A 230,686-nucleotide genomic window follows, 5' to 3' on the forward strand; every position below is an offset into this window, starting at 1 on the left:
TCAGGGAGGAGCTCTCGGAGGCCACGGAGGCCGCTGCGGCAACGGTTGAGTTCTTCAACAGTGCGATGAAGGTGTTGCCCAGGGGCGCCACCGAACCGCGGAAGGCCTGGGGCAGAATGATCTGTGAGGCCGACTGGAAGAAGCTCAGCCCCAGGGCACGGGCCGCCTCGGCCTGGCCCAGAGGCACCGTGTTGATGCCCGAGCGCAGGGACTCGCAGACGAAGGCCGCCGTATACAGGGACAGGCCCGTCACCGCCAGCCAGAAGAAGTTGACGGAGAATTCCGGCGAGAAGCTGATCTTGAGCTGGGCGAAGGCACCCAGGACCATGAAGACCATGATGATGGTCAAAGGCATGTTCTGGAAGAACTCCACGTACCCTCGACCGACGGCCCGCAGGGAGGAGATGGGCGAGATGCGCATGATGACCAGGATGATTCCCAGGATCAGCGAGAAGAGGGCCGACCAGAGGGTCAGCTGGATGTTGACCCAGAAGGCCGCCGGGATGTCGTAGTCGGAAAACAGTTCGATGATGGTTGACATCTCACTCCCCTTCCACGGGCTTGGGCGGGTTGTAGCGCGGGTCGGGTTTGTAGTGGGTGCCCCGGGTGTTGTTCTCCAGTGCCCGCTGCCAGGAGCCGTTGGCCTCCATGTCGGCCAGGGCCGCGTTGATCTTGTGGGCCAGCTCGGTATTGCCCTTCTTGATGCCCACGCCGTAATACTCCTGGGTGAAGGGCTTGCCCACCAGCCGCAACCTTCCACGGGAGGCGGAGGCCAGACCTGCCAGGATGATGTCGTCAGTGGTGACCGCATCGACGATGCCGGAGAAAAGGGCGGTGGCGCATTCGGCGTAGCCCGGCTGCTCCATCAGCTGGACCTCCTTGGCGAACCGTTTCTTGACGGTGACGGCCGAGGTTGATCCGGTCACCGAGCACAGCCGCTTGCCGTTGAGGTCCTCGGGGCCTCGGATATGATGGTCCTCCTTGCGCACCAGCAGGTCCTGGCCGGCCACGATGTAGGGTCCGGCGAAGGAGACTGCCCGCTTGCGCTCGTCAGTTATTGAGTATGAGGCCAGGATCATGTCCACGTCGCCGTTCTGGAGCATGGCCTCACGCTGTTTGGAGGGAGCCTCCTTCCAGACGATGTCGTCGGCGCTGTAGCCCAGCTTGCCGGCGATGTATGTGGCCACGTCCACGTCGAAGCCCACATAGGTCCCGGCCTTCTTGAAGCCCAGGCCGGGCTGGTCGAACTTGATGCCCACCCGGATCTTGCCTGCCTCCTTGTCGGAGCCGCAGGCCGCCAGGGAGACCAGGCAACCCAGAGCGCACAGGATTGCGGTCAGATTCCTGACCAGCCGTTTCAGCGGCCGGCCCATGCCATGCATGCTTGCATTCATGCGGATATGCTTCCCTCCTGCTTCAGTGTGTCAGAATCTTGGACAGGAAGTCGGCGGCCCGCTGGGTCTGGGGGTGGTCGAAGAAGTCGTCGGGGTTGTCCTTCTCCAGGATGCGCCCATCGGCCATGAAGACGATATGATCGGCGGCCTGACGGGCAAAGCCCATCTCGTGTGTCACGCAGATCATGGTCATGCCCTCCTGGGCCAGCTCGATCATGACATCCAGCACCTCGTTGACCATCTCCGGATCCAACGCCGAGGTGGGCTCATCGAAGAGCATGACCTTGGGCTGCATGGCCAGGGCGCGGGCTATGGCCACACGCTGCTGCTGGCCGCCTGAGAGCTGGGAGGGCATCTTGGAGGCCTGGGATTCCACGCCCACCCGGGCCAGGAGGTCCATGGCCAGGTCCTCGGCATCCTTCTTGGGCATGTGGCGCACCTTGATGGGCGCCAGGGTCATGTTCTCCAGGATGGTCTTGTTGGCGAACAGGTTGAAGGACTGGAAGACCATGCCCACCTCGGCCCTGAGCCGAGCCAGGTCGCGTCCCTCCTGGGGCAGGGGCTCCCCCTCGATCCTAATGACACCCGAGTCGATGGACTCCAAACGATTGATGGTCCGGCACATGGTGGACTTGCCCGAGCCGGAGGGTCCGACCACCACCAGCACCTCACCGGTGTCGACCTGCAGGTTGATGTCCTTGAGGACATGCAGGCTGCCAAAATGCTTCTCGACGTGGGCCAGTTCGACCAGCGGCCCGGACTTGTCCTTGACGGGGCGATCCGAGGCCGGTTTCTCCGGCAGAATCCGCTCCGACGGATGTTTGGTTGTTTCGCTCATATTGGGCAGTTTACTCATCCTTTGTTGCGGAACGGCCATAGAAACGGTTCTCCTGGAAAGCAGATGCAAGGGCCAACCCTCCGGCCGGCCGGTCCGCAGCACATTAGAGGTCATAAACAATAAAGGCCGGAACCCCGCAGGATTCCAGCCCTTGTAGTCTCGTCTATCCGTGACGGAATGCGCTCAGTCGGCAACCTCCTGATCCGGCTCCCAATCCACACCGGTCTCGGCGCGTTGCTGGTCGGAGATGGGAGCCGGAGCTCCGGTCATGGGATCCTGGCCGCCGCCGGACTTGGGGAAGGCGATGACATCTCGGATGGAGTCCGCCCCCGTCAGAATCTGTGCGGTCCTGTCCCAGCCGAAGGCGATGCCCGCGTGGGGCGGAGCGCCGTACTTGAAGGCATCCAGCAGGAAGCCGAACTTCTCCTGTGCCTCCTCGGGGCCGATGCCCAGCACCTTGAAGATCCTGTCCTGGATGTCGTCACGGTGGATACGCACCGAGCCGCCGCCCATCTCCTCGCCGTTGCAGACGATGTCGTAGGAGTCGCTCATGGCGTGCTCGGGATCCTTGTCGAAGCGGTCGATCCAGTCGGCCGAGGGCATGGTGAAGGGGTGGTGCATGGAGGTCCACTTGGAATGGCCCACGGCCACATCGTCGTCATCCGGGTCGTCGGTGGGCTTGAAGAGGGGGAAGTCCACCACCCAGGTCAGGGCGAATTCGTCGGGTTTGAGCAGCCCCTGGCGGCGGGCTATCTCCACACGGGCCGCACCCAGCAGGGTCTGCGAGGCCTCGCGGGGTCCGGCTGCGAAGAAGACGGCATCCCCGTCCGAGGCACCCACGGCCTCCTTGAGGCCCTGGCGCTCGGCATCGGACAGGTTCTTGGCCACGGGTCCCTTGAGGGTGCCGTCGCCGGTGAACTGGACGTATGCCAGACCCTTGGCACCCCGCTGGCGGGCCCACTCCTGCCAGGCATCGAACTGCCGGCGGGGCAGGTTGGCCGCGCCCTGGTAGACCACGGCACCCACGTAGGGGGCCTGGAAGACCCGGAAGGGGGTGTCCTTGAAGTACTCGGTCAGCTCGACGATTGGGTTGCCGAAGCGCAGGTCGGGCTTGTCGGAGCCGTACTTGTCCATGGCCTCCTGCCAGCTGATCCTGGGGATGGGCAGGCTGACCTCGAATCCCGCAGCCTTCCAGACCTCGGCGATGACCTGCTCGGCCATGGCCATGACATCCTCCTGGGAGGCGAAGCTCATCTCGATGTCCAGCTGGGTGAACTCGGGCTGCCTGTCGGCACGGAAGTCCTCGTCGCGGTAGCAGCGGGCGATCTGGTAGTAACGCTCGAAGCCGCCCACCATCAGCAGCTGCTTGAGCAGCTGGGGGGACTGAGGCAGGGCGTACCAGGACCCGGGCACCAGGCGGGCCGGCACCAGGAAGTCGCGGGCACCCTCGGGGGTGGACTTGATCAGCGTCGGTGTCTCGATCTCGCAGAAGTCCATCTTGTCCAGGGCGGCACGGGCGGCCCGATTCATGGCGGCCCTCAGACGAATGTTGTGCTGCATGGAGGGGCGGCGCAGGTCCAGATAACGGTAGCGCAGCCGCACATCCTCACCGGGCAGCTTGTTCTCGGCTTCGTTCTCCAGGGCAGTGGACACCTGGAAGGGCAGGGCTGCCGACTTGGCCAGCACTTCAATCTTGTCGGCCACGATCTCGATGTGCCCGGTGGACAGATGCTCGTTGTCATTGCCCTCGGGACGTTCGCGAACCTTGCCGGTGACCTGGATCACGTACTCGCTGCGCAGGGGGCGGGCCTCTTCCTCGTCGTAGATGACAATCTGCACCAGGCCGGAGCGGTCACGCAGATCGATGAAGGCCACGCCTCCGTGATCACGGCGCCGATCCACCCATCCGGCCACGGTCACCTGGCGACCGACCATATCCTGCGTGACATCCGTGGCGTAGCTCGTTCTATAAGCCGACTGGCCCATGCTTTCCTGTACCTCCATAATGCTCGGCCTGCCCCTGCGTCAGGCCTGGTATTCCACACTCTGCCGGGCATACAGGCTATCCGGCGTCCACGACACCAGGTCAGCCGGAACCTGTTCGCCGGTAATGATGTTCTTGACCTGGTCGCCCTCCTGCTGGCCCTCCTTGACCGGGAACCAGACATAGGGGATGCCCAGGTGGTCGGCATAGCGGATCTGCTTGCCGATCTTGGCTGCGGTGGGAGCCACATCGGCAGCGATCCCCCTGGCTCTCAGGTCCTGGGCGATGTGGTTGCTGGCGGTGCGATCCTCCTCGTCCCAGACAGCAACCATGACCGCAGCCGGGGAGACACGGGAGGCCTGGACCCCCTGGGCCAGCAGGTAGGAGAGCAGCCGTGAAAGCCCGATGGACAGCCCCACACCCGGGTAGGTGCGGTTGCCCTGGCTGGCCAGGTTGTCGTAACGACCGCCGGAGCAGATGGAACCCAGGGACTGCGCCCCCTCCAGGAAGGTCTCGTAGACCGAGCCGGTGTAGTAGTCCAGACCACGGGCGATCTTCAGATCGGCGATGACCGAGCCCGGCCGGATGCGGGCTGCCTCGTCGATGATCATAGCCAGCGTCTCCAGCCCCTCAATGGCCAGAGAATAAGAAGGAGACTGCTTGTCGATGCCGACCTTGTCTACCAGGGCATCGAACCGCCGGCGCAGCTGCTTGCCATCGTCGGCGGTCAGCTCGGCCAGATCCAGGCAGGCCCTGGCCTGGTCCTGGTTGGCGCCGCACTCACTGACCAGCAGGTTGGCCACCTCGTCAGGGCCGATCTTGTCAAGCTTGTCGATCTCGCGCAGGACGCCTTCGATGTCCTCCAGGCCCAGACCCCGGTAAAATCCCTCGGAGAGCTTGCGGTTGTTGGCGTGCACGGTGGGCTTGGGCAGGCCGAAGGCCCGCAGCTCCTCCAGGGCGCTCAGCATGACCAGGGGCACCTCGACCTCGTAGTGGTCGGGCAGCTCCCCGTTGCCGATCACATCAATATCGGCCTGGACGAACTCCCTGAACCGTCCCTCCTGGGGGCGCTCCCCTCGCCAGACTTTCTGAATCTGCCAGCGCTTGAAGGGGAAGGTCAAGTCGTTGCTGTGCTCCACCACATAGCGGCTCAGCGGCACGGTCAGATCAAAATGCAGGCCCAGCCTGCGCTCCACCGGTACATCCTTCTCCTGACCCAGGTCCTGCAGTCGGGAGAGCAGGTAGATCTCCTTGCTGGTCTCCCCCTTCTTGAGCAGGCTGGAGCCCTCTTCCACGGCCCTTGTCTCAATGCCGATGTAGCCATTCAATTCAAAGACCTTGCGAAGCGTGTCGATGATGCGCTGCTCCACCACTCTTTGTGAAGGAAGCCATTCAGGGAAACCGGATAGAGATGTGCCTTTTGCCATAAGAACCTATACTATAGGAGGTCAAGGAAAATGGTATTGCCATATTTTGCGATCTCTCCAACACACAAGCCTAAGGAGCTGGCCATGGCCGACAACACCGCCATCACACCCGAGAACACCTCGACACCGCAGGAGGAGCACACCGCGGACGCGGAGGGCCAGGTCGCCGCTGCGACGGCGCCCGAAGCCGGACGGACCGCTTCTGCTGAGGATGCGGCGACCCAGAACGCACCGGTACCGGCTGAGCCAAAGCCTGCAACTGCCGAAGCGCCTGCTGCACCCAAGCCCAAGGCGGTTCCCTCCCCTGCTGCTCTGGCCCACAAGGCCCCACACGTCAAGGCTGCTCCAGCCGCCCCCACTTACAGCCAGGAGGAGATCGACAAGGCTGAATCCTTCGGCCGGGTGGACGAGCAGGGCAACGTCTTCGTCCGCGAGGGCGACCAGGAGCGCCAGGTGGGTCAGTTCCCCAACGCCGATGCCAAGGAGGCCCTGAACCTCTACGCCCGCCGATACCTGGACCTCAAGGAGAAGCTCAACCTCTTCGCATCCCGGCTGCGCAGCCCCAAGATCAAGGCCCACGAAATCGACGAGTCCATAGCCTCGCTCAAGGATGAGACCAGCCAGCCCGAGGCCGTCGGCGACTTGGGCGCCCTGCGCACGCAGCTGGACCAGCTGGCCGAACAGGGCCAGGCCCGTAAGGCCGAGCTGGCGCAGGCCCGCAAGGACGCCATGGCCAAGGCCATCAAGGAGCGGACCGCTATCGTGGAGAAGGCCGAGGGACTGGCCGCCTCCCTGGGCGACTCCACCAACTGGCGTTCCACAGCGGACAAGTTCGGTTCACTTTTCGAGCAGTGGCAGCACCACCAGCGCACCACCATCCGCATCGACAAGGCCGACGCGGACGCGCTCTGGAAGCGCTTCTCCTCCGCCCGCACCACCTTCAACCAGGCCCGCCGCAAGTGGGCCCAGCAGCGTGACGCCCAGCGGTCCGAGACCAAGCGGATCAAGGAGGAGATCATCGCTGAGGCCGACCAGATCAAGGACTCCACCGACTGGGGACCCACCTCCCGCCAGTTCAACGAGCTCATGGACCGTTGGAAGCAGGCCGGACGGGCGGGCCGTCAGGATGACGATGCCCTCTGGGCCCGGTTCCGTCAGGCCGCGGATGTCTTCTTCAACGCCCGTCAGGCCGACCGTGACAAGACCTCGGTCAACGAGCGCGAGAACCTGACCAAGAAGGAGGCCCTGGTGGCCAAGGCCGAGGCCCTGCTACCCGTCAAGGACACCAAGGCAGCCAAGCAGGCCCGGCAGGAACTGGCCAGGATCCAGGAGGAATGGGACGCCATCGGCTTCGTCCCCCGTGACGACGTGCGCCGGATCGAGGGCAGGATGGATGCCGTCGACCGGCAGATCAAGGCCGTGGAGGATGCGGCTTGGAACCAGTCCGACCCAGAGGCCGATGCCCGAGTCTCCAGCTTCGAGCAGCAGCTGGCCGCCCAGCTTGAGGACCTGGATCGTCGTATCGCCGCCGAACCGGATCCGGCCAAGAAGCAGGAACTGGAGGCCGAGAAGGCCACCAAGGAGCAGTGGATGAACGCCGTGCGCTGACCGCAGCCGTTTACGCTAGGACCCCCGGCCTGGTCATTGACCACCGGGGGTCCTTCTGTAACCTCCGTTGATAACCATCTTTGAGACTTTGGCCAGACAAATTTCCGAGGTATGAAGGATGCTCTCGCAAGAGTGTAGAGGAAAGCAGGACATAGCTGTGGTTGGCTGCAGGGGAAAGGTCAGATGGCCCGCATATGGGGGCTGGCCGAACCCTTGGCTCCGGTCAGCCGGTAGGCATCGAAGACCCCGTCAATCTTCCTGACAGCCGACAGGAGGGTGTTCAGATGCTGGGGGTCGCCCATCTCAAAGACGAACTGGCTGACCGCCACCCGGTCCCGGCCTGTGGACTGGCTGCCCGACAGGATATTGACGCCATGGTCGGACAGCACCTGGGTGATGTCCGAGAGCAGATGGGGCCGGTCCAGGGCCTCCACCTGAATCTGGACCATGAAGGTGCCCTGCTTGCCCGTCCAGGAGACCTCGATGATCCGTTCGGGCTGCTTCTTGCGCAGGTCCAAGAGGTTCTGGCAGTCGGACCGGTGGACCGAGACACCCTGATTGCGTGTGATGAATCCGGTGATGGGGTCTCCCGGCACTGGGGTGCAGCAGCGTGCCAGCTTGACCCAGACATCGTCCACACCCTTGACCGAGATCCCCTGGGAGGTCTCCGGCCGGCTGGACTTGGCGACCCGTTGCAGGGGAATGGCCTCCTGCTCCACCTCGTCCTCAAGGGCTGACCGGCCTGCGTCATGGACCAGCCGGGAGATCACGTTCTGGGTGGAGACCTGTCCGTCGCCGATGGCGGCGTAGACGGCATTCTCATTGGGATAGTTGAGCTCGTCGGCGGCCCCCACCATGGCTTCGGGAGTCAGCAGGGTGGCCACGGGCAGGTTCCGCTTGCGCATGGCGCGGATCAGCTCGTCCTTGCCCTCCTCGATGGTCTCCGAACGGCGCTCCTTGCTGAACCACTGACGGATCTTGCTGCGGGCGCGGGGGCTCTTTGCGAAGCTGAGCCAGTCGCGCGAGGGCCCATCGGTGTCCGACTTGCTGGTCAGAATCTCAACCGTGTCCCCGTTGCGCAGCTTGGTATCCAGGGGGACCAGACGGCCGTTGACACGCGCACCCATGGTTCTGTGGCCGACCTCGGTGTGGACGGCATAGGCGAAGTCCACCGGCGTGGAATCGGCGGGCAGGGAGATGATCTTGCCCTTGGGCGTGAACACGTAGACCTCGGCCGAGCCCAGATCGTCCTTCAAGGAGCCCAGGAATTCATTGGAGTCCGGGGTCTCGCTGGTCCAGTCGGCCAGCTGCTGGATCCAGGTCAGGTTGTCCTCCTGGCTCAGCTCCCCCTCCTGGCGCTCACGCTTGACATCGGACTTGTCAGGCTGGGAGAGCTCGCGGCCGGCGGAACCATTCTCCTTGTACTTCCAGTGGGCGGCGATGCCGAACTCGGCGCGACGGTGCATCTGCCAGGTGCGGATCTGAATCTCGACCGGCTTGCCGCCCGGACCCACCACCGTGGTGTGCAGGGACTGGTAGCGGTTGGTCTTGGGCATGGCTATGTAGTCCTTGAACCGCCCCGGCACCGGGCTCCAGCGGGCATGGACGGCGCCCAGGGCCGCATAGCAGTCGCGGATGGTGTCCACGATGATGCGCACGCCGACCAGGTCGTAGATGTTGGCGAAATCGTGCCCGCGCACAATCATCTTCTGGTAGATGCTGAAGTAGTCCTTGGGCCGACCCGTCACCTGGGCCTTGATGCCCTGGGCGTCCAGATCCTCGTGAATCTCGTCCAGGATCTGCTTCAGGTAGACCTCGCGCTGGCCGGCCCTGCGGGAGACCAGGACCACGATCTCGTTGTAGATCTTGGGATAGAGGGTCTTGAAGCTGAGCTCCTCCAGCTCGGTCTTGATGGCGTTCATACCCAGCCGGTTGGCAAGGGGCGCATAGACATCCAGGGTCTCGCGGGCCTTGCGCTGGGCCGATGAAGCCTTGACGTAGCGCCAGGTGCGTGCGTTGTGGACCCGGTCGGCCAGCTTGACCACCAGAACGCGCACATCCCGGCTCATGGCCACGATCATCTTGCGGATGGTCTCGGCCTGGGCCGAATCGCCGTAGTCCATCTTCGATATTTTGGTGACCCCGTCCACCAGACCGGCCACCGTGTCGCCGAACTCGTCCCTGCACTGCTCCAGGGTGTAGTCGGTGTCCTCCACGGTGTCGTGCAACAGACCGGCCGAAACCACTGTGGGCCCCATGCCCAGGTCTGCCAGAATCTGGGCCACAGCCAGTGGGTGGATGATGTAGGGCTCGCCGGACTTGCGCCTCTGGTCGGCATGCTGAACCACGGCCCGGTCATAGGCGCGCTGAAGCATGGACAGATCTTCATCGGGATGATGAGCGGAGCAAATCTCCCAGATGGGCATCAGGGGGTTGAGCGGGTCGTCGCTGACCTCGCAGCCCAAGGCTCTGGAGGACAGGCCGGAAGGGGCCTGATCGCCGACATCATTGCTACAGACGCTGCCCTCCTGAGTGACCATTCAAGCCTCCAATGTCCTGATATAATGCACCAATCCTACACTTGCGCCTGGCCCATTCAGGCCGCCCGTGTCCGAAGGGTGCCTCAGCGGCCGGTCGAGCCGAATCCGCCATCCGAACGCACCGAGCCGGGCAGGCGTTCGGCGGGCACGAAACGGGCCTGCACGTAGCGCTGGATGACCAGCTGGGCGATGCGCTCCCCAGGCTCGAAGTGGACCGACTCATGCGGATCCAGGTTGATCAGCGGCACCTTGATTTCGCCCCGGTAGCCGGCATCGATGGTCCCGGGCGCGTTGAGCACGGTCACCCCCATTTTGACCGCCAGCCCAGAGCGTGGATGAACCAGGCCGACGTAGCCGTTGGGCAGGGCCAGTGCCACTCCCGTGGGCACCAAGGCCCGCTGGAAGGGGGCCAGATCCACAGCCACACTGGCTCGCAGATCGGCCCCCGCATCGCCGGGCATGGCGTATTCCGGCACCTCGGCCCCATCCAGGGACTGGAACAGGACCTCGACCGTTTCAGGCTCGTTGTAGGACTCGTCATAGGCCATCAGGCGGCGCACTCCTTGCAGACGGGCTTGCCGTCGGGGGTGGTGTAGGCCAGCTGGCTCCGGTGCTTGACCAGGAAGCAGTTGGAGCAGATGAATTCATCGCCCTGCATGGGGATGACGGTCACCGAAGAGTCCTCATTGCTCAGGTCGGCGCCAGGCAGCTCGTAGTCCTCGGCGATGGCGTTCTCGTCGTCGTCAAGGTCAGCCCCGGCATCCTGGCCGTTTTTGCCAAGCTCCTGCAGGGATTCCTCGTCTTCGTCCTTGTCGCGCGGGGTATCGTAATCCTGTGCCATCGTGTACCCTTTCCTTGTTCGACCAGCCACCTCGTATGCCGGTCATTTCACACGATATGTACTGCGCATAGGATACACGATTTCAAAAGCACGTAAAATACCAACCGTAGGGCACAATGGAAATACCTAAGGCCGTGTAAAGGAACCGTAAGAGGATAGGGGCGTGCATGTCTGAGAATGGGACCAGGGTGGCCAGCTTTGACCATGTCGACGACAGGGGCGATCTGGTCTTCGTCTGTGACCACCGGCACTTCGCCGTAAGGGTCGACGATGCGCTTGATCGCGCCATTCTTGAGGCCAAGCAGGTCAAGGAGGAAGAGGACGTGGACCCCCAGACCGGCAAGTCCAAGCCACTGCCTGTCTCAGCCATTCAGGCTGCTGTGCGCGCAGGCGCCCGCCCAGAGCAGGTGGCTCAGCAATACGCTGTCAACGAAGCGCTGGTACGGCGTTTCGCGGCCCCGGTGGAGACCGAAAAGAAGTACGCCATCGAGCAGTTCCTGACCATGCCGGCCCCCAAGGGATCGGGCGGGCGAAACTACCAGGAACTGATCGGCAAGGTGCTGGCCCGTGCCGGGGTCAGCCTGTCACAGGTTTCCTGGCAGGCCACCAGACGAGGGTACGAACCCTGGAACATCAACGGCGTGTTTACGCTGGACAAGCGGATCTTCAACGCCCGCTGGGCCTGGAACATGCATGACAACACCGTGACCTGCATGAACGGGGCGGCCAGGATGCTGCTGGACGATTCCGAAGACGACCATGGCCAGGGGCGTCCCGGCTGGGACCAGGGTCCCGCCGAAGAGATCGACGACCAGACCGACAGGCGACCTCCAAACCAGGAGGATGCCCTTGCCCGAATCGAGGAAGAGGACCGTAGCTCGGACGACCAGGAGGACGGCGAGCGCCAAGCGGCACTCACAGCCTGGCTCTATGGCAAGCCCAAGGAAGGCCAGGAGCGGACAGCCGAGCGAAAGCCCAGCCACCCCAGTGCGGAACTGACCGAGGACCCCGACACGGCCGAGCATCCTCCCATCCGAGACAATGAATCCACCATGGTCCTGCCCATACAGAACCATGGGCAGAGCCAGGAGCCGGAACAAGGCGATGATGCCGGTCAGGATGAGCAGGAGGACGAGACCAGGGAGGGCCGCCGCGGCAAGCGGGCCAAAAAGCACTCCGGGCGGTCGGCCGTACCCAGCTGGGACGAGATCCTCTTCGGCAAGTAGTCAGAGGCAAGTAGTCAGACCAGATCGATCAGACAGGGGATCTGCGTCTCCAGACGGGTCCATGAGCCATGCACACCAGGTAGTCTGGTCGCGGCATCAGTCTGATCTGCAGAATTCACCAGGGTGACCCGGTCGCCGGCCAGAACCAGAAGGTCGCCGATCATGGGTCGAACCCGGGTGTCCACAGGGCCGAAGATGCCCCCTTGGATGGCCTGATCCCGGGTCAGCACCCAGGCCCGCTCCCCCAGACGCTGGTGCCAGCGTGCAGCCACCACCTGGGGATCCGCCCCCTGGTCCAGATAGAGCATGACCGCCCTGGGCTCACCGCCCACCAGTCGCACATCCCGGTTCAGCTCCGGGTCCTGGGCGATGTCGATGCGCTGGTCCGGATCAGCCTCGACCATGCCGTGATCGGCCACGATCACCGTCAGCGTCCCGGCGGGCAGGCGGCGATGAAGCTCGGCCAGCTGTGCATCGGTCGCTTCGAGGACGGCCACCCACTCCTCGCCCTCCCAACCGCTGTGGTGGCCCACCTTGTCCACATCGCGGATATAGAGGTAGGTCAGCCCCGGCTTGCGGGCAGCCTCGCAGGCGGCCAGGAGACGCTGACGGGAGTGGTTGTGGGCCAGGTACTCCCCGCCGCGCAGAGCCGCGCGGGTCAGGGCGGAGTTACGAAAACGCGGCATACCCGACGAGGTCACCCGGACACCCTGCGCCTGGAGGGTCTCGAAGACCGTGGGGCGGCGCTGCAGACGCTCGGGATCCTGAGCCCCCCTGAACTGGATCATCTGGCCCAGCTGGCCGGTGTCCGGATTCAGCTGGGTGTAGCCGGTCATGCCGGTCAGTCCAGGGCTGGTTCCGGTGCCGAAGACCCCCATGGCCGCCACGGTCGTCGAGGGCAGGCTGGTGTAGAGGGGACGCTGGTTGATGGGTTCGGACAGCAGCGAGCGCAGGTAGGGAACATGGCCCTGGCGGCTGACCAGGTTCCAGAATCCCAGGCCGTCCACCAGGACGACAACCACCGACTGGGCTTCCGGCAGTCCCAGGGCCTCCTGGAGGGTCTTGGCAGACGGATGGACGTCAGTGGACACGGGCATTCCCAGACAGGCGCTCAGGGCGGGCAGGACGGCGGACAGATGCCTGGCCCCGCCGACTTGCCTGTCCCCCGCCCGGTCCCCGTATCGGATAGGCGGACTTGGCTGCAGCAGTTCCTTCATGTCAGGTGTATCCAGACCCATGCCTTCCATTCAAGCACGGTCAGACCCCAGGCCGACACTGCATCCCTGCTGTGAATGCTTTGGCGGACCGTCCGGTTATCATAAGGCGGAACGTGAAGGAGCAGGAGCTGGAGCATGGCAACTCATCGCAGGAGCAAGGCGGCGGGGTACGACCCCAGGCAGGTCAAGGAACACATCGTCGAAACCCCTCTGAACGAGGAGATGAGCAAGTCCTTCCTGGAATACGCCTACTCGGTCATCTACGCCAGGGCCCTGCCCGACGCCCGTGACGGACTCAAGCCGGTCCAGCGGCGGATCATCTACCAGATGGGTCAGATGAACCTCAACCCCGACCGCCCCTACATGAAGTCCGCCAGGGCCGTGGGCGAGGTCATGGGCAAGCTGCACCCCCATGGCGACTCATCCATCTACGAGGCCATGGTCCGCCTGGCCCAGCCCTTCGCCATGCGCCTGCCCCTGGTCGACGGCCACGGCAACTTCGGATCCCTGGACGACGGACCGGCGGCCTCCCGCTACACCGAGGCCAGGCTGGCCCCGGCGGCTCTGGGCATGAACGCCGACATCGACCAGGACACGGTGGACTTCTCCCCCAACTACGACAACAAGCTCAAGGAACCCCAGGTCCTGCCCTCGGCCATCCCCAACCTGCTGGTCAACGGGGCCTCGGGCATCGCCGTGGGCATGGCCACCAACATGATCACCCACAACCTGGGCGAGGTGGTGGCCGCCGCCAAGTATCTGATGGCCCACCCGGACGCAAGCCTGGACGAGCTCATGCGCTACGTACCCGGTCCGGATCTGCCCGGCGGCGGAATCATCGTGGGACGGGACGGCATCCGCAAGGCCTACGAGCACGGCCGGGGTGCCTTCGTGACCAGGTCCGTCACCCACCTGGAGAACGTGACCGCCCGCAAGAAGGCCATCGTGGTCACCGAACTGCCCTTCATGGTGGGCCCAGAGCGGGTTCTGGAACGCATCTCGGATGGGGTGCGCAACCACAAGCTGGAGGGCATCTCCAGCGCCATCGACCTGACCGATCGGCACAACGGGACCCGCCTGGTCATCGAGATCAAGACGGGATTCGACCCGGGCAAGGTCCTGGGCAAGCTCTACAAGTACACGCCCCTGGAGGACTCCTTCACCATCAACAACGTGGCCCTGGTCCATGGACGGCCCAGAACCATGGGGCTCAAGGAGCTGTTGGAGGTCTGGGTGGAGCACCGGCGCACGGTCATCCATCGGCGCAGCGAGTTCCGCCGCAAAAAGGCCCTGGAGCGCCTGCACCTGGTCGAGGGGCTCCTGCTGGCCCTGGTCGACATCGACGAGGTCATCCAGGTCATCCGCAGCTCGGACGATGCGGATGCGGCCAAGACCAGGCTGATGGCGGTCTTCGACCTGGATCAGATCCAGGCCCAGTACATTCTTGACCTGCGGCTGCGGCGGCTGACCAAGATGAGCCGGATCGAGCTGGAGGGCGAGCGCGACGACCTGAACAAGCAGCTGGAGGAACTGGAGCGGATTCTGGGCTCCTCGTCCGAGCTGGACCGGGTGGTCATCCAGGAGATGGATCAGGCGGTGGCCCAGTGGGGCACGCCCAGGCGCACGGTCATCCTGGACCAGGAGCCCTCCGGTGACCTGGCCCCCGTGCAGTCGGCGGTCGGCGATAAGCAGACCACTCAGCAAACCTCAGGCAAAGTGGGTGCTGGCTCCCAGGCTGCGCTGCTGGCCGGCGGAGGAAGCGGCAGCGGTGGCGACGGCGGCGACCTGCACATGGAGGACAAGCCCTGCACGGTCATGATGAGTGCCACCGGCCTGCTGGCACGCAGCACCCCGGGCGCCCTGGATGCCTGGCGGTCCCGCCCGCGCAACCAGGACCGGGGGCGCGACGACCAGATCATCGCCATATTCGCCACCACCACCCTGGCCACCTATGGCCTGGTCACCACGGCTGGACGGCTGATCACCGCACCTGTGGCCGACCTGCCGCTGATCCCGGCCACCGCCAACCCCAACCTGAGCGGGGGCATCGTGGCTGACGAGCTCCTTGGCGGAACCGCCAGCACCGAACCCCAGGCCGACGAGCACGCCGTCACCGTCATCGACATGGCCGACTCCCGACCTCTGGCCCTGGGCACACGCCTGGGCACGGTCAAGCGCTGGAACCGCGAGTCGCCGACCACCATGGACTCCTGGTCGGTCATCGACCTGAAGGATGACGACCAGGTGGTCTTCGCAGCCCCCTGCCAGGACGGGGACCGCATGGTGCTCATCTCCTCGGATTCCAGCCTATTGACCTTCACAGGGGACAAGGTCCGACCCCAGGGCCGCAATGCCGCCGGCATGGCGGGCATCCGTCTGGCCCAGGGCTGCCAGGTCGCCACCTTCGCGGTCGTGCCAGCCGGGGAGATCGGTTGGACCTACCAGGAGACCGGCGAGGATGGCATGAGCACCCAGGCCGGGGCCGTGGTCCTGACCGTGGCCGGCGACTCCGAGGCCCTGCCCGGCACCGAGAACGGCTCGGCCAAGCTGACCCCGCTGGAGATGTATCCGGTCAAGGGCCGCGGAACAGGCGGCGTGCGCTCCCAGCGCTTCCTGAAGGGACAGGACACCCTGCTGCTGGCCCGGGTGGGCGCCTGGCCCCTGCACGCCAGCACCGCTGCCGGTTCCCCGGTCGAACTGCCCGATGTGGACATGCGTCGGGATGCCTCCGGCCAGGAGCTGGCAGCGCCCATCGCCTTCGTGGCCTGAGGGCGCTCAGCAAAGACTCAGTAGAGGGCCATGCCGCCCGGTCCGGCCGTGAATCCGGCGGCGGCCAGGGCCATGCCCACCGGTTCGCGCATGGTCAGGGGCCGGCCATTGGCATCACTGAAGAGGATGCGCCCCTGCCCGCCCCGCCTCAGCCATGAGGCCAGCTGGGCGAAGGCGGCCTCCAGCAATCCCCGCTCGGGCTCACCGAAGACCAGCAGATGATGACCCTTGGGCGCCGCATAGACCAGGGCGCGGCCTCGATTCTGCACCAGGAGGTTCCCCATCCGCCGAATGGGACGACCGCCGGCATCCCCTGATGTGGTCGGCCAGGCAAGGGCCGTGCCATAGAGGTTGGCGGGATCGGTCACATCCATGACCACGGGTTCGGGCGGCCGCTGCTTCGATCCGCCTTCACCATCATCATTGCGCTCACCTTCTTGGAAGTCCCTGAGCTGGTCGATCACCTCCCGGGGGGCGAACTGGGCGCCGCCGAAACCGTCCACGATGACCCCACGCGTCAGCTGGCCGGCCTCCTCCATGCGTCTGCAGACCTGATAGAGGGCCGAGAATCCACCAGGGAGTGACCGCACTTCGGGCAGGACCGGGGCCAGGAGCCCATAACGGTCCAGGATGGCCCGCCCCTGGTGGACCAGGCGGACGGTCCGCTGCCGGTCATCGTCCTGGCTGCTTCTGGGCTTGTCGCTTGAATCGGCCATGCCAATCCCCGCTGCTCTGCGCTCATCCGCAACCAGGGTCCAGAATCCCTCCGTCGCCGCTGACAGCGCTGATGAGCCGGCCGTCCGTGTCAAGGCCGCGCGACCCAAGGGCCTGCCGCGTCCACGCAGACCATGGGGCAAACGGCGCGTCCTACCCGAGGTCTGTGAGCCTGATCCTCGGACCAGGCGCCGAACCGGAGCCAGGGAGGCGTTGGTGACCAGTCCACGCCTGACCAGGCCCCAGAGCGACCGGGCCATGGCCTCCTGGTCGGGGGCCTCAGAAACAGGGGGCTCAAGGTCATCCCCACTCCGACCGGCACAGGCGCGCAGAAGCCGATCGAAGCGGTAGGCTCCCCCATCGGCCAAAACATCCAGCAGGGCCTCTTCCCTATCGCCCGGGTTGTCCAGGTTGCCCGACTTGCCGATCTCATCCGTGGCCGACGGGGAATCGGCGGACCGTGTTGGAAGCTCCTCATCCAAATCCTCTGCCAGATAAAAAGTCATGGCGCCCAGCGGGCCCTCCCCCTGGTCGGACCCCACCCAGACCACCTGACCCGAGGCCAGCAGATCGTCCATCAATGCCGGACCGTAATCACGCACCCTGGCCGGGAAGATAGCCGACTCCCAGAGTTCGGGCGGCAGAGCCAGCCCTTCCAGCTGCGCAACGACCTCCAGCAGTCCCTCGGTGCCCATCAAAGGCTCCTGGCCCAGGGGTGCCAGACCCTGCCGGTGAAGAAGAAAGTCACCGTAGACATGACCGGGGACCGGCCTGGCGGCCTTACTGGCCTTGGCCAGGGACCGCGAGCGCAGCCGACGGAAGACCTCAGGATCCAGCCATCCTCGGCGGGGTTCGCCTCCCTCCCATCCGGGCTCGCCATAGGCTCTCAGGTCGGGACGGGGGAAGACCCCGGTCATGAGCAGCTCGCGTGCGACCAAGGAACGCAGCTTATCCTCCAAGAGAGCACTGCCCAGGCCCAGGTGACCGGCCAGGTCCTCGGTGGTGAACGGCCCATGGACTGCGGCGTATTGCCTGACCAGCTGGTCGAAGGCCTCGCTGTCCGATTCCGATTGCTTTGTCGGCCGGGAGGATGGATGGTTGATGCCTGGGCCCAGGACCGCCGTCAACCTTCCTACCTGACCGGCCCATACCCAGCAGTCGCGGGTGCCCAGTCTGACCTGGACCACCCTGGACTGGTCCTGCAGCTGCTTGAGCATGGCCTGAACCTGTGCCTCCGTCACCGGCTGGTCCTCCTGACCGCGCATGCGCCGACGAATCCCGGCCGGATCCATGGGGCCCAGGGTCCGCAAGAGGTCGGCCAGCCCTTCGGCACCCCTGGCCCGGGTCTTGGGCGAAAGCCGCTGCAGGTCAGCAGTCACCTGATCGACGGTCTCCTGGTCCAGGAGGTCAGCCATGTCCACCTGCCCGACCATCTGCTCCAGCAGGTCGGAATCGATGGCCAGCATGGCAGCGTCGCGCTCGGCCTTGGGCATGTCGTACTGGTACATGAAGGTCCCCAGGTAGCCGAAGAGCATCCCTGAGGCCATGGGCGAGGGAGTCTTGGTGGAGGCCGGGACCAGACGGACGCTCCCCTGCTCCAGGTCGGCCATGAGCTCGCACAGGGCAGGCATGTCGTAGACGTCCTGCAGGCACTCACGCATGGTCTCCAGAACCAGGGGGAAGTCATTCTCCTTCAGGGCCGCGTCCAGCAGACGGGAGGCCCGCAGACGCTGCTGCCAAAGTGGAACCCTGCGGCCCGGCTCCATCCTGGGCATATAGAGCGAGCGGGCTGCGCACTGGCGGAAGCGGGCCTGGAAGAGCGCAGAGCCAACCAGATGCCGTCGGACCTCGCGCTCCACCTGATCGGGGGTGAATCCGAATATTCGCTGATCATCCAGGAAGGTGTCGGTGCCCGGGATCTGCACGACGATGCCATCCTCCCCCGCCCAGACGGAACCGTCATAGCCGCGCTCGCGGGAGAGCCGGGCGGCGATGGCCAGGGCCCAGGGCTCGTTGACCCTGCGGCCGTATGGCGAATGGAGGATCAGCCTCAGGTCGCCCTCCTCGTTGGGACAACGCTCGACCACCAGGTGTCGATCGTCGGGCACCCGGCCGGTGGAGGCCTGCTGCTCGGCCAGAAAGGCGGCCAGATTGTTGATGGCAGGACGGTCCAGGCCGTCCTCCAACAGACGAGAACAGACGGATTGAGTGAAGCCCGGCCGACCGGAGGCAGTCTGGACCGCCGGTATCAGGCCCTGCGACAACTCCCTGGCAAGCCTGCCCAGACGACGGCCGAAGGCGGGGTCACGACCGGTGCCCTCCCCGTGCCAGAAGGGCAGTCTGGCTGAGCGTCCCGGAGCGGGCACCACCACCACACGGTCGCGGGTGATCTGCTGGATCCTCCAGGAGGTGGTGCCCAGGGTGATCACATCCCCCTTGCGGGACTCGTAGACCATCTCCTCGTCCAGCTCTCCTACTCGACGGGGTTTGCCGCCGGCGGCCTCTGAAGGCATGACCACACTGTAGGAGCCACGGTCGGGAATGGTGCCTCCTGAGGTAACCGCAAGTCGCTGCGCGCCGGGGCGGGCCGTCAGCGTGCCTGTCTGTTGGTCCCAGACCAGGATGGGGCGGAAGGCGGTGAAGTCCTGCGAGGTGTAGGCGCCGCTGAGCATGCCCAGCACCGCCCGGTAGACCTGCTGGTCCAGGTGGGCGAAGGGCGCGGCCCGTCTGACCGTGGCCAGCCAATCCTGCTCCTTGAGCGGTCCCATGGCGGCCGCGGCCACCGTCTGCTGGGCCAGAACATCCAAAGGACTGCTGGGCATGATGGTGGGTTCGATATCACCTTGGACCATACTTTCCATGCTGGCTGTACACTCCAGGATCTGCTCGCGGGTCAGGGGGAAAAGCCTGGCTTGCGACACCCGTCCCACCTGGTGGTCGGCTCGTCCCACCCTCTGCAGCCCCGAGGCGGTCGACAGCGGGGCATTGACCTGGATGACCAGATCGACCGAGCCCATATCGATGCCCAGTTCCAGGCTGGAGGTGGCCACCACGCACTGCAGCCTGCCGGCCTTGAGGTCGTCCTCCACCTGGCGTCGGCGCTCCTTGGACACCGAACCATGGTGGGCCATGGCAATGGGTTGGTCGACACTAAGGCCGGAAGTTCTCTCGGAGGTGGACCCGGTGGCCGAATCGTAGTGAGCGGGCTCCCTGGCCTGCGCAACCCTGCCCGTGGGCTGGTCTGTTTCAGGATGTGACCCTGGCTGGTCCCCACTGTTGCCTCGGCTACGGTGGTTGGACGCTTGCAGATCGGACTGGTGCAGGTCGTTCAACCGGGCGGTTAGACGCTCGGCAAGACCTCGTGAGTTGACGAAGACCAGGGTGGTTTGGTGGGACAGGACCTGGTCCAGAATGGCCCGCTCGACGGCTGGCCAGATAGATCCGCTTCTTTGGTCGCCCCCCTGACCCTCTTCGCCGGATTCGCCGGGTGGCGCTGTCAGATCGCCCATGTCCTCCAGGGGCTCGATCAGCCGTAAGTCCATGGCTGTGGCCGACTTGGGCTGGATCAGGCTGACCGGACGGCTGCCACCCAGGAAACGTGCCACCTGTTCGGGCGGCCGGACCGTAGCCGACAGGCCGATCCGCTGCACGGGCCCTCCGACCAGGTCGTCCAGCCGCTCCAGGCTCAGGGCCAGATGGGCACCGCGCTTGTTGCCCGCCAGAACGTGGATTTCGTCCACAATAACGGTCTGCACATTCTTCAACGTGCTGGCTGCCTTGGAGGTCAGCATCAGATAGAGGGATTCAGGGGTGGTGACCAGAATATCCGGGGGATGGGCGGTCAGGGCCCTGCGGCCGCGGGCGTCGGTGTCCCCGGTGCGGATGCCCGTCCGGACCTTGGGCGCTTTGTGTCCCTGCTGTCCGAATCGCTCGGCTATGCCGTCCAGCGGAGCCTGCAGGTTGCGGGCCACATCCGTCCCCAGGGCCTTCATGGGCGAAATGTAAAGCACGGCGACCCCAGGCTTCCGGGAGCGCCGAGGCATGGTCATGAGCTCGTCGATGGCCCAAAGAAAGGCGGCCAGGGTCTTGCCCGACCCGGTGGGCGAAATGATCAGCGCATCGCCGCCTGAGCGGATGGCCGGCCAGGCCTGCATCTGGGTCGGCGTGGGCCCGTCGGGAAAGGCCTGGCGGAACCAGCCGGCCGTCTGCGGGGAGAAATTACCCAGGGGATCGCCCATATGCGCCATACTCCTCTCCCCCATTTTGGGCCTTGCTGAAGGTCGATCAGGTGTCGATCTTGCTCCGGTCGAAGTCATCGGCATTGTCCACGATGAACTGCTTGCGGGGCGGCACGTCGTCGCCCATGAGCAGGGGGAAGATGCCGGCCGCCTGAGCGGCATCCTCCATGCGGATGCGGCGCAGCATGCGGGTCCGGGGATCCATGGTGGTGTCGGCCAGCTGGTCGGCATCCATCTCGCCCAGACCCTTGTAGCGCTGCACATCGGGATTGTAGTCGATGTGCTTGGCCTGCAGGTCGGCCAGCTTGCCCTCCAGCTCATCGTCCGAATAGGTGTAGATGAACTTCCCCTTGTTCTTGCCTGCCAGGGCGATTCGATGCAGGGGCGGCACGGCTGCGTAGACCCGTCCGTTCTCGATCAGGGGGCGCATGTAACGGTAGAAGAGGGTCAGCAGCAGGATGCGGATGTGGGCGCCGTCAACATCGGCGTCTGTCATCATGATGACCTTGTTGTAGCGGGCCTGGTCGATGTCGAAGCTGGCTCCCGAGCCGGCGCCGACCACCTGGATGATGGAGGCGCACTCCTTGTTGGTCAGCATCTGGGACAGGGAGGCCTTCTGCACGTTGAGTATCTTGCCGCGGATGGGCAGCAGGGCCTGGAACATGGAGTTTCGGGCTGCCTTGGCCGTGCCCAGGGCGGAGTCGCCCTCGACGATGAACAGTTCGGCGATGTCGTCATTGCCGGGCATGGAGTCCGAGAGCTTGGAGGGCATGGAGGCCGATTCCAGGGCGTTCTTGCGCCTGGTGACCTCCTTGGTCTTGCGTGCCTGGACGCGGGCGTGCATCTCGCCCACGATCTTCTCCAGCACCTGGCTGGACTGCTCCTTGAAGCCGCGCTTGGAGCCGCTGATCATCTGGCCGAACTGGTCGTCGGTCATCCGGGTGACGATGGGTTTGACCTGGGCCGTACCCAGCACGTCCTTGGTCTGACCCTGGAACTGCGGCTCGGCGATGCGCACGGTGACCACAGCCACCAGACCGGCCAGGACGTCGTCACGTTCCACCTTGTTGTGGGAGTCCTTGAGGTTGACCTTGAGGCGGCGGGCGTTGGCCTCCACGGCCTTGCGCACCTGACGGGTCATGGCGTTCATGAACCCGTCCACGTGCATGCCTCCGCCGGGCGTCTCCACCACATTGACGAAGCTGCGGACGACCGAATCGTAGTCATTGACCCAGCGCAGGGCTATATCTACCCCGCAGACACGTTCCACCTGCTCGGCGTGCAGTTCGCCGTCCGAGCCCACCCGCTGGGTCTCCTCCTGATAGGTGTCCTGACCGCTGATCCGCCAGATGTCGCTGACCGGCTCGCCCTTGGACAGGAAGTCCACGAAGTCCGTCACTCCGCCGGTGTGCAGGAACTCCTCCACACGCTGATGACCGGACTCGTCCTCCGGCTGCAGCATGGCCCGGTCGGCCCGCTCTGTGGCCGAAAGCTCGGCATCATCCACCTGCGCGTCCCCGGCACGTTCGCCTTCGGCACCTTCTTCTGAAGAGTCGCCGCTGTCAGACGGTTCACGAAGGTTCCCCTGAGTCTCCTGAACGTCCTGATCGTCCGGTTCCGCGCCAGGCCCGCCGTCGACCTCCAGGCGCAGGTCCTGATCGGCGCTTCCTGTGGCGGGGATGCGATCGTCGATCACGGTGATCTTGAGACCGGGCACAAGAAAGCTGGTCTGGCGCACCCGATCGATCAGCTGGTCGTAGCTGAACCGGGCCGTTGTGTTGAAGATTTCCGGGTCGGCCCAGTAGCGCACCCTGGTACCGGTCCGGGACTTGGGCACCCTGCCCACCACCTCCAGGGGCGTAGGCCGGTTCTTCCTGGTGCGTTTGAAGGGCGAGTCAGGCGAGGGATGCTCCGGATCTGGGTCCTGGTAGGTGCCGGGATGGCCCTGGTGGAAGCGCATCCGGTGGGTCTTGCCGTCCCTGTCAACCTCCACCTCCAGCCGGGAGCTCAGGGCGTTGACCACCGAAGAGCCCACGCCGTGCAGGCCGCCAACAGCCGTGTATGAAGAGTTGCCGAACTTGGCGCCTGCGTGGAGCTTGGTCAGGACCACCTCCACGCCGGTCAGCCCGGTTCGAGGCTCAATATCGACGGGGATGCCCCGGCCGTTGTCGTCCACCTCGATGGAGCCGTCCTTGTGCAGGATGACCTTGATGTGGTCGCACTGGCCGGCCAGGGCCTCGTCCACGGCGTTGTCGATGATCTCCCAAAGGCAGTGCATGAGCCCCTGGCTGTCCGTGGTCCCGATGTACATGCCTGGACGCTTGCGCACTGCGTCCAGGCCATCCAGGACCGTCAGACTGCCGGCACCATAGGACTTTCCCTTTTCAGGCTTTTTCGCCACCATTTACCTCGCCGTTCACCTCTAGGCGCCCAGGGGACACGGGTCCTCGCATGGGCGGTCGCTTACGCACCGATGACCATTTCTAGCAAGGAGGCCTCGACAGCATCCGGACCTCCCCGCCGGGCGCAGAGGTCACTGATCCAGGAAGTCACGCAGGGTCTGCGAGCGCGAAGGATGCCGCAGCTTGGACATGGTCTTGGACTCAATCTGGCGGATGCGCTCACGGGTGACCCCGTATACGCGGCCGATGTCGTCCAGGGTCTTGGGCTGCCCATCCTCCAGGCCGTAACGCATCTTGATGACGCCGGCCTCGCGGGGACTCAGGGTCTCAAGCACCTGCTGGAACTGCTCCTGCAGCAGGGAGAAGGCCACGGCATCCGAGGGGGCGATGGCGTCGGTGTCCTCGATCAGATCGCCGAACTCCGAGTCGCCGTCCTCGCCCAGAGGGGTGTGCAGGGAGATGGGCTCGCGCCCGTACTTCTGGACCTCCTGGACCTTCTCGACGGGCATATCCAACTCCCGGGCCAGCTCGTCGGGGGTTGGCTCGCGGCCAAGATCCTGCAGCATCTGACGCTGGACGCGGGAGAGCTTGTTGATGACCTCGACCATGTGGACAGGCACACGGATGGTGCGGGCCTGGTCGGCCATGGCGCGGGTGATGGCCTGACGGATCCACCAGGTGGCGTAGGTGGAGAACTTGTAGCCCTTGGTGTAGTCGAACTTCTCCACCGCGCGGATCAGACCCAGGTTGCCTTCCTGGATCAGATCCAGGAAGAGCATGCCCCTGCCGGTGTAGCGCTTGGCCAGGGAGACCACCAGTCGCAGGTTGGCCTCCAGCAGGTGGTCCTTGGCCTTCTTCCCGTCGTTGGCGGCCCACTTGAGCTCGCGGCGGCGCTTGAAGTCCATGCCTTCGCCCTCGGTGTCCAGCAGATGCTGGGCATAGAGGCCGGCCTCGATACGCTCGGAAAGGTCCACCTCCTGCTCGGCGTTCAGCAGGCTGACGCGTCCGATCTGCTTGAGGTAGTCCTTGACGGGATCGGCAGTGGCACCGGCGGTGACCACACGACGCTTGGGGTTACCAGAAGGGGTGACATTCTCATCGTCATCGGAATCGTCGACGACGAAGGCGCCCTTGACCTTGGCGGCGAGGGCATGGGCGGCCTTGCGGTCCTCTTCGGCCTCATCCTCGACCTGAGAGGCCTCGTCCTCCTCCTGATCGTCCTCATCGGGCTCGTCCTCCAGCTGATCCTCGCTCTTGTCCAGCTGGTCGTCGTCCTCCTGGTCCTCGAGCAGGTCCTCGTCGGGCTCCTGATCCTCCTGCTGCAGGATGGGCTCCTCTTCGACCTTCTTCGTGGTGTTGGAGGCCGGGCGGCGGTTCGTCTTGGCCGTCGAAGTGCTGGCAGTGGCGGTCTTGCGGGACGAGGTCTTGCGGGACGCCTTGCTGCTGCTGGTCTTGGACCTGGTGGCGGTCTTGGTCTTGCCGGCGGTTGAACTGGTCCGGCCCTTTCCGGTATCCACTGCGGCTGTCTTGGCTGACTTGGTGTCCTTCGTGGCCAAATTCTCCTCCTGGATCATCCCACCCGCCGACACTGCTTTTGAGGCGCAGGTATGGCAAGGTCAAATCTTAGACTCACTAAGTGAACCACCCCAGGGGGACGATTATTCCCGATTCAGCCCGATTGCCTCCAAGCCGGGTCGATGCCGCGACCGATCAGTGCCAGGACAATGGCGGCCAGGCTGCAGGAACGGTCGTCGTCCAAGGCTTCCTCGGCAAGCCCGGATGCCCGGGATCCCCCGCTCCACCAATCGACGTAGGCAGCAACCGCCAGAGGCTGGGAGCGGAACCCCGGCGGAACCTTGTCCGCTATGGCTTCAAGCATGGCCAGCCCAGCCCGACAACGGGGTTCGTCCGGCCGTGTAGCAGGATCCTTGAAGACCGCATCCAGAATGCTGCAGAGCGCCGTCACGTTGGATGCATCGTTGGGACGCACACACAGGTCCAGCAGCCGGTCAGCGTCCAGACCAGGCTCAGGCGCCAGGATGGACAGGATAAGCCCATCGCGTATGGCCAGGGTCTCCTTGATGGCCACAGCCAGACGGTCAGCCGAATCGGAGTCCAAGGGCGGGTGCCGCCCTCTCAAGCCGGCAGTCCAGTCTGTCAAGGGTTGCCGGAGCCAGCGCCTGTCAGCATCTTCAACACCCCATCGTCGTCGGCCCTCTCGATAGTTCCCCACTAGTTTTGTCATGCCGTCTTCGTGCGCATCGTTCATGCCGTCATCGCCTCCCATCCGCTCCCGGTCTGTGGTCCGGGGAGCCTTGGCTCCATCCTGAACCAGTTGGAACCGTTAGGAGGGCCGCAGCCGATCATGTGGTCAAGTGGGGTCATCCATCCACCATGGTCCTTGCAGCCATGGGCCTTGCAGCCTGCCTGCTGGGCAGATATGCGGATAGGCTCTAAGGCATGAAGAGCGTGACTGCAGCACGGGTCGAACAGCGCATGGAGGAACTGCTCCAGAGCCATTGCGACCACCTGACTGCTCCAGAGCCCGGACCGGACCATCACCTGGACCAGGACCCCTCCCGGGAGGCCCTGCAGGAGGTCATCCTCCAGGCAATCGAGGCTGGCCGAGGAGGCAAACGGCTGCGTGCCCTGCTGCTCTGCGATGTCTGGCGGGCTCTGGAGTCCGAGCCGAATCCGGACCGTGAACAGGCGGTAGTGGACCTTGCCTGTGCCTTGGAGGTCTACCAGACCAGTGCCCTGGTCCATGACGACATCATCGACGGTTCCCCACGCCGTCGGGGCCGCCCCGCCGCCCATCTGGCCCTGAGCCGGTCAGTTGCTGGAAATGATCTGGGCAACCAAGCCTGCGCAAGACCCGATGCCCGTGGGACAGGCCTGGGCATCCTCCTTGGCGACCTGTTGGCATCGCTGAGCACGGATATGGCCCTCCAGGCGGCTGGCCACCTGCCTCAGGGACCGGCCATCGGCAGAGTCTTTCAAGCCATGCAGACGGCAGTGGTCACCGGCCAGGTCCTGGACATGGGCATGGAAGAGGCCCGCTTGGACGATCCGGAACGTCTGCGCAGCCAGGCCCTGCACACCATGGCTTGGAAGACCGCCTCCTACACCACCTTGGCCCCGCTGGCTCTGGGGCTGTTGGCGGCCGGGGCAAACCTTGAAGAGCGCAAAGAGTCAGTGCGCGCCCTGGGTCTGGACCTGGGACTGGCCTTCCAGCTGGCGGACGATCTGCTGGATGTTACAGGCGACGACCGCCACACCGGCAAACCCGTTGGCGGCGATATACGCGAGGGCAAGCGAACCGTCCTCCTGGCCGACACCCTGGCCATGGCCGATCCCGATCAGGCCAAGGAGGTCCGCCGGCTCTACGATTCCCCGACCCAACGCCGCAAGAATGCCCATGTGAATAGGGTCCGTAACCTGATGCGCTCCTGCGGGGCCGTGGAGGCCAGCCAACGACGTATGGCCGACCTGTCCTCCCGAGCCCAGGCCCGAGCCCAGGCCCTGGCCGATGATTTGCAGCTGTCGACAGAGGGCCGAGCCATCTTCCTCAAGGCCTGCCGACGCTTCCTCCCGCTTGCCACCACCGCCGGGTATCATAAACGTGTATCTTCCATTGATGCCGAGGCCGGTCAGGCCTCCGAGGTGCAGAGGGCCGGACAAGACGAGCATGAGTGAAGCGGACGAGAGGACCAGCGACCGGATCATTGACGGGCGCTACCGCATTCTGCGCGAGATTGCGCAAGGTGGCATGGCCACGGTCTACGAGGCCCTGGATCTGCGGCTGTCCAGGCATGTGGCGGTCAAGATCATGCACACCATGCTGGCCCAGGGGCCGCACAGGGTCCAGTTCGAGGAGCGCTTCCGCCGGGAGGCCAGGTCAGCCGCCGCCATCGCCAACCCCCACATCGTCCAGGTCTACGACACCGGCGTCGATCAGGGGCTGGACTACCTGGTCATGGAGTATGTCCACGGCATCAGCCTGCGGCGGGACATGGCCCGGCAGGGCGTCTATCCCCTGAAGGAGACCCTGCGCATTATAGGCGAAATACTGGACGGCCTGGCCTCCGCCCACCGAGCCGGCGTCATCCACCGCGACATCAAGCCGGAAAACATCCTCATCAACGACCGCGGCCACGTGGAGATCACCGACTTCGGCCTGGCCCGCGCCGCCGCCCAGGCCACCCTGTCCTCCACGGGCATGCTCATGGGCACGGCCGCCTACCTGGCCCCCGAAACCATCGAGAACAATGAGGCCTCCCCCCAGAGCGACCTCTATGCCGTGGGCATCATCGCCTACGAGATGCTGACCGGCACGGTCCCCTTCGCCAGCGACAACCCGGTGACCATCGTCTTCAAACACGTCCACGAGGACGTCCCCTCCCTGGCCAGCGTCTGCCCGGGAATCGACCCATCCGTGGCCGCACTGGTCTCCGGGTTGACCGACCGCTCCCCCGAAAACCGCCCGGACGACGCAGGCAAGGCCCTGGAAGGCCTGAGGAAAGTGGTCAGGGGACTGGACCGGCAGGCCATGGACTACGTGCTGCCTGCGACAGGCACAGCGGACGCAGCAGCCGCAGCCAGCGGACAGCCCGGGTCCGCCAACCCTGAGATGCCCGAACCGCCAAGGCAGGCAGCCACGGCACCCAGCGACGATGCCGAAGACGCAGCCACACAGACCATCGCTGCAGCACCCGAACCGGAGGATTCGGACACGGTCCTGAATGTGCCCGCCCCGCCCGAAACCGATGCGGACGCAGCGACCAGGCGCTATCGGCTCAACGACGTGGACACCCCCTCACGGGCAGAAACCACAACCGTCCTGCAGCCTCAGGACCCGACAGCATCCCCCGCCGATACAGACCTCGTTCCGGCTTCCGCCCAGACCATGCAGCAAGGTGCCGAAACAGCCAAACCCAAGCACCGGCATCGGGGCCTGATCATCGCGCTGGTGGTTCTGCTTGTGCTGGCCCTGGCCGGAGGCGGCGGTGGCGCCTGGTGGTACTACCTGGGTCCGGGCAGCTATGTCGCCCTGCCCAAGCCGGATGACATCTCCTGCCCAGAGAATCAGGAGTGCAGGGTCATCGGCGCCGACTACACCACGTACGCCAGCACGCTCAAGGTCGCAGGCATCGATGTCCACACCGACTACGACTTCAGCGACCAGGTACCCAAGGGGGCCATCATGGCCGCGGATCCCGACACCGTCGGAGCCCATATCAGCAAGCGGGGCGGCAGCCTCAGCCTGACGGTCTCCAAGGGGATTCGCCAAGCCACAGTGCCCAAGGACATCCTCATGCCGGACACCTCCAACGGCAAGGACCCCCTGCAAGCCCTGAAGGCGGCCGGATTCGACAGAGTCGACCATGACTCCTCCAAGGACCAGTACTCCATGGATATTCCCGAGGGAGCGGCGATTTCGGTAGAACCGGCCCCAGGAACCAGGACCCGGCATGATACCAAGGTCAGCCTGGTCCTTTCCAAGGGGCGGATGCCGGTGGCCATGCCCGACATCATCGGCAAGGCCAGGGACGAGGCCAAGGCGGCCCTGGAGGCGCTCCGGCTCAAGGTCAATTACAGCGAGGACTGGTCGGACACGGTGCCCCGCAACCAGGTGATTTCCGCCTCCCACCAGGCCCAGGAGCAGCTGCACTGGGGCGATGCGGTCAACGTGGTCATCTCCAAGGGGCCGCAATTCATCAGCATGCCCGACGTGAAGGGCAAGAGCCAGGACGAGGCCACCCAGATCCTGCAGGGATACGGACTCAAGGTCAACATCTCCGCGCCGCTGGGCAACCTGACCCACACGGTGCGAATCCAGGACCCCAACCCCGGTACCCAGGTCAAGGTGGTCAATGATGACGGTTCACTGGCCGTCGTGACCCTGACTGTGGTCTGAAGTCGTCAGCTCGGTTCTTCCTTGCTCTCATGAGCCTTGATGACCTGGGCGTACACGTCCACGTAGCGCTGCCCGCTCATCTCCTGGATCTCCTGCATGATCCTGTCGGTCAGGTTGCGGATCTCCTCATGGGTGAGGCTGTTGACCGGCACGCAGGGCACGGTGATGGGCTTGCCGAAGATGACCTTGGTCCTGCCCTTATGCGGAAGCACATGCCCGGGCTCCTGAAGCTGCCGGGTGCCGATGATGGCGGTGGGCACCACTGTCGTTCCGGTCTCGAAGGCCAGCCGCGCCGCCCCGGTGTGCCCCCGGTAGAGCCTGCCGTCAGGGCTGCGCGTGCCCTCCGGATGGATGCCGAAGATGTGCCCGTGCTCAAGGATGGAGCGCGCCGTTTCCATGGCTCCCAGCGACTTGGAGCCGCCCGACCTGTCCACGGGGAAGACTCCGACCGAGCTGAACCACCACTTCTTGAACTTGCCCTTTATCCCCTTGCCGTTGAAGTACTCGGCCTTGCCCATGAAGTGGATCATCCTGGGGCAGGTGATGGGCAGGAGGGCGTCGTCGATGACGGCCAGATGGTTGGAGGCGATGATGGCAGCCCCCTGCTTGGGAATGTTCCCCGTGCCTTCAACGGTCGGTTTGAACCAGGTACGCGCCAACGGACCGAGCAGTTTGACGAAGAACCAGTACAGCACAGAGACTCCTTGGTAGCGAATGCGTGCGGCCGAGGTTACGATGGTTCTATGACCGAGCACAAGCATAACGACGCCGGGAATCAGTATAACAGCGAGGCGGGAACCGGGCCCTCACAGGGGGACGAGGAGTGGGCGGACTTCCTGAATTCGCACGCTGACGAGCTGGGTTCCCTGGAATCGTCCAGGACGGCCAAGGAATTCGAAAAGAAGGTTCGAAAGTCCGAGAAGAAGGCGGCGCTGAGGGCCGAGGACTTGAAGCGGGACTCCTTCGTCGGCGGCTCCGGGCCGCGCGATTTCCAAGGCAGCAGCTGGCTGGACACCGACGAGGTCATGGACCAGTCGTCGAACTTTGTGCCGCCCAACCCCGATCTGAGCGACCTGGGCGGAAGGCATGCGGCCTTCATGATCATGACGGTGCTGGGCCTGATCTGCTTCTTCCTGACCATATTGATCCCCCGCTGGTCCGGCTTGACCGGCCTGCTGGCGGGACTGCTCCTGCTGATAGGCATCGCAGGACTGATCATCGACCGGAAGAACTTCCGCGACGATTCAAGCGGGCTCTTCGATGACGACGAACGGCACTACCGGCGATAATGCCGAGTGCCGCCATATCCAGGCCGCCAATACGTTCGGACCCCACTGGCAGGAACATCAGCCAGCGGGGTCCGAACAGGTTTGGCAGCCGCGAACCTAGACCAGGACAGGACGGCGTGTCCGTTCCTCTTGCCGGCAGCGGGACTGCGCTTCCTGGGCTCCGTGGATCCAGGCTGCCAGCAGGTCGGCCGCCCTCCCCTGGTCCACAACCTGGGTAGCCAGTTGGTAGGCCTGGGCAAACCGCACGCTCAGGTCGGCCTCGGGACCGGCATCGATCTGTGTGCCGTCGGCCACGATGGCCGAGGCCGCATTGAGCAGGGCCGTGGAACGCGAAGGAACCGACTTGCCGGCCAGGAAGTCCCTGACGACGCTGGCGTTGAAGGCGGGATCGCCACCGCGTAGGTCTTCCGGATTGACCGGGTCGAGACCCAGTTCGCGAGTCGGGTCGAAGGTTCGCTCCTCCACCTTGCCCTGGTGGATCTCCCAGATGGAGACCGGGCCGGTCGGGGCCATCTCGTCAAGGCCTTCGACCGAGGTGTAGACCATGCCCTCCTGACCGCGAGAGGCATAGACCTGGGCCATCATGGGGCTCAGTTGGCGCTGGGCGCATCCGATGGCCACATATCGCGGGTTGACCGGGTTGGTCAGGGGTCCCAGCAGGTTGAAGACGGTCGGAATACCCAGCGACGAGCGGACAGGCCCTGCAAACCGCATGGCGGGGTGGAAGGTCTTGGCGAAGACGAAGGTGATGCCGTAGCGATCCGCCATGGCAGCCACCTCCTTGGGCGGCAGATCCAGGGGAAGACCCAGCTGTTCCAGACAGTCGGCAGTGCCGCTCTTGCTGGATGCGGCCCGGTTGCCGTGCTTGACAATCCTGACCCCCGCAGCCGCAGCCACGATGGCACCCATCGTAGACAGGTTGACCGTCGCTGCCCCATCGCCGCCGGTGCCGACGATGTCGGTCACGTCGCCGCTGACCTTCAGCGGCACCGCATGGCCCACCATGGCCTTGGCAGCCCCCTCGACCTCCGGGCTGGTCAGTCCCAGGGCGGACTGCATGGACAGGGCGGCTCCCACCTGGACAGGGTCGGCATGCCCGTCCATCAAATCGTTCATGCACCACTCGGCCTCATCCGCGCTCAGGTGTCGACCGGACACCAAGGAGTTCAGGACGGATTTCCAGCTAAGTGGCCGCATGATGACTCTTTTCCTTTGAAGAAGCGGGGCTGGATGCCCCGCTGTTTGCTCTAGGTTTACTGCCCTGCCCCTCCCCTGCACAAGGCAATCCCATATTCTGGTCACTTTGCTACCAATATATGAAAGTAGGCAATCCAATATATGGAAACGGCCACCGCCCTGGTGAGCGATGGCCGTCAGTCAGATCGGCAACCCTAAATGTATCGGCAACCTTATCTGCAGAAGCCTCTAGTGATTATGCGAACCTGTCATTTCTTCTCGTTCTGGCCGTGGCACATCTTGTACTTGCGTCCGGAACCACAGGGGCAGGGGGCGTTGCGCGGCGTGCCCGGGAAGGTGCGGCCATCAGACCAAGGCGAGTGATCCTCTACGGCCTTGGGCCTCTTGTTGGCAGGGACCTTGCCCTCGGCATGGCTGATAGGGGCAGGCCCGACCGGGGCCGGAGCACCCTCGTCAGCGGCATCCTCAGAGGCATCCTCCTCTGAATCCTCCTGGATGCTGCCAGCCGGAGCACCCTCGTCATGTTCCTCGGCAGTCTCGTCGATGTCGGTGGTCTCGTCCTCGGCATCAGGCTCTTCAGGCGCCTGGTAGTTGACCGGCTCGGACTGGCTCTCCTCGTTCTCCTTGCGCTCCTCGCGGGCCCTCCGCTCGTTCTCCTGGCTGGCCGCGATCTGCTTGAGGTCCACGTTGAAGAGCAGCTGCACGGTCTGCTCCTTGATGGCGTCGATCATGGAGTTGTACATCTGGTAGCCCTCGCGCTGGTACTCGACCAGGGGGTCACGCTGACCCATGCCGCGCAGGCCGATGCCGTCCTTCAGGTAGTCCATCTCGTAGAGGTGCTCACGCCACTTGCTGTCCAGGACGGAGAGGACCACCTGGCGCTCCAGCTGCCTGGAGCCCTTCTCGCCCAGCTCGTCCTCACGCTGCTGGTAGATGGAATCGGCATCCTCCACCAACTTGTCCGCCAGAGCCTTGACGGCCTTGTCACCCTTCAGACCCTCCAGGGAGTCCATGGTCTCATCCTGGTCAAGACTGACCGGGTAGACGGAGGCCAGCGCCTTCCAAAGCCCGTCGGCATCCCAGTCCTCGGGCTTGTCCGAGCCCTTCTGTGCACCCCGGATGTATGAGGTGATGGTCTCGCTGATGAAGCGGAGGATGTCCTTGTGGATGTCCTCGCCCTTGAGCACCGCCTGACGCTCACCGTAGATGACCTGACGCTGCTTGTTCATCACGTCGTCGTACTTCAACACGTTCTTGCGAATCTCATAGTTGCGGGATTCGACGGACTTCTGTGCGTTGCGCACGCCCTTGGTGACGGTCTTGGACTCGATGGGCTCCCCCTCCGGCATGCTCTTGGAGGACATCATCCGAGCCACCAGCTGAGAATTGAACAGACGCATCAGGTCGTCCTCCAGGCTCAGGTAGAACCTGGACTCGCCGGGATCGCCCTGACGGCCTGAACGGCCGCGCAACTGGTTGTCGATACGGCGGGATTCGTGCCGCTCGGTGCCCAGTACGTACAGGCCTCCCAGCTTGACGACCTCCTCGTGCTCGTCCTTGACCTGCTCCTTGACGGAGTCCAGCATCTTTGGCCAGCGCTTCTCATACTCCTCAGGAGTGTCGTCGGAGGAGTAACCCTGCTCCTTGAGCTTCTGATCGGCGAGGAACTCCACATTCCCGCCCAGCATGATGTCGGTGCCACGCCCGGCCATGTTGGTGGCCACGGTCACGGCCCCCTTGCGCCCTGCCACGGCCACGACCGCAGCCTCACGCGCATGCTGCTTGGCGTTGAGGACCTGGTGGTCGATGCCGGCCACGTCCAGCAGGGAGGAGACCACCTCGGAGGACTCCACCGAGGCGGTGCCCAGCAGGATGGGCTGGCCCTTGGCATGCCGCTTGGCCACATCGCGGACGATGGCAGTCAGCTTCTCCTTCTTGGTGCGGTAGATCAGATCCGGCTGATCCTTGCGGATCATGGGCTTGTTGGTGGGAATGGGCAGCACGCCCAGCTTGTAGGTGTTCATGAACTCGGCGGCCTCGGTCTCGGCCGTTCCGGTCATGCCCGCCAGCTTGTCATACATGCGGAAGTAATTCTGCAGGGTGATGGTGGCGAAGGTCTGGTTCTCGGCCTTGATCTCCACACCCTCCTTGGCCTCGATGGCCTGGTGGAGGCCCTCGTTGTAGCGGCGACCCTTGAGCAGACGACCGGTATGCTCGTCCACAATCAGGACCTCGCCGTTCTGGACCACGTAGTCGCGGTCGCGCAGGAAGAGCTCCTTGGCCTTGATGGCGTTGTTCAGGTATCCAATAAGGGCGGTGTTAGCGGGCTCGTAGAGGTTGTCGATGCCCAGGTAATCCTCCACCTTGGTGATGCCGGGATCCAGGATGCCGACGACCTTCTTCTTCTCGTCGACCTCGTAGTCCTCATCCCTGGTGAGCCTGGGGACCAGCTTGGCGAACTGCCTGTACCATCGGGTCACGTCGCCCTCAGCGGGTCCGGAGATGATCAGAGGAGTTCGTGCCTCGTCGATCAGGATGGAGTCCACCTCGTCCACGATGGCGAAGTGGTGGCCACGCTGGACCAGCTCGTCCTTGTCCCAGGCCATGTTGTCGCGCAGGTAGTCGAAGCCGAATTCGTTGTTGGTGCCGTAGGTGATGTCCGCCTGGTACTGCTTGCGGCGCTCGGCAGGACGCTGGTCGGTGATGATGCAGCCCACGCTCATGCCCAGGAAGCGGAAGATGCGTCCCATGAGCTCGCTCTGGTAGGAGGCCAGGTAGTCGTTGACCGTGACCACATGCACGCCCTTGCCCTCCAGGGCATTCAGATAGCTGGGCAGGGTGGCCACCAGGGTCTTGCCCTCGCCGGTCTTCATCTCGGCGATGTTGCCCCAGTGCAGGGCCGCGCCGCCCATCAGCTGGACGTCAAAGTGCCGCTGGCCCAGGGTGCGCTTGGAAACCTCGCGAACCGTGGCAAAGGCCTCTGGCATCAGGGAATCGAGAGATTCGCCGTTCTCAAGTCGCTGCTTGAACTTAGGCGTCTGACCCTTGAGTTCCTCGTCGCTCATGGCCGAGATCTGATCCTCGAAGGCGTTGGTCGCCTTGGCCACCCCCTGAAGCTTGCGAATCTGACGACCCTCGCCCATACGGAGGACCTTGTCCAAGACTACTACCACGTTGCGCTCCCTACCGTTCTTTTATGGCCCTAGCACGCCCTCAGCTGACGTAGGCCCAGACCTTGATTATCTTACGCGAATGCACCGATTTTCTCGAAACCGATGGTTCCGCAGACCCGACTGCGGCCTTGGCAGCCGGACCGGGCATTGAAGAGGGCAATCCTCCGGAGGCCAGGCCAACCTGCCGCCGGGGAATCGCCCCGCAGTTCAATATCCGTTTTACTGTTACTTCTTCTGGCCCACATGCTCAGGCGTATCGATCTCGAAGACGCCGTAGCTCCAACCGTGCCGACGGTAGACCACCGACGGCCGCTGGGTCTCCTTGTTGACGAAGAGGAAGAAGTCGTGGCCGATCAGCTCCATCTCGTAGAGGGCCTCGTCGATGCTCATGGGCTCTGCGATGTGCAGCTTGCGGCGGATGACGATGGGGGTGTCTCCCACCTGCACTTCGACCGACTGACCCGGTGCCAGGTCCGAAGCCACGGCGCTCTGGGCGCTGTTGTCCGGGTTGGACTCCTGGCCCTGATCGCCCTCATCGCCTGCCTGCTCATCCACGAGCAAATCGGCGGGCAGGGGCGGATGCTCCAGTCCACGGCGGTGGTCCTTGCGGCGGTCGCGGACCCGGCGCAGACGCTGGGTCAACTTGTCCAAGGCCATATCCAGTGCACTGAACTCGTCGGCGCTGGAAGCCTCGGCGCGGATTACGGTTTTGCCGGCCTGGACCGTGAGCTCCACCCTCTTGGCGCTGTCAGCCTGGCGGGGATTGCCTTCATGTGTCAGAACGACCTGGATGCGCTGGGCATCGGGGGCGATGGCCGTCACCCTGTTCATCTTGCTGTCCACAACATCGCGGAACCGCTGCTTGATTTGGGTATGTCGACCGGTAATGACGATCTCCATGGGAATCTCCTTGCACTCGTGAGCGGATGAACCGCTTGTGCGATGGCGGACTTGGTCACCATCGACTGTGCTTCCGATTGTATCCGAAGAGCAGGGCTGACTCACTGATTGAGCTTGAGGCCAGAGCGGGTTCCTATCCGCTGGTCAGGTCGTTCAGTTCCGCTATGCTGTATCCCCGAGACCTCTCGGATGGCCGCGGCCCCTCCTCCTGGGAAGGGCTGAGGAACTTCCGGGCTCCACAGAGCACGATGGCGGATAACGTCCGCCCAGGGCGACCTGAGAGATAGCGCAACAGAGAACAGACCGCTCGCCTGGTAAAGGCGGGCAAGGGTGAAACGGCGGTGTAAGAGACCACCGGGTCGACGGTAACGCCGACCGCATGGCAAGCCTCATCGGGAGCAAGGCCAAGCAGAAGGCATTCAGGGGCTGCTCGTCCCGCCTTCGGGTAGGCCGCTAGAGCCTGGCGGCAACGTCAGGTCGAGATGGATGGCCATCCGTCGTCCGGATTTTCATCCGGTCGATGACAGAACCCGGGGTATATGAGAGGTCTCATTTTCTTCCCCTTTATCACGTGGTTCCTTGACAGCGATCGGCTCAATCGAGAGGGTCGTCAGAGACGAAAAGGTCTGCTGCCACCTGGTTGAGGAGGCCGGGAGAGTGGCCCTTGCGGGATCCAGCACTCCAGAATCGCCGTTTGCGCACCTTGATATCCAGTCCGGCTGTCTTGCGGGCCACCTTGCGACCGAGCTCGTAGGCGGAGTCTACGAAGAGTCCCTCACGAGAGGCTTGGGCCACCACCTGTGCAGCCAGTCCCGGATCCAGTCCCTTACGGGTCATCTCCGAGAGCACGCCGCGCTCCCCCATGGTGCGATGCAGGCAGGAACGCAGCAGATCCTGGGCATAGGCCTGGTCATCTACCAGGCCCAGCTTGGTCAACCGATCGATCACCTGATCGACCACGTTCGTGTCAAACCCCTTGTCGACCAGACGACGGGCCAGGGCTCCGCTGGAACGGGCCGATGCATCCAGCAGGGTCAGGGCAGACTCCCGGCAAGCATCCGCATCATCCGCATCCGCTCGAGGGGCTGCAGGCGCGGAACCTCCGCCAAAGCCGCCAGCACGTGGACGACGGCCACGGCGGCGGGTCCTTCTGTCGGAACCCCGGGCAGAACGGCGACCATGGGAATGGCAACCTGCCAAGGAATCCTCACCCATATCAGCATTGGCATGACTGTCAATATCTTCCAGACTGCCTCCGAACCTAGCGCCATGTCCCAGACCCAGGGCAGCGGCCTGCACCGGGCGGCTGTCTTCCTTGTAGCTGCCATCCTTCTGGATAGCAGCTGGGCGAACATCCGTAGTGGGCCGAGAGGTTAAGGTATGCGGAGAGCCTGAGGCAGACCGCGAATCAGTAGCGGAATCAAAAGCCGTTCCAATACTCACTGACCCTCTCGAGTCGGCTGGAGCAGACGCACCCGCAGGTTCTGCTTGGAACCGGTCCGGCCGAGAATCCACCGACTCTGCGCTGGAGTCGGCAGGATCCTCGGTCTGCGCCAGTCGGACCGGATTTTCCTTGAGGAAGTCCTCGGCCGAGATCATCGGGTCATGCAGCCTGGGCAGTGGGCACAGTGCTGTTGACGTCGACAGAAGCCGATTCGTCTTCCTTGCTGTCTTGGCCAGCATCAGCCTGATCGGCCTTGCCGTCCTCGGAGGGAGCAGGAATAAGGCCGAAGGCAACCTTGACCTTATCTTCAATCTCCTTGGTCAAGCCGGGGTTGTCCTTGAGGAACTGACGGACGTTCTCCCTGCCCTGACCCAGCTGATCGCCCTCGTAGGTGAACCAGGAGCCCGACTTCTTGACAATGTTGGTCTGCAGGGCCATGTCCAGAACCGAACCCTCCTTGGAGATGCCCTCCCCGTAGAGGATGTCGAATTCGGCCACCTTGAAGGGCGGGGCCATCTTGTTCTTGACCACCTTGACCTTGGTGCGGTTGCCCACCGCCTCGTCGCCGTTCTTCAGGGTCTGGATACGGCGGATGTCCAAGCGGACCGAAGCGTAGAATTTCAGGGCCTTGCCGCCGGTGGTGGTCTCCGGGCTGCCGAAGAAGACGCCGATCTTCTCCCTGAGCTGGTTGATGAAGATGGCCGTGGTGTTGGCCTGGGACAGGGCACCGGTCATCTTGCGCAGGGCCTGGCTCATCAGACGGGCCTGCAGACCCACGTGGCTGTCGCCCATGTCACCCTCGATCTCGGCCTTGGGCACCAGGGCGGCCACCGAGTCGATGACGATGACATCCAGGGCGCCCGACCTGATCAGCATATCGGCGATCTCCAGCGCCTGCTCGCCGTTATCCGGCTGGGAGACGATCAGGGAGTCCGTGTCCACGCCCAGTTTCTTGGCGTACTCGGGATCCAGAGCGTGCTCAGCATCGATGAAGGCAGCCACTCCACCACCGGCCTGTGCATTGGCCACCGCATGCAGGGCCAGGGTGGTCTTGCCCGAGGATTCGGGACCGTAGATCTCGACGATGCGGCCGCGGGGCAGTCCGCCGATGCCCAGGGCCATGTCCAAGGCCAGGGACCCGGTGGGAATGACCTCCACGTCCTGGGCGGGCTTGTCGCCCAGACGCATGGCCGAACCCTTGCCAAAGCTCTTCTCCACCTGCGCGAGGGCCGTGTTCAAGGCTGCCTGGCGACGGGGATCAATCCCGCCCTCCTCTTCCTTCTTCGCCTTGCCACTGTTGCTCTGACGTGCCATATGGCTCTCCTTCTTCGTAACCGACCTCACGATGACGACATCCTGATTGACGACCTCACGATTGACAGCCTATCCGCCGTCGGAACCCGTCTGCGGTCCCGGCGCCCGATGTGGTCGAACGTGCCGATGGTCACCGGACCATGGGTATCAGTATACCCGACTATGCGAACAAATGTTCGAAAATCACCTGGAATGGGCAATAAATTCGCGGAGGATAAAACCCGCCGATCAGGCTGCCGGCAGGGGCGGCGCATTGTGGTCCTTCCCCCAGCGCCGGGAGTCGGGAATCTCCATCTGATCGCAGAGCACATTCCAGACCACGCGCGGCTCCACACCCGCATCCAGGGCCTCTATTACGGTCATGGCATCCAGGGCGGTCAGCCTCTGGTCACGGGCCAGACTGCGTCCGTAGACCCGGCCGAAGACCTCCTCCAGCAGCTGCCAGAATTCCCGTTCACGCACCCGACATCACCTTTCGTCCAAGACCCACCCTGTCACACCCCTTCTACGGTAGCAACCGACAGTCAGCAGAAGAGGGCGCCTGGTTCCTCAGAACCGGACGCCCTCAAGAACGGTCCGCCGATTCAACCGGCGGAACCTGACATGCTTACTCCTGAGTGGACTCCAGGTAGTCCGCCACCATCCGCAGGGTCTGCGGCACACCCAGGCCCAGCGCGTCGGCGATGGAGCTCAGCAGTTCGGAGCTGGCCTCCTTCTGGCCGCGTTCCACCTCGGACAGGTAGCCCAGGGACACACCGGCCTTCTCGCTGACCTCACGCAGGGTCTTGTGATCGTTGGTCCTCAGCTCGCGCAGCACGTGGCCCAGGGCCTCGCGCAGGGAGACGGTATGGGTGACGGCCCGGCCGTCGTTGTTGGAGGCTGCCCGCTGACGGCTGGCTTCCATGCCGTCCTCCTCCATCCACATCTTGTTCAGGTTGGCCTGGCGCTCCTCCTTGGCCTTCTTGGCGGCCTTGGCACGAATCACCTGCTGCTGGGCGAAGACGACGGCACGACGCTGGGCGGGAGTCAGATCACGAACCCGCGCGTTGCGCTCCACTCCGGGTGCGGCCGGCTTGACATCATAGGTATCGTTGGTTCGAGTCATCACGGTCTCGGTGCTGGCCATAGCAGCCCCTTTCGCCATTATCGTGTTCAACTTCTTACACAGTGACCAACAGACAGGCCGCTGGATTATTCCAGGGGAGGAACCCGAAAGGCCTGCTTTGTGACCAAGGTCACGTATGCGCAAGGCCGACAGCGGTTAGTAGAAGCGACTCACCGCATCAGGCCGTCAGCCGAGCGAGTGCAGGGCCCGATCCAGCTGGTCCAGAATCCGCATGACCGTACCCCGGCGCACCTGTTCGCGATCGCCGTCGAGATGCAGCTCATAGGCATAGGTGCGGTAGGCATGGGACTGAAGGCCGGTCTCTATACGTCGACCCAGCACACGAACAGGCAGGGCCAGACCGATATAGACCAATCCGGCAGGATCGTCCCCGTCAGGGCCCGGACCAGCCACGCCCGTCGTGGCCATGCCGATGACCGTGTCCTCGTGCCCCGGCCTGGTGTAGAGCCTGGCCGTGCCCTCCGCCATCTCCTGGGCGACCCTTGGATGGACCGCGCCCTGGGTGGCCAGCAGATCCTGGTCCACTTTGAGGATGGCGGCCTTGGCAGCGATGTCGTAGGTGACGGCCGACCCAAGGAAAACGTCTGAGGCCCCGGGGATCCTGACGAAGGCATCGGCCAGCAGTCCCCCGGTCAGCGATTCGGCGGCGGCCAGGAACAGGCCCGAATCACGGCAGGTGTCGATGATCCGTCCAGCCAGGTCGTCGCAACGGCCCTGCACGCTCTTGCCGATCATCGCCGCATCCCCATCACGTATTCCGCTCCCGAGTAGAGGCAGAGGGCCAGGGCCACCAGGATGACCACGCGGGTGGCCACCAGGTACCAGGGCCAGACCGTCGACAGAGGCACCATGAGCATGCCCAGGCCGATGCACTCAAACAAGGTCTTGTACTTGCCAGCCTGGGAGGCGGCGATGACCCGGCCCTGCTTGTTGATGACCAGGACCCGCAGCAGGGTGATGCCCAGTTCCCTCACCAGGAAGAGCACGGTGACCCACCACCAGAGCTCGCCGAAGACGGAGGCCACAATCAGCGCCGAGCAGATCAGCAGCTTGTCGGCGATGGGGTCCATGAGCTTGCCCAGCTCGGTCACCTGGTTGTACCGGCGGGCCAGCCACCCGTCCAGCTTATCGGTCGAGGCGGCGAGGACGAAGAGCACGGCGGCGGTCCAACGCATGCCAGGCCTGCGTTCGCCCCAGGGACCAGCCATCAGATCCAGGGCGATGAAGACCAGGACCAGGAGGATACGGGTGTAGGTGACCAGGTTTGGGGGTGAATTCCATCCTTCGAGAAGTCTGCGCCTCTCACGACCGGTCTCTGACTCGGCATGCTCCTGCATTGCCACTCCTTATACGCGATACTCGTGCGCTCGGGCCGTCCAACAAGAGATGCCGGGCGGCAGTTTCATCATAACGGTAGACCAGGCCCAGCTTTTTGGGCCGATGTTCAGCCCTGCGCTTGCTCATCCGGGGCGGGATCCATGGAGGTGGCGTCGCCTCGGATGAAGGCCAGGGCCTGCTGCAGCTGCGGCGGCTGGATGAGCACCTCGCGGGCCTTGGAACCCTCCGACGGCCCCACAATTCCCCTCGACTCCAGCAGGTCCATCAGCCTCCCTGCCCTGGCGAAGCCCACACGCAGCTTGCGCTGGAGCATGGAGGTGGATCCGAACTGGGTGGTCACCACCAGCTCGGCCGCCTGGAGCAGCTCGTCCATGTCGTCGCCGATCTCCTCCTGGATCTCGTTCTTGTGGTCGGCCTTGTCGGCCATCTGCTCGATGTCCTCACGGTAGTGGGGCTTGCGTTGGGTGCGCACATAATCCACCGCCTTGCGGATCTCGGACTCGGAGACCCAGGCGCCCTGGACGCGGGTGGGTTTGGCCTGGCCCATGGGCAGGAAGAGGGCGTCGCCCTGGCCGATCAGGGTCTCGGCGCCGGTGGCATCCAGAATGACCCGGGAATCCGTTGAGGACGATGTGGCGAATGCCAGCCTGGAGGGGATGTTGGCCTTGATCAGGCCGGTGACCACATCCACCGAGGGCCGCTGGGTGGCCAGGACCAGGTGGACGCCGGCGGCACGCGCCAGCTGGGTGATTCGCTGAATGGAGCTCTCCACGTCGTTCTTGGCCACCATCATCAGATCGGCCATCTCGTCGACCACAACGACCAAGTAGGGATAAGGGGCCACCTTGCGGTTGGAGCCGGCGGGGGCGTGGACCTTGCCCTCGCGCACGGCCTTGTTGAAGTCCTTGATGTGCCGGAATCCGAAGAACTGCAGGTCGTCGTAGCGGGAGTCCATCTCCTTGACCACCCATTCCAGGGCCTGGGCGGCCTTCTTGGGTTCGGTGATGATGGGCGTGAGCAGGTGGGGAATGCCGGCATAGGCGCTCAGCTCCACGCGCTTGGGGTCCACCATGATCAGACGGACCTGTTCCGGCGTGGCCCGCATGATCAGCGAAACCAGCATGGAGTTGATGAAGCTGGACTTGCCCGAACCTGTGGCGCCGGCCACCAGCAGGTGGGGCATCTTGGTCAGGTCGGCGGTCACATAGTGGCCTTCCACGTCCTTGCCCACGGCGGTCATCATGGGGTTGTCGTCCTGCTGGGCCTTGTCGGAGCGCAGCACGTCGCCCAGGTGGACGATCTCGCGGTCCACGTTGGGAATCTCGATGCCGATGGCCGACTTGCCGGGAATGGGCGACAGGATGCGCACGTCCGAGCTGGCCACCGCGTAGGCGATGTTGCGCTGAAGGTTGGTGACCTTCTCCACCTTGACGCCCGGTCCCAGCTCCACCTCGTATTGGGTGACGGAGGGGCCGCGCAGGAAGCCGACCACCTTGGCATCCACGTCGAACTGCTGGAAGGTCGATTGCAGGGCCTTGATGACCGCGTCGTTGGCCGAGGTCCTGACCGCGTGGGGCTTGCCCTTGACCAGCAGGTCCGTGCTGGGCAGCACATAGGGCCGGCTCTCGTCCACCTGGCGGTCGTCTGAAGAACCTGACGCACCGGCAGTCTGACCTCCTGTACCCTGGGCTCCGGCCGCCTGGTTCCCTGCTTCCGGAGCGGGCTGGGCATCCATCTGCACGGTGTCGGCCGCAGCGGCGGCAGCGGCCCAGGGATCCGAGGCCCCCACGCCGGACAGGGCGGCCGGATCCACCTTGGGGTGCGCCTGCTCCCTGGCATCCAGGAGGGCGGCCGTGGCCGGGGCCTCCACCGCGGGCATGTTCTGCGTGGGCACCTGATCACCCTGATCACCCTGGTCGGCTCCCTTCAGCGAGGCCGCCTGGGAGAAGGGCTCGTCAGCCTCGTAACGCTCAAGATGGGTGTCCGTGTCCTTGCCGATGCGGCCATGCAGCAAGCGACTGAACCAGCCGGCCACGCCGCCTCTTCCAGAGTCCTTGGCATCCTCCTGATCCGTCTCCTGGTGGGTGGGCACGCCAGGCGCCAGAGGCAGGGTGTCATCCCCCAGCCTGACCTCGTTGGGAGCGGTCTGCGCCGGAGCCGAGCCGGAGGCATGGGTCCTCTTGCCGCGCAGCAAGGCAACCAGGTCGCTCATATGGAATCTGAAAGTGATGAAGAGACCAAAAATAGCCACGAGGACGAAGATGATGACGGCGAAGACCTTGGACAGCCCCCAGGCCAGGGGCGAACCCAGGAAGAACCCCAGAAGGCCGCCTGAGTCGCTGATGGTCCTCATGTCGAAGCCGCGATAATCCGAGGCCATGAGCACGTCAAGAATGGAGCAGACCGACCAGAGCACCACCATGAGGCCTCCCACCACAGGCAGGTTGCCCGCCTCGCGCCCGGTGTAGCAGACCAGCCGGAAGGCCGCGAAGAGCAGGACCACCGGCAGGATGATGCTGCACAGCCCCAGAACGCCCGCAGCCAGGGCGTGCAGCCCCCGTCCCAGGAAGCCGTTCACGCGGAACCATTCACTGGCGCAGAAAAGCACGGCCAGAATGACCAGTACGAAGCAGAGCCCGTCCTTGCGGTAGGCAGAGGTGTCACCGTTTTTGCCGGCCACGGCACGTACCAGGGATCCAAAGCCCCGGGGCAGGGCCAGCAAGGCCTTGTGCCAGAAGGGTTCCGGGTCCTGGCTTTCCTTGGATGTGGTCCGGCCGCGACCGCGTGCGTCTGCTTGCTGCTTACGTGTCATAACCCTTTCAGCCTACCCAGAACCCCGGTCTGCATCAGGCCCGACGGGTCAGTGTGCACAACTCTTTCAGACGGGGGCCGGCAGGGCTAGCATCGTTGGCATGACACCAGCCGAACGTCAGAGCGCCGTGGCCTTCGCCCTGCGCAACCTGCTTCTGGATGACCGTCAGCCCAGTCCTTCGGCCCTGCAGGCGGCCAGCGACTTTATGACAGGCAGAAGGCAGGCCGAGGCACTGGCCGACCAGGCCCGACATTTGGAGGCCAAGGCGGAAGCCCTGACGAATGCCCTCTTTCTGCGGACCATCCTGGTCTGTCAGCGGCCTTGGGCGACCGAGGGCGATCTTGCAGAGCTGCGGGCCATCCACCGCCGGCTGCTGCCCGGCCTGCCGGAAGAGCGAGCGCTCCGCCGACCTCAACCAAACGACAACACCAACCTGTACCCGGCGGCCATGCTGGAGCAGGGAGCGGCAGCCATCGGCCAGGAGCTGGCGGCCGAACGCAACCTGGCCAGCCTGGACCGTCCGGTCTTCGTGGAGCGTCTGGCCCATTACTATGATGAGCTCTCCTACCTGCATCCCTTCGCCGACTGCGACGGCATGACCCTGCGCATCTTCCTCTCACGCCTGTCCCACGATGCCGGCTGGGACCTGGACTGGGGACGGGCTGATCCGACCGCCCACCGCCGGGCCCTCCAGCAAGCGCTTCAGGGCAACACCGACGACCTGCAGACCCTGATTGCAGGCATGGTCCGCCCGGTCAACCCAACCAGGATATTTCTGATCGCCGGATGGGACCAGGGCCCAGCCCACTGAGCCGACACCCTCAGCCCGGCAGCCTCAGCCCGGCAGCCTCAGCCTGCCAGCCGCTCGTTGCCACTGCGCTTGGCGGCCTCGATGATCCGGGCACTCTGGTTGATCAGTTCTGTCGCCCCGGCCTGGTCGTGGTCGCGGACGTGACCCCAGTATTGTATTTTGAGCTGCACGTAGCGCTTCCGCGCCTGCAGGTCGGCCATCCGCTGGTCCAGCCGCCGCCCCTGTTCGTCCAGGAGTTCGATCTGCCGTCCGGCGGCCTCGGCTCCCCCAGCGCGGTTGCCCAGATACTCCCGCATGTGTTCCAGGGACATGCCCGTGGCGCTCAGGCAGGAGATGGTCTCCAGCAGGTCCAGATCCTCCTGGTTGTAGCAGCGGTGGCCGCTCGAGGGATCCCTGGCGATGGGCGGAATGATGCCGATGGTCTCGTAATAGCGCAGGGTGGTCTCCGGCATCCCCGACATGAGCGAGGCCTGGCGGATGGTGTACCAGGGCTCTGATTCCTGGTCGGGCTGGGTTTGGGCGGTCTGGGTTTCAGCCTGGGGCTGCGTGATGGTGGTCATACCCGTCCAGCCTAGGAACTTCAAGTACTTGAAGTCAAAGCGCGCCCAGATGGTGTCTGGTCACCCTCCCCCGGTCCGACTGATCGGCCTGGGCGTCCGCCTGGTCGAAGCAGCCTTGGTCGGCCTGGTCCACCAGGTCCAGGGCCTGCTGGGCCAGGTCCGGGGCCAGGGCATTCAGCCAGTGGATGCGCGGATCGCGGCCGAACCAGCCCATCTGCTTGCGGGCCAGGCGCTTGGTCTTCTGTGCTATCAGCTCGAAGGCGGCATCCAGGTCGGTGCGGCCGTCCAAATAGTCCAGAATCTGCTGATAGCCCAGGGCGCGTGAAGCCGTGGTCCCCAGGCGGTTGCGCAGCCCGCTCACCTCATCGACCAGCCCCTGGTCCCGCATGGCCTGGGTGCGTCGGTCGATTCTGCGGTCCAGCTCCTCCCGGGGCAGGTCCAGCCCCAGCTGCAGGGCGGGCAAGAGGTAGCGGTACCGGGGCAGACTGGCCGAATAGGGCCGTCCGGTAATCTCCATGACCTCCAGAGCCCGCACGGTCCGCCGCACATTCCGAGGATCCATCCGGGCCGCAGCCTCCGGGTCCCGCTCCTGCAGCTGGCGAAAGAGCAGCCCGGGGCCTTCCTCTTGGGCCCGCTCCTCCAGCCTGGCCCTGACCGCCGGGTCGGTGCCGGGGAAGGACAGATCGTCGATGACCGCCCGGGTATAGAGCCCGGAGCCGCCGACGAGAATGGGCCGGATTCCCTGCGCCCGCAGGTCGGCTATCAGGGACCGGGCCATGGCCTGGAAGCGGGCCACGCTCATGGCCTCCTCCGGCTCGATGATGTCGATCAGGTGGTGGACCACCGCCTGCCGCTCCCCTGCCGAAGGCTTGGCCGTGCCCACATCCATCCCCCGGTACATCTGGTAGGCATCGGCATTGACGATATGAGCCTCCTGCCCGCGCGCCTGGAGAGCCTGTGCCAGGGCCACGCCCAGGGCGGTCTTGCCCGAGGCTGTGGGACCCACGATGGAGACGATGCGGGGGTCAGCGGATGTCATAGACCTGCCCCGCCCGGGGATCCGGGTCAGCGATCAAATAGTGGGGCCCTGCCTGAGTGACGGTGCAGGTGACCAAGTCCCCAGGCTTTGGCACAGGCATCCCCCGGGGCACGCCGACGTGGACCAGCACCCCGGTACGCTCATGTCCGGTCACCCGATGGGTGCTACCGTCGTGACGGCCGTGCCCGTCGCCGATCAGCACCTCCACCTCTTTGCCCAGGAAGTCCTGCATATGCTCCATGGTGATGGACTCCTGCAGGGCCTGTAGCCGCTCGAACCGGTCCTGGACCACGGCCTTGGGCAGCTGGGGCATGCGGGCGGCCGGCGTGCCGGGCCTGGGAGAATACTCAAAGATGAAGGCCGACGAGAAGCGCGCCCGGCGCACCACGTCCATGGTGGCCTGGAAGTCCTCCTCGCTCTCCCCGGGGAAGCCCACGATGATGTCGGTGGTGATCAGGGCATCGGGCATGGCGGCCCGCACCTTGTCCAGTATCTGCAGAAAGCGCTGGGACCGGTAGGAGCGCCGCATGGCCCGCAGAATCCGGTCGGAGCCCGACTGCAGGGGCATGTGCAGCTGGTGCATGACCGTGGGCGTCTCGGCCATGGCCGCGATCACGTCGTCGGTGAAGGCCGCCGGATGGGGCGAGGTGAAGCGGATCCGCTCCAGCCCAGGCACCCGTCCGCAGGCGCGCAGAAGCCTGGCGAAGGCGTAGCGGTCCCCCGTCGACCAGCCGTAGGAGTTGACGTTCTGCCCCAGCAGGGTCACCTGGCGGACCCCGGAGCGCACGCAGTCCTCAACCTCCTGCAGGATGTCTTCCATGGACCGGTCCCGCTCCCGCCCGCGCACCGAGGGCACGATGCAGAAGGTGCAGGTGTTGTTGCAGCCGACCGATATGGACACCCAGGCCTGTGAGCGCGAGGCCCTGACCGCCGGCAGCCGCCCGGGCAGATCACGCAGCTCCTGCGACACCCCCACCTGGGGGCGCCCGTCCTTGCGGGCCTTGTCCAAAAGCCCGGGCAGCGAGCCGATGTCCCTGGTGCCGAAGACCGCATCCACCCAGGGCGCCGCCTTCACAATCCGCTCCCGGTCCTTCTGGGCCATGCAGCCGCCCACGGCAATGCGCGTGTCGGGCTTGTGCTGCTTGAACCTGTGCCAGCGCCCGATGGTCCCGTACATGCGCTGGGTGGCGTTGTCGCGCACGGCGCAGGTGTTGAGCACCATCACGTCCACCTCGCGCGCGCGGACCTGCTCGGGCGTGGCCTGCTGGTAGCCCTGGGCCCGGAGCACCCCGGCGATCCGCTCGGAATCGTGCTCGTTCATCTGGCAGCCCAGGGTCCGCACATAGTAGACGCCCCTGCTGTCCTTACGCTGAGCGGTCACGCTCATGCCCTCGCCTGCTTCCATAAGCCCTGATTGTATGCGCAGGTCGGGTCCCGCGGCCATCGGGGCCTGTGCGTACCATGAGTCATGGTTACGAACGGCGGCATGGGAGGTTCATGTGATACTCGACCGTAACAGTGCCATGAGCGCATCCGAAATGAAGCAGCGACTGTCGGACTTGGACGAAAAGGACCGTCCCAAGCTGGACATCGACGAGATAACAGAATTCGTCAATCTCATGCAGACCTACGAGGGGGCCATGTACGAGATTTCGACCAAGCTGGACGTGCTGGACACCGAATTCCAGGTCCGGTTCAGCCACAACCCCATCCACCATATGGAGCGCCGGCTCAAGAGCGTGGACTCCCTGATCGGCAAGCTGCACCGCAAGAACCTGCCCGTCACCATTCCCTCGGTGCGCGATCACATCTTCGACGTGGCCGGCGTGCGCGTCATCTGCAACTACCGGGACGACGTCTACTCGGTCTCCCGCTACCTCTCCGACCAGTCGGACATCCAGGTGCTGAGGGTCAAGGACTACATCCGCAACCCCAAGATGAACGGCTACCGCAGCCTGCACGTCATCTACGCCGTGCCGGTCTTCCTGACCTCGGGCCCCCACTACACGCCGGTCGAGGTGCAGTTCCGCACCATCGCCATGGACTACTGGGCCTCCCTGGAGCACCAGCTGCGCTACAAGTCCGACCTGCCCGACGCCCGCCTGGCCGAGCATTCGCAGACCCTGCTGGACTGCGCCCGCTCCCTGCAGAACATCGAGGTGCAGATGCAGTCCATCCACCGCGACATCTCAGGTTCGCCCCAAGAGCAGGAGGCCGACGACGAAGCCATCAGCGGCAATGCCGATTAGCTGAATCGTCACAAATCCTTTACCATAGAGACCAGGCCAGGTGGAAGGGTTGGGGCTTCCGCCGGGTCCCAGGAGGAGGCCCCGCCTTCAAGGTCGGGTCTCCTCCTGTACCACCATCCCTCAGAAGTCGAAGTTGTCGGGATCCGCACCGGTGCGCTCGTCCCTGTTCATGGCGGTGATGGCCTTCATATCCTCATCGCTCAGCTCGAAGTCGAAGACCTGCGCGTTCTGCTCGATCCGCTCCTTGTGGGTGGACTTGGGGATGACGATGACCCCGCGCTGCAAGTGCCAGCGCAGCACGATCTGTGCCGGGGAGCGGTCGTAGCGGTCGGCCATGGCCTTGAGCCTGGGGTCGGCCAGCAGGTTGCCGCCGGTGCCGCCCAGGGGGCTGTAGGCCTCCACGTCCAGGCGCAGGGTGCCGTGGCAGTAGTCGATCAGGTCGTCGTTGACGAACTGGGGCGAGGACTCGATCTGGTCGACCGCCGGCTTGGTGCCGCTGATGGTGTGCAGCTCGTCCAGGTGGTGCTTCTGGAAGTTGCAGACCCCGATGGCCCGCACCCGCCGCTGGGTGTAGAGCTCCTCCATGTCCTCCCAGGCCTGCTGCCAGCCCTTGGCGGGCCAGTGGATCAGGTAGAGATCCAGGTAGTCCACGCCCAGCCTGTCCAGGCTCTCCTTGAAAGCCTCCTTGGCCCGCCCTGCGCGGATGTCGTCATTCCAGAGCTTGGTGGTCAGGAAGACATCCCGCCGGTCGACACCGGAGCGGCGCAGACCCTCCCCCACGGACTGCTCGTTGCGGTAGATCATGGCGGTGTCGATGTGGCGATAGCCCGCCTGCAGGGCCCAGGTGACGGCCTGGCTGGTGGACTCGCCGTCGGGTGTTTGGAAGACCCCGAGCCCCAGCTGGGGGATGCTGACCCCATTGTTGAGGGTGATGACGGTGTCGGTAACGTTTCCGGTCATATAGTCATGCTCCTTATCGGCCGATCAGCGGCCGTGACGTGTTGTCTGTTCATTCTATCTGCCAGGCAAGATGGGATCAGCTGTTGCTTAAGGCCTGCCGCCGTGCATTTGCATCTCGTGTGTTGTTTTCTGACTGGGTGGTAGGGTGAAAAACGGGGGATGTCGAGAAAACGGCTGGCTTACGCCATTAGCTGCTGCGATGTGACGCAGGGCTGGCGCTGGCAGGCAAAAACTTTGGCAAACGGTGTTGATTCCGTTTGGTGTTTGGTGAAGGGGTTTTGGTTTGATGCATCTGGTTTCCCGTCTGCGCCGCATCCTGGCGATGGCTGTCATCCTGCTGGGAATGCTTGCGGGCCTGGGCGTCGCATCCGCCCAGGCGGATGCTCCTGTCCTCACCGGGGGGGGGGGGTCGTCAGACCCCTCGCGTAGCTGAGCAAACCCCCGGCATTCCCCCCAGCAGCACTCCAGAAACTCTGCTGCCCTCGCCATCGCCGATACAAGCCGCCACACCGTTAAGCCCGACAGCAAGCCCAGGCACCCCGTCATCGACGACAGGAACACCCGAGAGCGCAGACCCCACTCCGGCTAAGTCAATAGCGAAGACGGATGATCAAGCCGCGCACATAGTGCGCTTCAACCCCGGCGACGGCAGCAGACCGACACAATCAACCGTGAAAACCGGCACCCTCGCCACTCCCCCGCAACAGAATCCTCAACGTCAAGGCTTCCGGTTCGACGGGTGGACGCTTGACGGCCAACCTTTCGACTTTCAGACCCCTATCCTCCAGGACACGACCCTGAAAGCCCGGTGGTCGAAGGTCACGGACTGGGTGCTGAGCCCGGATCACGGGCCCGCCACCGGCGCCCTCCTGACCATCAGCCCGCCCGACAGGCAGGAACCCTATTACACGAGCATCCAAGCCTCAGGAGAGCAGATCCTTGGTCTGACAGGCGATGGCCGCATCTACACCTGGACGCAGGACAGCAGACCGAAACAGGTTCCCTCTCCCGCCCAGGCTCCCGACGGGTTCCACTACCTGCTGGCCGCAGCCGGCAGCCGATGGCAGGCCGCGATCGGATCCGACCAGCACATCTACACATGGGCCAGTCAACAGTCAACGCCCGCCGTCCTCGACACCTGGCGGAACGCCAAGTTCACCAGCATCAGCCTGAATGGCGACCGACTACTTGCCGTGGACCAGCAGGGACAGGTCCACGCCTTCCAGGCCAGACAGGCCGACAGCCAGAATCAGAATCCGGAACTCATACAGCAGGCCGCAACCAGCCTGCCTGGAAAGGCGCAGGCCGTCGCCGCCGTCGCATCCCCTAGTCGTACCCTCATCGTGGACTCTGACGGGCAGGCCTGGACCTGGGAGATGAGCAGCACCAGAAAAGCCAAACCCTCAAGCATCAAGCAAAACCCCAAAATGCGCATCATTCAAGCCCAGGCCCTCAGCCAGGGGTTCCTCCTCCTGGACGCGGACGGGCAAGCCTGGTACCTGGCCGACAGCACGGTAAGCATGACCCCAGTCAGCCTGCCGGACGGAGTACAGACCAGCCGGATCACCGTCAACGACAGCCTGGCCATGATCACCGGCACGGACGGCCACGTCTGGGCCTGGAAACCGGGCAGCAAGCCCACCCGGGCGGACAACGGAAACCAGCAGTACATGCAGGCCACCGAGGCCGGCAACAGGATCACCGCCATCAGCAGGCAGGGCAGCATGTTCACATGGAGCCTGGACCCTCAAAACAATCCGGGCAAGCCAGCAAGAGTCGACAGCACCCAGGCGCCCATCCTGGAAACAGCCAGCCTGGACGGCCAGCCGCTCAAACTCAGCAGAAAGAACAGCTCATGGCAGACTGAGACTCCCGCCCGCAAACCGGGATCAGCCGTCATCACCATCACCGGCAGGCAGGACGGGCAGCCCTTCACCAGAAGCCTCAACTACACGGTCGACCAGACACTGACCAGAGGCACCGAACCACGATCCACGCTCACGGTCCACTTCGACACAGGCGGAGGAAAACCCGAACCAGGAGACCAGAGTTTCCCCGCCGCGAACGGCAGGGTGAAACGCCCCTCCCCCGACCCGGCGCGCCAAGGCTTCCTGTTCGACGGATGGTTCATCGGTCAGGTCGCCTACAATTTCAGCAAGCCCGTCGACAAGGACCTTACCCTGACCGCCCACTGGTCGCCCGCAGGCCGGAACAGCACTTGGGGCATCAGCCCCGACAAGGGCAGCCAGCTGGGCAGGGAATCCACCACCATCACCCCGCCTGACAGCGCCAGCCGGGGCATCAGATTCAATCAGGTCAGCGCATCAACATACCTCGGTGGCATGGACGCTAGTTTTTCCTTGGCGGTAGGCAGCGACGGAAACGCCTACGCCTGGGGATACAACGACCGGGGCCAGCTCGGCGACGGGACAACCACCACCCGGCATATGCCGGTCAGGGTGAAGACGCCCGACCGCAACACGTACCCGGACCTGCCCAAGGATTTCACCTACGTGCAGGTCAGCGCCGGAAGCTCTTATTCGTTGGCCGTGGGCAGCGACGGGAACACCTACGCCTGGGGATACAACGACCGGGGCCAGCTCGGCGACGGGACGACCACCAGCCGGAGTACGCCGGTCAGGGTGAGGAAGCCTGCAGGCAAAACGGTAGATTTCACCTACCTGCAGGTCAGCGCCGGATATTCTCATTCGCTGGCCGTGGGCAGCGACGGGAACACCTACGCCTGGGGAACAAACAACTGGGGCGAGATCGGCGACGGGACGAGCAGCTACCCCTACATCCGGACTACGCCGGTCATGGTGAGGAAGCCTACGGGCCTCACCTACATGCAGGTCAGCGCCGGATGCTCTTATTCGCTGGCCGTGGGCAGCGACGGCAACGCCTACGCCTGGGGATACAACTACTATGGCGAACTCGGCAACGCGTCGAACACCAACCGGTATACGCCAGTCAAAGTGAGGAAGCCTGCAGGCAAGACGGCAGATTTCATCTACATGCAGGTCAGCGCCGGAGTCTGGCATTCGCTGGCCGTGGGCAGCGACGGGAACACCTACGCCTGGGGATACAACTACTGTGGCGAACTCGGCAACGACAGTATCCCGACAGGATCCTACAGAGATGCTAAGAGTTCCGTTCCTGTGCCGGTGTCGTTCAACTTGCAGCTGGTGATCACTGGCGTCAGATTCGACCAGACAGCTGTATCAGGGCTGACCCGCGGCGATGGCGGCAGCGTCAGCGTGCTCACGCCCGCGCACCAGCCGGGCACGGTCACGGTCAGCGTGGACTACACGCTGGGCGGCGCACCCCAAACGCCCGACACCTCCCTCCGATACACGTACCTGCCCGCAGGCGTGCTCCCCAAGGCCGGAGGGGAAGGCATCCTGCTCGCCCTCACTACGGGCATGACCGGCATGGGCGGGGTCCTGGCCTCACGCCGCCACCGAAGGGAACAACACCAACTGGTTCACGCTTCACACGAGTAAGACGGGCCGGGCGGCGTATCAATCCCCCCGCCCCCGGCCCATCAAGGGGGAGCAGGGAGGAAACGTGCCAATCAAGGCTCAAACCCCAAGAGAGCCGACACTTCCCTCCCGCGCCCCCACCACACTCCGTCCAGCCCGCAAAGTCTGGACGGCACATCAGGAGAGGGGCAACCGCCACGGCGGGATACGGGCATGCAACCACCCCGCCATGGCGGCCACCCCCACCTGATCCTAGCCAGCTCCTTTCATGCAATCTCATAATTGCCCTAAGCAGCCGACTATGCCCAATTACTGCAATCACAGCCGTCGGGCGTTCGGATCCGGCTTGTGTGTTGCCTGTCAAACCGGTGGTATGGTGAAAAACAGGGGTAACGGGAAGACGGCTAGCTTCCGCCACAGTTCCTGCAATCCGGTGCAGGGTTGGCGTTGAAAGACAGGACGGCTTTCCGGCAAACAAGACGCTTTTAAGCGAGCCGCTGGCTCCGCTTGGTGTTGGTGAAGGGGTTTACGAGTCATGCATCTGGTTTCCCGTCTGCGTCGCGCGTTGGCGATGATGACCGTCCTGCTGGGCCTGCTGGCAGGCCTGGGCGTCGCATCCGCCAATGCGGCGGACGCTCCTGTACTCACCGGGGGGGGGGGGTCGTCAGACCCCTCGCGTAACTAAGCAAACCCCCGGCATTCTCCCCAGCAACGCAACCAACACACCACTGCCCTCGCCATCACCGCTGACACCTTCCTCGCCACTGAGCTCCACGACACCAAGCCCAAACACCCCGCAATCGTCAACAAGCAGTCCGGACAACACAGGATCCGCTTCAACCAAGCCATCCGATACCGATGATCACACTTCACACATAGTGCGCTTCGACCCAGCTGACGGGAACGCGCCTACTCAATCAACCGTGAAAACCGGCACTCTCGCCGCTCCCCCGCAACAGAACCCAGTGCGCGAGGGCTTCCTGTTCGACGGATGGACGCTTGACGGCCAGCCCTTCGACTTGCAGACCCCCATCCTCCAGGACACTACCCTGAAAGCCCAGTGGTCGAAGACCACGGACTGGACGCTGAGCCCGGACCACGGGCCCGCCTCCGGCACCCGGCTGACCATCAGCCCGCCCAGCCCGCAGGAACCCTACTATGTCAGCGTCCAAACCGCAGGAGACCAGACTGTCGGCCTGACCGGCGACGGCCGCATCTACACATGGACGCAAGATGGCACACCCAAACAGATCCCCTCCCCCGCGCAGACTCCTGCCGGGTTCCACTACCTGCAGGCCGCAACCGGCAGCCGATCGCAGGCCGCATTAGGATCAGACCAGCACATCTACACCTGGAACAGCCAACAAGCAACACCCGTGATCCTCGACACCAGCCAGAGCAGCAGGTTCACCAGCATCAGCATGAACGATGACCGGCTCCTGGCCGTGGACCGGCAGGGACAGGTCCACACCTTCCAAGACAGCCAGACAGGCAGCCAGAATCCGCACCAGAAGCCCGTCGAGCAAACCACAACCAGGCTGCCGGGGCAGGCGCAGGCCGTCCTCGCCGCAGCCTCCGCCAGCCGGATCCTCGCCCTGGACGCAGACGGGCAAGCCTGGACCTGGGACAAGAACAACACCGGAAAAGCCGAACCCGCACGCATCAAACAGCAGCCCGGCATGCGCACCGTCCAAGCCCAAGCCCTCAACCAGGGGTTTCTCCTTCTGAACGCGGACGGGCAAGCCCGGTACCTGGCCAACACCGCAGCCGATTCCACTGCCGTCAACCTGCCAGAAGGCATGAAAGCCAGCTCGGCCGCCACCAACAATGACCAGGCCATGATCGTCGGCAAAGGTGGCCGCCTCTGGGCCTGGAAGCCCGGCAAGGCGCCCATGCGCACGGACAACGGGGACCAGCAGTTTGTGCAGGCAACAGCTGCAGGCAACAGGATCATTGCTATCAGCAGGCAGGGCGACATATACAAATGGAGCCTGGACGAGCAGGGTCAGCCCGGCAAGCCAGCCAGACTCGACACCAGCACCGACCCCACCCTGGAATCAGCCAGCATGGACGGCCAGCCACTCAAACTCAGCAAGACCAGCAGCATCTGGCAGGCGGAAATCCCTGCACGCAAGCCGGGTCCAGCCGCCATCACCATCACCGGCAGGCAGGACGGCCAGCCCTTCACCAGAAGCCTCAACTACACGGTCGACCAGCCGCTGACACGAGACGACCAGCAGAGCACGACCCACACCGTCACCTTCAATGCGGACGGAGGAAGCCCCGAACCCGCAGACCAGAACATCTCAGACCCCTACGGCAGGGTAAAGCGCCCCACCCCCGACCCGGCGCGCGAAGGCTACCAGTTCGACGGATGGTTCATCGGGGAAGTCGCCTACGACTTCAGCAAGCCCGTCACCAAGGACCTCGCCCTGACCGCCAAGTGGACCGAAAGCGGGAACGACAAGTGGAGCATCAGCCCTGACAAGGGCAGTCAACTGGGCAACGAATCCACCACTATCGCCCCGCCAAACACCAGCCGGGGCATCAGGTTCAGTCAGATCAGCGGATCAAAATACGACGGTTATTACTCCTATGGTTTTTCCTTGGCTGTGGGCAGCGACGGGAACGCCTACGCATGGGGAAACAACGAATATGGCCAGCTCGGCGACGGGACGAAAACCAACCGGACCACACCGGTCATGGTGAAGATGCCCGATCGCAAAACGTATCCTGACCTGCCGGCGGACTTCACCTATGTGCAGGTCAGTGCCGGATACTACCATTCCCTGGCCGTGGGCAGCGATGGATACGCCTACGCATGGGGAAACAACGACAATGGCCAGCTCGGCAATAAGACCAGCGGCGGGTATTCGACTGTTCCTGTGCGCGTGCGCGACCCCGACAGCCCCTACGATAAGAGTAAAGGACTGCAAGCCGTACAGGTGAGCTGTGGAACCTATCATTCGCTGGCCGTGGGCGCCGACGGGAACACCTACGCGTGGGGATACAACAGCTCTGGTCAGCTCGGCGACGGGACGAGCAACAACTATCGGTATACGCCGGTCAGGGTGAAGACGCCCGATCGCAAAACGTATCCTGACCTGCCGGCGGACTTCACATACGTGCAGGTCAGTGCCGGATACGAGCACTCGCTAGCCGTGGGCAGCGACGGATACGCCTACGCATGGGGAAACAACGAATATGGCCGGCTTGGCAACAATAGCAACGATTACTATGCAGATTCGTCTGTTCCTGTGCGCGTACGCGACCCCGCCAACCCCACCGATACGAGCAAAGGACTGCAAGCCGTACAGGTGAGCTGTGGAACCTATCATTCGTTGGCCGTGGGCAGCGACGGATACGCCTACGCATGGGGAGACAGCAGCAATGGCTCCCTCGGCAACAACAGCAGCGTTCATTATCCGAATCCTGTTCCTTTGCGCGTGCACGACCCCGCCAACCCCTACGATACGAGCAAAGGACTGCAAGCCGTACAAGTGAGCGGCGGATACTATCATTCACTGGCCGTTGGCAGCGACGGATACGCCTACGCCTGGGGATACAACGCCTTTGGCCAGCTTGGCAACAGCACCAGCAACTCTTCAACTGTTCCTGTGCACGTGCGCGACCCCGCCAACCCCACCGACTCGAGCAAAGGACTAAAAGCCACACAGTTCATTGCCGGAGACCATCATTCGCTGGCTGTGAGCCCAAACGGATACACATACGCCTGTGGATACAACGCCTTTGGCCAGATCGGCGACCGCTCCACCTATAATGCATATGTTCCTGTGCCGGTGGTGTTCAACCTGCAGCTGGTGATCACCGGCGTCAAATTCGACCGGACTGTCGTATCAGGCCTGTCGCATGGCAAAGACAATAGCGTCAGCGTGCTCACGCCAATACACGTGCCGGGCACGGTCACGGTCAGTGTGGACTACACGGTGGGCGGCATACACCAGCAGCCCGATACTTCCCTCAGATATACATACCTGCCTGCAGGCGTGCTCCCAAGGGCCGGCGGGGAAGGCATCCTGCTCGCCCTGGCCACCGGCATGACCGGCATGGGCGGGGTCCTGGCCTCGCGCCGCCACAGGAGAGAACGGCACAGGCTATTGCACACTTCACACGAGTAAGACAGGCCGGAGGCGGATCAATCCCCCCACCCCCGGCTTACAACGGGGGCGCACGAAGGAATGCCACATGCAAGGCTCATCCCCAAGAGAGCCGGCACTCCTCTTGCGCCCCCACCACCACAATACTGACCGATTACTGCGGTCAGGAACTGAGAGCAGATGCACGCCCTGCCTCTGCAATGGGAAGAAGGAAACTTGGGCAAACCGATCAAGCGGCACAGAACTCCAAGTCCGCTCGGTCTTCGTCCGTGCTCTCAGTTCCAGATAACTGTTGTTAACAACTACTTTTGCTCAACCAAAAAATTCATTGTCGTCGATGACTGACCCGGCTCGTGTGTGTTGTCTGTGGGTCGGGTGGTAGGGTGACAAAGGGGGATGTCCAAAAGACAACTGGCTTCTGTCAAGATTCGCGCAATCTGTTGCACGGACTGACGTTGAGCATTGGGCAACTTTCCGACAGGAGAACGTTAAGGCTATAGGCAAGCGGTGTTTACTCTGCTTGTGTTTGGTGAAGGGGTTTTGGTTTCATGCATCTGGTTTCCCGTCTGCGTCGCATCCTGGCGATGATGACCGTCCTGCTAAGCCTGCTGGCAGGCATGGGCGTCGCATCCGCCCAGGCGGACGCTCCTATACTCACCGGGGGGGGGGGGTCGTCAGACACCTCGCGTAGCTAAGCAAACTTCCGGCATTTCCTCCAGCAACGCAACCAGCACACCACTACCATCACCAATACAAACCACCACACCATTAAACCCAACAGCAAGTCCAGAAACCACGTCATCGACGACGGGAACACCCGGCAGCACAGGCTCCGCCCAGGCCAGACCAGCCGAAAAGAGGGATGGTCAGGCTTCGCACATAGTGCGCTTCGACCCGGCCGACGGCAGCAAGCCCACCCAGGCGACCGTGAAGACCGGCACCCTCGCCGATCCCCCGCAGCAGAATCCTCAACGTGAGGGCTTCCGGTTCGACGGGTGGACATACGACAACCAGCCTTTCGACTTGCAGACGCCCATCCTCCAGGACACGACCCTGAAAGCCCAGTGGTCGAAGACCACGGACTGGACGCTGAACCCTGATCATGGGCCCGTCTCCGGCGCCCGGCTGACCATCAGCCCGCCCAACCTGCAGGAGCCTCAGTTCGCCAGCATCCACGCCTCAGGAGACCAGTTCCTCGGCCTGACCGGCGACGGCCGCATCTACACATGGATGCAGGACAGTACACCCAAGCAGGTTCCCGCCCCCGCCCAGGCTCCCGACGGGTTCCGCTACCTGCAGGCCGCAGCCGGCAGCCGCCGGCAGGCCGCCCTGGGATCCGACCAGCGGATCTACACCTGGAACAGTCGGCAGGCCACACCCACAATGCTTGACACCGGCCGAAACACCAGGTTCACCAGTATCAGCCTGACCGGCGAGCGTCTCCTGGCGGTGGACCGGCAGGGACAGGTCCACGCTTTCCAAGACAGCCAGAGCACGAGCCCGAAGCCCGACAAACAGGAAACAATCAGTCTGCCCGGAAAGGCGCAAGCCGTCACCGCCGTCGCCTCCGCCAGCCGGATCCTCGCCTTGGACGCGGCCGGGCAAACCTGGACCTGGGGCACGAGCAAGACCGGAAGCGTCAAACCCGAACGCATCAAGCAGCAGACGGAAACCCGTATCGTCCAGGCCCAGGCCCTCAACCAGGGGTTCCTGCTCTTGGATGCAAAGGGACAGGCCCGGTACCTGGTCGACGGCACAACCAGCCCCATAGCCTCCGGCCTGCCGGACGGCGTGCAGGCCAGCCGGATCACCGCCAACAAGGATCAGGCCGTCATCACTGATACCGACGGCCACGTCTGGGCCTGGAAGCCCGGCAAGACACCCATCCGCGCGGACGACGGGAACCAAGCCTACGTGCAGGCCGCCGCTGCCGGCGGCAGGATCACCGCCGTCAGCAGGCAGGGCAGCATGCTCGCGTGGAGCCTGGACGGGCAGGGTCAGCCTGGCAAGCCAGCCAGACTCGACACCAGCACCGACCCCACCCTGGCATCAGCCAGCATGGACGGGCAAGCATTGACGCTCAGCAGGAAAGACGGTTCCTGGCAGACGGAGATGCCCGCCCATAAGCCCGGGCAAGCCGTCATCCTCATCGCCGGCAGGCAGGATGGCAAGCCTTTCACCAGAAACCTCGACTACACGGTCGACCAGCCGCTGACCAGAGACGACCAGCAGGATTCCACCTACACGGTCCATTTCAACGCGAGCGGAGGAGGCCCGACCCCACAGGACCAGAGCATCCAGCCGGTCTACGGCAGAGTCCAGCGCCCCACGCCTGATCCGACGCGCGAAGGCTTCCAGTTCGACGGGTGGTTCACCGGGCAGGTCGCCTACGATTTCAGCAGGCCCGTCACCACAGACCTCACCCTCACCGCCCACTGGACGCCAGAAAACGCAAGCAACATGTGGAGGATCAGCCCCGATAAGGGCAGCCAGCTGGGCAATCAGACTACCTCCATCACCCCGCCTGACAGCGCCAGCCGGGGCATCAGGTTCAGCCAGGTCAGCAGCGGAGGTTACGTGATCGCTGATCTGACGGGGTATTCTCTGGCTGTGGGCAGCGACGGGAACGCGTACGCCTGGGGCAACAACAAGTTCGGCCAGCTCGGCAACGGCACGACCGCCCAGCGGAACACGCCCGTCCCGGTGCCGAAGCCTGCAGGCGCGCCCGCGGATTTCACCTACGTGCAGGCTGATGCCGGCGGCTATCATTCGCTGGCCATCGGCAGCGACGGGTACGTGTACGCCTGGGGGCTCAACGACCACGGGCAGCTCGGCAACAACACCAAGTCCAATTCGTCAACCCCCGTGCGCGTGCACGGGCCCGGCAACACCGGCGAAGGGCTGAAAGCCATCCAGGTCGCCGCAGGAGCCTGGAACTCCATGGCATTGGCCGCCGACGGCACCGTATACACCTGGGGCAGCATATCCAGAGGATGGGGCTATGACTGCTCAAGCGCGCAGACCGTGCCCATAACGGTCAAGGATCCTTCGGATGCGAGCGGCGTCCTCCACGCCGTGCAGATCAGCACCAGCTGGTCCTTCGACATGGCCCTCGGCCAGGACGGGTACGTGTACACATGGGGCTACAACGCCTACGGCCAGCTCGGCAACAACACCAGCGACGGTATCAGCACCAACATCTTCCACCCCACGCCCAGCCGCGTGTTCGCCACCGGCAAGTCCACAGCCGCAGCAGGCCCCTGGCTGAAGGCCGTCCAGGTGAGCGCCGGCGGCTGGCATGCACTGGCCATCGACGAAGACGGGAACACCTGGGCATGGGGATACAACGGCCATGGTGAGCTCGGCAACGGCAAAACATACGCGAATCCTGTCCCCGTGCGAGTGCAATACCCTAAGGACGCAGGCACAGTGGCTGCCACGCAAATCAGCGCCGGATTCTATCATTCGCTTGCACTTGACAAGGAGGGGAACGCCTGGGCATGGGGACGCAACGACTATGGTCAGCTCGGCGACAACACCACCAGTGACCGGCATTCCCCGGTGAAGGTGCTAGCGTCCGCGCAGTCCACAAGCTCAGCCGAACCCTGGCTGAACCCTGTGCAAATAAGCGCAGGATGGCAGCATTCGCTGGCAGTAGGCACGGATGGAGTCGCCAAAGCATGGGGAGACAACCAGTACGGCCAGCTCGGCAATCCCAATGCAGGAAGTCGAAGTCTGACCCCTGTGCCGGTGTCGTTCAACCTGATGCCGGTGATCACCGGCGTCAGGTTCGACCAGACCCCCGTGTCAGGCCTGACGCGCGGCGACGGCGGCAGCGTCACCGTGACAACGCCCGCACACCAGCCTGGCACGGTCACGGTCAGCGTGGACTACACGCTGGGCGGCGCAGGAAGCACGCTGACCGACACCTCCCTCAAGTACACGTACCTGCCTGCAGGCGTGCTCCCCCGAGCCGGAGGGGAGGGCATCCTGCTCGCCCTGGCCACCGGCATGACCGGCATGGGCGGGGTCCTGGCATCCCGACGCCACCGCAGGGAAACACACCAATTGCTTCACGCTTCGCACGAGTAAGAGCGGCCGGGCGGCGTATCAATCCCCCCGCCCCCGGCCCTACATAGGGGGAGCAGGGAGGAAACGTGTCACTGAAGGCTCAAACCCCAAGAGAGCCGACACTTCCCTCCCGCGCCCCCACCACACTTCCGCCTGTGGGGATACAGGCAGACCTCTCTTGTTTCCGCCCAGGAAGGGAGATGAACACAGCAGGGCAGGCAACAGGGCTTACCACCCGGACAAGCCTGGCCTCTGCCTGTTCTCCCCGTCCTGGCATAATTCCGTAACGTCAGCTGCCGAACTCGTTGTCTTCGGACGGCTGGCTCTGGCTTATGTGTGTTGTCTGCGGACCGGGTGGTAGGGTGAAAAGCGGGGGACGTCGAGAAGACGGCTGGCTTATGCCATGGCTCCTGTAATCCGATGCAGGGCTGGCATTGATAGACAGCACGGCTTTCCGACGGGTAGAACTTACGTAGGCAGGCGGTGTTGATTCCGCTTGGTGTTTGGTGAAGGGGTTTTGGTTTCATGCATCTGGTTTCCCGTCTGCGTCGCATCACGGCGATGATGACCGTCCTGCTGGGACTACTGGCAGGCCTGGGTGTCGCATCCGCCCAGGCGGACGCTCCCATACTCACCGGGGGGGGGGGGTCGTCAGACCCCTCGCGTAGCTAAGCAAACCCCCGGCACTTCCTCCAGCAACGCAACCAACACACCACTACCCACACCATCACCAATACAAACCACCACACCATTAAGCTCCGCAACACCGAGCCCTGGCACCCCGTCATCGCCGACGGACGCTACAGGCAGTCCAGAATCCGCTTCAACCGAACCATCCGATAAGACTGATGATCAAGCTTCGCATACAGTGCTTTTCGATCCGGCCGACGGCAGCAAACCTACTCAGTCAACTGTGAAAACCGGCACCCTCGCCACTCCCCCGCAGCAGAATCCTCAGCGTGAGGGCTTCCGGTTCGACGGGTGGACGCTTGACGGCCAGCCTTTTGATTTTCAGACCCCCATCCTCCAAGACACGACGCTGAAAGCCAGGTGGACCAAGATAACTGACTGGACGCTGAGCCCGGACCGCGGGCCCATCTCCGGCGCACGGCTGACCATCAGCCCGCCCGGCAGGCAGGAACCTTGTTACGTCAGCATCCAAGCCGCAGGAGACCAGTTTATCGACCTTACCGGCGACGGCCGCATCTACACATGGACGCAAGACCGCACGCCTGAACAGGTGCCCTCCCCCGCCCAGGCTCCCGACAGGTTCCACTACCTACAGGCCGCGACCGGCAGCCGATGGCAGGCCGCTTTAGGATCCGACCAACACATCTACACCTGGAACAGCGGACAAGCAACGCCCACCATTCTCGACTCAAAACATAACGCCGGGTTCACCCGCATTAGCATGAACGGCGATCGGCTCTTGGCAGTGGACCAGCAGGGACAGGTCTACACCTTCCAAACTGGACTGACAAGCAGGCAGAATCTTAACCCAAAGCCCGCCGAACAGGCGAAACTCAGCCTGCCCGCAACGACTCAGGCCGTAATCACTGCCGCCTCCGCCAGCCGCATCCTCGCCCTGGACGCTGAAGGGCAAGCCTGGACCTGGGACACGGCTAATACCGGAAGCGTCAAACCCGAACGCGTCAAGCAGGCTCCGGGCACGCGCACCGTCCAAGCCCAAGCCTTTAGCAGGGGATTCCTTCTCTTGGATTCAAAGGGACAGCTCTGGTACCTGGTCGACAGCACAATCAGTCCCACAACCGCCGGCCTGCCGGACGGAGTGCAGGCCAGCCGGATCACCACCAACAAGGACCAAGCCATCATCACCGACACGGACGGCCATGTATGGTCCTGGAAGCCTGGCAATAGGCCCGTGCGCGCAGGCAACGGGAACCAGCCCTACACGCAGGCCACCGAAGCCGGCAACAGAATCACCGCCATAGACAAGCAGGGCAGCATATTCACGTGGAGCCTGAACGCCCAAGGCAATCCCAGCAAGCCAGCCAGACTCAACACCACCTCCACCCCCATACTTGAATCAGCCAGCATGGACGGCCAGCCGCTCAAAATCAGCAAGAAAGACGATTCCTGGCAGACAGAGGCTCCCGCCCACAAGCCGGGACAAGCCACCATCACTATCATCGGCAAACAGGACGGCCAGCCCTTCAACAGAAGCCTCAACTACACGGTCGACCAGAAGCTGACCAGAGACACACAGACAGACACCACATACACGGTCAGCTTCGACACAGCAGGAGGAGAAAGCCAGGCGCCGGACCTGCAACAGGTCCCCTACCCGTACGGTAGAGTGCAAAGACCTTCGCCCGACCCGACGCGCAAAGACTACCGGTTCGACGGATGGTTCATCGACGGAGTCGCCTACGACTTCAGCAAGCCCGTCGACAAGGACCTGACCCTGACCGCCAAGTGGACACCCGCAGACCGGAACAGCACGTGGAGCATCAGCCCCGGCAAGGGCAGCCAGCTGGGCAGGGAATCCACCACCATCACCCCGCCAGACACCAGCCGAGGCATCAGGTTCAACCAAATCAGCGGATCAAAAGACACCAGCTATGGTTTTTCTTTGGCTGTGGGCAGCGACGGGAATGCCTACGCCTGGGGACGCAACAACGCTGGCCAGCTCGGCGACGGGACGACCACCGCCCGGTCTACGCCGGTCAGAGTGAAGACACCCGACCGCAAGACGTACCCGGACCTGCCTGCGGATTTCACCTACGTGCAGGTCAGCGGCGGAGCCACTCATTCCCTGGCCCTGGGCAGCGACGGCAACGCCTACGCCTGGGGATTCAACGGTAGTGGCCAGCTCGGCGACGGGACGACCACCAGCCGGCATACGCCGGTCAGAGTGAAGACACCCGACCGCAAGACGTACCCGGACCTGCCAAAGGATTTCACCTACGTGCAGGTCAGCGCCGGAAGCTCTTATTCGCTGGCCCTGGGCAGCGACGGCAACGCCTACGCCTGCGGAGACAACAGCAATGGCCAACTCGGCGACGGGACGACCAGCTACAGCCAGACTACGCCGGTCAAAGTGGGGAAGCTTGCAGGCGTGCCTACGGATTTTGCCTACGTGCAGGTCAGCGCCGGAGAGACACATTCGCTGGCCCTGGGCAGCGACGGCAACGCCTATGCCTGGGGATACAACTACTTTGGCCAACTCGGCGGCAACGGCAGCTACAGCCAGACTACGCCGGTCAGGGTGAAGACACCCGACCGCAAGACGTACCCGGACCTGCCTGAGGATTTCACCTACCTGCAGGTCAGCGCCGGAGACCAGTATTCCCTGGCCCTGGGCAGCGACGGCAACGCCTATGCCTGCGGAGACAATAGCCTTGGCTCGCTCGGCGACGGGACGACCACCGAGCGGCATGCGCCGGTCAGGGTGAAGACGCCTGATCGAAAGACGTACCCGGACCTGCCAAAGGATTTCACCTACCTACAGATCAGCGCCGGATGGGCTCATTCCTTGGCCCTGGGCAGCGATGGGAACACCTACGCCTGGGGATACAACTCGTATGGCCAGCTCGGCAACAACACCAGCAATTCCTATGCGAATCCGGTTCCTGCGCGCGTGCGCGACCCCGCCAGCCCCACCGACAAGAGCCAAGGACTGCAAGCCACCCAGGTCAGCGGTGGAGGCGATCATTCGCTGGCCCTGGGCAGCGAAGGCAACGCCTACGCCTGGGGACACAACAGATATGGCCAACTCGGCAACGACAGCATCCCCACAGGATCCTACTATCAAGCTCAGAGTCCTGTCCCTGTGCCGGTGTCGTTCAACCTGACACCGGTGATCACCGGCGTCAGATTCGACAGCAATACCGCAACAGGATTGACGCGTGGTGATGGAGGTAGCGTGACCGTGTTCACGCCCGCGCACCAGCCGGGCACGGTCACGGTCAGCGTGGACTACACGCTGGGCGGCGCACCCCAAACGCCGGACACCTCCCTCCGATACACGTACCTGCCCGCAGGCGTGCTCCCCCAAGCAGGCGGGGAAGGCATCCTGCTCGCCCTGGCCACAGGCATGACCGGCATGGGCGGGGTCCTCGCATCCCGCCGCCACCGCAGGGAACAACACCAGCTGTCATACGCTTCGCACGAGTAAGAGCGGCCGGGCGGCGTATCAATCCCCCCGCCCCCGGCCCATACAGGGGGAGCAGGGAGGAAACGTGTCAATCAAGGCTCAAACCCCAAGAGAGCCGACACATCCCTCCCGCGCCCCCACCACACTCCGTCCAGCCTGCAAAGTCTGGACGGCACATCAGGAGAGGGGCAACCGCCATGGCGGGATACGGGCATGCAACCACCCCGCCATGGCGGCCATCCCCACCTGATTCCAACCAGAGCAAACACCTGTTATATGGCCAAACCGGCCATGTAGAATTGAACAAGACGACCATCCCGCCACAGACGGGAAGACAAGGAGGAGCAGATGGCTTTCAACGGGAATCCGCGGCCGCAGGCCCCATACGGTCAGTACACACAGCAGCCGATGCCGACCATGCAGGGCGGTGAGCCCTACGGTATGGGTTCGCCCATCGACACCAACGCAGCATACAGCTTTGAAAAGGCGGAGCGGGTCTCCATGTCCCGCGCCTATGCGGAGATGGCCGTCGGCCTGCTGGTCACCGCCCTGACTGCCTATCTGACTGCCCGCACCGGACTGCTCCTGGCCTTCATGCAGGCCACGGGTGCCCTGGGCTGGATCGGCATGGCGGTGGTCCAGGTGGCCTTCGCCATGATTCTGAGCTTCCGGGTTATGCGCATGCGCACCTCCACCGCCCGGGTCATGTTCTACCTCTATGCGGCCCTGATGGGCTTCACCCTGAGCACCATCTTCATGACCTACTCCCTGCCCTCCATCATGCTGACCCTGGTGATCACCGCAGGCTTCTTCTTCGTCCTCAGCATGCTGGCGCTGACCACACGGCGCAACATGCTGGGCATGGGGTCCATCTTCATGGCCGGCCTGCTCATGCTGATTCTGGTCGAGGTGGTCATGCTCTTCGTGGCCCCCTCCAACACGGCCCTGCGCGTGGTCTCGGCCATCGGCATCATCCTCTTCGCCGGGCTGACCATGTATGACGCCCAGCAGACCAGGGCCATCTTCGCCACCTACCGCAGCCAGGGGCCGGAGGCCATCAAGCGGGTCTCCATCCTCTGCGCCCTCAACCTCTACCTGGACTTCGTCAACCTCTTCCTCTACATCCTGGATCTGGTCGGCGACCGCAACTGACAAAAAGAAAATCCCCGCCCCTGGCATCGGGGGGCGGGGATTTTTGTATCTTCAGGCCTCCTGATCGGCCCTGGACAGCAGCCCACGCAGCACGTACTGCAGGATGCCGCCGTTGCGGTAGTACTCGGCCTCGCCAGGAGTGTCGATACGAACCTTGGCCGCAAACTCCACCCTGCTGCCGTCGGGCCGCTGGGCCCGCACCTGAACCTGCTCGGGCAGGGAGCTGTTCAAGGCGTCGACGCCGATCAGGTCATAGGTCTCCTGGCCGTCCAACCCCAGGCTCTGGGCCGACTGACCCGCTGGGAACTCCAGCGGCAGCACGCCCATGCCGATCAGGTTGCTGCGGTGGATGCGCTCGAAGGACCTGGCGATGACGGCCCGCACGCCCAGCATCCGGGTGCCCTTGGCCGCCCAGTCCCTGGAGGAGCCTGTGCCGTACTCGCTGCCGGCCAGCACCACCAGGGGCGTGCCCTGCCTGGCGTAGTCCTGCGCCGCCTCGAAGATGGTCGTCTCCTGGCCGTTCAGGAAGTCGTAGGTGAACCCTCCCGGGCGCACATCCAGCCCCACCGAGGCCAGCAGCTGGTTGCGCAGGCGGATGTTGCCGAAGGTGCCCCGGACCATGACCTCATGGTTGCCGCGCCGGGAGCCGTAGGAGTTGAAGTCCCTGGGGGGTATGCCGTGCTCCTGCAGGTAGCGGCCGGCCGGCGCATCGGCCTTGATGGCCCCTGCGGGCGAGATGTGGTCGGTGGTGACCGAATCCCCCAGCAGGGCCAGCACCCGGGCCCCGTGGATGTCCTCCAGGGGGTCGGGCTGAGCCTTCATGCCGTCGAAGAAGGTCTGACGGCGGATGTAGGTGGAATCCTGATCCCAGTGGAAGAGCCCGCCCTCCGGCACCTCCAGCTTCCGCCAGCGCTCGTCCCCGCCGAAGACGTCCACATAGTCGCGCAGGTACATGTCCCGGTCCAGGGCGGTGCCCACCACGGACTCGATGGCCTCCTGGGAGGGCCAGATGTCCGCCAGCATGACCGGCTTGCCCTGGCTGTCCTGGCCCAGGGGGTCGCTCCAGGGGTCGAAGTCCATGGTGCCGGCCAGGGCGTAGGCCACCACCAGGGGCGGCGAGGCCAGGTAGTTCATCTTCACATCCGGGCTGATGCGGCCCTCGAAGTTCCTGTTGCCCGAGAGCACGGCCGTCACCGTCAGGTCATGGTCGGCGATGGCCTGGTGGATGGCCGGATCCAGGGGGCCGGAGTTGCCGATGCAGGTGGTGCAGCCGTAGCCGACCAGCTCGAAGCCCAGGGCGTCCAGGTCCTTGCTCAGGCCGGTCCGGTTCAGATAGTCCGTCACCACCTGGGAGCCGGGAGCCAGCGAGGTCTTGACCCAGGGCTTGGGCTTGAGGCCCCGGGCGCGCGCCTGGCGGGCCAGCAGACCGGCGGCCACCATGACCGAGGGGTTGGAGGTGTTGGTGCATGAGGTGATGGCCGCGATGACCACATCCCCGTCCCGCAGGCTGAACTCGCTGCCGTCGGCTTTCTTGACGGGCACAGCCTCGCCGTCTGCGTCCCTGCCTTGGTCGCTGTAATCCTTCAGGTCCCGATGGTAGGTCTTCTGGGCCTGGTCCAGCAGGATGCGGTCCTGGGGCCGGCGGGGGCCGGCAATGGAGGGACGCACCGTGGACAGATCCAGCTCCAGCACCTGGGAATACTCGGGCTCGGGGCAGTCGGCATCCTCCGGGTCCATCCACAGGCCGTTGGCCTTGGCATAGGCCTCCACCAGGCGCACATGCTCGTCGCTGCGGCCGGTCAGACGCAGATAGTCCAGGGTGATTCGGTCGATGGGGAAGATGGCGCAGGTGGAGCCGAACTCAGGGCTCATGTTGCCCAGGGTGGCCCGGTTGGCCAGGGGGACCTGGGCCAGGCCCTTGCCGTGGAACTCCACGAACCGGCCCACCACGCCCACCTCGCGCAGCATCTGGGTCACGGTCAGCACCACGTCGGTGGCGGTGACCCCCTCGGGAATGGATCCGGTCAGCTTGAAGCCCAGGACCTGGGGCACCAGCATGGAGATGGGCTGGCCCAGCATGGCCGCCTCGGCCTCGATGCCGCCCACGCCCCAGCCCAGCACGCCCAGGCCGTTGACCATGGTGGTGTGGGAGTCGGTGCCCACGCAGGAGTCCGGGTAGACCAGGGCCGGCCCCTCCCCCTTGGTCCTGTCCCTGCGCATGACCACCTGGGCCAGGTACTCCAGGTTGACCTGGTGGATGATGCCGGTGCCCGGGGGCACCACGCGGAAGTTCTGGAAGGCCTGCTGGCTCCAGCGCAGGAAGCGGTAGCGCTCACTGTTGCGCCGGTATTCCATGTCCATGTTGTGTTCCAGGGCGCCCGGCATGCCGGAGCTGTCCACCTGGACGGAGTGGTCGATGACCATCTGCGCGGGGATGAGCGGGTTGACCAGGGAGGGGTCGTCGCCCAGGGCTTTTACGGCATCGCGCATGGTGGCCAGGTCGACCATGCAGGGCACGCCGGTGAAGTCCTGCATGAGCACCCGGGCGGGACTGTACTGGATCTCCCTGTCGGGCTGGGCCTTGGGGTCCCAGTCCAGAAGCTGGTCCAGCTGGTCCCGGGTCACCGTGGTCCCGTTCTGGTGCCGCAGCAGATTCTCGGCCAGGATGCGCAGGCTGTATGGCAGGTGGTCGATGCCCGGCAGGTCGCTGATCCGGTAGTATTCGAACTCCTCGGAGCCCACCTTGAGCTTGGAACGACCGGCATCTTGTGCGGATTCTGACATGCACCACCCCTTCCTTGGACGCTCAGGCACTGCCCTTGCGCCCATGTGGACCGGCGGCAGGAGGACCCCAGGCCGTCAGTGACGCTTATCTGTGCTTGTGAGGTTCATTCTTAGCGCCTATGTGTTACCTGGCCTATGTAACGTGCGCATGCCGGATAGCCCAGGACGGCCAGGACCATGAGCAGGGCACCCGCCAGGGCGAAGGCCACGGTGGCGGCCAGGGCCGGACCGGTGGGCAGGCTGATGGCGAAGAACCGCGCCACAACGGGAATCAGGGCCCCGATCACCCCGGCTGCGCCGAAGAAGAGGACCAGCAGGCCCCTCCAGGAGCGCAGGGGCCGGGCCACCTGGGTCAGGACCAGCACGCCCATGCAGAAGAGGACGATGGCGCAGACCGAACGCCAACGCCCCAGGTCGACGGGCCGGGCCAGGTCCAGTCCCAGCAGGCCGGGCAGGCTCCAGGCCGCCGTCAGCACAATCAAAGCCGTGGCGATACCCGAGGGCAGGGCGAAGGTGACCACACGCTTCAGGAAGCCGGGCCGGTAGCGCCTGGTGTTGGGGGCCAGGGCCAGGAAGAAGGCCGGCGTGCCGATGGTCAGGGCGCCGATGTAGGTGATGTGCCGGGGCAGGTAGGGGAAGGGGATGCCGGTCAGGACCACGCCCAGGGAGATCAGGGCCGAGTAGACGGTCTTGACCAGGAAGAGGCCGGCCACACGCTCCATATTGGCCATGACCTGCCGGCCCCGGGCCACCACGTCGGGCAGGTGGGAGAAGCGCGAATCCACCAGGACCAGCTGGGCCACGGCCTTGGTGGCGGCCGCCGCATTGCCCATGGCGATGCCCAGGTCCGCCTCCTTCAGGGCCAGGGAGTCGTTGACCCCGTCGCCGGTCATGGCCACCGTATGGCCCTTCAGGTGCAGGGCCTGGACGATGGCCTTCTTCTGGTCGGGCAGAACCCGGCCCAGCACGTCCACGTCCTCCAGGACCTCGGCCAGGGCTGCCGTGTCCTTGGGCAGCTGACGGGCATCCATGGCCCGGGGAGCCCTGTCGCCGGTCAGGCCCACCTTGTTGGCGATGGCCGCCACCGTGGCCGGGTTGTCGCCCGAAATGACCCGGCAACGCACGCCCTGCTGGCGGAACCAGGCCAGGGTCTCGGCCGCATCGTCGCGGATGTGCTCCGAACAGGTGATCAGGGCCAGGGGCTCCAGGTTCCCGGGCAGGTCGGGGCTGCCGGTGAAGTAGTCAGGCTGGTCGGTGCTCGGATACCCGTCGGGGGCGGCCAGCATCAGCACCCGGTAGCCACGGTCGGCCAGGTCGGCCACCTGCTGGTCCACCTGGGGCCAGCTACCCGCCTGGGATGCCAGGAGCACCTCCGGGGCGCCGAAGTACCAGATTTTTCCGGACCGGTCGGCCACGGCGCTCCACTTGCGGGCCGATGAGAATGGCAGGCGACTGACGGCCCTGTCCGGGTGCAGGTCATCCATCCCCTTGAGGATGGCCCGGCCGGTGGCGTTGGGGCTCTCCTCAGCGCAGACATCCACCAGGGCCTGCCGCAGCTGCTGGGCCGGCAAATCCTCGGCCAACGGGTGCAGGTCGTCGTAGACGATGCCCCCGTCGGTGATGGTGCCGGTCTTGTCCAGATTCAGGGCATCCACCCGGGCCAGGGTCTCCACGGACTCCATCTGCTGAACCAAAGTTTGATGCCGTGCCAGGCGGATGGCGGCCAGGGCGAAGTTCAGGGAGGTCAAGAGGACCAGACCCTCGGGGATCATGCCCACCACCCCGGCCACGGCGGACACCACGGCCTGCCGCCAGGCTCCGGTGGACAGTGCCGTCTGGAAGCCGCCCACGGTCCGCATCTGGGTGAAGATGAGCAGCAGACAGAGGGGAATGACCACCACGGTCATGACCTTGAGGATGGTGTTGATGCCCTCGTTCAGGTCGGAGCGGACCTTCTTGTAGACCTTGGCCTTGGCAGTCAGCGTGGCGGCGTAGGAGTCGGCGCCCACGGCGGTCACCTGAGCCAGGGCCATGCCCGAGACGGCCGTGGAGCCAGAGTAGACCTGGTCGCCCGGCTTGTGCTTGACCGTACGCGACTCGCCGGTCAGCATGGACTCGTCCAGTTCCAGGCCGTAGGTGTCGATGATCTGCGCGTCGGCGGGCACCTGATCCCCGGAGCGAATCCAGAGCAGGTCCCCCTTGACGATGTCATCGTGGGGCACGGTCAGGTTGCGCCCATCCCTGCGCACCGTATAGTCGGAGGCCACCAGGATGGACAGCCCGTCCAGGGTGTGCTTGGCCTTGAGCTCGGTGGCCACGCCGATGCCGGTGTTGATGATGATGACCAGGCCGAAGACCGCGTCCTTCCACTGGCCGGTCAGCAGGACCACCACCATGGCGGTCAGGATGATTCCGTTGAAGAGGGTGAAGACGTTGTCGCGGATGATCTGGCCCAGGCTACGTGAAGTCTGGTCCTGGGAGACGTTGACCAGGCCTTGGGACTTCAGCTGCTCCACCTCCCGGGAGCTCAGCCCCGGCCGGTCGGTGTCCGGAAAGCCTGTGCCCGCCGTTGTGCCCGCTGTCTGCTCTTGCTCACTTCCTGTGCTCATTCTCGGCCCCCTCTCAGTCGGCGCTCAGGCGCACGGCCATGATTCTTGCATGCGGTCCGTCGTCCACAATGGTCTGCAGGGCATCGGCCAGCAAGGGCGTGTGCGGATGCCCGGCAGGATCCACCGGGTGGACCGTAGCCGCATAGTAGAGCCTACCTGGGTCAGGGGTCCAAGCCTTGGCGCTTTGAGCGAACTCTACCACAGGAATGCCCGCCTTCCGGGCTGCCTTCAGGGCGGGGGCCCAGTCGCCGGCGCCGGGCCGACGGATCAGAATCAGGCTGACACCCCGGTTGATGGCATCCTGCACCCCATCCTGCTGATCGCTGGTGGACTGCGCCGAGGAGAAATAGCCCTTCATGCGCTCGGCCTTCAAAGATGCCAGGATGCGGCTGTCCAGACCGGCATCCGGGTCTTTCTCGCCCTTCTGCGGGCAGCCAATCAAAGCCACGAGTGTGTCGGAGCGATCCACGCCGTCGTGGGGCACGGTGCCCTCGTGCCAGGAGTCGCCCACAGCCCTGTCCTTGGGGGCGCATCCGGTCAGCGTGGGCAGGCCTGCCAGCAGGGCGACCGCCAGCAGCAGGCCCGCCAGCCGCCTGACCACTGCCAAGACCCGCCCGGCGCGGATCATGTCAGCGCTGCCTTCCCGCCGTGCGGGTGAAGACCGCCACGGTCTCCACGTGGTGGGTCATCGGGTAGATGTCAAAGGCCTCAAGGTGCTTGGGGCTGTAGCCCAGGGAGATCAGGGTGGCTGTATCCCTGGCCAGGCTGGTCGGATCGCAGGCCACATAGATGATGGTCCCCGCCCCGCTGGCGGCCAGCAGTCGGCAGACTTGAGCCTTGGCGCCGGCCCTGGGCGGATCCAGCAGGACCAGGTCGGGATGGCCCAGCCCCTTGGGCGCACCGCCAGCCAGGACCTTGGCCACGTCCCCTCGACGCAAAAGCACCCGGTCCAGTCCGGCCTGCTTCACGTTGTGTTTCGCGCTGGCAATGGCTCCGGCGGATCCCTCCACGGCCAGGAGCCGGGCCCGTCCGTCGGCCAGAGCGGCCAACGGCAGGGTGAAGAGCCCTGATCCGCTGTAGAGGTCCCAGATGACCGGTTCGGCGACCCCGTCCAGGGCCTGCCTGGCCTGGTCCAGGACCGCCTTGGTCAGCACGACCGGTGCCTGACGGTGGACCTGCCAGAACCCGTCGGCCCGAACCTGGTACTCAGGTCCTGCTCCGGCCTCCAGCCGCTCCGTCAGCAGGCGGCTCCCCTTGCTCAGGCGGCCATCCACCAGCAGGGCGTAGTTGTCGCCGACCGGTCCCCCGTCGCGCGGCTGGGGCACGGCCAGGCGTATGCGGGCACCGGCGGGCAGGCCGCCTTCCCAGATGCCCAGTTCGTCGGCCAGGTCCAGCAGCTCCTGGGTGGCCAGGGGCATGGTCTGAATCGGCAGACGGTCATGCGAACCCCGCCGACGCATGGAGGGGCGGCCCTGTTCGTCGGCCACCAGCTCGATTCGGGTCCTCCAGTGCAGGCCGCCCAGCTCCTCATCACCCGGAACCCGGGCCACCGGCACCTGGACGTCCATCCCGCCCAGGCGGGACATCTGCTGACTGATCAGATCAGCCTTCCAGGTCAGCTGACCGGGCAGGCTGACATGAATCAGATCGGCCCCGCCCAGGCCTCCTCCCCAGGCCAAGGGTCCAGCCAGAGGCCAGACGGGTTGGCGGCGGTCAGGACTGGCCTCAAGCACCTGGGTGACCTCGCCCGTGGCGAATCTGCCGGCCCGGCCGTGAGGCTCATCCAAGAGGACCTCCACCAGCTCCCCGGGCAGGGCAAAGCGGACGAAGACCACCCGGCCGTCCTCCAGGTGGCTGACACAACGGCCCTGGTCGGCATAGCGTTCGATGCGCAGACGAACCCTGGTTTCAGTCATGATCGGTATGAACCTCCTGATCGGTCTGACCCTGGTCGGCCTGGCGACGATGGTAGGGGCCCCCGATCAGCAGCCAGCTGACCCAGATGCCCAGGGCAAACAGGGGCAGGCCCAGTATCAGGCGTGCGGCACCAAGCAGCCCCACGGAACCGGCCAGGTAGAGCGGCACCTGGACCAGCAAGCGCAACGCGAAGACGGCAATCCAGACCATGGTGGCCTGGGTATAGGCCCGTACCAGGTCGGATTCACTTCGCCAGGAGGCCAGCCACTGCCTCCAGCCGGAGACGACAGGACGGCGCAGGTACTCCACCAGCAGGCCGATGCCGGGCATCCGTGCCAGCAGCGAGGCACCCAGAACGATGATCCAGAATCCGTTGGTCAGAAATCCTGGCAGATAATAGTTGCGGGCATCCCTGGTCAGCCATGCGGCCACCAGGCAGATGCCCACCGAAAGCAGACCGGTCAGCGCCCCCAAAAAGGACTGCCGCTGGATCAGGCGAATCATCAGCTGCACCAGGGCCAGGGCCGCCGAAACCGCCACGGTCAGCCCCAGACGGCCGGTCACCAGGAAGAAGACCAGAAATACCAGCCCTGGCAGCAGCGACTCGACAATCCCCCGCCATCCGCCGATGGCCTCCATGACGGAGAAATCGTCGTCGGCCAGCGCTGCCAGCCCGGAATGCTTCTGCTTCACAGCCTCAGCGGACCTCCGAGAACATGGGTCCGCGCGACAGTGTGGTCTTCACCTCGGTCTGCTGGTCCGAGTCGAAGGGGCCTTCGGGCCTGCCGGGGATCTGGGCTCCCTCATCGTCCTTGGACTCCGAGTCTTCGGCTTCACCACGGCGCTGGTTGGGGGTGATGGGCGCATGCATGGGAACCAGGTCACGGGGGGCCAGGGGCTCATCGCCGCGGACCACCACCAGGTCGGCCAGGTAGCCGTCCAGGACATCCTTCTCCTTGCCGCCCTTGGCTGCCGGGCCGGAGAAGATGCCTCGCAGCATCCAGCGGGGTCCATCGATACCCACCACCCGGGTCAGCAGGTTCTTGCCCTTGACCTTGACGGGCAGGGTCAGCTCCTTGCCGAAGACGCCGTCCACCTCCTTGCAGGAGGGGTTGGCCTTGAGCAGATCGGCCCGGACCTCATCCCAGAGCCCCAGGGACTTGGGTGCCGCGAAGGGCTCCAGCTCCAGACTGGAGGACTTGTAGGTGATGGTGGCTCCCAGCACGTCTCCGGTCTGCGAGTTGGCCTTGAGCCTCAGCTCGCTGCCCTGAAGGAAGGGCAGCATCAGGGCGCCGATGTCCAGGTACTCATCGGTGTCGGGGGCCTCGGGGTCCAGGCTGTCCCAGGGACCCTTCCCGCTCTGCTCGGCCTCGTCCTGCTCCGCAGCCGTCTCATCGCGGTCCTCCTGAGAGGTCTGATCGGACTTGTCGAGCTCCTTGGACTGGTCCTTCTGATCCCCGACGTCCTCCTCGGCCCGTTGCTTGGCGTGTTTCCTGCCGAAACCGAACAATCCCATGATGCCTCATTTCCTTGTGAGTCTGTGCAAAGGATGACTAGTCAAGACCCAGGCGCAGCTTGCCGCCGGGGATGGCGTCCAGCAGATCCTTGGTGTATTGGCGCTGTGGGTGGTCAAAGACCTCGTCGGTGGTGGCGTGCTCCACCAGCCGGCCATGCTGCATGACCACCACCTCGTCGGCGATCTGCCTGACCACGGCCAGATCGTGGGTGATGAACAGGTAGCTCAGCCCCTGTTCGGCCTGCAGGTCGTTGAGCAGCCGCAACACCTGATCCTGGACCAGCACGTCCAGGGCGGAGACGGCCTCGTCGCAGATGATCACATCCGGATTCAGGGCCATGGCCCGGGCGATGGCGATGCGCTGACGCTGTCCGCCGGAGAGCTCGTTGGGGTAGCGCCCCATGACCGATTCAGGCATCTCCACCATGTCCAGCAGCTCCTTGACCCGCTTCTGCCGGGACTTGGCGTTGCCGATCTTGTGGATGCGCAGGGGCTCCTCGATGGAACGGTAGATGGAGTACATGGGGTCCAGGGAGCCGTAGGGGTTCTGGAAGACCGGCTGCACGTGCCGGCGGAACTCCATGAGCTGACGGCTGCCGAAGCCGGCGATGTCCTGGCCCTCGTAGGTCACCCGACCCGAGGTGGGCTTGAGCAGGTGCAGGACCATGTTGGCCACGGTGGACTTGCCCGAGCCGGACTCCCCCACGATGGCCAGGGTGGTCCCCCGCTTGACCGAGAAGGAGACGTCGTCCACGGCCTTGAACATCTCCTTGCGCCGGGGCAGCCTGAACTCGCGGGTCAGGTGCTCCACGGTGATGACGTGCTCGCTGCGCTCCAGGGTGCTCTCGCCCTTGACGTGGTGCTCCAGCAGGCCCTCGGCATCCTGACCGCGCTGCTTGGCGGAGATGATGCGCTGGGAGGCCAGCGAGGGCGCGGCCTGAACCAGCCGCTTGGTGTATGGATGCTGGGGGTGCTGCAGGACCTCCAGGCTGGGCCCGGACTCCACCACCTGGCCCCGGTACATGACCACGATGTGCTGGGCGCGCTCGGCCGCCAGGCCCAGGTCGTGGGTGATGAAGAGCACGGCGGTGCCCAGGGATTCGGTCAGACTGCGCAGGTGGTCCAGAATCCGCTTCTGGACGGTCACATCCAGGGCGCTGGTGGGCTCATCCGCAATCAGCAGGTCGGGCCGGGAGGCCAGGCCGATGGCGATCAGGGCACGCTGGCGCATGCCGCCGGAGAACTCATGCGGATACTGCCGGGCCCTGGTGGCGGCCTCGGGCAGCCCGGCCTCCGACAGCAGGCCGGCGATGCGGTCGTTCATGTCCGAGCCGGTCACATGCTCCTTGGCCAACTCCCAGGCCTTGTCATCATCCACACCGGCGTCGATCAGGGACTTGGCCACGCCCCAGCGGGTCTCGGAGCCCACATCCCACTCGGCCTTCATGGCCTCCATGGTCTTGTCCGCATCGGCGACTCCGGCATCGCTCAGGGCCTGACGAGCGGCTTCGAGCAGACCGGGCAGGTCCTTGGAGGAGATGAAGAGCTCGTCGTCGGACTTCTTCAACTTCACCTCTTCATCGCCGGCCAGGGCCTTGGCCAGCCGGGAGCGCTTCTCCCGGGAGATGTCCATGTGGTTGGCGGTCAGCGCCTCCTTGACCTGGGAACCGATACGCCAGACCGGATTCAGATTGCTCATGGGGTCCTGCGGGACCAGGCCCACCTGGGAGCCTCGCAGCGCCTCGTAGTCCTTGCGGTCCAGCCCCACCAGCTCGCGGCCCTTGAGCCGGATGCTGCCACCGGTCACCTTGCCGGTACCGGGCAGAAGACCCAGCACAGCCATGGCCGAGGTGGACTTGCCCGAGCCGGACTCCCCCACGATGGCCACCCACTGGCCGGGGTAGACGTTGAAGGAGGCGTCGCGAACCGCGTGGACGGTGCGCCCATCGGCGGTGAAGTCCACCTGCAGGTCACGCACGTCGAGCAGGGGCTGCTGCTGATTGGTGGTCATGTTCTTGTCTGCTTCAGTCATGCTTCCTCCACTCAGGCCGTTCTGCTCTTGGGATCCAATGCATCCTTGACCGCGTCGCCCATCATGATGAAGGCCAGCACGGTGATGGCCAGGGCTGCGGAGGGATAGAAGAGGACCGAGGGGTTGGTGGTCAGGAGATTCTGGGCCGTCGAGATGTCCCCACCCCAGGAGACCACGGTGGAGGGCAGTCCGATGCCCAGGAAGCTCAGCGTGGCCTCAGAGACGATGTAGGTGCCCAGCGACATGGTGGCCATGACGATGACCGGGGCCAGGGAGTTGGGGATGATGTGCCGGAAGAGGTTGCGCAGGGGCGTGGAGCCCAGGGCCGTGGATGCGGTGTTGAACTCCAGGTTCTTGGCCTCCAGGACGGCGCTTCGGGTGATACGTGCCATGTTGACCCAGCCGAAGAGGGTCAGGGTCAGGATGATCTTCCACAGTGAGGTGGAGGTACGGAACATCTGCAGGAGCACGATTGCGCCCAGGATCATGGGGATGGCGAAGAAGATGTCGGTGATGCGGCTGAGCACTGCGTCGACCCAGCCCCCGAAGAATCCGGCGATTGCGCCGACGAGGCCGCCCAAGACGGTGACCAGGATGGTGGTCATGATGCCGATTGCCACCGAGGTCCGGGCCCCGTGGATGACTCGGCTGTAGACATCACAGCCCTGCAGGTCGAAGCCGAAGGGATGACCGGCCCTGCCCGGTTCCAGGGAGTTGGACAGGCTGCAGGCCATGGGGTCCTGCTTGGCGAAGAAGTTGGGGAAGAGGGCCACCAGGATGACCACAATCGCCAGGATTGCGGAGATGATGAAGAGCGGGTTGCGCCTCAGGGTCTTCCAGGCATCGGCCCACATGCTGGTGGGCGGCACATCCTCATCCACCGAGTCCACCTCGCGCAGGGGCGTCTCGTCGATGGGGGCCACGAACCGCTCCTGCCCCGGCAAGGGGTCGGGGAAGTAGACGCGGGCCTGGCTTTCGTTCTGTTCGCTTGACTCGTTCATTGCCGTTTCACTCATAGTCGGTCCCTCTCCCTCACGCATACCGAATCCGCGGATCGAGCACTGCGTAGAGCAGGTCGACCAGGAGGCTGGTGATGACGAAGATCAGGACCAGAATGGTCACGATGGAGACCACCAGGGTGCCTTCGCCCCTGAGGATGGCCTGGTAGAGGGTGTTGCCCACACCCTGGATGTTGAAGATGCGCTCGGTGATCATGGCCCCGCCCATCAGCCCGCCGATGTCGGCGCCCAGGTAGGTGACCACGGGGATCAGGGAGTTGCGCAGCACATGCCGTACGATGACGGACCGGTTGCTCATGCCCTTGGCCCGGGCCGTGCGCACGTAGTCCTCGGAAATGTTGGAGGTGATCTCCGTCCTGGTCAGACGGATGATGGAGGCCATGGAAACCGATCCCAGCACGATGGCCGGCATGAGCAGGTCAATGAAGCCCGGATTGGCCCCGGCCGTGGCTGGCAGCAGATGCCATTTGACGCCGAACAGGTACTGCAGGATGAAGCCGGTGACGAAGGTGGGCACCGAAATCAGCAGCAGTGAGAGGACCAGGATGATGTTGTCCGACCACTTGCCCTTGGTCAGACCGCCGATGATGCCGAAGATCACGCCGAAGACGCCCTCGAAGACGAAGGCCATCAGGGCCAGCTTGATGGTCACCGGGAAGGCCCTGCCGATCACGCTGATCACGGGCTGGCCGGCGAAGGTGTTGCCGAAGTTCAGGGTCAGCGCATTCTTCAGGAAGAGCACGTACTGCACGATGAAGGGCTTGTCGAGATTGTATTCCGAGCGTATCTGTGCGGCAACGGCCTGGTTGACCGGCTTGTCTCCGAACATGGCGGCCACAGGGTCGCCAGGGAGCGCGAAGACCAGCGCGTATATCAGCAGTGTCGTGCCGAGAACGACGGGGATCATCTGCAGAATACGTCGCAGAAGATATTTTCCCATCGGCTATTCTCCTTTGTCATCCGCGACCGGGATCGGCATGGGGATCGGGGCCGCCGCAAAAATTCTTGTTTGAGTCTACCAGCACACCTCAACAGGGGTGCAGGAACACCAAGGCCGACGCGGAGTGGATCCTTCCGCGCCGGCCCGGGCGGTGTCGGTTTTAAGGTGCGGGATTCAGGCTCCCGTCACCTCACTTGCTGAGGTTGTAGTAGGCGGGGGTTCCCTTCCAGGTGAAGGAGAATCCCTTGATGTTCTTGGCGGCCACGCCGTTGGAGTTCTGGTAGTAGAGCGGGACCGCGGGCAGATCGCGGAAGAGCAGCTCCTCGGACTGCTGGTAGATCTTGTTGGCCTCGTCGATGTTCTTGGCGGAGGCCGCCTTGTCCATCAGGCCGTCGAACTCGGGGTTCTTGTAGTCGCCGTCGTTGGACCCGTTGCCATTGGCTGCCGAGCTGGCGAAGTTGCTGGACAGGTAACTCTCGGGCGAGGGGTAGTCAGGCTGCCAACCCGAGCGGAAGGCCGAGTCGGTGAACTTGCGGTTCTGCACGTTGGAGCGGAACTCGCTGAAGGTGGGCAGAGGGTTGCCCGCAGCCTGGATGCCCAGGGCGTTCTTGATAGAGTTGGTGACGGCGTCGTAGATCTCCTTGTGGGCGCCGTCGGCGTTGAAGGCGATCTTGAAGGTGTCGCCCTCGCCCCAGGGGGAGATTTTGTTGGCCTCGGCCCAGAGCTCCTTGGCCTTGGACGGGTTGTACTTGAGCACGTCGGATCCCTTGATGCTGGTCGAATAGCCGGGGATGACGGGGGCGGTGAAGTCGTGGACTTCCTTGGCGGTTCCGGACAGCACCTTCTTGATGATGGTCGGCCGGTCGATGGCCATGGAGATGGCCTGACGACGGAGCTTGCCCTCCTGATCCTGGCCGAAGTGCTTCATGTAGGTCGGGATGGTGAACATCTGGATGACCGAGCCCGGGTCGTTGATGGCCTGGACCGTGTTGTCGGTCTGGAAGGTCTTGCGAGCCGAAGCAGGCAGGGTGTCCAGCACATCCAGGTTGCCGGCCTGCACGTCGCGGTAGGCTGCGGTGGCATCGGTGTAGGCGCGGAACTCAACGCCGCCGTTCCTGACCTTGATGCCGCCCTTGTAGGCGGGATCCTTGACCAGCTTGATGGACTTGTTGTGCTCCCAGGACTGGAACTTGTAGGGTCCCACGGTCACCGGCTTCTCGCCGAAGGCCTTGGTGTCCTTGTAGAAGGATTCGGGCAGCGGGGCAAAGGCGGTGTAGCCCACCTGGATGGGGAAGGTGGAGGATGGCGAGGTCAGATCCACGGTGAAGGTCTTGTCGTCGATGACCTTCAGGCCGGACAGCTGCGCATCGCCAGGGGTGCCTTCCTTCTGCAGGTCGTCATAGCCCTTGATGTTGGCGAAGAAGCTGGAACCCAGCTGCTTGTTGGCGATGTTGGCCGCCCAGGACCAGGCCTTGGTGAAGGACTGTGCGGTGACCGGGGTGCCATCCGAGAACTTCCAGCCGTCGTTGATGGTCACGGTGTACTGGGTGTTGTCCTCGTTGGCCTTGATCTGCTTGGCGATCTCGTTGGCCGGCTTGCCCTTGTCGTCGAAGCGGACCAGCTTGGAGAACATGATGTCGATGGGGTTGCCACCGCCCACCTCGTTGGTCATGCTGGGGATGAGCGGATTGGCCGGCTCAGGGTTGAAGACCGAGATGACGGCGTTCGAGCTGCCGCCGTTGGTCCCCTTGGCAGAGGAGTCGGATCCGCCGGATCCCCCGCAGGCGCCCAGCGTGAGCGCCATGACGCACAGTCCGGCGCCAGCAATGGTCAGGGCCGATTGCTTCTTCATATATACTGCTCTTTCCTTTGGTTGGTTTCCCGAATCCGCCGCCAGTGCATAAGACCCGGGCGCGGATCCGCTTTGGTGCGGATCCGGCCGGGTCAGCGACGACGGATTATGCCGTTTCCGGCACGATCATCACTGCTTCTTGGACAACTCCGCAAAGTTCGGGTAGCTGTTCCAGCGCAGAGTCAATCCCTGCACATTCTTGGCTGACGCACCCTTGTTGTTGGCGTAGTAGAGCGGCACAGCCGGCATGTCCTGCAGGAGGATCTCCTCGGCCTGCTGGAAAAGCTTGTTGGCTTCGTCGGTGTTCTTGGCCTTGGCAGCCTGCTTCAGCAGATCGTCGAACTTCGGGTTCTTGTAATCGCCGTCGTTGGACCCGTTGCCGTCGGCCGCCGAGCTGGCGAAGTTGCTCAGCAGGTAGCTCTCGGGAGAGGGGTAGTCGGGCGACCAGGCCGACCGGAAGGCCGCATCCTTGTAGGCGCGCTTGTTGACGTTGCCACGGAACTCGCTGAAGGTGGGCACAGGGGTGGCCACGGCCTTGATCCCCAGTGTGTTCTTGATGGAGTTGGCCATGCCGTCATAGAAGTCCTTGGCACCACCATCGGCGTTGTAGACCATTTGGAAGCTCTTGTCGGCAGGCCACTTGCTGATGGCATCGGCCTTGGCCCAAGCATCCTTGGCCTTCTTGGCATCGTACTTCAGGTTATCGGACCCCTTGAGGTTCTTGGAGTAGCCAGGGATGGTCGGTGCGGTGAAGTCGGTGGGCTGCACGCCCAGACCGCCCAGAACCTTGTCGATCAGCATCTTGCGATCCAGAGCCATGGAGATGGCCTGACGGCGCAGGTGGCCCTCCTCGTCCTGGCCGAAGTGCTCCATGGTGGTGGGAATGGTGAACATCTGCAGGACGGAGCCGGGCTCGTTGTAGCCCTTGACCAGACTGTCTTTCATGAAGGTCTTCTGGGCCGAGGTGGGGACGGTATCGATTGCATCCAGATTGCCTGCCTGCACATCGGCGTAGGCCGAGGCGACATCCGTGTAGACCTTATAGTCGATGCCGCCGTTCTGAATCTTGACATCACCCTTGTAGGTGGTGTTCTTGCGAAGCTTGATCATGGTGTTGTGCTGCCAGGAATCGAACTTGTAGGGACCCGAGCTGACCGGGTTCTCCCCGAAGGCCTTGGTGTCCTTGTAGAAGGACTCAGGCAGCGGCGCAAAGGAGGTGTAGCCCACCTGGATGGGGAAGGTGGACGAGGGCGAGCTCAGATCCACGGTGAAGGTCTTGTCATCGATGACCTTCAGGCCGGACAGCTGGGCATCCGCAGGCACGCCCTGCTTCTGCAGATCGTCATAACCCTTGATGTTGGCGAAGAAGCTGGATCCCAGCTGGCCATTGTTCACATTGGCCGCCCAGGACCAGGCCTTGGTGAAGGACTTGGCCGTGATGGGGGTGCCGTCCGAGAACTTGCGCCCATCGACCAGGGTGACCTTGTATTGATCCATGTCTTCGTTGCCCTTGATCTCCGAAGCCAGATCATTGTGGGCCTTGCCATGGTTGTCGAAGCGGACCAGCTTGGAGTTGATGGCGTCCACCACCTGCCCGCCACAGCTCTCGACTGTGTTGCTGGGGATGAGCGGCTTGGCCGGCTCACACCCATGGGCCGAAACGACGGTATTGTTGCCCGACTGGCTACTGGACGATTGCTGATCGCCCTTGGTGTCTGAACCACCGCCGCAGCCGCTGGCCAAAAGCGCCAAGGCGCAGATGGTCGCGGATACAAGCGTAAGCTGTGAACCCTTCTTCATTGCTGCTGCTCCTATGTTTATATATTTACCGAGTGTCAACATCACGTCTGCAACCAAGGACACCGGGATGACCGAACCTCAAGGGTCCCTGACCGACGTGTAAGCCACAATACGCCATATTCTGGTACGAGGATGTTTCGTAAAGCAAGTCTCATCTCATTTGCCGGTCGCGGGCCCGCAGCTATTCGACATCACTGGTCCTTGGACAGCTCCGCGAAGATCGGGAAGCCGTCCCAGCCCAGACGCATACCGTGGACCCTCTTGGCGGAGGCGCCGGTGTTGTTGGCGTAGTAGAGCGGCACCGCCGGCATGTCCTTCAGGAGGATCTCCTCCGACTGCTGGAAGAACTTGTTGGCCTCATCGGTGTCCTTGGCCTTGGCTGCCTGCTGCAGCAGGGCGTCGAACTTGGGATTCTTGTAGTCGCCGTCGTTGGACCCGTTGCCGTCGGCCGCAGAGCTTGCGAAGTTGCTCATCAGGTAGGTCTCAGGCGATGGGTAGTCGGGCGACCAGGATGACCTGAAGGCCGCATCATTGTAAAGGCGCTTTTTGATGTTGCCACGAAACTCGCTGAAGGTGGGCACGGGGGTGGCCTCGGCCTTGATTCCAAGCGTGTTCTTGATGGAATTGGCCATGCCGTCATAGAAATCCTTGGCACTGCCGTCTGCATTGTAGAGCATCCTGAAAGTCCTGTCGGCCGGCCACTGGCTGATGGCGTCGGCCTTGGACCAGTACTCCTTGGCCTTCTTGGCGCTGTACCTGATGTTGTCCGAACCCTTGAGGCTCTTGGCATAGCCCGGGATGGTAGGTGCAGTGAAGTCGGTGGGCTGCACGCCCAGGCCGCCCAGAACCTTGTCGATCAGCATCTTGCGGTCAATGGCCATGGAGATGGCCTGGCGGCGCAGATGACCCTCCTGATCCTGGCCGAAGTGCTCCATGGCGGTGGGGATGGTGAACATCTGCAGACCGGATCCGGGCTTGTTGTAGCTCTGCACCATGCTGTCGGTCATGAAGGTCTTGACAGCAGAGGTGGGGATCCTGTCGATCACATCCAGGTTGCCCGCCTGCACATCCGAATAGGCGGAACCAAGGTCGGTGTAGACCTTGTAGTCGATGCCACCGTTCTGGACCTTGACCTCCCCGTCGTAGTCGCTGTTCCTGCCAAGCTTGATCAGGGCGTTGTGCTGCCAGGACTCAAACTTGTAGGGACCCGAGCTGACCGGGTTCTCCCCGAAGGCCTTGGGATCCTTGTAGAAGGACTCGGGCAGGGGCGCAAAGGCCATGTAGCCCACCTGGATGGGGAAGGTGGATGAGGACGAGCTGAGGTCCACGGTGAAGGTCTTTTCATCGATGACCTTCAATCCGGAGAACTGGGCATCCGCAGGCACGCCCTGCCTTTGCAGGTTCTCAAAGCCCTTGATGTTGGCGAAGAAGCTGGCGTTCAGCTGACCGTTGGTCACGTTGGCGCTCCAGGACCAGGCCTTGGTGAAGGACTTGGCCGTGATGGGGGTGCCGTCCGAGAACTTGCGCCCATCAGCCAAAGTGATCTTGTATTGGGACATGTCGTCGTTGCCCTTGATCTCCGAAGCCAGATCGTTGCGGGCCTTGCCCTGGTCGTCAAAGCGGACCAGTCTGGAGTTGATGGCGTTTACGACCTGCCCGCCGCAGCTCTCCGCCGTACTGCTGGGAATGAGCGGCTGGGCGGGCTCACATCCGTGGACCGAGACCACGGCGTTGTTGCTGGCCTGGCTGCCGGACGACTGCTCGGCACCCTCGGTGTTGGTGCCGCTGCCACTGCCGCAGCCGCTTGCCAAGAGCACCAAGGCACAGATGGTTGCGGATACGAGCGTAAGCTGTGAACCCTTCTTCATGGCTACTGCCCCCTTGAGCTGGTTCTCACCGTCGCGCGTACACCTCGAAGGTTCCTGACCGCCCTTCCTTGACCGACGTGTAGGCTGCGATACGCCACATTCTGATACCAGTATGTTTCACAGGACAGGTCTCGTCTCACTTGCCGAATCTCAGGCCCGGGGAAACGCCTGCCTGTACCGGGCCCGCAGCTGCTCGATGGAGACGTGGGTGTAGCGCTGGGTGGTTCGCAGGGAGGAGTGGCCCAGCATCTCCTGAACCTCGCGCAGGTCGGCTCCCCCATCCAGCATATGCGTGGCGGCCGAGTGCCGCAGGGCGTGGGGGGCGATGTCGGGCACACCGGCCTGACCGGCCGCCTGGTGGACCACCTTGCGGACCTGGCGCTGGCCAACTCTGCCGCCCAGCTGACCCAGGAAGAGGGCCTGACCTGCCTTGCGGGCCGATTTGGCCCTTGCGCCCGCCAGGACCGGCCGCCCCTCCCCCAGCCAGCGATCCAGGGCTCGATCGGCGGGCAGGCCATAGGGCAGGACCCGCTCCTTGGAACCCTTGCCCAGGACCTTCACAGTGCGGCTGCGCCTGTTCACGTCATCCAGGTCCAGCCCGCACAGCTCGGCCACACGCATGCCCGTGGCGTACAGCAGCTCCAGCATGGCCGCGTCCCGCACCTGCAGGGCCGCCTGAACTTTCTCGTCCTCCCGGTGCTCGACCGGATCCTGGTCGACAGTATCCATCAGGGTGCGGGCCTGGTCGTGCGTCAGGATCCGTGGAAGGTGCTCGGACTGCTTGGGACTGCTCAGGGCCAGGGTGGGGTCGGTCTCAATCCGGCCATGTCTGCTCAGCCAACCGAAGAAGGATCTCAGTGCGGCCGTCTTCCGGGCCATGGTCGAGCGGGCGTGAGTGGCTGCCTCGTGAGCCAGCCAGGACCTGATGGTGGCCAGGTCGATCTGCGCTGGGTCATCGATGCCATCCAGGTGCATCAGGTGCAGAAAGCCCGCCAGATCGGCCCGGTAGGAACGCACGGTGTTGGGACTCTTGCCTGCCACCCGGGAAAGATAGTCGGTGAAGTCTTGCAGATCCTGGTCCACTACGGGCGCTCCCTTCACTTGGCTGTGCAATACAGTCTAGGCGCTTACACCCTCGTCGCAGCCGCAGGCGATACTGACCCAGGAGGTGGATGGCCATGCGTTTGCCAGCAACCATACCGGCCGGAGCACGGCTGGTGGTCAGGATTGCCCTGGGACAGGACCCGGAAGACGGAAGGCCCAAGTTCCGCGACTACGTAGGACATGTGGTCGACTGGGACGGGCATCGGCTGATCCTGGACAGGGATCCGGCGGCCAATGGGTCGCGTCCCGGGGAGCGCGTGACCCTTAAGGCGGCAGACATGGTGGCGCTGAAGCCGGTCCCGGAACGCCGCTCGCCCAGACCGGACCCTCCGAATTTCAGTCGATGACCGGCGGGTGCAGCACCCGGGCCCGGCTGGTCGTCAGGAAGGCCGATACCTGCTCGCCGCGCAGGGCCGAATCCAGCAGCTCCTGCCGCCACCTGCCCTCCTGCGGGTCCAATTCCAGATCAGTTGTGGGCATCTGCTCCTGGTCGCCCAGGGCCGCCTTGTAGCGTCGGAAGGGGTCCGCCTGGAGGAAGAAGCTCCGACGCTTTTCGTCGGCCTCCGGCCCCTGGTCCCGCAGAAGCGAAGCCATGCCCTGCAGATTCTCGACCAGGGCATCCAGAAGGTCGGCCACCTGGTCGGCGTTCTCCTCCACCATGGCCCGGGTCCTTTCCGGATCGGTCAGGGCCACACGGGTCATGTCCCGCCAGGATCCGGCCGCCAGAGCCGAGGCCACACGACGGTCGGGCGATTTCGTCAGCATGTTGGCCAGGGCGGTCGACACCACATGGGGCATGTGCGAAATCAGTCCCGCGGCCCTGTCGTGGGTGGCATCGTCCAGGGCGATCAGCCGGTTGCCCAGCCCCTGGGTGACCATATCGGCCACGGTCAGAAAACGGCTGTAATCCGTATGCTCATCGACACAGAGTGCCCAAAGGGCATCTTCCAAGAGGGCCGGGTCCGAGTCCTCATAGCCGGAGCCCTCGCTGCCGGCCATGGGATGGGCGCCTACATAGCGATCGGCCAGACCGGCCTGTTCGACCTGCCTGCGGACCGGACCCTTGACACTGCCCACGTCCGTCAGGGTGGTGCCACGGGTCAGCACCGGGGCCAGGGCCTGGAGCACGTCGGGCATGGCCCGCAAGGGGGTGGCCAGCACCAGCACGTCTGCCTTGCCCTTGGCCAGCTCCTCCAGGGTGTCCACGCAATGGATTCCCTGGCTGCGGGCCTGCTCATAAGGACGGTCGTTATGGTTCCAGGCGATCACGAACCGACCCCGGGCGGCCAGGCGGCGGGCCAACGATCCCCCGATCAGACCCAGTCCCGCAACGGCGATCTTGTGGGCCGAGGTCAGCACCGGTGAGGCGGCCATGCCCGCTATCGGGTGCATGTGCTCGGGCCCGGACAGGTCCATGTGTGGGAAGGGCGCGGATTCATCTACCATAACAACTCCTTGCTGATCGTCTCGGAATCGGGGTCCTCACCCCGGAATGCCCCCGCCCTGGGCAGCATCCATTCACGGATGGGGGGCGCTGGATGCGGGGTGCGCGGATGGACCGCCAGGGTCTTGAGCCAGTCCCCCCTTTCCAGCAGGTCGGCAAGCACCTGATGGAGCCCCTTCTGCCACGGTGCGGCGTCGATGCTGGCTACGAAGCTGTAGGTCCCGTCGTGCCCCTTGATGGGCCGGGACATGAAAGAGGTCATGTTAAGGCCCGCATCACGCAGACGGTCCAGCAGGTTGGCCAGCACGCCCGGCCCGGTATTCAGGGGGATAAAAGTGACAATGGACTCGAAATCCCCGCCCGGTGCCAGGCGGCGCGCCAGCCCGGCGGCCTGATCCCGGGGAGCCAGCACAAGAAAGTCGGTGCGGGCCCCCTGATAGTCCTGCACCTCACGCCGGTAGGTCTCCAGACCGTAGAGGCTCCCGCAGATGCGCGGCCCCAGAGCCACCTGATCGGGGCCCAGATCACGGCAGGCCGCAGCGTTGGAGTTGGTCGGCACTGGATTGAGGCCGGTCTCTTTGATGAAGCCCTTGCACTGGGCCAGTCCGTGGGGGTGGGCGCCGACCTGGCGCAGGGGGCCATGGTCGACCCGGACGAAGGCATCGAAGACGATGGGCAGACGGACCATGCCGAAGCCCGCTACCGATTGAGCGTCGATCAGGGCGTCCATGTTGGGCACCACATGGCCCTCCACGTTGTTCTCCCAGGCCAGCACCCCCCAGCCCCGGCCCTCCTCCACGGCGGCCACAATGGCAGCCGCATCCGTGCAGGGCTTAAGTTCCGCCTGGCAGCCCAGCCTTGTTGCCATGAGGTTGGCGGCCTCAAGGGCGGCCTGGTGGGTGAAGGTCCCCTCGGGACCCAGGAAGTGCAGGGGAATACGGTCGGGCGGAGTCGCCGGTGATTCTGACGGAACCCGGCTCATGCCGATCGCCCCTGACGACGCAGGGGGCCGTCAGCAAACCAGGAGGCAGGCAGGCAGATGGCCAGGGTCTGTATCAGGACCAGCCCGCCCATCCAGAGGAAGACCGCATACTTGGCAAAGAATGTAGTGAAGTTGGCGTAGGGCATGAGCACATCGCCGCCCGGCCCCCTCATGGAGAGCAGCCAGACCGTGACCGTGGAGGCCACCAGATGCAGGGCCAGACCCATGGTGCCGCTGTCACAACGGACCCACCAGGAGGCCAGGGCCACCAGCAGATAGGCCAGGACCATCCCCCAGGGCAGACCCTGGGCGGCCCCGGAGCGCTGGACCAGGGTTCCCAGCACGCCCACCGCCAGGCCTATGGGCAGACCCAGCAGGCAGCGGAAGGGACTCACCTTGCCGGACTCCCCCATCGAACGGGAGGCGGTCTGGTCCTTGGATTTGGAAACCTGAGACTTCATGGGTTCAAGACTAGTCCGACCCGGTCACCGTGGGGCGGCCGGGTCGGACCAAGGCTGATTGTGGGAGAAGGCTTACTTCTTGTTGGCCCTGCGCTGACGGGCGTTCCACTTGTACCAGGCATCCCTGTCCAGGATGATCTTGCGCACGCGGATGGACTCGGGGGTCACCTCCACGCACTCGTCATCGTTGGCGAAGTCCAGGGACTCCTCCAGGCTCATGTCGATGGGCGGGGTCAGGGTCTCCAGCACGTCGGCGGTGGAGGAACGCATGTTGGTCATGTGCTTCTCCAGGGTGATGTTGATGTCCAGGTCGCCGGGCTTGTTGTTGATGCCCACGATCTGCCCCTCATAGACGGGCGACTGGGGCTTGACGAAGAACTCACCGCGGGCCTGGAGCTTCTGCATGGCGTAGGGGCTGGCCTTGCCCGAGCGGTCGGAGACCATGGATCCGTTCTGCCGTGTCTTGATGTCGCCCGCCCAGGGGGCATAGCCTGCGGAGATCGACGAGGAGATGCCGGTGCCGCGGGTGGCGGTCAGCAGGGCGGTGCGGAAGCCCAGGAGGCCACGGGAGGGCACGGTGAACTGCATCCTGACCCAGCCGGAGCCATGGTTGGTCATGGTCTCCATGCGGCCCTTGCGATCGGCCATGAGCTGGGTGACCGCGCCCATGTACTCCTCGGGCACGTCGATGGTATCGGACTCCATGGGCTCCTGAAGCCTGCCGTCCACGGTCTTGGTGACCACCTGGGGGCGGCCCACGGTCAGCTCGTAGCCCTCGCGGCGCATCTGCTCGGCCAGGATGGCCAGGGCCAGCTCGCCACGGCCCTGAACCTCCCAGGCGTCGGGCCGGTCGGTGGGCAGCACCTTGATGGAGACGTTGCCGATCAGCTCGCGGTCCAGACGGTCCTTGAGCATGCGGGCGGTCAGCTTGTGGTCCTTGCCCTCGGTGCCGGCCAGGGGCGAATCGTTGGTGCCGAAGGTCATGGAGACGGCCGGGTCGTCCACGTGGATCAGAGGCAGGGGGCGGGGATCGTCCTGGTCGACGATGGTCTCGCCGATCATGATGTCCTCCACACCGGCCACAGCCACGATGTCGCCGGGGCCGGCCTCATCCACCGGGAAGCGCTGCAGGCCCTTGGTCCGCAGAATCTCGGTCAGTTTGAAGTTCTCGATGGATCCGTCCACGCGCGACAGGCCGTACTGGCGGCCCTTGATCAGGGTGCCGTTGTAGATGCGGACCAGGCCCAGACGGCCCAGGTAGTCGGAGGCGTCGATGTTGGTCACGTGCGCCTGCAGGGGGGCGCCCTCCTCGTACTCCGGGGCGGGGATGTTGTTCAGGATGGCCTCGAAGAGGGGCTCCAGGTCGTCGTTGTCGGGCACGGCGCCGTCGGCGGGCTGGTTGACGGAAGCCTTGCCGGCCTTGGCTGCGCAGTAGATGACCGGCAGGTCCAGGAGGGAATCCAGGTCCAGGTCCACTCCCTCCTCGCTCACGTCCTGGGCCAGACCCAGGAGCAGATCGGTGGACTCGGAGACCACCTCGGAGATGCGGGCATCGGGCCGATCGGTCTTGTTGATGACCAGGATGACGGGCAGTTTGGCCTCCAGGGCCTTGCGCAGGACGAAGCGGGTCTGGGGCAGGGGCCCCTCGGAGGCGTCCACCAGCAGGACCACCCCGTCGACCATGGAGATGCCGCGTTCCACCTCGCCGCCGAAGTCGGCGTGGCCGGGGGTGTCCACCACGTTGATGGTGATGCCGTCGGGCTGGCCCAGTTTGGCTGCCAGGGGGCCGGTGTACTTGACCGCGGTGTTCTTGGCCAGGATGGTGATGCCCTTCTCCTTCTCCAGGTCGTTGGAGTCCATGACCCGGTCGGGCACCTCCTCCCGCTCGGAGAAGACGTGCGACTGCTGCAGCATGGCGTTGACCAGGGTGGTCTTGCCGTGGTCAACGTGTGCCACAATCGCCACATTTCGTATATCGCCGCGTACCGCCATCAAAACCTCATTCTCGTGAATGCTATCCATGCCCCCACCGGCCTGTCTGCCGGTTGGCGTGGTCCAGGAATTGGACAAACAGAGACAAGTGTAACCGCCTTGTGTGACAGGCGATCACCGCTCCTTGCCCTGGGGCGAATCATGATGCGAACCCTGGACCGGATCCGGGGACTGTAGCTGCCCGGACAGCTCCTGGCGGGCCTGGGCCAGAGCCGAATCCTCGTCGGGCAGGAAGGGGGCCAGGGAGGGCAGATCCTCCAAGGATTGCAGACCCATCCGCTCAAGGAAAAGGTCAGTGGTGACCAGCAGGGCGGCGTGGGTCTGCTCGTCCAGGCCCTCCTCACGAACCAGGCCGCGCACCAGCAGGGCCCGGATGACCCCGTCCGAGTTGACCCCGCGGATCTGACCCACCTGGGCACGGGTCATGGGCTGGCGGTAGGCCACGATGGCCAGGGCCTCCAGGGCCGCCTGGGAGAGACGTGCCGTCTGACCGTCCTTGACGAAGGCCGCCACAACGGGCTGGTAGGCGGCCCGGCTGGCCAGTTGCCAGCCCCGGGCGGTCCGTCGCAGTTCGAATCCTCGGTCGCTGTAGAACTCGGCAAGCGATTCCAGGGCGGCATTGACCGGGCCCGGATCCACGGCCAGCACCCGGGAGAAGTCCTCTGCGGTAAGCGGCCGGTCCGTGGCCACCAAAATGGCCTCCAGACAGGCGGCCAGCCCGCCGGGAAAGTCCTGCACATCGAAGTCCACATATTCGGGACGGGTGTCGGGAGCCGAGGATTGGCTCATGCGAAGTCCCCCTCACTGATCAAGGCCGTTTCCGGCTCCTGGGTCGGCCCTATCCAGCGCAGGTAGAGCGGCTGGTATGGACCATCCTGACGATACTGGATCAGTTCCTGTCTGAAGAAGATCAGAACGGCCAGGAATCGGGCGACCACCTGCGCCCGGCCTTTGGAGGAAGCGACCAGATCGGCGAAGGCCACAGGCTGACCGGGCTGTTCCAGCAGGGCCTGGCGAACCTGGTCAGCCTCCTTGTTCAGGTCGACCAGGGGCACGTGCAACTGGTCCAGACGAACCTCTGAGGCCGGAGCGTTGACCAGGGCATTGGCGCAAAGCAGGGCCAGATCCTCCGGCTTCAGGGTCCAGACCAGATCGGGCAGCAGATGGGCCAGCTGGGGCTCCAGATGGCCGGGGTGCGGGTAGCGGCCCGAGTTGGCGGCCAGCCTGGCTCGAAAGTCCTGCCCCGCCTGCTTGAAGGCCCGGTACTGCAACAGCCTGGCGAAGAGCAAATCACGCTCCCGAAGTGCGTCCATGGAGGCCTGGTCACGCATGGACTCGTCCTCCACAGGCAGGAGGGCGGCGCTCTTGGCCTCCACCAGCACCGAGGCCACGTCCAGGAAGGCACTGGCCTGGTCCAACCCCTGACTGAAGTCCAGGGTGCGCACATAGTCCAGAAATTCCCCGGTGATGGAGGCCAGGGATACCTCCGTCAGGGAGAGCTTTCGGTTGGCCAGCATGCCCAGCAGCAGGTCGAAGGGCCCCTGGTAGACATCCAGGTCGACGGCGAAGCCGTCCGCTGATCCGCTCACGCCACGATGCCGCGGGCGATCAGCTCCCGGGCGACCTCCCGATACTCCTTGGCGGTCTTGTGCTCGGGAGCGAACATGGTGATGGGCTCGCCGGCCACCGTGGCGTCGGGCAACTTGATGGACCGGCTGATGATGGAGTGCAGGACCTTGCCCTTGAAGGCCTCGTAGATGCGCTGAAGCACCTCGTCCGAGTGCAGGGTCTTGGTGTACATGGTGACCAGCACACCGTAGATCTGCAGGTCGGGGTTGATGCGGCTGCGGACCTTCTCTATGGATTGCATGAGCAGGGCCACGCCGCGCAGGGCGAAGAACTCGGCCGCCACAGGGATGATGACCCCGTCCGCGGCAGTCAGCGCGTTGACGGTCAGCAGACCGAGCGAGGGCTGGCAGTCGATGATGATGGCGTCATACTCCTGCCGCAGGGGCCGGATGGTTGCCGCCAGGGCCTGCTCCCGGCCGACCTCGGTGACCAGTTGGATCTCGGCGGCCGACAGATCGATGTTGGCCGGGATGATGTCCAGACCGTCAAAACGGGTGTGCCTGACCACCTCGTGAACATCCAGGGAGGTGTCGAACATGGCGGTGTAAATGGTGTTGTCCACGCTGTTGGCATTGATGCCCAGGCCCACGGTGGCCGCGCCCTGGGGGTCGAAGTCCACGATCAGCACGCGTCGCCCATACTGGCACATGGCCCCGGCGATGTTGATGGATGATGTGGTCTTGCCCACGCCGCCCTTCTGGTTGCACATGGCGAGGACACGGGCCGGGCCGTGCTGTTTCAAAGGCTCCGGGGCAGCGAACGTCTCATACTCGCGCCCTAACAAATCCGTAGGCATGCCTCTACCCTATCAAGTTTCCGACCGCATTCGCGGGTTGGCGGGTCAGCGAGCGCGGGGATGGGCCGTCTGGTAGGTCTCCATCAGGGCCTGGGGGCTGACGTGTGTGTAGATCTGTGTCGTGGTGACCGATGCATGGCCCAGCAACTCCTGCACCGAACGCACATCGGCGCCTCCCTCCAGCAGATGGGTGGCGAAGGAATGCCGCAGGGTGTGGGGGTGCAGGGGTCTGTTCAGGCCCGCCCGGCGTCCGGCATCCCTGACCACCTGCCAGACCGTCTGCCTGGTCAGCCGCTTGCCCCGCTTGTTGAGGAAGACGGCCCGCAGCTCTTTGCCCTTGGTGGCCCGATCGCAAAGGCTGGACCGCCCCAGATTCAAGTAGGTCTGCATGGCCTGGCAGGCGTAGGAGCCCATGGGCACCAGACGCTGCTTGTCGCCCTTGCCGGTCAGACGGACCACCCGCTCGTTAAGGTCCATGTCCTCAAGGTTGGTGCCGACAGCCTCCGAGACCCGGCAACCGGTGGCGTACATGAATTCCAGCAGGGCCTTATCCCGCAGGACGACCGGATCCTTGGACCCGCCCATGGCGGCCACATCCAACAGCCGGGCCACCTGGTCCACGTCCAGCACATCGGGCAGGGCCGAGGTTCCCTTGGGGGCCTTGACGGTACGTGAGACATCCTGGTCGGTCACCCCCTGCTTGAGGGCGAAGCGGTGCCACTCATGGACGGCGGCCATCCTCCGGGAGCGGCTGGCTGGACTCTCGTCGGCCAGATGGGCCAGAAAACCCTCCACATCGGCGGTCTGGATCTGCTCCAGGCTGGTGATGCCTCGACCGGACAACCAATTGATGTACATACTCAGATCGGACTTGTAGGCCTTGACCGTTGCGGGGGCAAGACCCCGTTCCAGACCGGTGTATGCCAGGAACTGATCCAACAATGCGGTCAGCCCCTCCTGATGATCACCGTCCACTACCGCTTAACCTCCGGTTCTCTTCATCAGTGCTGGTCTAAGGCCATAGTCTAACGCTATGATCCCCTGTTTCCATGCTTCCAACGCGCTTGGGATTGGGGCGAACACTCAGGAGACCTCCCGGATCAGCCCTTGAATCCCCTCCTGCTCAAGAATCCGTCGGTAGGGGCCGGCCTCCCTGCTGATGATGCCGTCGATGGCGTGCATGCCCAACAGCTCCACCGGCGCATTGTCATCGGTCAATACCCTTCCCCTCGCATCCCCGACCGTGCTCAGGCGGGAGCTGACCTGCTCCATCATCTGGGACAGGTCCGGATCAGGACTGACCCTGGAGGCAGCTTCTGCCAGCAGGTCAGAACCAGGATAGTCCCGCATCGCTGCCTTCTTGAGTCCCCCAGATTCCGCAAAAGCCTCGGAAACTGGGCGACGAGCAAAGAGCTCGCGGTTGGTGGTACGAGGCACGTCGGCCATCAGAATGGCGTCGGATCCGAAGACCCTGGTGATGGTGTTGGTCAGGGCTGCATTGATGGACCCCTGGCCGTCGTCGATCATGTTCATGTTGACCACCATGACACCACCCGGATTCAGGTGCTTCCTGACCAGGTTGAAGAACTCGGTGGAGCTCATTTGGAAGGGTATGGTGATGTCCTGATAGGCATCGACCATGATCAGATCATAGCGCTGAGCGCTGGCTGCCAGCCAGGCTCGCCCGTCGTAGGTGGAAACCGGAATATCGCTGGGCTGATCGAAATACTTGATGGCCAGGTCGCTGATGGTCCGATCGATCTCAACCCCCTGGATTGCCATCCGAGGATAGTACCGCCTCAGCTGCCGGGCGTAGGTCCCCGTCCCCATGCCCAGGATCAGGGCCGAGCGGGCCTGATCGGCCATGAGCGGCGCCGCCAGGGCCGTGTCGTAGTACATGCCGGTCATCCCATGGTTCTTCATGGTCACCGACTGAACGCCGAAGAGGACGTTGGTGGAAAGGATGGTTCTGTCCGCCAGGGTTTTGACCTGCAGGTAGTTGTAGATGGACTCGCCCTCGTAGGCCAGGCCCTTCTCCCAGAAGGCGAACCCCGTCATCGGTGACAGGGCGGCCGAGACCACAAAGGCCACCGTGGCGATCAGGCAGGCCAGGCGGTGCGCATGGGAGGAAAGGAAGTAGACCAAGGCCACCAGGAGCAGTATCCCGGAGAAAATCAGGAAGGTGACGAAGGTCCCCACGGCCGGGATGGTCACAAAGGTGGGCAGGAAAGTGCCCAGGATGGACCCCACGGTGTTGCAGGCGCTGAGCCGACCGACCACCGAAGCGTTGTCGTCCAGGGAATCGGTGGCGCTCTTGACCAGGCCGGGGGTGATGGTGCCCAGGAGGAAGAGGGGCGGAACAAAGATGATCAGGCAGGAGATGAAGGCCGCCAGGACCAGGAAGTTGGTCGAGACGGCCACGATCAGCAGTCCCGAGATCAGGATGATCAGATACTTGCCGACCAGGGGAATCAGGGCGATCCAGACGGCCGCGGCCATGATGCACAGGTAGAGCCTGTCCGGGTCTGGATTCCTGTCGGCCCAGCGGCCGCCGACCACGGCACCCAGGGCCAGGGCGATCATGATGGTCCCGATGATGATGGTCCACACGATCTGGGAGGAAGAGAAGTAAGGAGCCAGCAGGCGGGAGGCCCCCAGCTCGGCGGCCATGACGGCCATACCCGAGAAGAACTCCGTCACATAGAGAAAAACCCGCGACCGCAAAATAGGGCGCGGCTGACTGAATCCGGCCCGCTTGGCAGTGCCGCTGCCCGGTGATGGACTGACCTGATCCGCCGATTCTGCCGAAACAGCCGATGCGTCTGCACTGTGATCATCGTTCATGGCGGCTCCCGGCATCATTGTCGTCAATCAACTTACCGTTCCCCTGAGGAATGGTCAAATATGCAAAGAACCCCGCGAAAGGCGAGGTTCCTGCAATACGGTGTTCAGGTCCGCTGATCAGGCGGCGACCGGAGCGTTCACATCGGCAGGCAGGGCCTTCTTGGCCTCGGCCACGATGGCGTTGAAAGTGTCGATGTCGTTGACGACCAGGTCGGCCAGGGCACGGCGGTCCAGCTCGATCCCGGCCAGACGCAGACCCTGGATGAAGCGGTTGTAGGTGATTCCTTGGGCGCGGCATCCGGCGTTGATGCGCTGGATCCACAGCTTGCGGAAGTCGCCCTTGCGGGCCTTGCGGTCCCGGAAGTTGTATGTATATGAATGGAGCAGCTGCTCCTTGGCCTTGCGGTAGAGACGGGAGCGCTGGCCACGGTAGCCTGACGCCCTCTCCAGGACGACCCGACGCTTCTTATGCGCGTTGACTGCCCGCTTGACTCGTGCCATAGATATTCCTCAGCTTTCTAAAAAACTCACTCGACGCGACAGCACCCGCTCAGCGGGCCAGCATCCTCTTCATGTTCTTGGACTGGGTCGGAGCGAGCACCTCGTCAGTGGACAGGTGACGACGCTTCTTGGCCGACTTGTGCTCCAGATTGTGGCGCATACCGGTCCCGGCGTGCATGAGCTTGCCCGAACCCGTGGTCCGGACGCGCTTGGATGCGGCGGAGTTACTTTTCATCTTCGGCATTGCTGCCCTCCTTGGATTTCATCTGCTTGGGAGAAGTATTGTTGTCGGCCTTGGCAGCCAGATGGGCCGCCTGACGGGCCTTGCGCTCGGCACGGGCCTGGCCACCCCGCCGACGTTGCTCGGACTGGGTGTGGACCTTCTTGCCCTTGGGCGACAGGGTCATGATGATGTTGCGCCCCTCCTGCTTGGGGGCGAACTCGATGGAGCCCAAATCCGCGACGTCATCAGCCAGCTTGCGCAGGAGCTCCACGCCGCCGATGGGCCGGGACTGCTCGCGCCCACGCAGCATGATGGTGACCTTGACCTTGTCTCCTGCGGACAGGAAGCGGCGCACGTGTCCCTCCTTGACCTCGAAGTCGTGGTCATCGATCTTCAATCTGAAGCGGATCTCCTTGATCTCCGACATGCTCTGGTTGCGGCGCGCCTCACGAGCCTTGATCTTCTCGTTGTATTTGAACTTGCCGTAATCAATGAGCTTGGCGACCGGAGGCTTGGCCTTGGGTGCAACCTCGACCAGGTCAAGGTTGGCCTCCTTGGCCAGGTTGAGGGCGACGGAGGTCGCAATGATTCCCACCTGCTCGCCGTTGGGCCCGATCAGGCGTACCTGAGACACTCGTATATCGTCGTTAATCCTTGGTTCGTCGCTAATGATGACTCCTTCTCAAATACCACAACATCCACTACCCCGCGAAGAACCCATAGGTTTCGAACATGACCGTCGCAGCCGTATGGCAACGCAACAACCAATGCTTGCACCATATATGATGACGGCCAACCGTCACCGGTGCAGGCCGAACCCGAAGCCATGGAAGGCTCCCAGGTGGGATCATCCGCTTTCTTGATTTCTCAAGCCGAGTAGTAGTATAGCACAGCCCTCAGGACCGGGCCCGGTCAGGAAGTCGCGCCGTCCACCAGGGGCAGATAATCCCCGTAGCCCTCCTCCTCCATCCGGTCCCGCGGCACGAACCGCAGGGCTGCGGAGTTCATGCAGTAGCGCTGCCCTCCGCGGTCGGCCGGTCCATCGTCGAAGACGTGTCCCAGATGAATGCCGGTCTGTGCCGTCCGCACCTCGATTCGGGGCCGGCCCAGCAGCTTGTAGTCCTTGCGGTTGACCAGCAGTCGGGGATCGATGGGCTTGGTGAATGCGGGCCAGCCGCAGCCCGAGTCGTATTTGTCAGCCGAGGAGAAGAGCGGCTGCCCGCTGACCACGTCCACATAGATGCCCGGGCGAAACTCCCCGTCGTAGGCGTTGGTGAAGGGCCGCTCGGTGGCCGAGTGCTGGGTTACCTCGTAGCTTTCAGGGTCCAGGGACCAGATGCGCTCGATGTAGCGTTGCCGGGAGGAGGCGTTGGCGATGGCCTCCAGTGGGATGTGGCAGTATCCGCCGGGGTTCTTGAGCAGGTAGTCCTGGTGGGACTCCTCCGCCGGATAGAAGTTGATCAGGGCCTCCACCTGCACAACGGGATGACGGCCGGTCCTGCGCTCCAGCTCCTCCAGGGCGCGCCGGAAGACAGGCTCCTCCTGCTCGCGATGCTCGGGATCCCAATAGAGACCGCTGCGGTACTGCCTGCCCCGGTCGTTGCCCTGCCGGTCCACCGAGAAGGGGTCGATCACATCCAGCAGAAGCAGGGTCAGGGTCCGCAGACCGACCGTCCGGGGATCATAGGTCAGCCGCACACTCTCCACGGCATCGGTGACACCGCTGCAGACCTGTTCATAGCTGGGGTTGGGCACTGTGGACTGGGCGTATCCCACCTGGGTGTCGATGATCCCGTCCACCTCCTGGAAGAACCGCTCGATGCCCCAGAAGCATCCTCCAGCCAGAACGACCGTGGCCGGGTTGTTGGTCGAAATCTTGTTCTTATCCATGATTCCTCCTCGCATACCAGTGCCTTCGCTAGGCTCAACAGGAGCCGGAGAGCGCCTATTCCGACCCTGTTACGTCTTGACAGCCTTCTCACATTGTCGACCGGCCTGCCCCTGCGGTGCAAGAGGCGATTATCATATGACCATCTCCAAATCGAAGTCAGGAGGCGGGTCATGCAGCACGGGCAGGAAGAGGCAGACGAAGATGTCAAGGCCTCCGGGACCATCCTGGGCTCCCTGGCTGCGGCCTTCCCGAGGACCCTGCCCATCATGGCCGGATTCCTTGTGCTGGGGATCTCCTACGGCTTTCTGATGACCAGCCGCGGATTCCCGGTGATCTATCCGCTGGCCATGAGTGCCCTGATCTATGCCGGGTCCATGGAGTTCGTGACCGTGGACCTGCTCATGTCCACCTTCAATCCCTGGGGCGCATTGATGCTGACCCTGATGGTCAATGCGCGGCACCTCTTCTATGGCCTGGCCATGCTGCCGGTCTTTCGGGGGACGGGCCGAAAGAAGCCCTATCTGATCTTCGGCATGTGCGATGAGACCTTCGCCCTGGAGTCCGCAGATCCTCACCCGGCCGGAACCGACAAGGGCTGGTACCTCTTCTTCGTCACCCTGCTCGACCAGATCTACTGGGTGGGCGGCGCCACCCTGGGCGCTGTGCTGGGCAATCTGGCCAATTTCGACACCCGGGGGTTGGATTTCGTGCTGACCGCCATGTTCCTGGTCCTCTTTCTGGAGCAGTGGCGGCAGGCCGAGGCTCGCGTACCGGCCCTTATCGGTCTGCTGGCCTCCCTGGCCTGCCTTCTGGTCTTCGGACCCGACCGGTTCATCATCCCGTCCATGGTGGTCATCCTGGCCACCTTCATCCTCTTGGACTTCCACAGCCAAAGGGAGGCCTCATGACCACTGCACAGCAACTGATCACCATAGGCATTGTGGTCCTGGGAACCATGGCCACCAGATTCCTGCCCTTCACAATCTGGCCGGAGGGGCGTCGGCCGCCGGCCCTGGTCACCAGGCTGGGACGTCTGCTGCCCGCCGCCGTCATGGGACTGCTGGTGGTCTATTCGTTGAGACACACCAACCTGGTGGGAGGCGACCACGGGCTCTACGAGGCTCTGGCTTTGCTGGTCACGGCCCTGGTCCACCTGCGCTGGCGGAACATGATGGTCAGCATCGCCTGCGGCACCCTGACCTACATGGCCCTGGTGCAGGGTTGGCTGGCCTTCCTGGTCGGTCTGGTTGGTCTGGGATGATGGGGGCGCGTCCGATGGGCGAGCGCAGAAAGAAGAATCCCATGCAGGATGACGGTCAGTCGGACCATACGAGCCAGGCGAGTCAGGCACCGCTCTGCCGGATCTGGGGCGCCGGACAATACTTTGGCGAAGAGGTGGCACGCGGAGGACAGGCCCTGGTCATCGCGGCGGACGGAGGACTGGAGCCGGCCCTGGAGCATGGTGACGAGCCCGACCTGGTCGTGGGCGACTTCGACTCCCTGCCCGTCGGGAGCCGAAAGCTGCGAACAGACATCCCCCGCCGGGTCCTGCCTGCCGAGAAGGACGACACGGACCTGCTGGCTGCAGTCAAAGTGGGCTGGCAGCGGGGCTGCCGACGATTCCTTATATATGGTGGCCTGGGCGGACGCATGGACCACACGCTGGCCAACCTGAACCTGATCCATCTGATCGCGGCCAGCGGAGGCCGGGCCGAACTCTGGGGACAGGGAATGCTGGTCACGGCCCTTGGCCCTGGAAGCCTGGACTTCCCCGCCTGGGGCTGCCCGCCCAGGTCCATGGTCTCCGTCCTGGCCGCCGGCGACCAGGCTCTGGGAGTAGTCGAGCAGGGCCTCAAATACCAGACGGATGGCATGACCATGACCAACCAGCAGGTGACAGGCGTCAGCAACGAGTTCCTGCCTGGCAGACCGGCCCACATAGCCCTGAAACAGGGAACAGTGTTCGTCACCTACCCCACCTCGGCGCCTCAGCCGGCCTGGAGCACCAGCCTGGAGCCCAAGGCCGACCTGGGCTCACTGGAGACCCATCCCTCCCGGCGGCTGGCCTGAGCCTCCTCTTGACTTGAAACTCCACTTGGAAAGGAAAACCATGACAGCATCATCAACCACCCAGTCAGCGACCCCGACAGCCCGGCACCCGCTCTTCATCTGCTACAGCCGTTGCTCGACCTGCGCCAAGGCCCGCACCTGGCTGCGTGACCACAATGTGGACTTCATCGAGAGAGACATCAAGGAGGACCGACCCACCCAGGAGGAACTGACCGCCTGGCTGGACATGAGCGGCCTGCCTGTCCGGCGATTCTTCAACACCTCGGGTCAGGCCTATCGCAGCCAGGGCCTCAGCAAACGCCTGCCGCAGATGGACACGGAGCAGGCTCTGCAGCTACTGTCCACCGACTGCATGCTGGTCAAGCGCCCCATCCTGCTGGATGGTCGGCGTGTCCTGGTCGGATTCCGTCAGCAGCAGTGGGAGGATTGGCTGGCTGATACGAACGAAAATCCTCACAATTCCTGATCACTTCGTTGCGCAAACAAACAACAAAACCTACCAATTATTTTGTTCTCTTTTTCCTCGGCAGAACCCGCGTAATCGCTTGCTATAAGTACACAGGGTTCTATAAACTATGAGATGTTATCAGTAATCGGCCATATACGGTCCGGTATTTTTTGTGCTGTATACGGCCAATCTCCAAGGGAGAATTGAATGACAGTAAAGATTGGCATCAACGGATTCGGACGTATCGGTCGTCTGGCCTTCCGGCGCATCTTTGAGCTCCAGGCCCGTGGCGGTGACGCCTCCAACATCGAGGTTGCCGCCATCAACGATCTGACCACCCCGGCCATTCTGGCCTATCTGCTCAAGTACGACAGCACCCAGGGCACCTTCCGTCACGACGACGGCACCCCTGTCTCGGTCACCTCCACCGACACCGCCATCGTGGTGGACGGCAAGGAGTACCCGGTCTATGCCGAGAAGGACGCCAACAACATCCCCTGGGTCAAGAACGACGGCGTGGACTATGTGCTGGAGTGCACCGGCTTCTACACCTCGGCCGAGAAGTCCCAGGCCCACCTGAACGCCGGGGCCAAGAAGGTTCTGATCTCCGCCCCCGCCAAGGACGACACCACACCCACCGTGGTCTACGGCGTCAACGAGGAGACCCTGAAGGCCTCCGACAAGATCATCTCCGCCGGATCCTGCACCACCGGCTCCCTGGCCGCCATGGTCAAGATGCTGGATGACAACTTCGGCATCCGCATCGGCTACATGACCACCATCCACGCCTACACCGGCTCCCAGATGCTGCTGGACGGGCCCAAGGGCAACAAGCCGCGCAACACCCGCGCCGCTGCCATCAACACCATCGAGCACTCCACTGGCGCCGCCAAGGCCATTGGCAAGGTTGTTCCCTCCGTTGACGGCAAGCTGCAGGGCCATGCACAGCGCGTGGCCGTTCCCTCCGGCTCCGTCACCGAGCTGACCTGCGTCCTGGACAAGAAGGTCACCGTCGACGAGATCAACGACGCCGCCAAGAAGGCCTTCGAGGGCAAGGACTACTACGGCTACAACGACGAGGGCATCGTCTCCTCCGACGTGATCGGCGACACCCACGGCGGCATCTTCGATCCCACGCAGACCGATGTCAACACCCACGGTGACGACCAGCTGGTCCGCACCGTTGCCTTCTACGACAACGAGTACGGCTTCACCAGCAACATGATCCGCACCCTGCTCTACTTCGCCAAGCTGGGCGACTGAGCATCCGGCCGGCTCCTCCGGCCATAACGATTTCGGGGTCCGTTCCCTACGGGGGGCGGGCCCCTTGTTTATAATCAGCGCCTCCGGGTGAGCGCCCGCATGGCCAGGTCACAGACCAGGCCGACGACCATGCCCGCCAGAAAACCGATGGCCATGACGGCCAGAGGGTTGTTTTCCAGCCAGGAGGCGGCCAGATACCCCAGGGTCCACATATACATTGACCAGAGCAGACCGGCCAGTGCAGCCAGCGGCAGGTAACGGCTGAGTGGATACCTCGCCGCCCCGGCAGTCAGATTGACCACGGTCCGGCCCGAGGGCACGAAGCGCGAGGCCAGTGTGAAGAAGCCACCCCCCTGCAGCAGGGTCCGATGGGCCCACGAGGTCACAGCCTTGCCGGCGGCGCCACGGAAGACGGCCAGACGATTCAGCGGAACCATCCGTCCCAGCCCATAGGTGCAGGCGTCGCCGCCTGCGAAGGCCAGGGCACATACCAGAAAGACCAGGACGGGAAGGGGTCGTCCCGAGGCCCGGAAGGCCGAAGCCGTGGCCAGGACCATCAGCTCCGTGGGTATGGGGATGATCAGGGCATCCAGAAAGGCGGCCAGGAACAGCACAGCCAGCCCCCAGCCGCCCGTCACCGCATCGAGCAGCCAGGCATTGACAGCGGTCATGGACTACCCTTTCCGCGCATTGGCGCCAAAGACACCCCTCAGCCTCCCTAAACGGTCAGTACCTTAGCATGGAGTCATGAGCAAGAAGAAGCGGGCGGATTCGGATGCCGCGACTCCGGCCATGGCCCAGCTGGAGCGTCTGGGGGTTCCCTTCACCATCCACGAGTATCATCACAACGCGGACCACATGGACCAGGGGTACGGCATCGAGGCCGCCAAAAAGCTGGGCCTGGACCCGCGCACGGTCTACAAGACCCTGATGGCCGACACGGGCAAGGAGCGGGTCATCGGCATAGTACCGGTGACCGGCCACCTGAACCTCAAGCACCTGGCGGCAGCTGTAGGCGCCAAGAAGGTCCGCATGGCCGACAAGGCCCAGGCCGAACGAGAGAGCGGATACGTTCTGGGCGGCATCTCGCCCTTCGGCCAGCGCACCCAACACGTGACCGTGCTGGACCAGGGCGCATTGGAGTTCGACACTATCATGGTCTCCGGCGGCAAGCGCGGCATCAGCCTTGGGCTGGACCCTCGGGATCTGATCCGTGTCCTCAAGGCCAAGACCGCACCTCTAGCCACCGACTGAAAAATCTGAGCGGCGGCCTTAGCCCTGTGGTTGCGGGACTTTCTTTGATGCGCGTGCTGAACGCAGGGCGGCAGGCAGGACGAAGTGCATATGCTCGTCAACTGCTCGTTCCCGGGTCACCTGGGTGAATCCTCGGGCAGCCAGGGTCTCCAGCACCCCCTGAACCAGATTTTCGGGAACCGAGGCACCCGAGGTGAGTCCTACCGAATCCATGCCCTGCAGCCAGGTCGGATCCAGCTCGCCAGCATCGTCGACTCGGTGAGCCCTCTGCTGGCCCTGACCGGGGAAACGCACATCCAGGGCCTGACGGGCCACCTCGACCAGGCGCACCGAGTTGGAGGAGTTGGCCGACCCCACCACAATCATGCAGTCCGCCTGACCGGCCACCAGCTTGACCGCCTGCTGCCTGTTCTGGGTGGCGTAGCAGATGTCGGAACCCGGCGGCTCCTCCACCCAGGGGAAGCGTCGACGCAGGGCCGCGGCCAGGTCGGCGGTTTCATCGAGGCTAAGAGTGGTCTGGGTCAGCATGACCAGCGGGGTGTCGGGTCCGAAGTCCAAGGCCTCGATATCGGTCTCATGCTCAACCAGGTGAACCCGGTCCGGGGCCTCCCCCATGACCCCCACCGCCTCGTCGTGCCCACGGTGGCCTATGTAGATAATCGAGTAGCCGTCGCGAACGAAGCGCTGGACCTCCCGGTGGACCTTGCTGACCAGGGGGCATGATGCATCGACCACGCGCATCCCCCGCCGCTGGGCCTCCTTGACGACCGAGGGGGCGATTCCATGGGCCGAGAAGACCACGGGCACCCCGGCACGAACGGCCTGGTCGGGGATCTGGTCCAGCTCATCCACGAAGACGGCCCCTCGCCGGGACAGGTCCTCGACCACATGCCGATTGTGGACTATCTGCCGGCGCACGTAGACCGGGGGCAGACCCTGATTTTGGTGGGGGTTGTCCGCATCCAGGATGGTCTGCACGGTCTGGATGGCTCGGTCCACCCCCGCGCAGAACCCGCGTGGATCAGCCAGGATGACCCGCCCATGCCCCTGCGGGGTCGGCTGTTCGCACACGGTGGTCCGAAATCCTGCCACTGCCGCTCCTTATCGATGTCAATCCGGACAATCCCGGACGCTGCAAGTCCATGGTAGAAAGCCGGAGCGGCCCCCGGTAGTCCATCCGCCACTCTTTCACCAAGAAGCCAAGACCGTCCAGGCGCTAGGATGGTGACGTACCAAGCATCAACGGCACTATGGAAGTGGGAGCATGCATACGAACGAGATGATGGGCGGGGCCGTGCCCCGGACAGGACAGCAGTACAGCATCCGTCACGGGGATTACGAGGCGGTGGTGACCGAGCTGGGAGCCATCCTGCGCGTCCTGAAATACCGGGGAAAGGACCTGCTGGCCTCATTCGACCCGGATGGAACCGTACCCTGCAGCAACGGGAACGTGCTGGTCCCCTTCCCCAACCGGATCGAGGACGGCACCTACGACTTCCAGGGCCACACCTACACCCTGCCCATCGACGAGCACGACCGGAACACCGCCATCCACGGCTACGGATACCGGGCCTACTGGGGGCTGCAGGCCCTGACCGAGGACTCCGTCAGCCTCTCCTGGCGGGTACCGGACATGGGCGGATACCCCTTCGACGTGGTGGTCACCGTCACCTACACCCTGGACGACCAGGGGCTGACCATGACCACACGGGCCCTGAATCTGGGCGACGAAGCCGCACCCTGGGCCTTCGGCATCCACCCCTGGCTGGCCAATGGCAAACAGGGCATCGGTGACCAGATCCAGAAGGACAACGCCCCCTGCACCCTGTCCATCCCCTGCCGCACCCATGTGGTGGTCGATCCGGACAGGCTGCTGCCCACCGGCACCGAACCCGTCCAAGGACGAACCGATCTGCGCCAGGGTCCTGTGCTGGGCGAGGATGCGGACTTCGACGATGCGTGGACCGATGTGGAGCGGGATGACGACGGCACCTGCTCGGCCTGGTTCACCAGGCCGGACGGCATCCGCATTCAGCTCTGGGGCGATGAGACCATCACCTCCTGGCAGGTCTGCACCGGGACCGGCTTCGACGCAGGCATGCGTCCGGCCGGCGTAGCTGTGGAGCCCATGACCGCCTATGCCAACGCCTTCCGGACAGGCCGGAACCTGGTCATTCTGCAGCCTGCCGCCGTCTACACCACCCAGGTGGGGTACCGGGCGCAAGAGGTCTGAGCAGCGTCGGAGCAGCCGAGCTGGTCGACAAAGGTCAGCCCAGTGTGCGATAATCGGCAAGGCTTATCGGTTCATCAGTAGCAAAGGAGTCCAATCATGGGCATGCGCGGACGCAAGCGCAGGGATCGCCGCAAGAAGGCCGCCAACCACGGCAAGAGGCCGAACACCTGATCGTCTGCCCCGGCACCAACGGTGCCGGGGTTTTGCATATATACGTAAAAAAAAAAAAAACCATGGCTGCATACGCATGACCATGATTCCCGCAATAGCCTGAACAGCCGGACAGAGGCGATGCTCTGCCAGGAAACCGGCTGGACCTGGTTGACTTTAATCGACTTGACTTTATCTACTTGTCAGTATTGTGATCCGGGGTCCCCTGCTCCAGTTCATCCATCTGATCGAACATGTGCCTGAGCCGGTCCAGCAGACAGTCCGGGGCGCATTCGGGGCGCAGATACCGGCGCAGCTCCTCGATGACCATGCGCTCCCGATCGTCGCAGCAGGATTCCGGATCAAAGCAGTCGCTGGGATCCACGCAGGAGGCATCCTGATAGATGCGCAGGCTGGTATGGGACACCCTGACAGAGCCGCCGTCATCGTAGGCGTAGTGACTCATCTCCACGCGTCCGTCCATGCTCCTGCCCGCTTCCTGATACCCGATCTTCGGGGGCCCTCAGTGCCCCTTGCTGCTGATCTCTTTTTTTATACTAGGCCTGGCAGCACCGGCACCATGGCGTTCCGCTGAGGGCTTGCCTGCAGCACCGCGCCCCTGCTGGTAGCCGCGCTCCTGGGCATACCGCTCCAGCTCCTGGCGCAGCTGCGAGCGCGCACGGTTCAGCCGGCTCATGACCGTGCCGATCTTGATGCCCTCCTCATCGGCCACCTGCTGATAGCTCTTGCCGTCGATGGCAGCGTCGATGAAGACCCGTCGGCGTTCCGGACTGAGCCGGTTCAGGGCTGCCATGATCTCCTCAGGGGCGAAGGTCTCCATGTATTCCTGCTCGGCGGATTTGAGCCCCTCGGACCCATGTTCAGAGGCCGAATAGATGTCCCAGTCGTTGTACTCGCCGGTCGAGTCGTTGGCCCTCTGCGGGCGCCGCTTGGCCTTGTGGTACTGGTTGAAGTAGGCATTGCGCTCGATGGTGGTCATCCAGGCCTCGAAGTTGCTGCCGGGCTGGAAGCGGTCGAAGGCCTTGAATCCGCGTTCGAAAGTGTCCTGGACCAGATCCTGGGCGTCGTCGGGGTTGTTGGTCAGGCGCATGGCCTGTCGGTAAAGCACGTCTACCGCAGGCATGGCCAGGGCCTCGAATTGACGTTTTCTGCTTTCGAGTTCGCTGGTATCTGCCACACCCCCATTGTGCCATCCCCCCTCGCCCGTCGCGGTTCCGACCCGGTCGCGGGCAGGTCGCCCCTCGGTTACCATAATGACTGAGGAGAAATCACGCTTATGGAAAACACCGAGTACACAAGCATGGAGCAGGCGCTTGAGTCCGCCCCACAACAGGAGGGGTCGACTCGCCTAGGCGACTCCTGGCTTCTGGGGTTCGACACCGAGACCACGGGCACCAGACCGGGCAGGGACGGGATTGTTTCGGCCAGCCTGGTTCTGCGCGACCCGACCAAGGGCTACTCAGGGGATGCGGTAGCCACCTGGATAGTCAATCCGCACCGGCATATCAGCAAGGGGGCCAGTCGGGTCAACGGGTTCACCGATCAGCAGCTGGCCGCCGAGGGCATGGAGCCCGAGCAGGCCACCGCGCAGATGGCCGCGTTCATCGCCCGCGCCCAGGACAAGCGCATCCCCCTGCTGGCCTACAACGCCCCCTTCGACGTGCAGATGCTGGACGGGGACATCGCCCGCTGGTGCGCGGGTTCGGTCAAGCCCCTGAGCGAGGGCGATCTGCTGGTGGTGGACCCTCTGGTCCTGGACAGGGAGATTTCCCACCGGTCGGGCCGCCGCAACTTGGGAATGACCAGCGAGTACTACGGCGTCATCCCCCATGGCAGCTTCCACAATGCCACGGCGGATACGGTGGCGGCCGTGGACCTGATCAAGCCCATGACCACCCTCTTCCCCCAGGTGGCCAGAATCACCATGGACTCTCTGATGGACTGGCAGCGGCAGGCACAGGCCAAGTGGCGGGAACGGTTCAACCAGCACCTGATCTCCCAGGGCCGCCGCCCGGTCACCGACTCCTGGCTCTGACCCTTCGTCACTGGGGAATGGTCTGCCCGGTCACTTCCGGTATGGGACCTGAGGCATATGTATATTTTCGGTCAAGGGGTCGCAGGACCCACCCGTCCCTGCCTGGCCGGGACTATAGACTTGGACCTGGCCTCGACCGGATTGCAGTCGGGCTGAAAGAACCCATCAGACGAGGAGGAAGACGGCATGGCGCTGACGATGGCTTCGGCCCTGGAACTGCTGCGCAAACACGATCAGCTGCGCGAGGTGATTCAGGGTGACCGATGGACCTTGGATCAGCCAGCGGATCACCATTTGCTCAAGCCCTTCACCGACGTCACCTACGACACCCGCCAGGCGGGACCCGGCAGCCTGCTTTTCTGCAAGGGGCATTTCCTGCCCGAATACATGGATGCCTGCGGACCCGAAGGCCCGGCGGCCTACGTGGCCCAGCAGGACCTGTCCGCCCACACCAGCGCCCCGGGGATCATCGTCAACGATGTGCGCAAGTCCATGAGCCTGCTCTCGGCCGCCTTCTACGGCTACCCCCAGAACCAGCTGACCCTGGTGGGGATCACCGGCACCAAGGGCAAGACCACCACCGCCTACTACCTGCACGCCATGCTGGGCGAACTCTCCGGAGGCCGGGCGGCCCTGTTCTCCTCGGTTGACAACTGCCTGGACGGCCGGCATTACGTGGAATCCCAACTGACCACGCCCGAGTCGCTGGACCTCTTCCGCATGATGCGCCAGGCGGTGGATGAGGGCATGCGCTACCTGGTCATGGAGGTCTCCTCCCAGGCCTACAAGGTGGACCGGGTCTACGGGCTGACCTTCGACCTGGGGGCTTTCCTGAACATCTCCCCCGACCACGTCAGCCCCATGGAGCACCCCACCTTCGAGGACTATCTTTACTGCAAGCGCCGCATAGCCTACAACAGCAGGCAGCTGGTCATGGGAGCCGACATCCAGAGGGCCGACCTGATCCGCCAGGATGCGAGCGCCGCCGGCATTCCAGTGACCACCTTCGGTTTCGGCGGGCAAGAGGCCGACTTCGTGGCTCGCAAGGCCCCAGGCAAGGGCAACGACTATCTGATCGGCCCCTCCAGCGGTCCCATGACCGCGATCGACCTGTCCATAGCCGGTGATTTCAACGCCTTGAACGCCATAGCCGCCTTTGCCATGCTGAACCGGCTGGGGCTGGAACCCGATGCCGATGCCCTCCACGCCATGGAGAAGGTCCGCATCGCCGGCAGAATGGAATGCTTCCAGGCCGACAACCGGATTGTCTATGTCGATTACGCCCATAATTACGCCTCCATGAAGGCCCTGCTGGACTTTGTGGATGAGCGCTACGGCGAGCGCAAACCTGAGATCACCCTGGTCTGCGGAGCAACCGGCGGCAGGGGAATCGACCGCCGAAAGGGCATCGTCCAGGCAGCCCAGGACCGTATCGATCGGCTCATCCTGACCGCTGACGACGAAAACGAGGAAAGCTCGGAACATGTGGACCAGCAGATGCTGAGTTTCGTCACCAACGCCAACCTGAAGACCAGCATGGTGCTGGACAGGACCCAGGCCATCGAACAGGGTCTTGGCCAACCAGGCCAGCCGGGGGATCGTCTGCGGATCATTCTGGTCACCGGCAAGGGCGAGGAACGCTGGTTCAAGAACAAGGGCCGCCACGTGCCCTACGAGGGCGACGACCACGTGGTGGCACGTCTGCTGGGCACAAAAAGCTACGACCTGGGAGCCACCGGCGCAGCCAAGGTCTGACGATCCCGACAGGTTTCTAAGATGGAAAGCCGAATGCCCCGCTGCAGGGTGGGGCGCACGAGCACATGGTAGGTGGTTTCAGAAACATGAAAGAATTCCAACCGGTCATACTGGGCACCGACATCAACACCTACGGGATGGCGCGAGCCTTCCACGAGGCCTACGGCCTGGTCTCCACCGCATTCGGCCACTACCAGCTCTCCCCCACCAAGTACAGCAGGATCCTGGACCTGCACCTGGTCCACGACTTCACCAATCCCAAGGTCTTCGTGTCCACCCTGAACGACTGGGCCGACGCCTATCACCGGGACCACCCTGGGTCCACCCTGCTCCTGCTGCCCTGCGGGGACACCTACGCCAACCTGCTGGACGAGTTCGGCGAGCCCCTGCGCGAACGATTCGTCTTCAACGCCATCGACAAGGAACTGAACCGGTCCCTCTCGCTCAAATCCTCATTCTATGAGCTCTGCGACCGCTATGACCTGCCCCACCCGAAGACCGTTTCGGTGGATGCCGATGACGTCAAAGCCGGACGCCACCGCAACCTGCCCTTCGACTACCCGGTGGCCATGAAGCCCGCGGACAGCGACGAGTGGTTGGGCATCGACTTCCCCGGGCGGAAGAAGGCCTTCATCTTCAGCAACCCGGATGAGCTGGACACCATGATCCGCAGGTCCTACCAGGCCGGGTACACATCGCAGATGGTCATCCAGGACTTCGTGCCCGGGGGCGATGACAATATGAGGGTGCTCAATGCCTACGTGGACCGTCACCACCGGGTGCGCATGATGTTCCTGGGCCATCCCCTGCTGGAGGATCCCGCGCCCGAGGCCGTGGGCAACTACGCGGCAATCATCCCCGACTACAACCAGGACATCTTCGACCGGATCAAGGCCTTCCTCGAGGACATCAAGTACAGCGGGGTTGCCAACTTCGACATGAAGTACGACCCGCGCGACGGCGTCTACAAACTCTTCGAAATCAATCTGCGCCAGGGCCGCAGCAGCTACGTGGTCACCCTGAACGGCTTCAACCTGGCCCGCTACTTCGTGGACGACCTGGTCCTGGACACCCCCTTCAACGGACGCACCGTCTTCGGCCGGGGGCATCGCCTCTGGATGGAGATCCCCAAGGACATCTTCCGCAAATACTGCGCCGATTCCGAGGACAAGCGACAGGCCATGGCCATGATCCGCCGCGGGGACTGGGGCACCACCCTGGAGTACAGCAAGGACCGCAACTTCAAGCGCTGGCTGCTGATTCGACACATGTTCGCAATCTACCGGCGTCGGTACCGGCGCTACTTCCGTGACAAGAGGACACTGGCATGAGGAACTTCTTCGTCGTCCTGGGCGGCATGGGCACGCTGGCCACCGAGAGCTTCGTACGGGTGCTGGACCGGATGACCGGGGCACACCGGGACCAGGACTTTCTGGACTACGTGGTCTTCAACCACGCCACCGTGCCCGACCGTACCGAATTCATCCTGGGCCGCAGCAAGGATGACCCCTTCCCCTACCTGGCCGAGGACGTGCACCAGGCCACAGCCATGGGCGCCTCCTTCATGGTCATGGCCTGCAACACCGCCCATCAGATTCTGCCCAGGCTCCAGGCCCTGACCCCGGTGCCCATTCTGAGCATGCCCCAGGCCACCATCGACTGGGCCGACCGGCACTATCCGGCGAAAACCCATCCGCGCATGGGGTACATGGGCACCGAGGGGTCCCGCCATGCCGCCATCTACCAGGGCCCGGCCGACAGCGCCGGCTACCGGCTGGTGGACCCGGACCGGGCCCTGCAGGACCGGGTGAGCGCACTGATCTACGACGACGTCAAGGAAGGCCGACTGGACCGGGACCGCTACCTGGGCGTCCTCGACGCCTTCCTGAAGGACTACCACTGCGATTCGGTCCTGCTGGGCTGCACCGAGCTCTCGGTGCTCAACGAGGCCTACCCCATGCCGCAGCTGCCCATCGTGGACTCCCAGGCCGTTTTGGCGCAGGTCACCCTTGATCGGGCTCGGGCTCTTCGCGACCGGAACGATCCGGATCCTTCAACCGCTGGGAGATGACGGCCGTCACCCCGTCCCCCCGCATGGTGACCCCGTATAGGGCGTCGGCGATGCCCATGGTCCGCTGCTGGTGGGTGATGATGATCAGCTGGGCATGCTCCCGCAGCTGTTCGAAGGCCTTGAGCAGCCGGGTCAGGTTGACGTCGTCCAGGGCGGCCTCGACCTCGTCCATGACGTAGAAGGGGCTGGGCCGGGCCGTGAAGATAGCCAGGAGCAGGGCCAGGGCCGTCAGCGAGCGCTCACCACCCGAAAGCAGGGATAGCCTGCGGACCTTCTTGCCGGCCGGACTGGCCTCGACCAGAACGCCTGTGGTCAGCAGGTCGTCCGGGTCCTCAAGCCGCAGCCGTCCGCGCCCGCCGGGGAAGAGGGTGGCGAAGATGCGTTCGAAGGCCTGGGAGGTGTCGTCGAAGGCCTCCTTGAAGACCGTGACCATGGTCGAATCCAGATCCTTGACCAGGGCCATCAGATCGTCCCGGGAACCTATCACATCCTGACGCTGCTCGTGCAGGTAGCGGTTGCGGGACTCCAGGGCCTCGTATTCCTCGGTGGCCAGAGGGTTGACCTTGCCCAGGGCGGCGAGGTCCCGCTTGGCCTTGGCCAGCCGCTTCTCCTGCTCACCGCGCTGATAGGGCACTGTTTTGAAGGCTGGCGTATCCCCGTCTTCCTCCGTCCCCTCCTGGTCCAGGGGCACCGGGTTGCCCTCGTCGTCCAGGACGGGCACCGGACGATCGGGGCCGTATTCGCGGATCAGCTCCTCGGGCTCCATGCCCAGGTCATCCTGGATGCGCTGACGCAGGCGGCCGTCCTCACCGGCCAGGCGCTCCCGTTCCAGATCCAGGCCGTGCTCATCCTGCCGCAGACCGGCTACCTTGGGTTCCAGAGCGTCCCTGTCTGCCCGCAGATCGGTCAGCTCCTTATCGTGGGCCGAAGCCTTGGCCCTGAGCTGATCCCGGCGGCGGGCGGCGTGCTCCGTCCTCCCTTTGATCAGCCGGGCCAAGAGGTCGGCCCTGAGCGCGATCAGTCCCAGGGAGGCCATGCCGGCCTTGCGACGACGGTTCTCCTCTCCTATCCGCTGACGATGGCGTTCGGCCTGGTCGGCCTGATCCCGCAGCAGATCGATCTGACGCAGCAGGGAGGCGTGCCGCCGGTCGCTCTCGGTCCAGGTCAGCTTGGCCTCCATCTCGGCCGTGCGGGCCTGGTCCAAGGCCGTCTCCAATTCATGCTGCCGGTCTTCCATGCCCTCCGGGTCGTCAGGGTCCGGCCCCCCGTCCTCCTGGGCGCGGGCCAGGCCGGCCCTGAGATCCTCCAGTTTGAGTTCGTGGGTGCGCACCTGGTCGCGCACCTGGGCCAGCCGGTCATCCAGATCCTTGACCCCGGCCTGTGCCCGATCCGATTCCTTGCGGGCAGCGGCCAGCTCCCGGGCAGCCTGCTCGGCCTTGACCCGGGCCTCGGTGCACTGATTGCGCGCCTCCTGCAGCTGCTGCTCGGCCTGCTCAAGGGTGGCACGGGCCGCTTCCATCTGCGGCTGCAGGGTCTGCGACTCCTCCTGGAGGGCCTCCACCTGCGCAAGGGCCTTGTCCCTGCGTGCGGTCAACGCCAGGTCGCTGGTGGCCGGGGCGGATCCGCCAACAGCACCGACCCGGTCATAGAGGTCACCAAAGCGGGTCAGCGCCTGCTGCCATCCGTCCTCCAGGGCACGGCGGGCCTGGCCAGTGTCATCGACGGCAGCTGTGGAGGCCAGCAGGCTGCGGACAGCCGCCAGCACCCCCTGGGCCCGGTCAGGATCGGCAGGATGCTCCCGCAGGGCAACCAGGTCGGCGGCCGACCTCCACTGGTCGTCTCCGGGCTTGATGTCCGCCCCCTTGAGCGGGCCTGAAGCCGAGATCAGCGCAGCGCGTCCCAGGCGGTCCCGGCGGGCCCGCTCCAAGGCCTGGTCGATCGTCTGGCCATCCTTGGCCACCAGGGCCGAGGCATAGTCGTGCAGGGCTTGGGCCAGGGGCTCCTCCCAGCCCTCCTCCACGCGGACGAAGTCGGTCAGCTGACCGAGTAGGGCCGGGTCTCCAGCCTGGGACAGGGCCTCGCCGGCGCCGCGATGGTCCAGCGTGTCCGCCAGGGCATCAGCCTTGGCCTGGGCCGAGATGGCATCGGACTGGATGCGACGTTCCCGCTCTTGAAGATCGTTGAGACTGCCGCGGGCCTGATCCCTGACCTGGCCTGCCTGGTCCAGGGCCTGTCTGCCGTCCTGGTCAGGGCTCTCCTCCCGGTCATCCAGGTCCCGCACCCGGTTTCTGGCACGCTCCAGACCCTCCCTGACCTGATCCTGCTGGCGGATCAGGTCACGCTCGCGCTGCCTGGAAAGTTCCAGGGCCGATTCCTCCTTGGCCACCAACTGCGCCAGGTCGCCCAGCCTAGCCTGCCGCTTTCTGGCCGCCTGCCGCAGCTCGGTCATGGTCTGTCGGTGGGCGGCCAGCCGCCTCTCCAGATCCGCACGGGCTTGGACGCAGCCATCCAGGGCGATCCGGTCGGCTCCGACCTGGCCCTCCTCCTGGTCGGCCTGGCCCTTGAGTTCGTCGGCCCGCCGCCTGAGCACCCCGGGGTCCTGTCCCTGGTCGGCCACCATGCCGGCCTCAAGCGAACGGCTGCGCTCCCTGGCCAAGGATGCCAGGGACCCGGCTCGCTCAGCCAGCTTGGTCAGGTCGTTCCACTGCTGGTTGACCGCCTCCAGGGCCGGGCTGGACTGGCGGTCCAGCCCCTCCAGCTGTTCGATGCGCAGCTTGACCCTGGTCAGGTCCTCCTGCCCCCTGGCCAGCCGCCCACGGGTCTGAACCATCCGCGAGCGCAGATCCTCCAGCTTCTTCTGCGAGGTCAGGGCGTCGTCGGCGTGAAGGCGTGCCTGGGCGTCCCGCAGGCTGACCTGGATCATGTCGGCCCGGCGGGAGACCTTGGCCTGGCGGCCCAGCGGCCCCAGCTGCCGATGAATCTCGCCGATCAGGTCGTCCAGACGGGACAGATTGGCCTCGGTGTTAGCCAGCTTGTGCAGGGCCCGCTCCTTGCGCTTGCGGTGCTTGAGGATGCCGGCCGCCTCCTCGATGAAGGCCCGGTGGCCGGCCGGATCAGCCCGAAGGATGGCATCCAGCCGCCCCTGACCGACGATCACGTGCATCTGCTGGCCCAGCCCGGTGTCGCTGAGCAGCTCCTGGATGTCCAGCAGGCGGCAGTCGGACCCGTTGATGGCGTATTCGGATCCTCCGTTGCGGTAGATGGTCCGGCTGATGGTCACCTCGGTGTAGTCGATGTCCAAGGTCCGGTCGGTGTTGTCGATGGTCAGGGTGACCTGCGCCCGGCCCAGCGGCGACCTGGAGGAGGTGCCTGCGAAGATGACGTCCTCCATGGATCCGCCACGCAGGCTCTTGGCCCCCTGCTCGCCCATGACCCAGGCCAGTGCGTCGACGATATTGGATTTGCCTGATCCGTTGGGGCCCACCACAGCGGTGATGCCCGGTTCGAAACGCAGGGTGGTGGCCGAGGCGAAGGACTTGAAGCCCTTGAGGGTCAGCTCCTTGAGATACATCAGGCGCGCTCCGCCTTAGGCTTGGCCAGATTGGGGTTGGGGCGCTCGGCCAGCAGGGTGCGGGCGTCGCCGGCGGTGACGAAGCTGCCGCAGATCAGCACTCCCCGGCCATAGCCCACGCCGGTCTGGTCCTCGCTGTCGACCATGTCGACGGCGGTCTGGATGGCATCGGGCATCCGGTCGCGCCGTACCACTCTGTCGGGCCCGAATACCCTCACGGCCACCCGCTCCAGATCCTCGGCCGGCATGGCCCGGCCCTTCCAGGAGTTCTCGGTGACCACGACGCTGTCCAACACAGGCTCCAGTATGCCCAGATAGTCCTCCACCTGCTTGTCGGCCATCATGGAGATCACGCCCACCAGCTGTTTGAAGTCGTAGTTCTCCTCGATGGCCGCCCGCAGGGACTGGGCCGCATTCAGGTTGTGCCCGCCATCGATGATGATGGTGGGCGAGGTGCGCACCTGCTCGATCCGTCCGGGGATGCGCACCTGGCTCAAGGCCTCGGCCACCAGATCCTGGTCCAGAGCTCCGTTGACGGGGATGACCGTCTCGGCCGCCGCCAGTGCCGCCAGGGCGTTGTGGGCCTGATGCTCGCCGAACTTGTCAATGGGTACATCCTTGTAGAGTCCCTGAGGCGTGCGCAAGGTGGCCACCTGACCGCCCACTGCGGGCATGCGGGAGACCACCTCCAGCTCGTTGCCGTCCCTTAAAAGAGTTGGGGCTCCCTGCTCGCGCACAGCCTGCTCGATGATGGGCATGACGGCATCCTCATGGGGTTGGGCGCCGACGATGACCGTGGACTTGGGCTTGATGATCCCGGCCTTCTCCCCCGCTATCTGTTCGACCGTATCCCCCAGCCACTGCATGTGATCCATGTCCACCGGCCCGATGATGGAGGCATCCCCGTCGAGGACGTTGGTGGCATCCCAGCGGCCGCCCATCCCAACCTCGACGATGGCCACGTCCACGGGGGCGTCGGCGAAGGCCCAGACAGCCATAGCGGTCAGGACCTCGAAGAAGCTCATGGGAGCCCTGCCCTGCCGGGCGAAGCGGTCATCCACCATGGCGATGAAATCCTCGATCTGCTGGTATAGGTCTACGAAGTCCTCGTCCGAAAGCTCCTTGCCGTCGATGGCGATCCGCTCGTTGATCCGCTCCAGGTGGGGCGATGTATAGAGCCCGGTACGTAGACCATAGGCCCTCACCAGAGCCTCGGCCATCCGCGCCGTGGACCCCTTGCCGTTGGTCCCGGTGACGTGGATGACCCGGAAGCTGTGCTCGGGGTGGCCCAGCAGGTCCAGCATCATCCCCATCCTATCCAAGTCCAGATTTGGGCTGTCATGCTCGGCGGGACGCGACATGATGGCCCGCTCGACATCGCGAATATTCTGACCCTTGCTGTTGGGGTGTTCGAATGACATATTCTGCCTGCGCCTCCTGCTGGCTGTGGATGCTTCCCGCCCATTCTATGCGCGACCGACCCCGATTGAAGGCCGAAACAGCCGACTGTCACATCGGCCGAACGCACTACCATGGAACCAACATAGTCAGAACCGGAATTTCAAGGAGGCTGGACGTGACCGCATCCGCTCAGGAGCATCTACAAGGAGACACCGATCCCAAGAATGTGGACCTGGATGAGCAGAATATGGAGGACCGGGTGAACAACCGCACCCTGCGCCCCAACTCCCCCGCCTTCCAGAAGTTCATGACCACCGGCTGGCAGGCCCAGGAGCCGCAGATCGAGCCGCTGGAGTCCAGCAAATACACTGAGCGCCGTCTGCGTGAACTGGGTAAACGCTTCCCTGGCGAACGCCTGGTCATTCCCGCCGGTTCCTACAAGACCCGAAACAACGACAACGACTACGCCTTTCGCCCAGACACCACCTTCGCCTACTACACGGGCCTGGGCGAGGACTACGAACCCGGAGCCATCCTGGTCCTGGACCCGGTGGACCCCGACAGTCCCGAGGCCGCCAAGGGCCTGACCCATACCCCTGAGCTCTTCGTCCATCCCCGGGCCGATCAGTCCACCCGCGACTACTACCGGTCCTCACAGTACGGGGAGTACTGGGTGGGTCCCCGGGCCGGGCTGCGGGAGCTGGCCGTCATGACCGGCATCCCCACCAAGGACATCGCCTCCTTCCCTGATGCCATCGCCAAGGATCTGGGACCGGACCAGGGTGCGGTCAAGCTGCGTGTGATCCGCACCGCCGACCAGGAGGTCCTGAACCAGGTGGAGGCCGCCCGCAAGGCCAACGGCATCGGCGGTCCGGACCGCAATGAGGAAGCCGACGACAAGCTCGAGGAGTTCACCTCCGAGGCCCGTATGATCAAGGACGACTACGAGGTGGGCGAGATGCGCAAGGCCATCGACGCCACCAAGGCCGGGTTCGACCGTATCCTGACCCACCTGCCCCAGGTGGTGGGCAAGCCCCGCTCCGAGAGGATGCTGGAGGGCGTCTTCAACGCCAACGCCCGTGAGAAGGGCAATGACGTGGGCTACGGGTCCATCATCGCCTCGGGCAAGCACGCCCCCATCCTGCACTGGATGCGCAACGACGGGACCGTCCAGAAGGGCGACCTGCTCCTGATCGACGCCGGCGTGGAGGTCAACAGCCTCTACACGGCCGACATCACCCGCACCTTCCCCGTAGGCGGCACCTTTAGCCCCCTGCAGAAGCGGATCTACCAGACCGTGCTCAAGGCCCAGCAGGCCGGCTTTGAGGCCGCCAAGCCCGGCGCCACCTACTCGGACATCCATCATGCCGTCATGCGTGTGCTGGCTGAAACCCTGCACGAGTGGGGCATCCTCAAGGTCAGCGTGGAGGAGTCCCTCTCCCCCCAGGGCCAGCAACACCGCCGCTGGCACGCCTGCGGATGCGCCCACCACCTGGGTCTGGACGTGCACGACTGCGCGGAGGCCAGGTACGAGTCCTACCAGGGTGCCCCCATCGCCCCTGGGATGATCTTCACCATCGAGCCCGGGCTCTACTTCAAGGAGAACGACCTGCTGGTGCCCCCGGAGTTCCGCGGCATCGGCGTCCGCGTGGAGGACGACGTGCTCATGACCGAGCAGGGGCCCCAGTGGCTGTCTGCAGGCATCCCCAAGACCGTGGAAGAGGTGGAGGCCTGGATGGCGCAGCGGGCTGCGCTGGCCGACCCGGACCGGGACTGATATATGCCCACTCCTGACTTCGTGCTCAGACTGCGCCGATCCATAGGCCATGACCTGCTCTGGCTGAACGGTGTCACGGCTTTCGTCAGCGACAACCAGGGCCGTGTCTTGCTGGGCCGGCGCTCCGATACCGGCCAGTGGGCCCTGGTCTACGGAATCAACGAGCCCGGCGAGGATCCGGCCGACACCGTGGTCCGCGAGGTCAAGGAGGAAACCGGGGTGGATGTGATCGTCACCGACCTGGCGGCGGTCACATCCTCCCGGGAGGTGGTCACCTATGCCAACGGTGACCGGACCATGTACATGGATCATCTGTTCATCTGTCGGCCAGACTCCAGCGGCAACACCGACCCCTTCGTGGGTGACGAGGAGAGCCTGTCAGTCGGCTGGTTCGACCCCGGTCAACTCCCGGCCCCTCTGGCCCAGACCACTGTGGAACGCATGACCCGGGCTCGAACCTATCTCAAGCGCCTGCAAGGCGGTGACGCCCACGCCCTCTTCAGGGTCAATGGCAGGCAGCTGCCCGCAGATTCCGACCAGGCCGATTTCCACCAGTCCGATTTCGACCGGTCTCAGGCTGACCATTGAACCTTTGGGCCGCTCAGTCCCTGACGGCTCAGTCCTCGAAGAAATCCAGCGGATCGTCGATGAAGCGCCGCAGGCCCACCAGCGCCGCCCCCTTGAGGGCTGGATAGTCAGCCTGGGTCGGGATAAGCACACGGATGTCAACGGCATCCCGGCCCAGGGTCAGCTGATTAAGGCGATTCTGCAGGCGCTGGGCCAGGTTTCCCCCGAAGTGCGACCAGAATCCCCCCAGGATGACCGTGTCCACATCCACAATATTGATGGCTGAGGCGATGACCGAGATCATGGCGTCGAGCCCGCGGTCGATGGCATCGACGGCCTTGGTGTCACCCTGCTGCCAGCGCTGGTAGAGTTCCTCCATGGCCTGGGGCGTGACCGCCTCGGCTCCGGTGGCGATGCCGGCGGCCTCAACCAGGGCCCTGCGCCCGGCGTAGGTTTCCAGACATCCGCGGCGGCCGCAACGGCAGGTGGGTCCATTCAGATCCACCGAGGCATGTCCCAATTCACCGGCGAACCCATGATCCCCGGTCTCGACGGTCCCGCGCCGCACCACGGCCCCGCCGATGCCGATGTCCGTCGAGATGTAAATAAAGGAGTCGGTGGGTGAAAGCGGCCCCTCATCTCCGCCGTCTGGGCGCTGGGCAGCGTAGCCGGGTATCTGCGCCAGGGCCGCCAGACGCGCCTCGTTGCCCACTGTTGGAGACAGGCGGCGAACCAGGGGGAAGTCCTGCAGATCCAGACGCTCCCATCCCAGGTTGCGGGCCATGAGCAGGGTGGTGTCACCGCCGACCAGTCCGGGCAGGGCCAGACCCGAACCCACTGTGTGGTAGTGCCGACGTGACAGCTTGCGTTCGATGGGCTTGGTCAGATTCTCCAGGTTGGCGAAGACCTGATCGGGTTCCGCCTCGTGCATATCGTCCTTGACCCAGGCCGAATCGATCAGGGTCCCATCCAGATCCATGGCCAGACAGCCGTAGCCATCGGTGTTGATCTGCAGGCCCAGGCCGGCCCAGCGTCCGTGTGCGATGGACAGCGGGGTGCTGGGTCGGCCGTGGCTGCTCTGTGAGGTGTCAGGCTCCTCCTCGCGCACCACCCGATTCCTGAGCAGGAGCCCCGCCAGGAGCGACATGGTGGCCTTGGTCAGCCCTGTGGCCTTGGCCAGATCCGCCCTGCTGAGCGAGGTAGGCGACCGTAGAATGGTGTCGATGATGACCGAGAGGTTGTGGTTCCTCAGATCATCCTGATTGATGGAGCGCAGGGCAGTCACGGTTCAGCAACCTTTCATGAGGGAAGATAGGCCCGCTGAATCCTGGGCCTCTTCAACATCTTACGTTCCAGCCCGACGGCAGGTCAGCAATTGAGAGGCACCCGGAGCAAGGCCATTTAGTTTATCGATTTAATAATTGAGATACTATGATGGAGTACTCCACAGACAGGAGCCCGGAAAGCGAGGAGGCTGACATGAATGAGATCCTGGTGGCGGGAGTGGACACATCGACCCAGTCCTGCAAGGTGAGGGTCACCGAAGCCCGGACCGGTCGGCTGGTCCGCTTCGGCAAGGCTCCTCACCCGGCAGGCACCAGCGTCGATCCCATGGCCTGGTGGAAGGCCTTTCAGGAGGCTTCAGCCCAGGCGGGAGGCCTGAACGATGTCTCGGCCATCAGCGTGGGCGGCCAGCAGCACGGCATGGTATTGCTGGACCGCCAGGGGCAGGTGATCAGGGATGCCCTGCTCTGGAACGACACGCGTTCGGCTCCTGATGCCGACGATCTCATCATCCAACTGGCCAGATCCAAGACCGACGAGGCTGAAAGCTACCAGGCGGAAAACGATAGGTCAGACAAGGACCCGGACCCTGATCAGGACCTGGCCACGCGGGGCAGGCAGGCCTGGGTTCGTGCCGTGGGCTCCTCCCCCGTAGCCTCGCTGACCATCACCAAGGTGGCCTGGGTTAGCCGGGTGGAGCCGAACCATGCCAGGGCCATCGCGGCCATATGCCTCCCCCACGACTGGCTGAGCTGGGTCATCGCCGGTCATGGGCCCGCAGCCGACCCGGGGACAGAACCCGGGCTGGAGGATCTCTTCACTGATCGCTCGGATGCCTCAGGCACCGGCTACTACGACCCCGCCGCCGACCGCTATCGGCGTGACCTGCTGGCCATGGCCCTGCCCGACGGCATGGCTGAGCGTGTGATTCTGCCTAAGGTTCTCGGCCCCCACCAGGTCGGAGCCAAGGCCGACCCCCGCATCGCCGGCAGGGATGTGCCCGGCGGCTGCATCATCGCACCGGGCGGAGGCGACAACGCCATGACGGCCCTGGGCCTGGCCATGCAGGTGGGCGACGTCTCCATCTCCCTGGGGACCTCGGGTGTCGCCGCAGCGGTCAGTCCGGTCCCCGCCTATGACATGAGCGCCTCGGTAACCGGATTCGCGGATGCCACCGGCCACTGGCTGCCCCTGGCCTGCACCATCAACGCATCACGCATCCTGGATGCGGGCCTGGCCGCCCTGGGGACGGATTATGACGGTCTGGCCGAGCTGGCGGAGAAGTCCACGCCGGGTGCCGAAGGAATCACCCTGATCCCCTACTTCGACGGCGAGCGCACCCCCAACCGGCCTGATGCCCACGCCAGGCTGGAGGGGCTGACCCTGGCCAACACCACCCGTACCAACCTGGCCAGGGCATTTGTGGAAGGCCTGCTCTGCTCCCAGCGTGACTGCCTGGAGCTGCTGAAACGACTGGGCACCACGGTCTCCAGGATCCTCCTGGTCGGCGGCGGCGCCAAGTCCCCAGCGGTCAGAGCCTATGCCCCGGGAATACTGGGCATGGATGTGCAGCTGCCCCGGCCGGACGAGTATGTGGCCATCGGTGCGGCCCGCCAGGCGGCCTGGGCTCTGACTGGAGAAGAGGAGCCACCAGCCTGGCCGGTGGACATCGAGACCACGCTGACCGGAGCCCCTTGCGAGCAGGTCTACCGGCAGTACCTGCGCTGGCGGGGATGAAAGGCCCCGCCGGCCAGGGTCACTTGGAACGGACCCGCAGGTGCAGCCCGAAGACCAGATCGGTTTCATCCAGGCGGTAGGCGGGATCCAGCTCGGGTCCGCAGCTGTTGGAACCTATGCCGCTGGTGGCATAGTCCAGGCAGAGCACGGTCGAGCCACATTCCTCCAGCTCATGGTCGTGCCCCTTGACGGTCAGCTCCTCCTGCGTATAGGGGGAGCAATTGAAGCTGATGGGCCCATCCCCCGCCGCCTGCAGCAGGGAGCGGTCATCCTCCACCAGGATGTAGTCGCAGCCATAATGGGAGCCGTTCTCCTGGGGACGCAGGTAGTGCTCGACCATACCCTGCGCAGTGTCATGGAAAACGCCGTAGCGGCTGGCACGGTGCATGTCCCGGTAGCTCTCGTAGGGCCCATAGCCGCAGTAGGTGACCCGCTGCAGACTCTTGGGCAGGAAGAGCCGCAGGCCGAACCGGGGCAGATAGGGGAACTCGGGGTCCCGATGCAACTCCATCTTCAAATCCAGCCCACCCTGGTCGCTCAGGGTCCAGGTGGCAAGGATGGTGCCCATGGGCTGAATGAAGGGTGCCACCAGGGACAGTTCGGCCTTGATGGTGGTCAACCCCCGTTCCTGATCGGTCTGCAGCTGGCAGGATAGGGCCCTGGTGCTGGCCCGGTCGTATTCGGCCTTGCGCCATTCCTCCTTGATGGTGGCATCGTTGTCGGTGGGGGCCCGCCAGAGATTGACCCCCATAGGGGCGGTCAGCAGGGAACGGTTGTCGATGCTCATGGATTCCACCATGCCGGTGCGGCGGTTGAAGACGTAGCGCCAGTCGGCCCCCTCCACATCGAAGCGTGCATCAGTCTGCCTGACCACCGGCCGGTGGGCGCCCCGGGCCCCACTGCCGGGATCGGCACGGATGACCCTGGCCACGCCGTTAGGACGTTCAGGCATCCCCATGTCCACAGCTTCAAGCTGATCGAAGCCCAGCGGATGCCCTTGGGGAAGCACCGGGTCGGCCTTGGCCAGGGCGTACTCCACCAGCAGGGTCAGACGGCCCTTCCGGGGCAAATCCATGGTCGGCAGACCCACGGTGCCTTCAGCATGTGGGGCGATGTGCAGGCCGGTCCCCCGGTCAAGCTCCGGCGTTCCGGAGGCCACCGGCTCCCCATCACACAGAAGGGTCCACTTCAGGCTCAGATATTCATCCAGGAAGGTGAAGTCCAGATAGTTGTGCAGGGTGAGCAGCCGAGTCCGGGGATCGTAACCGACCAGACGTGCTGGGCGGAAGACGTTCTTGAACTCCCTGAGGCCGGTGTGGGGCCGCCGGTCGGGGTAGACCAGGCCGTCCATGCAGAAGTTGGCATCGTTGGGGTACTCGCCGTGGTCGCCACCGTAGGTATAGATCCGACGGCCCTTGCGGTCCCTGCCCTGGTCGATGGCATGGTCGGCCCACTCCCAGATGCAGCCGCCCAGAAGCCCTGGATAGGCCTGGATGACCCGGAAGTAGTCCTCCAGATCCCCTGGTCCCAGTCCCATGGCATGGCAGTATTCACAGAGGAAGTATGGCCGACGGCCCCCGTCTCCGTCATCCCCGTGGCTGCTGATGCCGTGAGGACCCTCCGGCGTGAAGTAGTCCTCGATTTGCTTGATGCTGGGATACATCCGCGAGGTGATGTCCAGATTGCTATAGTCCAAATCCTTCCGGGGCGAGCCGTGGATGGCCGACTCATAGTGGGTCAGACGGGAGGGGTCCCGGGATTTGGTCCAGGCCAGGGCCGCCTCGATGCCGCAGCCGTATCCGCTTTCGTTGCCCATGGACCAGATCAGAATCGAAGGATGGTTCTTGTCCCGCTCCACGCTGCGCTGGACCCGGTCGACGATGGCCTTGGTGAAGCGCGGCTCGTCGGCGATGCGGCCATTCCAGTAATCTGGCTCCTTCCAGTCCGGACCGTGGTAGAGGGTCTCAATGCCATGGGTCTCCAGGTCGGCCTCGGCGATCAGGTAGAAGCCCAGCTGGTCGTAGAGGGCGTAATACTGAGGGCTGTTGGGGTAATGGGATGTGCGGATGGCGTTGACGTTATGCTCTTTCATCAGGGTCAGGTCGCGCATGATCTGCTTCTGATCAATGGCGAAGCCGGTGCGCGGATCCCCGTCATGGCGGTTGACCCCATGGATCTTGATGGGGCTGCCGTTGACCTTGACAACCTGGCCGTCCACGCTGATGGTGCGCAGGCCGATGTACTCGGTGATGACCTCGCCGGAATCGTCGGAGTAGGATGCGTTGGCCCTGGTCGACAGCGTAAGCCGGTAGAGTTCAGGGTCCTCGGCGTTCCAGAGACGGGGATGGTCGACTTCCAGGACAAATTGCGCGGGCTCCTTGCAGCCTGTCAGCTCGGCCCGGGCCACCTCCGCCCCATCGGGGTCGATCAGCAGAGCCTGGACATCAAGAGCGGCACCGGTCGGATCCAGGTCCAGAGTCACCCTGGCATGACCCATGTCCTCGTCCAGATCGGTGTGGACGAACCAGTCACGCAGACGTGCCTTGGGCCGACGCAGGATGTAGACATCGCGGAAGATGCCACTCATGCGGAACTTGTCCTGGTCCTCCAGATAGCTGCCATCGCACCACTTGAGCACCAGGACGGCCAGCTGGTTGCGGCCCGGCCGCAGGTGGTCGGTCACATCGAACTCGCTGGTGGCGTGCGAGACCTGGCTGTAGCCGATCAGCTCACCGTTGACCCAGAGGTAGAAGCAGGAGTCCACCCCCTCGAAATTGAGCAGGGCCCGGGGCGCTGAGGGATCGGGCTCGTAATCGAAGGCGCGCAGGTAGATGCCGCAGGGATTGTCGGCAGGCACCCTGGGCGGATCGAAGGGGAAGGGATAACGCACGTTGGTGTACTGGGGGTTGTCATAGCCCTGGGTCTGCCAGACGCCCGGCACATGGATGGGCTGGTACACCCCTCGGCCCGCATCCCTGGAAGGGCTGTAGTCGGCTTGGAAGAAGACCGGATCCTCGGCCTCGGTGGCCGCCTGGACCTCGGCGTCCAGCTGGTCGATACTGGCGTAATAGCGAAAATCCCAATCTCCATCCAGGTCAAGGTACCGGTCGGAGCGCCTGCGCAGATCGCCGCGCGTGTCCATGGGGGCGCCGGCCGGCATGCAGTAGGCACGGTTGGGCTCGGTCCCCACATGCAGCGTGGCCGGATCCTCGTAATAACGTGGTATGAACATGACGACTCCATCCTCCTCGGTGGCCTTGGCAGCAGACGTTTCACAGGTATGACTGTTTACGTTCACATGCGACCATGATACCGATTACATAGCACACCATTCCCGGCAGTTGTCACGGGTTTCATCGAACCGGACGCGCCGTGCTCTCGCGGATGACCAGCTTGGGGGTCAGGATGCGGCGGTTGCCCCCGACCTGCTCCCCCCGGAAGATCTTCAGAAGCAGGTTGGCCACCTTGGTGCCATAGAGTCCGGCATCACGATGGACCGATGTGATGGAGGGATAAGTGCTCTGGCAGATGAAGCTGTCCTCAAAGCTGACCATGGCCGGCAGACTCATATAAGCCGATTCAGAGGCCGCAACATTTTTGGACGTCATCCTGTTTTCCAGCATTACGCGCAGACTGGCAGCAGCCATGATCTCGTTCTCATAGATAAAAGCCGTATACGGATTGTCCCCAGACGAGAGACGAAAAGTGAGTGAGGCGGCCTTATCCGGGATGAAGTCCGTGAACTCCACCTTCGGCTCCCCCAGATTCTTCCGACGGACGAACTCCTTGAAGGAGGAGACACGGGCTCGGCTGTAGTCAAGGTTTTCATCCCCCGACAAATAAGCAATCCGGGCATGCCCACGCGAGCTCAGATGGTTCATGATCGTCGTCATGGTTCTGGAATCGTCGATGGACAGCGAGGGCAGGTAGTTGTCCGAGTCCGGCCCCCCGGCCAAGACTGCGGGCAGACCTAGATTATGCAGGAGCCGCGGCCTGGGATCATTGGAAAGAAGATCCACCAGCACCACCCCATCGACCCGCTTGCGTCTGGCCCAGTCCCGATAAGTGTCCAGCTCCTCGTCCAACGTGGCGCACGGGCGAAAGAGCAGGCCGTAGCCCGACCGGCTCAGGGAGGCGTGGATGCCGGCCATGAAATGCAGCATGAATCCTTCGGTTTGGAAGGCATCCATGGACCTGGCCGGAGCGAAACCGACTGTCATGGTCCTGGAACTGCCCAAGGCCTGGGCTGCGTATACTGGCTTCCAACCCATCCTGGCAGCCGCTTCGCGAACCCTGCGCTTGGTCTGGATGGAGACTCCGGGCTTATCATTGATGGCGAAGGAAACCGCGGTCTGGGATATCCCCAGTTCGTTGGCTATGTCTTTGAGGTTGACCCTGGCTTCTGTTTCTCCGCCATCGGACTCGCCGCCCATGCGCCACCTCATATCAACCATCCTCGTCGACACCCGTGATCCGGCTCGGCCGACTTAGCAAACCAGACTGCCTGCCACACACTTTAGGCGTACACGCATATCGGCCTCTAACCCTAACTTAGACCCTCATCAGCACAAAACCATGGTCGACAACCTCGTCTGAGGCCAAAAAGCTTGTTACCGCTCACATTCTAACCTCAGACGAAACTGTAGCAGAAACTGGAAGTCGGGTATGTCGCGGTCAGGACTTTTTCCGCAGGAGGGATGGGTCGGATACGGCGCTGTAGGAGCTTCCGCCAACAGATTTGACGGCGATGCACTCGCTTATGCCCCTGTCCTGCAGCCAGCTGCGATCCGCCGCATGCAGGGAGGTGACCAGGGTCGGCCTTGCACCCTGACGGCTGAGTTCCATCCACTTATTGAAGATGGACCCGCCAGGCGCGCAGGCAGATCTGAGTAGGGGATCATCGTGCTCGTCCACATCAACGACCAGAGCCGTGGGCCTGGGCCGAGAATCCTGCTTGCCTGAGTAGTCCTTCACCGCCTGGGCGAAGGCCTGGCCTATGGGCTTGAGGTGCTTGTCTTGATCGAACAGACCCAGCTGATGCTCAAAGGGAGGGAAATCGCCGAATTGCTGGTCGACGTCATGCGAGCACCACCAGGTGACGCCGAACATGTCGCTGCAATCGAGAGCATGCTCCACCGAAGACCTACAAAAGTCAGCGGCCTGCCCTGCACTCATTACATTGAGCGGTGCACCGATCTCCTGCAACCAAACCTGCCGGTGGGGCTGACTGGCAAAGGCCTTCGACAGCTCCACCAGGTACTCGGCATGACGCGTGCTCTCCTCAGCCAAGGGGCCGCACTCCTGCGCGGCTCCGTTGAAAACCCAGGAATGAATGCAGGTCATGTCTCCGATGTTGGATGCATATCGCGGAAGAAAGGCGTGGCCATCCTGATACCAGGTCGCATCGTTTTCGGAATGGAGGAGCACACGGCCCTCCTGGGATGCCCTCTCCCTCAACGGAGTCAGCAGCTCCTGCAGCCAGTCTTCAGCCTCCTCGGAGGTGCAAGGCATTCGACGCGGATGGACATGGTCAGTGAACTGGTTGCATTCGTTTCCAATGGTCAGACCGCGGAAATGCTGCAGGTCCGCCAGGGCCTCATAGACCGCAGCAACCAACCGGGCCTGCGCCTGGACTGCGTCCGAATCCCTAAACATATTGGTTTCATGCCATGAGACCAGCCAGGAGGGCACAAAGTCAAAACTGGACATGTGCCCCTGGATCACATCCGAATAGACATCCAATCCCCGCTCATCCGCCAGGGCGGCCATATGCCTCAGGTCGTCCAGGGCTGCATCATTGATCCAGGTCCTGTTGGGCTGGAGAATCGTCCACAGCGGGAAGATGCGGATATGATCCAGCCCGAGGGAGGCAATGTCGTCGAGGTCTTTGGCGACGGCATCCCAATCCGGATGCAGCCAAAAATAGAACCAGTTATGGGAGGGGGTGTAATTGACTCCAAATTTCATGATAACGCTATTCCTTGATGCCACCCTGTTCCAGACCACGGAAGAAGTAGCGTTGGAAGCAGGCGAAGAAGACCAGGATCGGTATCAGGGAGACCAGGGCCCCCGCTGCTATCAATCTGGGATCCGAAATGAACATACCCTTGAGTCGGTTCATGCCCAGAGTGAGCGTGTAGTTTGACTCGTCGGAGATGACAATCAGGGGCCAGAGGAAATCATTCCAGGCTCCCACGAAGGCGAAGATGCCGACGACGGTCATGGTGCCTTTGACCTGAGGCACGCAGATCCGGTAGAACCGTTGCCAAAGATTGGCGCCGTCCACCTCGGCCGCCTCCTCAAGCTCGTCCGGGATGCCCCTGAAAGCATTGGTCATGAGCAGAATGTTGACGGCACCCACCATGCCAGGCAGGGCGACAGCCAAGAGGGTGTTCTGCAGACCGACGCTTCTGACAATCAGAAACTGGGAGATGACCACACCTTCGACGGGGATGACCATGGTGCCCATGAAAATCGTGAAGAGCAGGTTGCGTCCGCGCCACTTGAGCCGGCCCAGCGCGTATCCGGCCATGGTTGAGAAGATGACGTTGCCTCCGATGGAAAGAATGGCGACAATCACCGTGTTCAGCATGTACCGGAAGACCGGAACCTGCCTGAAGACGGATATGTAATTGTTCCAGGTGGGCGTCTTCGGGATGATATAGGGCGGAACCGCATAGACATTGTCGCCCTTGCCCTTGAAGGAGAGTGAGAGCTCCCAGACGAAGGGCCCCACCAGCAGGATGAAGACCAGTATGAGCACAAGATACTGAATAACCTTGCCAACAGTGACTTTGGAGTGACCGCTTTTCATGAGTCCTCCCCCCGCTTCTGGATAATCTGCTGCAGAATCAGCATGGCTCCGACCACAACCAGGACAATCAGTGACAGAGCACTGGCATAGCCCGTCCTGGCCTGGATGCCCGTGCCCTCCCTCTGGATGAGCATGGACATGGTGATGTCCTCGCCGCCGGGACCAGCCGTGCCGTTGGTGAGCACGTAGATCTCGTTGAACACACGGAAGGCCGCAATGGTGGACAGCATCATGATCAGCACGATGGTGGATCTCACTCCTGGGATGGTGACATACAGGAATTGCCTTACCGGACCTGCCCCATCCAGTGAGGCGGCCTCGTAGAGGGAGACGTCGATGTTGGCCAGCGCGGTCAGGTAGATGACCATGTAGTATCCCAGACCCAGCCAGATGGTGACGAACATGGAAGTGAACAGTATCAGCCAGCGATCGCTGAGAAATGGAATCGGGCTGTGGATGATGTGCAGGGACTCCAGAACTGAATTGACCAGCCCCTTGGGATCCAACAGGTTGGTCCATATCATTCCCACCACCACTGCCGACATGACCACAGGAGTGTAGAAGGAGGTTCTGAAGAACCCCATGATTCTGGAGTTCCCTTTAACCAGGTTGGCCAGTATCAGGGGAAGGATGACCATAAAGGGGACCACACAGACCACGTACAGTGAGGAATTGAGCAACGCGGTCCAGAAATAGTCGTCATGCACAATCTTTACGAAGTTCTCGATGCCCACGAACTTGCCCGGGCGCAACAACGTGGAATCAGTAAAGGCCAGCCGGCAGGTATTCAGCGCAGCTACGATGACGAAGACGAAGACGATGGCAAAGGCCGGGAAGACAAAGAGGTAGGGGGCTAGGGTCGTGGTCCAGTGGGTCCCCTTGCCGCCTTGGACCCCGGCCTGGGACCCACCGTGCCGGCCGAGGGCGGAAGCCTTCGGCCGGATGGCGGAAGAGTCGGTGCGGCGCATAGTTACTGCAGCTTCTCGTTGGCGTACTTGACGGCCTTGTCCAAGGACTCCTTGGCTGTCTGCTTGCCCTGCAGGGCCAGAGCGGCCTGCTGTTGCAGGTAACGGTTGCCATTGGCATCGGTGAACTCGGCAGGACGGCTTGAGTATCCATTCTTTACGGAGTTCAGAGTGATCTTCAGGGCCTTGCCCTGAACATCGCTGGTGTCGATGTTGGCGTAGTAGGGATCATCAAGACCGCCCTTGCTGGAGGGGAAGGTGTTGGACTTCTTGGCGAATTCCAGCTGGTTCTTGGCATTGGTCACATACTGGACGAAGTCCAGAGCGAGCGTCTTGTTCTTGGTCTGGGCGTTGACGGCCAGCATCTCAAAGGCCAGGCTGGCGGACTTGCCCTGATCGCTGATCTTGGTTCCCACAGCCAGATGCTTGTACAGGTCTGGAGAGTTCTGCTTGAAATCCGCCGCTGAGTAGGCGCTGCCGCCCATGGCCACGATGGAGCCCTTCTGGAAGAACTCGCCCTGCTGAGACCACTGTGCGCTCAGAGCCTCCGGCGGGATTCCCTTCTTGTTATACAGGTCGACGAAGCGCTGCAGGTGCTTGACGGCATCAGGGGAATTGAAGACGTACTTGGTGTGGTCCTTGTTCATGATGGGGATGCCGGCCGATGCATAGTCATCGACGGAGCTTCCCATCATGGTGGACATGTAGGCCCCACAGCCGCTATTGACCATGGTGTCCGCCTGAGAGAAGTAGTCGTCCCAGGTCACAGGCAGCTTGTTGGGGTCCAGTCCACACTTCTGCATGAGCTCAGTGTTGTAATAGGTCGGTCCATCGTTGACGTACCAGGGGAAGCCGTAGGCTCCCTCCTCGATGTCCTTGCCCTTGAAGGTGACTGCATCCCAGGCATTCTTGTAATAGTTGTTTTCAGCCTTGGGAGCTTCCTTGCTGATGTTCATCAGGGCCCCGGCCTTGGCCAGGCCATACATCAGGGAGGGGCCGGCATCGATGATGTCGGGCAGGGAGTTGGCTGCTGCGTCGGCGGACAGCTTCTGTTCATAGTTGTCCGAGGGCTGATCGATCCACTTGATGGTGGTGCCGGGATGCGACTTCTCATAGGCCGAAATCAGGTTTTTGAAATACGGAGTGTACTTGTCGTTCTTCAGGTTCCAGGTCTGGAAGGAGATCTCGCCTGACGGCTTGCCGTCTTTCGACCCGCCTGAACTGCTGTTACTTCCTCCGCACGCCGCCAACGAACCCGCCATGGCAGTCGCGCAGATCAATACTGCTACCTTCTTCAGTGCTCTCATCGGAGCTTCCTTTCTTTTTTACTACTCACTTCTTTGTGGAGCTTCCGGCCGGTCCAAAACGACGAGCGAACCGGCCGGACAGACACCCTTGGTCAGGCGATTCAGCGCCTGGAGAGTCTCAATGTGGTGAACTGGAAGGGAACAAGATCCAGCAAGGCCCCATCAGCTTGTGCACCCTGTTCGGAGCACAGGCCTGGCCGCACACCCTCGGGCACAGGTCCGTCCTCCAAGGAATTGGTCTCTTTCACAGTCGCACCCTGCAGAACTGATCCTGTGCGCAACCTGGCTTTGGATGGCGAAGAATCCGGGTTGTAGACCCTGACGATCACATCGTCGCTGTCGTCATCAGCCGTCTTGATCCAGTCGATGACGGTAGTGCCCTGAATATCCTCTACAGCAGCCAGGGGCTCAACTGCAGGCAGTCCATGGTGGAAGACCGGAGCGTTGAGGGCGTAGGCTGCTTGCAGGATGTCGGCCTGGGTGTCCCCAGGGACAATGGACCAGGCAAAACTGTGCTTGCCCCTGTCGGTATGCGGATCAGGAAAGACCGGAGCGGACAGAAGGGTCAGTCTGACCAGGGTACCCGCCTCTTTGCCGGCCTTCTCGTCGTAGTGGATCGGTGTGGTATCACCGCCGTATGTCGAAGCGTTGACCACGCCGACGGCAAGATCGTCGTCGCTGATCCTGACGAATCGGTGCGTGCAGCTCTCGAACTGAGCCTCTTCAGCGGCGTTGTTCTTCTGGATGGGCCTATCGATGAAGCCATACTGGCACTCGAATTGCGCGTACCTGGCCTGAACGGCGACGGGAATGTCCACCTTGAGCAGCTGCTCATCCTGATGCCAGTCCACATCAGCAGTGAAGTCCAACTGCCTGCTGCCCGGGGTCAACCCGATTGTGGTCACGATGGTGGTCTCCCCATGCCGACGCGATACCCGAACACCGGAATCCAAGGCCTCCACGGTGACTGGGTCATCGACCGGAGAAGCAGTCAGCAGGGCATCGCGCTCCAAGTCCCAGGCATCCCACATGTAGGGCTCATCCTTGAAGAGCTCGTATCCGCCAACCGAGGAACCCTGCGGGACCAGGTCCCTGCCGGAGGTCCTGTCAAGAATGGAATGAACTTCACCATCCGAAGCAACGACGGCACGGATAAGACCATTGTCCATGACGAATCCATCGCCCTCTTGACTGACCTGGACAGGCCGGATGCCCTCAGGCCCCTCCTGGGCATGGACTGGCCCAACAGCCTCCCAAGCTGTCTGCCCCTTGCCCTCCATGGGTACCAACTTGGCATCGGACACCATGGGAGCCTGTGGCTGGGCGGAGGCTATGACGCAAGCTGCCTCGTCGCCGATCTGCTCCAGACGGGCGATGTCCCTGCGGTAGTCTTCCCTGGCCAGCCTATGTACCCAGGAGATGGCGGAACCTGGAAGAATGTCATGGAACTGGTTGAGCAGAAGCGTGCGCCAGATTTCGTCCAGCTCCTGACGGGGGTAGGTGTAGGAGTCATCGACCAAGCCGGCGTAGGCGCACAGGTATTCGACCGTGCGCAGCATGGCCTCCTCCTGCCGGCATCCCCGCTTCATATCCTGCTGGGAGGTCAGGGTCTTGCGGTGCAGCTCCAGGTAGAGCTCGCCCTTCCAGACGGGCATTTCGGAACCGGCCTCCTTGCGGATTTCCTCCTCGGACTGGCGGAAGAAGTCTGCAGGAGCCTGATACCGGACCTTGGCCGACCCCTCAACGTCATGCAGACGGTCATAACGCCCTAGCATCTCCCTAGTAGTGCCGCCGCCGCCATCGCCATAGCCGAACAGGACCAGGGCCCTGGTCGAGATGTCCTTGTCCTGGTAGTTCTCTTCGGAGTGATTGAGTTCCCGGGCCGTCATGCTGGAGGCATAGGTATCCATGGGAGGGAAATGTGTGAAGATGGCCGTGCCGTCGATGCCCTGCCAATCAAAGGTATGGTGCGGGAATTTGGTCGTGTCATTCCAGGAGATCTTCTGCGAAAGGAATGAAGTCATTCCTGCACGGCGGGCAATCTGCGGGAACTGGCCCGTATAGCCGAAGCTATCCGGCTCCCAGACGACGGTTGTGTCTACCCCCAGATGCTCACGGTAGTACCGCTTGCCATAGGTGAACTGACGGGTCAACGACTCCCCTGAAGGCAGCATGCCGTCGGACTCCACCCACATCCCTCCGACGGGGATAAACCTGCCTTCTTGGATGCGTTGCTTGACGCGGGCGAAGAGATCGGGATGATCTTCTTCCAGCCATGCATACTGCTGGGGCGAGCTCATGGCATAGATGAATTGAGGGTCGCGCTCCATCAGCGCGAGCATGTTCGATACCGTCCGTGCCACCTTGCGTCTGGTCTCCCGCTTGGGCCAGAGCCAGGCGGAGTCGATATGGGAATGCCCCACTGCCGCATGATCCAGTGCGCTAGGAGTCGCAGGCACTGCCAGCACGCCAGCCAGGGCCTGTCGAGCCGGCGCGAGTGTAGCCAGGTCACGCTCATCGTAAATATTCAGCGAGCGCTGGAGGGCCTTGCCCAGACGCCAGTACCGAGGTTGACTCTCGTTGCATTCGCGGATCAACTGGGCTGTGACCTCAAGATCCATGAAGTAGTTCCATACCTCATGGTCAAAATGGCAGACATCCATCTGCTTGAGGACATTGGGTTCATCGGCGCGACCCGTGGTCCCTTCGCCCAGCTCCGTCTCCACGAATGCGGGGGTTCCAAGCAGGAGCGGATTGCAGGCCGCTTCCAGATAGATGGTAAAGGTTCCATCAGCGTTGATGACCGAAGCTTCTTCATGGATTGGATTCCCGTCCAGGTCGGTGCCGTCAAGCGGAATCCAGCGGTTGCGAGGATTGACGGCCTTGATGATCGAACCATCGTTCCTATAGGCCTGGGCCTCAAAATGGCCGCCCGGCGCATCCGGATGCCAACCCAGATCGACCACCAGCTCGACAGGAGCCCTGGTCGCCCAGTCGGCATCGACGCGACCGGTAACCTCCATCCAGGTGGTCCCCCAGGTCGTGCCCCAGGTATCCCCCAAGGAGAGAGGCCGGAAGTCCACACTCTTGCTCTGTACCTTCTCGAAGAACTCCGATGACGGTATCGGTTCCCCGGAAATGACGAAAGAGCGGACTTGGACCTTGCCCATGGGCCGCTCAATCTTCGGTAGCACGCGTTGACGCATGACACGATCGCACTTGTCAAGCACGCGTTCTATCTTCAGCTGCATCCTTACAACCTCCTCGTAGGTCCGCTTTGCATCTCTACTAAAGCGGTTTAGTACAATTGTACCCTATCTATATCTAAAAGATATGGTGTCAAGATATGGTGTCGACGAAAATGGCATGCTTCTATTCTCCAGTTCCAAAACGAGGCAAGCCTGCATTCCACTTGGATGAGTTTCTGACGAAGGGCAGCATCACAACATTTTGTGACCTGCACACGCTTCGCGAAAGCCCATCGGCCCATGGAAGACTTATGACCTCCGAAAAACACTTGCAGCCTTATACTGCGGCTTCTCAAAATGGCTCTTGTTCACTGTTCGCGAATTGATAACTCCCCGCGACAAACATCCAAGATCGTATCTTTATCCCCCCCCCCCTATGTTGAAATGGCACTTTGTACTCAACGATTCCCCCCTCCTAAAACCTGGAATGCAGCCCAAACAATCAAGGCAACTTAACCAACAATGAAAGAGGGTCCGAGTGCCAGGAGGCAGAAGGACCCTCAATTTTTCAAATGGCCGTTACTTCTTATTCATAGCCGCCGAAAGGGCCTTGGTCCATTCGAAGGTTGTAGGCTGAAGCTTGTCATCGCCACGACGTACTCCATCCCTGTCGACGGCATACTCAAAAATGCCGCCTTTTTGTGCGCCATCGGCCCCGTTATCAGGCTCCCAAAGAGCGTACTGCATGGCCCTGCTGGTCGACATTGGCTCTTCGGTGTCATACCACCATCCGCCACGCTCTTCATAGAACGAGAAACCTGGAATATACTGCCTGCTCTTGATCGTACCCTTGTAGGTCTCCCAGTCCCGCTGGAGGGCTCCGACCGAACGTCCATAGGCATCGGCGAATACGTAAGAGACCACGTCGGACACTCCCCTATAGAGGCTGTTGGTCCCAGGCTTGTTGGTGTTATAAGCAAAGATGGAACTCGGCTCAGGTGACTTGGGGCCGTAGTAGCGGGACATGGCCCTGAGAACCCCAGTGGCTCGTTCAACGTCGGTAGAGGTCATACTCGCCTCGGCGTTGACGACAAAGCCATCAAGTCCAGGGAAGTAAAGATAGGACTTTTTGAGCTCGCTGGCACGTTTGGCGTACCCCTCTGCATTGCTTTCCATGGGCGAAAGAGACTGATGGTCATGGGGGTCGTTGAAATCATCCTTGTAGAAGAGGCTGATATCCAGACTCCTGATCACTTTTGTCCCCTGCTTGTGCAGAGACTCAATCTGCCCAGGAAGAGTGTCCCAGAAGGTCTGAGTGGTCTCCGGGTTGGGAAAGGCGATAGCAATGTCCACCTGCTTGGGCAGATCTGACATCGAGTTGAAATTGACAGTCGGATCCGAATGCGTATCCCTCCAGGCCCTGAAATAGGCGACGGTCATCTCATGGGTCTTCCCCTGAACAGCAGGTTCGGCCCAGGCAGTGGCAGCCCCTATTGCGGACGTTCCGGCTAAGGCCAGAACGGCCATTGATGCTGTTAACAATCTCCGGATTTTCATGGTTGATCTCTTTTCGTGCTTGCCTTCGCTTTTACTGAAGCAGATAAAATGTCGATTCCCTCCTCCCCGTAGCATCGACGCTTCGTCTTTACTCCTTGACCGCACCCGCAAGCAGGGTTTGGTTGCCGATATATCTATTCGTTACTTCATAAATGATCAGAATAGGTATCGAATACAGCAGCGAGAAAGCTGCCAGCTGGCCGTAGGCAACCGTGCCATGCTGCCCGAAGAAGGTGTATATGCTGACGGCTGCCGGCTCCTTATCCGGAGACATCAGAAGCATGAAGGGAACGAAGAAGTTCCCCCAGTTCCCGGCGAATTCCGAAATAAAGATGACCAGAAGCGATGGAACCATCAGAGGCACGACTACATGGAACAAGGCCTGCATCCTCGTGGCTCCATCCACCCAAGCGGCTTCCTCCAAGGTAACCGGCACTGAATCCATGAAATTCTTCATCATGAAGATGCCCTGCGGCAATCCGCAGGCAGTCATGAAAAGAACGGTCCCGGTCAGTGAATCAATCAGATGAAGTTGGACGAATATCCCGTAAACAGGGACCATCATGGCTGTAATCGGCAGACAGCTGGCGAAGAGGATGGCGTTGACGGTCCGGTTGGTGGTCTTTGAACGGAATCTGGAGAGAGGGTAGGCTGCCAGGACCGAAAAAGTAACCACCAGCACCGATGTGCCAATACTGATGATCAGCGAGTTGACGATAGGCAACCCGAAGGTCTGCATGTTGAATACCTTGACGAAGTTCTGGAAGGAAAAACCCAAGTTGAACGAAGACAAGGTTGCATGCGTGTTGAAGGAGGCCACCAGCAGCCAGAGCATGGGCGCAGCGAAAAGAAACCCTATCAGAGCTGTCAGTACCGCAGCGACCAGCTTCATCCAGTCATACCTGTGTGGTGCGTTCATCCGTGGATCAAGAGTGGCTTCAGTCTTCATCATTCGTCCTTAGCAGCTTGATATAGAGCACCGAGAAGAGGGCACCCACGACGACCAATATCACCGAGATGGCGGTTCCGTATCCCAACTTCGAGAAGTTGAAAGCCTCCAGGTAGGCGAGAACGGGAAGGGTGCTCGAATTCGTGCCAGGCCCCCCACCCGTCAGCACAATGATGATGCTGAAGACAGAGAGTGTCTGCAGGGTGATCAACATCAGATTGGTAAGAATCGAGTGCCGCATGATAGGCAGCTTGATTCTGAAGAAAGACTGCCAGGCGTTCGCACCGTCTATCTCAGCAGCTTCGATAACATCTTTGGAGATGTCGTTCAAAGCAGCTTGATAGATGAGCATTGAAAAGGCGGTGCCGCGCCAGACATTCACAATGATGACGATGGTCATTGGATGGTAGTAGAGAAGAGCCGACCAATCGGCTCCCAACACCTTGCCCAAAGCGTCAAGAGTGCCTCCGCCAGCAAAGAGCGCGTAGGCGCAGTAGCACCCGACGATATCCGGAATGACCCAAGCCAGAACAACTATTGAGTCAACGACCTTCGTCAGTCTTCTGGGCGCTTTTTGACTGAGTAGAGCCAATACCATGCCCAATATGTTCTGCCCAATTAGTGCCGAGGCCAGAATCAGAAGAATGGTCAGCCAGAGGGACTTGGGGAAAACAGGATCCGTAAAGAGCGCCACATAGTTCTTCAGACCAACAAAGTGTGGGTTGACAGCCGTTGAACCAACCATTGAATAGTCGGTCAGCGAGGCATACAGGGACCATATGATTGGGCCAAGCAGGAAAATCAACATCATCGCCGCTGCTGGCAGAATCGGGGTGTAGTGCTCAGCGTTTATCAATTTCTTTCTTGTACTGCTATTCATTTTCTTCTCTCAGTCACGAAAGAAAACCCGCGAATGGAATTCGTTTACTTCGCGGCTTCTGTATGATCGGCACCTACGGTTTTGGCTATCGCAGAATCGTATTCAGCCGCTGCATCCTTGACTGACTTCTGGCCGGTCAATACACTTTCCGTGGCTATGGCGACCTGGTCGGAAACCTCTTTGTACTGGGAGTTCGCCGGCCTGTACTGACTGTACTTGGCCAAATCCGTGAAGAACTTGATAGTGGGATTGGATCCCAGGTACTTCTTGTCTTGCTCTACGTCCTTGCGCACCGCGATCGATCCGGAGATTGTGTCGTACGCGGCAGCATGCTTCTCATTTTGGAAAACTTTGAGTGCTTTGAAAGCAAGATCAGGATTCTGCGTATGGCTGGACAGCGCCAGGCCCCAACCGCCAGACATGGAAATCAGACCAGGCTTCTGACCGTTCTGAGTTGGGAATCCACACCAACCTATATGCTTCTGCCAGTCGGTCCATTCGCTGTCGCCGCCGGGCATCCACGATGAAGCCAGCCAGTTGCCCTCGATTGACATACCAAGTTTCGACTGAGGCATCCACTGTTGCCCGACCTTGTCACCAAGCTGAGGATCCAGAGCCTGCTGGGGCGTGGGTGCCAAACCCTTGCTGTAAATATCCTTGATGAACTGTAGGGAGTCTTTGAATTGCTTGGAACCAGTGACCCACTTCTGAGTCTTGGTGTTGTACAGTGTGCCACCCTTGGTGCCGTAAAGAAGCATATCGAAGCCCTGCATGACGGAGACCTCTCCCAGAGGACGGCCGGCATAGAGGTTCATCGGTATTACATCAGGCTGCGTTTTCTTGATCTTTGTCGCTGCTTCAATCACCTCATCCCAGGATTTAGGCTGCCAGTCGTCACTCAGGCCGGCCTTCTTGAGAATGTCCTTGTTATACCAGATGCCCCTGGTGTCAGTGCCCAGAGGCACCGCATAGATTTTTCCATCATCGGCTTTGCCGGCGTTCTTGGAACTGTCAAAATACTGCGACCAGTCCTTCCACCCTTTCAGTTGGTCATCAATGGGCTTCAGGTAACCGGCTGCGACATAGGGACGGATCATTTCCGTGTCAAGGATCATGAGGTCTGGAGCGGTTTTTTCGGATTTGCTCATCAAGGCCAGCTTGCTGCCGTAGTCATCCCCGTTCGACTTGATAGGCTCCAGCTTCAAAGTAGCGCCTTTATTCTCAGACTCAAACTGAGCTTTGACGTCTTTCATCCATTTGCTTATGGCACTGGTGTCTCCGGTGGCCTGGTAGGCAAACTTGACCGTTTTTTTATCCGATTCGGAAGAGCCGCATGCCGATAAAATCCCGACGCTGGTAGTAGCGGCCAGCAGCATAACTGATATCTTCCCTAGTTTATTCATGAGAAACTCCTTTGTTCTCCAATTCTTCTTTTAAATAGTGCATGGTTTTAAAATCGGTTCGCCGCAACCGATCGTCGCCTTGGGCAACCCCATCGCGATCTATTGCATAGGCGAACAGTCCCCCCGTGCGGTTCGAATCAAACGGATGCCAGGATAGGAGATCTTTGACCCTGCTTCCTTCAATCGGATACGTGACATCACCCCATCGAGGGCCTCCTTCTTCATAGAATGAAAAACCAGTGACGAATTTTGAAGCAGGGACGAAGTCGCGAACCTGCTCGAAAAGTCCCTGAATACGGCGAACATCCATGCCATAGGTGTCTGCAAAGTAGTAGGAGCAATCATGAAAGACCTGAGCAATCAGGCTGGTCTGGGGCAGAAGAATATCCTGATCGAAAATCATGATGCGTGAGGACGCTGAACCCGGTCCCCACTTCTTTGCCAAAGCGTGAAACACCTCGGCTACGGCAGCCATTTGCTCGGACTCAGGTTCATGATCGACATCGATCACCAGGCCGTCGTAGTCAAAGGGCTCCAGATAGTTGGCAATTATCTCGTCGGCACGGCGATCCGGTCCGCCGTTTCTTTCGCCAAGCCTGGTGAAAGTATGGACTTTGCCGCAATCCTCGTAGGTATCCCGATAGAGGCAGTCCAAAAACAGGGTTCTGACCACCTTTGTGCCCTGCGCATGGAGTTTTTCAATGTAGGACGGCAAAGCAAGCCAAAAATCATTATCGACTTCTCCATTGGTGATGATTGACACAAGATCCAGGTCTGCGGGCACATCGCCAAGCGAAATCGAATCCCTTTTTGGCTTTCCGCAGTTATCGTGCCAGGCGCGGTAATAACCGGCCAAAATAGGTCTTGGTTCGTCACTTTCACTATTATTGTCTGGCCTGCCCTCTGCCTCATTCGACATCGACAACCTCCATGTTGTTCGCAGTAGTTCTCCGATGATCTACTAAAGCGATTTAGTTTCATTATAGCCCCTTACCACACAAGAGCCGCAAAAATCCTCGGAAACACAGAAAAGTCGCCTAAAAAGAGGGAAATACAAAAACGCCAGGAATGGCTATTCCTCAAGCCTTAGGCATTACTCAGATCAGAAAATACACGCTTTGTTTTTCCACAGACACATCCGAGTGTCTCTTGACCATGACATACAGGAAATCACCGATAGCCAAAAACGCATAAGAAACCCTGCACGACCAGGCGAATTCCGTCGTACAGGGTTGAGTGATGCTTAGTCAGAGCTCAGGCCTGGGCCAGAGCCTCGACGATGTAGTTGTTGATGGTGGCCTTGACCACTTCAAGATGGTCGGACTTGTCGGCGGCGATCAGTTCGGCCTGCGGCTTGTCAAGGCTGTACTCCTCCAGGGAGGCCAGCGTTGCCGTGCCATCTTTGACCGTCGAACCGATGCCCGATTCGAAGGAGGAGTAGCGATCCTGCTGCAACTGCTCGATATAGCCGTCCTCATGCATCTTGGCCGCGACCAGCAGACCAGCGGCATAGGTGTCCATGCCCACGATGTGGGTCCTGAAGAGGTCCTCGGGCAGGAAGGAGGAACGGCGCGGCTTGGCGTCGAAGTTCAGGCCTCCGCGGGGCCCGATGCTCCCATTGGCCAGCACCTCCCACATGACGGCGGTGGCATCGTAGAGGTCCGAGGGGAACTCGTCCATGTCCCAGCCGATCAGCTTGTCGCCCTGGTTGGCATCCAGGGATCCCAGGAATCCGGCCTCGCGGGCCACGCGGACCTCATGCTGATAGGTATGCATGGCCAGGTTGGCGTGGTTGCCCTCGATGTTGAGCTTGAAGTTGTCCTGCAGGTCGTAGGTGCGCAGGAAGTTGATGGTGGTGGCCGCGTCGTAATCGTACTGGTGGAGTGTGGGCTCCTTGGGCTTGGGCTCGATCAGGAACTGCGCGTCGAAGCCGATCTCCTTGGCGTAGTCCACGCACATGTGGAAGAGGGCGGCCATATGGTCCTGCTCCTCCTTCATACGGGTGTTCCAGAGGGATTCGTAGCCCTCGCGGCCGCCCCAGAACACGTAGTTCTCGGCACCCAGCCGCTTGCCGATCTCCAGGCTGTGCTTGAGCTGGCCTGCCGAGTAGGCGTAGATGTCAGCGAAGGGCGAGGTGCCGGCGCCGGCCTCGAAACGGGGGTTGGTGAAGAGCGATGAGGTGTTCCAGAGCAGCTTGACCCCGGTGTCCTTCATGGCGGCCTCGATGCGGTCGATCACCTTATCAAGATTGGCGTCGGTCTCGCGCAGGGTGTCGCCCTCGGGAGCCAGGTCACGGTCGTGGAAGCAGAAGAACTCGACCCCCAGCTTGGTGAAGAGCTCGAAGGCGTAATCCACCTTGGCCAGCGCCTGATCCATGGGGTCGGTGTAGCGGTAGTAGGGCCTCTGCGCAGTGGGATCGCCAAAGGGATCCACCAGACCCTGATTAAAGGTGTGCCACCAGGCCACGGCGAAGCGCAGCCAGTCCTTCATGGGCTTGCCGGCCACCACCTTATTCTTGTCGTAGTAACGGAAGCCCAGGCCCTCCTTCACGCCCTGGCGACCCACGTATTCGATCTTGTCGACGTCCCACAGACCCATACGAAATGCTCCTTTGCCTATTGCATCTGCCTTTACGGCGTTCACAGGGGAGGAAACCAGTTCCTGCCTCCTGAACATCAAGAGTAGAGGGACGGATCGATTTTGTCAATTCGTTGAATTATATAGATTCAGTATCTCCGCCCTGGTTCCACTCAGTTGATTTCAAGAAGCTCCTTCACCGCATAGGGCCCATTACCCAACAGGTACCCGACGACGAAAGCCGAACTCCTTTTGGTCCGATAATCTGTCCCGCCGGTTTCAAGCCTTGGCATAAGAAACCAGCCAAGGCAATGACCGACGGGCAGATGCTTGAGCGATTTGTTCAACTCGACATCTATGCAAACCTAAGACACCATGCATGGAAAGCTCAAAATGCCGCAGAGCAATCCTCTACTCATTGATGGTCATTCTCGCATTTTTCCCATCTTTCAATATGACCATCGCGACCGATCTAATCAGGAGTTCATCCCTTCCGTAGAATGTCGGCGAAGCCCCAGATCACAGAGGCGATCCGCCCCAGCTCCGATTCGCGGCTGACCTGACGCCAGACCGTGGCGTAAGACTCGAACCAGATCTCCAAAGCATCGGCCAAGTCCCCGTCGGCCATGGCATCCTTAGCTCCAGGCAGAACGCCATGGCGAACGGCCAGACTGCGACCCAGCGCGTTGAAGAGGCGCTGACCATGGACAGCCATCAACTGAGCCTGTAGAGTTCTGCGCGCATCAGCCCGGCATTCTGCGACGGCTCTTCCCATGCGTGCAGCAGCGTCGACCAGCAGAGCGTCACGCTGATCCACCTGCTCAAAACGATTACGCAAAGCCATGAGCATATTCCGGCGTGCTTCCCTGACATCGGCAGATGAATTTAGCCCATTCATGCCTGGCAATGCAGAGGCCAGGAAATCAGCCACATCCTGGTTGAGGCCCCCATGGCCGTCATCCAGTTCCCAGTAGCGGACCATATCCTCCCAACCAAAGACCGCACTGGAGCCCGCCTGGATCAGTGCCGGCAGATAGTCCCCTGTCGCATCCCCATAAATCAGCAGGCCCATATCCCTATCCACCTGGGCTCGATCATCGTCATCGGGGTTCCAGAAGCACTGGGCAGCGTAGGACATACCGGGCAAGCTCATGCGCGGATCATTGATGTGCCCGTAATCGCCCCAATCGGTGACCATGGCCCCAACTGCACCGTACTGGATCCCGTATCGACTCAGACGGCTGATGTTGCTCCATGCATCGTCAATTGCGGGAAGGAGAAGATTCCAGGCGTGAACGGCCGAACAGACTACCTGCCGGGCCCCTGTCGAGGCCACAAGGGCAACCTTGTCAGGTTCCACCTGTGGGTCGTAGAGCCAGTTGAGCAACGTGCAGTCTTTAGGCAACCTGTCCAGGACCTTGGGCATGGACACAGCGACATCGCCCCAGAACATGGGATGGCGGCCCTGTGCATGCAGGTGATCGCACAGGCTGATCAGATAGTCGGCATACATGTCAGCAGGATCCTTGCTGGAACCGTCCTGCCGCGAACGCCCCTTGCCCAGATCAAAGGTCTCGTCTCCGCCGATATTGAAGTTTCGCGTACGCATAAGCGGCGCATAGGCGTCAATCAGCCCTGTAGAGAATGCCAGAGCCTGTGGGTGGTTGACATTGATGGTGTGATGCTCCTGACGCTCTATGAAAGAGTATGGCCGGTCCGCCTGCTCGGGAAACTCGCCCAGATCCCTGAATCCGCGAGTGCGAAGGCTGGTGTAATGGTGGCCGAAGGTGGAGATCGAAGGCACCAACTCGATGCCCAGGCGGGCGCAATAGTCATCGAAGTCGGTGATCTGCCCGGGCTCCAGGGGGCTTGTGCCCCTCCAAGCCTCGCTCATGCCCGGGAAAGCCATGGTGTGCTCAATGTAGAGTTGCAGCTGATTGAACTTATACAGGGCCAATATGTCCGCCCAGTGCCGCAGCCAGTCCATGGTGGGCACCCGACCGCGGGTCACATCCAGGCTGTAGATGCGCGTTGGATAGGCGGGGCGGTCCTGGATGTGCAGGGCGGGAAGCACCGGACCGCATTGCATGATGATCTGGCGAAGGGTCTGTACCCCCCATCGCAGTCCCTGACCGTCGCCGCCGCGGATATCGACAATCGGCCGGCGATCCCCCTGATCAGCGATGCGCAGAAGATACTCTTGGGGACCGAGATTCTGGTCCAGATCCAGACTGACCGCGCCAGTCCAAGCCTGCCCGCGCGAATGATCCCAGACCATCCCCGTGGCCTGCTTAATTGTATCTGTCAACTGGCCACTCAGGACGGAACCCAGCTCCTGGTCAACTGCTGTACCGCAGACAATTCCGCTTGCCACCGGCAACAGCAGTTGGCCCTGATCCCTTTGCAAGTCGAGCGGCCGGGGAATCAGGGCCAACAGCCGCTCCCTGGACGGATCGGCTACGGCGTCGATACCAATATCAAGACTCATGCTCCAGACCTTTCCAGAAACAGGCTGATGCCGCTGACGACAGTATCACCGACATGCTCCAGCCATGGCCATCGATGGCCACCGCATCAGCCTACCCATACGCCGGGGACGAGGAGAGATTCCGGCAGTGCCGAATATCAGTCGCATAGGCAGCATTCGCACAGGCCGACGAGCCCGCAAGAACCTGTGATCCAACGCATTGGCGAATTGGCGAAGGAGCAGGGGCTGGTGAACTTCATGGTTGATGATGCCGCAGCCAAGAATGAAATTGCCTCGGTCGGGATAACTTGCACGGATGGGAGCATGTTGCACAAGGATAATAAACGGTGTTAATATATAAACGTTGTTCATAAAGTGTGCGAGGTTCGCGTGCCTGCACCACTCAAGGAGGAGGTTGACATGCACGGCAGTCCATACGCCAGCACACCGAAGGCCCTCTCCGAGCTCAACCAGTCACGCATCGTCCAGTACCTGCACCAGCACGGCACCAGTTCACGAGCCCAGATGGCCCGGGACCTCAATCTGACGCCGGCTGCCGTGGGCAAGCTGGTGGGCCGTCTGATCGGCCTGGGCCTGATCAGCGAGACCGGCAGCATGGACTCAGAGGGCGGCCGTCGATCCATCGGCCTGGCCCTGAACGCCGACCGCTACCAGGTCATCGGCGTCAAGTTCGCCCGCAGCCTGGTCAGCATCGGACTGTTCGACATCAGCGGCCGTCTGCTGGACTCGGAGGAGCTGCCCCCCGTCGACCCCGACGACATCCCCGGCGCCGTCGCCGAGGTCAGGACCCGAGTGGAAAGACAACTTGAGGCGAACCCCGCCATCGTGGCCGTGGGCATGGCCGTTCCGGGCCCCTACCTGCGCGATACCGGCCGCATCGCCCTGGTCACCAGCATGCCAGGCTGGCGTGGGGTGGACTTTATCCACGAATTCGGCCAGGCCTTCCGCGTACCCACCTTCATCGAGCAGGATGCCCGAGCCGGTGCGCTGGCCCAGAGCCTGTTCGACCCCCATGTAAGCGCATCCAGCATGGCCTACTTCCTGGTGGGCGAAGGCGTTGGACTGGGAGTCATCGACAGGGGCGCCCTGGTGGACGGCAGCCAGGGCGCCGCCACTGAGATAGGCCACGTCAGCATCGATCTGAATGGCCTGCCCTGCGAATGCGGCAACCGCGGCTGCCTGGAATGTTACTGCTCGTCGGTAGCCATCCACCGCCGAATGCGCCAGCCGGATATACGGGATCACTTCCCTGGAGTCGAGGCCATGACCCACGCCAAGGCCTGCGCAAGTCTGTTCGACCAGGCCCGCTCCGGCCAGCAAGCCGCCCGGACCCTGGTGGATCAGGTAGCCGACTATGTGGGCTATGGTTGCGTGACCATCGTCAACGCCTACAACCCCGCCCAGATCGTCATCGGAGACATGGTGGCCGCCGCCGGTACCCGCCTGTTGGAGCGGGTTCGGGCCATAGTATCCCAGCGAGCCCTGCCTGGTCTACGAGAGCACACGCAGATCCTGCTCTCCAACCTACCTGCCGACGCCACGCTGACCGGGGCCGCCGCAGTGGCTGCCAGCCAATTTTTGGAACACCCGGCCAGCATGGGCCGCACAGCTGTGAAATCAACAAGCACAAGGCGGGCACATCGTCCGTCATCAGGAAAGGAACACCATGACCAGTAAACCCGTGGTCCTCAGCATCGGCGAGATCCTCTGGGACGTCCTGCCAACAGGCAAGCGGGCCGGTGGCGCACCGGTCAACTTCAGCTATCACGCCGCAAAGAACGGGGCGGAAGGCTATGCCATCAGCGCCGTTGGACGCGACGACCTGGGCCGCGAGCTTGAGAAGGCAGTCCAGGAGGCCGGCGTCGATGCCGTCCTGCAGCATAACGACCACCCCACCAGCACCGTCGAGGTCCAGCTGAACGAGGGCATCCCCCAGTACGTCTTCAAGCCCGACGTGGCCTGGGATCATCTGGAATACACGGATGACCTGGCCGGTCTGGCCAGCAAGGCCGATGCGGTCTGCTATGGCACGCTGAGCATGCGCAGCAGCCAGTCACGCGAAACCTGCCTGCAGGTGCTGCGCCACACCAAGAGCCATGCCATGCGCTTCTTCGACATCAACCTGCGCGGCACCTTCTACAGCAAGGATCTGATCCAGGAGCTTCTGGACATGGCCACGGTCTTCAAACTCAACGACGAGGAACTGGTCACCCTGCGCGACATGTTCCGTGTGCCCGGAGCCACCGACGACGAACTCTGCCGCTGGTTCATGGACCAGTGGCACCTGGATACCATCGTGCTGACCGCCGGCAACGACTACAGCACGATCTATCTGGCGGACGGCCAGTCCTCCCACCTGCCCACGCCTGAAATCACTGTGGCCGACACGGTCGGGGCCGGCGATGCCTTCTCCGGCACCTTCGCCATCAACCGCCTGCTGGGAGCCTCCCTGACCCAGTCCCACCGGGCTGCCGTCAACACCGCCGCCTTCGTCTGCACCCAGCCAGGCGCCTGGCCCGAATATCCCGAGCATATCCCCGACTACCTGGGCCAGCAGGGTCAATGATCCCCCACCTCTCCCTCTGAACATGATTTGGTCCCGCCCGTCGAACTGTCGACAGGACGGGACCAAACTTATAGCTACACCAAACCTATATCTACGGTATCGGGATTTACCAGATGCCGATGAGCCGCCACCAGCCCAGACCCACGGTCAGGAAGATGGCCACGGTCACCAGTCCGCAGATCAGACCAATACGCAGGAACTCGGAGGTCTTGACGTATCCGGCACCGTAAATCAAAGCCGCCGGTCCGGAAGCGTAATGGGTCATGGCGCCGATCAGACCGCTGGCGCATCCCAGCATCAGCGCAGCGGGCATGGCCGGGACCCCGGCAGCCACGGCCACGCTGACGAAGAGCGTGTAGATGGCCGCCACCTGGGCCAGCTCGGAAGCGAACATGTAGTGGATGAAGAAGTAGAAGATCGTCAGAATGATCAGGACCAACACCCAGGGCATGCCCTTGACCAGTCCGGCGATGATCTCCCCCGCCCAAGTGGTGACGCCCAGGGTGTTCAGCGGTTCCGCCATGCCTACCAGAACACCAAAGAAGATCAGTGTGGACCAGGCCGACTTGTTGGCCACCATGTCCTGCCAGGTGATGATCTTGGTGCACAGCAGCACGGCCACGCCCAGGAAGGCCACGGTGGTGGAGTTGATGTGAATCACCGATCCGGTGGCCCAGAGGACCAGCATGACCAGGAAGGTCACGGCCATGATCCACTCGTGCATGCTCAGCGGACCAAGTCCCTTGAGTTCATCCTTGGCATCCTCCTGAGCCTGGGGCACGTTCCGCAGGGTGGGCGGGAAGATGCGGTAGATCAGGGCGGGAATGAGAATCAGGCAGAGCAGGCCAGGCACTATGCCGGCCAGGGCCCAGGTGCCCCACCCGATGTCCACATGGAATTTCTGGGCCAGCTGTCCTACGACCGGGCCCGCCGCCATAGCCGTCAGGAACATGGCCGATGTAATGGCGTTGACGTTGTTGGCCGTGATCGCCAGGTAGGCGCCGATGCGTCGCCGGGATTCATCAGTGTCCGGCTTTGAATCCTGCACATCACTGATTGATGTAATGATCGGGAAAAGGATGCCGCCCAGGCGAGCCGTGTTTGACGGGGTGGCCGGAGCCAGGACCAGGTCGGCGGCCGAGAGCCCGTATGCTATGCCCAGGCTGGACTTGCCCAATCGGGAAAGAAAGACCAGGGCGATCCTGCGGCCCAGTCCGGTGGAAACAAAGCCCTGAGCGATGAAGAAGGCCGCCACGATCAGCCAGATGGAGGCACTGCCCAGCCCGTTGAAGGCCGCCTTCTTGGGGTCCAATGCCCCGGTCAGCATCCCCACGGTCATGCCGATGATGGCCACCGCCGATGTGGGCAGAGGCTGCAGAATCAGCCCGAGGATGGTGCCCACGAAGACTCCCAGCATGTGCATACCCTGGGCGGTCAACCCCTTGGGTGGCGGAATCAGGAAGATGACCAGCCCTACCGCTACGCAGATCAGAGCCTTGACCAGTTGGCCCGTATTGAACGGCTGCCTGGCTCCCGTCTTGGGGTCTCCCCCGCCCCCGCCTGTTCGTACTGTTTCACCCATCATTGCTCCTTCGCTCATGGTCCGGCGTATGACCGCCTGAAAACCGCCGACCTCTTCGTCGGCTTGCTCATGTGGACTTATGCTATGCGGCAGGCGGCAGGGGCGACAAATAAGCGCTGCCTATATGGGGAAGGCCATGACCGGCAGCCGTTGATGACATAAAAGACCCGTCGAAGACCGGCGATAGGGACTTAAGAACATATAGACAATGCTTATTTGCCGGGCCGCCAAGGGCTTTTCTAGGCTGATTGCAGAGGTCCGGCAACGCGGCCGGCCCCAATCGTGAAGGACAAGTGAGACCATGACAGGATTCGATACCATCAACGATTCCTATGCCAACCGAGGACTGGGATTCGACTATGAACAACGGCGCGAACTCAAGCTGGACGGGCTGCTGCCTGCTGCCGTACAGGATGATGAACAGCGCGAGCGCATCGTTTACCGCCGCTTCCTGGCCCAGCCCACCGATCTGGACAAGCGGCTCTACCTGATGAGCATCTGCCGCACCGACCGTCGCCTCTTCTACAGGAGCATGGACAAGCACCTGACCGAGTACATGCCCATCGTCTACGCCCCCACCGTGGCCCAATCCATCCAGCGCTACGACGAGTTCTATTCAGGCAGCGACGTGGCCTACATCTCCATCGATCACCCCGAGGGGATCGGCGACGCCCTGGACCAGTACGCCGGCGACCGACCCATCGACCTGGTGGTCTGCACCGACGCGGAAGGCATTCTCGGCATCGGCGACTGGGGCGCCCAGGGGGCTGAGATCCTGACGGGCAAGCTGGCGGTCTACACCGCTGCTGCCGGAATCGATCCCTCTCGCGTTCTGCCGGTGATGGTGGACGTCGGCACCAACCGCCAGGCCCTGCTGGACAATCCGGACTATGTGGGCAACCACTTCGCCAGGGTCAGAGGCCAGCGTTACGACGACTTCATCGACGACTTCGTCCAGCAGGTCCTGCAGCGCTATCCGGAGGCCCTGATCCACTGGGAGGACTTCGGCAGGCCCGAGGCGGCGCCTGTCCTCAAGCGCTACCAGGACCGGATCCTGACCTTGAACGACGACATCCAGGGCACCGGCGTGACCGTACTGGCCGCTCTGATCGCCGCCAGAAAAATCGCCGGAGCCGACCCCAAGGACACCAGGATCATGGTCTTCGGCGCAGGGACCGCCGGCGTGGGCATCGCCGATCAGATTGTGGACGACCTGATCATCCGCCAAGGCATGGATTCAGAGACTGCGCGCAGCAGGGTTCTGCTCTTCGATCGTCAGGGTCTGATTGAGCAGGGTCTGGACGATCTTACCGAGGGCCAAACACGATATGCCCGCAAGCCGGATGAATTCGCCTCAGTCACCGACAAGACCTCGCTGGCACAGGTTGTCGACGCCTTCCAACCCACGGTGCTCATCGGCACCTCGACCAGGGCAGGAGCCTTCAACCAGGACGTTGTCGAGGCCATGGCCAAGCATGTGGAGCGACCACTGATCTGCCCCATCTCCAACCCCACGGAACTGGCCGAGGCCAAGGCTGCCGATGTAATCGCCTGGACCCACGGCCGCGGCTTCGTCATCACCGGCACCCCCTCAAAGCCTGTTGACTACCAGGGGGTCACCTATTCCATCGGACAGGGCAACAACGCCCTCATGTATCCCGGCATCTGCTTCGGGGCCATCGTCGCCAAGGCACGGCTGGTCACCAAGGGGATGCTGTTGGCCGCAGCCTACGCCATCTCCGACATGATCGACGTGGACAAGCCCGGAACCGCCGTGCTGCCGCCGGTGGCCGACCTCAAGGAGATCTCGCGCCGGGTCGCCACAGCTGTGGCTGAACAGGCCGTCCAGGAGGGTCTGAACCGGGAGCCGATTGAGGATGTGGACGCCGCCGTGGCCAAGGCCCAGTGGCACTATGATGCCTGAGCGAAACCGGCACCTTCGCCTCTTGCGATGTTGAGATTGGGGCCCGGCCGTCACAGTTCATAACCTATGATCGTGGCGACCGGGCCCCAATCATAAGTCGGGCCCTGTCAATATTCTCAAGGGTCAATCTTCTCAAGTCCAGCTAACGATGATAGTCTAATAATAAGTAGTCTTTCGCCAGAGTTGACGGATAAGCAATACTAATCTGAGCAACAATCAAGGGAAGCGGCTCATGACCTATATGGATAATGTCCGCGACCTCGAGCTGCTTACCATGCTGGCCCGGTACGGCAGTTTCACCGATGTCGCGTTGGAGGCGGGCATCTCCCAGCCTGCGGTCTCGCAGGCCATCAGAAGACTGGAAAAGCGCCTGGGAACCAAGCTGGTCCTACGTCAACGATTCGGAGCAGGTGACGGCACACAGCTCACCCAGGCCGGAAAAACAGTGGTGGAGCATGTCGGACAGGCCCTGGATCTGATCAACTCCCTGCCTGAGGCCTTGGCTGCGCGGACCGGCATTCGACGGCGCACCATAGGCCTGCCGCCCATCATCTCATCGCTGCTGAGCTCCGGACAAGGGCAGCAAGAGCAGTGTGGCCCAGACAAGAGCACGACCGTAGAAACCATAGGATCTCAAAAACTGCTGGACCAAATAGAGGCCCACCGTGTGGACTACGGGGCTGTAGCAAGCGTCGACGAATCGCTGAGCGTGGATGGCGTCGAAACGACCAAGCTGGCATCCTTCCCCTTCGGCATGGTCTGCACTCAGTCCATGGTCGAACGATTGGGTACGGCAGGAATGACCAGTCTGCATCCCGAGGATCTGGCCATGCTTCCGGGGGACGTTCCCTTCGCCACCCTCAACCGTGATTTCGTCCATGCCCAGGCAGCGGAACGGCTGATTCACCTATCTGAACCAGTCAGTCATCTGATCGAGGTCTCCGACGTGGAAACACTGAAAATGGTGACCACATCCGGGCTGGTCTGCAGCCTGATCACTGCTGCTGGCGTACACCCTGGCGACGGCCTGCGCTTCATCCCCTTCGCCGGGGATGACATGCCTCGTTTCAACATCTTCCTCTTCAACGACACCAAGCGGGAGGCTTTCCACGAGGACGTGGAGGAGGTGCACGCCTTCAGCGATTATGCCACCAGTCGACTGGGCTCTATGGCTTGACCAGAATTGGAATCAATGCCCAAGGAGAAGCGGGAATAACTATAACGTCCATCTGTTGTATACTGACGAGGCTGGTCCGCAATGGCACCGGCAGAGCTTGATAATTCAAGATTGGGGCTGATCGGTTTCGACGGTGACCTGTTCGTCGCAGGGAAGCGTGCCGAGAACGCGGGGGTCCGCTCGTTAATGTCCTCCCGCAAACAACAAGTGCTAAATCTAACCGCACTGAGTTCGCTCTCGCTGCCTGAGCTTCGCGCCAGGATTAACCAGTGAGCAGCTGCTCCGTTCACTCCCCTTCGCCTTCGGGGGGATGCTGAGCGTCATTAAGAAGACTTGCCTGGACTGCCGCGCCACAGGGCGGTTCGGGGACTTTTTCTGCGGCTATGCCCGCCACCGGTTGTCTGCGACACAGGTGGGGGCAGACAGATAGCCACAAAGGCCAGCAGACTACGCACGTAGAAGACTGAGGGTGCGGTCACCGGACCGGGGTTCAATTCCCCGCAGCTCCACCAGAAGAGGAAGCGTCGAACTCTTCTTTTACAAGAATGAGTTTGCGCTTGTGTAGAGGTTGGGGGACGCCTGATGGCGTCCCCTTTCCGTTTTCGTTGATACGAAACGCTGTATTTTTCGTTCTGAGACGTTTTAAGCCCGTTGGGGTACTCGTGTACCCCTCGGGCTTTTTTCGTGCCTTAAAACGCCTCTGAAGCGGTCGGAGGATATTCGACCATGTGCATCTCGCGTCCGCTCGATGCAAGGGTGGCCGCCCTGCGGGCGGCAGTTGGATGTGGGTGAACGTACAGAAGGGATGCGGCATGGGCTTGGCATGCTAAGCCTATTTGTGCGTTCCGTCGTTCGTGCACGCTACCCTGCACACCATGCACACTATCCTGCACACCATGCACATTATCCTGCACACCATTTTTGGCCATAGTGTGCAGCTTAAATCCTGATTTATCAGGGTTTTTAGGGTTAGTGCACACTATGCACACCATTTTTCAAGTCTTATATATGGCAAAAATTTATACCTCGTTCGCGTATATATATGTCATTGGAAAAAAGGTGTGCATGGCGTGCAGGGAGGCAAGAAATCATCGGGAAAGCCCATAAACACGAGAAATCGCCTGCACACTATGACGTACTTTTGGTGTGCAGCGAAGTGTGCATGGCGTGTCGAAGGTGTGCAGCGCACGTCGGAAGGGCACCCTTTTCCTTGGCGTGCTTCTTCTGCCTCGACTTTTCAGGAGGGGCGCGGGCAGAAGATTATTTGAACCGATTTCTGCCCATAAATGAGCGGAAATAGGCTCTGACCTGCGGCGACGGGAAAATTGATATTGCTTTAATTGCCTTAATAGCGTATAACGAAATATGTATAGATGAATGGCTCAGCACCCGTCCCGTCCTTGATGCGGGGTTGCTACCGGGAATAGGAGCCGAGCGCTCGGTCGAATAGGCCGTGCGTCACGGGCGAAATAACGAACACGAAGCTCCCGTGGAAACCGAGATAGACAAGGCTTTGCGCCTCTGTCCTTCTTTGGTTTCCACGGGAGCTTTTTTTGTTTCGCGAAAAGGACTTTGAACATGGAGGTGGCTGGTTATGGCTAAAGGAAAGAAGCAAGTAAAAGAGGTAAATCCCTCTTACATGACGACGCGCGAGGTGGCGGCGTTCCTCGGTTCGAGCGCGGGGACGCTCTGCGTCTGGCGTTGTCAGGGCAAGGGGCCGAATTACTACAAGGTAGGAAACGCAGTTCGCTACAAGATTGACGACGTTGAGGCGTGGAAGAACGCGAACGTGAAGCACGTCGAACTGACGAATTAAGGAGGTGAGAACATGGAGGTAAAAGAAAACCGCCCCGACGCCTGCACAGCTTCCGGGACGGCCAAATCCATAATAAGTATTTTAGCACAGATACGCCTGATATTCAAGAGGAATTGACAGGACCCTTTCTTCCCGATGATTGTGCAGCGGACATCGTGTCGTTCTGCTCCGAGCAGACTATCGCGAACGACGATTTGTTGGAGTATGCGACGCTGTTCTATCTGCAGGGCATCGACCCCGAGAACCCGCCTTCGCGCGATACGCTCAAGTTCGAGCTTCTGACGCTGACGAACCGTTGCATCGACGCGTACAACTTGGGCAAGCGCGACCCGAACGCGGGTCCCGGTGCGAAGCAGAGGGATGCCTATCCCGACCAGAAGCAGGGCGCGGAGCGCTACAAGCGCCTTTCGGGTCTCCATACCTTGCAGATTGCCATCATCCTGTACAAGCTGCACCATGCGGTGGGCATCCTTTGGAACAACTCGCATGACGACGGCAACTTTGATATCGGCATTTACCAGTACAGAGGCGACAACGAGGGCTGCTATGACGTTGGCGAGCAGAATCTGAAGAGCCTTATCCGCAGCTATTGCAAGACGGGCACCATCAAGGACGTAAATGAGACCATCGAGACTCTTCGCGCGATTTGCCCTCGTGTGGAGCGCTGTCGCGACCGCGATTTGGTCGCCGTGAACAACGGCATCTACGATTACGGCAACAAGATTCTGATGGCGTTCGACCCTGCGTTCGTCTTCACGAGCAAGAAGCACGTCGATTTCGTTGACCACGCCCAGAACCCCGTCATCCACAACGACGAGGACGGCACGGACTGGGACGTCGCGTCGTGGATGAACGAGCTGTCCGACGACCCCGATGTGGTTGCGCTTCTATGGCAGATTATCGGCGCAACGGTTCGTCCGTATGTGAGCTGGAATAAATCCGCATGGCTCTATTCCCCTCCGGCAACAACGGCAAGGGCACGCTCTGCACCCTGCTTCGCAATCTTTGCGGACCGGGCGACTGGACTTCCATTCCGCTGAAGAACTTCGGCAAGGATTTCATGCTCACGTCGCTGATGCATGCGTCCGTGATTATCACCGACGAGAACGACACGGGCACGTTCGTGGACGACGCGGCGTCGCTCAAGAGCATCATCACGGGCGACCCGTTCCAGATGAACCGCAAGAACCGCGACCCGCGAGACGTGCTTTTCAACGGTTTCATGGTGCAGTGCGTCAACGAGATTCCGAAGGTTCGAGATAAGTCCGAATCCATGCTCCGCCGCCTGCTGGTGATTCCGTTCAAGAAGCGTTTTCAAGGCAAGGAGCGCAAGTACATCAAGGACGACTACCTGCGCCGCAAGGACGTTCTCGAATACGTGCTGTACCACGTGCTCGCCGAAACGGACTACTACGAGCTTGATGAGCCGGAGGCTTGCTTGGAGCTTCTGGATGAGTTCCGTCTGACGAACGACCCGGTTCGCCAGTTCCTTGACGACATCCTAATACGGGCGACATGGGACGTTTTGCCATGGCAGTTCGTATTCGATTTGTATCGCCATTGGTTTATTCGCAACAACCCGAGCGGACGATGCCAGAGTCGCAAATCGCTCATCAACGACGTCAAGGAAATCATCTCCGATTACGAGGGCTGGGACTATTCGGACAATCCGGTTTCCATCCCCGACGAGATGTACGAAACGCCTGAGGGGCTGGTTGGCATGTATGGCGTCTTTGAGTGGGAGGAGCAGGGATATCGAGGCACGAATGCAAGTCGCTCCCGCTCGTATCACGGTTCAAAACGCACTCGCGGTCTCGTTCGCGTAGGCGTGGCCGCTTCGGAAGATGCAGCAATAACTGATTCAACGAACAAGGAGGAATAAATCATGAGCAATTTGACGCCTGATGAGCTGGCTCGACTTCGCCTGAAGGCGAAGCACGGGACGCTCACGCCCGAAGAACAGCGGGCGTACAACGACTATGTGACGGAGCAGCTTTCCGCTGTTCCGTCGCCGCCCTCGGGTACTGTACCGCCTAAGAAGGATAAGCCGAAGCGAAACATTGATGCGATTGATGTTGTGCGCAAGATTGCCGGTGTGGCGGTGATTGTTGCCGCGCTTGTATTTCTTGGGCCGAAACTTCTCAGCTTTGGCACTGATTTACTTGGTGATGCAATGAACTTCACCACGGCGGTGCACGATGCGGCAGATGCGCAGCGCACTGGGAACGCGCATTATGTGGCAACCTCTCATGAGGCTGGCACGATTGACTTTGAGCGTCCCGATGTATTTATCAACGGTGAGTATTTCATCGCGATAAAGTCGGATGCCCACTATGGCGTTTTGAGCATCGCTTGTGGTGCGTACGATGCAAACGCTCCCGATAAGACGAACAAGTACAACACCATACCTGACTATTTTGATGTGCGTGGCGGTATTGGTATGGCTGTTGTTGATGTTGATAGTGAATATACAATTCGCGATAACGAGCTTCGCACTGTTCTTGAGGAACACGGTCTTAGCTACGACACGTTCTGTTCGAATGCAGCTGCTTTCAATCTGAGCGAGAGTGAACTGGCCGATTTGACTGCACAGATTGCATCAGCGATTACATACGGAGACATCGCGAATTATCCCATGACTGAGGATACAACGTTCACTTATACGACCAATGGTCATCCTTATCAGGCCGACGAGGATATGGATGATTGGGTTGTGTTTGCTGGTTCTGATGCTGTCATCCATATAAGTTACCCGGACAATTTCACTCTCGATGGTTCTGTTGATGGTTCCCAAATGTTCGTAGATGCACAGCCGACTTCGGCTGTGGAGCAGTAGCTATTTCACTAACAAGGAGGAGTAAATCATGAGCACTAAGAAGAAGATTTCCGACATCGACAAGGCGATTGAGGAGATGCAGCAGCGCAGTGACGAGTGCTTCAAGCACATCGGCAAGGTGATGTACGAGAGCTGTCCCGAGCTGGGCGACATGAGCGTCACCGACATGCGCAAGGCAGGGCGCTACCTGCACAAGTTCTTGACCGAGAAGGCACCTTCGCAGGGTGCCTCCCCTGCCCGAAACGGCGCGCCCGTCGCGTCCGATTCGGGTAGCACGACCGTCCCGGACGGACGCGAGCCTATGCCCGTGACGGGCTATGGCGAGGGCATGTAGCGAGGCAGTCGTGCCTCCTATCCGGCACCCCGCAAGGGGTGTCCGGGGTGCCCCGTTCCGAATGGGATGCTTCGCCGAGTCGTCGGTGAAAGCTGGTCGGGAACAGGGCGCATCTGGGGGTTCGAAGGGGGCAGTGAAAACTGCCCCCTCGCGAGCGGGACGTGTAACGACAAAACGAAGGATTTTTCGACGCAGTAGAAAAATCCGAAGTTTTGTAGGGACAAGTCCCATGCTCGCTCCTTTTTTAGTGTCGAATTTGCTGTCGAAAAATCAACGCACACGTTGCATTAAAAAAGGAGGTGTTTTACGTGGGTGTGAGTTTAGATATGAGGAGCAGCCGCGTGCGCCGTCATGCGGCTAAGAAACCGAACAAGGGGCGCACGGTTCAGGTTCGGTTTTCGGACGAGGCGCTTGCCGCGCTGGACGCGATTTGCTCCGAGAAAAAGATGACCCGCTCCGCATTTCTCCGCAGTTGTGTGGAGAAGGTACAGAGCGGGGATGTTGAACCGACGTACGTTGTGACAAGGAACGCCGATGCGGAGCGTATGGCATCCGAGGCAAAACACATCGGCGTCAACGTGAACCAGATTGCGCGGGTGCTGAACGCGGAGTCCAAGTCGCATCCGGGTTCGCTCCCCTCGGGCGTGCTCGGCGAGTGTAAGACGGGTCTCGAAGAGGTGCGTGGCGAGCTGTTGAAGCTGACCGATGAGGTGGACGGCCTGCGCACCGATTTCGGCAAGGATGTGTTCACCGCCATGTCCCTGCTGTGGCGTGACCCGGACGTCCCCGAGAGGATACAGGAGCTGTGCGATTACTGGTACGGCGAGCGTGGCGAGAAGATTCTTTTTGGCTGGGGTGGAAGCTGATGTCAACGACGCATATCCAGCCCCTGCCGAACGTCCGTGGACGCATGTCGTACACGGAACTCGGAGAGGGCAAGAAGCGCACGCGCAATATCCGCGAGGGGACGAACCGCATCGCCGCCCAGATGGGCGACATGGGCACCCGCGAGGACTTCATCCGGTTCTGCTCCGCCCTGCGCAGGCAGAGTCAGGGGACGAGGTTGAACGAGGGCTATGAGCTGCGCGTCTCGTGGTCCCCCGAAGAGCTTTCCAGGGACAGCCCCGAGGACATCCAGCGGGCGTGCGAATACGGCTACCTCCTGTGCAAGGAGGTAGCCCCGAACGCTCCCTGCTGGGTCACGGTCCACACCGACGGCGAGTGCGGCTGCGTGCACGTTCATGCGACCATCGCGAACCATGATTTGGTATCCGGCACGGCCATCGCGCACGGCACCGACCACGCGACCGTGAAGCGCAAGAACGACCGGCTGAGCCGCGAGATGGGGTTCACCGTCGTGGGTCCCGAACCCGCCAAGGAGAAGACCACATGGGCCGAGCGCAAGGAGCAGTTCGGCATCGAGTCCTTCGAGCGCCTTCTGGGCAACCGCGTGGAGGACGCCCGCAACCATGCGAACAACATGGAGGAGTTCCTTGAGGAGCTGAAGATTCGCGACGTCGAGCTGACCGAGACCCGCAAGGTTGACAAGAAGACAGGAGAGGAGACCGTGGGCTGGAGCTACAAGTCCCACGACCTCTACGGAAAGAGCAAGCGCAAGAGAGGGCGCCGTGCCTCCAACCTCGCCGACGACCTGACCCGCGAGGGCGTCGAGGCGCACTTCGAGGAGAAGCAGCGCGGGCTTGAGGCGCAGGAGCAGGACGCCCCGGCACCGGAAGTCCTTCCCGACGTGCCCGAGACGGCAGAACCGGAGGAGCAGCCCTCTACGGATTCCGCTCTCGACGTGTACGACCTCGACCAGTCCGACGTGTCGGAGATGGCGTCCGACCTTCAGAAGGCGCACATCCACCGCTCACGCGAGGAGGGCAAGCCCTTCATGGACGAGCGCTATCAGCAGATTGTCGAGGCGGGCAATCACCCGGACGAGCAGCTGGCGAAGCTGCGCAAGGACGTGGACGCCGCAAGGCGCGAGTTCCATGCCTCCAAGGAGGCGCTCGACACCCTGCAAAGCCCGTGCCCGGGGCTTCTGGCCGGCATGCACGTGTTCGCCAAGGCGGGGCGCAACGCCAAGGACCCCGTGTCCCGCATGATGGCCGACATGACAGCCATGATGCTGCGCATGATGATTCAGCAGGTGCTCGCGGAGGAACGCCGCAGGCAGCGCGAGGAGGCGGAGAAGCGCGTGTACGAGTCCCGCAAGAACATGTGGGATGCCGAGAAGCGCCTCAAGGTAGCGGAAAATGCGCTGTCCAACGAGGACGAGCGCGAGTCCAAGGCGCGTGCCAAGACCGTGCAGGCGCGCTATGCCAGGGCGCGAAGTGTCAGCCCAAGCACTCCGAGGTCGGCGGGCAAAGACACGCAGTTCGGCGAGTAGCCAAAAAGATGAGGGAGCAGCGTCAAGCTGCTCCCTTTCTCAATGGATTTCAGGCGCTGGCACGTAGTCCCAGCTGGTCCCGAAGTGCGTGGAAAATCTCGTCCAACGGTGCCCAGTCCCCGCTCACGGGCTACGAAGAGACCTTCAGAAGGGCTGTTGACGGACGTACATGCAAGGAGCGGAAAATCGGGGTTTTCGCCGCCCGCTCGTTTATGAGTTGATTCGGAAAACGTGGCGGAGCGGACGGAGCGAAGCGAGGGCGTGAAGCCCGTTTGGAGACCAGCAAAAGCCCAGATAAAGCCCCAAAAGTGGCAGTTGAATACGCATTTGTCGGCTCATATAATTAAACATGGAAATACATAATTAATTAAATACATAGCGTGCTGAGGATATGAAGACGATTTTGGTATGCAATCAGAAGGGCGGCGTTGGAAAGTCCTTGGTCGCCGACGAGATTGCCTTCTCCTTCGAGCGCTCCGGCATCCCCGTGAGCTTCTACGACTTGGACACGCAGGGCGGCACGCTGCACAAGACGCATGAGGCGGACGGTGCGCAGGTCGCCGTGGTGGACACGCCGGGGGCATTGCAGGAGGCGTTGTCGGACTGGCTGAAGGAGGCGGACGTGGTGGTCATCCCGACCAGAACCACGTCGAAGGACATCGAGCCGCTGATGCGCATGCGCAAGGCGGTGTTCAAGAACGGTCGCGCGAAGATTGTCTACGTGATGAACGGGTGGAACCGCTTCAAGGCGTCCCGCGACTTCATGGGGTGGTTCGAGGGTCTGGCGGGCGACCAGACGGTGGCCACGCTGCCCCAGTCCGAGGCGTTCGTTCAGGCGGGAGCTGCTGGCAAGTCCGTGGTCGAGTTCGACCGACGCGGCAAGGCTGCGAAGGCGACTCTTGCTCTGGTGGACACGGTGCGCGAGGCTGCGGGATTCCCGAAGGAATAAGTAATTGATGAATCAAGTAAAAAATGAATGACGGAGTTCACGAGTATAAGCCCTGTTAAGGCATGAGCGGCAAGCCTATAAGACCTTAGGAACCTACCGACTGTGACGGGTCGGTCTGGGACGGGCACAGCGTCTGAAATCGCAGATTTGTGACGAGCGGTGAACGAAGGCGGCTATCCATGGGGTAGGTGCCTTCGGTTGCCGCTCTTTTTTCGTGGCTCCTCCGTCAACTGACGAGAGGAGACATGAAATGGCAGGTAATAACAGTAATTTAGGCGCTGCAAAGCGTGCGAAGAACGATGAGTTCTACACCCAGTTGACGGACGTCGAGAAGGAACTCCGTCATTATCGTAAGCATTTCCGGGGTGCAACAGTGCTCTGCAACTGCGACGACCCGTTCGAGAGCAACTTCTTCAAGTTTTTCGTGTTGAACTTCAATCGTCTCGGATTGAAGAAACTAATTGCGACGTGTTATGAGGGGTCGGCTGTTGCCGAGTACCGTGACGGCAAGGCGAAGCCTTATAAGGCGGTCGTCACAACGGTGCATGACACGACCGGGGACGGCGGCGTCGATATGGAGGATGTCCGTAACTTGTTCGAGCTTGGCGAGAACGAATTGGCTGAGCTTGAGGGTGATGGTGACTTCCGCTCCGAGGAGTGCTTGGCACTGCTCGATGAGGCGGACATTGTCGTGACAAATCCGCCGTTCTCGCTGTTTCGCGAGTATGTGGCCGTCCTGATGGAATACGGGAAGAAGTTCATTATTATTGGCAACAAAAATGCTATTACATACAAAGAAATCTTTCCTTTGTTGAAGGATAATTTTGTATGGCTTGGCAGTAAATCACCGTCTGAGTTTTTTACACCTGATGGTATGACGAAGCGTGTTAATGGTTTGACTCGTTGGTTTACTAATCTTGACATTAAGAAGCGTCATGAAGAGCTGATTCTGGTCAAGAAGTATGCAGGACACGAGGATGAGTATCCAAAGTATGACAACTATGATGCTATCGAGGTGTCGAAGGTTGCGGATATTCCGTTTGATTACGACGGCGTTATGGGAGTACCGATAACGTTTCTGGACAAATACTGCCCCGACCAGTTCGAGATAGTGGGATTTGGCAGTGGAAGTTTTGGCGTTGAGGTCGGCGTCAAGGGATATCGAAAGGAATATTTAGATAAGTTGGGTGGAACGGTGCCCGCTAAGGGCAATCTATATTATGTGATTGAGGATAGTCCCGTCACGCCGTATAAGCGTATTCTCATCCGTAACAAGCATCCTGAGTTGTAAAAGCGCAGGTCAGAGGCGTGTTGTGTATAGACAAATACGCCTTTATGATGTATAATTGTACAAATGTGTAAATGATTAAAGGAGGTCGAGCCATGGCGAATATATTCGAGAAATACGCTGCCGACCGTGAGGCCGAGCAGAAGAAGATAGAGAAGGCCGTTGTCGCCGACACGGCCGCTGACGAGAAGCGCACGACGCTCTCGTTGTCGCTCACCGTGAGCGACAAGAAGGCGCTCAAGATGATGGCTGCGGAGCGCGAGACGACGATTGCCGCAATCATCCACGAGTGGGTACAGGAGCATCTTGAGGAGGTGAGCGAGTAAGTGGCTGGAAATTCGAGCCTTGGCGCTGCGAAGGACGCCAAGAATGACGAGTTTTATACGCAGCTTACGGATATAGAGAAAGAGCTTCGCCACTATCGCAAGCACTTCAAGGACAAGACGGTGCTTTGCAACTGCGATGACCCGTTCGAGTCCAACTTCTTCAAATATTTCGTGCTGAACTTCAACCGCCTTGGGTTGAAGAAACTGATTGCGACGTGCTATGCGACGTCACCCATCATGGGGCAGCAACTCTCGCTGTTCGATGTCGTGGGCGGTGACGAAGACAAGAAGGGCAAGCCGTACAAGGCCGTAGTAACGAAGGTCTACGACGTGACCGGGGACGGTGGCGTGGACATGTTCGACGTCGCGGAGCTGTTCAAGCAAGGGGAAAACGAACTTGTTGAACTTGATGGCGACGGCGACTTTCGAAGTCGCGAATGCATGGGTTTGCTGGAAGAAGCTGACATAGCTGTGACAAATCCGCCGTTTTCGCTTTTCCGTCAGTACGTTTCGACATTAGTGAATTTCAAGAAGGATTTTGTCATCATCGGTCCCGACAAGGGGCGCAAGTATAAAGAGACGTTCCCCTTAATCAGGGATAACAAAATGTGGCTTGGTGCCACAAACCCGAAGCGCTTTTACGTGCCCGATTCCTATCAGAGCGATAGCATAAAAGTTGGCGATGACGGTCGCCGATACATGCAGATGGGAAATATCTGCTGGTATACGAACTTAGATATCAAGAAGCGGCACGAGGAGTTGATTCTTTTCCAGCGCTATGCGCCCGAAAAGTATCCCTCATATACGAATTTCGATGGGATTGACGTAGCGCATGTTAGCGATATCCCGTGTGACTATGCCGGTGCTATGGGCGTGCCGATTAACTTTCTCGATAGCTATAACCCTGAGCAGTTCGAGATTATCGGATTGGGTGAAGGCGATTTAGCTAAAGAGATTTCTATTACTCGAAATCACGAGGGTCGTACCAAACTTGAATACCAAGATGGTAACGGTGCGTATAAACGTCCGTTTGCGCGTATCGTTGTACGCAACAAGCATCCTGAGCAGCCGAAGGAGGTGCAGCAGTAATGCATATCGAAGAGCGCAAGGTGACTGTTCGTGAGGTCACCGAAGGATATTTCAACGACGCCGAGGAAGGCGTTGTCGGCTACGACGACCAGCTGGACATCCGTCCGAAGTACCAGCGTGAGTTCGTCTACAAGGACAAGCAGCGCGATGAGGTCATCCGTACCGTGATGAAGGGCCTGCCTCTCAACGTCATGTACTGGGTTGACCGAGGCGAGCAGTACGAGGACGACCCGGACGAGCCGAGGTACGAGGTTCTGGATGGCCAGCAGCGTACTATCTCGCTGTGCGAGTACGTTGACGGGTCGTTCTCCGTGGACGACAAGTATTTCTACAACCTGCCGGGCGATAGGCAGAAGCAGATTCTCGATTACGAGCTGTTCGTGTACGTCTGCGAGGGAACGGATTCCGAGAAGCTGGAATGGTTCCGCATCATCAACATCGCAGGTGAACAGCTTACCGACCAAGAACTGCGCAACGCGGTGTATGCGGGTCCATGGGTGTCCGACGCCAAGCGTTATTTCTCGAAGACGGGCTGTGCGGTGTCTACGCTCGCGGACGATTACCTGAAGGGTTCGAGCATCCGTCAGGAGTTCTTGGAGACGGCCATCTCTTGGGCCGCTTCCGCCGAGGGCAAGTCCATCGAGGGCTATATGGCGGAGCATCAGAACGACCCGACGGCACAGGCCCTGTGGAGCTACTTCCGCTCGGTTATCGAGTGGGTACAGGCTGTGTTCCCGAAGAAGCGCAAGGAGATGAAGGGTCTCCCGTGGGGCTTGTTCTATAACGAGCATCATGAGCGTCGCGACCTCGACCCGAAGGCGCTTGAGGAGCGAGTGAGCGCACTGATGGCGGATGAGGACGTACAGAAAAAGTCTGGCGTCTATGAGTACCTGTTGACGGGGAACGAGAAGGCGCTGTCCATCCGCGCGTTCGACCAGCGTACGAAGCGTGAGGCATACGAGCGCCAGGGTCACAAGTGCGCCATCTGCGGCGAGGAGTTCGAGTTCGAGCAGATGCACGGCGACCATATCAAGCCGTGGAGCAAGGGCGGGCACACAACACCCGATAACTGCCAGATGCTCTGTCGCGATTGCAACCTGAAGAAAGGTGCACAGGAGTAAGCCAATAAAGCCCGTCGCTCTTTTGGGCGACGAGCTTTATAATTAAATGCGTATTTACGCAATTCATCATATAGAAGGAACTAACGTGAAAGCCTATAAGCAGAAATTACGGGAGGGGGTGAACCTATGGCACGTAAGAAGAGATTCGCGCCGAACGATAACAACCTTGCGATAGCGTACTATCGCTTTTCGTCCCACTCGCAGAACGACGCAAGTATCGACCAGCAGCGCGAGCTTGTCCACGACTGGGCGGATGCGCACGGCTTCAAAATCGTGCAGGAGTATGAGGACGCGGCAATATCCGGCACCACGGACGCACACCGGGGTTCCAGCAGATGCTGTCGGAAGTCGCAAAAATCCGTCCTCATACCCTCATCATGTGGAAGACCGACCGTCTGGGACGCGACAAATACGTTCTGGCGATGGCGAAGAAGAAAATCCGCGACGCGGGATGCGAGATTCACCTGCTCGCCGAGAATATCCCGACGGAGGGACCCGAAGGCGTCCTCATCGAGGGATTGATGGAGGCCATGGCGGAGTATTACAGCCGCCAGCTGTCGCAGAACATCCAGCGCGGCATGGACTACAACGCGCAGCGCGCCCTGTACAACGGCCATAAGCTGTTCGGCTATGACGTGGACAGGTCCACGAAGAAGTACATCCCAGACCCGAACACAGCGCCGTTCGTGCAGTGGGCGTTCAGGGAATACGCATCGGGCAAGCCGCTGAAGACCATTGCCGAGGAGATGAACGCGCAGGGCCTGCGCACGCCGAGGAACGCGAAGTTCAGCGTGAACATGCTGAACAAGATGCTCAAGAACCGCGCCTACATCGGCGAGTATCACCACGGCGACATCGTGGTCGAGGGCGGAATGCCCGTCCTTGTCGACAAGGCGACTTTCGACAGGGCGCAAAGGCGGTTCGCCGAGAACAAGCGCAAGGGTTCCCAGCGGGCGCACGGTATGGACGAGAACGAGGCTCCGCGCTATTTGGCTTACGGGCAAGCTCTATTGCGGTGAGTGCGGGAGCACCATGCAGGGCGTGTCCCGGTACGAGCAAGACCGGACGGACGTATTACTACTACTATTGCTCCGCCCAGCGCAGGAAAGAGTGCCACCTGCACAAGGCCCGCAAGCAGGACTTAGAGGACATGGTGCTGTTCGCCTTGCATAACATCGTTGACGACGAGGAGAACGTGACGGCGCTCGCTCTGGATGCGGCGGAGTATTACGAGAAGAACCGCAACGACACCGCGTATCTCGAAGCGCTGGAAGCGAAGCGCAAGGAAGTGGAGAAAAGCCTTGCGAACCTCGTGAAGGTCATCGAGAAGGGTGTGGTCAGCGATACGGTGACGGAACGTCTCACGCAGCTCGAAGAGCAAAAGCGTGCCCTGAACGATGCCATAGAGACGGAAAACGTCCGCGTATCGTTGTGCGAGGACAAGCACAGCATTCAGGCGTATTTCGACAAGTTCCTGCATGCTGACGTGAACGACCCGGAGATTCGAGACCAAGTTTTCGAGTATTTCGTGGACAAGGTCTATATGTACGATGATAAGCTCGTCGTGAGCATGTGGTTCTCTGAGGACGACAAGCAGGAAATCACGTGGCGGGACTGGTTTTCGCTGGATGAGTATTGGACCGACGAATCCCCTTTTGTTAAAGGGGGAAGCGTTGAGTTCGACTGCTTCCCCCTCAGCTCCACACGACAAGGGCCAGCCGAGGCAACTTGGCTGGCCCTTTTGTTGTTTTGCACGCTTTAGACCATGCGTGTCTCTACTGCTTACTGGCCGACACCTGTTCGCCGGCATCCATTCAGCAATCGCCGAGATCCAGAATGGCTCTGTTGAGAAAGCACAGTCAAGTGCTCATGCTGTTGATTGGCTAATCGGTGCTTCAAGACTGGAAGCACACTGACGCAACCCTGATTCATCTGAGAGATGAAGAACATGGTTACAAGCCTTGGTACACGCCTCTATTTGAGCCCCTCTATGAAAATCATTTTTCACGATAGCCTTGATAAAGCAGTATTGCGAGGAGGAGTATGGCTTATATCGAGTTCAACTCAGTCGTCAAATCCTATCCCTCTGGTCGTTCAGTCATCAAAGCTTTGGACCAGGCCTCGTTCACAGCCGATCAGGGGAAGCTGACGATTATTTTGGGCGCATCAGGCGCAGGGAAAACGACCGCGCTCAACATTCTGGGCGGCATGGACACCGCCATCTCTGGTCAGGTATCCGTGGGCGACCGGCAGATAACCAGCCTGGACCATCATGAACTAATCGACTACAGACGCAACGACATCGGATTCGTCTTCCAGTTCTATAACTTGGTCCCCAGCTTGACAGCTCTTGAGAATGTTGAATTGGCCTCGCAGATCTGCGCTGATCACTTTGACCCGGCTCGAACCTTGGAAGACGTTGGTCTTAAAGACCGCATGGACAACTTTCCGTCGCAGCTGTCAGGCGGTGAGCAGCAGAGGGTGGCCATTGCACGAGCAATCGCCAAAAGACCCAAGATCCTCCTGTGCGACGAGCCTACAGGCACCCTGGATTTTACAACCGGGCGTGAGGTCTTGGACCTCCTGCAAACCATATGCCGACAACAGTCAATGACCGTATTGATCATCACACATAACTCGGCTCTGGCGCCAATGGCTGATAATTTAATCCGTTTCCATTCGGGAAAGGTCGTCAGTCAGGAAGTCAACGACCATCCCACTCCGGTTGAGGAGATTGAATGGTAACGGCCAAGACAGCTCCTGGACAGAACAAACGAGCTGACGGTATTGGCAAGGTCAGCCACGCTCGTTTCCCCATGGCCTTCATCAAAGACATGCTGCGCTCCTGGCTCCACAGCTGGAAACGCTTCCTGGCCATCGGTCTCATCTCTGCTCTAGGTGTGGCCGTTCTGACGGGCATCTGGGCAGGTTGCCAGGATATGTACCAGGGAGCCGACCACTTCTATAAGACCCAGGGGCTCTACGACGTACAGGTGGTCTCCTCCTCCGGTCTTACTAACGATGACTTGCAGGCTCTCAGGCGGCTGCCCGATGTCCGCAAGGCCCAGGCGGAAGAATTCCAGAAGGCACAAACAAAAGTCAACGGAAGCAAGAAGAAACTGACTCTGGTCCGTCTACACTCCCACGGTCTGAACCAACCCTATCTTCAGACGGGGCGGCTGCCCCAGTCCAAAAAAGAGGCGGCGGTCACGCAAAAATTCTTGACTGATAGCCATCTGCGATTGGGAGGTCACATCCAGCTGGAGGGCGATCGCAATGCCAGCCAGACTGCCGATAACACCTCTGAACTGACAATCACCGGCACCGTTCTTGATCCACAGGATCTGGTCAATCCCCAGGGTCGACGGGCAGGAGGGTTCCGCAGGACCGCAACATCCGATTACCGCATCTTCCTGCCCAGCAAAGCACCTGCCGAGTCAGGAAACCAACAGCAGAAGCCAGTCTATGCGGCCATTTCACTACGCATGCAGGGCAGCGAACAGATGGACACCTTCAGCGACGATTACGAAGACGCGGTCAATCGGATGACCGACCAAATAGCGCATAAGGTCCAGCCCTACAGGCAAGAGGCCCGCCACCAAGAGCTGGTCGACAATGTCAAAGAGCAGCTCGAACAAGCAAGGCAGACGGGGCAATTCCTACAGACGGCTGAACCTGTCTCAGGAAATCAGACCATGTCAAAAACAGCAGATGGGGCGACTAAGGATCCTGCCACCTTGGTGCCGCCTGTGCGCTGGTACCTCAACACTCGCGCGACCAGTGGTTCATACTCTGACTTCAAGTCCGACATCGACTCCATCCAATCTCTGGGCCGAGCCTTCCCTGTAATCTTTTTAACGGTTGCCGTGCTCATGAGCCTTACAGCCATGACTCGCATGGTCGAAGAGGACCGCGGACTGATTGGAACCCATCTGGCCTTGGGCTACGGACGTATACCCGTTGCCCTCCGATACCTCTTGTTCGCTCTTCTTGCCTGCCTGATCGGCGGCGGGCTGGGGAATCTGGCAGGTTTCATCGGCATCCCCGCCTTCCTGCTGACGATTCTGCGCGATTTGTATGTCGTGCCCGGCACTCGTTTGGCGTACGACTGGGCTTACGGCTCGTTCGGAGTTGCCCTGTTCGCCGTGGGAGTGCTTCTGGCAACCGCAGTGGCTTGCGCCAACGAAATGAGGCAGACGCCGGCGCAACTGATGCTACCCAAGGCCCCCAAAGCGGGCGCACGCATCTTCCTGGAAAAAATCGGACCCCTCTGGCGGCGCATGTCCTTCCTCAACAAGGTCACGGCCCGCAATCTCTTCCGATTCAAGGGACGGCTAATCATGACCGTTGGCGGGGTGGCCGGCTGCACGGCTCTGATTTTATGCGGATTGGCCATCAGCGACACGGTTGATTCCCTGGGCCCCAGGCAGTTTCATGATGTCTACCACTATGATCTGCTTGCTGTGAGTTCAGAAAACAATCTGACCCCACTGCATCAGCTGCTGCAAAAGGATGGCCGCACGCGCTCGATGATGCCGATTCGGGTAGAGTCCAGTCGGATGACTGCTGAACTGCATCACTCTCATCAGCAGAAGTCCGAGGCGATTCAACTGATAGTGGTTCCGAAAGACAAAGAGACGGCTTTCTCCAAGATGGTCAATCTGCGTTCGACGGATCGGCGTGCTCAAACCCTCCATCTGGGCGATACGGGTCCTATTGTGTCCCAATCGGCTGCTCATTCCCTAGGCTTGTCCGCCGGATCGACCATCCGCTTGCTCGACAAGGATATGAACACGGTGGAAACGCGGGTTGCCGCTGTCTCCCGCAGTCTGATCGGTTCGGACATCTATCTGACAGCGGAGTGTTATCAGCGTCTGTTCGATAAAACCAGCCAGAGCAGTAGCACAGTTGCCATGAATGCAGTCTATGCCCTATTGACCGGCTCTCCCGACCAACAGGTTTCTTACGCCAACCGTCTGAGCCGAAACCAGGAGGTCGCCTCGGCCGTCAGCACCGTCGACATGGAGCGATCTATGAACTTTGATCTGATGTACGCGGTGGTCATGCTAATCGTAGCGTTGGCTGGGGGTCTGGCTCTGGCTGTCCTATTCACCCTGGCCTCGACCAACGTATCCGAACGCACCAGGGAGATAGCCACTCTCAAAGTCCTAGGTTTCCATGACCGAGAGGTCCACACCTATATCAATAAGGAGATGCTGATTCTGACACTGATGGGCATTGTTCTGGGCCTACCATTGGGTCGGTATGTCGCCGGACTGCTGACTTCAGCCCTGAATATGCCTTCCCTCTATTTCGCTGTTCAGATCAAGCCGGTTTCCTACCTGATCGCAGCTGGTGCCACAATGGCATTCACCTTTGTGGTTCAGTGCTTTACCAACCCTACCTTGGACCGCATCGACCCTGTCTCAGCGCTGAAAAGCGTGGAATGAGCCTGCGCTATGGCTAGCCCTATTCGCCTATGGCGCCTTGCAGGATTGCTATGGGGGAGCGCCTCAAAGCGGGCCGCGCCGTCAGCATGGTCGCCAGCGAGCCGACGACGATAATCGGCAACCCACATATAAGGAAGAACTGCCAAGGAAAAACTACGGACAGACTGTGTATAAGGGGCCAATAGACCATGGCTGTGCTCAGTCCGACCAGTTTGGTGCCGCCTGCTGCGATGATAATGCCTGTAGTCATCACGATGGTGCCGTCCAATGTGGATATAGCAGTAAGCTGCTGCGGGTTTGCCCCAGCGATTGACAGGAGCGCCAAATCAAGGTCACGATCCCGAGCGGCGATGGCGAACCCCGCGATCACGCCGACCAGGGCGACCAGCAGCGCTGCCCAGAAACCATAGAGCAACTCCAAAGTCCCGCCCGCTGTGGCACTCGGTATTCCCGGCACCTTGTTTATGGCGACGGTACTGGTGCCTCCGGCAGTCAGCAGACCGCCGACCAAAAACATGCAGGCGGTCAACGCTATGACCGTTGAGCCGAATGTCGTGTCTTTGCTTCTGACCACAGCCTGTGAACGCGCTACCCGCCAGACGGCAGACGATGACGGCACCAGAGCAGTCCAGAGTTGAGTGACCCTGCCTATAGCCGGCCCACCAGCGCGAGCCAAGGCTATCAGCAGCAAGAGAATGGCGAAAAGCGGTCCACTTCCAACGGCACTTATGACCGCCCGGACTTGCTTAGGATCCAAGGATACAGAGCCGCTGTGCGAAAGATAGGCAAAGACAGGCAACGGCAATAGCAGCAAGGCCAGCCCAAGGAAAAGGGCCACAAGACCACCTCCATGTCTCGGCCGTTCAACCGATTCGCTCTCCTCAGCACGGTGCACCATCCGGACTGGTGTCATCTTTCCCAAATCCCGCAATGTCCGGCTGGTCGCCAAGACGGCCGTGGCCAATCCCACTGCAAGACCAGTCAGGGCAGACCTGGGAAATCTGTGCCAGGTAAAAGCGAAATGTACCGACATTCGCATCCCGGTGGAATACCAATCGAGGATCCTTCCAGCCAGCGCAGGTGAAAGAGCCACGGCAATAAGGGAGGCCGGCAGAAGCAAAATCATCACCTGCAAAAGCGTAAGCACCAGGACCTTCTTAGGCGTAGCTCCCAGCAGCGAGAGAAGGGCCAGCCCTTGCCGACGTTGGCGAATTGATGCCTGCAGGGTTTGCTTGATCACCAGACAGCCGAGCACAATGACCGTGAGGAAGACCAGACTCAGGGCCGAAGCCAGACTCTTAGCAGGATCCCTGGTCTTGACCGACAGACCTTGGTAATAGCTGTTGACTCCCATGCTCACACTCATGGCACAGAGCAGAGTTTGCGTGACCACAAGAACGATAAAGACGCCAGCCCAAATGCCGCTATTGGCTTTCAGATCACGTAAGGCCCAAGTCATGATTCATTCACCTGCCACATCCTCGTGCGTACACCCTGCTAGATCCCTCTATTTATATGAATAGCCGATCGGCGCGGGAGACAACATCCGGCAAACCCCTGAAACGACCCTGAATTAACCCTGATTCCTTCTTACAATGAACCCTCGGCCGCTCCCTTGCTATTCAACTATCAGGGTGTTGCCCCGTGCTATTCTGATGGCCAGAATCTGATTCAGGTTCCCGGACGATGGTCAAGTACCCGGACAGCGACAAGACTTGCCGGAAGGGAACCATGTCCTCGTGGATCATACTTATACTCGCTGGCATCTGCGAATCGGTCTGGGCCACCGCCCTAGGCAAGTCTCAGGGTTTTACCAAAATCGTCCCTGACATCGTATTTATCGTGGGATTGATTCTGAGCATGGTGGGTCTGGCCTTTGCCATGCGCAGCATCCCTACCAGCACGGCCTATGCGATCTGGGTCGGCATAGGAGCTGCCCTGACCGTTCTATACGCCATGGCTACTGGATCGGAGCCTGTTTCACTCGCCCGCATTCTGCTCATCATCGGTCTGGTCGCCTGCGTGGTCGGACTCAAGATCGTCAACTGAGAACAGCCTATCAAAGCAGAAATATCCAGCAGCAGAATCAATGAAGAAAGGAATCGCCATCATGACCGCAACAATACGGCAATGCACCTCGGATGTTGCCGGGCTGATATGTTCCTTGGGCATGACCACCTTCCGTGACACCTTCGCCGCCGACAACAGCCAAGAGAACATGGAAGACTACCTCCTGCATTCCTTCTCCTCCGAACTGATCAAGTCGCAATTGTCTGAATCTGAATCCGTCTTTCTCCTGGCCAGCGTGGATTGCACGCCCGCAGCTTACATGCAGCTCAGCACAGGGAAAGCCCAGACCGAGCAGTTCGGTGACACTTCAATAGAAATCGAGCGGCTCTACGTCCTATCGGACTTCAAACGCCACGGACTGGGCACACTGCTGGTCAATCAGGCCTTCGAACGAGCCAGGAACCAGAGACTGAGCAAAATTTGGCTGGGTGTATGGGAGCACAATGAACCCGCTCAACGTTTCTACCAAGCCATGGGCTTCAAACGGACCGGCGAGCACACTTTCACCTTGGGCGCTGACATTCAGACCGACTGGATCATGACCGCAGCAATCAATTAATAGCTACCTCTGTGCAAACACGAGGCACCGAAAGCCACAAAATTGCGGATGGCCTCCGGTGCCGCTATTGACAACAACAAAGGGCTATTGCGAAACTGCTTACCTCTTCACTATCACCCGGTCTTTGTAGAGATCTTCGCTCGACAAAGACCGATCCATTCACTAATCATCGAGAATCATGGATTCGAAACGCTTGCTGAACATCATTACCGCAACCGCAACAACAATTTCCAAAGTGCCAATGATCAGGAATAGAGGAAGTTGCTGATCCAGCGACTTCAACCTTCCATAGACGACCAGCATGATGGCGGTACCGATGGCTGCAGACAATGTTAGTGAGGTCTGCATCTGCGTCTCGTAAGACTTCGGAGCAATTGCAGCAACAGTTGAGTTAGCTGCAACACCGTAGGGGAATCCACCGAAATTGCTGACCAAGTAATAAACCAGCAGCCATACCACCGAGTATTTTCCGGCGTGAGGATTGAGCACGACAGTCGGCACAATCAGGAGGAAATTGGCGATGCCGGTGAAGAAGAAACCAAAGCAGAGACGACTGCTCGACTTCCAACGCTTGCCCAGGTCGGTGACCCAGAACCAGCTGAAGAAGAGTCCTGAAAGCAGAGAAATAATACCCACAATGGTCGTGAAGGATCCTGGTGCGATTTCGATACCGCCAAACTTACGGTTGATACGCTGATCCAGGAACATTAGCAGGGTGGTGCCTTGGATGGCGTAGTCCACACCAATTACAATTTGCATGATCAACAGTGGAGTAACTGCGCGCAACCTATGCCGTTCGGTACTGCTGATGCGCTTGGAACGCCAGATAATGGCAAAGAAGAGAATCGCCACCACAAATGTGCACGAACTGACAGTATTGGCCAGGCTGTTCACACTGACCTTCTTGGACAAGAGCAGCACGGCTATGAAAGCAGCAATGACAACCAGGGCCACCAGTGCGATTAGACTGTAGCGCTTCTTTTCTTGGGCGCTCAAGGGCCTGGACGGCTTTGAACCCAAGGATCCGAAGAAACGATTACCAGGCAAGCCGATAATAGCGGCATAGAGTAGGGCCGCGACCGCCCCGATAGCAAAGCCGTAATGATAGTTGACCAGCCCCAGTTGAGCAGAAATCACAGGAGTGATAAAGCCAGCTATGTTGTTGGCGATGGCGTGAATAGCGAAGGCCCCGTCACGACGACTGTCATCGCGGTGGAAGAGCATACCGGTCAACGAGGCGTTGGAGGCACCGACGATAGGAATGTTCATGAGAACCATGCCCACTATGGCAAAAGCGCGACCCTGACCGATTGAGAATGCAGGGATAGCAAGAAGGCCGCAGGACAGCCCCTTGGTGATATTGCCAATGACCAGCGCCTTGCGAGCGCCAAAAACTCGATCAGCCAACCAGCTGCCCAGTATTTCGAACATGGAATTGATGGCCGCCACGATGGCTATAAGCTGGGCCGCCTCACCCTGGGTGAATCCCAATCCCTTGGTCCAAGGCTTGTAGAGATAGTAAATCATCACAGCCCCGTAAGAGGCCCAGCAGATGGAGTTAAAAAGGTTGCCCGTGGCCAGTATGCCAATACCCTTGGGGTAACCGAAGAAGGAACGATCTGCTCTTAGATGTTCCAATTCCTCCTCTTGATGATGGTCGACCTTGAGACCGGACTCATCGACCACCAGGTTCGAATCCTGCTGGTCCTTGTCTGACTGCTCGTCGACATGTTCCGATGATGTTGCCATACGCTTCTCCTCGCTTCTCAATGGTGTCGACCCTCGTTGTTCGGCACCCTTTTGCTCTGCGTGGAACCACAGGCTGTTCCACTTGGAACGGTAAATCTTCAGCCCTTTGGACGTAGGTGCAAAGAGAATGGGAAAAGGTGGACATTTCTCGGTAATGCCATCTGGCCAATACCAGACAAGGCTCCCCTGGCAGGTCGTTCCTTGCTCAGAAAGCGCACCATTGCAAGGATTAGGAAGACATAGAAGCTAGCCAGAACAACTCCAAACCAAAGGCACAAGATTGTCCACCCATTCGACGATTTCCCCCACCTTCATAATCGGGCTTCCGTCCATAGACTGATGAGGTAAGGCGCACCAAGGCGTCGGGGCAGAGCGGCGCCAACGGATCGGAGACGATCCGACGGAAAGCATGACCGACAAAATCCGCCTGTCAACGGAGGAAGTAGGTAATTCATCATGACATCATCCATGCACACTGATCAGGACTGCGTCGATGAGGCGGCCCGTCAGATCTACATCGGCAACACGGGCACCGTGGACTTCGACCTGAAACTGCCGACCGAAGGGGTGGAGGGAACCACCATCGAGTGGACCAGCAGCGACGATCGATGGGTGAACCCTCAAGGCAAGGTCAATCAGCCCGAATACGGCCTAGGCGACCGGAACGTAACCCTGACCGCGACCGTCACCAAGGGCGGCGGCGAGGCCCAGCGCAGCTTCGATGTGACCGTGTTGCAGATGCCCAACAAGATTGAAGTACGCAAGGTCTACCCCATCGAGATCAAGGCGCGCAAGGGCATCACCTACTATTTGCCCATGTTCACGGCCGTGCTGACCAAGGACGGCCAGAAGGTCTCCCAGCGGGTCAACTGGGACGAAGGTGTTGAGCAGAGGGATGAACAGACCGGCGAACATGACTTCCAAGGATCCATCGACGGCAGCGATATCCGTGTGCAGTGCAAGGTTCAGGTGATTGACGAAGACCCCGAACAGCCAGTGGATTCCATCCCTAAGGTCCGCCGCGTGCCCATCTCCCGGGTGCGGCTCAACGGTGATGGAATGCTTGCAGGCAACCAGCGTCGGCGGATAGCCTTCCTGAAGACCCTGGACGACGATCAGCTCTTGGTGGAGTTCCGCCGGGCCGCCCACCTGGACACCAAGGGAGCCAAGCCTATGATCGGCTGGGACGCTCCGGACTCCAACTTGCGCGGCCACACCACCGGCCACGTCCTGTCCGCATACGCCTTGGGGTATGCCGCTACCGGCGACGAGGACATTCGGACCAAACTGACCTATCTGGTCGACGGGCTGGCCGAGGTCCAGGCCGCCTTTGCAAAGAGCGGAGCCACCAAGCCGGGCTTCCTGTCGGCCTACGACGAGAGCCAGTTCGACAAGCTGGAGCAGTACGCGCCCTACCCCACTATCTGGGCGCCCTACTACACCCTGCACAAGATTCTGGCTGGGCTGATCGACGCCTACCACTTCGCCGGCAATGAAACGGCTCTGCGCGTGGCCTCGGACCTGGGCGACTGGGTCTATGACCGCGTCCACCGACTCCCCCATGAGCAGTTGCAGAATATGTGGAGCATGTATATCGCTGGCGAGTTCGGAGGCATGAACGAGTCCCTGGCCCACCTGTACGCCATCACCGGACGTAAGGAGCACCTGGAGGCCGCCCGCCTCTTCGACAACGACCGTCTCATGGTCCCCATGCGTCAGAAGGTGGATGCACTGGGCGGGTTGCATGGCAACCAGCACATCCCCCAGGTCATCGGTTCGGTGGAGCTCTTTCGCCAGACCGGGCTGCCCTACTACTTGCAGCAGGCCGAGTTCTTCCTCAAGTCGGTCATGGGCCATCACATCTACGCCATGGGCGGCACCGGTCAGGGCGAAATGTTCCAACAGCCCGACGTGATCGGCGCCCTGCTCAAGGACAACACCGCTGAGTCCTGCGCCTCCTATAACCTGCTCAAGCTGTCTGCGCTCCTGTTCTCCTTCGACCCCGATCAGGAGTATGCAGACTACACCGAGCTGACCACACTCAACCACATCGCCGCCAGCACCGACCATGTACCCCAGGGCGGCAGTCTCTACTTCTTCCCCACTCAGCCGGGCGGCCACAAGGAATTCGATGAGGAGAACAGCTGCTGCCACGGCACCGGCCTGGAATCGCACTTCTACTACGCCGATGGAGCCTTCTACACGGACGAGACGACCCTGTGGATCGAGCAGTATCTTCCCTGCAGCCTGAACGACATCGACCAGAAGATGGCGCTGAGCGTGGACGTGGACGACCGCCACCCCGAGAAGGTAACCATCACCATAGAAGCTCTGGACAGACCGCGCCTGGCCCTACGCATTCCCGCCTGGACCCGCGGCAGGGTCCACATCGACATCGACGGAACCCCGGTGTCCCAGTCTCTCATGGGCACCGACCCGGCTGTGGCGGTCCTTGATGCGAGCGCCTGCGGTCTGAATTCCTGGTCAGGAACCACCATTACGCTGACATTCGATCCGACCATCCGGCTGATCGGCACCCCGGACCGGCCTTCCCTGGCCGCCGTGGCCTGGGGACCCTACGTGCTTGCCACCTTGAGCCCCAGCACTGATATGCAGAGCCTTGACATCGACCGGAAGGATCCTGGGTCCGCCTTCGAGCGCCAGGGCGAGAAGCTGGTCTTCCGTCACCGGGACAGCGGCCTGGAATTCGTCCCCCTCTGGACCATTGACGAAAACCAGCCATATCATGCCTACGTCGAAGTGGCCAGCCACTGACCGTGTCCTAAGGCCAAGGTTTCAGCTACAGGGAGGACGGTCAGCACGGATCAGGCAATCATCACCAGTTTCCCCAACGATGCGGCGGTCTTCAAATCCGCAGGGCGCTTCATCGGCACCCCCGGATGGATCCACGAGCGCCGCACCGTTGACAGCTTTGAGCTGATTCTGGTTGAAGAGGGCCTCCTCCCGCTGACCGTGTCCGGACGGCATCATGATCTGAAAGCAGGCGGCCTGCTGCTGATCCCGCCCGGCACCCCTCATGAGGGCAGTCGACGGCTGGGACAGGAACCTCTGACCTTCTACTGGGCCCACTTCACCTTGCCTGACTGGCAAAGAGTTCAAGGCCTGCCTGACGAACAGAGGGATAGAAATGACCAGGGCGCGGCACGCGTGGTGCTGCCCCTGGATTTTCGTCTGGCAGACAACAATCGGTTGACCGTCATGTTCAACCAGCTGCTTGACATCTACCAGCGCACCTACCCGGATCCCAGCCCCTACTGCAGCTATTTCATAACCTGCCTGCTCATGGAGATCGCCATGGGAAGGCCCGCGCCCAAGGGCCGTCAAGAAGCTGACGACGAGGACAGCACCCTCCAGAAGGTCCAAGATTGGATCCGTATCAACGCCTGCGACCGGATCAGTGTTGCCAGCGTAGCAGAAAACTTCAACTATTCGCCCTCGTACCTGTCGACTATCTATAAGCGGCGGTTCGGCATCGGTATCACCGGACAGATCAGGCGGATCCGCATCGAACGAGCTCAGGAGCTGCTCCTGTCGACCTCCATGGGCGTCAGACAGATAGCCGAAGCCTGCGGATATGACGACCCCAAATATTTCATGCGCGTCTTCAAACGGTTCTCCGGTCTGACCCCAACCAGATACCGATCCAGCTTTTCCCAGCGACACTACAACAACGCCTGAAGTCCTTAGACTGGAACCATGAGAATCGTCATACAGCGGGTCAGCCGTGCCAGGGTCGATGTGGTCGATGAGCAGGGGCGGCCGGATCCCGATTTTAAACCCCAGAGCATCGGCATGGGGCTCATGCTCCTGGTAGCCGTCCAGGATGGCGACGGGGCAGACCAGGTGGACTATGCCGTCCGCAAGCTGACCCGGATGCGCATCTTCGCCGACGAGGAGGGCCGGATGAACCGGTCAATCCTTGATTGCGGCGGCTCCATCCTTTCCGTCTCCCAGTTCACTCTTTACGCGGATCTTCGTCACGGCAACCGTCCCAGCTTCATGGCTGCGGGAGAACCCCAACACGCCCAAAGCGTCTGGAAGGATCTGAACCGAGCTTTGGAGGCAACCGGTGTGCCGGTTGCCGCCGGACGCTTCGGCGCCCACATGCGAGTGGATCTGGTCAACGACGGACCGGTGACCATCCTGCTGGACACCGACAGATTGATGAAGCCGGCAGCTCCTTCAGCGACTATTTGACAATGGGCCTCAGGGGCGCCGACACATCCAGCTGATGCTTGTCGCCGATCTTGGATGGATCGTTGATGATCTTGTCGACTACGGCCTGCTTGAGCTTCAGGTCAGAGCCGTCGCCCCAGATGATGACATGTTTGCCCTGGTCCAGCTCGGTGGTAATGGAGTCTTGGGTTTCCGCAGTCACCTTGGTCACCGAATGGCGCATGGCCTCGGGCATGGTTGACAGAATCCGCAGGGTCTGCCTGACCGCCTGATCCTGCTGGGCACGCTTGACGGTAGCCACCTGGATGACCGGCACCCCCTCGACCGGCTTGGACACAGTATTGAGCACCCTCCCCTGTCTGTCGACGGCCGTCAGTTTGCGCTGCGCATCCTTGAAGACCGCAGTAGGCTCCTGGGCATCGAAGGTCACCTCCAGACCGTGCGGAAAACTCTTGCTGACCTTGGCATCGGTCACCCCGGCCATGCCGCTGATCTCCTGCTCTACGCCATTGGTGGAAATCAGCAGCAGAGAGCGATCCCCCTGATTGGCCACGATTGAGACCACTCGATCGTTGGACACCCAGGCATTGCCGCCGCTGACATTGATCTTGTCGGTCTGCAGGCGAAAGACCGGCGAAAGAAAGAGCAGCCATGCCAGTCCTGCTATCAGAGCTATAACCAGGAGGACGACACCTGTCCGGATCAAGACCAGCCTGCGGCTGACCTTCTTCTTTTCGCGCACTCGGGCCTGAAAATCCAGAACCTTGGGCCGGACGAAGATCCCCAGACCCTGGTCCTCCTGGTCGGTGCCTATTCTGCCCGAGACGGGTCGGTCCGGCGGTATGGTCCGGGCATCGACGAATCCGCCGGCCGAACCTGTAGAGTGTGAGGCCACAGACTTGGAAGCTGAGGCGTTGTTCCTTTTTACCAGGGAGCGGGAAGATGAGGAGGCGGATCTGGCGCTTCGAGTCCGTGATCCGCCTGGATTCCTGGTACGACCCGGACGACCCCTGAGACGCTTCGACCCTTTGAGATGCTCGGACCGCTTCAGACGCCTGCCCTCGCTGCCGGTTTTCCCAGTCTTGGACCGGCGGCCTGCCAGTGCCGCATCATCGGGAACAGTCGACCTGGCCGATCTGGCGGTTCTGCTGGTCCTCTGTTGCTCTGCCGAAGACTTGGTGCGCCCAGACCGGGCCTCCCGTGCGGCCTTGGCAGCCCGGACGGCCCTGGTCCTGGACGAAGCCCCGCTGGAGACGCGGCGACCCTTGCCGGTCTTCACTGCTCGTCCCGTTCAGCCAGCCTGTCAAGAATGACCGGCCCCATGTCGGTGACATCGCCTGCGCCGACGGTCAGGATCACATCCCCCGGCTCCGCCCGCTCGGCCAGGTCCAGAGCCGCCTGATGCATGTCCGGGCAGGCCCGGAAGATGGCTCCAGCCGACCTATTCCCGGAATCCTGAGACTCCTGGTCCTTTGCCTTGCTGGCCGCTGCGGGGATGGTTCCGGCATCCACACCCGGAAAATCGCTGGCCAGCTCACGCGCAGGGAAGATGTCGGTGACGGTCACATCGTCCGCCAGGGACAAAGCCTGCGCGAAACGGTCGGCGAAGATGGCAGTGCGCGAATACAGGTGTGGCTGGAAGAGCACCCTGATGGTCCGACCCGGATAACGCCGTCTGGCGGCGGTCAACAAGGCGGCGATCTCCGTGGGATGATGGGCGTAATCGTCCACCACGGTGACCCCATGCCGGCCGCCACGGACCTCGAAGCGACGAGAGGCCCCACGGAAGTCTGCGGCGGAAGCGGCGGCCGTATCAGGATCCATCCCCAGCAGGATGGCGGCGATGATGGCTGCGGCGGCATTGCGGGCGTTGTGAATACCGGGAATCGCCAGGTCCACCTGCAGTTCGAGCGGCTTGCCGACCTCTAAGCCTGCCGCCTGGAGCACCTGCGCGGGGAGAGCCAGACGGCAATGCTCACGACCGCTGCCGCTGCTTTCGGACTCGGACCCGATGCGGACCAGGCCCAGAATCCCAGGCAGGGATTCAGCACTCAGTCGGGGATTCGAAGCATAGACGATGATCTTGGCCTGGCAGTCCCCGTGCAGCCGCTGCAGCACCTCCAGGGCACCCTGGTCATCCCCGCAGACCACCAGGAATCGTCGGGCATGCCGGGCATGTTCCACGAAGGCCTGGTGGAAGGCATCGGCCGTGCCATAGTGGTCCAGATGGTCGGGCTCCACGTTGGTGATGATGGCGATGTCGGGAGTGTACTTGCCAAAGCTGCCGTCGGACTCGTCCGCCTCGGCCACCAGGACCCGTCCGACTCCCACATGCCCCCCGTCCATGGGCCCCTGGCCGCTCTGGAGGCTGCCCCCGATGGCATAGCTGGGATCGGCCAGATCCCCTTGGCCGCCCTTGGCCAACAGGTGGGCCAAGAGAGCGCTCGTAGTGGTCTTGCCATGGGCGCCGGCCACGGTGACCGAAATCCTGGATGCCATGAGCAGGGCCAGAATGTCGCTGCGATGAACCAGCCGGGCTCCGGCGTCACGAGCTGCCAGAATCTCGGGATTGTCTGGCTTGATGGCACTGGACCAGACCACCGTGCGCGCCCCGGCTACATTGCGGGCGTCCTGGCCGATGGCGACCCGGATCCCCAGCTGACGCAGACGACGGGTCTTGTCCCCCTCCGCACGGTCGGATCCGGAGACCTGCACCCCCTCCTGGTGGAGCATCTCGGCCAGCACGCTCATCCCGGCCCCACCGATGCCGATGAAGTGTGTGGGCCCCAGATCCCCGGGGTCGCACACTCCGGCCTGGGCCAGGGCAGGCAGGCAGGGGTCCAGGACCGGCAGGGACCGGTCGCCGCCGTCCTGTCGACCGGGCACTGTATTCAATTCATGCTTGGGCACAGTAGTTGCATCTCCTCCAACAGTTCAGGACCATTTAGGACGGTCGCCAATCGCCTGCCTCCATTATGCCCGATTAGGCCCTCCCGGAGTCCTTGCGGGCAAGGTGTTGATCGGCCATGGTCAGGATCTGCTCGGCCATCACCTGGGCGGCATCGCGAATCCCGTATCCCCAGGCCCGGCGACGCATGTCAGCCAGCCTACCCCTGTCAGCCATAAGGGCAGGGACATGGTCAGCCACCCATTTGGCATCCAGGGCCGCATCATCCACCATGAGCCCTCCCCCGGCACGGACGACCGGCTGGGCGTTGAACCGCTGCTCACCGTTGCCGATGGGCAGGGGCACGTAGACGGCGGGCACACCCAGGGCGGCCAGCTCGCTGACGGAGCCGGCACCAGCCCTGCAGACCACCAGATCAGCGCAGGCAAATGCCAGATCGATCCGCTCCAGGTATTCGGCCATATGGTAGTCCCCCTGGCCCCGATGAGCCGGGTCCAGATCGTTGATTGCCGCATCGCCCAGGTCAGCCTCCACCTGCTCCCTGACCTGGTCGGCCTTGCCACGTCCCGTCAGATGGATGACCTGGGTTCGATCCAGCAGCTGCCTTGCCGCGCCAGCCACCGCCTTGTTCAGGCTGAGCGCACCCAAGGATCCCCCGGTGACCAGCAGGATGGGCCTATCGGGATCCAGACCCAAGGACTGTGCAGACTCCCGACGGGCTCGTGCGGGGTCGGCTTCCATCTGCCTGGCCAGTCGGGCGATGGCCGGCCGCAGGGGCAGACCCACACGATGCACGGGCACTCCGGCCCGGGCCCGGATGCCGGTATCCTCATAGGCCGTACCCACGAAATCGGCCCAGCGAGCACCCAGCTTGTTGGCCATGCCCGCCCGGGCGTTCTGCTCATGGACGACGATGGGCAGACCCAGGTTCCGTGCGGCCCGGTAGGCCGGCGCCGAGGCATAGCCGCCAAAGCCGACCACCAGGTCGGCCGACCGATCCCGCAAATACCCTCGTACCCGCTGCACCTCACGCCGCCAACGCCGGGGGAAGTCCAGGGCGGCCTTGCCGGGACGACGAGGGAAGGGTACCTTCTCAATCAGATCCAGGGGAAGTCCGGCAGCCGGCACCAGGTCGTGCTCCAGCCCGACGGCAGTGCCGATCACACTGACAGAAGCCTGGGGGCAGCGCTCCCGAATGGCCGCAGCCACACTGAGCAGGGGGTTGACATGCCCTGCCGTCCCCCCGCCGGCCAGCACCAGATGGGGACCAGCGCCTTTCCCGGCATGCTCCTGGGCATCCCCAGGCATCCCTTTCTCGGTCCTCGTCGCTGTCGTCATCCGCTAATCCGCTTCCTTTCCGCCATGTCCATTCCGCATCTCAGGACCCGTCCGTGGCTGCCATCACGTCCGGTTGGGTCCGAATCATCTTCAGAGCCACCCCGGCCGAAGCCAGGCAGGAGATCAGGGCGGTCCCTCCAGCCGATACAAAGGGCAGGGGCAGCCCGATGACCGGCAGCAGCCCCAGAACCACGCAGATGTTGACCAGGGCTTGGCCCACCAGCCACACATCCAGGCAGATCAGCACCATGCCCGCATACCGGTCCTTGGTGGTCAGGGCGATTCTCAGCATGCACCAGCCCATGACCACAAAGACCAGAATAAGCATGGCTGCCCCTACAAAGCCCAGCTCCTCGCCGATGACAGCGAAGATGAAGTCATTGTGCGCCTCGGGCAGGTAGTTCCACTTCTCCCTGGAGTTGCCCAGCCCGACCCCGGTCAGACCCCCCGAGGCCATGGCGTAGAGCCCGTGGATGGACTGATAGCAGACCCCCTGAATGTCATCCGCCGAGCACTTGCCATAGGCGGCCATGATCCGCTGGGTCCGGTTGCTGTTGCCGTAGACGGAAAAGCCGATGACCGCAGCCATGCCCAGGACTGCCAGGCTGAGCAGCCAGCGCAGGGGGAAGCCCGAGACCAGGAAGGCCACGAAGCCGATGATGACGATGATCATGGCCGTTCCCAGGTCCTTGCCCAGCATGATCAGCAGGAAACTGACGAGAAAACCGGTGGCCGGCTTGGCAAAGGCCTTGGCCAGGCTCTTCAGTTCGGAATCCTTGCCGACCTGCCGCTGGGCTTCGATCAGGGCCTGGGGCAGCCACAGACACAGGGCCAGCTTGAGCAGCTCGGCCGGCTGCATGGAGACACCCCCCACCGAGATCCACCCCTCATTGCCGTTGGCAGAACGCCCCAGCGGCGTACGGGTCAGCAACTGGATGCCCTGGCTGGCGATCAGGAACCAAGTGCTCCAGTTCCGGTAGTGGTCGACACTGATTCTCACGGCCAGCAGGGCCAGCAGCAGCCCTATCACTGCGTATATGCTCTGGCGAATGACCTGGCTCCAGGGTGAACTGCCCTGGGCCACCAGATCCACAGCCGAGGAGGAGAAGACCATCATCAGGCCGAAGACCGTGGTGGCGACGACCGTAGCCAGAAAGCCGTAGTAGCACCAGAGCGGATTGAGGATGGCCCGCCATCCCCGGTAGTTCCCCTTGCCGCCAGACCCCCGGGAGGAAGCCGTGTGCGGATCAGTGTCGCGCTTCATGCTCGTGGACCCATTGTGTTGCCTGCTGGGCAAACTGGTCACCCCGGTCGGCATAGGAGGCGAACTGATCCATGGAGGCGCAGGCAGGTGCCAACAGAACCACCTGCCCGGGGCGTGCATAGGAGCCGGCCGCACGAACGGCCCGGGCCATGACCTGGTCGCCTGCACCGGGGTCGATCAGGGTAACCGGAAGATCTGGCGCCTGGTCCTTGATGGCCTGGAGCATGGGCTGCTGATCCTGGCCGATGATCACGGCTGCGGCCAACTTGGATCTGCGGGACCGGATCAGATCGTCAAAGCGGGCGCCCTTGGCCAGCCCACCGGCCAACCAGACCACCTGGCCGTCATGGTAGCTGGCCAGGGAGGCCTCGGCGGCGTGGGCGTTGGTGGCCTTGGAATCGTCTACAAATCGGACGGCCTGCGAACCCTGGCCCAGGGTGGCCACGGTGCTGATCCTGTGGTCGCCGGGCGTGAAAGCGCGCATGGCCTCGATGGCCGCATCGACCCTGGCCCCGGCGCCCAGTGCCAGAGCCAGAGCGCAGAGGGCATCAGCCAGCAGATGGGGATAGACCGTGCCATCGGGCTCGCACAGGTCCGTCAGATCCGCCACTCGAACCAACCTGACACCCTCATCAAGGTCCTGACCGGTCAATCCGCTGCGGTCCACGACCCAACCGTCCTCCACGCCCAGCTGTCCGGACTCGGGCCGCTCCAGGGTGAAGCCCACCCGTCGGCAGCCCGGGGCTGGCTGTGCCTGTCTGGCCAGATCGGAGACCCGGGAGTCATCGGCGTTGTAGACCAGGGCCTTGCGCACGCCCCGGTAGATGCGCGCCTTGTCGGCCGCATAGGCCTCGAAGCCCCCATGCCAGTCCAGGTGGTCGTCGGCCAGATTGGTGATGGCCGCGCACTCCAGGGCCGGCGAGAAGGTGAAGTGCAACTGGAAGGAACTCAGCTCCACGCAGAGCATGTCATTGTCGGGGTCCAGGACGGCTGTGGAGACGGCCTTGCCGATGTTGCCCACCGCAGGGGCTGTAAACCCGCTGGCCTGCATCATGGAGGCGACCATCCTGGTGGTCGAGGTCTTGCCGTTGGTTCCGGTGATTCCTATCCAGGGGGCTGGGCGACCGGTCCTGGCTGAGGGCATCCGCAGCATCCAAGCCATCTCCACCTCGCTGACCACGGGAATGCCCTGACGCTGCGCCTCAAGGATAAATGGAGTGCGCGGATTGAAGACAGGCGAAGCCATGACCAAGTCCACCTGGCTCCAATCCACCTGGCCGAAGTCATGAAGATCGGCCTGTGGGGCGCGCTGGTCCACAGTGGTCACCCCGGCTGCTCGTCCTCGCAGGGCTGCGGCCACACTCCGTCCGGAAATGCCCAGCCCGGCGACCAGTACACGCTTCTGGCTCAAGTCCATATCCATGAACACCTCATTCCGCTAGCTCCGGCATCTGCTTGGCATGATACCGGCTGCCGAAGTCCGGTACCGTGAATGGACGCACTCAGATGGGCAGCCCGGAGCGGACCACCCAGTCCGCATAGAAGCAGACCAGGGCCAACAGGACGAAGATCAGGTCCACCATCCAGAACCGGACGACCACCTTGGACTCCTGCCAGCCCATCAGCTCGAAGTGGTGGTGGATGGGCGCCATTTTGAAGACCCGCTTGTGGGTGAGCTTGAAATAGCCCACCTGGATGACATCGGAGGCTGCCTCTCCCACGAAGAGCCCGCCCAGGATGACCGCCAGAAGCTCGGTATGGGTGGCGATGGACAGGGCCGCGAAGAGCCCGCCCAGAGCCAGGGATCCGGTATCGCCCATGAAGATGGAGGCAGGATTGGTGTTGTACCAGAGGAAGCCGAAGCAGGCCACGGCCGCACAGCAGGCGATGATGGCCAGGTCCAGGGGGTCGGAGACCGCGTAGGCATGGCCGGGATGGCCGCCGCCCTTCAAGTGGTAGCTCTCCCAGAAGGCGATGACCGTATAGCCCACGAAGGCGATCATGGAGGATCCCGAAGCCAGTCCGTCCAGGCCATCGGTCAGGTTGACCGCATTGCTCCAGGCCGTCATCAGCAGATTGACCCAGATGATGAAGAGCACCACGGACAGGACGCTGCCCGCCATTCGGAAGTCGATGATGGGCTGCTCCACGAAGGATATGCCCGCCTGGGCGCTGGGGTAGCCGTTCTTGGTGGGCAGCTTCAGGGCCAGCACCGCGTATATGGTGGCCAGAATGAACTGGCCGATGAACTTGGCCCTGACCGACAGGCCCAGATTCTGCTTTTTGCGCACCTTGGCGAAGTCGTCGATGAAGCCCAGAAAGCCCATGGAGAGCATGGCGAACAGGACCAGCATGGCAGACAGGGACACGGACTCCCCCCGCGACAGGTAACGGTAGAGCGCCGAGGCCGCCCATCCCAGCAGAATGGCCAGGTTGATGACCAGCCCGCCCATGGTCGGGGTGCCGCGCTTGACCAGGTGGGACTTGGGCCCGTCCTGACGGATGTACTGGCCGTAGTGCAGGCGGTGGACCAGCCGTATCAGCAGGGGGGTCCCCGCCAGCGTCACCACCAGGGCGACCAGGATTCCGATGATGAGGGCAATCACAGTGTGTACTCCAACTCTTGGATTCTGTCCTTGAATATTAGACCCCGCTGCGGGGATGCCGATGGACCCATGGCTCAGCCCTGCCACCGGTCGGCCAGATCGGACAGGCCGGACATGTGCGAGCCCTTGAGCAGAACCAGATTCTGCCGGTCCGAATGCCTGGCGCACAGGCGGCGGACCATCCGGTCGGCCTGGTCAGCGTCCTGGGCAAAGAGGACACGCATGGACCCGGGTTGATCCTCGCCGGAATCGGATGGACCGCCGGCACCACGGACCAGGGCCTGGACCAGAGCATCCATCCGTTTGTCCCGGCAACCCACCGCGACCAATGCATCGATGCCCTGACGACGGCAGTAGGCGCCGATCTCCTGGTGCAGCTGCTCCCCTCGATCGCCCAGCTCAAGCATGACCCCCAGGACGGCTATCCGATAGACCGGGCCATCGGATCCCTTCCAGGCGGCCAGGGCGTCCAGACCGGCCCGCACGGAGTCGGGATTGGCGTTGAAGGAATCATCGATCAGGGTGAAGGAGGCTTCCGGCAGCCGGACCGAGGATAGGGCCATCCGATGCGGACTGATCCGCCGCTGACGGCCCAGTTCATCGGCGATGCGCTCTGCGTCCAGACCCAGGGCATGGGCTACCGTAGCGGCGGCCAGGGCGTTCATGACGTTGTGCCGTCCCGGAATGCCCAGACGCAGCCGAACTGGTTGCTGGCCACGCAGGCACAGCTCGAAGGCCGGCCTATCCAGGCTGTCACTGTCCAGGTAGCGAGCCGAACCATCCAGGTCGCTGCCCTGCCCGCCGCCTTGAACGGCCATGCCAAACCGCAGAACAGGCCCGGAGGCCAGATCAGCCATGGCGGCCACCCGGGAATCGTCTGCATTCAGCACGGCGGTCCCGCCCGGCACCAGGCCTTGCACAATCTCGCTCTTGGCCTGGGCGATACGCTCCACGGAGCCGAATTCGCCCAGGTGGGCCACTCCCACCTTGAGGACCAGGGCCATGTCCGGGGGAACCATCCGGGTCAGGCCCGCAATCTCGCCCACGTGGCTGGCACCCATCTCCGCCACCAGGTAGCGTGTGTCCGGCCCGACCTCCAAGGCGGTCAGAGGAAGGCCGATCTCGTTGTTGAAGGACCCGACCGGGGCCACCACAGGGCCCAGCAGGGCCAGCAGGGAGGCCAACAGATCCTTGGTCGTGGTCTTGCCGACTGAACCGGTGATGCCGATGACCGTGAAGGGGCCTGTGGCCTCACGCCGGAGGTCCATGTTGGCCCTGGCCAGCAGCCCCAGGGCCGCAACCGTATCGTCCACAAGAATCTGAGGCAGGTCAGCGTCCGGAACCAGGTGGTCGACCAGGGCCGCCCGGCAACCCTTGGCCCCCAGGCCGGGAACATAGTCATGACCGTCCACGTGCTCGCCCTTGATGGCTACGAAGAGTCCATCGACCCCCGCCTGCCGGGAGTCGGTCACCACCCGCATGCGCACGGACCGCCGGTCGGGTTCGCGACCAGGACCGGCCTCGACCAGCCGACCGTGCACATATTCGACGACCTCTTCCAGGGTCATGGGCATGGACCCGGCCCCTACAGACTGACTCATCCTCACCTCTCAGGACATTTCGCGGGAGACGCGCAGGGCGCTCCTGATGTTGTTGCGTTTGACGCCGGCGGCCATGGTCATGGCGATGCATAGGGACAGGTCGTCGCTCTGTGCATCGGCGGGCAATGACTGGCGGGCCAGCCCGTCCGATTCCTCGTTGCGCCGGGCCACAATGGTGTGCCCGCCCAGGTTGAACCCGTATCGGCGGGCCCTGGAAATCAGCCGCACATGCCGCATATCGCGGGTGGAGCCCTCCTGGGCGCCCAAGGCCACCACATCCAGGTCCACCGCCTGCAGGGCATCCCTGGCCAGGGTCTGCTCCTCCACGGAGATGACCACGGCGGCCGCCCCGTCCTCCAGGGCGATGGACAGATTGCGCTGCACATCGAACATGCTCAGGGGGTATTCCAGGTCCAGCCGCCGGTCCAGCGAGTATGAGCCCTTGGCGCTGAGAATGCCGACGGGATTGCCCAGCACGTGCAGGAAGTCGGCCAAGAGATCCACCTGGTCCTGCACCTGGGAACCGACCAGGGCGAAGACAGCCAGTGCTCCCGAAGGATCACCGGCGGCATTGGCCAGCAGCTGGCCCATCTGCCAGGGGTGCATGGTGCCGAAGAGCAGGGGTATGCGGGCTCGTCCCACCTCTTGACGGGCCGCAGTCGGCAGCAGGGCTGCGTAAGCCCCCCGACGCTCGGCCTCCTCGATCATGCCCTGGTCCACCTGCTGGTCTGCAGGCACGTAAAGACTGCCGGGCCGCACCGAGGGCAGGTCGTCCACCAGTGAGGTCACCGTCACTGGTTCAGCGAAGTCGGGGACCAGGGTAAGCCCGTAGCGCCCCTTGAGCTGACCCAGGGTCAACCGTCGGGAGATTGATTCACTCAGCGCACTCATGCTGCAATCTCTCCTTCGTCCGGGAACGCCATGATGCCTGCCGGTATCACCATGTTACCGGGATAGCATCGGTTCTGGGCTGGGACGTGGGGACCTGGTATTTCTGCATAAGGAATTCACCGATCTGGGCGAAGATGGGACCAGCGGTGACGCCGCCGAAAACCCCGGCACTGCTGTGGGGATTCTTCAGCACCACGGTGATCACAAAGCGGGGATCGTCAGCGGGCAGTATGCCCACCCAGTCGCTGACGATGCCGCTCAATCTGCCGGAGCTGTCGGCCACCTCGGCGGTGCCGGTCTTGGCGGCTATCCTGTAGCCTTCCACCTTGACCGTCTTGTCGTATTTCTCTGACACTGACTCCATCGCGTTCATGACCTCACCCGCCACCTTCTCATCCACGACCCTGACCTGATTGGCCTTGACGGCGCCCTGACCGCGGATGATGGTCTGGTCGGAACGGACCCCCTTGTTGGCCAGGGTGGCGATGGCATTGGTCAGCTGGACGGCGTTGGTGGCATAGCCCTGGCCGAACAGGACCGTGTTGCGGGTGCGCCGATCCCAGGTCTGAGGCGTGGTCAGCAGTCCCTTGGACTCCCCCGGCAGACCCAGGGCCGAGACATGGCCGATGCCGAAGCGGGTCAGATAGTCGTAGCGCTTCTGGTCCGGATAGTTCTGACCGGCCATGACCATGCCCACGTTGGAGGAATTCTGCAGAATGCCGGCCAGCGTCCAATGCTCGTCCCCATGGTTGAAGGAATCCTTGTACTGCTGGTTGTCGAGGGTGATGTGGTCGGGCACGGTAAAGCGGTCGGTCATGGAGTGCGCCTGCTCCTGGAGCATGCCCGCGGCCGAGATGGTCTTGCCGACCGAGCCGGGCTCGAAGGTCTCCGCCACAGCCCTGGAGGAGTTGACCTTGGCCTGGTCGCTGCCCGCCTGGTAGTCGTCGGTGTCGGCCAGGGCCAGGATCTCGTTGGTGTGGGTGTCCTGAACCACCGCCAGGGCCCAGTCCGCATGGTAGTTCTGGCAGCCTGACTTGAGGGCCTGGCGGACGTACCAGAGCACGTCCTGATCGATGGTCAGTCTCACGTCCTTGCCATTGACCGGATTGCGCTGACGGGTCATGGTTCCGGGAATCTCCTGGCCCAGCATCCCCTGCTGATAGACCGTATAGCCGTCAGTGCCGGTCAGCCGCCGATTCTCCATCTGCTCGATCCCGGCCACGCCCTTGCCGCTGTCGTCGATGCCCCCGATCAGGGCTCCCATCAGATCCGCGTGCGGATAGGTGCGTTCACTGCTCAGTTCGGCCGTGATGATCCCCTGCAGTCCCAGCTTGTCGATGGAACGCTTGACCTCGGGGGTCACCCGCTTGGCCAGGACCACATACCGTCCAGGGACGCTGAGCTTGCCCCCCAGCTCCATGGCGTTCATCCCCAGGGCAGGCGCCAGAAGGCGTGCCACGCCCGCAGCACCGTCAGCGCCCACCGGATGGCCTTTGATACTGTGGCAGTCACTGCCCGTGCGCTTGGTGCAGTTGATGGGTATGAAGGAAGCGGCCGCCTCGGGGTCGCCGATGATGTTGTATCGCTCCAGGCTCTGGGCCAGCACCCGGCCGTTGACATCCAGGATGCGGCCACGCTGGGCCTTGATGGTATGCGGCACGGTGCGACCCGCCGCAGCTGCCTGGGCCATGGACCTTCCGTCGAAGAGCTGGATGTAGGCCAATTTGCCCAGGGCCAGCGCGGCCACGAGGATCAGGATCAGGCCCACGGACAGGGAACGTTTGCAGAAAGACAGGTGCCAGGAGCGCTTGGTTCCCTTGCCGCTCATGGATGCCCCGCTTTGCTCCGGGCATCCTGAGGGGGCCTGTAGCCCTGCAGATCGATGGAGTTCAGACCCTGCTGGGGCTGCATGCCCAACTGCTGGGCCTTGTCCGGCAGGGAGGCCTGGAGCTGGTCGAGTTTGTTCTGGTCATCCTGGACGTCCTGGTTGAGATTGCTGATCTCACGCTGGATTCGGGTGGCTTCGAAGGAATCCTGGACCATCTGGGTACGCAACATCAGGGAGCCGAACATACAGGCGGCCAGAAAAACCACGGAGGTCATGATCCTCAGCAGAGGATTGCCACGGGTCCGCGTCCAGCTGATCAGGCGCCGGGCCCCCTCAGCCACCGGGCCTCGTTCTGGCTGGCGGGCCTTGCCCGGCTTGCCTGTGCCCTTGATCAGACTGAGCTCAGGCCTGGTGGGCATTTCCTGGATGCGGGGATGGCCCTTGTCTGCAGAGGCCTTGGAACGGACTGAACGTGCTGGCATGGTCATGACCGGCGCCTCGATTCCGAACCGTGGCCGACGCGGCGACGGCGACCATCCGAACCCTCACCACGGGCCTCGGCCTGAAGCCGACGACGACGCTCCTCAGGGATGGTTCCGCTCATCTCCACAGCCCGCAGGCGGACCGAGGCGGAGCGGGGGTTGCGTTCCCGCTCGGCCGGGTCTGCCTTGATGGCCCCGTGAGTCAGATCCGACAGGTAGGGACGGGCCTGATCTGGCACCACCGGCATGCCCGCAGGAAGGTCGACATGCAACCCAGGCGCCATGAAGCGCTTGACCATGCGGTCCTCCAGGGAATGGTAGGACTCCACAATCAGACGACCCCCCTGGGACAGCCGCAGAATGGCCTGGGGCAGGGTTCGCCTCAAACGATCCAACTCCCCGTTGACCTCGATGCGCAGGGCTTGAAAGACCCTCTTGGCCGGATTGCCCGGAGGACGGTGGCCGCGCGGCACAGCCCTGTCGACCAGGCGGTCCAGCTGGGCCGAGGTGGTCAGCGGCTGCTCCTGCCTGGCCTCGACGATGGCCCGGGCGATGCGTCCCGCATAGCGTTCCTCCCCATACCGGGAGAAGATCTCGGCCAAGTGTTCCTGGTCGTACTCGGCCAGGACCTGTGCGGCCGTCAGCTCCTGGCTGGTGTCCATGCGCATGTCCAGCGGGGCATCCTGCCGGTAGGTGAAGCCCCTGTCGCGCTGGTCGATCTGCAGGGAGGACAGCCCCAGATCCATGAAGACCAGGTCCACCTGGCCCACTCCCAGTGCATCCAGCTGCCGGTCCAGCTGGTCAAAGGGGGCATGCACCGGCGTGAAGCGGTCGGCCAGACCCTCGTCGCGCATCCGGCCAGTTGCCAGATCCAGGGCCTCAAGATCCCTGTCGATGCCGATAAGACGGGCCTCAGGGCAAGCCTTGAGGAAGGCGGTGGCATGCCCTGCCAGACCCAGCGTGCAATCCACAGCCACGGCCCCCGGGTGCTCCAGGGCGGGCCGGGCCAGCGCAAGGCAACGCTCCAGCAGGACGGGACGGTGGACCATACCTCTGTCCACGGCCTCCTGATCGGGTGGATTGCGATTTTCCATGAACGCCTCCATCAGCAATCCACCGCCGGAAGAACATCGTCGGCAATGTCGGCGTAGCCCTGTTCCTTGCTCTCAAGGTATGCGGTCCAGGAATCCAGATTCCAGATCTCGGCACGGGTGCCCACACCGATGACCACGACGGGACCGGTCAGCCGTGCATAGGAGCGGAGCATGGGCGGAACCAGGATGCGACCCTGCTTGTCGGGGACCTGGTCGACAGCGCCGGACAGGAATACACGCAGGTAGTCCCTGGCCGACTTGTCGCCCATGGAGGTGTGTTGGATGCGCACGGCCATCCGCCGAAATTCCTCAGCGGGCAGCAGACTGACGCAACGTTCCTGGCCACGGGTCATGACCAGGCCCTGACCCAGCTGGGCGCGGAACTTGGCGGGCAGCGCCAGGCGGCCCTTGGAATCCATCTTGGGGGTGTAGGTGCCCAGAAGCATGGGCGGCAGGGAAGGCAAGGCAGCATCTGCGTCGTATGTATCGGCCATGCCCCACCTCCAATGCCAGTTCGGTAACCATGGGACGGCCCCATTGGGTAGTGTCCCCTGCGCAGTGCTCCCCACTTTACCCCACTTATCCCCATTGCTCACCACCTTGACACCACTTCAGGCCCAAACCCAACCATTCGACTCGCCAAAGTGTCCGGTCCGGCGTTTCGCCACCCGGCGAAGAGGGCGCTACCACGGATCTGCCGGGCCGAAAAAGTAGAGGTCCAGCGGTATATTGGATCATCCGATTTTTGACCATTGGACAGAACGGACGCACATGTCGAGCTATTCCTCACAGCTGCATGAAGAGCAGACGGCGGTGGACAGGGCCTACGGCCGTCTGGACGAGCTGCGGACCCAGGCCAGGACCAGACTGGACGCGGTCCGGGCCGCCGGCTCCCACGGATCGCCCACCCAGCGCACCGAGCGGGATTCATTCGCCAACATGTACGAGGACCGGCTCACCCAGCTGCGGGCCGTGGAGGACCGTCTGGTCTTCGGCCGGCTGGATACGGCCCAAGGCGGCCGACGATATATCGGGCGACTGGGCCTGCTGGACAGCAACCATGAGCCCATCCTGACCGACTGGCGTGCCGAGGCCGCACGCCCCTTCTACGAGGCCACCCCGGCGGACCACGGCGACATCGTCATGCGTCGGCACATCACCCTCAACTTCCGCCAGGTCACCGGCATCGAGGATGAGGTTCTGGATCTGTCGGCCCCCGAAGTGGACAAGGCGGCCCAGGGCGGCACCCTGGCCGGCGAGGGCGCGCTCATGGCCTCCCTGTCCAGCCGCCGCACCGGGCAGATGACCGACATCGTGGCCACCATCCAGGCCGAACAGGACCGGATCATCCGCTCCCCCATGACCCGCCCGTTGGTGGTCCAGGGAGGACCAGGCACCGGCAAGACCGCCGTGGCCCTGCACCGGGCGGCCTATCTGCTCTATACCCACAGGCGCAGACTCGAGAGTTCAGGCGTGCTGATCGTCGGGCCAAGCAACGCCTTCCTGCACTACATCGACCAGGTCCTGCCCTCCCTGGGCGAGACCGGAGTGCTCAGCCGAACCATGGGCGACCTCATCCCCGGCATCAGCACCGAACGCCAGGAGGATCCTCAGGTGGCCCGGCTCAAGGGGGACATCCGCATGGCCGAGGCCGTAGCCAACGCCGTCGCCTCCCGGGAGCGGGTGCCTGCCTCCCTGCCAACGGTCAAGGTGGATGGGGTGGCAGTCCCCATGCTTGCGGTCGACCTGGAACAGGCCCTGGTCGATGCCCGACGCAGCCACCAGCCCCACAACAAGGCCAGGAACACCTTCGTGCGCTCGGCCCTGAACGCCATGACCGCCCGCTATGCCGAAGGGGTGGACTATCAGCCCGGAGCCGAGGAACTTGCCCGGGTCACCTCCCTGCTACGGCTGAACGACCAGGTGCGGCGGACCCTCAACCTGGCCTGGCTGCCCATGAACCCCCGCTGGCTGGTCAACGACCTCTGGTCCAGGCCGGATCGTCTGCGCCGGTTCGCCCCCTGGCTGACCCCGGAACAGATCGACCTGCTGACCCGCCAGGACGGCGCCGAACTTACCGTATCCGACATCCCCATCCTGGATGAGGCCATGGAGCTGCTGGGCCCAGACCCCCGCCAGGCGGATCGTGAACAGGCCGAAAAGGCCCGACGCGATGAGGAACGTCAATTTGCCAGCGACACCCTGGCCCAGAACGGCATCGGCACAGGCATCGTGACCTCGCAGATGCTGCTGGATTCCATCAATGGCGAGGACGAGAACCAGGCAGCCACTCAGGCGGCCGCCGACCGAGAGTGGGTCTACGGGCACATCGTGGTCGACGAAGCCCAGGAACTAACGGCCATGGACTGGAGAATGCTGGTCCGGCGCTGCCCATCCCGGTCCTTCACCATCGTCGGGGACGTGGCCCAGACGGCGGCCCTTGGCGGCACCCGGTCCTGGGCCTCCACCATGGACAGGCTTTTCGGCCCGGACGGATGGGACCTGCGGCAGCTGACCATCGACTATCGCAACCCTCGTCAGGTATCCAACCTGGCTTCCTCCTTCGCCGCCTCCGAGGGTCTTGAGGTTTCCACGCTCAAAGCCGTGCGTGAGGTGGAAGGCTCGGTCAGCCACCTGCGGGCCGACGATCAGGCCAGCCTGCTGGACCAGCTGCCCGACCTTGTGGGCGAACTGGCGGAACGTCACCTGGGCAAAGACGGTACCGGACGCCTGGCCATCATCGTTCCCAGCGCCCTGGAATCCGAGGTCGGCTCACAGTTGCATATCGATAAGGCTCAGCAGCACCAGATCACGGTCACAACCACCGGCCACACCAAGGGCCTGGAGTTCGACGCCGTGGTTCTGGTTGAGCCTGGAGCCATTCAGAATGAAGCCCCCTCCAGGCTGAGCGCGGCGGCCGACCTCTATGTGGCCATGACGCGACCGACCCAGGAACTGGTCATCGCTCAGACTTCCGAGGATCAGAGGCTGCTGAATCTGGGATGATGCGCCTGGCACACCGTTCACTTCCAGCTCCATCTCACAACGGCGGGAGGTGCTGGCCTGTGGCAGTTTAGGCCTGATGCAGTCAGAACGGCCGGGCCAGGGTAGCTGATTTCTCAGGACTGTGCAGTCGCAGGCTGCTCTTCAGCTGACTGGTCCTCGGCGCGAAGGGTGTCGATGGCCTGCTGGAAGTCCTCCAGGTTGCTGAAGTTGCGGTAGACCGAGGCGAAGCGCAGATAGGCCACCTCGTCCAGCTCCCTAAGGGGCTTCAGAATGGCCCTGCCGACCTCTTCCGAATCGACCTGAGCCAGGCCGCGCGAACGCAGATCCTCTTCGACCTGCTGGCCCAGGAGCTTCAGGTCATTCTCATCTATGGGCCTGCCCTGGCAGGCCTTCCTTACACCAGAGATGACCTTGTCGCGGTTGAAGGGTTCGGCGTTGCCTGAACGTTTCATGACCAGGAGGATCGAGGTCTCCACCGTGGTGAACCGACGCGAGCAGTTCGGACACTCACGGCGGCGTCTTATGGCATGGCCGTCGTCGCTGATTCGTGTATCCACAACCTTGGTATCGGGATTCTGGCAGAAAGGACAATGCATATGTAATATCATAGCGCCAAAGAACCTCAAGACCCACGTATACCGGGCCTATCAGCGTATAACCCTGGACAAACTCCTTGAATTCAGCTAGTACCTTCATCCCGGCGACGAGTCATTGAAGCCGCGTCGGTAATTCCCTGGACCGAAAGTCGCTGCATCAATCGTCGCTGGGAATCAGAATTCGGTCACCAACGCGCAGGTTGGGCGAGGACATGTTGTTGATCCGCATGATGCGGTCCACGTTTTCAGTGACATCCTCGCCTTGCGGGGTGATCGAGGCTGCATAGGACCAGACATTATCGCCCGGACGGACCGTTCTTGCAATGACCTCCTGCGGTCCTGGAGCGGAGCTGGCCGGACGAGCCATCCATCCGGCCCCAATCAGGGTCATCGCGCCGACAGCCAGAAAAGCCGCGAATCTGCGCACGATGACACCCACGAAACCCTGATCGGACACACAGGCTTTGGCGGCACTGCGAAGACGCAGCATGACGGACGAGAACAGGGAACTGACATACACCCGGCAGGCCGAGGGCAGGCTCGACGGCGTAGACATGCGGGAACTGACACCGGCACGAACAACCACAGCACACCTCTTTCGAACATTTGTTCTATCGAACAGATGTTCTCATTCTGGCATCTCACTCGTCGTTTGGCAAGGCCGATTCGAACATTTGTTTGATTTTTCACTTTGGGCAGGCTAGACTGAGTTCAGTTTCCAAGGAAAGGAGCCATCCGTGAGCACCATCCCCTTTGTCGGGCCTGCAACCATGAGCTCCGACAGCAAGTCCAGCGCCGCTCATGGCGCAACCTCTCAGGAAACCGCTGAAACCTCCGCCAGCACCGAGCATCCGAATCAGGGGTCCAGGCCCAAGTTGACCGATCGCCAGGCCAGGGTGCTGGAAGCCATCAAGCGGCACCTGTCGGAGCGCGGATTTCTGCCCTCCTACAGGGAGATCGGCAAAGACGCGGGACTGCGCAGCACTTCTTCCGTCAAACACCAGCTTCAGGTCCTGCAGGATCTGGGATACATTCGTCTGACTGCCAACAAGGGACGTGCCATAGAGCTGGTTCAGGACCAACCTGAGCCGACTGCTGGAACCGCCAGGATCATGCCCTTCCCCGACACACAGACCGACGAGGCCATCATGCAGTCGCGCGACGTGCCCCTGGTCGGCAGAATCGCCGCAGGTCAGCCCATTCTGGCCGAGCAGCATGTGGACGATGTCATGCGTCTGCCCGAGCGCCTGACTGGATCAGGTGAGCTCTTCATGCTTGAGGTCCATGGGGATTCCATGGTTGATGCCGCCATCTGCGACGGGGACTTCGTGGTCGTCCGCCGCCAACAGGAGGCTGAGAATGGAGACATCGTCGCGGCCCTGCTGGACGATGGGGCCACGGTAAAGACCTTCCGTCGCGAGAAGGACCACGTCTGGCTGATTCCCCACAACCCGTCGTACTCCCCTATTGACGGCACCCACGCCGTCATCATGGGCAAGGTGGTCACCGTTCTGCGCAAGGTCTGAAGGCTACATGTCCAAATGCTCGCCGCTGCTGTCTCGGTGACCCTGCGGCTCTATCTGAAAGGTCGTGTGTTCGACCGAGACCGGGAAATGATTGCGCAAACAGCGTTGCATGCTGGTCAGAATGCGTTCGTTTTCGACAGCCGTCGTTCCCTGACGCACCACCACATGTGCCGTCAGCTGCGGCAGGCCGGTGGAAACACTGTTGGCATGCAGGTCGTGAACCTCAAGCACGCCGGGCACACCCTCCAGGTGCTTCCTGACCTTGGCCATGTCGAGGTCCGCCGGGGTCTCCTCAAGAAGCACGGAGACACTGCTGGCCAGCAGTTTGATCGCGCGGGGAATCATCAGCAGAGCAATCAGGGCTCCCGCCACGGCATCGAATCCGGCCCAGCCGGTGAGCATCATGACCACGGCAGATACCAGGACGGCCACCGAGCCCAGTGCATCGTTGACCACTTCGAGAAAAGCGGCACGCATATTCAGGTTGTCCTTATGCCCGGAGGCCAGGACCAGGATGGACCCCACATTGGCAGCCAGGCCCAAAATGCCGAAGAAGAGCAGCAACCCCTGCTGATGAACCTGGTCCCGCCCGGGCGACCAGAGCCGCAAGACAGCCTCCACAATAGCGTAGACGCCCACAGCCAGCAGAACCAGAGCACCGCCGGCCGCCGTGATGACCTCCAGACGGGACCAGCCCCATGTCCTCCGGTTTGTGGGACGGCGCTCCATCAACACTGCCGTGACCGTGGAGGCGATCAGCACGGCCATGTCGGTCATCATGTGCCCGGCGTCGACCAGCAAGGCCAGGCTACGGGTGACCAAGGCACCGACGACTTCGGCCACGAATACCGAGCCCGTCAGCGCCAGGGTCGTCAGCAACTGTCGACGATGGGCGGACCCGCCGCCCTGGACACCACCTTCATGAGCGCTCATGCATACCACGATTCATCAATCACCAAAGTATGCCACCAGGGGTCACAAGGCAAGGGTCTTCCGAGAAATACTCAGAAACCGAACTTGCTTGCCGTCTCCTTCAGGGTCTCGGCGGAACGCTTCAGAGCAGCCAGCTCGCCGTCGCTCAGCGGGGTGTTGATGTGGGTGTTGACCCCGTCACGGTTGAGCACGCTGGGAACCGACATGCACACGTCAGAAATCCCGTGGAAGTCCTCCAGCAGGGAGCTGACCGGCAGAATCCTGTCGGTGCCGTTCAGGATGGATTCGATGATGTCCACGCCGGACATGGCGATGGCGAAGTTGGTCGCCCCCTTGCCCTCGATGATCTGGTAGGCGGCGTTCTTCACCTCCTGGTGGATCTCCTCGCGCTTGGCCGCGTCCAGAGGCTCATGGCCGGGCAGCTCCATCCAGTCACACATGGGCACCCCGCCGATGGTGGCCGAGCTCCAGAGCGGGACCTCGGAGTCGCCGTGCTCGCCGGCGATGTAGGCATGGACGTTCTTGACGTTGACACCGGTCTGCTGGCCGATCAGGTACCGCAGCCGGGCGGAATCCAGGTTGGTGCCCGAACCGAACATCTGGTTGACCGGCAGCCCGGACAGCTCCAGAGAGACCCGGGTGACGATGTCGACGGGGTTGGTAATCAGCAGGAAGATGGCATTGGGTGCCACCTCGACCATCTGAGGAATGATGGACTTCATCATGTTGATGGTGGCGCCGGCCAGGTCAAGCCGAGTCTGGCCCGGCTTCTGCCTGGCTCCGGCCGTGATGACCACCATGTCGGCATCGGCGCAGATCTGCGGATCGTCCGAGCCGTCGATGGTGACCGTGGGGTAGAAGCTGGATCCGTGCTGCATGTCGCGGACCTCGGCCTCAACACGCTGGGCGTTGATATCCTCAAGGACGATCTCCCGAGCCACACCGCGCTGGGCTGCCGAGAAGGCCAGGGTCGACCCCACGGCTCCGGCTCCTACGATCGCTAGCTTGGTTGGCTTGATTGATGATTCCGCCATTGTTTTATGGACCTCTCTTATCGGAACCCGGGAAACGGGTTTGCCGCTGACACAACATACGTAGTCTACCCAGCATAGGTGACCTGGCGTGCATCTGCCCCTTAGGAGCCCAGCCTTCCCGATGGCGTGTCACCAGCTGGAGCCCGCAAGGGCTTCTGATCAATGGCCTGGTCAAGCACGGCGGCCGCCAGCCGGTCGTCCACATCAGCGCTCAGCGCAACCCCATCGGCCCGGTATTCCAATGAATCCACCCGTCCCAACCGCCGCACCTGCTCCAGCAGGGAGCCACTGGTGTAGGGCAGGACGGCCTGGACGTGCACGGCGGGGGCGGGCAGCAGCTCCTCCACCCGCCTGCGCAGGGACGTAAGACCCTGACCCTGCCTGGCCGAGACCAGGAAGGCCTCGGGTTCAAGGTTGGCGAGCCGCTGCCGGGCATCCTGGTCGATCAGATCAACCTTATTGAAGACCAACAGGCGGGGAATGGACTCAGCGCCGGGGATCTCTGCCAGCACGGCATCCACAGCCCTGATCTGCCCGAAGGGATCGGGATGGGAGCCGTCCACGACGTGCAGAATCAGGTCGGACTGGCCCACCTCCTCCAGGGTGGATTTGAAGGCCTCGACCAGCTGGGTGGGCAGGCGGCGGACGAACCCGACCGTGTCCACATAGACATAAAGCCGACCGTCTGCGGCCTTGGTGCGCCTGACGGCCGTATCCAGGGTGGCGAACAGGGCGTTCTCCACCAGTTCCTCGGACCCGGTCAGCCGGTTGGTCAGCGAGGATTTGCCGGCGTTGGTGTACCCCACCACGGCCACGGCCGGCAACTGATAGCGTCGCCGGGATCCACGCTTGACCTGACGCGAGGGGGCCATCTGGGCGATCTGACGCTTCAGCCGGGAAATCCGACGTCTGATGACCCGCCGGTCGGTCTCGATCTTGGTCTCGCCCGGGCCGCGGGAGCCTATGCCGCCGGCCTGCCCGGCAGCCTGACCTCCGGCCTGGCGGGAGAGTGATCCGCCCCAGCCGCGCAGCCTGGGCAGCATGTACTCCAGCTGGGCCAGTTCCACCTGGGCCTTGCCCTCGCGGCTGGTGGCATGCTGGGCGAAGATGTCCAGAATCAGGGCTGTCCTGTCGACCACCTTGACCTTGGTGACATCCTCCAGGGCACGTCGCTGGGAGGGATGAAGGTCGTCATCGGTGATGATGGTGTCGGCGCCCAGCCGGGCCACGATATCCGCCAGCTCCCGCGCCTTCCCCGAACCCAGGTAGGTGGCCGGATCGGGTTTGACACGCTGCTGGAGCAGGCCGTCAAGCACCTCGGCCCCGGCGGTCCGCGCCAGGGCGGCCAGCTCGCGCAGGGACTCCTCGGCCTGGCCGACCGTGGTCCGAGAACCTGACCAGACGCCGACCAGGACCACCCGCTCCAAACGGACCTTGCGATACTCCACCTCGGTCACGTCCTGCAGCTCGCCCAGCCCCTCGACATGACGGAAGGCATTACGTCGGCTGCGCTCCTGCCACTCCTGATCCTGGTCCTGCCCGACCTGCCCTTCACTGCCGGTCAGCACCTCGGACTTGTGGGCGAGCGGGTCCTGGTGGGCGTCGACAACTGCTGAACCATGCTCTTGGGTCGGTTTTTCTTGGGTCAAAGGCACCTCTGCATTGATCTATGGACTAGGGAACGAATCCGGTGTAGGCGGAATCATGACACAGTCTTTATTATCATCTTCTTAGCAGACATCAGCGGGTGCCCGAGGGACGGGCGGACTTCAAAGACGGACAGGATGGACATGACGCACAGGGACCATGGCAGCAGCCGGGGGCAATCCTCCAGGACCGGGACGGACGGAGGCGAACAGTACTTCGTAGCCCGTCCGGCCTCCCCCGACCAGAGGCGGACCATCCAGGTGGAGCTGGCCGGCCGCACCTGCCAGGTGGAGGTCTCCCACGGGGTCTTCTCGTCGGGCAGGCTTGACCTGGGCACCTCGGTCCTGCTCAAACGCGTCCCCCAGCCCCCGGCCGAGGGCGACTTCCTGGACCTCGGCTGCGGCTGGGGGCCCATCGCCCTGAGCATGGCCATGCAGTCACCCAAGGCCAACATCTACGCTGTGGACACCAACCTGCGGGCCCTGGACCTGACCGCCCGCAACGCGCAAACCCAGGATCTTGACAAGGTGCACACACTGACCCCGGAGCAGGTTCCGGACGATCTGCGCTTCGACCTGATATGGTCCAACCCGCCCATCCGGGTGGGCAAGGCGGCCCTGCACGACCTGTTGATGACCTATCTGCCCAGACTGAAGCCCCAGGGCCGGGCCTACCTGGTGGTCCAGCGCAATCTGGGCGCCGACTCCCTCATTCCCTGGCTGGCTGACACCCTGGGCCCCGGCTGGACTGCGGAAAAGTATGCCTCTTCCAAGGGCTACCGGATCATCGAGGTGGGCCAGGCATGAGGTTCGAGTATCCTGCCGAGCTGCCCATCAGCGCGGCCAAGGAGGACATCGTCCATGCCGTGCAGTCCTCCCAGGTGGTCATCGTCTCCGGCCAGACCGGCTCGGGCAAGACCACCCAGATCCCCAAGATCCTCCTTCAGATGGGCCGCGGAGACCACGGCCACCAGATCGTGCACACCCAGCCCAGGAGGATCGCCGCCAGAACCGTGGCCGAGCGCATCGCCTCGGAGACGGGCACCAGGCTGGGCGACCAGATCGGCTACCAGGTGCGATTCACCGACAAGTCCAGCCGGAGCACCCGCCTGCGGGTGGTCACCGACGGCATCCTCCTGGCGCAGATCCAGGGCGATCCCCAGCTGCGGGCCTACGACACCATCATCATCGACGAGGCCCATGAACGCAGCCTGAACATCGACTTTCTGCTGGGGTATCTGACCGCCCTGCTGCCCAAACGGCCCGATCTGAAGCTGATCATCACCTCGGCAACCATCGATTCGGTCAAGTTCCGTGACCACTTCGCCAAGGCCCTGCATACCCAGGTGCCCGTGCTGGAGGTCTCCGGACGCACCTATCCGGTCCAGACCCTCTACGAGCCTGCAGGATCGGCGCCGGCCCTGATGCGGCATGTACCCGGGTTCGACTCCGATGAGGACGGCCAGGACAGGGAGGAGCCGGACATCCCCAAGGCGGTGGCCCGGGCCTGCGCCGAGCTGGTCATCCACTCCACCCACGTGGACGGCCCCAGGGACATCCTGGTCTTCGCAGCCGGCGAGCGCGACATCCGTGAGTACGAAACCGCCCTGAGACGGCACTTCGGCCCTCGGACCTCCGACATGCGCCGCCCGGACGCCCTGGAGATCATCCCCCTCTTCGCCCGACTGTCGGCCAAGGAGCAGCACCGGGTCTTCGAACATCACGGCCATCAGCGCATCGTCATCGCCACCAACGTGGCGGAAACCTCCCTGACGGTACCGGGCATCCGATACGTGGTGGACCCGGGATTGGCCAGGATCAGCCGCTACTCCAAGTCAGCCAAGGTCCAGCGTCTGCCCATCGAGCCCATCTCCCAGGCCTCGGCCGATCAACGTGCAGGCCGTTGCGGACGTGTGGCCGACGGCATCGCCATCCGCCTGTATGCCAAGGACGACTATGACACCCGTCCCAAGTTCACCGACCCGGAGATCCTGCGCACCTCCCTGGGTTCGGTCATCCTGCACATGCTCTCGGTGGGTGTGGCCCATACGGCCGAGGACGTCACCGACTTCGGCTTCATCGACCCGCCCGACACCCGGGCAGTCAGCGACGGTCTGCGGGAGCTGACCGAGCTGCAGGCCATCTCCCGACAACAGGGCCTCATCCGGCTGACCAATCTGGGACGACGGCTGGCCAGGATCCCCATCGACATCCGCCTGGGCAGAATGATCCTGCAGGCCGGCCAGGATGCCACCCCGGACACCCTGGCCGCCGTTCTGGTGGTCGTGGCCTTCCTCTCCCTGCAGGACCCCCGCGAGCGCCCTGAGGAGAAGCGCGAGGAGGCCGACCGGATCCATGCCCGCTATGAAGACCCCTCCAGCGACTTCCTGACGGCCCTGAACATCTGGAACCGTTTCTTCCCCCAGGACAAGGAACCCTCCAACGGGTCCCTGCGCAAGGCCTGCAAGCAGGAGTACATGGCCTTCCTGCGCATGCGGCAGTGGCATGACCTCTACCGGCAGCTTGCCCAGATGTGCCGGGGCCTGCACATGAAGGTGGGCTCCCCTGTCCCCGTCAAGGGACCGGATCAGGCCCTGCTGGCCCTGCCGATTGGGCAGCAGGCGGCCCATGCCCTGGTCTGCTCCTGGGACGACCAAGGCATCCACCGGTCCATGCTGGCGGGCCTGCTCTCCAGCATGGGCATGCAGGTGGTCCACGAACCCAAGGCCTCCGATTTCGCCGGCCTGCATGGTGCCGCCCGGGCCAAGGCCATGAAGCGGGCTCGCCGGCAGGCCAAGAACGACTATCAAGGGGCGCGCGGCACGCATTTCGCCATCTTCCCCGGCTCCGCCCTGGCCAAGGCCAATCCGCCCTGGATCATGGCCGCCGAGCTGGTGGAGACCTCCCGCCTCTGGGCTCGCTGCTGTGCAGCCATCGACCCCGCCTGGGCCGAGCCCCTGGCCAAGTCCCTGACCAGGACCACCTACGCCGAGCCCCATTGGTCGGCCTCCCGTGGTGCCGCGGTGGCGACCTCAAAGGTTCTGCTCTACGGCCTGCCCATCGTGCGCGACAGGACGGTCCAATGGGCCCGCATCAACCCCGGCCAGGCCCGGGACATGCTGATACGCCAGGGCCTGGTCGAGGGTGACGTGCGCGAGCGCTTCCCCCATGATGGCTTCATTCAGGCCAACAGGCGGGTGCTCAGCGAGGCCGGCGAGCGGACCAGCCGGACCCGCCAGGTGACCGGCACCGTCACCGAGGAGGACCTTTACGACTTCTACCAGGAGCGCATCCCCCAGGAGGCCACATCCCTGGCCGCGCTGGGCTCCTGGTGGCGGAAGCACCACGATGCGGACCCCCACCTCCTGGACTTCGACCCAGACAAGGTGGAGCGTCTGAACGACCAGTCCGCCTCCTATCGACCCGGGGATTACCCCGACCACTGGCACACCCTGGGCATCGACGGCCGGCCCATGGATCTGCCCCTGACCTACCGCTACCAGCCGGGAGAGCCGGACGACGGCATCACGGTCCACATCCCCCTGCACTGCCTGAACCAGCTGACTCCCGGACAGTTCAGCTGGACCGTGCCCGGCCTCCTGGACGATCTGATCACAGCCACCATCAAGTCCCTGCCCAAGGCCCTGCGGGTCCAGTTCGTGCCCGCCCCTGACGCCGCCCGGACCATCCGCTCATGGATAGACGGCCACTATCCCCTGCTGCCCGGCGCCGATCCTGCGTCGGCGGACCAGGCCACCTACGGGTCGGCGGACCAGCCTGCGGGCGAAGACCCAAACAGTGCGGGAGACATCCCCGCCGGTGGCTGGCCGGACTTCGAGCAGGCCTTCACCGCCGCAGCCATCGACACGGTCGGTGCCCAGCTGCACCCGGAGGTCTTCACCCAGGCCAGGTTGGAACGGCTACCCGACTACCTGCGGCCGACCTTCCAGGTGGAGGAGAAACGGCGCCACGGTCACCCCAAGGTCCTGGGCCGGTCCAAGTCCCTGATCGACCTGCAGCGCGACCTGGCCGGACAGGCCCGGCAGTCGGCCCGGTCCCGGGTGGACTCCCAGGCCAGCAAGGCCGCCCGACAGGGCCAGGTGGTCAAAAGCGCCGACCTGCTCCACCAGTCCGGCGCCACCACCAAACCGCGCGAGGAACTGATCTGGCAGGCCGCCCTGGACAAGCTCCACCTGCCTGCCCAGCGGATCTCCTCACGCTGGCTGAGCCGGGAGGCCCTGATGCTGGCCTCGGCCCCCTACCCGGATACCTCCGCCCTGGCCGAGGACCTGCAGATGGCCGCTGTCAAGCGCCTGATCCCGCACACCGAGGCCATCACCGACGACCAAACCCTGCAGGAGGCTGTGGCCGGCGTAAGCCAGATCTTCGAGGACACCGTCTATCAGGTGGCCAAGGATGTGGTCCCCATTCTGCAGACTTCGGCCCAGGTGGACAAGGCCGTGTCTGGCCCAGCCGATCTTCCCCTGCTCTCGGTCCTGCAGTGGATACGCCAGCATTCGGCCAATCTGATGGCCAAGGGCTTCATCGGCACCGATCCGCCCTATGCCCTCCCCCGCCTGCGGACATACCTGAAGGCCGATCTGATGCGCCTGGACAAGGCCCGCAGGGACAAGGATCGTGACGTACGATGGGCATGGCAGGCGCAGACCGCCCAGGATCTGGTGGACCAGGCGACCAAGGCGGCCCAGGCTCTGCCCGCCGGTCCCGGACGAGACCAGGCCATGGACCGTGCGCGAAGGGGACGTTGGATGATGGAGGAGTACTTCGTCTCCATCTGGGCCCAGGAGCTGGGGACCGCCATCCCCGTCAGCCTGCAAAGGATCAGGAAGGCGCTGGAAGGAAAACCATGAGCACAAGGCCATCGGGGCGAAGACGCGGGGGCGGCACCAAACGCGGACGGATCACCCTCCGCCGTGCGCAGACCCTGGGGGCCGCCCTGATGGCCATAGTCCTGGTGGTCGCCCTGTGCATCCTGGCCGTCCGCTTCGTCTCCTACCGGCTGATGGTCGGCCGCGTCATCCGCCACCAGGAGCAGCTCTCCCAGGAGTACGTCTTTAATCCAGGCAGAATCATCACCGACCACCGCTTCCATGACACGGTGGACATGAACGCCGACGACGTCCAGGCCTTCCTGGACCAGAAAGGGGGATCCTGCAACGGATCCACCTGCCTGCGCAGTCTGCACATGGATGTTCCCGACCGCCCCAGCGACGGCCTATGTGATGCCTACAAGGGCGGCAAGGGGCAGAGCGCGGCTCAGATCATCGACGGGTCCGCCCGCTCCTGCGGAATCAGCCAGAAGGTCCTCCTGACCATGCTGCAAAAGGAGCAGCACCTGGTGGCCACCGACCAGCCCCCCACCCAGGTCCAGCTCCAGTCGGCCATGGGTCTTTCCTGCCCTGACGATGCAGACTGCGACGCCCGCTATGCCGGATTCTTCAACCAGGTCTACGGGGCGGCCCACCGCTTCCGCTACTATCAGGCCCACCGGGACCAGTACGGCTACCAGACCAAGGCCCTGAACGATGTGCGCTTCAGCCCCGATGCCTCCTGTGGCAGCGGCAAGGTCTACATCGAGAACGATGCCACTGCCCTGCTCTACATCTATACGCCCTACCAGCCCAACGAGGCAGCGCTGCGGGCAGGCGACGGCGAGGGCAACCGCTGCTCAAGCTACGGCAACCGCAACTTCGTCATCATCTACAACAGCTGGTTCGGCCGATCGGACCAGTGAGCCCCGGGTTCAAAGCTTGGGCAGGTAGTAGGCCAGCTCGTAGGGGGTGACCTGCCGGCTGTATCCGGCCCACTCCCGGTGCTTGTTGCGCAGGAAGTACTCGAAGGTCTGCTCGCCCAGCACCTGGGCCACGAAGTCCGACTTCTCCATGACCTTGAGCGCCGCGTCCAGGCTGTCAGGCAGGGGCTCGATGCCCATGGCCTGCCGCTCGGCGTCGGTCAGCTCCCAGACGTCATCGCTGGTGGGCTCGCACAGGGTCATCTTCTGCTCGATCCCGTCCAGACCGGCAGCCAGCAGCACCGAATATGCCAGGTAGGGGTTGGCCCCCGGATCCAGCCCGCGGAACTCCATCCTGGCCGAGTTGCCCTTGCCGGGCTTGTACTGGGGTATGCGCAGGAGGGCGGACCGGTTGTTGTGCCCCCAGCAGACGTAGCTGGGTGCCTCGGCTCCGCCCCAGAGCCGCTTGTAGGAGTTGACATACTGGTCGGTCACCGCACAGATCTCGGCCGCATGGGCCAGGATGCCGGCGGCGAACTGCCGGGCCGTCTGGGACATGTTGAACTCCTGGCCCACCTCATAGAAGGCGTTGGTGTCACCCTCGAACAGGCTCAGATGGGTGTGCATGCCCGACCCCGGCTGGTCGGTGAAGGGCTTGGGCATGAAGCTGGCGTAGATTCCCCGCTCCAGGGAGATCTCCTTGACCACGGTCCGGAAGGTCATGATGTTGTCGGAGGTGGTCAGGGCATCGGCATAGCGCAGGTCGATCTCGTTCTGCCCCGGTCCGGCCTCATGGTGGGAGTACTCCACCGAGATGCCCATCTGCTCCAGCATGTTGACGCAGGCCCGGCGGAAGTCCATCCCCGGGCTGCGGGGCACGTGGTCGAAGTAGCCACCCTCGTCGATGGGGGTCGGGATCTGGGACCAGTCATCCTGGTTCTCGAACAGATAGAACTCGATCTCCGGATGGGTGTAGAAGATGAAGCCCTTCTCTTTGGCCTTGGCCAGGGCACGCTTGAGCACATGCCTGGGGTCACCGCTGCTGGGCTCGCCGTCCGGTGTGAGCACGTCGCAGAAGATCCGCGCCGTACCCTGGGGTCCGCCCCTCCAGGGAAGGATCTGGAAGGTGGATGGGTCGGGCTTGACGATCATGTCGTCCTCGGAAACCCTGGTCATACCCTCGATGGCCGAGCCGTCAAAGCCCAGCCCCTCCTCGAAGGCCACCTCCAGCTCGGTGGGCGCTATGGCCACCGATTTCAGGGTTCCCAAGACATCGGTGAACCAGAGACGAATGAACCGGACATCGCGCTCCTCGACAGTGCGCAGCGCGAACTCCTCTTGCTTATCCATAGAGCTTATGCTCCCATTCCTATATTTCCTGTATTTCGCAGATTTGCTTATAGCGTTAACAATGCCCCGAGACCAGGTCCAGTGCCTGCTCCAGGGTGAAGGCCCCCTCATAAAGGGACTTGCCCAGGATGGCGCTGTCCACGCCCCGATCGACCAGGTCCAGGATGCGGCCCAGGTCATCCAGGCTGGAAATGCCCCCCGAGGCGGTCACCCTGGCCGGGGTCCGGTCAGCCACCTGGCCAAGCAGGTCCAGGTTGGGGCCGGTCATCATCCCGTCGCGGGTCACATCGGTGACCACGTACCGGCTGCACCCGTCCCGGTCCAGTCGTTTCATGGCCTCGAAAAGGTCCCCGCCCTGTCTGGTCCAGCCCCGGGCGGCCAGGGTGTGTCCGCGCACGTCCAGACCCACGCAGACCTTCTGCCCGTAGCGATCCAGGACCCGGCTGGTCCATTCCGGGTCCTCCAGGGCCGCCGTGCCGATGTTGACCCGGGTGGCGCCTGCATCCAGGGCTGCCTCCAGGCTGGCGTCGTCACGTATGCCGCCGCTGAGCTCCACCTTGACGCGATCCCCAAGCTCGTTGACCAGGGCGGCCAGCTTGTCGCGGTTGTCGCCCGTGCCGAAGGCCGCATCTAGGTCGACCAGGTGGAGCCACTCGGCACCCTGGTCCACCCAGGCCTTGGCTGCATCGGCAGGCTCGCCGTAGACCTTCTCGGACCCGGAAATCCCTTGCTTCAGGCGGACCGCCTTTCCGTCGCGGACATCGACAGCGGGTAGGAGCGTCAGCATCTCATTCACCTTTCTCGCAAGGGAGTCCGGACGCCCCGGGAAGGGTCCGCACCCAATTGGTCAGCAGCCGTGCACCGGCCTGGCCGGACTTTTCGGGATGGAACTGGGTGGCGCTCAGGGGACCGCATTCATAGGCGGCCACGAATCTGCTGCGCCCATAGATGGCCCAGGTAACCAGCGGTTCACCAAAAGAGGCGCCCTGTATGGTCTTGTCAGACTCTGACCGGACCGACGCTGGCTGGCTGCCGCCATGTTCATTCAATGCCGCTACCCGCAGGGACAGATCGGGCTGCGTCCCGCTTGTCCGGTCATCCCCCTGCACTGCCATGGCCGCATAGGAGTGGACGAAGTAGAAGCGCTGGTCCCGGACCCCTGCCAAAAGCCGCGTTCCCTGAGGCGCCTGGACATGGTCCCAGCCCATATGGGGCACGACGTCGGCATCCAGCTTGGTCACCCGACCGGGGATCAGGCCCAGCCCGGGTTCGCTGCGGCCGTCCTCGTCCCCGAACTGGAACATGACCTGGAGACCTATGCAGACCCCCAGAACAGGCAACCCCTGAGCCAGACGATCCAGGATGATGCGGTCGCCGCCCACGGCCCGCAACCCCGCCATGCAGGCCCCGTAGGCTCCCACACCTGGGATGACCAGGCCGTCGGCCTTCATGGCCAGGTCCGGGTCGGCGCTGATCTGCGCATCGACCCCAAGCTGGGAGAGGGCATGCACCATGGATCTGACATTGCCGAAGCCATAGTCAAGCACCTGTATCCTGGTCATGTTCCTCCTAGCCAAGCCTCTTGCCCGAACTTCTACTCGACTTGATTACTCGACGCGGCCCTGGCGAGTCGATCCGCCGGCCCCGAACCTGGTGTGCGAGGCGATGATGCCCATGGCCTTCTCGCGGTTGTACTCCCCCGAATCGAAGATGGCGGCCCCGTCCTGGCGCAGCCTGTCCACCGTGGTGGTCCCGATCATCAGGTCCTCCACGAAGTCGGCGGTGGCGGCGAAGAGGATGGGCGGCGCAAGCGTCTGCCCCGACTTCCCGCTGATCCAGAGGGTCACCTCAAGTTTGTCGGCCCGGTTGACCGCAAGGATGGCACTGAGCCCGGATACCACCGTGGTCAGATCGCGGATGGCGGCCTCGGGTCCGTCCCCATCCAGGTTTCTCAGGACGGCCACGGCACCCTCATGGGCCTGGATGCACCAGGCCGAAATATCGGAAATCTGGCAGAAGGCCGCCAGAAGCTCTGCCGAAGCCAGACGGGTCACCATGACGGCGGCCTTGGCCCGGTTGCCTATCAGGCCTTCAAGCTCCTGATCGAAGTCAGCCGCAACACCATCAGCCCCGTCCGGTTCCACCGACGATTGGTCGGCGGGTTCGAAATTCGGCCCAGCCTCGTCATCCACGCTCGATCCGGAGTGCTCAACCGGCTGATCCGCTTGGTCCTGGTCCTCATTGAACTCAGCCTCAAAGCTGGCCAGGGCCCGCTCGACCTCCTCCTCGCTCAGATGATGGCCGGAATCCGGCAGGTCCTGATCCTTGTTGTCGTTGTTGTCGTGTTCATCAGTGCTCATAGCGACCCCTTGGTGCTGGGGATGCCCTTCACCCTGGGATCCGGCTCCACGGCGAAACGCAGAGCCCTGGCCAGGGCCTTGAATTCAGCCTCGGCGATGTGATGCGGATCCCTGCCCGACAAGAGGGTCAGGTGCAGGCAGATGCCGGCGTGCAGGGCGATGGACTCCATGACGTGCCTGACCAGGGAACCGGTGAAGTGCCCGCCGATCATGGCGTATTCGAACCCTTCCGGCTCACCGGTGCAGACCGCATAGGGCCTGCCGGAAATATCGACCACGGCTCGGGCCAGGGCCTCGTCCAGGGGAACGGTTGCGTCGGCGAAGCGCTTGATGCCCCGCTTGTCCCCCAGGGCCTGGGCCAGGGCCTCGCCAAAGACGATGGCCACGTCCTCGACGGTGTGGTGGACGTCGATCTGGGTGTCCCCGCTGGCCTTGATGGTCAGGTCGATCAGGGAATGCCTGCCCAGGGCCGTCATCATATGGTCATAGAAGGGAACCGAGGTGTCGATGTCGGTCACCCCGGTGCCATCCAGGTCCAGACTCAGGCTCACCTTGGATTCACTGGTCTGGCGGGTGATGGTGGCTGTTCTGCCTGCCATTGCTGCTCCTCCGCTTTCTGCCGCACACTCCAGTCCGCACTAGGTCTTCTGCGCGGCGTCTAGACCACCAGCATAGCCGTTCCGCTGGTCTGCATCCTCCTAGAACCGCGTAAGGACATGGACCAGGGTTCGGCGGAAACGCTCCATCTCCGCGTCCGTGCCCATGCAGACCCTCAGGTAGCCCTGGGGACCAACGGCCCGAATCAGCACGCCTTCATCCTTCATGGCCTCGAAGACGGCATCCCGGTCGGGGAAGGTGCCGAAGAGGATGAAGTTGGATGCAGAAGGAACCACGGTCAAGGGCCGGCCATGGAACTTCTGCTCGGCCAGCCACTCAGCGGTTTCCTGCCGGGTCTGGCGGATCTGATCCACCCGTGCCAGCTGGAGGTCCGTGTGCTCCAGGGCAGCCAGGGCCGCAGCCTGGGTCAGGGCGCTCAGGTGGTAGGGCATCCGGACGATGCGGACCGCGTCGACTATTCCCCGGGATGCTGCCAGGTAGCCCACCCTGGCACCGGCGAAGGCGAAGGCCTTGGACATGGTCCGGCTGACCGCCAGGTGGTCGTACTGCCCGATCAGACTGACCGCCGATGGCGTGCCCGGGTCGCGGAACTCGATGTAGGCCTCGTCCACGACCACGATGGGTCGGGCGGAGGAATCCGCACCCGTTACAGGGACCTTGGAGCAGACCTCCAGGAGTCTGATCAGCTGGTCCATGGGCAGGGGCGTCCCCGTGGGATTGTTGGGGCTGGTCACCAGGACCATGGCGGGCCCCAGCGCCTTGATGCGTTCGATGGTCGTGTCCATATCCAGACTGAAATCGGGCAGCCGGTGGGCCAGCTTCCAATCGGTGAAGGTATCCCTGGCATATTCGGGATACATGGAGTAGGTCGGGTCGCAGCCCAAGGCGGTCCTGCCCGGACCACCGAAGGCCTGGAAGAGCTGGAGCATGATCTCATTGGACCCGTTGGCCGCCCAGAGCTGCCCGGGTTGGAGCGAGGTCCCCGACTCCTTCTTCAGGTAGGCAGCCAGGGCCCGCCGCAGTTCCTCATGCTCCCTGTCCGGATAGCGGTTGAGACCGGGGGCCACCTGGCGCACCCGCTCGCAGATGGCATCGACCACCTCCTGGTCCAGGGGGTAGGGGTTTTCGTTGACGTTCAGGCAGACCGGGACATCCAGCTGGGGGGCGCCGTAGGGCTCCTCCCCCACCAGGTCCGCACGGAGGGGAAGATCGGCTGGTATGGCACTCACCTTAGACCGGCCTTCTCTTCGTTGGCTTCCAGGTCGGCCTTGTCGTAGGGGTCGTCCAGGAACCGGCTCAGGACGCACTCGCCATGGGCGGGCAGATCCTCGGATACGGCGAAATCATTGATCTTGGCAGCGATGGGCTTGAGCCCCTCCTGGTCATATTCGATGACTTCGACAGGCTTCATGAAGGTATGGACGCCCAGCGCCACGTCGAAGCGGGCGGTTCCGCCGGTGGGCAGAACGTGGTTAGACCCGGACATGTAGTCGCCCAGGGGCACAGGGGAGTAAGGGCCGCGGAAGATGGCGCCGGCATTCCTGATCCGGTCGATGACGGCATCCGGATCGGCCGTCTGAACCTCCAGGTGCTCGGCGGCATAGGCATTGGCCACGTCGATGGACTGGCCGATTCCGTCGGTCAGGATGATCCCCGACTGATTGCCGCCCAGGGAGGTACGCACCCGGTCGGCATGCTCGGTCCTAGGCACCCTGCGATCCAGAGCCTCCTGAACGCCCTGGGCCAGGTCCCGGCTGTCGGTGATCAGCACCGAGCCGGCCAGCTCGTCATGCTCGGCCTGGCCGATCAGGTCTGCAGCAACCCAGTCGGGGTTGGCCTGGCCGTCGGCAAGAATAGCGATTTCCGTGGGTCCGGCCACAGCGTCGATGCCCACCATGCCGGAGACCATCTGCTTGGCCGTCGCCACGAAGATGTTGCCCGGGCCCGTGATCTTGTCGACCGGGTCGCAGAGAATCTCCCCGTCCTGAGGCTCGGATCCCTTGGCCCCGTAAGCGAACATGGCCACAGCCTGGGCACCGCCCACGGCATAGACCTCGTCCACCCCCAGGATGGCGCAGGTGGCAAGGATGATGGCCGCCGGCAGGCCACGGGGGTCATCGGAGGCAGGCGGCGTGGCCACGGCCAGGGAATCGACCCCGGCAATCTGGGCAGGCACCGCGTTCATGATGACCGAGGAGGGATACAGGGCCTTGCCTCCCGGCACATAGAGGCCCACGCGTTCAATCGGAATCCACCGCTCGCTGACCCGGGCGCCGGGTGCCAGATCGGTGGCCATGGGCTTGGGCACCTGGGTGGTGCAGACCTTGCGGAGGCGGGCAACGGACTCCTCGATCGCCGCCCTGACCTTGGGATCCAGCCCCTCCAAGGCCTCCTGCATGGCCGATGCCGGAACCCTCAGATCATGAGGGCGCACATGGTCGAACCTCTGCTCCAGATCCCGCAGAGCCGCTGCCCCATGCTCGCGCACCTGGTCCAGTATGGGCTGCACCTGGGCGCTGGCCTCCCGGGTACCCATATCGGCCCGGGGCATGGCGGCGAGGAGTTGGGCGCGGGACATGGTTTTACCGCGCAGATCCATGGTTCTCATCATGAGCTTTGACATACTTTGATGGTAGTGAACTTTTGTGTCGCCAATGCCGGCGACTCACCACCGTCCCAAATGGTGAGACGGCTCCGGACGCGTCCTAGGCCGACGGCAGACAGGAGGGTCCGAAGACGGACTTGATCTCGGCCATCATGGAGGTGTCGTGCCTGGTGCGGAATCCGTCGCCGAAGGTCAGCAGACGGACGTTGCCCCGGTCGTCGGTGACCGCCAGACGGACCTGGCAGTAGCCGGGGTGGGACTTGAGTATCCGGGCCAGCCGCTCCATGTGCCCCCGGTCCAGGGCCTGCCTGGGCAGGGTGATGGTCAGTGGCCGCTCGTCGGCCGACTCCAGGACGGGCACCTCCATATCGTTGACGCGAATGTTGGTGGCCTCGTCCCGCAGCTCGACCACACCCTTGACCCGGATAATCGAGTCCAGGACCAGGTCCTCGGAGTGGGCGTCGTAGACCTTGCCGAAGAACATGCACTGGATGGAGCTCTCCAGGTCCTCGATGGTGACGATGGCCCAGGGATTGCCCTTCTTGGAGACCCGTCTGTCCACTGCAGTGACCAGCCCGGCCAGGGTCACCGCCTTGCCGTCCATGCCCTTGGACCGGTTGAGCAGCTGGGCGATGGACATATCGCGCATGCCGGCCAGAACCGAGGTCATGCCGCTCAGGGGATGGTCGGACACGTACAGGCCCAGCATCTGCCGCTCGAAGTTGAGCTTGGTGGACTTGTCCCACTCGTCGATGTCGGGCACGGTCACCTGGGCGTCGCCCAAGGCATCCTGTTGGGGTTGGTCGTCATCGGCGTCGGCGAAGAGGTCGAACTGGCCCTCGGCCTGCTTGCGCTTGATGGGCATGACCTGGTCGACGGCCTCGTCATGAATCTGGAAGAGGGCCCTCCGATTGGGGTCGATGCTGTCGAAGGCGCCCCCCTTGATCAGGGATTCCACGGTCCGCTTGTTGAGCACCTCCATGGGCACACGCTTGACGAAGTCCATGAAGTTGACGTACTTGCCCCGGGGCCCCTGACGCTCCTCGATGATGTCCGCCACCACCTTGTCGCCCACATTGCGGATGGCCCCCAGGCCGAAGCGGACCACGTCGCCGACAGCGGAGTACTCGGACACGGACTCGTTGATGTCGGGCGCCAGGATGCGGATGCCCATCCTCCTGGCCTCGCCCAGGTAGAGGGCGGTCTTGTCCTTGTTGGTCCGCTCGTTCTGCAGCAGGGCGGCCATGAACTCCACCGGATAGTGGGTCTTCAGGTAGGCGGTCCAGTATGCGATCAGGGCGTAGGCCGCCGAGTGCGCCTTGTTGAAGGCGTAGCCGGAGAAGGGCACCAGGACGTCCCAGACCGCCTGGGCGGCCTCCTGGGAGTAGCCGTGCGCCTTCATGCCCTCGAAGAAGGGCACCTGCTCCTTGGCCAGGACGTCGGGCTTCTTCTTGCCCATGGCCCTTCGCAGCACATCGGCTCGGCCCAGGGAGTAGCCGGCCAGAATCCGGGCAGCGGACTGGACCTGCTCCTGATAGACGATCAGGCCGTAGGTCTCGTCCAACACGCCCGCCAGGGGCTTGGCCACCTCGGGGTGGATAGGCTCGATCTTCTGCAGCCCGTTCTTGCGCTTGGCATAGTTGATGTGCGAGTTCATATCCATGGGCCCCGGCCGGTAGAGGGCGATCAGGGCGGAGATGTCGTTGAAGTTGTCGGGCTTGAGCATGCGCAGCAGGGAGCGCATGCCGTCGCCATCGAGCTGGAAGACGCCCAGGGTGTCGCCCCGGGATAGCAGCTGGTAGGTCTCCTTGTCGTCCAGGGGGACCTTCTCGATGCTGATGGGCTCCTTGCCGTTGCGCTCGATGTTGGTGACCGTATCCCTGATGACCGTGAGGTTGGACAGCCCCAGGAAGTCCATCTTGACCAGCCCCAGGGTCTCGCAGGTGTGGTACTCGAAGGTGGTGGTCACCGTGCCGTCCGTGCGTTCCATCAGCGGCGAGGTGTTGGTGATGGGGTTGGAGGCCATGATGGTGGCGCAGGCGTGCACACCGGTCTGGCGGATGATGCCCTCGATGCCCTTGGCCTCCTCGGTGATCCGCTTGACGTCCGGGTTGGACTCATACAGGTCGCGGAATTCCTTGGCCTCCGGGTAGCGCTTGGACTGGGGGTCGAAGATCTCCTTGAGGCTCATGTCCTTGCCGTTGACTGTGGGCGGCAGGGCCTTGGTGACCTGGTCACCCACGGAGTACTCGTAGTCCATGATCCTGGCCGAGTCCTTCAGGGCCTGCTTGGTCTTGATGGTGCCATAGGTCACGCACTGGGCCACCTTGTCGGAACCGTACTTGCGGCCCACGTAGTCCAGGACCTTCATGCGCCCCTCGGGGTCGAAGTCCACGTCGATATCGGGTAGGGAGACCCTCTCGGGGTTGAGGAAGCGCTCGAAGATCAGCCCGTGCTTGAGCGGGTCCAGCTCGGTGATGCCCATGGCGTAGGCCACCATGGATCCTGCAGCCGAGCCACGGCCCGGTCCCACCATGATCCCGTGGTTCTTGGCCCAGTTGATGTAATCGGCCACCACCAGAAAGTATCCGGTGAACTGCATCTGGCAGATGACACCGCACTCGTAGTCGGCCTGGTGGGAGACCTCCTCGGGTACCCCGTCCGGATAGCGGTTCTTCAGTCCCTCGTCCACCTTCTTCAGGAAGAGGGAGGTCTCGTCCCAGCCCTCCGGGCAGTCGAAGCGGGGCATGAAGGCCCCGTCCTCGTGGTCGTCGAACATGACGTTGCAGCGCTCCGCGATCTCCAGGGTGTTGTCGCAGGCTTCGGGGAACTCCTTGAAGATCTCACGCATCTCCTGGGCCGAGCGGATGTAGTAGCCGGTGCCGTCGAACTTGAAGCGGCCAGGGTCGGTCAGCCGGGATCCCGAGTTGATGCAGAGCAGGGCGTCCTGGGCCGAGGCATCCTCCTTGCGCACGTAGTGCGAGTCGTTGGTGGCCACCAGGGGGGCATCCAGACGACGGGCGATCTCCAGCAGATCCTTGGTCACCCGATGCTCGATCTCCAGCCCGTGGTCCATCAGTTCCACGTAGTAGTTCTCCTTGCCGAAGATGTCCTGGAACTCCCCGGCGGCCCGCAGGGCCTCGTCGAACTGGCCCAGCCTCAGCCTGGTCTGGACGATGCCCGAGGGGCAGCCGGTGGTGGCGATGACCCCCTTGTGGTAGGTGGACAGCAGGTCCTTGTCCATGCGGGGCCACTTGCCGACCAGGCCCTCCAGGTTGGCCACCGAGGAGGCCTTGATCAGGTTGACCAGGCCCGTATCGTCGCTGGCCCAGAGGGTCATGTGGGTGATGAAGCCGCCGCCGGAGACGTCGTCCGAACGCTGCTCGTCGGTTCCCCAGTGGACCCGGCTCTTGTCCTGGCGGGCCGTCTCAGGGGTCACATAGGCCTCGATGCCGATGATGGGCTTGATGTCGGCATCCACGGCCGTCCGCCAAAGCTCGTAGGCCCCATGCATGTTGCCATGGTCGGTGATGGCCACGGCCGGCTGCCCCAGCCGTCCCACCTCGGCGACCAGGTCGGGGATCCTGCTGGCCCCGTCCAGGGTGGAATAGTGGGTGTGGGTGTGAAGGTGAACGAAGTCTGACCGGGTTGAGGACATATCTCCAACTTACCCAGGACCCTGGCCGAATCGCCGGAGTCCGCTAGCTGCGTATACCAGCGGCGCTCTGACGTTCGATCTGCAGGGAGCGGCGCAGATCAGCCGGGTAGGAGGAGACCACCTTGGTCCAGATCTTGGTACGGGGGTGGCGGAATTCCAGGCGCATGGCGTGCAGCCACTGCCGCTTCAGGCCCAGTCGCTCCGCCAGGTCGGGGTTGGCCCCATACATGTGGTCACCCACCAGGGGATGGCCTATGGAGGAGAAGTGCACGCGTATCTGATGGGTGCGCCCGGTCTCCAGATTGACGCTGACCAGGGTTGCCGAGCCGAAGCGCTCCAGGACATCCCAGTGGGTGATGGCCTCCTTGCCGGCAGGGGTGACCGTGAAGCGGAAGTCCGAGACACGCGCCCGTCCTATGGGGGCCTCGATGGTGGCCTTGTCCTCGGAAAGATTGCCCTGGACCAGGGCGTGGTAGATCTTGACCACCTCATGCCGGGCGAACTGCCGACGCATCTCCTTGTAGGCCAGGTCGGACTTGCAGACCAGCATGAGGCCGCTGGTGCCCGCGTCCAGGCGGGAGACGATGCCCTGACGGCCCTGGGCCCCCATTGAGGTGATGTGGGTGCCCCGCTGCAGGAGGCTGCCCAGAACGGTTGGGCCGGTCCAACCTATGGAGGGATGTGCCGCCACCCCCACCGGCTTGTCTACGACGACCACGTCCTCGTCCTCATAGACCACGGGCATGTCCTCGGCCACCGGCTCCACCTGCTTGGCTGGCTCGGGCTCGTCCAGCTCTATCAGATCGCCACTCATCAGGGTGGTGGCCTTGTTCACCCGGCGGCCCATGATCCGCACATGCCCCTGGGCCACCAGTTCGCTGGCCTTGGCCCTGGACAGACCCAGCATCTTGGACAGGGCCATATCCAGGCGCCGACCCACAAGGGCATCCGGCGCAGGAAGAAGCCGGGTCACTTGGCCGCTCCCCCATGCTCTTTGGCTTTGTCCCTGTCGCTGAATCGCACATTGCAGACAATGAGCACCACCACGGCCACGCCTGCCAGGGTCAGATAGACGTCGGCCACATTGCCCACCGACCAGCCGTAGTCCAGAAAGTCGACCACGGCACCGTCAAGAAAACCGGAGGCATAGGCCACCCTGTCGATCAGATTGCCTGCCGCACCGGAGAAGGCCAGGGAGAGGACCAGGGTCCAGAGCATGGAGGTGGTGCGCAGAGCCAGAACAATGATGAGCAGGCAGGCTGCCATAGCAATAAGGGATATGACCCAGGTACTCCCCGAGCCCAATCCAAGAGAGGCCCCGGGGTTGCGTACCAGACGCAGTCCACGCAACGGTCCAGGCAGAGCCACCCTGACACCGTTGCCCAGCCGCGCCAGGGCCAGGGCCTTGGTCACCTGGTCCAGGGCTATGGCCACTGCCGCCAGAGCGACGAAGACGGCCACGCGCACGCGCAGCCGTCTCATGGTTGTGTTCTTCGTCATTATCGGTTGGAATCAGTGGGCCTGTTCCGACTTCTTTTCCATGGACTGGTAATTGCTGGTGTCCGAGATCTGGTTGATCAGCTGGTTGAGGAACTCGGTCAGCTTGCTGCGGTAACCCGCCTCGAACTGCTTGAGCCCCTGGATGTTCTCCTCCAGAACCTTGGACTGATCCATGAGCTTGTTCTTGACATCGGCGGCGTAGCGATCGGCACTGTCGCGGGTGTTCTTGTCGTACTCCTGGGCGCGGGTCTGCACCTGGATCTCGTACTCGTCGGCCTGCGAGTGCTGGCGCTTGGAATAGGCGTCGGCATCGGAACGGGTCTTGACCGAGTACTCGTCGGCCTGGGAGCGTACACGCTGTGAGTAACCATCGGCCTCGGAGTGGACTCGCTTGGAATACTCGTCCACCTCGGCGCGGGTCCTCTTGGAGTAGTCCTCCGCCTTCTTGACGATGTCGTCGTGCTGGGCGTGGCCCTCGGCAACCAGCTGGGTGGCGTTGGCCTTGCCCTTGTCCACGTACTGGTCGTGCAGCTGCATGGCCAGGGTGAGCATGGCAGTGGCCCTCTCGGGTTCGCTGCTGGCCTCGGCGCCAGCGCCCGCGATCCGCTGCAGGCTGCCCGTTTCGGTGGAGGGTTCGGCCTTGGAGACCTGCTGGCGCAGCTGCTCCTCGCGCTTGCGGGATTCCTCCAGCTGCTTGTTGAGCTGCTCGGTGCGCTGCTGCTGCTCCTGAGAGGCCTTCTGTGCCTGGGTGACCTGCTGGCGGGCCGTGGCCATGCTCTGCTGGGAGGCATTGAGCTGGTTGGTCAGAGCCTGGACCTGCTGGCGGGCCTGGTCGCGCTCCTTTTGCATGGCGGTCAGCTGATTGGTCAGAGCCTGGGTGTTGTTGCCCGCGGCGGCCTGGGCGGTCAGCTGGTCGATCTGCGAGTTGAGCTGCTCGACCTGACGCTTGAGCTGGTCATTCTGGGAGGCCAGGGTCTTGACCTGGCTCTGGGACTCGGCCAGGAGCCGCTTGGTCTGGGCATCCACGGCAGGCTGCTGGGCGGCATTACCCTGGGCCTGCTTCAGATCCCTGTTTTCCGTCTGCAGGGATTCCACCTGAGCCGTCAGGTCGGAGATCTTGGAGTTCAGCGAGGCCACGTCGGTACCCAGGGACTGGGTGGAAGCGGAGTTGCCCTGCATGGCCTGCTTGCCCAAGGCTTCAACCGTCTCCGTGACCTGATCCAGGAAGTCGTCAACCTCGTCGACGTCGTAGCCTTCCTTGAACCGCACTGTCTGGAAGGTATGCTCCCTTATGTCATTAGGCGTCAATAGAGCCATATGTTTCTCCACCTCGCTTCAGGCCAACCAGCCCGATTGTGTTCTCTTACTGCATGCTAGCACGGAGTCTGCCGTATCCGCGGTCTTGCTTTTATCCCAGCAGCACCTGGATGATGATCAACGCGGCGTAGAGCACCATGAAGGAGACATCGAGCTGGATCCTGCCCATGGGCAGGGGCGGAATGTACCGGCGCAGCCAGCGCAGGGGCGGCTCGGTCAAGGCATAGATGACCCGGATGAGCGAGGCCACGAAGCCTCGGGGGTACCAGCGGGGCGACAGAACCAGGACCCAGTCCAGAATCATCCGCACGAAGAGGATGAGCAGGTAGGTCTCAATGCAGATGTCTATCAGATATCGAATAAAAGGAACAAGCATGCGTCTTCAGGCTCCTGCGGACAAGGCTGCCAGGGCTTCGGTCACTGGGCGAAAAGCCCCTTGGCCGAGGAGCCTGACTCGGGCTCCTCCACCTTGATGTTGACCTGTGCAGGACTGAGCAGGAAGACCCTGGGGGTGACCCGCTCAATGGACCCGCGTACCCCGAAGACCACGCCGGCGGAGAAATCGACAATCCTGTAGGCAACCGACTCGGACACGCCTGTCAGGTTGAGGACCACCGGAACCCCGTCCCGCAGGGCCCTGCCGACCATCTGGGCATCCTCGTAGGACTTGGGATGGATGGTGGTGATGCGGTTGATCCGGCTCTGGAAGGGCGTGGACTCGGCTTCCTGGCTGCTGGACGTGGATTGCGGAGCCATGGGAGTCACAGAGTGATCGGTGTCGAAGCCGTCGCGGGCCTCGTCATCGTCGGCCAGGTCGTCGTCATCGTCATCCACGACATCCGACATGCCGAAAAAGGACATTGCGTTCTTCATCAATCCTGCCATACCTGCTCCTTCGCCTGATTACCGCAGAAAGTCAGGGATATCCAGATATCCCGGGTCGGAGGTGCCGTCATCGCCGGAGGCGGGGGGCACCACATCGTGTTCGGAGGTCTCATCGGACTCCACCTGGGCGGATGGAGTCGTCATCGGCTGCTGGGGCTCCTGGACCGGGGTGGCCGCTGCCGGTGCTGTGGTCGTGTCCACTGCAGGAGCCGGGGTCTCGTCCTTCTTAGGGGTGGGATCGAACCCGGCGGCGATGACCGTGACCCGCACCTCGTCCCCGTAGGCGTCGTCCAAGGCCAGGCCCCAGATGATCTGTGCCTCGGGATGGATGGCATCCTGAACCAGCTGGGCGGCGGCAGATGCCTCCTGCATGCTCAGGTCGGTGGGGCCGGCCACGTTGATCAGGGCCCCATGGGCACCCTCGATGCTCTCCTCCAGGAGCGGAGAGGAGATAGCGATCTCGGCGGCCTGGGTGGCTCGATCCTCGCCCCTGGCTGCGCCGATGCCGAAGAGGGCGGTGCCGGCATCCTTCAAGATGGCGGTGACATCGGAGAAGTCCACGTGAATGTAGGAGTTCATGGTGATCAGGTCGGTGATGCCCTGAACCCCGGCCAGCAGGGCGGTGTCGGCCGTCTTGAAGGCGTCCATGACCGAGACCGTGCGATCCGAGAGGTCCAGAAGCCGGTCATTGGGGATAACGATAAGGGCATCGACCTCTTTGCGCAGGTTCTCGATGCCCGATTCGGCGGAAGCGGAGCGCCTGGGCCCCTCAAAGGTGAAGGGACGGGTGACCACGGCGATGGTGAGCGCGCCTTGCTGACGGGCTGCACGCGCTACCAGAGGGCTGGCACCGGTCCCAGTGCCGCCACCCTCGCCTGCAGTGACGAAGACCATATCGGCGCCCTTGAGGACCTCTTCGATGTCGGACTGATGGTCCTGGGCGGCCTTGGCGCCCTTCTCCGGATCGGCTCCTGCTCCCAGGCCGCGGCTGTTGGCATCAGATAGGGAGATCTTCACATCGGCTTCTGAGCGCAGAAGATCCTTGGCATCGGTATTGATGGCCACAAATTCAACATTCTGCAGACCTTCGGCGATCATGCGATTGACAGCATTGCCACCGGCTCCACCAACACCAACGACCTTGATGTTGGTCTTGTCGTTGAAATTGTCATTCTGGGCAATCTCGCTCACAGTATGCTCCCGTCACTCACGTTACGCTCAACTCTAGCGCAGGTCATATACGCCAACACGCATTTGCCCACAGGCGTTCCGACCCTTCCTGACGGCCGTGGGCCTAGGGTCCGGGAGGTCAGAGCCAACCGTCCTGGCCTCCCGAGAGAACCTCCACGCCGTTCTGTCCGTATTCTAAACCCTGATTCTAGACCCGGATGCGCACGGTTGGTGACGGGGATATTTCCGGCTTCAGTAGGAGGCGTCCATGGGGTCGTTGCCGAATAGCGTCTCGCGCTCCTGATGGGTAGTGATCCGCGAATCCAGCCAACCATAGGGCAGGCGAACCTTCTTGGCATAGCGGACCCGGCCCCGGGGCTTGCCGGCCACTGCCCGCGGATAGGGCATGTCCTGGTCCAGGTTGGCGATGCAGCGGTCCATATCCTCAAGGCTCTCGCAGGCCATGAAGTCGCGGCGCACCTGGCCGCCCACGGCGAAGCCCTTGAGATACCAGGCCACGTGCTTGCGCATATCATGGACGGCCATGCGTTCGTCGCCGTCGTAGAACTCGACCAGGAGCCTGGCGTGGCGGGCCATGATGGCCCCTACCTGGCCCAGGGTGGGCTCCTGCCGTTCCGGGGAGCCGGCCAAGGCCGCCGCGATGTCGGCAAAGAGCCATGGACGGCCCTGGCAGCCCCGGCCGATGGCCACGCCTGCGCAGCCGGTCTGAGCGAACATGTCCAGGGCATCCTCGGCGGTCCAGATGTCGCCGTTGCCGAAGACGGGGATATCTACGGCCTGGACCAGCTGGGCGATCCGGTCCCAGTCGGCATGGCCTCCATAGTATTCAGCCGTGGTTCTGGCGTGCAGGGTGACGGCGGCACACCCCTCCTCCTGGGCGATGTGGGCCGCCTCCAAGAAGGTCTCGTGCTGGTGGTCGATGCCCACCCGGATCTTTGCGGTGACGGGGATCCCAGCAGGCGAGCAGACAGTGACCACACGATGGACCAGTTCGGCGAAGAGGTCGGTCTTCCAGGGCAGGGCGGACCCGCCGCCATGTCTGGTGACCTTGGGGACCGGGCAGCCGAAGTTCATGTCAATATGATCGGCCCAGCCGGCATCGACCACCATCCGGGTGGCCTGCTCCATTATCTGCGGATCCACCCCGTACAGCTGCAGGGAGCGCACCTTCTCCTGGGGGGCGAAGCGGCATAGCCTGAAGGCCTTGGGGTTGCGCGCCACCAAGGCCCTGGCCGTGACCATCTCCCCCACATACAGTCCGTCGGGTCCGTACTCCCGGCAAAGCAGGCGGAAGGGCCAGTTGGTCACGCCCGCCATAGGCGAAAGCATGACCGGCACAGGCACGGTTACAGGGCCCAGCTGCACCGGGGCAACCTTCGGGGTCTGGCGATCAGTCTCAGTACCGGCCACCGGCCTCGGCCACCTTGATGGGTTCGCTCTCGTCCGTGCCCGGCTCGCTGGCCAGGTCCGTGTAGCCGTCAGCGGCACGCGCACCCGTCAGGTCGGACGGACCCATAGGGTAACGCACACGCTGCTCGCCGACGACCCGGCGCACATAGTCCTCCACCTGTTCCAGGGCCACCCGGTCCTGCTGCATGGAGTCGCGGTTGCGGATGGTGACCGCCTTGTCGTCCAGGGTGTCGAAGTCCACGGTGATGCACAGGGGCGTGCCGATCTCGTCCTGACGACGGTAGCGGCGGCCAATGGCGCCTGACTCGTCGTAGTCCACCATCCACTCGTTCTGGCGCAGGTCGGCGGCCAGGTCATGGGCGATCCGCTGCAGATCAGGCTTCTTGGACAGGGGCAGGACCGCGGCCTTGACCGGGGCAAGCCTCGGGTCCAGACGCAGCACGGTGCGCCGGTCGACCCCGCCCTTGGTGTTGGGGGCCTCGTCCACGTCATAGGCATCCACCAGGAAGGCCATCAGCGAGCGCGTCAGACCGGCAGCGGGCTCAATAACATAGGGAATGTAGCGTTCCCCGCTGGCCTGGTCGAAGTAGCTCAGATCCTCGCCCGAATGCTCGGCATGGGCCTTGAGGTCATAGTCGGTGCGGTTGGCCACGCCCTCCAGCTCGCCCCACTCGGAACCCTGGAAGCCGAACCGGTACTCGATGTCCACAGTTCGCTTGGAATAGTGTGCCAGTTTCTCCTTGGGGTGCTCGTAGTGGCGCAGGTTCTCGGGCTTGACGCCCAGGTCCACGTACCAACGGGTCCTGGCGTCGATCCAGTACTGATGCCACTGCTCGTCGGTGCCGGGGTGGACGAAGAACTCCATCTCCATCTGCTCGAACTCGCGGGTGCGGAAGATGAAATTGCCGGGCGTGATCTCGTTGCGGAAGCTCTTGCCCATGTTGGCGATGCCGAAGGGGGGCTTGGAGCGGGAGGAGGCCATGACGGACTTGAAGTCCACGAAGATGCCCTGGGCGGTCTCGGGACGCAGGTAGTGCAGGCTCTTCTCGTCCTGGACGGGTCCCAGGTGGGTCTGCAGCATCATGTTGAAGTCGCGCGGCTCGGTCCACTGGCCCTTGGTGCCGCAGTCCGGGCAGGGGATGTCCTTGAGGCCGTTTTCCGGATCGTGGCCGTGCTTCTCGACGTAGGCCTCCTCCAGGGTGTCGGCCCGGTGCCGCTTGTGGCAGTTCAGGCACTCGATCAGGGGGTCGTTGAAGACGGACACGTGGCCCGAGGCCTCCCAGACCGCCGTGGGCAGGATAACCGAGGTGTCCACGCCGACCACGTCGTCGCGGGTGACCACCATGGTCCGCCACCACTCACGCTTGATGTTGTCCTTGAGAGCCACGCCCAAAGGACCATAGTCCCAGGCCGAGCGCGTCCCGCCGTAGATCTCCCCTGCGGGAAAGACGAATCCTCGGCGCTTGGCCAGAGAGATGACCTCATCCAGTTTCGATACTGCCACTGATCACACCTTCTGCTCGGGAACCCCCTCCTGGGGGCTACGACCTGATGACCGGCCTCCAGCATACCTTCGGCGGGTGACCTGCTGTCAGCGTGGAGGCCTACCATCGAGGCAGGTGCGGGAGGGCGCGCAGGTGACCGCAGGGGACACCGGGCATCCTGCCTGCCAACACCAATCGATGCGGAAAGGTTCCCAATATGCCCGATGTAAACGACCCGTCCTATCTGAACACCGTAGCCGAGGTCACGATTGCACCCTCCGGTCAGGGTGAGGAGCTGTCCACCTATGTGGCCCAGGTCATCAAGGTCATCAGGGACTCGGGGCTGCCCAACCAGACCAACGCCATGAGCACCGTCGTCGAAGGTGATCTGCACCGGGTCATGCAGGTCGTGGAAGAGGCCACACGGGTCCTGGCCGAACAGGGGTACAGGACCGGCGTCAGCCTCAAGCTGGACATCCGTCCCGGCAAGCGGGACCAGATCCACGAGAAGGTGGAGCGGGTCGACCGGATCCTGGCCGGGAAAAACCGCTGAAATCTCACTGTCACTGAAGATCAACCGGGCTGAAATCGCCTGAGCGGGTTAAGGTGTGCCCATGATCACGATGAAGCAGATCGCCGAACGCACAGGCGTGTCCGTCTCCACGGTCTCTCTGGTGCTCAATGGCCACGACAAGGGCAGGGTCAAGTCGGAGATCGCCCGAAAGGTGCGCAGCACCGCCAAGACCCTGGGCTATCGGCCCAATCCCATGGCCCGGTCGCTGCGGACCAGCAAGACCGGCATGCTGGGCTTCATCAGCGAGCAAGTAGCCACCACGCCATACGCCGGCGCCATCATTCAGGGCGCGCAGGATGCGGCAGCGGAGCGCGGCTATGTGCTTCTTACCGTCTCCACCGACGGGGGCGTTCGGGAAGCCGAGCAGATCCAGGCCCTGAAGCGCTATGGGGTAGACGGTTTCCTCTTCGCCAAGATGTATGACCAGAATGTCGACCTGCCCCAGGCTCTGCGCTCCTGCCCTGCCGTGGTGGTCAACGCGGTGGAGCAGGGCGACCGCTGCCCCAGCATCGCCCCTGACGAGTTTCTGATCGGCTACGATGCCACCCGCCATCTGATTGAATCAGGCTGCCGCCGGGTGGCCTACCTGGGCACCACACAGGATCTGCCGGCGCAGGAAGACAGAATGCGGGGGTATCAGGCCGCTCTCAAGGAAGCTGGGTTACCTGCAGGCCAGTCCTTGATCCGACTGGCGGGATTCAACCAGGATGCCATGGATCAGGCGAACGACCTGATGGACGACGAGCACCCCGATGGGGTCTTCTGCTTCAACGATTCGCGCTCCATTTACCTCTACCAGGCGGCCGCAGCCCGCCATCTGTCCATCGGCAGGGACCTCAATCTGGTGGGCGTGGACAACCACCAGGTCATAGCCGAAACCATGGCACCTCCCCTAAGCACAATCGAACTCCCCCACTACGAGATGGGCTTCTGGGCGGTGCGGCGACTGCTGGCGCAAATCAATCCCCGTCGCGCTGCTCTTCCGCTGCCCGACACCCGTGCCGTCCTGCCGCCGCTTGATCAAGCTGACGGGGTGCGCATCCATTGCGCCCTGATCCGCAAGGGCTCCACCCGCCTCGACGCCGCCTCGGACCCGGGCCCAGCCAGCCGCTGAGCCACAATCACCCTTCCCCCTTCACCTCGCAAGATGGTGAACCGAGGTCTAATCCCGGCTGGATTGGTGCCAATCGCCAATAGCCGATAGCAAATCAGCCGGCATCCCCTGCCAACCGATCATCGTGATCGTAGGTACGCATAGCAATCATCAATCGTCAATCGTTTGACGTAAATCGATTGACGACCTACTATACCTACAGGGATCCGCTCTGCACACAGGAAGTGCATCGGACCTGGAGGCACTGCGGAGAAGCGGTGCGCAACAAGGAAAGAGGGGCAGCATGGCCACCAAATTATCGGCGTGGAGGAATCCATCATATTTGGAATCCTCTACCGGAATATTCTTCTTCTTCTGCGCCTGGGGCATCTGGTGGTCCTTCTACTCGCCATGGCTGATCAACGGCCTTGGCATGACCAACACCCAGGTCGGCAACATCTACTCCATCAACTCCGTGGGCACGCTGATAATAATGTTTGTCTACGGGGTAATACAGGACGAGCTGGGGGTCAAGCGTAGGCTCGCCATCTTCATCGCCGCCATTGCAGCGCTGGTCGGACCTTTCGTGCAGTTCATCTACGCCCCCCTCATGCATTCCAACCTGATCCTGGGCGCCGTACTCGGTTCAATCGTTCTATCCGCAGGTTTCATGTCAGGCTGCTCCCTGATCGAGGCCATCACCGAGCGGTACAGCCGCAAATTCGGATTCGAATACGGCCAGTCCCGCGCCTGGGGCTCCTTCGGCTACGCCATTGTGGCTCTGATCGCAGGGTTCACTTTCAACATCAACCCGATGATCAACTTCTGGCTGGGGTCCGCCTTCGGCGCGTGCATGCTCCTGGTCTACGCCTTCTGGATCCCCGATGAGCAGCGCGAGGAGATCAAGCGAGAGTCCACCCCCGAGGGCGAAAAGTCCCAGCCCTCTTTGCGCGACATGATCCATGTCCTGGGCATGCCCGCCCTCTGGCTCCTGATCGTCTTTGTAATCTTCACCAACACCTTCTACACGGTCTTCGACCAACAGATGTTCCCCAACTACTATGCCAACCTCTTCCCCACCCCGGAACAGGGTCACGAGGTCTATGGCATCCTCAACTCCATCCAAGTGTTCCTGGAATCAGCCATGATGGGCGTGGTTCCCATCATCATGCGCAAGATCGGCGTGCGCAACTCCCTTCTGCTGGGAGCTACGGTCATGTTCGCCAGGATCGGCCTGTGCGGCTTCTTCCACGATCCGGTCATGGTCTCTGTTGTCAAGCTCTTCCACTCCATTGAGGTCCCGCTCTTCAGCCTGCCTGCCTTCCGCTACTTCACTCTGCACTTCAACCCCAAGCTGTCCGCCACCCTCTACATGGTGGGCTTCCAGATCGCCTCCCAGGTCGGCCAGGTGGCCCTTTCCACCCCGCTGGGCATGCTCCACGACCGGGCCGGCGACCAGGTCACCTTCTACACCATCTCACTGGTAGTACTGGTCGCCTTGATTTACGGCATCTTCGTGCTCAAGCGCGACGACCAGCAGGTGGACGGCGATCCCTTCATCAGGGATTCGCAGAAGTCCGCCGTAACCCAGGGCTGATCCCCATACCAACCATCATCAGCACCCATCCAACCCGAAAGGATTCAAGGATGAACCAGCCAACAACCAAGGAAAACGCCGACATGAGCGCTCAACTGGACAAGGCCCAGAAGAGCATCGACCGGCTCTTCGCCACCCGCAATGACCGCTGGTATCCCCAGTGCCACATCGCCTCCAAGGCCGGATGGATCAACGACCCCAATGGCCTGAGCTACTACAAGGGGCGCTATCATGCCTACTTCCAGCTCAATCCCTACGGGAGCGAGTGGGGCAACATGCACTGGGGGCATGTGTCCAGCGCCGATCTGGTCACCTGGCGGCGCGAGCCCCTGGCCATGGCGCCCACCCTGGAGGTCGAGAAGGACGGAGTCTTCTCCGGATCGGCCGTGGTGGGCGACGACGGCCGTCTGACCATCTACTACACAGGTCACCGCTGGCGCAACGGGGTCAACGATGACGACGGCAACCTCCAGGAGCAGTGCATGGCTGTCTCCTCAGACGGGATCCACTTCGAAAAGAAGGGGGTCGTGATCCCCTGCCCGGACGACAAGATCCTGCACTTCCGCGATCCCAAGGTGTGGAAGATGGGCGGGCTCTGGTACATGGTCTTCGGAGTCAGCACCCCCGCACAACGCGGCGAGATCTGGATGTACACCTCCAATGACATGGAGCACTGGACCTTCGACCGGGTGATCTACCGGCACCCCGACCCTGAGGTCTTCATGCTGGAATGCCCCGACATGTTCCCCCTCGAGGACAAGTGGGTGATCTGCTACTCGGCCATGGGCCTGAAGCCCCAGGGGTTCGAAGCCCGCAACCACAACAACGCCGGTTACGTGATCGGCAGCTGGCAGCCCGGCGGCGACTTCCATCAGGAGACTGAGTTCCACCTCTGGGACGACGGCCATAACTTCTATGCACCGCAGACCTTCCAGGCCCCTGACGGCCGTCGGCTGGTCTTCGGCTGGATGAGCCCCTTCACGGAGCCCATCCCCATGCAGGAGGATGGCTGGTGCGGACAGTTCACCGTACCCCGCGAGGTCACCCTGGCCGGTGATCACCTGCGCTGCCTGCCGGTGCGTGAGTTCTCCGACCTGGACCAGGACAAGCAGGACTTCGGTCCCATCGAGCTGGAGGTCAACGGCAGCCGGGATCTGGTGAACGACGCGCAGACCGCCGACATCAATATGGAGATCGATCTGAACAAGTCGCAGGCCGAGCGCATCGGTCTGGAGATCCACAGGACACAATCCGGCGATCACACCTTGGTCTGCTATGACGACCAGCTAGGCCGCGTGGTGCTTGACCGCCACTGCAACACCTACGGGGACCGGGGCTACCGCACTGCCCCCGTCGACAAGTCCTCGGGCAGGCTCAAGCTGCGCATCATCGTGGACCGGGGCTCGATCGAGGTCGTCGTCAACGACGGGCTGGAGGTCATGTCCTCCTACTCCTTCCCCGCCGAAGGACCGCGTGGCATCCGTCTGATCGCCGAATCCGGCGAGGGCAGGGCCCTGATCGACTCCCTTTCCATCGCCAGGCTGGGCACCATCTGGGAAGAGCCGGATCGCTGATCCTGCTCCCCTCGTCGGCGCAGGAAAGGCCCGTCCCTGAAATCCACTCAGGGGCGGGCCTTTTGTCTGGCAAGCGCCGGCCTCAGACATCCATTGTCAGAACCAAAGAATCAGAGATCCTCGAAGAAGTAATGGTCCTTTGGCAATGACTCCTTGCCATGGACCGGCGGCCATGACCTGGCCCAGGCTTCTGATCTTCGGAACCTGAAGCCCGAACGAGGCCGCCTAACCCTTGGCTTCACTTGCCGACCCTGACCAACAGAGCCATGAGGCCGGAGGCGATGGCCGCCGCACCCATGAAGATGAAGGCTCCGACGAAGGAGCCGCCGGCGGCCTTGACCAGGTAGCCGATGATCATGGGAGCCAGGAATCCGCCCAGGGTGCCGCCGGTGTTGATGATGCCGATGGCGGAGCCGATGATGTGCGGGTCCATGATCTTGTGGGGCCAGGTGAAGATGCCGGTGAAGGCCACCACGGAGACGCAGGATACCAGGATCAGCAGCAGGAGGGAGAGCCAGATGTTGCGTGAGAAGACGAAGCATACAACCAGGACGGCGCTGATCACCCCGGCACCAAGGATGGCCAACTTCTCCCTGCCCAGGAAGAGCTTCGAGAGCAGCTGACCGGCGTAGATGGTGGCGACGGTCGTAAAGACCGCATTGACCGCCAGCAGAATGCCTGCCTGACCGATCGAAAGCCCGAAGGTGTTCTTTATGAAGGTGGGCATCCAGGAGATGTTGCCGTACAGGAGGATGTTCAGCAAGAGCATGGCCACGAAAAGGACCAGTACGTTCCGGTTCTTCAGAACTTCGAGGAAGCCCGCCCCCCTGGTTCCGGGCTTCTGGCCAACCTCGGGCTGGCGGGGTTTGGAGGGCACGAAAATCAGGATGCAGACAAAGGCCAGCAGGTAGAGGGTGCCCAGCACAGCGTAGGCCAGGTGCCAGTTGATGGCGACCAGGTTGGCGCCCAGAACGAAGGCCAGGATGCCGCCGATGCCCGAGGTCGACAGAATCAGGGATTGTACGAAGGTACGCCGTTCCTGGGGGAAGTTCTCCGCGATCGACTTGGAGCAGGAGGGCGGGTAGCCGCCGTGGCCCATGCCGGCGAAGAACCGGACGATGATGAAGAAGGCCAGACCATTGGCCAGGCCGAACAGGTAGCTGAACAGACCAATGATGATCATGGAGGCCATCAACACACGCTTGGCCCCAAGCCTGTCGGCCAGCCAGCCGCTGGGTATCTGCATGAGCGAGTAGCCCAGGAAGAAGGCCGACATGATGATGCCTGTCTGCCCCGAGTCCAGG

The 230,686-nt window shown here is 62.6% G+C and carries 178 protein-coding genes, 2 other RNA genes, 3 pseudogenes and 1 riboswitch (2 of these 184 only partly in view); of the genes and pseudogenes, 70 read left to right on the plus strand and 113 right to left on the minus strand.

The window, feature by feature from the left end; translation table 11 throughout:
- The 5 genes from H3U90_RS00270 to hisS all read right to left on the minus strand — a co-directional run.
- On the minus strand, window positions 1–541 hold the 5' portion of the coding sequence (locus H3U90_RS00270; protein ID WP_024627819.1) for an amino acid ABC transporter permease. The gene continues 137 nt to the left of window position 1, outside the view; only the first 541 of its 678 coding nucleotides appear in the window; its start codon is at window positions 539–541; its stop codon lies off the left edge, out of view.
- A 1-nt stretch (window position 542) separates the two neighbouring features.
- Window positions 543–1,373: a glutamate ABC transporter substrate-binding protein gene (locus H3U90_RS00275; RefSeq protein ID WP_198177547.1), complete on the minus strand. Its 831-nt coding sequence runs from the start codon at window positions 1,371–1,373 to the stop codon at window positions 543–545.
- A gap of 43 nt (window positions 1,374–1,416) precedes the next feature.
- Window positions 1,417–2,232, minus strand: coding sequence for an amino acid ABC transporter ATP-binding protein (locus H3U90_RS00280; protein WP_269748679.1), 816 nt, complete (start codon window positions 2,230–2,232; stop codon window positions 1,417–1,419).
- Window positions 2,233–2,415: 183 nt separating this feature from the next.
- Window positions 2,416–4,218 carry an aspartate--tRNA ligase gene (aspS, locus tag H3U90_RS00285; protein WP_198177549.1) on the minus strand — a complete coding sequence of 601 codons (1,803 nt, stop codon included), beginning with the start codon at window positions 4,216–4,218 and terminating at the stop codon, window positions 2,416–2,418.
- A 39-nt stretch (window positions 4,219–4,257) separates the two neighbouring features.
- The gene (gene hisS, locus H3U90_RS00290) at window positions 4,258–5,643 is read right to left on the minus strand and encodes a histidine--tRNA ligase (protein ID WP_198176569.1); all 1,386 of its coding nucleotides are present in this window, start codon (window positions 5,641–5,643) and stop codon (window positions 4,258–4,260) included.
- A gap of 84 nt (window positions 5,644–5,727) precedes the next feature.
- On the opposite strand from hisS, the gene H3U90_RS00295 reads away from it, so the two are divergent.
- Complete coding sequence (locus tag H3U90_RS00295; RefSeq protein WP_198176570.1) at window positions 5,728–7,251, plus strand: DUF349 domain-containing protein; 1,524 nt, start codon at window positions 5,728–5,730, stop codon at window positions 7,249–7,251.
- Between the two features lie 179 nt (window positions 7,252–7,430).
- On the opposite strand, the gene H3U90_RS00300 is transcribed toward H3U90_RS00295, so the two are convergent.
- From H3U90_RS00300 to H3U90_RS00310, 3 genes are all read right to left on the minus strand, one after another.
- Window positions 7,431–9,791 carry a RelA/SpoT family protein gene (locus H3U90_RS00300; RefSeq protein WP_232340549.1) on the minus strand — a complete coding sequence of 787 codons (2,361 nt, stop codon included), beginning with the start codon at window positions 9,789–9,791 and terminating at the stop codon, window positions 7,431–7,433.
- A gap of 83 nt (window positions 9,792–9,874) precedes the next feature.
- Complete coding sequence (dut, locus tag H3U90_RS00305) at window positions 9,875–10,339, minus strand: dUTP diphosphatase (RefSeq protein WP_154313602.1); 465 nt, start codon at window positions 10,337–10,339, stop codon at window positions 9,875–9,877.
- Window positions 10,339–10,632, minus strand: a complete 294-nt coding sequence (locus H3U90_RS00310; RefSeq protein WP_154313601.1) for a DUF4193 domain-containing protein — start codon at window positions 10,630–10,632, stop codon at window positions 10,339–10,341. Before H3U90_RS00310 ends, dut begins: the two co-directional genes overlap by 1 nt.
- Before the next feature lie 167 nt (window positions 10,633–10,799).
- On the opposite strand from H3U90_RS00310, the gene sepH reads away from it, so the two are divergent.
- Window positions 10,800–11,858 (plus strand): septation protein SepH, encoded by a 1,059-nt coding sequence (gene sepH, locus H3U90_RS00315; RefSeq protein WP_198176571.1) that lies wholly within the window; start codon window positions 10,800–10,802, stop codon window positions 11,856–11,858.
- Window positions 11,859–11,872: 14 nt separating this feature from the next.
- Here sepH and H3U90_RS00320 read toward each other — a convergent pair whose 3' ends face one another.
- A complete protein-coding gene (locus H3U90_RS00320) occupies window positions 11,873–13,096 on the minus strand; it encodes an alkaline phosphatase family protein (RefSeq protein WP_198176572.1) in 1,224 nt (407 codons plus the stop codon).
- A gap of 114 nt (window positions 13,097–13,210) precedes the next feature.
- Here H3U90_RS00320 and H3U90_RS00325 point away from each other — a divergent pair, with 114 nt between their 5' ends.
- Window positions 13,211–15,844 carry a DNA gyrase/topoisomerase IV subunit A gene (locus H3U90_RS00325; RefSeq protein ID WP_198176573.1) on the plus strand — a complete coding sequence of 878 codons (2,634 nt, stop codon included), beginning with the start codon at window positions 13,211–13,213 and terminating at the stop codon, window positions 15,842–15,844.
- A gap of 17 nt (window positions 15,845–15,861) precedes the next feature.
- Here H3U90_RS00325 and H3U90_RS00330 read toward each other — a convergent pair whose 3' ends face one another.
- The 4 genes from H3U90_RS00330 to H3U90_RS00345 form a co-directional block, all read right to left on the minus strand.
- Window positions 15,862–20,796 carry an ATP-dependent helicase gene (locus H3U90_RS00330; RefSeq protein ID WP_198176574.1) on the minus strand — a complete coding sequence of 1,645 codons (4,935 nt, stop codon included), beginning with the start codon at window positions 20,794–20,796 and terminating at the stop codon, window positions 15,862–15,864.
- Between the two features lie 46 nt (window positions 20,797–20,842).
- On the minus strand, window positions 20,843–23,200 hold the full coding sequence (locus H3U90_RS00335; protein WP_198176575.1) for a DNA gyrase/topoisomerase IV subunit B: 2,358 nt from the start codon (window positions 23,198–23,200) through the stop codon (window positions 20,843–20,845).
- Between the two features lie 129 nt (window positions 23,201–23,329).
- A complete protein-coding gene (locus H3U90_RS00340) occupies window positions 23,330–24,754 on the minus strand; it encodes an RNA polymerase sigma factor (protein ID WP_232340548.1) in 1,425 nt (474 codons plus the stop codon).
- A 113-nt stretch (window positions 24,755–24,867) separates the two neighbouring features.
- The gene (locus H3U90_RS00345) at window positions 24,868–25,338 is read right to left on the minus strand and encodes a hypothetical protein (protein ID WP_232341286.1); all 471 of its coding nucleotides are present in this window, start codon (window positions 25,336–25,338) and stop codon (window positions 24,868–24,870) included.
- A 320-nt stretch (window positions 25,339–25,658) separates the two neighbouring features.
- Here H3U90_RS00345 and H3U90_RS00350 point away from each other — a divergent pair, with 320 nt between their 5' ends.
- Both H3U90_RS00350 and H3U90_RS00355 read left to right on the plus strand, forming a co-directional pair.
- Window positions 25,659–26,894, plus strand: coding sequence for a polyprenyl synthetase family protein (locus H3U90_RS00350; protein WP_198176578.1), 1,236 nt, complete (start codon window positions 25,659–25,661; stop codon window positions 26,892–26,894).
- Window positions 26,887–29,115, plus strand: a complete 2,229-nt coding sequence (locus H3U90_RS00355; RefSeq protein WP_198176579.1) for a Stk1 family PASTA domain-containing Ser/Thr kinase — start codon at window positions 26,887–26,889, stop codon at window positions 29,113–29,115. The genes H3U90_RS00350 and H3U90_RS00355 overlap by 8 nt, the downstream gene beginning before the upstream one ends.
- A 5-nt stretch (window positions 29,116–29,120) precedes the next feature.
- Here the strand turns inward: H3U90_RS00355 and H3U90_RS00360 are convergent, their stop codons facing one another.
- Window positions 29,121–29,810: a lysophospholipid acyltransferase family protein gene (locus H3U90_RS00360; protein WP_198176580.1), complete on the minus strand. Its 690-nt coding sequence runs from the start codon at window positions 29,808–29,810 to the stop codon at window positions 29,121–29,123.
- Window positions 29,811–29,858: 48 nt separating this feature from the next.
- Between H3U90_RS00360 and H3U90_RS00365 the strand changes: the two genes are divergently transcribed.
- On the plus strand, window positions 29,859–30,404 hold the full coding sequence (locus tag H3U90_RS00365) for a hypothetical protein (RefSeq protein ID WP_198176581.1): 546 nt from the start codon (window positions 29,859–29,861) through the stop codon (window positions 30,402–30,404).
- Window positions 30,405–30,500: 96 nt separating this feature from the next.
- Here H3U90_RS00365 and trpD read toward each other — a convergent pair whose 3' ends face one another.
- The 4 genes and pseudogenes from trpD to hpf form a co-directional block, all read right to left on the minus strand.
- Window positions 30,501–31,601 (minus strand): anthranilate phosphoribosyltransferase, encoded by a 1,101-nt coding sequence (trpD, locus tag H3U90_RS00370; protein WP_198176582.1) that lies wholly within the window; start codon window positions 31,599–31,601, stop codon window positions 30,501–30,503.
- A gap of 248 nt (window positions 31,602–31,849) precedes the next feature.
- Window positions 31,850–32,035, minus strand: a pseudogene (locus H3U90_RS08420) (SEC-C metal-binding domain-containing protein); the annotation flags it as partial.
- A 230-nt stretch (window positions 32,036–32,265) separates the two neighbouring features.
- Window positions 32,266–34,774 (minus strand): annotated as a pseudogene (gene secA, locus H3U90_RS00375) (preprotein translocase subunit SecA); the annotation flags it as partial.
- 225 nt (window positions 34,775–34,999) lie between these two features.
- Entirely contained in the window at window positions 35,000–35,674 is a 675-nt protein-coding gene (gene hpf, locus H3U90_RS00380) for a ribosome hibernation-promoting factor, HPF/YfiA family (protein WP_198176584.1), read from the minus strand.
- A gap of 177 nt (window positions 35,675–35,851) precedes the next feature.
- Between hpf and rnpB the strand changes: the two genes are divergently transcribed.
- An RNA gene (rnpB, locus tag H3U90_RS00385) (RNase P RNA component class A) lies at window positions 35,852–36,229 on the plus strand.
- Window positions 36,230–36,268: 39 nt separating this feature from the next.
- Here rnpB and H3U90_RS00390 read toward each other — a convergent pair.
- From H3U90_RS00390 to H3U90_RS00420, 7 genes are all read right to left on the minus strand, one after another.
- Complete coding sequence (locus H3U90_RS00390) at window positions 36,269–36,973, minus strand: regulatory protein RecX (RefSeq protein ID WP_198176585.1); 705 nt, start codon at window positions 36,971–36,973, stop codon at window positions 36,269–36,271.
- A gap of 304 nt (window positions 36,974–37,277) precedes the next feature.
- Window positions 37,278–38,432 (minus strand): recombinase RecA, encoded by a 1,155-nt coding sequence (gene recA, locus H3U90_RS00395; RefSeq protein ID WP_198176586.1) that lies wholly within the window; start codon window positions 38,430–38,432, stop codon window positions 37,278–37,280.
- A gap of 228 nt (window positions 38,433–38,660) precedes the next feature.
- Window positions 38,661–38,894 (minus strand): DUF3046 domain-containing protein, encoded by a 234-nt coding sequence (locus tag H3U90_RS00400; RefSeq protein ID WP_024627845.1) that lies wholly within the window; start codon window positions 38,892–38,894, stop codon window positions 38,661–38,663.
- A 145-nt stretch (window positions 38,895–39,039) separates the two neighbouring features.
- On the minus strand, window positions 39,040–39,558 hold the full coding sequence (locus H3U90_RS00405) for a helix-turn-helix domain-containing protein (protein WP_372338668.1): 519 nt from the start codon (window positions 39,556–39,558) through the stop codon (window positions 39,040–39,042).
- 165 nt (window positions 39,559–39,723) lie between these two features.
- Window positions 39,724–40,293: a CinA family protein gene (locus H3U90_RS00410; RefSeq protein ID WP_198176587.1), complete on the minus strand. Its 570-nt coding sequence runs from the start codon at window positions 40,291–40,293 to the stop codon at window positions 39,724–39,726.
- Entirely contained in the window at window positions 40,290–40,895 is a 606-nt protein-coding gene (pgsA, locus tag H3U90_RS00415; protein WP_198176588.1) for a CDP-diacylglycerol--glycerol-3-phosphate 3-phosphatidyltransferase, read from the minus strand. The genes H3U90_RS00410 and pgsA overlap by 4 nt, the downstream gene beginning before the upstream one ends.
- A gap of 107 nt (window positions 40,896–41,002) precedes the next feature.
- A complete protein-coding gene (locus tag H3U90_RS00420; RefSeq protein WP_198176589.1) occupies window positions 41,003–43,708 on the minus strand; it encodes an FtsK/SpoIIIE family DNA translocase in 2,706 nt (901 codons plus the stop codon).
- Window positions 43,709–43,808: 100 nt separating this feature from the next.
- Between H3U90_RS00420 and H3U90_RS00425 the strand changes: the two genes are divergently transcribed.
- Complete coding sequence (locus H3U90_RS00425; RefSeq protein ID WP_198176590.1) at window positions 43,809–44,519, plus strand: Fic family protein; 711 nt, start codon at window positions 43,809–43,811, stop codon at window positions 44,517–44,519.
- A gap of 38 nt (window positions 44,520–44,557) precedes the next feature.
- Here the strand turns inward: H3U90_RS00425 and H3U90_RS00430 are convergent, their stop codons facing one another.
- Genes H3U90_RS00430 through miaB form a run of 3 tightly spaced genes read right to left on the minus strand, consistent with a single transcriptional unit; the run spans window position 44,558 to window position 47,523 of the window.
- The gene (locus tag H3U90_RS00430; RefSeq protein WP_198176591.1) at window positions 44,558–45,079 is read right to left on the minus strand and encodes a MerR family transcriptional regulator; all 522 of its coding nucleotides are present in this window, start codon (window positions 45,077–45,079) and stop codon (window positions 44,558–44,560) included.
- Between the two features lie 34 nt (window positions 45,080–45,113).
- Entirely contained in the window at window positions 45,114–46,118 is a 1,005-nt protein-coding gene (gene miaA, locus H3U90_RS00435; protein ID WP_198176592.1) for a tRNA (adenosine(37)-N6)-dimethylallyltransferase MiaA, read from the minus strand.
- Complete coding sequence (gene miaB, locus H3U90_RS00440; RefSeq protein WP_232340545.1) at window positions 46,105–47,523, minus strand: tRNA (N6-isopentenyl adenosine(37)-C2)-methylthiotransferase MiaB; 1,419 nt, start codon at window positions 47,521–47,523, stop codon at window positions 46,105–46,107. Before miaB ends, miaA begins: the two co-directional genes overlap by 14 nt.
- 133 nt (window positions 47,524–47,656) lie before the next feature.
- Between miaB and H3U90_RS00445 the strand changes: the two genes are divergently transcribed.
- Window positions 47,657–48,367, plus strand: a complete 711-nt coding sequence (locus tag H3U90_RS00445) for a GTP pyrophosphokinase (protein ID WP_045924161.1) — start codon at window positions 47,657–47,659, stop codon at window positions 48,365–48,367.
- A 120-nt stretch (window positions 48,368–48,487) separates the two neighbouring features.
- Here the strand turns inward: H3U90_RS00445 and H3U90_RS00450 are convergent, their stop codons facing one another.
- On the minus strand, window positions 48,488–49,327 hold the full coding sequence (locus H3U90_RS00450; protein WP_198176594.1) for an aldo/keto reductase: 840 nt from the start codon (window positions 49,325–49,327) through the stop codon (window positions 48,488–48,490).
- Window positions 49,328–49,613: 286 nt separating this feature from the next.
- On the opposite strand from H3U90_RS00450, the gene H3U90_RS00455 reads away from it, so the two are divergent.
- The 9 genes from H3U90_RS00455 (at window position 49,614) to H3U90_RS00495 (ending at window position 66,267) form a co-directional block, all read left to right on the plus strand.
- Entirely contained in the window at window positions 49,614–49,760 is a 147-nt protein-coding gene (locus tag H3U90_RS00455) for a hypothetical protein (protein ID WP_198176595.1), read from the plus strand.
- A 238-nt stretch (window positions 49,761–49,998) separates the two neighbouring features.
- Window positions 49,999–52,830 (plus strand): RCC1 domain-containing protein, encoded by a 2,832-nt coding sequence (locus H3U90_RS00460; RefSeq protein ID WP_332461079.1) that lies wholly within the window; start codon window positions 49,999–50,001, stop codon window positions 52,828–52,830.
- A 514-nt stretch (window positions 52,831–53,344) separates the two neighbouring features.
- Complete coding sequence (locus H3U90_RS00465; protein ID WP_198176597.1) at window positions 53,345–53,494, plus strand: hypothetical protein; 150 nt, start codon at window positions 53,345–53,347, stop codon at window positions 53,492–53,494.
- Between the two features lie 238 nt (window positions 53,495–53,732).
- Window positions 53,733–56,948 (plus strand): RCC1 domain-containing protein, encoded by a 3,216-nt coding sequence (locus tag H3U90_RS00470; RefSeq protein WP_332460562.1) that lies wholly within the window; start codon window positions 53,733–53,735, stop codon window positions 56,946–56,948.
- A 527-nt stretch (window positions 56,949–57,475) separates the two neighbouring features.
- Window positions 57,476–57,622 carry a hypothetical protein gene (locus H3U90_RS00475; RefSeq protein WP_198176599.1) on the plus strand — a complete coding sequence of 49 codons (147 nt, stop codon included), beginning with the start codon at window positions 57,476–57,478 and terminating at the stop codon, window positions 57,620–57,622.
- 187 nt (window positions 57,623–57,809) lie between these two features.
- Window positions 57,810–61,019 (plus strand): RCC1 domain-containing protein, encoded by a 3,210-nt coding sequence (locus H3U90_RS08365; protein ID WP_198176600.1) that lies wholly within the window; start codon window positions 57,810–57,812, stop codon window positions 61,017–61,019.
- A 504-nt stretch (window positions 61,020–61,523) separates the two neighbouring features.
- Window positions 61,524–61,670 carry a hypothetical protein gene (locus H3U90_RS00485; RefSeq protein WP_198176601.1) on the plus strand — a complete coding sequence of 49 codons (147 nt, stop codon included), beginning with the start codon at window positions 61,524–61,526 and terminating at the stop codon, window positions 61,668–61,670.
- Between the two features lie 196 nt (window positions 61,671–61,866).
- Window positions 61,867–65,136, plus strand: coding sequence for an RCC1 domain-containing protein (locus H3U90_RS08370; protein WP_198176602.1), 3,270 nt, complete (start codon window positions 61,867–61,869; stop codon window positions 65,134–65,136).
- Window positions 65,137–65,463: 327 nt separating this feature from the next.
- Entirely contained in the window at window positions 65,464–66,267 is an 804-nt protein-coding gene (locus tag H3U90_RS00495) for a Bax inhibitor-1/YccA family protein (protein WP_198176603.1), read from the plus strand.
- 51 nt (window positions 66,268–66,318) lie between these two features.
- Here H3U90_RS00495 and acnA read toward each other — a convergent pair whose 3' ends face one another.
- The 13 genes from acnA to H3U90_RS00560 form a co-directional block, all read right to left on the minus strand.
- Complete coding sequence (acnA, locus tag H3U90_RS00500) at window positions 66,319–69,051, minus strand: aconitate hydratase AcnA (RefSeq protein WP_198176604.1); 2,733 nt, start codon at window positions 69,049–69,051, stop codon at window positions 66,319–66,321.
- A gap of 110 nt (window positions 69,052–69,161) precedes the next feature.
- Entirely contained in the window at window positions 69,162–71,660 is a 2,499-nt protein-coding gene (locus H3U90_RS00505) for an HAD-IC family P-type ATPase (RefSeq protein WP_198176605.1), read from the minus strand.
- Between the two features lie 13 nt (window positions 71,661–71,673).
- A complete protein-coding gene (locus H3U90_RS00510) occupies window positions 71,674–72,288 on the minus strand; it encodes a substrate-binding domain-containing protein (protein ID WP_198176606.1) in 615 nt (204 codons plus the stop codon).
- Between the two features lies 1 nt (window position 72,289).
- Window positions 72,290–73,576, minus strand: coding sequence for a class I SAM-dependent RNA methyltransferase (locus H3U90_RS00515; protein ID WP_198176607.1), 1,287 nt, complete (start codon window positions 73,574–73,576; stop codon window positions 72,290–72,292).
- The gene (locus H3U90_RS00520) at window positions 73,569–74,270 is read right to left on the minus strand and encodes a DUF3159 domain-containing protein (RefSeq protein WP_198176608.1); all 702 of its coding nucleotides are present in this window, start codon (window positions 74,268–74,270) and stop codon (window positions 73,569–73,571) included. Before H3U90_RS00520 ends, H3U90_RS00515 begins: the two co-directional genes overlap by 8 nt.
- 4 nt (window positions 74,271–74,274) lie before the next feature.
- On the minus strand, window positions 74,275–75,093 hold the full coding sequence (locus tag H3U90_RS00525) for a DUF3710 domain-containing protein (RefSeq protein ID WP_198176609.1): 819 nt from the start codon (window positions 75,091–75,093) through the stop codon (window positions 74,275–74,277).
- Window positions 75,094–75,130: 37 nt separating this feature from the next.
- Window positions 75,131–77,125 (minus strand): dipeptide ABC transporter ATP-binding protein, encoded by a 1,995-nt coding sequence (locus tag H3U90_RS00530; RefSeq protein ID WP_198176610.1) that lies wholly within the window; start codon window positions 77,123–77,125, stop codon window positions 75,131–75,133.
- A gap of 11 nt (window positions 77,126–77,136) precedes the next feature.
- Window positions 77,137–78,126: an ABC transporter permease gene (locus tag H3U90_RS00535; RefSeq protein WP_045935237.1), complete on the minus strand. Its 990-nt coding sequence runs from the start codon at window positions 78,124–78,126 to the stop codon at window positions 77,137–77,139.
- A 31-nt stretch (window positions 78,127–78,157) separates the two neighbouring features.
- Entirely contained in the window at window positions 78,158–79,084 is a 927-nt protein-coding gene (locus H3U90_RS00540) for an ABC transporter permease (RefSeq protein WP_024627150.1), read from the minus strand.
- 190 nt (window positions 79,085–79,274) lie between these two features.
- On the minus strand, window positions 79,275–80,936 hold the full coding sequence (locus tag H3U90_RS00545; RefSeq protein WP_198176611.1) for a peptide ABC transporter substrate-binding protein: 1,662 nt from the start codon (window positions 80,934–80,936) through the stop codon (window positions 79,275–79,277).
- 129 nt (window positions 80,937–81,065) lie between these two features.
- Complete coding sequence (locus tag H3U90_RS00550; RefSeq protein WP_198176612.1) at window positions 81,066–82,736, minus strand: peptide ABC transporter substrate-binding protein; 1,671 nt, start codon at window positions 82,734–82,736, stop codon at window positions 81,066–81,068.
- 191 nt (window positions 82,737–82,927) lie between these two features.
- Window positions 82,928–84,604 carry a peptide ABC transporter substrate-binding protein gene (locus tag H3U90_RS00555; protein WP_198176613.1) on the minus strand — a complete coding sequence of 559 codons (1,677 nt, stop codon included), beginning with the start codon at window positions 84,602–84,604 and terminating at the stop codon, window positions 82,928–82,930.
- A 150-nt stretch (window positions 84,605–84,754) separates the two neighbouring features.
- The gene (locus tag H3U90_RS00560) at window positions 84,755–85,687 is read right to left on the minus strand and encodes a tyrosine recombinase XerC (protein WP_198176614.1); all 933 of its coding nucleotides are present in this window, start codon (window positions 85,685–85,687) and stop codon (window positions 84,755–84,757) included.
- A gap of 95 nt (window positions 85,688–85,782) precedes the next feature.
- Here H3U90_RS00560 and H3U90_RS00565 point away from each other — a divergent pair, with 95 nt between their 5' ends.
- Window positions 85,783–86,055, plus strand: a complete 273-nt coding sequence (locus H3U90_RS00565) for a DUF6725 family protein (protein ID WP_198176615.1) — start codon at window positions 85,783–85,785, stop codon at window positions 86,053–86,055.
- Here the strand turns inward: H3U90_RS00565 and H3U90_RS00570 are convergent.
- The 13 genes from H3U90_RS00570 to msrB form a co-directional block, all read right to left on the minus strand.
- Window positions 86,045–87,082, minus strand: a complete 1,038-nt coding sequence (locus tag H3U90_RS00570; protein ID WP_198177551.1) for a prephenate dehydrogenase — start codon at window positions 87,080–87,082, stop codon at window positions 86,045–86,047. The genes H3U90_RS00565 and H3U90_RS00570 overlap by 11 nt on opposite strands.
- Window positions 87,083–87,147: 65 nt before the next feature.
- On the minus strand, window positions 87,148–88,134 hold the full coding sequence (locus tag H3U90_RS00575) for a prephenate dehydratase domain-containing protein (RefSeq protein WP_198176616.1): 987 nt from the start codon (window positions 88,132–88,134) through the stop codon (window positions 87,148–87,150).
- Window positions 88,131–88,595: an alcohol dehydrogenase gene (locus tag H3U90_RS00580; protein WP_198176617.1), complete on the minus strand. Its 465-nt coding sequence runs from the start codon at window positions 88,593–88,595 to the stop codon at window positions 88,131–88,133. Before H3U90_RS00580 ends, H3U90_RS00575 begins: the two co-directional genes overlap by 4 nt.
- Before the next feature lie 72 nt (window positions 88,596–88,667).
- Entirely contained in the window at window positions 88,668–90,587 is a 1,920-nt protein-coding gene (typA, locus tag H3U90_RS00585; RefSeq protein ID WP_198176618.1) for a translational GTPase TypA, read from the minus strand.
- Between the two features lie 114 nt (window positions 90,588–90,701).
- A complete protein-coding gene (scpB, locus tag H3U90_RS00590) occupies window positions 90,702–91,376 on the minus strand; it encodes an SMC-Scp complex subunit ScpB (RefSeq protein WP_198176619.1) in 675 nt (224 codons plus the stop codon).
- The gene (locus tag H3U90_RS00595) at window positions 91,373–92,176 is read right to left on the minus strand and encodes a segregation and condensation protein A (RefSeq protein ID WP_198176620.1); all 804 of its coding nucleotides are present in this window, start codon (window positions 92,174–92,176) and stop codon (window positions 91,373–91,375) included. The genes scpB and H3U90_RS00595 overlap by 4 nt, the downstream gene beginning before the upstream one ends.
- Entirely contained in the window at window positions 92,173–93,012 is an 840-nt protein-coding gene (locus H3U90_RS00600) for a ParA family protein (protein WP_015021621.1), read from the minus strand. The genes H3U90_RS00595 and H3U90_RS00600 overlap by 4 nt, the downstream gene beginning before the upstream one ends.
- A 45-nt stretch (window positions 93,013–93,057) precedes the next feature.
- Window positions 93,058–93,987, minus strand: coding sequence for a site-specific tyrosine recombinase XerD (gene xerD / locus H3U90_RS00605; RefSeq protein WP_198176621.1), 930 nt, complete (start codon window positions 93,985–93,987; stop codon window positions 93,058–93,060).
- A 108-nt stretch (window positions 93,988–94,095) separates the two neighbouring features.
- Window positions 94,096–95,856: a spermidine synthase gene (locus H3U90_RS00610; protein WP_232340542.1), complete on the minus strand. Its 1,761-nt coding sequence runs from the start codon at window positions 95,854–95,856 to the stop codon at window positions 94,096–94,098.
- Window positions 95,857–95,973: 117 nt separating this feature from the next.
- Complete coding sequence (rplT, locus tag H3U90_RS00615) at window positions 95,974–96,357, minus strand: 50S ribosomal protein L20 (RefSeq protein ID WP_015021618.1); 384 nt, start codon at window positions 96,355–96,357, stop codon at window positions 95,974–95,976.
- Between the two features lie 49 nt (window positions 96,358–96,406).
- On the minus strand, window positions 96,407–96,601 hold the full coding sequence (gene rpmI, locus H3U90_RS00620) for a 50S ribosomal protein L35 (protein ID WP_015021617.1): 195 nt from the start codon (window positions 96,599–96,601) through the stop codon (window positions 96,407–96,409).
- Entirely contained in the window at window positions 96,582–97,253 is a 672-nt protein-coding gene (gene infC / locus H3U90_RS00625; RefSeq protein ID WP_029676114.1) for a translation initiation factor IF-3, read from the minus strand. Before infC ends, rpmI begins: the two co-directional genes overlap by 20 nt.
- 239 nt (window positions 97,254–97,492) lie before the next feature.
- Window positions 97,493–98,473, minus strand: coding sequence for a peptide-methionine (R)-S-oxide reductase MsrB (gene msrB / locus H3U90_RS00630; protein ID WP_415873752.1), 981 nt, complete (start codon window positions 98,471–98,473; stop codon window positions 97,493–97,495).
- Window positions 98,474–98,641: 168 nt separating this feature from the next.
- On the opposite strand from msrB, the gene H3U90_RS00635 reads away from it, so the two are divergent.
- The 5 genes from H3U90_RS00635 (at window position 98,642) to gap (ending at window position 102,252) form a co-directional block, all read left to right on the plus strand.
- Window positions 98,642–99,379, plus strand: a complete 738-nt coding sequence (locus H3U90_RS00635; RefSeq protein ID WP_198176623.1) for an AzlC family ABC transporter permease — start codon at window positions 98,642–98,644, stop codon at window positions 99,377–99,379.
- A complete protein-coding gene (locus H3U90_RS00640; RefSeq protein WP_198176624.1) occupies window positions 99,376–99,732 on the plus strand; it encodes a branched-chain amino acid transporter permease in 357 nt (118 codons plus the stop codon). The genes H3U90_RS00635 and H3U90_RS00640 overlap by 4 nt, the downstream gene beginning before the upstream one ends.
- A gap of 14 nt (window positions 99,733–99,746) precedes the next feature.
- Window positions 99,747–100,541, plus strand: coding sequence for a thiamine diphosphokinase (locus H3U90_RS00645; protein WP_198176625.1), 795 nt, complete (start codon window positions 99,747–99,749; stop codon window positions 100,539–100,541).
- Between the two features lie 40 nt (window positions 100,542–100,581).
- Window positions 100,582–101,007 (plus strand): arsenate reductase family protein, encoded by a 426-nt coding sequence (locus H3U90_RS00650; RefSeq protein ID WP_198176626.1) that lies wholly within the window; start codon window positions 100,582–100,584, stop codon window positions 101,005–101,007.
- A 189-nt stretch (window positions 101,008–101,196) separates the two neighbouring features.
- The gene (gene gap, locus H3U90_RS00655) at window positions 101,197–102,252 is read left to right on the plus strand and encodes a type I glyceraldehyde-3-phosphate dehydrogenase (RefSeq protein WP_198176627.1); all 1,056 of its coding nucleotides are present in this window, start codon (window positions 101,197–101,199) and stop codon (window positions 102,250–102,252) included.
- A 74-nt stretch (window positions 102,253–102,326) separates the two neighbouring features.
- Here the strand turns inward: gap and H3U90_RS00660 are convergent, their stop codons facing one another.
- Complete coding sequence (locus H3U90_RS00660) at window positions 102,327–102,923, minus strand: DedA family protein (RefSeq protein WP_198176628.1); 597 nt, start codon at window positions 102,921–102,923, stop codon at window positions 102,327–102,329.
- A 76-nt stretch (window positions 102,924–102,999) separates the two neighbouring features.
- Between H3U90_RS00660 and ybaK the strand changes: the two genes are divergently transcribed.
- Window positions 103,000–103,506, plus strand: coding sequence for a Cys-tRNA(Pro) deacylase (ybaK, locus tag H3U90_RS00665; protein WP_198176629.1), 507 nt, complete (start codon window positions 103,000–103,002; stop codon window positions 103,504–103,506).
- Window positions 103,507–103,524: 18 nt separating this feature from the next.
- Here ybaK and H3U90_RS00670 read toward each other — a convergent pair whose 3' ends face one another.
- A complete protein-coding gene (locus H3U90_RS00670; protein ID WP_198176630.1) occupies window positions 103,525–104,598 on the minus strand; it encodes a 4-hydroxy-3-methylbut-2-enyl diphosphate reductase in 1,074 nt (357 codons plus the stop codon).
- Between the two features lie 172 nt (window positions 104,599–104,770).
- Here H3U90_RS00670 and H3U90_RS00675 point away from each other — a divergent pair, with 172 nt between their 5' ends.
- Window positions 104,771–105,739 carry an aldose 1-epimerase family protein gene (locus H3U90_RS00675; RefSeq protein WP_198176631.1) on the plus strand — a complete coding sequence of 323 codons (969 nt, stop codon included), beginning with the start codon at window positions 104,771–104,773 and terminating at the stop codon, window positions 105,737–105,739.
- Between the two features lie 96 nt (window positions 105,740–105,835).
- Entirely contained in the window at window positions 105,836–105,910 is a 75-nt protein-coding gene (locus H3U90_RS08425) for a 50S ribosomal protein bL37 (protein ID WP_099327425.1), read from the plus strand.
- Window positions 105,911–106,085: 175 nt separating this feature from the next.
- On the opposite strand, the gene H3U90_RS00680 is transcribed toward H3U90_RS08425, so the two are convergent.
- Together H3U90_RS00680 and H3U90_RS00685 are read right to left on the minus strand one after the other, a co-directional pair.
- Window positions 106,086–106,373 carry a hypothetical protein gene (locus H3U90_RS00680; RefSeq protein ID WP_198176632.1) on the minus strand — a complete coding sequence of 96 codons (288 nt, stop codon included), beginning with the start codon at window positions 106,371–106,373 and terminating at the stop codon, window positions 106,086–106,088.
- A 39-nt stretch (window positions 106,374–106,412) separates the two neighbouring features.
- Complete coding sequence (locus tag H3U90_RS00685) at window positions 106,413–107,033, minus strand: sigma-70 family RNA polymerase sigma factor (protein ID WP_198177553.1); 621 nt, start codon at window positions 107,031–107,033, stop codon at window positions 106,413–106,415.
- A gap of 153 nt (window positions 107,034–107,186) precedes the next feature.
- On the opposite strand from H3U90_RS00685, the gene H3U90_RS00690 reads away from it, so the two are divergent.
- The 4 genes from H3U90_RS00690 (at window position 107,187) to H3U90_RS00705 (ending at window position 111,771) form a co-directional block, all read left to right on the plus strand.
- On the plus strand, window positions 107,187–107,945 hold the full coding sequence (locus H3U90_RS00690) for an exonuclease domain-containing protein (RefSeq protein WP_198176633.1): 759 nt from the start codon (window positions 107,187–107,189) through the stop codon (window positions 107,943–107,945).
- 186 nt (window positions 107,946–108,131) lie between these two features.
- A complete protein-coding gene (locus H3U90_RS00695) occupies window positions 108,132–109,700 on the plus strand; it encodes a Mur ligase family protein (protein ID WP_198176634.1) in 1,569 nt (522 codons plus the stop codon).
- Between the two features lie 86 nt (window positions 109,701–109,786).
- Window positions 109,787–111,031, plus strand: a complete 1,245-nt coding sequence (locus H3U90_RS00700; RefSeq protein ID WP_198176635.1) for a carboxylate--amine ligase — start codon at window positions 109,787–109,789, stop codon at window positions 111,029–111,031.
- Window positions 111,028–111,771: an aspartate/glutamate racemase family protein gene (locus tag H3U90_RS00705; RefSeq protein WP_198176636.1), complete on the plus strand. Its 744-nt coding sequence runs from the start codon at window positions 111,028–111,030 to the stop codon at window positions 111,769–111,771. The genes H3U90_RS00700 and H3U90_RS00705 overlap by 4 nt, the downstream gene beginning before the upstream one ends.
- Here the strand turns inward: H3U90_RS00705 and smc are convergent.
- Together smc and H3U90_RS00715 are read right to left on the minus strand one after the other, a co-directional pair.
- A complete protein-coding gene (smc, locus tag H3U90_RS00710) occupies window positions 111,704–115,342 on the minus strand; it encodes a chromosome segregation protein SMC (RefSeq protein WP_198176637.1) in 3,639 nt (1,212 codons plus the stop codon). The two genes, H3U90_RS00705 and smc, sit on opposite strands and share 68 nt — an antisense overlap.
- Entirely contained in the window at window positions 115,342–116,763 is a 1,422-nt protein-coding gene (locus tag H3U90_RS00715) for a bifunctional folylpolyglutamate synthase/dihydrofolate synthase (protein WP_198176638.1), read from the minus strand. Before H3U90_RS00715 ends, smc begins: the two co-directional genes overlap by 1 nt.
- Before the next feature lie 206 nt (window positions 116,764–116,969).
- Here H3U90_RS00715 and H3U90_RS00720 point away from each other — a divergent pair, with 206 nt between their 5' ends.
- Complete coding sequence (locus H3U90_RS00720) at window positions 116,970–118,520, plus strand: aminopeptidase P family protein (protein ID WP_332460605.1); 1,551 nt, start codon at window positions 116,970–116,972, stop codon at window positions 118,518–118,520.
- 3 nt (window positions 118,521–118,523) lie between these two features.
- A complete protein-coding gene (locus tag H3U90_RS00725; protein ID WP_198176640.1) occupies window positions 118,524–119,108 on the plus strand; it encodes an NUDIX hydrolase in 585 nt (194 codons plus the stop codon).
- A 28-nt stretch (window positions 119,109–119,136) separates the two neighbouring features.
- Here the strand turns inward: H3U90_RS00725 and H3U90_RS00730 are convergent, their stop codons facing one another.
- Window positions 119,137–120,372 carry an ROK family protein gene (locus H3U90_RS00730; protein WP_198176641.1) on the minus strand — a complete coding sequence of 412 codons (1,236 nt, stop codon included), beginning with the start codon at window positions 120,370–120,372 and terminating at the stop codon, window positions 119,137–119,139.
- Between the two features lie 194 nt (window positions 120,373–120,566).
- On the opposite strand from H3U90_RS00730, the gene H3U90_RS00735 reads away from it, so the two are divergent.
- Window positions 120,567–122,108, plus strand: a complete 1,542-nt coding sequence (locus H3U90_RS00735) for a xylulokinase (RefSeq protein ID WP_198176642.1) — start codon at window positions 120,567–120,569, stop codon at window positions 122,106–122,108.
- Between the two features lie 19 nt (window positions 122,109–122,127).
- Here H3U90_RS00735 and H3U90_RS00740 read toward each other — a convergent pair whose 3' ends face one another.
- The 14 genes from H3U90_RS00740 to H3U90_RS00805 all read right to left on the minus strand — a co-directional run bounded on the left by H3U90_RS00740 (window position 122,128) and on the right by H3U90_RS00805 (window position 144,236).
- On the minus strand, window positions 122,128–125,340 hold the full coding sequence (locus tag H3U90_RS00740; protein WP_198177554.1) for a glycoside hydrolase family 2 TIM barrel-domain containing protein: 3,213 nt from the start codon (window positions 125,338–125,340) through the stop codon (window positions 122,128–122,130).
- A 121-nt stretch (window positions 125,341–125,461) separates the two neighbouring features.
- The gene (locus H3U90_RS00745) at window positions 125,462–126,553 is read right to left on the minus strand and encodes a LacI family DNA-binding transcriptional regulator (protein ID WP_232340541.1); all 1,092 of its coding nucleotides are present in this window, start codon (window positions 126,551–126,553) and stop codon (window positions 125,462–125,464) included.
- Between the two features lie 229 nt (window positions 126,554–126,782).
- Complete coding sequence (locus tag H3U90_RS00750) at window positions 126,783–128,075, minus strand: glycoside hydrolase 5 family protein (protein ID WP_198176643.1); 1,293 nt, start codon at window positions 128,073–128,075, stop codon at window positions 126,783–126,785.
- A gap of 7 nt (window positions 128,076–128,082) precedes the next feature.
- Window positions 128,083–128,922: a carbohydrate ABC transporter permease gene (locus H3U90_RS00755; RefSeq protein WP_198176644.1), complete on the minus strand. Its 840-nt coding sequence runs from the start codon at window positions 128,920–128,922 to the stop codon at window positions 128,083–128,085.
- Window positions 128,919–129,890: a carbohydrate ABC transporter permease gene (locus H3U90_RS00760; protein ID WP_198176645.1), complete on the minus strand. Its 972-nt coding sequence runs from the start codon at window positions 129,888–129,890 to the stop codon at window positions 128,919–128,921. The genes H3U90_RS00755 and H3U90_RS00760 overlap by 4 nt, the downstream gene beginning before the upstream one ends.
- Window positions 129,891–129,892: 2 nt before the next feature.
- Window positions 129,893–131,194, minus strand: a complete 1,302-nt coding sequence (locus H3U90_RS00765) for an ABC transporter substrate-binding protein (protein WP_198176646.1) — start codon at window positions 131,192–131,194, stop codon at window positions 129,893–129,895.
- A 101-nt stretch (window positions 131,195–131,295) separates the two neighbouring features.
- A complete protein-coding gene (locus H3U90_RS00770) occupies window positions 131,296–134,445 on the minus strand; it encodes an alpha-mannosidase (RefSeq protein WP_198176647.1) in 3,150 nt (1,049 codons plus the stop codon).
- Window positions 134,446–134,961: 516 nt separating this feature from the next.
- Window positions 134,962–136,014 (minus strand): EndoS/ChiA family endoglycosidase, encoded by a 1,053-nt coding sequence (locus H3U90_RS00775; RefSeq protein WP_442859389.1) that lies wholly within the window; start codon window positions 136,012–136,014, stop codon window positions 134,962–134,964.
- Window positions 136,015–136,027: 13 nt separating this feature from the next.
- Window positions 136,028–136,891, minus strand: coding sequence for a carbohydrate ABC transporter permease (locus H3U90_RS00780; RefSeq protein ID WP_198176649.1), 864 nt, complete (start codon window positions 136,889–136,891; stop codon window positions 136,028–136,030).
- The gene (locus H3U90_RS00785; RefSeq protein ID WP_198176650.1) at window positions 136,878–137,768 is read right to left on the minus strand and encodes a carbohydrate ABC transporter permease; all 891 of its coding nucleotides are present in this window, start codon (window positions 137,766–137,768) and stop codon (window positions 136,878–136,880) included. The genes H3U90_RS00780 and H3U90_RS00785 overlap by 14 nt, the downstream gene beginning before the upstream one ends.
- Window positions 137,769–137,812: 44 nt before the next feature.
- Window positions 137,813–139,171, minus strand: a complete 1,359-nt coding sequence (locus H3U90_RS00790) for an extracellular solute-binding protein (protein WP_198176651.1) — start codon at window positions 139,169–139,171, stop codon at window positions 137,813–137,815.
- Window positions 139,164–140,090 carry an EndoS/ChiA family endoglycosidase gene (locus tag H3U90_RS00795; protein ID WP_198176652.1) on the minus strand — a complete coding sequence of 309 codons (927 nt, stop codon included), beginning with the start codon at window positions 140,088–140,090 and terminating at the stop codon, window positions 139,164–139,166. Before H3U90_RS00795 ends, H3U90_RS00790 begins: the two co-directional genes overlap by 8 nt.
- A 335-nt stretch (window positions 140,091–140,425) precedes the next feature.
- Window positions 140,426–141,769, minus strand: a complete 1,344-nt coding sequence (gene xylA / locus H3U90_RS00800; protein WP_198176653.1) for a xylose isomerase — start codon at window positions 141,767–141,769, stop codon at window positions 140,426–140,428.
- Window positions 141,770–142,232: 463 nt separating this feature from the next.
- Window positions 142,233–144,236 carry a glycoside hydrolase family 20 zincin-like fold domain-containing protein gene (locus tag H3U90_RS00805; protein WP_198176654.1) on the minus strand — a complete coding sequence of 668 codons (2,004 nt, stop codon included), beginning with the start codon at window positions 144,234–144,236 and terminating at the stop codon, window positions 142,233–142,235.
- A gap of 399 nt (window positions 144,237–144,635) precedes the next feature.
- Here H3U90_RS00805 and H3U90_RS00810 point away from each other — a divergent pair, with 399 nt between their 5' ends.
- Window positions 144,636–145,913, plus strand: coding sequence for an ROK family transcriptional regulator (locus H3U90_RS00810; RefSeq protein ID WP_198176655.1), 1,278 nt, complete (start codon window positions 144,636–144,638; stop codon window positions 145,911–145,913).
- Complete coding sequence (locus H3U90_RS00815; RefSeq protein ID WP_198176656.1) at window positions 145,903–146,802, plus strand: carbohydrate kinase family protein; 900 nt, start codon at window positions 145,903–145,905, stop codon at window positions 146,800–146,802. Before H3U90_RS00810 ends, H3U90_RS00815 begins: the two co-directional genes overlap by 11 nt.
- 106 nt (window positions 146,803–146,908) lie before the next feature.
- Here the strand turns inward: H3U90_RS00815 and H3U90_RS00820 are convergent, their stop codons facing one another.
- Complete coding sequence (locus H3U90_RS00820; RefSeq protein WP_198176657.1) at window positions 146,909–148,384, minus strand: DASS family sodium-coupled anion symporter; 1,476 nt, start codon at window positions 148,382–148,384, stop codon at window positions 146,909–146,911.
- Window positions 148,385–148,685: 301 nt separating this feature from the next.
- Between H3U90_RS00820 and H3U90_RS00825 the strand changes: the two genes are divergently transcribed.
- From H3U90_RS00825 to H3U90_RS00920, 20 genes and pseudogenes are all read left to right on the plus strand, one after another.
- Window positions 148,686–150,308: an NAD-dependent malic enzyme gene (locus H3U90_RS00825; protein ID WP_198176658.1), complete on the plus strand. Its 1,623-nt coding sequence runs from the start codon at window positions 148,686–148,688 to the stop codon at window positions 150,306–150,308.
- A gap of 232 nt (window positions 150,309–150,540) precedes the next feature.
- Window positions 150,541–151,485 (plus strand): LysR family transcriptional regulator, encoded by a 945-nt coding sequence (locus tag H3U90_RS00830; RefSeq protein WP_198176659.1) that lies wholly within the window; start codon window positions 150,541–150,543, stop codon window positions 151,483–151,485.
- Window positions 151,486–151,598: 113 nt separating this feature from the next.
- Window positions 151,599–151,997, plus strand: a transfer-messenger RNA (tmRNA) gene (ssrA, locus tag H3U90_RS00835).
- Window positions 151,998–153,079: 1,082 nt separating this feature from the next.
- Window positions 153,080–153,301: a helix-turn-helix transcriptional regulator gene (locus H3U90_RS00840; RefSeq protein ID WP_198176660.1), complete on the plus strand. Its 222-nt coding sequence runs from the start codon at window positions 153,080–153,082 to the stop codon at window positions 153,299–153,301.
- Between the two features lie 113 nt (window positions 153,302–153,414).
- Window positions 153,415–154,341, plus strand: a complete 927-nt coding sequence (locus H3U90_RS00845) for a hypothetical protein (protein WP_198176661.1) — start codon at window positions 153,415–153,417, stop codon at window positions 154,339–154,341.
- Window positions 154,245–155,183 carry a phage/plasmid primase, P4 family gene (locus tag H3U90_RS00850; protein ID WP_198176662.1) on the plus strand — a complete coding sequence of 313 codons (939 nt, stop codon included), beginning with the start codon at window positions 154,245–154,247 and terminating at the stop codon, window positions 155,181–155,183. Before H3U90_RS00845 ends, H3U90_RS00850 begins: the two co-directional genes overlap by 97 nt.
- Window positions 155,184–155,186: 3 nt before the next feature.
- A complete protein-coding gene (locus H3U90_RS00855; RefSeq protein WP_198176663.1) occupies window positions 155,187–156,137 on the plus strand; it encodes a hypothetical protein in 951 nt (316 codons plus the stop codon).
- A 28-nt stretch (window positions 156,138–156,165) separates the two neighbouring features.
- A complete protein-coding gene (locus H3U90_RS00860; protein WP_198176664.1) occupies window positions 156,166–156,471 on the plus strand; it encodes a hypothetical protein in 306 nt (101 codons plus the stop codon).
- A 341-nt stretch (window positions 156,472–156,812) separates the two neighbouring features.
- Complete coding sequence (gene mobC / locus H3U90_RS00865; RefSeq protein WP_332460565.1) at window positions 156,813–157,337, plus strand: plasmid mobilization relaxosome protein MobC; 525 nt, start codon at window positions 156,813–156,815, stop codon at window positions 157,335–157,337.
- Window positions 157,337–158,863: a relaxase/mobilization nuclease domain-containing protein gene (locus tag H3U90_RS00870; RefSeq protein WP_198176666.1), complete on the plus strand. Its 1,527-nt coding sequence runs from the start codon at window positions 157,337–157,339 to the stop codon at window positions 158,861–158,863. The genes mobC and H3U90_RS00870 overlap by 1 nt, the downstream gene beginning before the upstream one ends.
- Before the next feature lie 391 nt (window positions 158,864–159,254).
- Window positions 159,255–159,812, plus strand: coding sequence for a ParA family protein (locus H3U90_RS00875; protein ID WP_198176667.1), 558 nt, complete (start codon window positions 159,255–159,257; stop codon window positions 159,810–159,812).
- A 250-nt stretch (window positions 159,813–160,062) separates the two neighbouring features.
- A complete protein-coding gene (locus H3U90_RS00880; protein WP_198176668.1) occupies window positions 160,063–161,103 on the plus strand; it encodes an adenine-specific methyltransferase EcoRI family protein in 1,041 nt (346 codons plus the stop codon).
- Between the two features lie 92 nt (window positions 161,104–161,195).
- On the plus strand, window positions 161,196–161,426 hold the full coding sequence (locus tag H3U90_RS00885) for a hypothetical protein (RefSeq protein ID WP_198176669.1): 231 nt from the start codon (window positions 161,196–161,198) through the stop codon (window positions 161,424–161,426).
- A complete protein-coding gene (locus H3U90_RS00890) occupies window positions 161,427–162,515 on the plus strand; it encodes an adenine-specific methyltransferase EcoRI family protein (protein WP_198176670.1) in 1,089 nt (362 codons plus the stop codon). It abuts the gene before it with no gap.
- Window positions 162,515–163,636, plus strand: coding sequence for an HNH endonuclease family protein (locus H3U90_RS00895; RefSeq protein WP_198176671.1), 1,122 nt, complete (start codon window positions 162,515–162,517; stop codon window positions 163,634–163,636). Before H3U90_RS00890 ends, H3U90_RS00895 begins: the two co-directional genes overlap by 1 nt.
- A 126-nt stretch (window positions 163,637–163,762) precedes the next feature.
- Window positions 163,763–164,175: pseudogene (locus H3U90_RS00900) on the plus strand (recombinase family protein); the annotation flags it as partial.
- A gap of 39 nt (window positions 164,176–164,214) precedes the next feature.
- Complete coding sequence (locus H3U90_RS00905) at window positions 164,215–164,655, plus strand: recombinase family protein (RefSeq protein WP_232341305.1); 441 nt, start codon at window positions 164,215–164,217, stop codon at window positions 164,653–164,655.
- A 131-nt stretch (window positions 164,656–164,786) separates the two neighbouring features.
- A complete protein-coding gene (locus tag H3U90_RS00910; protein WP_198176674.1) occupies window positions 164,787–165,398 on the plus strand; it encodes a hypothetical protein in 612 nt (203 codons plus the stop codon).
- Window positions 165,399–165,679: 281 nt separating this feature from the next.
- The gene (locus H3U90_RS00915) at window positions 165,680–166,381 is read left to right on the plus strand and encodes an ABC transporter ATP-binding protein (RefSeq protein WP_198176675.1); all 702 of its coding nucleotides are present in this window, start codon (window positions 165,680–165,682) and stop codon (window positions 166,379–166,381) included.
- Window positions 166,375–169,086: an ABC transporter permease gene (locus tag H3U90_RS00920; RefSeq protein ID WP_232340539.1), complete on the plus strand. Its 2,712-nt coding sequence runs from the start codon at window positions 166,375–166,377 to the stop codon at window positions 169,084–169,086. The genes H3U90_RS00915 and H3U90_RS00920 overlap by 7 nt, the downstream gene beginning before the upstream one ends.
- A gap of 19 nt (window positions 169,087–169,105) precedes the next feature.
- Here the strand turns inward: H3U90_RS00920 and H3U90_RS00925 are convergent, their stop codons facing one another.
- Window positions 169,106–170,545 (minus strand): FtsX-like permease family protein, encoded by a 1,440-nt coding sequence (locus H3U90_RS00925; RefSeq protein ID WP_198176676.1) that lies wholly within the window; start codon window positions 170,543–170,545, stop codon window positions 169,106–169,108.
- 200 nt (window positions 170,546–170,745) lie between these two features.
- Window positions 170,746–170,809, plus strand: a riboswitch (guanidine-III (ykkC-III) riboswitch).
- Window positions 170,810–170,817: 8 nt separating this feature from the next.
- Between H3U90_RS00925 and H3U90_RS00930 the strand changes: the two genes are divergently transcribed.
- Together H3U90_RS00930 and H3U90_RS00935 are read left to right on the plus strand one after the other, a co-directional pair.
- Window positions 170,818–171,135 carry a DMT family transporter gene (locus H3U90_RS00930; protein ID WP_198176677.1) on the plus strand — a complete coding sequence of 106 codons (318 nt, stop codon included), beginning with the start codon at window positions 170,818–170,820 and terminating at the stop codon, window positions 171,133–171,135.
- Window positions 171,136–171,196: 61 nt separating this feature from the next.
- A complete protein-coding gene (locus tag H3U90_RS00935) occupies window positions 171,197–171,715 on the plus strand; it encodes a GNAT family N-acetyltransferase (protein WP_198176678.1) in 519 nt (172 codons plus the stop codon).
- Window positions 171,716–171,877: 162 nt separating this feature from the next.
- Here the strand turns inward: H3U90_RS00935 and H3U90_RS00940 are convergent, their stop codons facing one another.
- Complete coding sequence (locus H3U90_RS00940; protein WP_198176679.1) at window positions 171,878–173,464, minus strand: oligopeptide:H+ symporter; 1,587 nt, start codon at window positions 173,462–173,464, stop codon at window positions 171,878–171,880.
- Window positions 173,465–173,920: 456 nt separating this feature from the next.
- Between H3U90_RS00940 and H3U90_RS00945 the strand changes: the two genes are divergently transcribed.
- From H3U90_RS00945 to dtd, 3 genes are all read left to right on the plus strand, one after another.
- The gene (locus tag H3U90_RS00945) at window positions 173,921–176,239 is read left to right on the plus strand and encodes a beta-L-arabinofuranosidase domain-containing protein (protein ID WP_198176680.1); all 2,319 of its coding nucleotides are present in this window, start codon (window positions 173,921–173,923) and stop codon (window positions 176,237–176,239) included.
- Between the two features lie 111 nt (window positions 176,240–176,350).
- Window positions 176,351–177,163, plus strand: a complete 813-nt coding sequence (locus H3U90_RS08375) for a helix-turn-helix transcriptional regulator (RefSeq protein ID WP_332460606.1) — start codon at window positions 176,351–176,353, stop codon at window positions 177,161–177,163.
- Window positions 177,164–177,181: 18 nt separating this feature from the next.
- Window positions 177,182–177,682: a D-aminoacyl-tRNA deacylase gene (dtd, locus tag H3U90_RS00955; protein WP_198176682.1), complete on the plus strand. Its 501-nt coding sequence runs from the start codon at window positions 177,182–177,184 to the stop codon at window positions 177,680–177,682.
- On the opposite strand, the gene H3U90_RS08380 is transcribed toward dtd, so the two are convergent.
- The 12 genes from H3U90_RS08380 to mraZ form a co-directional block, all read right to left on the minus strand.
- Window positions 177,675–178,940 (minus strand): cell division protein FtsQ/DivIB, encoded by a 1,266-nt coding sequence (locus H3U90_RS08380; protein WP_332460567.1) that lies wholly within the window; start codon window positions 178,938–178,940, stop codon window positions 177,675–177,677. The genes dtd and H3U90_RS08380 overlap by 8 nt on opposite strands.
- Window positions 178,937–180,547 (minus strand): UDP-N-acetylmuramate--L-alanine ligase, encoded by a 1,611-nt coding sequence (gene murC, locus H3U90_RS00965; protein ID WP_415873658.1) that lies wholly within the window; start codon window positions 180,545–180,547, stop codon window positions 178,937–178,939. The genes H3U90_RS08380 and murC overlap by 4 nt, the downstream gene beginning before the upstream one ends.
- Before the next feature lie 97 nt (window positions 180,548–180,644).
- Window positions 180,645–181,877, minus strand: a complete 1,233-nt coding sequence (locus tag H3U90_RS00970; RefSeq protein WP_198177558.1) for a UDP-N-acetylglucosamine--N-acetylmuramyl-(pentapeptide) pyrophosphoryl-undecaprenol N-acetylglucosamine transferase — start codon at window positions 181,875–181,877, stop codon at window positions 180,645–180,647.
- 70 nt (window positions 181,878–181,947) lie between these two features.
- Window positions 181,948–183,171: a peptidoglycan glycosyltransferase FtsW gene (locus H3U90_RS00975; protein WP_198176684.1), complete on the minus strand. Its 1,224-nt coding sequence runs from the start codon at window positions 183,169–183,171 to the stop codon at window positions 181,948–181,950.
- Window positions 183,155–184,594: a UDP-N-acetylmuramoyl-L-alanine--D-glutamate ligase gene (gene murD / locus H3U90_RS00980; protein ID WP_198176685.1), complete on the minus strand. Its 1,440-nt coding sequence runs from the start codon at window positions 184,592–184,594 to the stop codon at window positions 183,155–183,157. Before murD ends, H3U90_RS00975 begins: the two co-directional genes overlap by 17 nt.
- Window positions 184,595–184,673: 79 nt before the next feature.
- Complete coding sequence (gene mraY, locus H3U90_RS00985) at window positions 184,674–185,777, minus strand: phospho-N-acetylmuramoyl-pentapeptide-transferase (protein WP_029677929.1); 1,104 nt, start codon at window positions 185,775–185,777, stop codon at window positions 184,674–184,676.
- Window positions 185,778–185,851: 74 nt separating this feature from the next.
- Window positions 185,852–187,378 carry a UDP-N-acetylmuramoyl-tripeptide--D-alanyl-D-alanine ligase gene (locus H3U90_RS00990; protein ID WP_198176686.1) on the minus strand — a complete coding sequence of 509 codons (1,527 nt, stop codon included), beginning with the start codon at window positions 187,376–187,378 and terminating at the stop codon, window positions 185,852–185,854.
- A 9-nt stretch (window positions 187,379–187,387) separates the two neighbouring features.
- The gene (locus tag H3U90_RS00995) at window positions 187,388–188,269 is read right to left on the minus strand and encodes a UDP-N-acetylmuramyl peptide synthase (RefSeq protein ID WP_198176687.1); all 882 of its coding nucleotides are present in this window, start codon (window positions 188,267–188,269) and stop codon (window positions 187,388–187,390) included.
- A 46-nt stretch (window positions 188,270–188,315) separates the two neighbouring features.
- Entirely contained in the window at window positions 188,316–190,097 is a 1,782-nt protein-coding gene (locus H3U90_RS01000) for a peptidoglycan D,D-transpeptidase FtsI family protein (protein ID WP_198176688.1), read from the minus strand.
- Complete coding sequence (locus H3U90_RS01005) at window positions 190,094–190,585, minus strand: hypothetical protein (RefSeq protein ID WP_232340538.1); 492 nt, start codon at window positions 190,583–190,585, stop codon at window positions 190,094–190,096. Before H3U90_RS01005 ends, H3U90_RS01000 begins: the two co-directional genes overlap by 4 nt.
- Window positions 190,582–191,673 (minus strand): 16S rRNA (cytosine(1402)-N(4))-methyltransferase RsmH, encoded by a 1,092-nt coding sequence (gene rsmH, locus H3U90_RS01010; RefSeq protein ID WP_415873656.1) that lies wholly within the window; start codon window positions 191,671–191,673, stop codon window positions 190,582–190,584. Before rsmH ends, H3U90_RS01005 begins: the two co-directional genes overlap by 4 nt.
- An 11-nt stretch (window positions 191,674–191,684) precedes the next feature.
- The gene (gene mraZ, locus H3U90_RS01015; RefSeq protein ID WP_198176689.1) at window positions 191,685–192,167 is read right to left on the minus strand and encodes a division/cell wall cluster transcriptional repressor MraZ; all 483 of its coding nucleotides are present in this window, start codon (window positions 192,165–192,167) and stop codon (window positions 191,685–191,687) included.
- Between the two features lie 277 nt (window positions 192,168–192,444).
- On the opposite strand from mraZ, the gene H3U90_RS01020 reads away from it, so the two are divergent.
- Window positions 192,445–194,679, plus strand: coding sequence for a HelD family protein (locus H3U90_RS01020; protein ID WP_198176690.1), 2,235 nt, complete (start codon window positions 192,445–192,447; stop codon window positions 194,677–194,679).
- A gap of 113 nt (window positions 194,680–194,792) precedes the next feature.
- On the opposite strand, the gene nrdR is transcribed toward H3U90_RS01020, so the two are convergent.
- Together nrdR and H3U90_RS01030 are read right to left on the minus strand one after the other, a co-directional pair.
- Entirely contained in the window at window positions 194,793–195,275 is a 483-nt protein-coding gene (gene nrdR / locus H3U90_RS01025; RefSeq protein ID WP_198176691.1) for a transcriptional regulator NrdR, read from the minus strand.
- A gap of 157 nt (window positions 195,276–195,432) precedes the next feature.
- The gene (locus H3U90_RS01030; RefSeq protein WP_198176692.1) at window positions 195,433–195,831 is read right to left on the minus strand and encodes a LysM peptidoglycan-binding domain-containing protein; all 399 of its coding nucleotides are present in this window, start codon (window positions 195,829–195,831) and stop codon (window positions 195,433–195,435) included.
- 181 nt (window positions 195,832–196,012) lie between these two features.
- Here H3U90_RS01030 and lexA point away from each other — a divergent pair, with 181 nt between their 5' ends.
- Complete coding sequence (gene lexA, locus H3U90_RS01035) at window positions 196,013–196,801, plus strand: transcriptional repressor LexA (protein ID WP_332460568.1); 789 nt, start codon at window positions 196,013–196,015, stop codon at window positions 196,799–196,801.
- 3 nt (window positions 196,802–196,804) lie between these two features.
- Here lexA and H3U90_RS01040 read toward each other — a convergent pair whose 3' ends face one another.
- The 3 genes from H3U90_RS01040 to hflX all read right to left on the minus strand — a co-directional run bounded on the left by H3U90_RS01040 (window position 196,805) and on the right by hflX (window position 200,336).
- Window positions 196,805–197,734, minus strand: coding sequence for a cation diffusion facilitator family transporter (locus H3U90_RS01040; protein WP_198176693.1), 930 nt, complete (start codon window positions 197,732–197,734; stop codon window positions 196,805–196,807).
- A 71-nt stretch (window positions 197,735–197,805) separates the two neighbouring features.
- Window positions 197,806–198,768: an L-lactate dehydrogenase gene (locus H3U90_RS01045; RefSeq protein ID WP_024627229.1), complete on the minus strand. Its 963-nt coding sequence runs from the start codon at window positions 198,766–198,768 to the stop codon at window positions 197,806–197,808.
- Window positions 198,769–198,869: 101 nt separating this feature from the next.
- Entirely contained in the window at window positions 198,870–200,336 is a 1,467-nt protein-coding gene (gene hflX / locus H3U90_RS01050) for a GTPase HflX (protein ID WP_332460607.1), read from the minus strand.
- A gap of 216 nt (window positions 200,337–200,552) precedes the next feature.
- On the opposite strand from hflX, the gene H3U90_RS01055 reads away from it, so the two are divergent.
- The 3 genes from H3U90_RS01055 to H3U90_RS01065 are packed head-to-tail and all read left to right on the plus strand — an operon-like array spanning window position 200,553 to window position 206,169.
- A complete protein-coding gene (locus tag H3U90_RS01055) occupies window positions 200,553–201,221 on the plus strand; it encodes a class I SAM-dependent methyltransferase (protein WP_415873738.1) in 669 nt (222 codons plus the stop codon).
- Complete coding sequence (gene hrpA, locus H3U90_RS01060) at window positions 201,218–205,285, plus strand: ATP-dependent RNA helicase HrpA (RefSeq protein ID WP_198176695.1); 4,068 nt, start codon at window positions 201,218–201,220, stop codon at window positions 205,283–205,285. The genes H3U90_RS01055 and hrpA overlap by 4 nt, the downstream gene beginning before the upstream one ends.
- On the plus strand, window positions 205,282–206,169 hold the full coding sequence (locus tag H3U90_RS01065; RefSeq protein WP_198176696.1) for a hemagglutinin: 888 nt from the start codon (window positions 205,282–205,284) through the stop codon (window positions 206,167–206,169). Before hrpA ends, H3U90_RS01065 begins: the two co-directional genes overlap by 4 nt.
- Before the next feature lie 9 nt (window positions 206,170–206,178).
- On the opposite strand, the gene glnA is transcribed toward H3U90_RS01065, so the two are convergent.
- The 16 genes from glnA to H3U90_RS01145 form a co-directional block, all read right to left on the minus strand.
- A complete protein-coding gene (glnA, locus tag H3U90_RS01070; protein ID WP_198176697.1) occupies window positions 206,179–207,516 on the minus strand; it encodes a type I glutamate--ammonia ligase in 1,338 nt (445 codons plus the stop codon).
- Between the two features lie 55 nt (window positions 207,517–207,571).
- Window positions 207,572–208,303: a bifunctional 1-(5-phosphoribosyl)-5-((5-phosphoribosylamino)methylideneamino)imidazole-4-carboxamide isomerase/phosphoribosylanthranilate isomerase PriA gene (priA, locus tag H3U90_RS01075; RefSeq protein ID WP_198176698.1), complete on the minus strand. Its 732-nt coding sequence runs from the start codon at window positions 208,301–208,303 to the stop codon at window positions 207,572–207,574.
- A gap of 1 nt (window position 208,304) precedes the next feature.
- On the minus strand, window positions 208,305–209,078 hold the full coding sequence (gene hisH, locus H3U90_RS01080) for an imidazole glycerol phosphate synthase subunit HisH (RefSeq protein ID WP_198176699.1): 774 nt from the start codon (window positions 209,076–209,078) through the stop codon (window positions 208,305–208,307).
- Between the two features lie 45 nt (window positions 209,079–209,123).
- Window positions 209,124–209,876, minus strand: coding sequence for a hypothetical protein (locus H3U90_RS01085; protein ID WP_198176700.1), 753 nt, complete (start codon window positions 209,874–209,876; stop codon window positions 209,124–209,126).
- Window positions 209,873–210,475 carry an imidazoleglycerol-phosphate dehydratase HisB gene (gene hisB / locus H3U90_RS01090; protein WP_024627238.1) on the minus strand — a complete coding sequence of 201 codons (603 nt, stop codon included), beginning with the start codon at window positions 210,473–210,475 and terminating at the stop codon, window positions 209,873–209,875. Before hisB ends, H3U90_RS01085 begins: the two co-directional genes overlap by 4 nt.
- Window positions 210,476–210,574: 99 nt before the next feature.
- A complete protein-coding gene (locus H3U90_RS01095; RefSeq protein WP_198176701.1) occupies window positions 210,575–211,723 on the minus strand; it encodes a histidinol-phosphate transaminase in 1,149 nt (382 codons plus the stop codon).
- Window positions 211,720–213,117, minus strand: a complete 1,398-nt coding sequence (hisD, locus tag H3U90_RS01100; RefSeq protein WP_198176702.1) for a histidinol dehydrogenase — start codon at window positions 213,115–213,117, stop codon at window positions 211,720–211,722. Before hisD ends, H3U90_RS01095 begins: the two co-directional genes overlap by 4 nt.
- A gap of 82 nt (window positions 213,118–213,199) precedes the next feature.
- On the minus strand, window positions 213,200–216,757 hold the full coding sequence (gene dnaE, locus H3U90_RS01105; RefSeq protein ID WP_198176703.1) for a DNA polymerase III subunit alpha: 3,558 nt from the start codon (window positions 216,755–216,757) through the stop codon (window positions 213,200–213,202).
- A gap of 43 nt (window positions 216,758–216,800) precedes the next feature.
- Window positions 216,801–217,730, minus strand: coding sequence for an RluA family pseudouridine synthase (locus H3U90_RS01110; protein ID WP_198176704.1), 930 nt, complete (start codon window positions 217,728–217,730; stop codon window positions 216,801–216,803).
- Window positions 217,727–218,257 carry a signal peptidase II gene (locus H3U90_RS01115; RefSeq protein ID WP_232341288.1) on the minus strand — a complete coding sequence of 177 codons (531 nt, stop codon included), beginning with the start codon at window positions 218,255–218,257 and terminating at the stop codon, window positions 217,727–217,729. The genes H3U90_RS01110 and H3U90_RS01115 overlap by 4 nt, the downstream gene beginning before the upstream one ends.
- Before the next feature lie 12 nt (window positions 218,258–218,269).
- Window positions 218,270–219,574, minus strand: a complete 1,305-nt coding sequence (locus tag H3U90_RS01120) for a DivIVA domain-containing protein (protein WP_198176705.1) — start codon at window positions 219,572–219,574, stop codon at window positions 218,270–218,272.
- 91 nt (window positions 219,575–219,665) lie between these two features.
- Window positions 219,666–219,950, minus strand: a complete 285-nt coding sequence (locus tag H3U90_RS01125; RefSeq protein ID WP_198176706.1) for a YggT family protein — start codon at window positions 219,948–219,950, stop codon at window positions 219,666–219,668.
- Window positions 219,951–219,991: 41 nt separating this feature from the next.
- Entirely contained in the window at window positions 219,992–220,459 is a 468-nt protein-coding gene (locus H3U90_RS01130; protein WP_029677902.1) for a cell division protein SepF, read from the minus strand.
- An 18-nt stretch (window positions 220,460–220,477) separates the two neighbouring features.
- The gene (gene ftsZ, locus H3U90_RS01135) at window positions 220,478–221,650 is read right to left on the minus strand and encodes a cell division protein FtsZ (protein WP_198176707.1); all 1,173 of its coding nucleotides are present in this window, start codon (window positions 221,648–221,650) and stop codon (window positions 220,478–220,480) included.
- A 231-nt stretch (window positions 221,651–221,881) separates the two neighbouring features.
- Window positions 221,882–223,060 carry a tRNA dihydrouridine synthase DusB gene (gene dusB, locus H3U90_RS01140; RefSeq protein WP_198176708.1) on the minus strand — a complete coding sequence of 393 codons (1,179 nt, stop codon included), beginning with the start codon at window positions 223,058–223,060 and terminating at the stop codon, window positions 221,882–221,884.
- A complete protein-coding gene (locus H3U90_RS01145; protein WP_198176709.1) occupies window positions 223,047–224,564 on the minus strand; it encodes a glycine--tRNA ligase in 1,518 nt (505 codons plus the stop codon). The genes dusB and H3U90_RS01145 overlap by 14 nt, the downstream gene beginning before the upstream one ends.
- A gap of 197 nt (window positions 224,565–224,761) precedes the next feature.
- Between H3U90_RS01145 and H3U90_RS01150 the strand changes: the two genes are divergently transcribed.
- The 4 genes from H3U90_RS01150 (at window position 224,762) to H3U90_RS01165 (ending at window position 229,382) form a co-directional block, all read left to right on the plus strand.
- Complete coding sequence (locus tag H3U90_RS01150) at window positions 224,762–225,097, plus strand: MTH1187 family thiamine-binding protein (RefSeq protein ID WP_198176710.1); 336 nt, start codon at window positions 224,762–224,764, stop codon at window positions 225,095–225,097.
- Window positions 225,098–225,158: 61 nt separating this feature from the next.
- Window positions 225,159–226,232 carry a LacI family DNA-binding transcriptional regulator gene (locus H3U90_RS01155; RefSeq protein WP_198176711.1) on the plus strand — a complete coding sequence of 358 codons (1,074 nt, stop codon included), beginning with the start codon at window positions 225,159–225,161 and terminating at the stop codon, window positions 226,230–226,232.
- Between the two features lie 283 nt (window positions 226,233–226,515).
- On the plus strand, window positions 226,516–227,808 hold the full coding sequence (locus tag H3U90_RS01160; protein WP_198176712.1) for an MFS transporter: 1,293 nt from the start codon (window positions 226,516–226,518) through the stop codon (window positions 227,806–227,808).
- A 50-nt stretch (window positions 227,809–227,858) separates the two neighbouring features.
- Window positions 227,859–229,382, plus strand: coding sequence for a glycoside hydrolase family 32 protein (locus H3U90_RS01165; protein WP_198176713.1), 1,524 nt, complete (start codon window positions 227,859–227,861; stop codon window positions 229,380–229,382).
- A 238-nt stretch (window positions 229,383–229,620) separates the two neighbouring features.
- Here H3U90_RS01165 and H3U90_RS01170 read toward each other — a convergent pair whose 3' ends face one another.
- A protein-coding gene (locus H3U90_RS01170; protein WP_198176714.1) for an MFS transporter crosses the window boundary here: on the minus strand, window positions 229,621–230,686 show its 3' portion. It continues 131 nt past the right edge of the window; 1,066 of the gene's 1,197 nt are visible here — the last part of the coding sequence; its start codon lies off the right edge, out of view — the gene reads right to left on this strand; the stop codon is at window positions 229,621–229,623.

The organism is Bifidobacterium sp. W8103, assembly GCF_016100775.1.
Lineage (GTDB): Bacteria > Actinomycetota > Actinomycetes > Actinomycetales > Bifidobacteriaceae > Bombiscardovia > Bombiscardovia choladohabitans.

Excerpts from the sequence above, each read along its gene's own strand:
- H3U90_RS00310 (WP_154313601.1), bottom strand. The coding sequence starts at position 10,632 with ATGGCACAGGATTACGATACCCCGCGCGACAAGGACGAAGACGAGGAA.
- H3U90_RS00695 (WP_198176634.1), top strand. The coding sequence starts at position 108,132 with ATGGCGCTGACGATGGCTTCGGCCCTGGAACTGCTGCGCAAACACGAT.
- rsmH (WP_415873656.1), bottom strand. The coding sequence starts at position 191,673 with ATGGAAAATCGCAATCCACCCGATCAGGAGGCCGTGGACAGAGGTATG.
- dut (WP_154313602.1), bottom strand. The coding sequence starts at position 10,339 with ATGGCCTATGACGAGTCCTACAACGAGCCTGAAACGGTCGAGGTCCTG.
- sepH (WP_198176571.1), top strand. The coding sequence starts at position 10,800 with ATGTCTGAGAATGGGACCAGGGTGGCCAGCTTTGACCATGTCGACGAC.
- H3U90_RS01115 (WP_232341288.1), bottom strand. The coding sequence starts at position 218,257 with ATGACGAAGAACACAACCATGAGACGGCTGCGCGTGCGCGTGGCCGTC.
- miaB (WP_232340545.1), bottom strand. The coding sequence starts at position 47,523 with ATGGAAGCAGGCGAGGGCATGAGCGTGACCGCTCAGCGTAAGGACAGC.
- H3U90_RS00770 (WP_198176647.1), bottom strand. The coding sequence starts at position 134,445 with ATGCAGCTGAAGATAGAACGCGTGCTTGACAAGTGCGATCGTGTCATG.
- mraZ (WP_198176689.1), bottom strand. The coding sequence starts at position 192,167 with ATGGCCGATACATACGACGCAGATGCTGCCTTGCCTTCCCTGCCGCCC.
- H3U90_RS00530 (WP_198176610.1), bottom strand. The coding sequence starts at position 77,125 with ATGACTGAAGCAGACAAGAACATGACCACCAATCAGCAGCAGCCCCTG.
- H3U90_RS00740 (WP_198177554.1), bottom strand. The coding sequence starts at position 125,340 with ATGTTCATACCACGTTATTACGAGGATCCGGCCACGCTGCATGTGGGG.
- H3U90_RS00505 (WP_198176605.1), bottom strand. The coding sequence starts at position 71,660 with ATGAGCACAGGAAGTGAGCAAGAGCAGACAGCGGGCACAACGGCGGGC.
- H3U90_RS00925 (WP_198176676.1), bottom strand. The coding sequence starts at position 170,545 with ATGACTTGGGCCTTACGTGATCTGAAAGCCAATAGCGGCATTTGGGCT.
- H3U90_RS01030 (WP_198176692.1), bottom strand. The coding sequence starts at position 195,831 with ATGTCTACGCCGTCGAGCCTGCCCTCGGCCTGCCGGGTGTATGTCAGT.
- H3U90_RS00275 (WP_198177547.1), bottom strand. The coding sequence starts at position 1,373 with ATGGGCCGGCCGCTGAAACGGCTGGTCAGGAATCTGACCGCAATCCTG.
- H3U90_RS00945 (WP_198176680.1), top strand. The coding sequence starts at position 173,921 with ATGACATCATCCATGCACACTGATCAGGACTGCGTCGATGAGGCGGCC.
- H3U90_RS00495 (WP_198176603.1), top strand. The coding sequence starts at position 65,464 with ATGGCTTTCAACGGGAATCCGCGGCCGCAGGCCCCATACGGTCAGTAC.
- H3U90_RS00550 (WP_198176612.1), bottom strand. The coding sequence starts at position 82,736 with ATGAAGAAGGGTTCACAGCTTACGCTTGTATCCGCGACCATCTGCGCC.
- H3U90_RS01130 (WP_029677902.1), bottom strand. The coding sequence starts at position 220,459 with ATGGCAGGATTGATGAAGAACGCAATGTCCTTTTTCGGCATGTCGGAT.
- H3U90_RS00750 (WP_198176643.1), bottom strand. The coding sequence starts at position 128,075 with ATGAAATTTGGAGTCAATTACACCCCCTCCCATAACTGGTTCTATTTT.
- H3U90_RS00410 (WP_198176587.1), bottom strand. The coding sequence starts at position 40,293 with ATGATCGGCAAGAGCGTGCAGGGCCGTTGCGACGACCTGGCTGGACGG.
- murD (WP_198176685.1), bottom strand. The coding sequence starts at position 184,594 with ATGGATATGGACTTGAGCCAGAAGCGTGTACTGGTCGCCGGGCTGGGC.
- hisD (WP_198176702.1), bottom strand. The coding sequence starts at position 213,117 with ATGTCAAAGCTCATGATGAGAACCATGGATCTGCGCGGTAAAACCATG.
- H3U90_RS00300 (WP_232340549.1), bottom strand. The coding sequence starts at position 9,791 with ATGGTCACTCAGGAGGGCAGCGTCTGTAGCAATGATGTCGGCGATCAG.
- H3U90_RS00575 (WP_198176616.1), bottom strand. The coding sequence starts at position 88,134 with ATGAGCCGGGTTCCGTCAGAATCACCGGCGACTCCGCCCGACCGTATT.
- H3U90_RS00320 (WP_198176572.1), bottom strand. The coding sequence starts at position 13,096 with ATGGGTCTGGATACACCTGACATGAAGGAACTGCTGCAGCCAAGTCCG.
- H3U90_RS00325 (WP_198176573.1), top strand. The coding sequence starts at position 13,211 with ATGGCAACTCATCGCAGGAGCAAGGCGGCGGGGTACGACCCCAGGCAG.
- H3U90_RS00920 (WP_232340539.1), top strand. The coding sequence starts at position 166,375 with ATGGTAACGGCCAAGACAGCTCCTGGACAGAACAAACGAGCTGACGGT.
- H3U90_RS00795 (WP_198176652.1), bottom strand. The coding sequence starts at position 140,090 with ATGTCGAATGAGGCAGAGGGCAGGCCAGACAATAATAGTGAAAGTGAC.
- H3U90_RS00935 (WP_198176678.1), top strand. The coding sequence starts at position 171,197 with ATGACCGCAACAATACGGCAATGCACCTCGGATGTTGCCGGGCTGATA.
- H3U90_RS00430 (WP_198176591.1), bottom strand. The coding sequence starts at position 45,079 with ATGACCACCATCACGCAGCCCCAGGCTGAAACCCAGACCGCCCAAACC.
- H3U90_RS01000 (WP_198176688.1), bottom strand. The coding sequence starts at position 190,097 with ATGAGCGGCAAGGGAACCAAGCGCTCCTGGCACCTGTCTTTCTGCAAA.
- H3U90_RS01165 (WP_198176713.1), top strand. The coding sequence starts at position 227,859 with ATGAACCAGCCAACAACCAAGGAAAACGCCGACATGAGCGCTCAACTG.
- hisS (WP_198176569.1), bottom strand. The coding sequence starts at position 5,643 with ATGGCAAAAGGCACATCTCTATCCGGTTTCCCTGAATGGCTTCCTTCA.
- H3U90_RS01085 (WP_198176700.1), bottom strand. The coding sequence starts at position 209,876 with ATGAGCACTGATGAACACGACAACAACGACAACAAGGATCAGGACCTG.
- H3U90_RS00805 (WP_198176654.1), bottom strand. The coding sequence starts at position 144,236 with ATGAGTCTTGATATTGGTATCGACGCCGTAGCCGATCCGTCCAGGGAG.
- H3U90_RS00675 (WP_198176631.1), top strand. The coding sequence starts at position 104,771 with ATGCATACGAACGAGATGATGGGCGGGGCCGTGCCCCGGACAGGACAG.
- H3U90_RS00645 (WP_198176625.1), top strand. The coding sequence starts at position 99,747 with ATGGGCGAGCGCAGAAAGAAGAATCCCATGCAGGATGACGGTCAGTCG.
- H3U90_RS00445 (WP_045924161.1), top strand. The coding sequence starts at position 47,657 with ATGAAGCAGCGACTGTCGGACTTGGACGAAAAGGACCGTCCCAAGCTG.
- H3U90_RS00640 (WP_198176624.1), top strand. The coding sequence starts at position 99,376 with ATGACCACTGCACAGCAACTGATCACCATAGGCATTGTGGTCCTGGGA.
- trpD (WP_198176582.1), bottom strand. The coding sequence starts at position 31,601 with ATGCGGCCACTTAGCTGGAAATCCGTCCTGAACTCCTTGGTGTCCGGT.
- hrpA (WP_198176695.1), top strand. The coding sequence starts at position 201,218 with ATGAGGTTCGAGTATCCTGCCGAGCTGCCCATCAGCGCGGCCAAGGAG.
- H3U90_RS00895 (WP_198176671.1), top strand. The coding sequence starts at position 162,515 with ATGCATATCGAAGAGCGCAAGGTGACTGTTCGTGAGGTCACCGAAGGA.
- H3U90_RS00990 (WP_198176686.1), bottom strand. The coding sequence starts at position 187,378 with ATGAGTCAGTCTGTAGGGGCCGGGTCCATGCCCATGACCCTGGAAGAG.
- dtd (WP_198176682.1), top strand. The coding sequence starts at position 177,182 with ATGAGAATCGTCATACAGCGGGTCAGCCGTGCCAGGGTCGATGTGGTC.
- H3U90_RS00850 (WP_198176662.1), top strand. The coding sequence starts at position 154,245 with ATGGCTCTATTCCCCTCCGGCAACAACGGCAAGGGCACGCTCTGCACC.
- H3U90_RS00940 (WP_198176679.1), bottom strand. The coding sequence starts at position 173,464 with ATGGCAACATCATCGGAACATGTCGACGAGCAGTCAGACAAGGACCAG.
- glnA (WP_198176697.1), bottom strand. The coding sequence starts at position 207,516 with ATGGATAAGCAAGAGGAGTTCGCGCTGCGCACTGTCGAGGAGCGCGAT.
- H3U90_RS01155 (WP_198176711.1), top strand. The coding sequence starts at position 225,159 with ATGATCACGATGAAGCAGATCGCCGAACGCACAGGCGTGTCCGTCTCC.
- H3U90_RS00995 (WP_198176687.1), bottom strand. The coding sequence starts at position 188,269 with ATGAGTGCGCTGAGTGAATCAATCTCCCGACGGTTGACCCTGGGTCAG.
- H3U90_RS00905 (WP_232341305.1), top strand. The coding sequence starts at position 164,215 with ATGGACTACAACGCGCAGCGCGCCCTGTACAACGGCCATAAGCTGTTC.
- H3U90_RS00780 (WP_198176649.1), bottom strand. The coding sequence starts at position 136,891 with ATGATGAAGACTGAAGCCACTCTTGATCCACGGATGAACGCACCACAC.
- H3U90_RS01005 (WP_232340538.1), bottom strand. The coding sequence starts at position 190,585 with ATGACCATGCCAGCACGTTCAGTCCGTTCCAAGGCCTCTGCAGACAAG.
- H3U90_RS00930 (WP_198176677.1), top strand. The coding sequence starts at position 170,818 with ATGTCCTCGTGGATCATACTTATACTCGCTGGCATCTGCGAATCGGTC.
- H3U90_RS00685 (WP_198177553.1), bottom strand. The coding sequence starts at position 107,033 with ATGCCTGCGGTAGACGTGCTTTACCGACAGGCCATGCGCCTGACCAAC.
- H3U90_RS00420 (WP_198176589.1), bottom strand. The coding sequence starts at position 43,708 with ATGACACGTAAGCAGCAAGCAGACGCACGCGGTCGCGGCCGGACCACA.
- miaA (WP_198176592.1), bottom strand. The coding sequence starts at position 46,118 with ATGACATCCGCTGACCCCCGCATCGTCTCCATCGTGGGTCCCACAGCC.
- rpmI (WP_015021617.1), bottom strand. The coding sequence starts at position 96,601 with ATGCCGAAGATGAAAAGTAACTCCGCCGCATCCAAGCGCGTCCGGACC.
- H3U90_RS01125 (WP_198176706.1), bottom strand. The coding sequence starts at position 219,950 with ATGCTTGTTCCTTTTATTCGATATCTGATAGACATCTGCATTGAGACC.
- H3U90_RS00650 (WP_198176626.1), top strand. The coding sequence starts at position 100,582 with ATGACAGCATCATCAACCACCCAGTCAGCGACCCCGACAGCCCGGCAC.
- gap (WP_198176627.1), top strand. The coding sequence starts at position 101,197 with ATGACAGTAAAGATTGGCATCAACGGATTCGGACGTATCGGTCGTCTG.
- H3U90_RS00910 (WP_198176674.1), top strand. The coding sequence starts at position 164,787 with ATGGTGCTGTTCGCCTTGCATAACATCGTTGACGACGAGGAGAACGTG.
- H3U90_RS00545 (WP_198176611.1), bottom strand. The coding sequence starts at position 80,936 with ATGAAGAAGCAATCGGCCCTGACCATTGCTGGCGCCGGACTGTGCGTC.
- H3U90_RS00735 (WP_198176642.1), top strand. The coding sequence starts at position 120,567 with ATGAATGAGATCCTGGTGGCGGGAGTGGACACATCGACCCAGTCCTGC.
- H3U90_RS00820 (WP_198176657.1), bottom strand. The coding sequence starts at position 148,384 with ATGGGTGAAACAGTACGAACAGGCGGGGGCGGGGGAGACCCCAAGACG.
- smc (WP_198176637.1), bottom strand. The coding sequence starts at position 115,342 with ATGTATCTCAAGGAGCTGACCCTCAAGGGCTTCAAGTCCTTCGCCTCG.
- H3U90_RS01040 (WP_198176693.1), bottom strand. The coding sequence starts at position 197,734 with ATGAGCGCTCATGAAGGTGGTGTCCAGGGCGGCGGGTCCGCCCATCGT.
- H3U90_RS00830 (WP_198176659.1), top strand. The coding sequence starts at position 150,541 with ATGACCTATATGGATAATGTCCGCGACCTCGAGCTGCTTACCATGCTG.
- aspS (WP_198177549.1), bottom strand. The coding sequence starts at position 4,218 with ATGGGCCAGTCGGCTTATAGAACGAGCTACGCCACGGATGTCACGCAG.
- H3U90_RS00580 (WP_198176617.1), bottom strand. The coding sequence starts at position 88,595 with ATGAAGTCTCAGGTTTCCAAATCCAAGGACCAGACCGCCTCCCGTTCG.
- hisB (WP_024627238.1), bottom strand. The coding sequence starts at position 210,475 with ATGGCAGGCAGAACAGCCACCATCACCCGCCAGACCAGTGAATCCAAG.
- H3U90_RS00660 (WP_198176628.1), bottom strand. The coding sequence starts at position 102,923 with ATGACCGCTGTCAATGCCTGGCTGCTCGATGCGGTGACGGGCGGCTGG.
- H3U90_RS00535 (WP_045935237.1), bottom strand. The coding sequence starts at position 78,126 with ATGAACGAGTCAAGCGAACAGAACGAAAGCCAGGCCCGCGTCTACTTC.
- H3U90_RS00690 (WP_198176633.1), top strand. The coding sequence starts at position 107,187 with ATGGAAAACACCGAGTACACAAGCATGGAGCAGGCGCTTGAGTCCGCC.
- H3U90_RS00635 (WP_198176623.1), top strand. The coding sequence starts at position 98,642 with ATGCAGCACGGGCAGGAAGAGGCAGACGAAGATGTCAAGGCCTCCGGG.
- scpB (WP_198176619.1), bottom strand. The coding sequence starts at position 91,376 with ATGAGCCAATCCTCGGCTCCCGACACCCGTCCCGAATATGTGGACTTC.
- H3U90_RS00610 (WP_232340542.1), bottom strand. The coding sequence starts at position 95,856 with ATGAACGATGATCACAGTGCAGACGCATCGGCTGTTTCGGCAGAATCG.
- H3U90_RS00570 (WP_198177551.1), bottom strand. The coding sequence starts at position 87,082 with ATGGCCGCCTCACCGGTGCTGACCTCGGCCCACAAGATCGCCGTTGCG.
- H3U90_RS00405 (WP_372338668.1), bottom strand. The coding sequence starts at position 39,558 with ATGGCCAGCACCGAGACCGTGATGACTCGAACCAACGATACCTATGAT.
- H3U90_RS00815 (WP_198176656.1), top strand. The coding sequence starts at position 145,903 with ATGACCAGTAAACCCGTGGTCCTCAGCATCGGCGAGATCCTCTGGGAC.
- H3U90_RS00725 (WP_198176640.1), top strand. The coding sequence starts at position 118,524 with ATGCCCACTCCTGACTTCGTGCTCAGACTGCGCCGATCCATAGGCCAT.
- H3U90_RS00755 (WP_198176644.1), bottom strand. The coding sequence starts at position 128,922 with ATGAAAAGCGGTCACTCCAAAGTCACTGTTGGCAAGGTTATTCAGTAT.
- ybaK (WP_198176629.1), top strand. The coding sequence starts at position 103,000 with ATGAGCAAGAAGAAGCGGGCGGATTCGGATGCCGCGACTCCGGCCATG.
- H3U90_RS00775 (WP_442859389.1), bottom strand. The coding sequence starts at position 136,014 with ATGCTACGGGGAGGAGGGAATCGACATTTTATCTGCTTCAGTAAAAGC.
- H3U90_RS01055 (WP_415873738.1), top strand. The coding sequence starts at position 200,553 with ATGGACATGACGCACAGGGACCATGGCAGCAGCCGGGGGCAATCCTCC.
- H3U90_RS00450 (WP_198176594.1), bottom strand. The coding sequence starts at position 49,327 with ATGACCGGAAACGTTACCGACACCGTCATCACCCTCAACAATGGGGTC.
- H3U90_RS00745 (WP_232340541.1), bottom strand. The coding sequence starts at position 126,553 with ATGAGGTGGCGCATGGGCGGCGAGTCCGATGGCGGAGAAACAGAAGCC.
- H3U90_RS00280 (WP_269748679.1), bottom strand. The coding sequence starts at position 2,232 with ATGAGCGAAACAACCAAACATCCGTCGGAGCGGATTCTGCCGGAGAAA.
- H3U90_RS00970 (WP_198177558.1), bottom strand. The coding sequence starts at position 181,877 with ATGCCTGGGGATGCCCAGGAGCATGCCGGGAAAGGCGCTGGTCCCCAT.
- H3U90_RS00765 (WP_198176646.1), bottom strand. The coding sequence starts at position 131,194 with ATGAGAGCACTGAAGAAGGTAGCAGTATTGATCTGCGCGACTGCCATG.
- H3U90_RS00510 (WP_198176606.1), bottom strand. The coding sequence starts at position 72,288 with ATGATCCGCGCCGGGCGGGTCTTGGCAGTGGTCAGGCGGCTGGCGGGC.
- H3U90_RS01045 (WP_024627229.1), bottom strand. The coding sequence starts at position 198,768 with ATGGCGGAATCATCAATCAAGCCAACCAAGCTAGCGATCGTAGGAGCC.
- pgsA (WP_198176588.1), bottom strand. The coding sequence starts at position 40,895 with ATGCAGGAGCATGCCGAGTCAGAGACCGGTCGTGAGAGGCGCAGACTT.
- H3U90_RS00870 (WP_198176666.1), top strand. The coding sequence starts at position 157,337 with ATGTCAACGACGCATATCCAGCCCCTGCCGAACGTCCGTGGACGCATG.
- H3U90_RS00515 (WP_198176607.1), bottom strand. The coding sequence starts at position 73,576 with ATGACTGAAACCAGGGTTCGTCTGCGCATCGAACGCTATGCCGACCAG.
- typA (WP_198176618.1), bottom strand. The coding sequence starts at position 90,587 with ATGGCGGTACGCGGCGATATACGAAATGTGGCGATTGTGGCACACGTT.
- H3U90_RS01160 (WP_198176712.1), top strand. The coding sequence starts at position 226,516 with ATGGCCACCAAATTATCGGCGTGGAGGAATCCATCATATTTGGAATCC.
- hisH (WP_198176699.1), bottom strand. The coding sequence starts at position 209,078 with ATGACCAGGATACAGGTGCTTGACTATGGCTTCGGCAATGTCAGATCC.
- H3U90_RS00555 (WP_198176613.1), bottom strand. The coding sequence starts at position 84,604 with ATGAAGAAGGGTTCACAGCTTACGCTCGTATCCGCAACCATCTGTGCC.
- H3U90_RS00330 (WP_198176574.1), bottom strand. The coding sequence starts at position 20,796 with ATGGGCGATCCCCTGGGTAATTTCTCCCCGCAGACGGCCGGCTGGTTC.
- H3U90_RS00455 (WP_198176595.1), top strand. The coding sequence starts at position 49,614 with ATGCATCTGGTTTCCCGTCTGCGCCGCATCCTGGCGATGGCTGTCATC.
- H3U90_RS00295 (WP_198176570.1), top strand. The coding sequence starts at position 5,728 with ATGGCCGACAACACCGCCATCACACCCGAGAACACCTCGACACCGCAG.
- nrdR (WP_198176691.1), bottom strand. The coding sequence starts at position 195,275 with ATGCATTGTCCTTTCTGCCAGAATCCCGATACCAAGGTTGTGGATACA.
- H3U90_RS00600 (WP_015021621.1), bottom strand. The coding sequence starts at position 93,012 with ATGCCTACGGATTTGTTAGGGCGCGAGTATGAGACGTTCGCTGCCCCG.
- H3U90_RS00855 (WP_198176663.1), top strand. The coding sequence starts at position 155,187 with ATGAGCAATTTGACGCCTGATGAGCTGGCTCGACTTCGCCTGAAGGCG.
- H3U90_RS00465 (WP_198176597.1), top strand. The coding sequence starts at position 53,345 with ATGCATCTGGTTTCCCGTCTGCGTCGCGCGTTGGCGATGATGACCGTC.
- H3U90_RS00875 (WP_198176667.1), top strand. The coding sequence starts at position 159,255 with ATGAAGACGATTTTGGTATGCAATCAGAAGGGCGGCGTTGGAAAGTCC.
- H3U90_RS00760 (WP_198176645.1), bottom strand. The coding sequence starts at position 129,890 with ATGCGCCGCACCGACTCTTCCGCCATCCGGCCGAAGGCTTCCGCCCTC.
- H3U90_RS01120 (WP_198176705.1), bottom strand. The coding sequence starts at position 219,574 with ATGGCTCTATTGACGCCTAATGACATAAGGGAGCATACCTTCCAGACA.
- H3U90_RS00785 (WP_198176650.1), bottom strand. The coding sequence starts at position 137,768 with ATGAATAGCAGTACAAGAAAGAAATTGATAAACGCTGAGCACTACACC.
- H3U90_RS00350 (WP_198176578.1), top strand. The coding sequence starts at position 25,659 with ATGAAGAGCGTGACTGCAGCACGGGTCGAACAGCGCATGGAGGAACTG.
- H3U90_RS00700 (WP_198176635.1), top strand. The coding sequence starts at position 109,787 with ATGAAAGAATTCCAACCGGTCATACTGGGCACCGACATCAACACCTAC.
- H3U90_RS00335 (WP_198176575.1), bottom strand. The coding sequence starts at position 23,200 with ATGGTGGCGAAAAAGCCTGAAAAGGGAAAGTCCTATGGTGCCGGCAGT.
- H3U90_RS00680 (WP_198176632.1), bottom strand. The coding sequence starts at position 106,373 with ATGGACGGACGCGTGGAGATGAGTCACTACGCCTACGATGACGGCGGC.
- H3U90_RS01020 (WP_198176690.1), top strand. The coding sequence starts at position 192,445 with ATGTCGAGCTATTCCTCACAGCTGCATGAAGAGCAGACGGCGGTGGAC.
- H3U90_RS00975 (WP_198176684.1), bottom strand. The coding sequence starts at position 183,171 with ATGAAGCGCGACACTGATCCGCACACGGCTTCCTCCCGGGGGTCTGGC.
- H3U90_RS00840 (WP_198176660.1), top strand. The coding sequence starts at position 153,080 with ATGGCTAAAGGAAAGAAGCAAGTAAAAGAGGTAAATCCCTCTTACATG.
- H3U90_RS00790 (WP_198176651.1), bottom strand. The coding sequence starts at position 139,171 with ATGAATAAACTAGGGAAGATATCAGTTATGCTGCTGGCCGCTACTACC.
- H3U90_RS00810 (WP_198176655.1), top strand. The coding sequence starts at position 144,636 with ATGCACGGCAGTCCATACGCCAGCACACCGAAGGCCCTCTCCGAGCTC.
- H3U90_RS00705 (WP_198176636.1), top strand. The coding sequence starts at position 111,028 with ATGAGGAACTTCTTCGTCGTCCTGGGCGGCATGGGCACGCTGGCCACC.
- acnA (WP_198176604.1), bottom strand. The coding sequence starts at position 69,051 with ATGTCAGAATCCGCACAAGATGCCGGTCGTTCCAAGCTCAAGGTGGGC.
- H3U90_RS00475 (WP_198176599.1), top strand. The coding sequence starts at position 57,476 with ATGCATCTGGTTTCCCGTCTGCGTCGCATCCTGGCGATGATGACCGTC.
- H3U90_RS00540 (WP_024627150.1), bottom strand. The coding sequence starts at position 79,084 with ATGGGAAAATATCTTCTGCGACGTATTCTGCAGATGATCCCCGTCGTT.
- xylA (WP_198176653.1), bottom strand. The coding sequence starts at position 141,769 with ATGGGTCTGTGGGACGTCGACAAGATCGAATACGTGGGTCGCCAGGGC.
- priA (WP_198176698.1), bottom strand. The coding sequence starts at position 208,303 with ATGCTGACGCTCCTACCCGCTGTCGATGTCCGCGACGGAAAGGCGGTC.
- H3U90_RS00880 (WP_198176668.1), top strand. The coding sequence starts at position 160,063 with ATGGCAGGTAATAACAGTAATTTAGGCGCTGCAAAGCGTGCGAAGAAC.
- dnaE (WP_198176703.1), bottom strand. The coding sequence starts at position 216,757 with ATGTCCTCAACCCGGTCAGACTTCGTTCACCTTCACACCCACACCCAC.
- H3U90_RS00715 (WP_198176638.1), bottom strand. The coding sequence starts at position 116,763 with ATGTCATTCGAACACCCCAACAGCAAGGGTCAGAATATTCGCGATGTC.
- H3U90_RS00860 (WP_198176664.1), top strand. The coding sequence starts at position 156,166 with ATGAGCACTAAGAAGAAGATTTCCGACATCGACAAGGCGATTGAGGAG.
- H3U90_RS00525 (WP_198176609.1), bottom strand. The coding sequence starts at position 75,093 with ATGGGATTGTTCGGTTTCGGCAGGAAACACGCCAAGCAACGGGCCGAG.
- H3U90_RS00355 (WP_198176579.1), top strand. The coding sequence starts at position 26,887 with ATGAGTGAAGCGGACGAGAGGACCAGCGACCGGATCATTGACGGGCGC.
- H3U90_RS01150 (WP_198176710.1), top strand. The coding sequence starts at position 224,762 with ATGCCCGATGTAAACGACCCGTCCTATCTGAACACCGTAGCCGAGGTC.
- H3U90_RS00885 (WP_198176669.1), top strand. The coding sequence starts at position 161,196 with ATGGCGAATATATTCGAGAAATACGCTGCCGACCGTGAGGCCGAGCAG.
- hpf (WP_198176584.1), bottom strand. The coding sequence starts at position 35,674 with ATGGAGATCGTCATTACCGGTCGACATACCCAAATCAAGCAGCGGTTC.
- H3U90_RS00365 (WP_198176581.1), top strand. The coding sequence starts at position 29,859 with ATGACCGAGCACAAGCATAACGACGCCGGGAATCAGTATAACAGCGAG.
- H3U90_RS00915 (WP_198176675.1), top strand. The coding sequence starts at position 165,680 with ATGGCTTATATCGAGTTCAACTCAGTCGTCAAATCCTATCCCTCTGGT.
- H3U90_RS00425 (WP_198176590.1), top strand. The coding sequence starts at position 43,809 with ATGACACCAGCCGAACGTCAGAGCGCCGTGGCCTTCGCCCTGCGCAAC.
- H3U90_RS00825 (WP_198176658.1), top strand. The coding sequence starts at position 148,686 with ATGACAGGATTCGATACCATCAACGATTCCTATGCCAACCGAGGACTG.
- H3U90_RS00565 (WP_198176615.1), top strand. The coding sequence starts at position 85,783 with ATGCGTTTGCCAGCAACCATACCGGCCGGAGCACGGCTGGTGGTCAGG.
- rplT (WP_015021618.1), bottom strand. The coding sequence starts at position 96,357 with ATGGCACGAGTCAAGCGGGCAGTCAACGCGCATAAGAAGCGTCGGGTC.
- H3U90_RS01065 (WP_198176696.1), top strand. The coding sequence starts at position 205,282 with ATGAGCACAAGGCCATCGGGGCGAAGACGCGGGGGCGGCACCAAACGC.
- H3U90_RS00485 (WP_198176601.1), top strand. The coding sequence starts at position 61,524 with ATGCATCTGGTTTCCCGTCTGCGTCGCATCACGGCGATGATGACCGTC.
- recA (WP_198176586.1), bottom strand. The coding sequence starts at position 38,432 with ATGGCACGTCAGAGCAACAGTGGCAAGGCGAAGAAGGAAGAGGAGGGC.